Source organism: Bacillus sp. FDAARGOS_1420, from assembly GCF_019344915.1.
Classification (GTDB): domain Bacteria; phylum Bacillota; class Bacilli; order Bacillales; family Bacillaceae_G; genus Bacillus_A; species Bacillus_A mycoides.
The window spans coordinates 3,457,886-3,674,589 of sequence record NZ_JAHWJB010000002.1 but is presented as its reverse complement, the minus strand read 5'-3'; the positions used below and the strand labels follow the sequence as shown (position 1 = coordinate 3,674,589).

The following is a 216,704-nucleotide window of genomic DNA, read 5'->3' as shown; positions in this document are numbered from 1 at the left end:
GGCAATTGGATGATAAAAGTAACCTGAACATCTATGTAAATAGCGGTGGGGGTTCAGTATTCGCTGGCTTAGCTATTTATAATATGTTAAAGCGCAATAAAGCCCAAAAAACTGTTTATGTGGATGGTGTTGCAGCTTCCATCGCTTCTGTAATCGCCCTAGCTGGTGATCGTGTTGTTGTCCCTTCTAACGCATTTTTAATGATTCATAGGCCTTGGACCTATGCAGCTGGAAATGCAATTGATTTCCGAAAGGCAGCAGAAGATTTGGATAACATTGAGTCTGGAATCATGAATGTATACAAGGAAAACTTAAAAGAAGGCATTGGAATTGAAGAAATTCAACAATTAGTAGATGCTGAGACCTGGTTAAGTGGTGAACAAGCTGAAAAATACTTCAACATCGAAGTTGTGGAAGCAAAAGAAGTCGCAGCATGTATGAGTGATTATTTTGATAAATATCAAAAAACACCTAATAAAGTAGTAGCAAAGGCTCCTTCTATTCCAAAGAAGGATAATAATGAACAATTAAAAATACAAAATGCACTAGACCTTTTAGAAATATAGGTCTATTTTTTGTGCCAAAACAAGGAGGAAATACCGAATGGATAAACAGGAACAAGAATTACGTCAGAGGGTTGCTGATTTAAAAGCTAAGGCTGAAGAGTTAAACAATAGCGGGAAAGTAGAAGATGCAAGAGCTAAAATTGAAGAATTAAAAGATGCAAAAAATGAATTCGATAATTATTTGGCTATGAAGGGCATTGAAGTTCCTGAACCTGTAAATTCACAAACAGGGGCTTTACCTCCAGCACCAGTTAAAAATGAAGATTCATCGTACAAAGAAGTATTTATGAAAGCTATTCGTGGTCAAAGTTTAAGCTCTGAAGAAGCAATCATCATGCAAGAATATAAGGCAGCACTATCTGAGAATAAAGGTGAAGATGGTGGATACATTGTTCCAGAAGATATCACAACTACAATTAATCAGTTAAAACAAACAACAGATAGCTTAGAACAATATGTAAATGTACAACCTGTTTCAACAAACAAAGGATCTCGTACATTAGAAAAACGTGCAGCATCTACACCATTTGCACCACTATCTGAGTATGGAAATCCAAATGCAATGCAAGAGATTACTTCTCCGAAATTTGACCGTATACCTTACGCAATTGATGATTATGCAGGTTTCTTACCAGTACCAAATGATTTATTAAGTGATACAGATCAAGCTTTAGAAAATTATTTACGTAGTTGGATTGCGAAGAAATCAATTGCGACTCGAAATTATTTGATTTTACAAGAGATTAATAAGCTTACAAAAGTTGATTTAAAGGACTATAACGGACTAAAGAAAACATTGAATGTAACTTTAGATCCAGCTTTTGCAGTAGTAGCAAATATTATCACAAACCAAGATGGATTTAACTACTTAGATCAATTAGAGGATAAAAATGGTCGTCCGCTACTTCAACCAGACCCAACAAATCCAACGCGAAAACTTTTCGCTGGTAAGCCAGTAATTGTCTTATCAAACAAAACAATTGCTACAGATAAAGATGGTAAAGCACCATTTATCGTTGGTGATTTGAAAGAAGCAGTTGTGTTATGGGATAGACAACAATTATCTATCGATATGACGAAAGAAGGCGGAAACGCTTGGAGAAGCAATACAACTGAATTCCGAGCAATTGAACGTGAAGACGTTACATTATGGGATGCAGAAGCGGTTGTGTATGGGCAAATTACAGTTGTGGCGAAAACAGGAGCTTAATGATATAGGAGGTGTCCTTCTTGGTACTGAAATTAGAGGAAGCTAAAGAGTATCTTCGTGTGGATGGCGATGAGGAGGACTCCCTCATTTCATCCTTTATAACAGCAGCTGAAATATATATTAAGAATGCAACAGGTAAAACTGTAGATGTAAAGAGTGAGCTTGCTAAACTAGCGGCTCGTATCTTAATTTCTCATTGGTATGAAAACCGTGAAGTGGTTGGAAAAGCTGAACAATTAGCATTCAGTTTGCAGTCAATATTAGTTCAATTGCAATATTGCGGTGGTGATTCAAATGAATCCGGGTGATTTAGATAAACGTCTTGTATTTCAAATAAAAGATGAAGATGCAAAGAGCCCGGATGGTGAGCCAATAGATGGTTATAAAGATTCTTTCGCTGTATGGGGTTCTTTCATTTTTTTAAAGGGAAGAAAGTACTTTGAAGCAGCCTCAGCCAACAGTGAAGTACAGGGTGAAACAGAAATCCGATTCCGTGCTGATGTGAATGCTGATATGAAAATTAAGTATAAGAACACGATTTATGACATTGTTTCAGTGATTCCAACTGAAAGACACATGTTATCAATTATGTGGAAGCGTGGTGGTATGAATGGGTAATGGTGTTGATTTTTTAGGATTTGACCGTCTCATTTCTGAATTAGAGCAAATGGGTCTACGTGGAGAAAAGATTGAAGATAAAGCCCTTGCAGCGGGTGGGGAACTGATTCGAAAAGCTATTTCAGAAATAGCTCCAAGGAGTGATAGCCCTAAAAAATCAACGAAAAGCGAATCGTGGCGTACAGGACAACATTTGGCTGATAATATACGAGTTACAAAAGCGAAAATGGAAGGCGGCATAAAAACTATTAAGATTGGAATAGACAAAGCGGATCGTTCTCCATATTTCTATGGGAAGTTCGTAGAATGGGGAACATCTAAAATGCCAGCTCAACCATTTATAGAACCAGGATTTAATTCTTCAAAAGAAGCTGCGGTTCGTGCTATGACAGACATTTTGAAGAACGAAATGAGGCTGAATTTATGATAAATCTACGCCCTGAAATTTTGCAAGCTCTTGAAAATAATCAGGAGCTTGTTTCTTTGTTAGGGGGAAAGCGAGTCTATTATCGTAAAGCCAAGCATGCAGAAGAATTTCCACGTATTACATTCTTCGAATTAGACAATAGGCCAAGTGGATTTGCGGATAATGAGGAAGGTGAAAGTGAAATCACATTTCAAATCGATATTTGGTCAAAGGTCAGTACAACAGCAATTCATCAAAAAGTGAATGCAATTATGAAAAGTATTGGTTTCTCGCGTTATGCGGTTGCTGATCTATATGAAGAGGATACACAAATTTTTCATTACGCGATGCGATTCGCGAAAGGAGTGGAGTTATAGATGGCTGGAGAGGTTATTACAATTAGTTCGACTGTTGGTGTCGATAGTCTTGTTTATGCAAAATTAACAAAAGATGATATAACAGGTGTTGCGTATGCAACGGTAAAGAAATTGGAAGGTGCAGTAAAGGTTAAAACATCTAAAAAGGTAGCTTCTGAGATTATGTGGAGCGATAACAAGAAATCAGAAATCGCTGAGTCTGACGGTGAAGTCGAGGTTGAAATTGAAGTTCGAGGACTTTCACTATCCACGAAAGCAGATATTGAAGGATATCCAGAAGTTAAGGATGGTGTATTAGACGAGAAACGAGAGGGGGAAAAACCATATGTAGCGATTGGATACCGTTTTTTAAAGGCTAACGGTAAGTATCGTTATGTTTGGTTACTTAAAGGAAAACTTTCACAAGAGGAAGAAGAAGCTGAAACGAAAAAAGACAAACCGAACTTCCAAACAACAAAACTGAAAGGATCATTCATTGAGCGTGATTTTGATGATAGACCAAAATTTACAGCTGATGCCGATGAACCTACGTTTACAAAAGTTGTAGGAGATAATTGGTTTAGTAAGGTATATGAAAAAGCCGTAACACCACCAACAGGCAAGTAGGAGGAATAAACTATGAAACTAACATTACGAATCAATAAGGAAAAGAAAACTTTTCATTTACCGGGGTTCATTCCAGCTCGTTTAATCCGTCAAGCACCTGAGCTTGCTGATATTCCAAATAATCCTGGTCCAGAGGATATGGATAAAATGGTTCAATTTGTAGTGAATGTTTTCGATGAACAATTTACATTAGATCAATATTGGGACGGTGTGGATGCTCGTAAGTTTTTATCGACAACTTCAGAGGTAATTAACACTGTTATCAATGAAACTGTGGAAGCGGCTAGTGGTACACCTGGAACTGGAGAAGAAGAAAACCCAAACGCGTAGAGGGGGGAGGGATACCGTTCAGTGAGTTTATGGACGAGCTCTACCTCTCTTTATTACGTCAAGGATATAAACATCATCATATCGATAACGAAATGGATATTTGGCATTATTTAAGGATAAATCGAAAGCATCGTGAACAAGGTAATTCAAATAGTGAAAATCAAAATTCAAATGAAATAGAAGTTCCAGCTGAAAACATTATCTAACGAGGGGGTGAGACATTGGCAAATGAAATGAATCATTTAGTAGTTAAGCTTTCCCTTGATAATGTGAATTTCCGTCAAGGTATAGCAAATTCAGGACGTGCGGTAAGGACATTACAGAATGAATTGAAATCTGTAAGTACAGGTATGGGTGGTTTCGCTAGTGCTAGTCAACAAACACAAGCGAAAATGGATACTCTAAGTAGGCTCATTGACGCGCAAAAAGAGAAAGTTAAAGCGTTACGGCAAGCATATGATCAAAATAAGGCTAAATTAGGTGAGAATGATGCAGCAACTCAGCGATACGCTTCACAAGTTAATAAAGCTGTTGCTGATTTAAATAGATTTGAAAATGAATTAAAGCAAGTAAATAAGCAAGCTGAACAAAAAGGGATGGATAAATTAAATCATTCTTTACAATCCCTACAGGCTGAATTTCAGTCTATTACAACAGGCATGGGCGGTTTTTCTCATGCAACTGAACAGACACGAGCGAAAATTGATGTTCTCACTCGTACGGTAGATAAGCAAAAAGAAAAAATTAGGGAACTTCAACAAGCCTATAATCGTGCAAAAACAGAAGAAGGTGAAGCGAGTCAGTCAGCGCAACGATATGCTGAACAAATTCATCGAGCCACAAGTGAGTTAAATCGATTCGAATCACAATTACAACAGGCAAATCATGAATTGGATCAGCAAGGAAATCGTCTATTGAACTTTGGGAATCGTATGGAGGCAATGGGAAACCACCTACAAAATGCTGGCATGCAAATCGGTATGGTATTTGGTGGTATGACGTATGCGATAGGTAGAGGTCTAAAATCAGCTGTGGAAGAATCAATGAATTTTGAACAACAGATGGCAAACATAAAAGCGGTATCTGGTGCAACTGGACAAGAAATGAGTAAACTCTCCGAATTAGCTGTTAAATATGGGGAAGACACGAAATATTCTTCTGTAGAAGCTGGAAAAGGGATTGAAGAATTAATAAAAGCCGGTGTTGGTTTAACAGACATCATCAATGGTGGATTAGAAGGGGCTTTAAACCTAGCGGCCGCTGGTGAACTAGAACTAGGAGAAGCGGCAGAAATCGCTTCAACCGCTTTGAATGCATTTAAAAGAGATGGTTTAAGTGTTACAGATGCCGCCAACTTACTTGCAGGAGCTGCTAATGCTTCAGCTACTGATGTACATGAACTGAAATATGGTTTATCAGCAACCGCAGCAGTTGCAGCAGGAGCTGGTATGACATTTAAAGATACAGCAACAGCTTTAGCGGTATTTGCACAGAATGGATTAAAAGGTTCTGATGCAGGTACTTCACTAAAAACAATGCTTATGAGGTTGAATCCTTCAACTAAAGAAGCGTATAACAAGATGGCAGATTTGGGTCTTATCACTTATAATGCGCAGGCTGGATTTGATTTCTTGGTTAAAAACGGAATCACACCAGCATCTAGAAGTGTGGGAGATATTGAAGTTGCATTAGAAAAATATGTAATGAAAACTGAAGGTGTAAAGAAATGGAATGATAAGTGTGATACTACATTCCGTGAGTTAGCAACTAGCTCCGCTTTCTTATCATCGAAATTCTATGATCAAGAGGGTCATATTCAAAGTTTAGAAAACATATCCGGAATTCTTCATGAATCCATGAAAGATTTAACAGACCAACAACGAAGTATGGCTTTAGAGACGTTATTTGGTTCAGACGCAGTTCGTGGTGCAACGATTTTGTTTAATGAAGGCTCACAAGGTGTAAATAAAATGTATACCGAGATGTCTAAAGTCACAGCTTTAGAAACAGCTGAAACGAAAATGAACACTTTGAAAGGTCGTATTGAACAGTTAAGTGGAGCATTTGACACAATGAAAAAGACAATTGGTGATGCGCTTGCCCCTGTGGTTCGTGCTTTTGTTGCTGGGTTGCAAAAGCTTGTGGATGGATTTAATGCATTGCCAGGTCCTGTACAAAAAGCTATTGCAATTACAGCAGGTATTGTTCTTGCTTTAACGGCTATTGCAACAGGTATTGGAGTGGTTCTAGCAGCAGTTGGAATGGTGGTTTCTGGGATTGGTTCTTTGGCAGTAGCAATGGGTGTAGCTACTGCAGCTACTAGTGTAACGGGCGCAGTTTTAGGGATAGTAGCCGCAGCGTTAGGACCAGTAGCAATTGCTTTAGGCGTGGTAGCAGCGGCAGTTGGTGTTGGCGTTCTAGCATACAAGGGATATCAAAAAGCAACTGAAGACAGTATTGCTTCAGTAGATCGTTTTACTACGAATACAGAAGGTAAAGTAAGTTCTTCCACAAAGAAAGTTCTTGGTGAGTATTTCAAGTTATCGGATGGTATTAGACAAAAGTTAACTGACATTAGACTAAACCATGAAGTAATAACAGAAGAACAGTCGCAAAAGCTCATTGGACAGTATGACAAATTAGCTAACACGATTATAGAAAAAACAAACGCAAGACAACAAAAAGAAATGGAAGGACTTAAAAAGTTCTTTTCTGATTCATATGTTTTAACTTCTGAAGAAGAAAACAAGAGGATGGAACAACTGAATCAACGTTACGAGCAAGAAAAACTAAAAACACAAGAAAAAGAAAATAAAATCAAAGAAATCCTACAAACAGCAGCTAGAGAAAATAGAGAGTTAACAACATCAGAACGAATTTCCTTACAGGCTTTACAAGATGAAATGGACAGAGTTGCTGTTGAACATATGTCTAAAAATCAGATGGAACAGAAAGTTATCCTGGAAAATATGCGAGTACAAGCAAGTGAAATATCGGCTAGACAAGCAGCTGAAGTTGTCCAACACAGTGCGGAGACTAGAGATAAAGTAATAGCTGATGCAAAGAAAACTCGTGATGATAAAATTGCAGAGGCTATTCGACAACGAGATGAAAATAAAACGATTAATACTGAAGAGGCAAATGCAATTATTGCTGAAGCAAAACGTCAGTATGATAGCGCAGTTTCCACAGCGAAAGATAAGCATAATGAAATTATAAGTGAAGCTAAATCCCAAGCAGGTGAACATGCGAATCAAGTTGATTGGGAAACTGGACAAGTAAAGTCGAAATATCAGGCTATGAAAGATGATGTAGTTCGAAAGATGAAAGAAACATGTTCAGATGTAACAAATTGGTGGGAAGAAACAAAAAAATCTACAAGTAGTACAGTTGAAGAAGTTAAAAATATAGTTTCAAGGAAATTTGAAGAAAAGAAAAAATCTGTTACTGATAAAATGAAAGAAATCCAAAGTGGAATTGAAGAAAAATGGGGACAAGTTGAAAAGTTTTTCAGTACTATAAATTTACGTTCCATTGGTAAATCAATTATAGAGGGGCTTGAAAATGGATTAGATGATGCAACAGGTGGCTTATATCGTAAGGCGAAAAGCATTGCAAACGATATTAAAAAGACTATTTCTGGAGCGCTTGAAATAAACAGTCCATCAAAAGTAATGATTCCAGTCGGTAGTGCGGTTCCAGAAGGTGTTGGAGTTGGTATGGATCGAGGGAAACGTTTTGTTGTGGATGCAGCAAAAAATGTAGTTGGAACCGTTAAGAAGCAAATGAGTAATATGCCATCTGTTTTTGATTTTGGATTCCAAACTTCTCATTATAGTGTTCCGAATGATGTGGTAAGTGGTTTAACGAATTATATGCAGCCTAATATTCCTAATAACTCGGCTACTAGTAAAAAGGTATTCCCAAATAGACGACCTGAAGAAAAAGAACTAAATCTTACATTGAATATGACAAACGTTTTAGATGGGAAAGAGTTAGCAGGTGGAACTTATAGGTATACCACAGAACTTCAAGATCGTGATCGACAACGAAAAGAGCAATTTTAAGGACGGTGATATTTTTGGGTAAACTAAGCTTTATATTTAATAATATTCGCAAAGATTATATTCAAATGCTTGTAGGTAGGAAACGTCCTTCATGGGCTCCAATTAAAAGAAATCTTGTCAGAGTTCCTCATCGTCCAGGAGCTTTTTTTATTCATACAGAAACGGAGGAGCGTCGTATTGACGTTCCTCTTGTTATTAAAGCAAAAAAAGACATGGCGGATTTACAAAAGATAAAAGAAGATTTAGCAGACTGGTTATTCACGGAACAACCAGCTGAACTTATTTTTGATGATGAGTTAGATCGAACATATCTTGCTTTTATTGATGGTTCACTAGATTTGGATGAACTAGTGAATAGGGGGAAGGGTGTTATTACTTTCGTTTGCCCTATGCCTTATAAATTAGGAAAAGTACAGACTCAAACATTCACGCAAAATTGGTCCACAGAAATCACGTCTAATTTCACGAATAAAGGTAGTGTAGAAACACCAGCATTAATTGAAATGACTGCAAAAAAGCCAAGCGCTTTTTTAGATGTATGGTTTGGAGAATATCCACATAATCGTGATTATTTTAGAATTGGCTATCCTCTCACTGTGGAAGAAACAACAGTACAAGAACGAGAAAGAGTCATGTGGGATGAAATGACTACAGCTGTAGGATGGACTCCTGTTACTGGAGTTTTTGATGACATGAAAGGTACAGGTAGTTTTAAATCAAGGGATGGTTACGCATTGTATTGTCAAGATTACGGACAAGAGAAAGGATTCCACGGTGCAATTGCTAAGAAAAATATTCCAGGTGGACCGTTACAAGATTTTGAAATGGAGACTTGGGTGCGTTTGAAGTCCAAAAGTATTGGGGAAATGGGCCGTGTAGAGGTACTTCTTTTAGATGATACAAGTAATATCGTTACGCGAATTAACATGAATGATTTATATTGGGATGCTGAAATGACGAAAGCATACATGCGTATTGGACATGCAGGAACGCCTAACAGTATACGAAAATTAGTAGATACAAGTGGGGCACATCCTAATACATTTAATCAATTTTACGGTAGGTTACGTATTGCAAGACGTGGGAAAGAATGGTCTGTTTATGTAGCCCGTTTTAGAGATGGTACAGAAATAGATGACGCTTCACTTGTTGAACGTTGGATTGATGAAACCGGAAATCCAATGACAGAACGAAAAATTGCACAAGTAATGATTTCAATCATGAGTTGGGATGTAAATAAACCTGTTGATGTCATGCAGATTGATGACTTAAAGATTTGGAAAGTAAACAAAGTACCTTCCAATACAAAGCCTTATATTTTCGATACCGGAGACAAAATTGTTATTGATACAGAACGAAGTCTCGTCACAATCAATGGGAAGAATGCAATCAATATAAAAGATATATTCAGTAACTTTCCAAAAGTAATACGGAGTGACAATCGAATCGATATTATGCCGCCTGATGTAAACGCAACAGTTAGTTATAGGGAGAGATATAGATGAGCACGCCTAGCGGAATTCTTCATGTGGTTGATTTTAAAACTGATCAAATTGTCTCAGCTATTCCACCGCAGGACTATTGGGGCGATAAACGTCATTGGGAAATCAAAAACAATATAGATATGCTAGATTTCACAACTTTTGATGGAACAGAACACGCAATTACATTACAACAACAAAACTTAGTTTTAAAAGAAGTCCGTGATGGACGTGTCGTTCCATATGTTATTACAGAGGCCGAGAAGGATTCTGATAAACGCTTCATTACCACATATGCTTCAGGCGCTTGGGTTCAAATCGCTAAGTCCGGAATTATAAATCCACAACGGATAGAGAGCAAAACGGTTAATGAATTCATTGATATGGCACTCTTGGGAATGAAGTGGAAACGTGGAAATACTGAATACGCTGGATTCCATACCATGACCATTGATGAGTTTATCGATCCGCTTACGTTTTTAAAGAAAATCGCTTCTTTATTTGATTTAGAAATTCAATATCGTGTAGAAGTAATAGGCTCTCAAATTACCGGTTGGTATGTAGATATGGTTAAAAAGCGTGGGCATGATACAGGCAAAGAAATAGAATTAGGAAAAGATTTAATCGGTGTAACTCGTGTTGAGCACAGCCGTAATATTTGTACTGCTTTAGTTGGATTTGTAAAAGGTGAAGGCGATAAAGTAATCACTATTGAAAGCATGAATAAGGGGCTACCTTATATCGTAGATGCAGATGCGTTTCAAAGATGGAATGAACACGGACAACATAAATTCGGTTTTTATACACCAGAAACAGAAGAATTAGATATGACTCCAAAACGTTTACTGACGCTTATGGAAATAGAATTACAAAAGCGTGTCAATTCCTCCATCTCTTATGAAGTGGAAGCACAATCAATTGGTCGAATTTTCGGTTTAGAACATGAATTCATTTATGAAGGCGACACGATAAAAATTAAAGATGCAGGATTCACGCCAAAATTATATCTTGAAGCGCGAGTAATAGCTGGAGACGAATCTTTTACAGACCCAACGCAGGATAAATATGAATTCGGGGATTACCGAGAGATAGTGAATCAAAATGAAGAACTACGGAAAATGTACCATCGTATCCTTAGTTCATTAGGTAATAAACAAGAAATGATCGATCAGTTAGATACATTAGTGAAAGATGCGAATGCAACCGCTAGTCATGCAAAGAAGGAGTCAGAAGCAGCAAAAACACTAGCTGAAAAAGTACAAGAGAATATAAAAAACAATACGGTTGAAATTATAGAATCCAAGAATCCACCGAAAACAGGGCTTATAGACAGAAAAACAGTATGGTTAGATATTTCTAACGGTAAGCCTGGTATGTTAAAACTTTGGAAAGATGGTATTTGGGATCCTGTTGTACCTGATATCGAATCAGTAAAAAAAGAGGTTGCTGGTCAATATAACGAAGTGAAAGAAACGCTGCAAGGCTTTTCGCGTAATATGGTTGATTTAAAACACGATCAGGGTACGATTGATAAAAAAGTTACAGCAATCGAACAAACAGCAAGTGGATTATCTACCACAGTGGGTAATTTAAACAATATAGTAGATGCGCAAGGTAAAAAACTTACGGAAGCAAATTCTAAAGTGGAACAACAGGCAACCGCAATCGGAGCAAAAGTTGAGCTGAAACAAGTAGAAGACTATGTTGCTGGATTTCAGATACCTGAATTGAAACAAACAGTTGATACAAATAAACAAGATTTATTGGGCGAATTAGCTAATAAACTTGCAACCGCGCAATTTAATCAACAAATGACTCACATTGATAATCGCTTTATGATTACTGAAAAAGGTATTGATGCCGCAGCAAAAACAACGGAAGTATATACGAAGACGCAAGCAGATGGGCAATTTGCAAAAGATTCCTATGTAAGAGATATGGAGTCACGACTTCAGCTAACAGAAAAAGGCGTTAGCATATCTGTAAAAGAAAATGATGTAATTGCAGCCTTTAATATGAGTAAAGAAAATATTAAGCTAAATGCGGCAAGAATAGATTTAGTCGGAAAAGTGAAAGCAGAGTGGTTAATGGCAGGTTTGTTAAGTGGTTGCAAAATTAGAACATCAAATACCAATAACTATGTAAGCTTAGATGACCAGTTTTTACGTCTATATGAAAGTGGTGTTCCTAGAGCGTTTCTTGGATATTATCGAAGACGAGACGGTGCAGTACAACCAACTTTCATCTTAGGAACAGATGAAAAAACTAGCGCTCCTGAAGGTGCTTTATTTATATCTCAAATGGGGACCGGATGGCCTCAAGCTAGTGCGAACATTGGTATTACTGATGACATAGTTGATAGTGAGATAAGAAAATCTGTGTTTTGGGAGCTTAACAGAAACGGAATTAGTGTTCTACACGCAAACGACTATCATGCTCTTTATGCCGGAAATGGAAACTGGCATTTCAGACGAGGAAAAAGTGGTCTATATCAATCTACATTAGCAATCGAAGATAATAGCTCAGATGCAGATGTAAGATTACCTACTATCATATTACGTAATAGCCGAGTAGCAGGATATACCGGAGTTCTCCAAGTTAAGTCGCCTGTTACTCAAAATGGATGGGGAGCTGTTCAAGGTAACTTTATGAGTCCTTCGCTACGTGAGTACAAATCTAACATCCGAGATGTATCCTTTTCTGCTTTAGAAAAAATTAGAAATGTTAGAGTAAGAGAATTTAACTATAAGAACGCGGTAAATGAGCTTTACAAAATGAGAGAAGAGAAAGATCCCAATGATCCACCAGTAACAACGCAAGATATAAAAAAGTATTATGGAGCAATTGTAGATGAATCTGATGAAGCATTTGTGGATGAAAGTGGGAAAGGGATTCACTTGTATTCATACGCATCACTTACTATAAAAGCTTTACAAGAACTTGAAGAAGTTCAAAATGAGAAAATACAAGAAAACGAGAGGAAGCATAAGGAAGAAATTACATCAATGAACAGAAAAATAGCAACATTAGAAGAGTTAGTTCAAAAATTAATTGATAAGAAACCAGAGCAACCATAAGCATAAGCTGGTCTTTTTTAATTTGCATAAAATACGGGTTGTATAACAAAAGAGGGACGAATAACTGTCTCTTTTTTTATATAGATGAGGAGGAAAGAGGATGAATCGTTCCTATGAAATTACTGTGGATATGCGAAAAGAAAACTGTATGTATGATATAGAATTTTCTCAAAATAACTTGAACACTTCAGAATTAATAATAAACATTAAGGAAGATGAAGAACCTTTTATTTTACAAGATACAGATACAATTATCGTAGCATTCAAGAAGCCAGATCAGACATTGGTGTTTCAAAGCAAAAATGTAAAGATGCTAGGTAAAACAAATGGAAAAATAAGTGTTGTATTGACCACGCAAACTCTTGTCAAAGTAGGTACGGTACAAGGGGAAATATCGATTGAACGAGAAGAATCTGGTATAAAAAAGCGAGTCAGTACCTACCCTTTCTATTTCAAGGTGAGAGATTCGTTATTGGCAGATGAAACGATTGAATCTAAAAATGAATTTCAGCTTTTTGAAAAGATTATTCAAGCTGGGAAAACATTAGAAGGAGTGGATGTAACTACAATTACAGACTTCCTTCCGAATCAACGGGATTTTATTGAATTACTTCGGAACCATAACACTCCATCGAACATGTATACACGTATTGTAGGGGACCGTACACTTGATATACTGATACCACTTCGTGGGAACAAGGTGGCCCATTACACGTTGCGTAAAGATACAAAAGATGACTATGTAAAATTAGAAGATTGTGCGATTTCTAATTTATCTGTGGTAGCGCAGAAAGTAAATGCAATCAACTATAAAGTGGATACAGGAGCCATGCAAAAGGCGAATCCACCAAACTACTACACGACTACAGTAGGTGATACATTCACATTTACATTTGATGGAACGGGTTTTGACTTTCAACATTTCACTGATAATCGTGGTGGACTATGGGAGTTCAAGGTAGATGGTACGGTAGTAAAAACAATAAGTACACACATTAACGATGTTCCAACGAACGAATTAAAAGTGAATTATGGAACCCGTTCAGTTGTACGGGGTTTAGCAAAAGGAACACATACGGTCGTAGCAACTTTCAAAGGTGACGATCCAGCTAATCCACCGACAGGTGGTGCGAACACTTCTCGAGGATGGGTAAAAAATGATACTGGCTATGCACAAGCAGCGGAAGCACATAAGACAGCTTTTATTTATGATGACCTTTTGAATCCAGTTAAAGAAGTGGATTTACTTGTTTCTTTCAGTAATAAAGAATTCGCATTTCGTATGAAACCAAACGACTCATCTGTAAACGCTGAATGGATACCAGAGCATAGTGCCGCTACGGTATTTAAAGTCAGTCAAAAAATTTATATTGACGATAAAGAAATAAATTCTTGGACAGCAGATGCAACTGTAAAAGAAGCGAAAATGGTAAGAGCGGTTCAATCGATGAAAGGATTCCATCCTTCCGATCTAACGAATGCATTATGTGAGATTTATTCTGTTCATACTGTTACAAATCAAGGTGTAACGTTTGATATAAAAATAAAATGGTTACAAGATACTTTCATAGAAGATGGTTATATAGCCATGCTTCCGGGGAGCCGTCCATTTGTAGAGAAATTGGTAGATGCGACAGGGAAATCCTTTGAAACGCTTGTAGCTGATAACAGTAGTAAAGATATTGTAAATGGCGAGAAAATGGCAAGCTATGCCATGCTAAGCAAAGAAAGAGAGTATGTAGTAGCCATGAAAATAAATAATATTCATGCAAGTTTACGTAAAGGGCAAACCGGAATACGTAATCCGCTCGTCTGGTTACAGCATCGAGATGCCACTTTGCAGAAGCTATATCCACAAGTGTACAAAAACTGTGTAGTAAAAGCAGGTGAAACTCATCCATTTAGCGCAACATACTTCGTTGGTGAACTACCACTCGCAGCACAGTTATTGATATAAAACTTAATAAAATACGGCTTTGATAACAAAGAGGGGCAATTTCGTTTCTCTTTTTTTATTGGTCAAAGGAGATGAGAACAGTGGAAGATGCAATTTTTAATTCAATGGTTCAACAAGGAGCATTCGCAGCGTTATTCGTGTGGATGCTTTTTACTACGCAAAAAAAGAATGAACAGCGTGAAGAACAGTATCAAAAGGTCATTGAAAAGAATCAGGACGTTATCACAAAACAAGCAGAAGCTTTTGGTTCTCTATCTAAAGAAGTATCAGAAATCAAACAAATCCTAGGAAATGGAGAGAGAAAATAATGGAGATGAGAAAAAACTTAGTTGACCCAAGTAAATATGGTACAAAGTGTCCGTATACCATGAATCCTGAATTTATCACGATTCATAACACTTATAACGATGCTTCAGCAGAAAACGAAATTGCGTATATGATTCGAAATAATAATGAAGTGTCATTCCACATCGCAGTAGATGATAAGGAAGCGGTACAAGGAATTCCTTTAGAGCGTAACGCTTGGCATTGCGGTGATGGTGGAGGTAACGGAAATCGTAAATCTATCGGGGTGGAAATTTGTTACTCTTTAAACGGTGGAGATAGGTATTATAAAGCAGAAGATAATGCGGCAATTGTTGTAGCGCAATTAATGAGGCAATATAACATTCCAATCAGTAAAGTTCGCACACATCAATCATGGAGCGGTAAGTATTGTCCTCATCGTATGTTAGCGGAAGGGCGTTGGAATTCTTTTATAGAAAGGGTGCAAAACGCATATAACGGTGGTGGGAATGCAGGCTCTACAAAGCCATCTAACAATGGTGTAGGTGTCGTGACAATTACAGCGGATGTATTACGCGTTCGCAGGGGACCAGGAACAAACTATGACATTGTGAAAAAGGTGTACCGAGGAGAACGTTATCAATCATGGGGCATTCAAAATGGATGGTATAACGTTGGGGGAGACCAATGGGTGTCTGGGGAGTATGTGAGGTTTGAGGGGTAAAGAAGATTAGGGAAGCCTAACGAATCTTGGCGAGGAAAGGATTCATGTCAACGATCTAATTATAAAGAAAAAAGCGAGTCTCTCTAAACGAAGAGAGCTCGTTTTTTATAGAATTATTACATTATACAAGTTGAACGTAAAAAGAGAGCAATCTCAGGTTGATTAGGAGATTGCTCTTTCACTTAGTTTCTACGTCTGTTAATTAGAAGCTATAGAGGTTTACCGATTTTTAATATGCTCAATTACTTCCCCATGTACCATTCTTATTGAAGTAATGCTCTTTGAATTGACCTTCTTTATTTTTAACTGTTGCTTTCTCATCGTGGAGCATACGGCCAGTAGTCCCCTTGAAGTTTTGGTTGCCTTCTTTGTTATCTAGATAGTACCAAGCACCTTTCACTTGCACCCACCCAGTCATCATTTCACCTTTGCTAAATGTTGTGCCGTCATTATTTTTTGTGTCGTTGGCAGGGCTTAAGTAGTAAGTATTTCCATCACCTGGCTCCACCCATCCAGTTACGAAATCTCCTTTGTTAAATTCTACGCCGTCCCAGTTTTTAAAACCGTTTACAGGGCTGATATAATAATATTTGTTTCCATCTTGAGCCCATCCAGTTATCATTTCACCAGTGTCAGGTTTGAAGAAATAAGTTTTGCCGTCAATATCAATCTTCCCAGTCACCATGTCTCCCCCAGCGGCAAGGTAATATTTTTTACCTTGATAGAAAACCCAACCAGTTACAACTTTATCGTTTTTATCGACATAATGCCATTTCCCGTTGTTTTGTTTTACCCATTTACCTTGTGCTAAATCTTGAATTGTAGGGTCACCAACTGATCCTTCGTATAATTTTGCTAGTTTTTCATATGCAGTGATAGCGTCGTTTAGTTGATTTACTTCAGCCGTGTATTTATTATATTCTGAATCGTTAGTCCATATCATTGCTGGGTTTGTACGGAGTACCCTTATTCTAGCGTCTAATTTCGCTTGTGCATTATTTTTTCGAGTTTTTAAATCTGTTACTTGTCCCTGTGTGTTACCAAGGTCGATGGTGAAGGATGGTACCTTGTTTATTTTTTCGATATACTGGTCTTTAGCGTTGTCATATGTTTCGTTTATATGCTCTACATAACTATTAATAAGTGTATTCAGACCTTCTTTGGTATAAAGTTGTCGTAAACTATCTTGTGTAATATTCATTTTATCAGCGTGTTGTTGTACGGATTGTAGAAATTGTATATGCGCTATCGCAACTTTAGTGTATAGGGGTAAATTTGTTACTTTGTGTTTAGCATCTGAAGTGTGCTCGAGAATTCTTCCAAATGTTTGCTCAATGCCAACTGTCCAACTACCCAGTTGATTTTTTGTCTTATCATCAGCATGTTGACTACCTTTTTCATTCACTGCGTTTTCAAGAGTTTTTAAGTCTTTATTTAGTGAGTTGAATTCGCCTTGTAGATAGTTAAGCTGGTCTTTGTCAATTTCATCTAGCACGTATCTCTTAAGTTTGTCTTCTAGTTTTTGTAGGGCATCTCCCTTGTTCTCTGGCCATAGTAAACCAATCATTGGAGATACAAACATTCCAAATGGCATGAAATCTGTGCTTGTCATGACCATCGATCTAAAGAAATTGTTTAGGTCTAGACCTTCTGCTGATCCCGCTGATTTAAGGATGTCTGCCATTGAATTTGCGACAAGTTTTTTACCTGTCTTTTTATCATAGTTAATAACGTATTCTTTCACAAATGATTTTTCTTTTTCTGCTGCTGTGCTTAAGTATAGGCCTGATGATCTACGTTGTATATGATAAAAAGTACTTTTGACTAATGACATAATTATCATTGAAAAATAATATGACGACACTATTTTTGAGAATCTTAAAAAATAACTGAAATTACGAACATTCAAATTTATTTTTTACTGGTAATGGTGCATTTATTGTGAGATTTATCCGGACGATACACTGAAAAATCATTTGGAATATTCGCTGTGTAAAATTGTCAAATGTACTACCATATTGAAATCTGAGTTAATTAAAGAATGGGTATAGACAAAAGTAATATTTTCGTTATCGAAATAGTAGTGAATATGTTGGGAATAGAGGGTTTTATTTGTATTTTATCCAAGTTTAACTTTCAATCATTCGATGAAAAATCTCCAGATTGCCAGCATGCCAATTTACTTTACGTTGTGCCATAATATGCATCTCTTTAAAGTTATCTATGTAGTCGTAGACCATCTTTTTGAATGTTCTTGTAAAAGTACCCAAGGACATGCACTTTATCTAGAGGGAAGTAACAGATAACTATAAAAAAAGAGCATCGACCCGGAGATGGAGGGTGATGCTCGAAAGACATTATATGTCAAAGATAACTTTCATTTTAAGTGTATGCTTTCTCTCTTGAAAGAGTGCCTTACATCACAAAAGAGCACCTTGGCGTGAGTAGAAGGTGCTCTTCGGATGAAGAAAATCGTTGATGTTTTCCTCATGTTGTATAAATGTATGTAATTATACGTGAGAATATGCGAAAGGCATTCCAAGGTGGTGTGAACCATAATGCCTTTTTGTGTATGCCTAGCGCTAGGGGGAATAGAAATATATGCGCTGAGATGAAAATATGCCCGAAAAGAAAAAAGAGCAATCTCAGGTTGGGAGAGATTGCTCAATCGCTTATTAAAACATTTTCTGGAAGGAAACATTATAAGTATATGGATATTATTTTAGTATGACCAATTGATAGGAGAGTAGTCTAGAAAAAATAATAAGCCGGTTAGTGGAGAATCGAGAGATTGTAAAGAAAAAACAAATACCCTTGGGCAAAGAGTATTTGTTTTCTGTACATGACATAGGAAAGTTGTCTAAGAAAGGCACATACAAAAATACTATCTTTTCCTATGATTCTACAAAAGTAAAAGCATTTTTACTTTGTTAACTGGATAAAGATTTCGATTTCGCGGAAAAATCGGATTGTTCATTTGAAATTAGTTGAAAATTTAGGTTTAATCAACGTAGTAGGATTTATTACAGTGAGAATAGCTCCTAATAAAATTAAAGCGCAACATAGGATTAACTCCCAAGAAAATTGAGTACCAAGTAATATTATGGAAAAAGCAACAGCCCATGCTGAATATGTTGTATTTAAGGCCATTGCTTTTATGGGACCGATTTCTTTGATGGATTGATAATATAATAAATAAGAAGCAGTTCCAACTAATGAGGTAAAAGCAATGATAGTAAATTCAAAATGGTGTATTACTTCTAGTGTAAATGTTATACCATTAAATATAGGAATAAGGAGTATCCCATATGTTAAGGCAGAAATTAATTGTCGAATTTGAAGGGCCTCGTACGCTGCCATTTCATTATTTTTCACGCCATATGCGTAAATCACACCCTCTAGACTCCACGAGATTACGCATATACAAACAAAAATGAAGCCAAGTATGCTATTCTTTGAATCCCCATTATTGTTAGATAGCCCTAAAACCATAATGAAAATAATGCTAATGGTTAGACCTATCCAATTTAAAAATTTTAAACGTTCTTTCAAAAAAACAAATGCAAAAAATGCCCCCATTGCGGGACAAATGGCTGAAATAGCTGCAGTGTATGAAGCACCTAAATGTTGAACGCCTAATACATAAAAAGTCATTCCAACAGGACCACCTAGAATAGCGCCCAGAATAACAAAGCGCCCACTTCTAGTTTTTATTTTAGAAATAGTGAGTAGTAGTTTTCCTTTAATTGTTAAAAGTAACATTATCCAAATGCTTGATAAAAAATCATGTAAAAATGTACTAACTAGTGGAGCTAGGAATAGGATTCTTGCATTTTCAATCATTAGGTGTGAGGATAAAACAATACCAATTAATATTGTATCTATTGCCCAAGTGATACCTCCTAATAAACCGAACCAGACACCTTTTTTCATTTAATAACCTCGTGTTCTTCATGTATAGATTTTATAATCTTACATGGATTGCCAACTGCAACGACATTTGCAGGGATATTTTTAGTAACTACACTACCAGCTCCAATCACACTATTTGCACCTATTTTTATTCCTGGTGTTATTATGCTACCGCCTCCTATCCAGGCGCCATCCTCTATTACTACGGGTTTAGCATAAGTAATTAACGATTCGAGTCCCTCTTTTTGAAGATTATTTCGTAAAGAAGGATGAATAGAGTGCGTAGCTGTATAAATGTTTACATTAGGTCCTAACATAACGTTATTTCCGATTTTGACAGCTGCACTATCCAAAATTACACAATTAAAATTAGCATAAGAATTTTCTCCCCATTCTATTTGTGATCCATAGTCGCAAATAAATGGAGGTTCAATATAAGCGTTCTTCCCGAAGTGTTTAAATAGTTTTTTAAGGATATTGTATCGGGAAGTGAAATCTGTAGGGGTGGATGTATTATATTCCCTAGTTAGTTCTCGAGCTGTATTACGGTTACTTATGAGTTCTTTATCATCTGTATAAAATTCTCCGTTTAACATTTTTCTTTTTTCAGACATTTTTTTTCACCTCTATAATTATACTAGTAAAACATATAACTGTAATTATAGGGGGATGGATTCTTCTTGTTTTTTAAAAAATACGTTTGGCAAATTTCTTTTTTAAATGTTGAATTTTATATTTAAAAATTAGGTTCTGGTACAAATACTTTAAAGTTGTGTAAATAATCGATAAAACTTGGATATACTATTATTCCAATAAAGGCGTGTGATTAGTATGAAAAAATACGATTGGTTTTTATCTGGGTAAAATGAAAAATTATAGGGTTGCAAAGTGATTCTTCGAAAAAAACAAATAAAGAAAATTTTTCTTTTGTCTATAAATAGTTTGGTTATAAAGGAAGATTTCGATAGGAACTTAAGCTTTTTTCAGCATATTATTTTTTGCGTCAAAACCTCCCCAGCCTATTAGTGAATTCATTGTCCCTACAATGTGCAATAATATGGATCTCTCTAAACCATCCACATAGTTATAGAGCATCTTTTGAAACGTTCGTGTAAAGTACCCAATCGGATTTTTCATAAGTGCTCCATTGTGTTCAGCTTCATGCGTATTCTAGAAGTATTCGCAAGAGGGTTGTGGTACATGATAGTCAATACAACTCCATTTCATCAGCTTCCTCTTTAGATATTTTGTAATACACACCTGGAACGAGAGAACTGTCTATTGTACTTGAATTTGTGGATGGCTCTTTTGATTTATCCTCTTCTAACCAATTATAAAAAGGTACTTTTGTATGTGATTTTGACGCATCAGAATTACTTGTATCAACTTTTTTAGATACCGTAGATACTTTGATGTTATCGCTGTAAACCTTCGTAAATAAAGCTTGTACAGTGTCTGTGAGAGTGCCATTACATTTTAGGAATTTATCCATTTTACCTAGCGCATTGAACGCAAGACGAAATAACTCCTTGTCACAATTGCTACCCACACGTAAACCGATGATAGATGCATTTGTTTTTAGAACAGGGTGATAAGTACCAGATTTAATTGTATGGTACATCATTTCTTGATATTCATTCACAAAATACGTATGGACTCTTTCGAATTCTTTTTGGGCATCGTTTTGCGCTTCTTTTAGCTCAATTTCAATGGATTCCATTAAGGATACTTTATCATTATTTTTTTCTTGTTTTAAAGAATTAATAGAGTTATTATAGTTAGAACTCGTTTTTTCGTCTTTCAGGTTTACAGCCTCAACGGTTTCAGGATTTTTCTGTTTGGCAACCTGCTTGGCATTTAGTTCGGTAATTTGGTCGGTATTTATGAAAAATACTTCGTTCATGATTGTTGTGAAATTAGGGTGCATTTTTAATACAAATACATATTTATTTTTACCGTCAGCTAATCCAGCGACCAGGATTTCGCCTGTTTGTTTTAATGCACGAACAGAGTCAGTCACAGTTCTAACAGAACAGTCCGCTTTAATTGCTAATGTTTCAGCTGAAATTTTACATATGCCATTTCCTGAAAGCATATAAATAATATGATCCATCACATCTTTTCGTTTAGTTCGAGAAGGAAATAAACTTTCGAAGCTTTGATTCGTATCTTCGATACGTTTTCTCATAGCACTAATAATTTCATTTTTCTTTTGCGTGCTTAATCGATTTTGTTGCATATATTTTTGAATATCTGTATTATAAGCGGTTAGTTTTTTCATAAGGCTCGTCTCCTCCTAAACAAAAAAGCAACAGAATGCCAAATGTAAGCAAACTGTTGCGGAGGAACCCTTATGTACGATAAAATAAGGTACATAAAGAGTTACAGCAAGTGTTTGCCTAGTTACGGTAGGCGGACGGTATAAAGGGTGCTCTAACACCCTTTATACACGCTGTGCTCTTTTATTTTTTTTGTTTTATTTCGAATTTTTTCGGTAACGAATTTGGTCACGAATAACCAGAAAAGTGTTGCCATTTATATTTTTCGGTATAGCGTAAAACTGCGTGATGTAGCTGTTTGTTGCAGTTTTAAGAAATTTAAGTTTTATGGATAATGGAATACCCAATTCCAGCTGAAGCGAAAGAGCGCGTTTTACATGCTACTTTAAAAGTTGGTAATACGGACCTTATGATTTCTGATACATTCCCAGGTCAAGGGCATGCAATCGGATCTCAAGTAACAATCGCAATTCAAATTAATAATGCAGAAAAAGCGAAAGAAGTATTTGATAAGTTACAAGAAGGTGGAGAAGTTATTATGCCACTTCAAGAAACGTTCTGGAGCCCAGCATACGGACAATTAAAAGATAAATTTAGCATTGAATGGCAAATTACAACGAACCCTACTGAACAAAATTAATTTTTGGAAAAGTACCATTTTTAATCGAAATGGTGCTTTTTTTATACGTACTAATTTCGTAGACTAAAGGAAAAAGGGGATGGGCATATGGGAGAAATTTGGTATGGCGGCACCATTTACACAATGCGAGAAGAGAATGAAAAAGTAGAAGCCGTTTACGTCGAAGATGGCGTCATTGTTGATGTGGGGAATAAAGAAGCGTTAGAGAACCGATATTCTGCGGTGAAGTTGTACGATTTAAAAGGGAAAACGATGATTCCAGGTCTTGTTGATAGCCATATGCATCTTATTGGGCATGGGGAGAGGTTACTTCGTCTAGATTTATCAAATTGTACATCTTATAAAGAAGTGCTTACTCTTGTTCAGAAGCGCGTAGAAGAAGCGCCAAAAGGATCTTGGATTATCGGAGAAGGATGGAATGAAAATAATTTTACAGATACAAAACAAGTTCATGTACGTGATTTAGATGAAATCTCTAAAGAACATCCGATTTTATTAAAGCGTGTTTGTCGTCACGTGACATGGGTGAATTCATACATATTGCAAGAAGCGAATATAAAAGAAGCGACGCAAGATCCAAAGGGCGGGAAAATTGGCCGTGATGCGTCAAATAATTTAACAGGACTTTTATATGAGCAAGGACAAGAGTTAATTAAACATGTTCAGCCCGAAATAGATGGAGTGTATTTGCAAAGTGCTCTGCAAACAGCGATTTCAGACTGCTGGCAATACGGACTCGTTGGCGGACATACGGAAGACTTAAATTATTATGGCGGCTTTCAAAAAACGTACAATGCGTTTTCACACGTTATAAAAGAAATGCGGTTTAAAGCGCATTTACTCGTTCACCATGAAGTAGCGAATGAACGAAAAGAATATGAAAATGAGCACTATATTGAATTTGGTGCGATGAAAATTTTTTCTGACGGCTCTTTTGGCGGAAGAACAGCTTTATTAAGTGAACCGTATGAAGATGCGAAGGAAACAAATGGAGTTGCCATTTTCTCACGTGAAGAGCTTGCAGGTTTAGTGAAAAAAGCACGAGATTTACATATGCCAGTTGCGATTCATACAATTGGTGATTTATCGCTTGAATATGTCATTGATGCGCTTGAATTACATCCACCAGCAGAAGGATTACGTGACCGTATTATTCATTGTCAGCTAGCTCGTGAAGAGTTGATTGAAAGAATGAAACACTTGCCAGCTATTATTGATATTCAGCCAGTCTTTGTTTCGTCAGATTTTCCATCAGTGATTGAAAAACTAGGAGACCATCGTCTTCGTTATGCGTATGCTTGGAAGACGTTACTGGACGCAGGATTACACTGTAATGGAGGCTCTGATGCTCCAATTGAACAAGTGAATCCGTTTTTAGGTATATATAGTGCTGTTACACGTAGAAGTTTTATTGATGGTGTATGTTATATCCCAGAAGAAAGATTAACGGTGTATGAGGCTGTTTCTTTATTTACAACAGGAAGTGCGTATGCAATTGGAAAAGAAGGAAAGCGAGGACAAATTACAAAAGGATATGAAGCAGACTTTACGATATTAGACCGCAATGTTTTTGAAATTGAGGCGGAAGAAATAAAAGAAGTACAGGCAGAAATGACCGTCATTGATGGGAAGATTGTTTATAGAAAAGACGTGTGAAAATATATCAGCGATTATTGAAATATATCGACCATAACTTGAAATATATCAGCGATTATTAAAATATATCGACTTACCGACAAAAGCTGACAATAATGGCGACTGCATAGTAAGAGATGGCTGCCCACACCAATCGGGGGAAATAAAAGACCGCAGAATTATGGAATCCCATAATTCTGCGGTTATTTTAATACTATAAAAATGTTCTCTGTACTTTTTCCCAGAAAGAGTTGTTTTTTAATTTAACAGTTTTAATTTGTTTATCGCTTAAACGAACAACGGCTTTTTCCACTTGTTTAATGCTAAGCGCTTCGTTATCCATGCCGATAACAGGATAATCATTGCCATCTGGTTTAAGTGTTAAAGTTAACGTGCGCTCGTGATTTAAAAGAAACGGTGATCCGAGTGTACGGTATGTGTTGTTATTTAAAGATGCTAGTTCGCTTACTTGGAAACATGGGATAAGTGGATCGACAACTGCACCATGTAATGATTTATTGTAAGCGGTACTTCCTGTTGGTGTGGAGATAACTAATCCATCACCTCTAAAGGTTTCGAAATGTAAATTGTCGACGTGTACATCTACGACAAATGTTTTAATGATACTAGAGCGTAATGTGAATTCATTTAAACAATGGAAAGATGTACCGTGATCTACATCTACTTTAATTGTTGGATATTTTCGCACTTCAATTTCGTTTTTTGTAATTTCTTGAAGGGCTGTATCAACGTGATCGATGTGGAAATCGCAGTAGAAAGAAATTTCATCTTTCGTAGAAATACCTGCGTATAAGCAATCTTCTCTAAAGCCAGTTTTACGAACGGCTTGTAAGAAAGTTCCATCATCTCCAACGCTGACGATAGCGTTTGCATTTTTTGGATGATCTAATATGGTAAATCCATTCTCCTCTAAAATACGATATACTGGTTTCATTTTTTCAACGAGCGTTACTTTGTCATCACCATAAAAGAAAAATAAATTGCGACGATTTGCCATTATGTATCCCTCCACTGCAGTTAAATTTTCTAGTCTTAGTGCTACATATCGTCAGAGTATGTTTCTGGATGATATGTTCAAATAGTATATTTCGATATAAATTGTCAAAATTCCTTTTTATTTTTAGAAAAATTTTTATATTCAATTTTATCAAAGTCTGTTTAATGATGAATAAACTTGTCGATAATGGGTATGGAGTGAAAGGATGGTACGAATGAAGTGGCTCGTAATTGGAATGATAATTCTTCTACTTTTTATTTTGCTTATACTATTATCGAAAATATCGCTTAAGGTGACGTTTTTATATTCAGAAATGGAAAAACAATGTTTATTTCAAGTGAAAATATGGATGATTCGATATACGTTTGATGTATTGGAAAGAATTGAAAAACAGCAGAAGAAGACAGGACAAAAAATTAAAAAAGCTGAAGAGGACGGCGGAATAGATAATAAAATTATGGCACAACTCGATAGTATAGGGGAACTGATAAAAAAGCTTCAAGACGTTCATACTATTGTTAAAGATTTTCTCAAAAGAGTGAAAATCAATGGTTGGAAATGGCATACGCAAATTGGAGCAGGCGACGCGGCTAGTACTGGAATTGTCACTGGATATGCATGGGGGACAAAAGGAATGGCTGCTGGAGTTGTAGGACAATATATGCATATTGTCGACATACCAGAATTTGAAATTACTCCTGTTTTTCAAGGAAAGGGATTTGCATCAAGATGCGAGTTAACAGCATCTTTTCGTATATTCCGTACTGTAAAAACAGCGATAAAATTACTCATGTTTATGAGAAAGCAAAGATCTGGTATGACAGAAAAATCTGTTCAAGCATAGGGGGGATATAGAATGGACCATCCAATTCAAGGTTTAATGACAACCGCAATGCAGCATTTGAAACAAATGACTGATGTAAATACAATTGTTGGTGACCCAATTAAAGCGGCAGATGGAAGTGTAATTCTTACAGTTTCGAAAGTCAGTTTTGGATTTGCTGCTGGTGGAAGTGAATTTGGTAAAGTAGAACATTCAGGCCGTCATCCATTTGGTGGGGGAAGTGGTGGAGGAGTTTCTATTAATCCTGTTGCCTTTCTTGTTATAAATGGAGAAGGTGTGAAAGTATTACACTTAGATAAGCAAACACACGTCATCGATAAAATAATTGAATTAGCGCCACAAGCTGTTGATAAAGTGAAAGAAATGATGGATAAACGAAAAGAAGATGATCCTGAATTTCAAATTTAACGAATAAAGAAGCTGATCAGTGGATTAGCTTCTTTAATTTTTTTGTAAATAAAGCGATTTTATTTGCATTATCGATAGGGACAAACTATCATTTACATTGTACATATTTTGTTTAAAATAAGGGAGGATTTTTAAGTGGCAAATGTAACTTTTAAAGGTAACCCAATGACTTTAGTTGGAACAGAAGTTAAAGTTGGCGATCAAGCGCCTAACTTCCAAGTATTAGCAAATGACTTATCTCCAGTAAGTTTAGAAACATACAAAGGTGAAGTGAAATTAATTAGTGTTGTACCTTCAATCGACACAGGTGTATGTGATGCACAAACTCGTCGTTTTAACGAAGATGCAGCAGGTATTGAAAACGCGAAAGTATTAACAATTAGCGCTGATTTACCATTCGCTCAAAAACGCTGGTGTGCAGCAAACGGTTTAGAAAATGTTGTAACACTTTCTGATCACCGTGACCTTTCATTCGGTGAAGCTTACGGCTTAGTAATGAAAGAACTTCGTTTACTTGCTCGTGCAGTATTCGTAGTAGATAGCAATGACAAAGTAGTTTACGCAGAATACGTAGGCGAAGGTACAAGCCATCCAAACTATGAAGCAGCATTAGAAGCAGCTAAATCTGCGAAGTAATGTAAATGAAGACGACCTCTCATTAAAGTTTTACTTTAGAAGAGGTCGTCTTTTCTCATGTATTGTTAACTGAACCAATATATGAGAAAAGACGTTACATCATAAACAACTTGAAGGGGAGCTCTTTGCAAGAGGTCGCTTTTTCTTTTGGGAAAAATTTAGATTATGGTATGATATAAGTTATGTGTAAAAGAGAGAAGGAGGAATGTACGTGAGTCAGGCAGTAGAAACATTATTTTCTATTTTTGATTCTTCTACGGTAGTTTTACGTAAAGAATTAGATGTAACATATTTAGAGGCGCTTGTAGAAACAGGTGATAACTTGTTTGAAGGAGCGATTTTACAAGAGGAATTATCCGAATCAACAATTGAAAGGTTGAATCGTGAATATAGTACGTTTAATGAAGAAACATATAAAGGGGAAGAAATTCGTAAAGCATTTCAGCTAGCCATTTTAAAAGGAATGAAAGAGGGCGTACAAGCGAATCACGAAATGACGCCAGATGCAGTTGGAATGTTCATGAGCTACTTATTCCATAAGTTTATGCAAGGTCAAAAAGAAATTACTGTTTTAGACCCTGCAATTGGAACTGGTAACTTAATGACTACATTGTTTAATAGCGCCAAAGAAGAACTAACAATGAGTGGATTTGGTGTGGAAGTGGATGAGGTGTTAATTAAACTTGCTTTAGTAAATGCAAATTTACAAAAGCATGCAATCGAATTCTTCCACCAAGATGGACTAGCACCACTTTATATTGATCCAGTTGATGCAGTCGTTTCAGATTTACCAATTGGTTATTATCCAAATGAAATTGTTGCAAGTGAATATACATTAAAAGCAAATGAAGGAATGTCATATGCACATCACTTATTTATTGAACAAAGTGTGAAACATACGAAAGAAGGCGGGTATTTATTCTTCTTAGTACCAAACTTCATTTTTGAAAGTGATCAAGCGCCAAAGCTACATGCATTCATTAAAGAGACATGCTTTATTCAAGGATTATTACAGCTTCCTGTTTCCATGTTTAAAAACGAGAAAAATGCAAAAAGTATATTTGTTCTCCAAAAGAAAGGCCAAGGTGTAACAATGCCGAAACAGGCACTACTAGTGGAATTACCTAAATTCTCTAACATGAAGGCTATGGAGAACATTATGGATCAATTGAATACTTGGTTTGCAACACATAAATAATACGATATATATGTAACAGGGTTAGTAATTAATGTAGTACAGTTTTATAGGATATGTAATGTTTTTTAATATATACAAGATTTAACTGAATTTTTTTGAAATCTGTAATATATTTTTTTTCTTGGTGTTACAATTTTTTCACTTGAAATATATGTCGGACGATGTTTAAATTAAAATCGTGAGTATAAAATTTACTAATGATGAAACGTTTTCATAATGAGTGAATTTAATTAGATAAAATCGAGCGGTTTGTGGAATGATCCACACAACTACCAAGAGAAAAAGGGGCGAAAGACTAGATGTCAAAAATCATCGCGATTAACGCAGGAAGCTCTTCGTTAAAGTTCCAATTATTTGAAATGCCAAGTGAAACAGTATTAACAAAAGGTTTAGTAGAACGTATCGGTTTAGAAGATAGTATCTTCACAATTACTGTAAATGGCGAAAAACAAAAAGAAATTACAAACATCCCAGATCATGCAGTAGCAGTTAACATGCTTCTTAAGAAATTAACTGAAAACGGAATCGTAAAATCTCTTGATGAGATTGGCGGTATCGGTCACCGTGTTGTACACGGCGGCGAAAAATTTGCTGATTCTGTTTTAATTGATGCTGAAGTATTAGCTGATATCGAAGAATTAAGCGATTTAGCACCACTTCACAACCCAGCAAACCTTGTTGGTATTAAAGCATTCCAAGAAGTACTACCAAACGTACCAGCAGTAGCAGTATTCGATACAGCATTCCACCAAACAATGCCGGAATCTGCATTCCTATACAGCTTACCATATGAGTACTATGAGAAATTTGGCATCCGTAAATACGGTTTCCACGGAACTTCTCATAAATATGTAACTGAGCGTGCGGCTGAATTATTAGGTCGTCCAATTGAAAGCTTAAGCCTACTTTCTTGTCACTTAGGTAACGGTGCAAGTATCGCAGCAGTAGAAGGCGGTAAGTCTATCGATACTTCTATGGGCTTCACTCCACTTGCTGGTGTAACAATGGGTACACGTTCTGGTAACATTGACCCTGCGTTAATTCCATACATCATGGAAAAAACAGGCCAAACTGTAGAAGAAGTAGTTAGCGTATTAAACAAGAAGAGTGGTATGTTAGGTCTTACTGGTTACTCTAGTGACCTACGTGACATCATTGCGAAAGAAGAAGAAGGCGACCACCGTGCGAAAGTAGCACTTGACGTGTTCGTGAGCCGTATCCATAAATACATCGGTTCTTACACAGCTCGTATGAAAGGCGTTGACGCTATCATCTTTACAGCTGGTGTAGGTGAAAACAGTGCAATTATTCGTGAGCGCGTATTAGAAGGCCTTGAGTACATGGGCGTATACTTCGACGTAAAACGCAATAACGTATTCGGTGAAGAAGCATTCATTAGCTTCCCACACTCTCCAGTAAAAATTATCGTAATTCCAACTGACGAAGAAGTTATGATTGCTCGTGACGTATTACGTCTTGGAGATATTGGTTAATATACTATATAAAAAAAGACGAGATCCTATAGGATTTCGTCTTTTTTCTTTTGGATATAGTTTAAAATTCCATCTGGATATAGCACTTTTTCCTTCTGAATGAAAGCTGTAATGGGAATCCATTTCGCATACGATACGGTTTGTTCATCTTGTATATTCATTTTTTCCATTTCATATAGTGACATGTCTAATAAGCGTAAAGAATATAGCTGAATGATTTCATGACCAATTTCTCCATCTAGATGAAAGATGTTTTCTAAGCAGCCTAAATAATTAGTGATTTCCACTTCTGTGTGAAGCTCTTCTTGAAATTCGCGAATAACAGTATGTGCTGATTTTTCACCAAGTTCAATTGATCCGCCAAGAGGTCGGTAATATGTTTCATCGCCTGTATGATATTCTTGTACGAGAAGGCGACCGTGATGTATAGCAATGCCAAAAGCTTTTGCACGTGGATACATATATAATCACTCCTTATTTATTTTGTATAAGGATGATTATAAGGCAGGGTGTTATAAAAGGTGACGTGTATTTAAGCGTTTGGCCGAATCGTGATTCCATCAAATAAGTCATTCCAAAATGCTTCATTGTACTGATATACATCCATAATAGGGCATTTTATAACACAAATGTTTTGTAATCCCCAATCTTCTTGGGCGATAGTTGGTACATCTTCAGGAATGAGTAATAGGACAGAGAATGTATGTTTAACTATTTGAGATAAAATTTGTTCCAAGGAACGTGCTTCTTCGTATGTTCCTCCCGTCCGAATAAACAATGTGGATTCTGCCGTTTCGATTGTAGTTAGAAAACGATTAATTCGATGCTCATAGTTTAACTTAATTTCTGTATAAGAAGGCCAGGATGTTGGTGTGTTTACATCTGTTTTAAAGTCGTGACAGGAGTCGATTTCATATAGGTTGTCACGGAGTCTTAATTTCGCATCATCATCCCAAAATGAGATGAAGGATAAGTTTTCGAACTGTAAAAAACGGTCAAATCGATTTTGTAATAATAAATTCACTTTTTCTAATGAAGGGCTTAGCATAAAATCGATAACACCAAAAAATGGTGATAATTCGAATTGATATAAAGCCCAAGCAGGCCAGCAGTTTTGTCCTAAGCTGAATACTGCATTATATTCTTTTTTTATATTGGATAGATTCATGTGATTCATCTCATCCTTTTTGCTAATATTTTATGTCACTAAAAAATGGTATGTGAATAAAGATAGACAAGCATATTTGCAAAGAACAAGCGGAAATATGTTACAATAGAAAAAAATCGAACGAGGTGGTTGTTGCGATGCGATCGAAGCGAGAACAAGCCATTTTAGACAATATAAAAGAATGGGAATCGCAATTAGTTGAGCAAGAAGCGACCGATTTTCAAAAAATGTTTGATAAATGGGTACATACTACAATTGCGAAATTGCCTGAGAAAAAACGAAAAGATTTCTTTACGAAAGCAGATGGATGGCTCTTTCATTTGCATGCACTTATTCAAAGTTCACAATCACAGTTAGATGCACGTAATCGCATTTTAGGAACATCGAGATTATTTGATGAATCAATTGAGCAACTTGAAGATTTGAAGGCGTTATCTATTGATCAATTAACATACATAGCAGAGCAGCAAACAGCAAGACATCGCCTATATTCATTCGTACAAGGCGGAGCAACGGGTGCTGGGGGGTTATTATTATTAACAGCTGATTTTCCGGTTATGATCGCGTTAAATGTGAAAGCTGTTCAACTTATTGCAACATCATTTGGACATGATGTGAACAAGCCGTATGAAATGATGCTTGCGTTAAAGGTATTCCACGCAGCATTATTGCCGGCGAGACTTCAGCAATATGCATGGTACAATTTACTGAGAGAACTTGAGCAAGAAGATTCATTCTTTTATGAAGGAGACGAAGAGGTGTTAAAGCCAGCTTCTACTGAGGTTGTGTTAAAACAAATTTTGAAGACATTTTCGATTTATGCTCTTCGTCGTAAATTATTCCAAGGTATTCCGGTCATTGGAATGGCAATTGGGTCTACAGTGAACTATCGTTTAACAAGAAGCGTTACTGAATTTGCAAATAGATTTTATCAAGTGCGCCACATAGTCGAGAAGGAAAAAAGAGCATAAAAAAAGCGAGAGGCCGAGGCCTTTCGCTTTTTTAATTTGTTGCATGCTTTTTGGACATTGGAATAGATACTGGTTGCTTTTCTGCTTTCTTTTCTGCTTTTGGATAATAAATTAAATCCAATGTTTTTGCCTGTACGGCAATCGAAAGAATAGTAAAAGCAATTTCTGTCCAATTTAAATAATATAATGAAAGCGCAAGAACAATCGCGTCAAAGACGAAGAAAATTTGCCCAATTGTAAACCGAGTTCGTTTACTTAATATAATTGTTAAAATATCGTCTCCGCCGGTTGCACCGCCAAATCGCAATATAAAACCGAGTCCAATACCAGCTAACGCACCGCCAACTACTGCAGCTATAAATAAATTATTTGATAAATCGACCGTAAATGGAGAATAATTTTCCATAAAAGAATAAAATACTCCGAATGAAATCGAACCTAGGAATGAGTAGCCAACCATTTTTCTACCTAAAAATGAAGCACATAGTAAAATAATAGGGATATCCATTACTACAGTTGAAATGGATGGTGAAATATCATAAAAATTTTGGATAAATAGTGCAATACCTACAAAGCCACCTTCTGTTAAGTGGTTTTGGAAGTGAATGTGATATAGCGCTGCTGCTAAAATAAATGAACCGATTAAAACCATAAAAACTTCTTTAATAATTTGTCGACTTTGGATGTTCCTCATCGTTATTCCTTCTTTCCGTAGTTAGTAGTCCTTGTTGTGTTGTAAACTAACTACGAGCTCACATGTAGCTTTCAGTTAGTTTACGAAAAAAACTAACTACGCTATATGTCGCTGAAGAAATAACGAATAATCCTCTCGTCCATCAATTCTCCCTACCTTCGTTTTAGTTTAAGTCTTAAAACGACTAAACAAAACGTGGAGTAGGATTCTTCATTTAGCAATCCTGCTCTTCTTTGTTTTGTTTAGCTAGTAACAATTAAGTCCTAAACAAAACGCTATGTGTAAGAAGAGTCTTTTTTTTGCCAAATTATCCTTCGGGCAATCATAATTTCCCCACTCTCGTATTTTTTTCGCTAGACTAAAGTATCTGAGCTGAAAAATACGCTACGTGTATGATTCGTCAATACGATGCCACATGCTCCTTCGAGCGATCATGATATCAAAATCCCTTCCTTCAAGATTTATATTATTATATCATACTTTCAAAAAATGCATGCGGATGGAAACCGACAATAACCGGAGGGAATCTACAAAAAATGTTATGTTTAAATATTTTTGTAGAAAAGCCTAAGTTATTTCGTAGAACTGGACAACTTTTAGAAGTTTGTCCAATAAGTAAGAAAAGAAGGGTTTTTATTCAATTGTATTGTTCTCATCACTTTTATCTTTAAAAAATGCATCCCAGCTAATGATACTTAAAAAAGTTAAAGCGATAATAATGAAAGCTCGCATAAGTTTGAGACCTCCTTTTGTACATAGTATATGAATAATTTGTTTCGGAATGTGCCATTTTTTTACAAGCTCTAACTATTATGAGAGTATATTAATATAGATAGATGAGGGGGAGAATGGAGATATGCTAAAAGACATGTTTAAAAGAAAAGAATTAAAATGTGTTTCATGTCAGAAAAAGATTCAATATGAAGAAGAGCTAGTTGCTTTTGTAAAGTTGCCAAAAGAAAGAAGTATATTAGTTGGTCCGTTTGATGTGTGTTTGGCGAAAACAGCACAAGAAATATATTGTAAATCGTGTTACGACAAAAAAGCATGACCCAAATTAATTGAGGGGCATGCTTTTTTCATTGGTGTGCTTTTCCCTCAGATACGTTTTGGGTTAGACGATACCAAAGCCAAAGATCATTAATAATTGAAGCAAGATCGGCAATTTCTGAATTAAGCCTACAGGAAATTTCGAAATTCTCTTCGTTATTTAAGCAATGTTGTTTTTGATTAATATGACGTTCAAGCTCTTGTATACGATCAGGTATTTTTCCGCGAACTTGCTCCCATTTTAATAAAATAGAATGCTGCGCTTGTTCAGAGATGTCTTCCCATTTTTCTTGTATGTTCGGCAATTCAATCCCTAGATGTTCATTGTATATAAAATACTTTTTCATAGAAACCCCTCCATTTTCCTGCCTCTATTTTACATAAAAAAAGAAAGAAATTCGACGAAATTGTTTGAAAAAAATTTATGGATTCCCCTTGATTCATTTTATGAAAGGTGTTAAAGTTTGGATTATTATAAGATAAAATGAATATTTATTCTTTAGGGGGATGCAAAATGGAGAAGAAAAAAGTTGTGTTAGCATATTCCGGAGGTCTTGATACTTCCGTTGCGATTAAATGGTTACAAGAAAAAAATTATGATATTATCGCGCTTTGCTTAGATCTAGGGGAAGGTAAAGACTTAGCGTTTGTAAAAGAAAAAGCACTTTCAGTAGGTGCAATTAAATCATATATGATTGATGTTCAAGAAGAATATGCGAATGAATATGCATTGATAGCGATGCAAGCTCACACGTTATACGAAGGGAAATATCCTCTTGTCTCTGCATTATCTCGTCCGCTTATTGCAAAAAAATTAGTAGAAATTGCAGAGCAGGAAGGCGCAAGTGCAGTTGCACATGGATGTACAGGGAAAGGGAATGACCAAGTTCGTTTTGAAGTTTCTATTCAAGCGTTGAATCCATATTTAGAAGTTATTGCGCCCGTACGTGAATGGAAATGGTCACGTGAAGAAGAAATTGCATATGCAAAAGAAAATGATATACCGATTCCAATTAATTTAGATAGCCCGTTTTCAATCGATCAAAACTTATGGGGACGCAGCAACGAATGTGGAATTTTAGAAGATCCATGGGCAGCGCCGCCAGAAGACGCATACGAGATGACGTTGGCATTAGAAGATACACCGAATAAACCAGAGTTTGTAGAAATCGGATTTGAAGCAGGAGTACCGACGACTTTAAACGGCACTGCATACCCACTTTCAGAACTAATTAAAACGTTAAATGCACTTGCTGGCAAACATGGCGTTGGACGTATCGACCATGTAGAAAATCGCCTTGTCGGTATTAAATCTCGTGAAGTATATGAATGCCCAGCAGCAATGACATTAATAACAGCGCATAAAGAACTTGAAGATTTAACACTTGTGAAAGAGGTCGCTCATTTCAAACCGATGATTGAGCAAAAACTAACAGAATTAATTTATAACGGTTTATGGTTCTCACCTTTAAAACAAGCGCTCAATGCTTTCTTACAAGAAACGCAAAAAAATGTAACAGGTACAGTGCGTGTGAAATTATTTAAAGGTCATGCGATTGTAGAAGGGCGTAAATCTGAGTACTCTTTATACGATGAAAAATTAGCAACGTATACTGCCCAGGATGAATTTAATCATGATGCAGCAGTTGGATTCATTTCATTATTCGGTTTACCTACGAAAGTATACAGCCAAGTGAATCAAAAGAAGGTGGAAGCGTGAGCAAACTTTGGGGCGGACGTTTTACAGAAGAAGCGGAAGCGTGGGTTGAAGAGTTTGGAGCATCCATCTCCTTTGATCAACAATTAGTAAATCAAGATATAAAAGGGAGTATCGCACATGTAACGATGTTAGCAAAGCAAGGCATCGTTACGAAAGAGGAAGCAGAGAAAATAAAGATAGGGCTTCAATATTTACTAGAGGAAGCGAAACGAAATAAATTGAATTTCTCAGTCGAGGCTGAGGACATTCATTTAAATATTGAAAAGATGTTAATTGAAAGAATCGGTGAAGCAGGAGGGAAACTTCATACAGGTCGAAGCCGTAACGATCAAGTAGCGACAGATATGCATTTGTATTTAAAAGAAAAAGTAGAAGATATTATAAAAGCTACAAAACAATTGCAAACTGTTCTTGTTCATCAAGCGGAAAATAACATTGAAACAATTATGCCCGGCTATACGCACTTGCAACGTGCACAGCCAATTTCATTTGCGCATCATATTCTTGCTTACTTTTGGATGTTAGAGCGCGATGTGAATCGTTATGAAGATTCGTTAAAGCGTATTAACATTTCACCATTAGGAGCAGGAGCACTAGCTGGTACAACATTCCCGATTGACCGAGAGTATAGTGCGGAGCTTCTTGGATTTAATGGAATCTATGAAAATAGTTTAGATGCGGTAAGTGATCGTGATTTCATACTGGAGTTTTTAAGTAACTCATCTATGCTTATGATGCACTTATCACGCTTTTGCGAAGAACTTATTTTATGGAGTAGCCAAGAGTTTCAATTTATTGAAATGAGCGATCAATACGCAACAGGAAGCAGTATTATGCCGCAGAAGAAAAATCCGGATATGGCGGAACTTATTCGTGGTAAAACGGGCAGAGTATACGGTAATTTATTCAGTTTACTTACAGTAATGAAAGGATTGCCACTCGCTTACAATAAAGACTTACAAGAAGATAAAGAAGGAATGTTTGATACAGTGAAAACAGTAGAAGGATGCCTTCATATTATGGCAGGCATGCTTGAAACGATGACTGTAAACAAAGAAAAAATGGGGCAAGCTGTGACGCAAGACTTCTCTAACGCAACAGAAATTGCCGACTATTTAGCAAGCAAGGGACTGCCGTTCCGTCAAGCTCATGAAATTGTCGGGAAACTAGTTCTTCATTGTACGCAAAAAGGAATCTATTTATTAGATGTACCACTTGAAACGTATAAAGAAATGAGTCCGTTATTTGAAGAAGATTTATATGAAGTTCTTTCACCTTATGCAGCTGTAAAGCGTCGTAACAGTGCTGGTGGGACAGGGTTTGAGCAGATTGAAAAGGCTTTGGAGAAGGCTAAGGGGTTAGCAATAGAGTTTGTTGGAAGTTAAATGATATATGATATAGAAGGTAAGGTGCTTTTTTAGAAAGTACCTTACCTTTTCGTATGGATTTAATTAAGCCTAGAACAATATGTTCTAGGCTTAAAGCTTCATTGATTAATCATACTTGTGTCGATCTTCTGTAATTCGAATGTATTCAATATCCATTAAATCTCGAAGCAATGCACCGTGGCTTAGTTCAACACCATGTTTTTCTTTAAAATGCTCGCGAATCGTATTTAACATTTCGAGTTCTGTATCATTCACATCTAAAATAATACGTTCATAATCATCCATGTAGCATCCTCCTTTTCTAAACACATATATTTTGTCCGTCTATTTCTAAAAAATGTATGTTAATGTAATGTTAGGAAATAAGAAAGGAATGGAAAATGAGACGTATTTATCCCGCATTAACGGGCAGTAAGACCCCCACCTCAAAATTCAGCGAAAGCAAAGAAGTTAGGTGGGGGATCAACTGCCCGTAAAAGCCCGATTGGTTCAACTAATAATCAGTGGGGGATGAACAAAACCCCCACTGATTAAAGTTTCACTTTATTTTGTAGGGTTAATTTTGTACACGCTAATTGTATTACACGTTGCATTCCCAGAAGTATTTTCATTTGAGAATGTAACGACAATGCATATAGCAATATTTATCTTTACTTTATTTGTAGTAGATTGCTGTATTTCTGTATGGCTTTCTAGAAAAAAGAAAGTACAAGAAGTAAAAGGTAAAAAAGAAATAGAACGGAAAAAGAGAAAACGTTCATTTTGGATGACAACGTATTGTTTTTCTTTAGTGATTGCTGCTGCATTTTTTAGTGAGCATATTCCACCAGAAAGATTGGATATTGAATTTTGGGCAATTGTATTTGCATGTTATTTTTTCATGCATTTTCTTCCTTATATGAAAGAAAGGCGAGGAGTAGAGGAAGATCCGATTGAAGAAGAAGTGAGAGAACAAGAGAGTAAGAGAATAGAAGAAGACATAAAGAAACTTGGCGAACAAAAGTGGTATTTAAAATCAAAAATTATATATGTTCTTTGCTTCATTACGCCGCCAATCGGTTATGTGTATGTTTTCTTACTTCGTAAAAAAATGACAGAAGATGCAAAGCAAACGTATTTAACTGTTGCGACGATAATGATGGCGCTATGGTCTTTGAAATTCCTTCCGCCCTATGTGTTGGCAGTTACCGTTGTTGTTGTGGCTTGTCTTGTATTTATAGTGAAGTTTGTGAAATGAAAAACACCAAGCCCATGTGGACTTGGTGTTTTAATTATAAATTAAAGATCACCTTGCTCCTCATCACCACGAACAACAAGGACATCGCATTTCGCATAGCGAATAATATGTTCAGAGACGCTACCAATTAGGAAACGTTCTACAGCATTTAAACCAGTTGCACCACACATAATTAAATCCACTTTATTGTTTGGAGCGATTTCTTTTGAAATTTTAGATTTAGGATTACCAAATTCTAATACAGTTTCTACTTTTTCAAGACCAGCTTCAAGCGCAGTTTTTTTGTAGTCTTCTAATAAGTCTTCTGCAAATAGATTTGCACGTTCAGCAATTGCGCGGCTATAAGCCTCTACTGCTGAGTATGCTTTTACATCAACGATATGAGCAATTGTTAATGTTGCGTTGTTTCGTTTTGCAACTTGAATTGCTTTTTTAAAGGCTTTTTCTGCTTCTTTAGAACCGTCCACCGCAATTAAAATATTTGTATATGTATTATTCATAGTAAATTCCTCCCAATCATTTTTATTACCGTTTACAACTTTATTATAAAACAAATTTTGGTAATGTGCTTGTCGGAAACGTTACAGAATTTTGAAAACTTTGTTTCAATTCATTTTAGTTGTAATTGAAGCGAGAACTTGTTACATATGGAGTATAGCAATTTAAAAGGAGGCATGTTTGTGAGACACGCGCTCATTACAGCCGGTACGAAAGGTTTAGGAAAGCAAGTAACAGAAAAGTTATTGGATAAAGGATATTCAGTAACAGTAACATATCATAGCGATACAAGTGCTATGGAAACAATGAAAGAAACATATAAAAATATGGAAGAACGTCTACAGTTCGTGCAAGCTGATGTCACGAAAAAGGAAGATTTACATAAAATAGTAGAAGAAGCGATGAGTCGTTTTGGCAAAATTGACTTCTTAATTAATAATGCTGGTCCTTACGTATTTGAAAGGAAAAAATTAGTCGATTACGAAGAAGACGAATGGAATGAAATGATCCAGGGTAATTTAACAGCGGTGTTTCATTTATTAAAACTTGTCGTACCGATTATGAGAAACCAGCAATTTGGCCGTATTATTAACTATGGATTTCAAGGGGCAGATAGCGCGCCTGGATGGATTTATCGTTCAGCCTTTGCAGCTGCGAAAGTCGGACTTGTTTCTTTAACGAAAACAGTCGCATACGAAGAAGCTGAATACGGTATTACTTCGAATATGGTATGTCCTGGTGATATAATTGGTGAAATGAAAGAGGCAACGATTGAAGAAGCACGAAATCTGAAAGGTAGTAACACACCAATTGGTAGATCTGGAACAGGGGAAGATATCGCAAGAACCATTTCGTTTTTATGTGAGGACGATTCTGATATGATTACTGGCACGATTATTGAAGTAACAGGCGCTGTTGATGTTATTCATAGACATCGATAGAATTAAATAAAGTGAAGTTTCGAATAATTGGACAGTTTATCCTTTATACTGAGAGGTACGGATAATACTGTCCTTTCATGTAAGATTAAATCTATCGGAAAACTTGTATTATTTTTTTGTCAAATATTGAGATATTATGTTAGAATATAAGAGTATAGAAAGCGCTTTAAAAAATGATTCAGGGGTCATTTCATAACTCAAGGGGGAACTAATAATGCGTATCGGTATTCCAACAGAAATTAAAAACAATGAAAACCGCGTGGCAATGACGCCAGCGGGAGCTGTACATTTAGTACAAAATGGTCATGAAGTTTTTGTTCAAAAAGGATCAGGTGTAGGATCAGGCTTTACAGATGAAGAATACGTACAAGCTGGTGCGAAACTTGTTGAAACTGCTGAAGAAGCATGGAATCAAGATATGGTTATGAAGGTAAAAGAGCCAGTTGCAAGTGAATACGGCTATTTCCGCGAAGGTTTAATTTTATTCACATACTTACACTTAGCTCCAGAGCCAGAATTAACGAAAGCATTAATTGATAACAAAGTGGTATCAATCGCATACGAAACAGTACAATTAGACAATCGTTCTTTACCATTACTTGCACCAATGAGTGAAGTAGCTGGTCGTATGTCTGCGCAAATCGGTGCACAGTTCCTTGAGAAAAACAAAGGCGGAAAAGGTATTTTACTTGCAGGCGTTCCAGGGGTGAAACGCGGCAAAGTAACAATTATCGGCGGTGGTCAAGCTGGTACAAACGCAGCGAAAATTGCAGTAGGTTTAGGTGCAGATGTAACAATCATCGACTTAAGTGCAGAACGTCTTCGTCAATTAGATGACATTTTTGGAAACCAAGTAAAAACGTTAATGTCTAACCCGTATAACATTGCAGAAGCTGTAAAAGAATCTGATCTTGTAATCGGTGCAGTATTAATCCCAGGTGCAAAAGCGCCAAAACTTGTAACAGAAGAAATGATTCAATCAATGGAACCAGGTTCTGTCGTTGTAGATATCGCGATTGACCAAGGTGGTATTTTCGAAACAACTGACCGTATTACAACTCATGACAACCCAACTTACGAAAAATATGGCGTTGTTCATTATGCAGTTGCAAATATGCCAGGTGCGGTTCCACGTACATCAACTCTTGCATTAACAAACGTAACAGTACCATATGCAGTACAAATTGCTAACAAAGGCTACAAAGAAGCTTGCCTAGGCAACACTGCATTATTAAAAGGTATTAACACATTAGATGGCTACGTAACATTCGAAGCAGTTGCAGAAGCGCACAGCTTACAATACGCTGATGCGAAAGAGCTTCTTGAAAAAGCTCCTGCTTTATCATAATAGAAATAAAATAAAGACCTTTCCTTTGTAGGAAGGGTCTTTTTGTTTAAACTAATTATCTAATTTCTTCACAATTTTCAAGCCGAACATCATTGTAAAGAAAAGAATGCCGAACAAGTAATACAAGGCATACTCAACTCGTATCATCGAATTTTTGTCAGTGATATATAAAATAAATAGTATTGCAGAACCGATTAAATGAGATAGGCCGAAAATTTGTGCCATAAGTTTTAAACTCATCTTCTCGATTCTTTCATCCATTTCAGGTAATGGATATTTCTCGGAATCGTTCTTTTTTTTCTTAAAGAATATTCGTTTCACTACGAATAGTATTAAGGCTAAGAGTATGTATACGCCAGCGAATAGAAGGACAGAACTAATCTTTTCTTCATCATTATTATCGAAATAAAGAAAAGTTGAACCTAACAATAAAATGGTAAGATGCGAAATGAACTCTTGATTAAAAGTATTTTTCATTCTTTTTCCTCCCCAGTTTTATCTAATTGAAATAAATCTTCTACTTTACAGTTGAAAAACTCACATAATTTCAATGCTAATTCTAAACTTGGGTTGTATTTATTCTTCTCGATAGCGATGAGGGATTGTCTAGTGATTTGAACAGAGGAAGCTAATTGCTCTTGGGTGATGTCTCTAACGACGCGGAATTGTTTCACCTTATTTTTAATCAAATATACAAAGTCTCCTTTTTGTAAATTTGTTACATTTATTATATCCATTTTTAGGTAATAAGTAAATGAAACTTTACAAAAAGTAAATAAAACTTTACGTGAAATATAGCTTGTTTTGATATTGTTTTTTGTGATAATTTGGAATTGAATAAAAAAAGGAAATTAGAAGAGGGGATTGGGTGGGAAGAACTTTGGAAACAGTAAATCTATTAGAGTTAACAAAAGATATTCAAGATCAACATAAAAACTTCGTCGTTTCAAATATAAATAGTCATTGCTTACGAATCGCTGTATTTACTGGTGAATATGATTGGCACTACCATTCTAATTCGGATGAATTATTCATTGTGTTAGAGGGAGAACTACTTATCGATTTTGAAGATGGAGAGACGGCGGTTTTAAAGCCAAATGATTCTATCTTAATTCCAGCATGCACGATTCATAGAACGAGAGCATTAAAGAGAACAGTAAATCTTTGTTTTGAAAATATAGAAGCTGATACAATTAAAGTGGAGCAGTTATGAAAAAATTATCTGTAGCCGAGTATAGAAAAATCATTCCGATTTTAGAAAGTAATACAAGAACAACGACGTTTGCTTATGCGGTATGTGACCAAATGATAGATGGTGAGATTTTTGCCAACGAGAAGTTAACAGCAGGATTAATTCGTACAGCTAATGGTATCTATTATTTATTTGGTGATACGGATGATCAAAATTATAACGAAGATCTATTTGCATATTTAAAAGTGGCTATTGAAAAAACAGAGAAACGATTTACACTCTTCACTTCGAGTGAAGAGTGGGAAATGATGATTGAAGAGTGCTTTAGTAATACATTTCGGAAAATCCCACGAATGACATTTCAATTTCAAAGAGAATTTTTTGAAGATAGAAAAATAGAATTAAACAAAAATACATATGAAATTAAACGTATTGATAAAAGTGATATAGAACGAAGTAATGAATTTACAGAGGATTATTACAAAGAATATTGGGGATCAAAAGACGTGTTTTTAAATAACGGCTTTGGTTTTTGTATGGAACAAGATGGGATGATTGTAGCCGAATGCGTCTCAATATTTAGCGGGAATGGTTTTGCTGAAATTGATATTGCAACACATGAAGCACATCAAGGGAAAGGGTTAGCTCAAGCTGTCGCAACACGTTTCATTGAACAGTGTATACAAAATGATATTACACCATGCTGGGATTGTAATGTAGATAACATTCCATCGCAAAAATTAGCTAGTAAATTAAGCTTCCATAATCCAGTAGAATATGTTTTGTTTGTCCGCAAGAAAATGGGGGAATAAAAGATGAACGTAGAATTAACAAGATTCAAAGTCAAGCCAGGTAAAAGTCATCGCGTAGATGAATGGATGCAGCTTCTTAATGATAATATGAAAGAAGTGCTTTTGACATTAAACGACGAAAAGATGTATGTAGAGACAATTTTCCGGGAAATAAGAGATGGAGAAGAGTACTTATATTGGTATTCTGTGCAAGGAGAAGGCGGGGCTCTTGTCGAAAATTCTCATCATGAAATTGATAAAAAGCATTTAGCGTTTTGGTATGAATGTATTGATGAAGAAACACCGTCTGTTGATATGGAAACAGAAGTTGTTATGATTCAAGATGTTGTGAAAGAAGTGATGAAATAATAGAGTAGTATTTTGTAAAGATAAACCATCCTCTTTTTTGGTGAAATATATATTATTGGAGATGCTGTAAGATGCGAATTAGTCATAAATATATCACTCTCGATGAAATAGAGATAATCAGAGACTCATTAGATAAATTGCATGAATATCATAACAGTAAATCAAAATATTTTTCTGGTGATTATCCAAGAATGACATTTGAGGAACGTATTGAAGATTATAAAAAAAATTCAAAGTACGGAGAATATAGAATTGAACTATTGATTGAGTCAGAAACAGATAATATATTAGGCTTTTGTATAGCGTATAGTAAAAGCGTAAGTGGGAAGATTGAAGTTTTATTTGTTGATGAAAAATATCGAAGAAACGGATACGGTTTGAAATTAATGAATAGTGCAGTGGAATGGTTTAAAGAAAAGCAAGTAGATGACATTGAATTAATAGTAGTGTACGGAAATGAAGCTGTATCGTTTTATCAAAAGCTGGGATTTTATCCACGTTCAATTATTATGACAACTAAATCATAAAGATATTATGAGAATATATCTTTTAAATGAGTGGAAGTTTTTATTTCGAAAAAATTGATTTGTATGTTGAAAAATTAAAATATATGTGAGAAGTACATTAAAATGGATGTGCTTTTTATTATGAAAATGTTTTTGGATTTGAAGGAAGTTATTCAAAAGTGAAAGAAGATATGAAAAACGATATAACAATAAACTCAAAAGAATTTCTATACCAAATGAAGTATTTAGCAAAAAATAGTGAAGGTATACCAAGTGATTATTTTGAACAATATTATAAAGAAATAAAAAACACGAAACCAAAAGACCTACCAATATACGGTGTAGTCGTAACAGGGAAAACAGAGGATTTACAAGGTTTACAAGGAGCACCATATATTAAGGCGGCTGTAAGAGGCGTAACAGTTGAGAAATATTGATCACAATTAATTAATGTGAATAATCAGAAAATTTATGTTATAATATGGGAAAAGGAGGCTTATATGAGGCAAATACATGGAGCAATTTATATTTACATAACAATGTTTTTCGTAGGAGCATCTTATGGATTAGGGCATGTGTATTCGCATCCTATATTAACTTTTTTAAGCGGAGCATGTATGGTGTTTGCGTTTCTTGTCCACCTTTTCTCAGTTTGGATCGTGAAATTTCAAATAAATATTAGTGAGATAGAAGAAGGCACTTTTTGAGTGGCCTTCTTTTTTAGTAATAATATTTATGAAGTTCTTGTAGTAATTTTTCAACTTCACGTTCAGTTTTTTTACATATAGACATTGTACGTAATTTGAAAAATAAGCTGCGCAAGAAAGATTTTATATTTCCGTATAGAAATTCATACGAGTCAATATGTAGTGTCGGTTTTTGAACTTGTAATTGAGCTACTAGATCACGAAGGGCTAATATGAGTATTTCTTCCTCCAAGCCATTTTGCAGCATTATGACAATCGGATAAACGAGACGCTCATCTTCTTCATATTTGTAATAAATGGAATGGACACAAACTTTGTTTAATAAAGTTTGTAGTATTTTTTCGTAATGTGAAGTTTCCAGTTTAGGATTATTAACAAGTGCCTCAAATGTATCGGAAGCATGAGCGATACTATGTGCCCAGCCTTGGTCTTGTACATACCCACGGAAATCCTGTTCTTTGTTCATATATAGAATTAATTTATCTTTTACATTTAAAATATCAGTCTGTGATAAGAAATTATGATTTGTATCAGCATCAATAATGAGTGCGATTAATAATGTTGTAAATGCACGGGTAAATACAGCATCTTCGTCATCCGAATGAATGCTATACAATAAATATTTTTCACTAATGCTTTCTAATAATAGTTTCTGTAATTGTGTGTGTGAAATGTAGTCCTTTTTGATGAGATGATAAAAAGTAGAGTAGATGAGTTTGTCTCTTAAATAGCTATCAGTAACACCGATATGTTTAAGCATATTTGAACTTAAAGCATCAATGTTAATTGTGTTATCCATTATGTAATTATTATTACGAATTTCTTCTAACTGTTGTTGTAACATATAAACCTCCTGTTTTAGAAAATTCTGTATTTTTATAATATAATAAGAGGAAGAAATAGACAATAAATAAATGCTTTTGAATGGAGGGGCATTATGAAGAGAGCATTATTCTTTTTCATTAGTATTTTCTTTTTAGGGAGTTGTTCGCTTTCGTATGTTACTTTTTCTAGCGAGAGCAAAAGTTGGACGGGGCAATATAAAGGGCATATTAAGGATGACAGTGAAGATGGAATGTTTACGTTTCAGTATAAAGGCGGAGATGGAAATACAGAATTAAAAAATTTAGAGATTGCTATTAATGAAGCGTTTAGTACAATGACACAAACGTCAGAAAGTCATAAAGGGGCAAGGATTGAAATGAAATCATCTTGTGTAAGTTGTGCGCCTTTATCTAAAGGTGAACCGATAGAGGTTGTGATTAAATGGGATGATAAGTATGAAGAGAAGATGGTTTTAAAGCGGAAATAGCGAAGAGTGAGGGATTAAAAATGAATAGAAATATGAAAATTTCTATGCATATATTTTTAAGTGTACTTCTAATCATATTATCAGCGTGTACTACGAAAACAGTGGAGCAAGTAGGAGTAAAAGAAGAACCTAAAGAAGGGTATGTAATATTGAGAAATAGCACAATATTTTTTGACAGTGATAAAACTTTTAAAACAAAAGTAGAGTTGCAAAATTATATGGAACAACAAATGAATAAAGAGCATCCATCACATACAGTCTTGAGTTTTAAGAATAAAGACGCATATAATCAATTAAAAACAGGGGATAAAATAAAAGTATGGTCTTCTCAAACACTTGAGAGTTATCCATCAAAAATGATTGTAGAGAAATTTGAAATAGTAGAGAAATAGAAAAGGCAGCAATCACGCTACCTTTTTTATTATTTCACAAATTGTAATTCTTTCGGGAATTTCGTTAAGATTTCTGATCCGTCTTTTGTGATATAAATATCATCTTCAATACGAACGCCGCCTACGTTTGGTACGTAAATACCTGGCTCGATTGTGAAGACCATACCTTCTCTTAATGGAGACTCGTTACCAGCTTTTACATCTGGATATTCGTGTACGCTAATTCCAAGTCCGTGACCAAGGCGGTGCGGGAAGAAGTCGCCGTAACCTGCATCTGCGATAACAGAGCGAGCAGCGTTATCGATTGCGCCAAATGTAGCACCTGGTTTACATGCTTCAACTGCTTGTAGTTGTCCAGCAAGTACAGTGTTGTAAATGCGAGTTTGTTCTTCAGAAATATCACCAAATGCTACTGTACGCGTAATGTCAGAGCAATAACCTTCAATGATTACACCTAAATCAAATAGTACGAAATCACCGCGTTTCATTTTGTTTGCACCTGGAATACCGTGTGGAAGAGCAGAGTTTGCACCTGCTAATACCATCGTATCGAATGACATTTTATGGATGCCTTTTGTTTTTAATTCATGCTCAATAATTGCTAATACTTCTAGCTCACTACGATTTTCTTTAATTGCATTTACACCAACTTCAACAGCATAATCTGCCATTTTAGCCGCTTCACGCAAAATAGAAAGTTCTTTTTCGTCTTTAATTAAGCGAAGCTCGCGAACTTTCTCTTCAGCTGATTTGAAAGCTGCATTTGGGAATAACTTTGTTAATTCTTCGTAACGTTCTACGTTTAAATGCTCTTTTTCAATTGCAACTGCATTTGCATCAATACCGCGATCTTTAATTGCTTTTGCAATCATATCCCATGGTCTGTCCGTATCAGTAAATCCGATAATCTCATGTGCCCAGCCAGCGTTACGCGCTTGGCCTTCTTCCATTTTAGGACAAATTAAAATAGGCTCTTTTTCTTGGAATACGAACATACCAAGTAGTCTTTCATGTGGTTCACAGTGGAAGTTTGTCATGTAGAAAACGTTCGGTGTAGAAGTTAAGAACGCAGCTTCTACGTTTTTTTCTTTTAGCCATTGCATTAAATTTTCTAATCTAGCATTCATCGATTGGCACCCCCGAGATATTTAATTACAAATATAACTTTACATCGGAGGAAAGCGTTATGACAAGTAAATCGATGTTAGAAAAGACAGGGAATTGAGAAATCATGTAGAATAAAAAGTGAGAATGTGAATAGGGGAGGAATGTAATGATGAAAGTATCGTATCACGGGCATTCAGTTGTAAAGATTGAAACGAATGGAAAAGTTATTTTAATTGACCCATTTTTAACGGGAAATCCGAAAACAGATTTAAAGGCTGAAGATGTAAAAGTTGATGCGATTATTTTATCGCACGGACACGGTGATCATGTTGGGGATACAGTAGCGTTAGCAAAGAACAATAATGCGGTCGTTGTGGCACCGTTTGAATTAGCGACATTTTTAGGATGGCAAGGTGTAAATACACATCCAATGCATATTGGTGGTTCACATGAATTTGACTTTGGAAAAGTGAAATTTACTCAAGCATTCCACGGCTCTAGTTATATTGATGAAGAAAATAAGACGATTACATATACAGGTATGCCAGCTGGTATTTTGTTTACAGCAGAGGAGAAAACGGTATATCATGCAGGAGATACTGCTTTATTCTCTGATATGAAGTTAATTGGAGAACTGAATAATATTGATTTAGCATTTTTACCAATTGGCGATAATTTCACAATGGGGCCAGAAGATGCTGTGTTAGCAGCAAAATGGATAGAGGCGAAAACAGTTGTACCGATGCATTACAATACGTTCCCAGTTATTGAACAAGATCCATATCAATTTGTAGAAAAGCTACAAAATTGTACAGGGAAAGTATTAGAAGCTGGAGAAAGTATTACACTATAAAAAAGAAACCCTTCATTTGAAATGACAAGTGAAGGGTTTTTTATGTGTGTAGTACAGTTTTTAAAGTCTGTATTTGTTTAGCTGATTCTTCTCGTTTTGTACGTGGCTGTTCGGGTGTTTCATTCAACTCCATTGCAACTTTTTTCCCATCTACGAAAGCTAAAAATACAGCACCTACAACCTCTAAAAATTTTTTCATCATGTATTCGCTCCTTTGTTTCATTTCTTGTCTTAATTGTATATGGAATCGGGTGGACAAACTATCGAACGAGATGACAACAGCATTACATTGTTGTAATAGAATGACTGGTGGAATGTAAGGGGTATTTTGTTATAAAAAAAATGGTACAGGCATATAAAGAGAGAGTGTAACAGTTTTGAAAATATAGTATACTGAAAATACAACACATGAAGAATTTAGGGAAAAGAAAGTATGGTGAAACCATTTGGCTACCAAACATAATCAAATTTTAGAACATATTAATAGCCTGCCGGTAGGGCATAAAATTTCTGTGAGGCAAATTGCGAAAGATTTGAGTGTAAGTGAAGGGACAGCTTACCGTGCAATTAAAGACGCAGAAAATAAAGGGTATGTTAGTACAATTGAACGTGTCGGAACAATTCGAATTGAACAAAAGAAGAAAGAGAATATCGAAAAACTGACATATGCAGAAGTCGTTAACATTGTCGATGGTCAAGTACTTGGAGGTAGAGAAGGACTACATAAAACATTAAATAAATTCGTAATCGGGGCTATGAAATTAGAAGCGATGATGCGCTATACAGAAGCAGGGAATTTACTTATCATCGGTAACCGTACGAACGCACATCAATTAGCACTAGAAGCTGGGGCAGCAGTGTTAATTACGGGCGGATTTGATACGGAAGACCATGTGAAGAAATTAGCAGACGAATTAAAGCTTCCAATTATTTCAAGTAGTTATGATACATTTACGGTCGCAACGTTAATTAACCGTGCAATTTATGATCAACTTATCAAGAAAGAAATTGTACTCGTTGAAGATATTTTAACGCCAATTGAAGAAACGTTATATTTAAAGCCAAATGATACAGTACAGCAATGGCATGCGTATAATGAAGAAACGATGCATGGACGTTATCCAATTGTTGATGAAAATAAAAAGGTGTTAGGTATTGTAACTTCAAAAGATATGATTGGTGTCGTGAAAGAAACACCAATTGATAAAGTGATGACAAAGCATCCAATTACGGTGAACGGAAAAATGTCTGTCGCAGCTGCAGCACGTATGATGGTGTGGGAAGGTATTGAGTTACTTCCTGTTGTGGAAGAAGGGAATAAATTGCAAGGGATCATTAGTCGCCAAGATGTACTTCAGGCGTTGCAAATGATTCAACGTCAACCGCAAGTTGGGGAAACAATTGATGACATTGTAACGAACCAATTTATGACGCCGAAAGAAGCGAAAAATGAGCATTTGTATCAATTTTCAGTGACGCCACAAATGACGAATTCAATCGGGACGTTATCTTACGGTGTATTCACAACAATTGTGACAGAAGCAACAAACCGTGTCATTCGTGCGCAGAAGAAGAGCGATTTAATTGTTGAAAACTTAACCATTTATTTCGTAAAGCCAGTTCAAATTGATAATGTTGTATCAGTTCATCCGAAAGTATTAGAAATTGGGCGTAAATTTGGTAAGATTGATGTAGAAGTGCATCATGAAGGTAATGTTGTCGGGAAAGCATTACTTATGGTGCAGTTGATCGATAAATAAAAAGATGGAGCAGACCGCTTTGGTTTGTTCCATCTTTTTTGTTTTATTGAGTTTGGAAGTTATTACTAAAGATGTGGAAGAGTTTTAGCGGGAAATATATATAAGGAGAGATGATTGTATAATTAGAAAAAACAGAATATTAATTCGTTTAGAATGTATACTATGATATAATTAGATTGTAAGATAATGGATGTCGGAAGGGGATGCAATATGTCAGCAGAATTACTCTTTTTTGGTAGTATCGCACTCTTTTATTTCCTTGTGATGATACCAATTCAATACTTATACTTACAAGGATTAAATGAAAAAAAGAAACGAACAGGATTATCTCAGCAAGAACTATACAAACAGATGTCTTTTGAAGAAGAACAATTACATTTTCACGTGCAAGGTAATCCCTTTAATATACCATCTGCGTTTGTTGCATATATGATTTTGAAAGTGAAGGGACGTAAAAAAGCATCACAATGTTGATGCTTTTTTACGTTGTTTTATAAGATTCGGCTTCTTTGACTGCTAATGGTAGAAAATGTTTATATTGGCGGAATCCATTAAATGTACTCGCGCTGCCAAGTAAAATAAACAAAACACCAACGATAATGCGTGCAGTTGAAAGTTCTAAAAAGAATTGGTTTATCCCAAAGAATAGGACGAATAAGCCGAGTGCCATTGCGGATTTTCCTGAGAGCCAACCTTTCTCCATTGGACGGTTTGTACGAAAGAACTTTGTTTTGTAGAAGAGGTACAACACAAATGAGATGATAATACAAAAGACGAATATTGGCATAATACACGCTCCCATCGATTGGTATAAAAATAATATTTTAGAAAAAAAGAAAAATCTAAACTTTCTAATTTTTATTATAAAGCAATTGTTCGCATGTATGAAATGTTTTCCGTTATAATGGGGGATAAAGTAAAACTTTAATTAGTGTGGGGAGATCCCACGTACTAATTATTAGCCCTCACCAATCGGGCTTTTACGTGCATCCAGGCTCCAAATTAATTTTGCCCCATTGTTTTTAATACTTTTGAGGTGGGAGTCTTACTACACGTTAATGCGGGATAAAATGAAGAAGTTGAATAAAAAGGAGATTATACATATGCATGAGCAAATTTTAGGAGCAATTAAAGAGTTTGATACAATTATTATTCATCGTCATGTACGTCCGGATCCGGATGCGTTAGGTTCTCAGTGCGGACTTGGTACAATTCTGCAAGAATCGTTTCCAGAGAAAAATATTTATATGGTTGGGTACAACGAGCCTTCTTTAGCGTTTTTACGAGTAATGGATGATATTGAAGATAGTGTATATGAAGATGCACTTGTTATCGTATGTGATACTGCGAACCAAGAACGTGTTGACGATCAACGCTATGCAAAAGGGAAGATGCTAATTAAAATTGATCATCATCCGAATGAAGATCCGTACGGAGATATTACGTGGGTAGATACGACATCAAGTTCTACAAGTGAAATGATTTATGAGTTTTACAGTTATGGAAAAGATAAAGGATTACAGATAACGAAAGAAGCAGCTCGTCTTATTTTAGCGGGTATTGTTGGGGATACAGGTCGTTTCTTATTCCCGAATACAACAGCGAAAACACTTCGTTACGTAAGTGAACTCGTTGACATGGATGTAAAATTCACAGATTTATACAATGAAATGTATAAAACGAAAGAAAAAATTGCTCGTTTAAACGGTTATATTTTACAAAACTTTACGATGGTAGAAGAAGGTGCAGCGTACATTAAATTAACGAAAGAGGTACTAGAAGAGTTTGATGTACTTTCTACTGAAGCATCTGGTGTTGTCGGGGCACTTGGTAATATTGATGGATTAAAGGCGTGGGTTCTATTTTTAGAGGAAGATGATGTTATTCGTGTTCGTCTTCGTTCAAAAGGACCAGTTATTAATAAGTTAGCAATGCAATATAATGGCGGAGGACATCCGATGGCTTCTGGTGCAAAAGCATCTTCTTGGGAAGAAGCAGATCGCCTGTTTGCTGATTTACGTGAGCTGTGTAGATAAAAATTGTATGTTGAACGAAAGAGAAGGAGAGGCACTGAAGCCCTCCTTTTTTTTATTTTTCTTTCTCTATATCAATACTAATTTCAAGTACGGTATCAAAAGAGACTGTGTCTACTTTAAAGCGGTATATACGATCGTAATGTTTGTACGTTTTATTTTCGATGACTTTTTTGAGCAGGTCTTTATTTTTTGCGATGCTTTGAATGTTTTTCGTTAAAAGATGCTGGAGATCATTATGGATAGAAGTGGTCATGTTTTCAAGTGTAAGATTGTCTAAATCATATTTTTTTCGATTTATAATTTTTATTTTGATTTCTTGAATTGTTAAGAGCCGTTTATTTTCTGTGTTCAATTTCTCTTGGTCTTCGAGAAGGACGTGGAGTTTTGCTTCTTGTTTTTCGATAATTTCTTTTTGTTCTGCTATTTTACTAGTTTGTTCTTCTTGAAAAACACCGTATATGTACAAAAAAACAAACCAGCTCAAAACTCCTCCAACAGCAGCGCCAGCTAAAACTAAATACCACCTTTTGGCTGTATTGGCACTGGGTACTCTCATACATGTTCCTGTGTAAGCCATTTAATAATAATAAGACCAGTTTGCATACCGCCAGTTGCAAAAAAAATAAGGAGAATTTGTTTTACGATATCTTTCATATCTCCGCCAAAGAAGCTTCTTTCAAAGCTATAAAAGGTATCGAACGTTCCGCCAATTGCTGCAACGAGTGCCCAAATTCTTAAATTTTGGGCGAATTGATTAATATAAGTTAGAGTTGGTTTTCCGATGAGAAATGCACCAAATCCGCCTATTAATGAACCACCAAGTATAACTCCAAAGGCAATAAAATAACTAATAATAAGCAGAGAGAAAAAAGTATGTTCTCTTACATCCATCGTCATTCCCCTTTCTTCTTCATATATATGGACAAAGTATGAGAAGTATGTTTTGATTTCCGCTTTCCTCATCACCTATAATAAAAGTAGTCACATAGGTAAAGAGAGGGTACAACAGTGAAGTTTGTGCATTTACAATGTCAAACCGTTTTTAGTTTATTAAAAAGTGCTTGTAAAATTGATGAGCTTGTCATTCGGGCGAAAGAGCTTGGATTTTCATCGCTGGCCATTACAGATGAAAATGTTATGTATGGAGTTATTCCGTTTTATAAAGCATGCAAGAAAAATGGTATACAGCCTATTATCGGCTTAACAGCTTCTATTTTTAGTGAAGAAGAAGAAAGGTCTTATCCACTTGTCTTACTTGCTGAGAATGAAATAGGCTATCAAAACTTATTAAAAATCTCTAGCAGCATTATGACGAAGTCAAAAGAAGGTATCCCGAAGAAGTGGCTTGCTCATTATGCGAAGGGGTTAATTGCAATTTCACCAGGGAAAGATGGAGAGATTGAACAGCTATTATTAGAAGACAAAGAGAGTCAGGCTGAAGAAGTAGCTCATACGTATCAAAATATGTTCAGCAATTTTTATATAAGTTTGCAGCATCATGCAATTCAAGATGAACTGCTTTTACAAGAAAAACTGCCTGAATTTATTAATAAGGTAAACGTTCCAGTCGTTGCAACAAATGATGTTCGCTATATTAATCAAAGTGACGCACTTGTTCATGAATGTTTATTATCTGTTGAAGGCGGAACGAAAATGACTGATCCAGATAGACCGAGAATGAAAACGGATCAGTATTATTTAAAGTCATCGGATGAAATGGGAGCACTATTTTCTCATGCTGAGGAAGCGGTTCAAAATACAATAACAATCGCGGAACGTTGCCAAGTAGAAATTCCTTTCCATGTAAATCAATTACCGAAATTTCCTGTTCCATCTAACGAGACGAGTGATACGTATTTGCGTCGTGTTTGTGAAGAAGGCTTGCAGAAACGCTATGGTACGCCGAAAGAAGCGCATATAGGACGTTTGAATCATGAATTAAATGTTATTTCTCGTATGGGATTTAGCGATTATTTCCTCATCGTATGGGACTTTATGAAATATGCACATGAAAATCATATTTTAACTGGGCCAGGCCGTGGATCGGCAGCTGGTTCACTCGTTTCTTACGTATTGGAAATTACAGATATTGATCCGATTGAATATGAATTATTATTTGAAAGGTTTTTAAACCCTGAACGTGTGACACTTCCAGATATTGATATTGATTTTCCAGATATAAGACGTGATGAGATGATTCGATATGTGAAAGATAAATATGGTCAGCTTCGTGTTGCTCAAATTGTAACGTTCGGAACTCTTGCAGCGAAAGCCGCAATTAGAGACATTGCTCGTGTAATGGGGCTCCTGCCAAGAGATATTGACATATTTTCAAAACTTATCCCATCAAAGCTTGGTATAACGTTAAGAGATGCATATGAGGAATCGCAATCGCTCCGTGAGTTTATACAAGGGAATCTGTTACATGAGCGTGTGTTTGAAATTGCAAAACGTGTAGAGGGATTACCGCGTCATACGTCTATTCATGCAGCTGGCGTTATTATGAGCCAAGAACCGTTAACGGGAAGTGTAGCGATTCAAGAAGGGCATAACGATGTTTATGTTACGCAATATCCAGCTGATGCATTAGAAGAACTTGGATTGCTCAAGATGGACTTTTTAGGCTTACGTAATTTAACGTTACTTGAAAATATTATAAAATTTATTGTTGAAAAAACTGGGAAACAAATTGATATAAGAAATTTACCTCTGCAAGATGAAAAGACGTTTCAATTGTTAGGAAGAGGGGATACAACAGGTGTATTCCAGCTTGAATCAGGTGGTATGCGAAATGTACTTCGTGGGTTAAAACCGAATGAATTTGAAGACATAGTCGCTGTTAACTCGTTATACAGACCAGGACCGATGGAACAAATTCCAACCTTTATTGAATCGAAGCATGGGAAAAGACAAATTGAATATTTACATCCGGATTTAAAGCCGATTTTAGAAAGAACATACGGCGTAATTGTATACCAAGAACAAATTATGCAAATCGCATCGAAGTTAGCTGGATTTTCGCTTGGAGAAGCGGATTTGCTGCGCCGTGCAGTGAGTAAAAAGAATCGTGATATTTTAGATCAAGAACGTAAGCATTTTGTTCAAGGTTGTTTGGAAAACGGATACGATGAGACATCTTCAGAACAAATTTATGATTTAATTGTAAGATTTGCGAATTACGGTTTTAACCGAAGTCACGCTGTAGCTTACAGTATGATCGGATATCAGCTTGCATATTTAAAAGCAAATTATACGCTGGAATTTATGACTGCGTTATTATCAAGTGCAATTGGAAATGAAGATAAGATTGTGCAGTATGTACGAGAAACGAAGCGGAAAGGTTTTCACGTTTTACCGCCGTCTCTTCAGAGAAGTGGTTACAACTTCCAAATAGAAGGGAATGCGATTCGATATAGTTTACTTTCGATTCGGAATATCGGAATGGCTACCGTGACGGCATTACTCGAAGAACGAGAGGAAAAAATGTTCGAAGATTTATTTGAGTTTTGTCTTCGTATGCCATCAAAATTTGTAACAGAGCGAAATTTAGAAGCGTTTGTCTGGTCTGGTTGTTTTGACGGTTTTGGTGTTTCGAGGACGACGTTATGGAGAAGTCTTAAAGGAGCGTTGGAGTATGCAAACCTTGCACGTGATTTTGATTTAGGGGATGCTGTTCCGAAATCAAAATACGTACAAGGAGAAGAGCTATCCTTTATTGAACAGTTAAATAAAGAGAAGGAAGCACTCGGTTTTTATTTATCTAGCTATCCGACAGCGCAGTATGCGGAGCTAGGAAAAAAATTAGAAATTCCATCTCTTGCTCAGGCGATGCGACATAAGAAAAAAGTACACAGAGCGATCGTATATATAACAAGTGTGAAAGTTATTCGTACGAAAAAGTTGCAAAAGATGGCGTTTATTACATTCTGTGATCAAAATGATGAAATGGAAGCCGTTATTTTTCCAGAAACGTATATACATTTTTCAGACAGGTTACAAGAAGGTGCAATCGTTTTAGTTGATGGTACGATCGAGCAAAGAAATCATAAGTTGCAATGGATCGTGAATGGACTATATCCGCTAGAAGAAATGGATGTTTATGAAGGGATGAAAGAAGCGTCTGTTTACGTGAAATTGCCGTCTCAATATGAAAAAAAGCTTGTAAATCAAGTTACGAAAATATTGTTTGATTATTCAGGTTTTACGAAAGTACTAATTTATTATGAAAAGGAACATAAAATGGTACAATTATCTCGAAGTTTATCGATTCATCCAAGTGAAGAATGTCTAGGAGCACTTCGTGAAATTGTCGGTGACGAAAATGTCGTTGTGAAAATATAATGGACAATCTCCCTACACTTCGATTATTATAGTAGTAGTGTTCGTGGTCAGACCACTTGGAGAAATTGATATCAGCAAGCATAATTTGAGGAGAGTGGATAGTTTGTCAACACTTCGTGAAGAAGCACTTCACATGCATAAAGTGCATCAAGGAAAATTAGAAACTGTATCAAAAGTAAAAGTAGAAAATGCAAAAGATTTAAGTCTTGCATATTCTCCAGGGGTTGCAGAGCCTTGTAAAGAAATTTATGACGATAAAAGTAAGGTATATGAATATACAATGAAGGGAAATATGGTAGCAGTTGTGACAGATGGAACGGCTGTACTTGGTCTTGGTAACATTGGACCTGAAGCATCTCTTCCAGTAATGGAAGGTAAAGCTGTATTATTCAAGAGCTTTGCTGGTGTAGATGCATTCCCGATTGCCTTAAATACAAACGATGTAGATAAAATTGTTGAAACTGTAAAATTAATGGAGCCAACTTTTGGCGGTGTAAACTTAGAAGATATCGCAGCGCCAAACTGCTTCGTTATTGAAGAACGTTTGAAAAAAGAGACAAACATTCCAATATTCCATGATGATCAACACGGAACAGCTATCGTAACAGTAGCAGGCCTTGTGAACGCGCTGAAGTTAGTTGGAAAGAAAATGTCTGACATTAAAGTTGTCGCAAATGGTGCAGGTGCAGCAGGTATTGCAATCATTAAACTTTTATATCGCTATGGTGTACGTGACGTTATTATGTGTGACCGTAAAGGTGCAATCTATGAAGGTCGTCCTGTCGGTATGAATTCGGTGAAAGATGAAGTTGCAAAATATACAAATAAGAGTCGTATAGAAGGTTCTTTAGCTGACGTTTTACAAGGTGCGGACGTATTCATTGGTGTATCTGCAGCAGGTGCATTAACTGAAGAGATGGTTCGTACAATGAATGACGATGCAATTATTTTTGCAATGGCGAATCCGGTTCCAGAAATTATGCCAGAATTGGCAAAAGCAGCGGGCGCAGCTGTTGTTGGAACAGGTCGTTCTGACTTCCCGAACCAAGTAAATAATGTACTAGCGTTCCCAGGTATTTTCCGCGGTGCACTTGATGTACATGCGACACAAATTAATGAAGAAATGAAGATGGCAGCTGTACAGGCCATTGCAGAGCTTGTATCAGAGGATGAGTTGAATGCAGATCATATCATTCCAGCACCATTTGACGCGCGTGTAGCGCCTCAAGTAGCGGCTTACGTTGCGAAAGCAGCAATGGAGACAGGAGTAGCTCGCCGTCAAGTAGATCCAAATGAAGTCGCTGAGAAAACAAAACAATTAGCGCTGATTGGTAAAGAATAAGCGAGGAATTTCCATTGACATCATCAAATACAAAAGTATATCTCGAAATTGTAAAAAAAATCCGTTCCATTATGGAAGAGGATTGTTTAGTAGCAGGGGATCGTTTGCCATCTGAGCGTGAGTTAAGTTCACGCTTAAATGTTGGACGTTCCTCTGTAAGAGAAGCATTACGTGCGTTAGAACTGGTAGGATTAATTGAAACGAGACGTGGTGAGGGAACGTTTATTCGAAACTTTTACGATAACGGCCTTGTACAATTAATTGCTCCGTTCTTGCTGCAAGATGAGAAAACAATTCGTGATTTATTACAAACAAAACGCTTGCTTGAGAAAGATATGATTCGACTTGTATGTAATTTACCGAAAGAAACGTTTTCTGAAGTACTAAGTAAATTACACCAAGTGCTTGAAGAAAATGAAAGCTCAATTCCGGTGCTTCATCAAACGTTCTTTAAAACACTTATTGAACAATTCAATAATTATTTACTCTATCGCATTTGGATGATCGTAAATGATTACGTTGCAACTCTTTCTTGTGAAGTTTCAGGAGATTCTATCGAAATGTATAGAAAGCTTTATGCTACTTTGGAAGTGAAACAAGAAAATGATGCGTTAAAAATTTACGATGAATTAGTAGAGAATATACAGTTTCACTCGTAATGTATAAAATTTGTCGAAATGACCATGACACGTTATGACAAACATTCTACCGCATAGCGGTTAAAGTTAAACGTAAAGAGAGAGGTTATTAGACAGATTGAGAAGATAAGGCTAACATCAAACATTGGTGTTAGCCCCATTTTCTTCTTACGCTAACCTTAGCTCTCAATGAAGGGGGTCAAATTGTGCTAAGAGATTTATTCGTGAAAAAGAAAAAGTACGCTGCAATACCTTCAGAACAAGTACGAAAAGATGTACCAGATGGCGTTATGACAAAATGTCCGAAATGTAAAAAAATCATGTATACGAAAGAGCTTCTTAAAAATTTAAAAGTATGCGTGAATTGTGGATATCATCATCCGATGAATGCATGGGAACGCCTTGATAGTATATTGGACGAAGGTTCATTTCGTGAGTATGACAAAGAGATGGTTTCACTAAATCCACTTGAGTTTCCGGGATATGAAGAGAAACTAGAAAACGATCGTAAGAAGACTAAATTGAATGAAGCGGTTGTAACTGGTGAAGGAACAATTGATGACATGCTTGTTGTTGTTGCAGTAATGGATTCTCGTTTTCGAATGGGTAGCATGGGCTCTGTTGTAGGAGAGAAAATTGCCCGTGCGGTTGAAAAGGCATACGACTTACAAGTTCCATTTATTATCTTTACTGCTTCGGGTGGTGCTCGTATGCAAGAAGGGATATTAAGTTTAATGCAAATGGCAAAAACAAGCGTAGCTTTGAAAAAGCATAGTAATGCAGGAGGGTTATTTATTTCTGTTATGACTCACCCAACGACGGGCGGGGTTTCAGCGAGTTTCGCTTCACTTGGTGATTACAATCTTGCAGAGCCAGGTGCACTTATCGGATTTGCTGGTAGACGCGTAATTGAACAAACAGTGCGTGAGAAACTACCGGAAGATTTCCAAACGGCAGAATTTTTACTAGAGCACGGTCAATTAGATGCGGTGGTGCATCGCGATGATATGAGAGAATCGCTCCGTAAGATTTTAGAAGTTCATCAAGGGGGGGAAATGGCTGTATGGCAGAGCTAGAATTTGAAAAACCAGTTGTTGAGCTAAGAAATAAGATTCGTGAACTGAAAGACTATACGAAAAACAGCCAGATGGACTTCAGTGAGGAGATTCGTATTTTGGAAGACAAGCTAGAAAAACTAGAGGAAGATATATACGGCAATATGAAAGTATGGGACCGTGTTCAAATTGCTCGTCATGCAGAACGACCGACAACGCTCGATTATATTGAGCACTTATTTACTAATTTTTTTGAATGTCATGGAGATCGCCTATTTGGCGACGATGCAGCGATTGTCGGCGGCATTGCGAAATATAAGGGGATGCCCGTAACTGTAATTGGGCACCAACGCGGAAAAGATACGAAAGAAAATATTCGTCGTAATTTTGGGATGCCTCATCCAGAAGGATATCGAAAAGCACTGCGTCTAATGAAACAAGCGGAAAAGTTTAGTCGTCCCATTATTTGTTTCATCGATACGAAGGGAGCTTATCCTGGTAAAGCAGCTGAAGAACGTGGACAAAGTGAGGCAATTGCCCGTAATTTATTTGAAATGGCGGGTTTAACTGTACCTGTTATTTGTATCGTTATCGGTGAAGGTGGTAGCGGTGGTGCGTTAGGTCTTGGAGTAGGAGATTACATTCATATGCTGGAAAATTCCACTTATTCTGTTATTACACCAGAGGGTGCGGCGGCGATTCTTTGGAAAGATGCTGGTAAAGCAAAAGAAGCTGCAGAAGCGATGAAAATTACAGCATTAGATTTGAAAGAATTAGGTGTAATTGACGAAATTATTCCAGAGGCAAAAGGCGGAGCACATCGCAATGTTTTGAAACAATCAGAAAATATAGATTTAATGCTTAAGAAAACTTTTGAACAATTAAGCGGAATTTCGAAAGATGAATTAATCGAAAAACGTTATGAAAAATATATGAAAATTGGGCAAGTTTCGTTTTCAAACGCTTCCATTGGGATAAAATAAGAAAAGCGTGCGTTCCTCTTCGCGAATGCACGTTTTTATTATGAAAAGACACATCTTCTCCATTGTGTTTTTGTATTTTTTCGTGTTATTTTATTATAAGGCAAATAATCTTTATGAGGTGAGTACAAATGAAACGTATTGGTGTATTAACAAGTGGTGGAGATTCACCTGGTATGAATGCTGCCATTCGTGCAGTTGTTCGTAAAGCGATTTTCCATGATATTGAAGTATATGGTATTTACCATGGATACGCTGGTTTAATTTCTGGTCATATTGAAAAATTAGAACTTGGTTCTGTTGGCGATATTATCCACCGTGGTGGTACAAAATTATATACAGCAAGATGTCCTGAGTTTAAAGACCCAGAAGTACGACTAAAAGGAATCGAGCAATTAAAGAAACATGGTATTGAAGGACTTGTCGTTATTGGTGGAGATGGTTCGTACCAAGGCGCAAAAAAATTAACTGAGCAAGGATTCCCATGTGTAGGTGTACCAGGTACAATCGACAATGATATCCCTGGAACAGACTTCACAATTGGTTTTGATACAGCTTTAAATACTGTTATTGATGCAATTGATAAAATCCGTGATACAGCTACATCTCATGAACGTACATATGTTATCGAAGTAATGGGACGTCACGCTGGAGATATCGCATTATGGGCTGGTTTAGCTGATGGTGCAGAAACTATCTTAATTCCAGAAGAGAAGTATGACATGGATGATGTTATCGCTCGTCTGAAACGCGGTAGTGAACGTGGTAAAAAGCACAGTATTATCGTTGTAGCTGAAGGTGTTGGAAGTGCAATTGACATCGGTAAGCACATTGAAGAAGCAACAAGCTTTGATACTCGTGTAACTGTATTAGGTCACGTACAACGTGGTGGATCACCAAGTGCACAAGACCGTGTATTAGCTAGTCGTCTTGGCGCAAGAGCAGTTGAATTATTAATTGCTGGTAATGGCGGACGTTGTGTTGGTATTCAAAATAATAAACTTGTTGATCATGACATTATCGAAGCGTTAGCTCAAAAGCATACAATCGATAAAGATATGTATCAATTATCTAAAGAATTATCTATCTAATTGGCTTAATGCCTTGTATTTGGGAACGGTTTCATAATTTTCGGAGGTGCAATATGCGTAAAACTAAAATTGTATGTACTATAGGTCCTGCTAGTGAAAGTATTGAGAAATTAGAGCAATTAATGGAAGCGGGTATGAACGTTGCTCGTTTAAACTTCTCTCATGGTAGCCATGAAGAGCATGGAGCTCGTATTAAAAATATTCGTGAAGCTTCAAAGAAAACTGGTAAAACAGTTGGTATCTTACTTGATACAAAAGGTCCAGAAATCCGTACACACGACTTCGTAGACGGACAAGCTGAGCTTGTAACAGGTGCAGAAGTAATTCTTTCTACTGAACAAGTATTAGGAACTGCAGAGAAGTTCTCTGTATCTTATGCTGGTCTTTATGATGATGTTGATCCAGGTTCTCGTATTCTAATCGATGACGGTCTTATCGAACTAGAAGTAATCGAGAAAGCTGACGGAAACATCCGTACAAAAGTATTAAACAGCGGAACTGTAAAAAATAAAAAAGGTGTTAACGTACCAAACGTAAGCATTAAGCTTCCTGGTATCACTGAAAAAGACGTGCAAGATATCGTTTTCGGTATCGAGCAAAAAGTTGATTTCATCGCAGCATCTTTCGTACGTAAAGCATCTGACGTATTAGAAATTCGTGAATTATTAGAAGGGCATAACGCTCAATACATCCAAATTATACCGAAAATCGAAAACCAAGAAGGTATCGACAACATCGATTCAATCTTAGAAGTTTCTGACGGTTTAATGGTTGCTCGTGGTGATATGGGTGTAGAAATTCCACCAGAAGAAGTACCATTAGTACAAAAACGTCTAATCAAAAAATGTAACGTATTAGGCAAACCAGTTATTACTGCAACACAAATGTTAGATTCTATGCAACGTAACCCACGTCCAACTCGTGCGGAAGCAAGTGACGTAGCAAACGCAATCTTCGATGGCACAGATGCAATCATGCTTTCTGGTGAAACTGCAGCGGGTCAATACCCAGTAGAATCAGTAACAATGATGGCGAACATTGCAGTACGTGTTGAAAAATCATTACAATACGAAGATATGTTCAAAAAACGCATTAAAGAGTTCACTCCAACAATTACAGATGCAATTAGCCAATCTGTTGCGCATACAGCACTTGCTCTTGATGTAGCTGCAATCGTAGCTCCAACAGAAAGTGGACATACTGCGAAAATGATCTCTAAATACCGTCCGAAATCTCCAATCGTAGCTGTAACATCTGACGAGCAAGTAGGACGTCGTCTTGCACTTGTTTGGGGTGTTCAAGCATTTATGTCTGAGAAACGTGCAGCTTCTACTGACGAAATGTTAGATACGGCAATTCAAACAGGTATGGATGCGGGTCTAATCGGACTTGGAGATACTGTAGTAATCACTGCTGGTGTTCCAGTTGCTGAAACTGGTACAACAAACTTAATGAAAATCCACGTTGTTGGTGAAAAAGTTGCTAAAGGGCAAGGGATCGGTCGTAAATCTGCAAAAGGTAAAGTAGTTGTAGCGAAAACAGCTGCTGAAGCTGTAGCGAACGTAAACAAAGGTGATATCCTTGTTACAACAAGCACAGATAAAGATATGATTCCTGCAATTGAAAAAGCTGCTGCTCTAGTTGTAGAAGAAGGCGGTCTAACAAGCCATGCAGCTGTTGTAGGTGTATCAATCGGTATTCCTGTTATCGTTGGTGTAAACGGCGTAACAACAACTTTAAAAAATGGCCAAGAAGTAACAGTTGATGCAGCACGCGGAATTGTTTATAATGGACATGCGGAAGTGCTATAAGAAGTAATACGGAGAGAAGGATCGGAGTCCTTCTCTTTTTTTTACACAAAAAAGGATAGAGATAGCTTTAAATACCTGAAATCGCTTTGAAAAACGTTTATTATAACGTTTAGTGGAAGAGGGTTATTTGTCCTTTATGAAGCTTGTATGGGCGTTTTAAGGGGCTTATAAGGGGTTTTGCAAGGGTGATACTTTCAAACCTTTTAAATGAAATGTGAAGGAGTGCGAGCTATGAAGTGGTTACTGTTCTTACTTATTTTAGTGCCGGCGATTGAGATTACGGTGTTAATAGGGTCGAGTCATGTAATAGGTTTATGGTCTACGTTCGCTATGATTGTATTTACGGGTATTGTGGGTGTATATTTGGCGAAACGACAAGGGTTTAAAGTACTTAGAGAGATTCAATTTAGGTTAAATAGAGGAGAAATGCCGGGTGATGCGGTTCTAGATGGTATTTTTATATTCGTAGGAGGTATTCTTTTAGTACTGCCTGGATATGTGACGGATATAATAGGTTTTATCTTTGTTGTTCCTATAACGAGGGCTTTATTGAAGCCGGCTGTTATGAAGTGGATTGATTGGAAATTTAGAAAGAGAACTACTATTATTGTTCAGAAATAACGCGTAGATTATAGCGATCTACGCGTTATTTTTTAATTTGCTATTTATAGTCAATTGTTAGCTTCCTGCTCGGGTTGGATTTTTGTTAGTTATTAAGCGATAGGATGCAGAGGGTTCTTGTGAATGAAAAGTGTTACATTAGGATGATGTTTTTTGCTTGTAATAAGATTCGACTAGTGAGCAGAAGTTAGACAGGAGAAGAAAAATTACTGATTAAAGGGTTCACCTGCCTTGTTTTGTATATTTATTCATTTACATAAAAAGTAATAAATGTAAGTAATAATTATGAAATATATAGAATAAAAATGTATTTTTCCCCTAAAATATGCGTTTTCATGCAAAAAAATAAGAGGGTTATCCTTTTTTAGGAAATTCTCTTATAGATGTAGGTAGTACAAAAAAGTACAGTGAATAATCAGTGGGAATTTCCCACTGATTACAGTTGATTTTTTATTGTGTATGAATTAGGAAATATTATTTTGATGGTGAACCCTTAATGAATTTCCATAAGTCGTGGAATACATGAGCTTTGTGTAATGTATTAAGTAGTACTAATATGACTGGACCGATGATTAATCCTAAAAAACCAAAGAGCTTAAAGCCGACAAATAGAGCGATGAGTGTCGCTAATGGATCTAGTCCAATATTAGATGAAAGTACTTTTGGCTCCATGATTTGTCTTTGGACAATCACGACGATGTATAGGATGAGAAGACCGATGGCGAATGCAGTATCGCCTGTGAAAAATACGTATATAACCCAAGGAACGAATACGGCTCCAGTTCCTAAATACGGGAGTAAATCTACAACCCCTGTAATAATCGCGATAGTAATTGCGTATGGCACGCGTAATATTAAAAGGCCGATTAGTACAATGATAGTTGTCATAGATACGAGTGTAAGTTGCGCTTTAACAAAACCAAACAAAGCTTTTCTTAAATCGACAAAAATAGTTTTTCCGTATCCATGCAAACGATTAGGTAGAAGTTTTCTTACTTTATGAGCAAGACGGTGCCAATCGTAACTAATGAAGAAGGTGGCTAATAAGACGAAGACAAGGACAGTTAAAGTTGTTGGTAATGCACTAATGAAATTTGTTAACCCACTTATAATGGCGGTTAAAAGTTCTTTCATTTGTGTCGTTGCTTCGGTGCCTAAGTTTTGAATGTTTTGTGTAATAGTGTATCGCTGTGGTTCTCCGAGATGATTAAATTTAGAGATTAAATCATCATAGAGAGGCATAATATGATTAAGTGCAAATTGTTGGGCGAATGCAACGATATCTGGAAACTTTACTGTAACAATTTGTAGTAAGTACGTTGTGGCAGATATTGCTTCAGTTACAAGGTATGTAACAAGTCCAACGATAGCTCCGAATACGAGAATTAAGCTAATGAGTACCGCTAATGCGCGAGGGAATTGTAGTTTTTGATTAAGGAAATTGACGACAGGATTAATCAAATAAGCGAATGCAAAAGCGATAATAAAAGGGTAGATAAGGCCTGACATGTACAGCAATGCATAGAACCCAACTACCGTTGCTACAATGACAAATATGAGTCGTAATATCATATATAGTAAGTTTCGGTTCAAAGATGTATACCTCCCATTCCAATTTGGATTATCCTAATTCGTTCAACTTATAACTAGTGAGATTCACTGATCAAAGTTTCACTTTATGTTATAGTGGAATGATGGATTTTTCCTGCCTTTTCAGTATATGAGTGACCGGAAAAGCTTGGTGTTGATGCTTCTACTATATGGTAAAAACTTCATTTTCTCTTCTTTTTATTTTACCTTTTTCTTAATAGAAAAGAAAGGAGAGACGACCGTTTTTAAAAATGTATACATGCTTAAATTTTTGATGGTTAGAGTTTCAGTTTGTCATTTTAAAATATGAAAAAAATGAAGTGGTTATTGTTGCATATACATCGATATAGCATGTATAACGATAGGTTTAAAGGTATTTTTGTTTGGAAGCGAGTTCATTATTTTCAGAAAGGAAGTGTAATCATGATTAGTCAGTCAACGTTATTTTTATTCATACTACTTATTATAGGACTAATTGCTAAAAACCAATCGCTTACTGTAGCTGTTGGAGTGTTATTTTTATTGAAGTTTACGTTTTTAGGAGATAAAGTCTTTCCTTATCTACAAACGAAAGGGATTAACCTTGGTGTAACAGTCATTACAATAGCGGTGCTCGTACCGATTGCGACAGGAGAAATAGGCTTTAAACAACTCGGAGAAGCAGCGAAATCGTATTATGCATGGATTGCTTTAGCTTCAGGTGTGGCGGTCGCTTTGTTAGCGAAAGGCGGCGTACAATTATTGACGACGGACCCACATATTACAACCGCACTTGTTTTTGGGACAATTATAGCTGTAGCTTTATTTAATGGAGTTGCTGTAGGTCCATTAATTGGGGCTGGAATTGCCTATGCAGTTATGAGTATTATACAGATGTTTAAATGAGGAATTTTATAGTAATATAAAATTTTTGAATTCTTTCTGTTCACAAAAGTCAGATAATTGTTTATAATAGGATTAGAAACTTTGAAAAGTTACATAACAGCAGAGAATTTACACCAGATAAAATAAAAACAACATAAAACAATTTTATAATGATATTGTTTTATGTTGTTTTTATCATAAACTCTTCGGAATTCATTTTCCTCACTAACTTGTTGTTCTGAGCGTGAGGATTCGGGGAGACATTCACGCTCATGCTTTCCATGTAAGCAATGGACAATAAGAGGGGAACATCGCAATAAATTTGCATGAACGTGCATTTTGCTTGCCTAAAGAGTGAACGAGCGTTCATAATTTATAAGGGGAGCAAATAGATATAAGGAGCAAGGTTGGGAGAATTTTCAGGAAAAGGAGAGAATGTCATGACTGTTATTCGAGGTTTAGAAGGGGTAGTAGCAACAACATCATCTGTGAGCTCTATTATTGATGATACATTAACTTATGTTGGGTATAATATTGATGATTTAGCTGAGAATGCTACGTTCGAAGAAGTAGTGTACTTATTATGGCACCGCAAGCTTCCTAACGAAAAAGAACTAGCGGAATTTAGTGGAACAGTATCTGAATACTATAAAGTACCAGGTGAGATTTTAACATATTTGAAACAAGTAGATTTAAAAATCGCGCACCCAATGTCGGTTTTACGAACTGCGATTTCCATGCTATCATTATATGATGAGAGCGCTGAAATAATGGATGGAAAGTCTAATTATTTGAAAGCGGTTAAATTACAGGCTCAAGTCGGAACTTTAATTGCGGCTTATGCAAGAATTCGCAAAGGTTTAGATGTTGTTGAGCCAAGAAAAGATCTATCATTAGCTGCAAACTTCTTGTACATGTTAAATGATCGTGAGCCAAATGAAGTTGAAATTGAGGCTTTTGATAAGGCACTTGTACTTCATGCCGATCATGAGTTAAACGCTTCTACATTTACTGCACGTGTTTGCGTAGCTACACTTTCAGATGTGTATTCTGGTATTACAGCAGCAATCGGTGCATTAAAAGGTCCTCTTCACGGCGGGGCAAATGAAAATGTAATGAAGATGTTAACTGAAATTGGCGAAGAAGAAAATGTAGAATCATATATTCATAATGCTCTTCAAAATAAAGTGAAAATTATGGGATTTGGTCATCGCGTATATGAGCATGGTGATCCACGCGCGAAACACTTACGCGAAATGTCTAAGAGATTATGCGTGCTTTTAGGAGAAGACAAATGGTATAATATGTCTATCAAAATTGAAGACATTGTAACAAAAGAAAAAGGTCTTCCACCAAATGTTGATTTCTATTCAGCTTCTGTATACCATTGTTTAGGAATTGACCATGACTTATTTACACCTATCTTTGCAATTAGCCGTATGTCAGGCTGGTTAGCTCATATTCTAGAACAATATGAAAACAACCGTTTAATCCGTCCGCGTGCTGATTATGATGGACCGACACATCAAGTGTACGTTCCGCTAGCGCAACGATAAGCGAAAAACACTATTTTGATAGTGAAAATACGCTTTCAAAAGTCTGATTTTTTTGGGAAGATGTAATGATTAGAATATTTAAATTTGACTAACGGTTTGAACTGAGGGGTTATTCCCTCAGTTTCATACATATGAAATTTCAAACATGGGGGTTATCACATTGACAACAGGTGAAAAAATTACTGTAACTAATGGTGTTATGAATGTACCAAACAATCCGATTATTCCATTTATCGAAGGAGATGGAATTGGTCCTGATATTTGGGCTGCAGCATCTCGCGTAATAGAAGCAGCAGTTGAAAAAGCTTATGATGGTGAGAAGAAAATCGTTTGGAAAGAAGTGCTTGCAGGGGAAAAAGCATTCAACCAAACAGGCGAGTGGTTACCAGAAGAGACTTTAAATTTAATTCGTGAATATTTAATCGCAATTAAAGGTCCACTTACAACTCCAGTTGGCGGTGGTATTCGTTCTCTAAACGTAGCGCTTCGTCAAGAATTAGATTTATATGTATGTCTACGTCCAGTTCGTTATTTTGAAGGTGTTCCTTCACCTGTAAAACGTCCGGAAGATACTGATATGGTTATTTTCCGTGAAAATACAGAAGACATTTACGCTGGAATTGAATATGCACAAGGTTCTCCAGAAGCAGAAAAAGTTCTTGCTTTCTTAAAAGAAGCAATGGGTGTTAATAAAATCCGCTTCCCAGAAACATCAGGGATTGGTATTAAACCAATTTCAGAGGAAGGGACAAAGCGTCTTGTTCGCGCTGCAATTCAATATGCAATTAACGAAAAACGCTCTTCTGTTACATTAGTTCATAAAGGAAACATTATGAAATTTACAGAAGGTGCTTTCAAAAACTGGGGTTACGAAGTAGCGGAACAAGAATTCGGCGACAAAGTATTTACTTGGGCTGAATATGATCGCATTGTTGAAAAAGATGGAAAAGATGCAGCGAATAAAGCGATGGCAGACGCAGAAGTGGCTGGGAAAATCATCGTAAAAGATTCTATTGCAGATATCTTCTTACAACAAATTTTAACTCGTCCACGTGAGTTTGATGTTGTTGCAACAATGAACTTAAACGGAGATTACATCTCTGATGCACTTGCTGCACAAGTAGGTGGAATTGGTATTGCACCTGGTGCAAACATTAACTATGTGACTGGACATGCTATCTTTGAAGCTACACATGGTACAGCTCCAAAATATGCAGGTTTAGATAAAGTAAACCCATCTTCAGTTCTTCTTTCTGGTGTATTATTATTAGAGCACTTAGGATGGAACGAAGCTGCGAATTTAGTAACTGATTCAGTTGAGAAAACAATTGAATCAAAAGTAGTAACTTATGATTTCGCACGCTTAATGGAAGGTGCAACAGAAGTGAAATGTTCTGAGTTCGCTAATGAACTTATTAAAAACATGGATGTAGCGATAATCAAAAACGCATAATTAAAGCGGGGGGTAAATTATGACAATCAAACGCAAGAAAGTTTCAGTCATCGGTGCAGGATTTACAGGAGCAACAACAGCATTCTTATTAGCACAAAAAGAACTTGCAGATGTTGTATTAGTGGACATTCCACAGCTGGAAAATCCAACAAAAGGGAAAGCGTTAGATATGTTAGAAGCGAGCCCAGTACAAGGTTTTGATGCTAACATTATTGGTACATCTGATTACGCAGATACTGCTGATTCTGACGTTGTCGTTATTACAGCAGGTATTGCGCGTAAGCCTGGTATGAGCCGTGATGACTTAGTAGCAACAAACTCTAAAATTATGAAAAGTATTACGCGCGACATTGCAAAACATTCACCAAATGCGATTATTCTTGTATTAACAAATCCAGTTGATGCAATGACATATTCTGTATTTAAAGAAGCAGGATTCCCGAAAGAGCGCGTTATCGGTCAATCGGGCGTATTAGATACAGCTCGTTTCCGTACATTTATTTCACAAGAGTTAAACCTTTCTGTGAAAGACATTACAGGATTTGTTCTTGGTGGACATGGTGACGATATGGTACCTCTTGTACGCTATTCCTATGCAGGTGGCATTCCGTTAGAAACATTAATTCCAAAAGAGCGTTTAGAAGCAATCGTAGAACGTACACGTAAAGGTGGCGGTGAGATTGTAGGCTTATTAGGAAACGGTAGTGCATATTACGCACCAGCTGCTTCTTTAGTTGAAATGACAGAAGCAATCTTAAAAGATCAACGCCGTGTATTACCGGCTATTGCGTACCTTGAAGGTGAATATGGTTATAGTGACCTTTACTTAGGGGTACCAGTAATTCTAGGTGGTAACGGAATTGAAAAAATTATTGAATTAGAACTTCTTGCAGATGAGAAAGAAGCGTTAGATCGCTCTGTAGAATCTGTACGTAACGTTATGAAAGTTCTTGTTTAATAATTAAATATAAGTGGAAAAAGATTCGGGGCCCCGAATCTTTTTCTACTATATATTGAAATGTTTTTTTGAAATAATATGAAAACGCTATCATTTGGTGTATCCTATAATGAAACTATAGACTTATACTATACATTGCCCTCATCACAGTAAATTTCGGATAAGGTATCGCTTTTAGTAGGATAATAAGGTGAAAAAATCGGGGGGGGTTGTAACATGTTAAAGAAAAAAGTTCAAATTGGTCGTAGAATGGATGAAATTACAGTAGGAGAGAAATTATCTATCACTGAAAAAATTGAGGATAAAGATTTGTTATTGTACTTAGGGTTAACGAATGATGCCAATCCATTATATATTCAGCATGATTACGCATCCCAAACTCCGTATGAAAAGCCGATTGTCCCAAGCATTATGCTAACGGGGCTGATTACAACGGCGGTTACGAAATATTTACCAGGTCCAGGTAGTCATATTACTAGGAAGGACCTTACGTTCGTGAAACATGTTCACCATTATGAAACGTTACAAATCCACTTTGAAGTTGTGGCTGTTTCAGAGGAGGAACATACAATTGATATGCTTGTATTTGCTCATGATGAAAAAGGAGAAACTGTTGTAAAAGGTTCATTAACAGTAACACCACCTTTTAAATCTGTTTCCATTATGGAAAAAGCATTAGATAATTTTTAAAAAATGAAAGTTAGAATGATATAAAAGTAGCGTTAGTCATATTCTTATTAAGGGTATGCTAGCGCTACTTTTTGTTTGGAAAGGGTGATATAACTGTGAAATGGGAAAGGGAAGACATTATTTTTGAAACGATAAGAGAAGCTGAAGTATGGGCCGATTCAATCGCGAATGAAATGTACGGGAAAGTATTTGATGGATATGAAACACCAGATTATAAAATAGCGTATGCTCTTTCGTTTTTCCTAGCGCAAAATCGAGAGTTTATAGTTCATACGGAAGAAGAATTTAAAAAAGATAGATTCATCTATAAAGTTTGGATAGCGACCGGATAGAGGGAATGAAGTTACGATTGCTTTTATTTTCCGAAACTCTAGTACAAACGAGCTCCATGAATAGACAATTATATTGAGGGAGACCTTGTTTTCTAGTATGATGAGAATAACGGGGAAAATACTAGGATGAAGAAGGTTTCAAGTCTATAACTTGGAGGAAAAGAATGAACAATCGTATTTTAGTAGTTGATGATGAGGAATTTATCTTAACTTTAATTGAATTTAATTTACAACAAGCTGGGTTTGAAGTTATTACAGCAATGGATGGAGAAATGGCGCTTCAAAAAGCGACTACAGAACGCCCAGATTTAATTATATTAGATTTAATGCTTCCAAAAATGGATGGTATGGAAGTTTGTAAAGAATTACGATTGCAGCGTATTATGACGCCGATTTTAATGTTAACAGCAAAAGATGATGAATTTGATAAGGTGCTAGGTCTTGAGCTTGGGGCTGATGATTATATGACGAAGCCATTTAGTCCAAGGGAAGTTGTTGCTCGTGTGAAGGCGATTTTGCGCCGTACGAAATTACAGCAGGAAGAACAAGTTTCAGAATCGCCAGATGAAGAGAGCATCAAAATTGCAGAGCTTAAAATTTTACCGGAGTTTTATGAAGCGTACTTCCAAGGAAGGAAACTGGAATTAACACCGAAAGAATTTGAGTTACTTGTTTATCTTGCGAAAAATAAAAGTCGTGTATTAACTCGTGACCAATTATTAAGTGCTGTATGGAATTATGATTTTGCCGGTGATACAAGAATTGTTGATGTCCATATTAGCCATTTGCGCGATAAAATTGAACAAAATACGAAAAAACCGACGTACATTAAAACGATACGTGGTTTAGGTTATAAATTAGAGGAGCCAAAAGTGGATGAATAAGTTTCGTTCCAGGCTTCTTTTTACATTTGTTTCTCTTATCGTTTTTATTTTAGTTGGACTAGGTGTATTATTAGAAACTGTATTTGAAAACTACTATATAGATCATGCTAAAGAGAGAATGATAAAAGAGACACAGTATGTTGCGGTATTAGCAGAAGAGCAAGGGTTTGATGCTGTTTTAAAAAAGCCTTATGTATTTGAAAAGTTAGAAGAAAAAATACCAGCTTCTATTATATTTGTTGATGAAAAAAAGAAAGTTCAATATAGCGGAGGGCAACCATCTGCATTTAGTCAAGAGATGATTAAAGAACTTTCTTCCGAAACAGCAAAGAAAAAAAATAAAGTCATTACGAAAGAAACAGATCAAAAGAATGAATTTTATCATGCTGTGTTCGTCCAGGATGTAGAAGGGAAACAAGGATACATTTTGGTGAAAAGTACAATTGATACTTTGAGGGACGTTCACCAAAAAACGTGGGGATTATTAATTATCGGATTTGTCATTGCTTGTCTTGTAGTTGTATTCCTAGGTGTCAAAATTACAGGACAATATATTAGGCCGATTGAATCAGTTACGAAAGTTGCGATTGAATTAGCGAAGGGTAATTATAAAGCGCGTGCATATGAAAGTCATTCGGATGAAACAGGAATGCTGAGTAAAGCAATTAATATTTTAGCTCGTAATTTACAAGAGATGACACTCGAACAAGAAATGCAACAAGATCGTTTGCACACATTAATTGAAAATATGGGAAGTGGAATGATTTTAATTGATAGCCGTGGTTATATAAACCTTGTAAACCGTTCTTATAAGGAGACTTTCCACGTAACAGATGAAGAATATTTAGACCGTTTATATTATGAATCATTTCACCATACGGAAATTATTGAGCTTGTGGAAGAAATTTTTATGACAGAAGTGAAAGTGCGTAAACAAATGTTATTGCCACTTAGTATTGAGCGAAAGCATTTCGAAGTATATGGAGCGCCAATTATTGGGACGAACCATGAGTGGAAAGGGATTGTTCTCGTATTCCATGACATTACTGAGCTGAAGAAATTAGAACAAATAAGAAAAGACTTTTTAGCGAATGTTTCTCATGAACTAAAGACACCGATTACTTCTATTAAAGGTTTTTCAGAAACACTCTTGGACGGAGCGATGGATAATAAAAAATTCTGCGAACATTTCTTACATATCATTTTAAAAGAAAGTGAGCGCATGCAAGGATTAATTGAAGATTTATTAGATTTGTCAAAAATCGAGCAGCAAGGGTTTAGATTAAATATGGGTACGGTTGATATGAAGGGGATTCTTGAAGACATTCACATGGTGCTTGATAATAAAGCGGGTGAAAAAGAAATCTCTTTACAAGTGAATGGATTGAAACGAGTTTCCGTTATTGGAGATCCAGGCCGCTTGAAACAAATCTTTATTAATTTAATTAATAACGCGATTGTATATACACCGGCTGGAGGCGTTGTTTCTGTTGAATTGGCAGAAGATAAATATAATGCTTATATAAAAGTATCTGATACTGGAATTGGTATTAGTAAAGAGGAAATTCCACGTATTTTTGAACGCTTTTACCGAGTGGATAAAGCAAGAAGTAGAAATACGGGTGGAACGGGTCTTGGTTTATCAATTGTAAAACATTTAGTTGAAGCGCATCAAGGTACGATTACGGTGGATAGTGAGGTTGGGGAAGGAACAACATTTACAGTTGTTTTACCAAAATCAGCTACTGAAAAATAGGATGAAGGATATTTACAATATATTAACAATGGCTTAATTAAATATTAATAAAGCTCTGTTAATATAATATATGAAAACCCCTTCATCCAAGGAGTAATTTTGGACGAGAGTAGTTATGCTATTCTCGTCACTTCCCTTTATGCCAATGTAAGTCTGTTTATATATGATAGAAAAAAACCGTTATTTTTCTTCTCTCTATTAGTCATGTTAATATAGAGAGAGGACAGGAACGGTTTTTTTGTGTGGGAAAAATCGTTTCAAATATGTATGGGGAGGTTTGTAGTTTGGAAAAAAAAGTCGTATTAGTAGATGGTAATAATATCGCGTATCGTGCTTTCTTTGCACTACCGCTTTTAAATAACGACAAAGGTATACATACGAACGCAATTTATGGTTTTACAATGATGTTAATGAGGATACTAGAGGAAGAAAAACCGACGCATATGCTTGTGGCGTTTGATGCGGGGAAAACAACATTCCGTCATAAAACGTATAGTGATTACAAGGGAGGGCGTCAAAAGACTCCACCTGAGTTATCAGAGCAATTCCCGTTTATTCGTGAGGTGCTTGATGCATTCAATGTACCGCGTTATGAGCTGGAAAATTATGAAGCGGATGACATTATGGGAACGTTAGCGAAAGAAGCGAGTGAGCAAGGGTTTCATGTTAAAGTTATTTCAGGAGATAAAGATTTACTGCAACTTGTTTCAGATAATACACTCGTATGTATTCCTCGCAAAGGGATTACGGAAGTAGATGAATATACGAAAGAAGCTTTATTTGAGAAATATAGCTTATCACCAAAGCAAATTATCGATATGAAAGGTTTAATGGGAGACCAATCGGATAACATTCCAGGTGTACCAGGTGTTGGTGAGAAGACCGCCATTAAATTATTAACGCAATTTGAAACAGTAGAAGCAGTATATGAAAACTTAGATCAAGTGAGTGGAAAGAAATTAAAAGAAAAGTTAGAAGCGAATAAAGAACAAGCTCTTATGAGTAAAGAACTTGCGACTATTATTACAGATGCACCGATTACTGTGCATGTAGATGATATGGAATATAAAGGGTATGAACCAAGCGATTTGATTCCAATGTTCGAGAATTTAGGATTTACATCCCTTTTAAATAAGTTAGGTGTTACGCCGGAGGAAACGGCTCCAGCTGAATTAGATGATATTACATTTGATATTGTAGAAGAAGTTACAGAAGAAATGCTTCAGCAAGATAGTGCGCTTATTGTTGAAGTGCAAGAAGATAATTATCATAAAGCCGATATTCAAGGTTTTGGTATTCAAAATGAAAATGGTTGTTACTTCATTCCGGCCGATGTTGCTCTTAAATCGGATGCTTTTAAAGAGTGGCTTGCAAATGGAGAAATGAGAAAACATACATTTGATGCGAAGCGTGCTATCGTTGCTCTCAAGTGGAAAGGTGTAGATATTCAAGGGATTGACTTTGATTTATTAATCGCTGCTTATTTACTTGATCCAGCTGATACGGATAAAGATTTCCGTACTGTAGCGAAAATGAAAGAAACGCATGCCGTAAAATCGGATGAAGAAGTTTACGGAAAAGGTGCGAAGCGTGCTGTTCCGGAGCTAGAGGTAGTAGCGGAGCATGTAGCTCGTAAAGTGCATGTATTATATGATGTAAAGCAAACGTTCTTAGAAGAATTAAAAAAGAACGAGCAATATGAATTATTTACGGAATTAGAATTACCACTTGCACGTGTATTAGCTGATATGGAAGTGAAAGGTGTAAAAGTTGATACGGAGCGTCTTCGTAATATGGGAGAAGAACTTGCAGGTAGATTAAAGGAAATGGAACAGGAAATTTATAAGCTTGCGGGAACAGAATTTAATATTAATTCACCGAAGCAACTTGGGGTTATTCTGTTTGAGAATTTAAACTTACCAGTTATTAAAAAGACGAAAACAGGTTATTCTACATCGGCGGATGTATTAGATAAACTTATGGATCGTCATGAAATTATTCCGAATATTTTACATTACCGTCAATTAGGAAAGCTAAATTCAACTTACATTGAAGGTTTATTGAAAGTTGTACATGAAGATTCATCTAAAATCCATACTCGTTTTAATCAAGTATTAACGCAAACAGGTCGATTAAGTTCAACAGACCCGAACTTACAAAATATCCCGATTCGATTAGAAGAAGGAAGAAAGATTCGTCAGGCATTCGTTCCATCAGAAGAAGGATGGATCATGTACGCGGCTGATTATTCACAAATCGAACTTCGTGTGCTTGCTCATATTGCAAATGATCCAGGATTAGTTGAAGCGTTCCAACATGACATGGATATTCATACGAAAACAGCTATGGATGTATTTGGTGTTGGGAAAGATGAAGTAACATCTAACATGAGACGACAAGCAAAAGCTGTTAACTTCGGAATTGTGTATGGTATTAGTGATTATGGTCTTTCGCAAAACTTAGGAATTACAAGAAAAGCAGCAGCGGAATTTATTGAAAAGTATTTAGAAAGTTTCCCTGGTGTACAAGAATACATGGATGAAATCGTAAAAGACGCGAAACAAAAAGGATATGTGGTTACATTATTAAATCGTCGCCGTTATATTCCGGAAATTACGAGTCGTAATTTCAATTTACGTAGCTTTGCTGAGCGTACAGCTATGAATACACCAATTCAAGGTAGTGCGGCTGATATTATTAAAAAAGCGATGATTATTATGGCAGATCGTCTAGAAGAAGAAGGATTACAAGCACGTCTTCTTCTGCAAGTACACGATGAATTGATATTTGAAGCACCAAAAGAAGAAATTGAAAAATTAGAGAAGCTTGTACCTGAAGTAATGGAGCATGCAATTGAACTAGCCGTTCCATTGAAAGTTGATTATTCTTACGGTCCAACTTGGTACGATGCGAAATAAGGACGTGATGAAATGCCGGAATTACCAGAGGTTGAAAACGTTAGACGGACGCTTGAAAATCTTGTAACAGGAAAAACGATTGAAGATGTCGTTATTACTTATCCCAAAATAGTAAAACGACCGGATGATGCAGAAATTTTTAAAGAAATGCTAAGAGGCGAGACAATTGAAAATATAAAGCGAAGAGGAAAGTTTTTGCTTTTATATGTAACGAATTATGTCATTGTTTCACATTTGCGCATGGAAGGTAAGTTTTTACTTCATCAAGAGGATGAGCCGATTGATAAACATACGCACGTCCGTTTCTTATTTACAGATGGAACTGAATTACATTATAAAGATGTGAGAAAATTTGGTACGATGCATCTCTTTAAGAAAGGTGAAGAGTTGAATCAAATGCCTCTTGCTGACTTAGGCCCGGAGCCATTTGATGCTGAATTAACACCGCAGTATTTACAAGAAAGATTGCAAAAAACAAATCGAAAAATAAAAGTCGTATTATTAGATCAGCGTCTTTTAGTAGGGCTTGGAAATATATATGTAGATGAAGTGTTATTCCGTTCTCAAATTCACCCAGAACGAGAAGCTGCATCTTTAACAGAAGAAGAAATAGAAAGAATTTACGAGGCGATTGTTACAACGCTGGGCGAAGCTGTTAAGCGAGGCGGAAGTACAATTAGAACGTATATTAATTCACAAGGACAAATTGGTTCGTTCCAGGAACTTCTAAATGTATATGGGAAAAAAGGAGAACCGTGTGTGACTTGCGGTACGCTATTAGAAAAAACAGTTGTTGGCGGAAGGGGAACACATTACTGCCCAATTTGCCAACCTAGAACATAGAAAAGGGATAACATCGGATAGGCATTTGTCATATACATAGAGCAGAGCTATGTATAAGGGAGGAGCTTACCGATGTACCTTTATTTATCTCTTATTTTATTAGCTTTTACATTAAGCTTAGATAGCTGTAGTGTAGGGCTAACATACGGGTTAAGGAGCGTAAGAATTCCACTAAGATCAATTATAATTATCGGGATCTGTTCAGCAGCTGTAATGCTCGTTTCCATGGGAATTGGACATATGATTGCGAAAATATTTTCACCTGTTATCGCAACGCGTATCGGCGGATTTGTTCTTATTGGAATAGGTATTTGGGTATTATATCAATTTTTTCGAAGTGATAAAAAAGAAGAACCGAAGCAAGAGGAGAAGGTTTGGAAACTAGAAATTGCTTCGCTAGGGTTAGTGATTCAAATTTTGCGGAAGCCGACTGTTGCGGATTTTGATAAATCAGGAACTATCTCTGCAGGAGAAGCGCTACTTCTCGGTATCGCTCTTTCTATAGATTCGTTTGGTGCTGGAATTGGTGCATCTTTATTAGGTTATGCACCCGCGATGATGGCGGCATTAGTCGCGGTTATGAGTTCTTTATTTTTATTTATTGGAATGAAGCTCGGTACGATTTTATCAAATATGAAATGGTTACAAAAATTCACATTCCTGCCTGGGGTATTACTCATTATTATTGGAATTTGGAAAATGTAAGTATGGGCGTGGAACATTAGTTTCGCGCCTTTAATATTGTGAGGAGGATTATTATGACAGTAGTAATTGGATTAACAGGAGGCATTGCAAGCGGAAAAAGTACGGTATCAGAAATGTTTCGTGAAATGAGTATACCGGTTATTGATGCAGATATTATTGCGCGAGAAGTTGTAGAACGAGGAAAACCGGCATATAACAAAATTGTAGAGGTGTTCGGAACGGAAGTGTTACAAAAAGATGGAGAGCTTGATCGACCAAAGCTTGGGAGTGTCGTTTTTTATAATGAAGAAAAACGATTGCAGTTAAACGAAATTGTTCATCCTGCAGTGCGTGAAGAAATGAATGCACAAAAGGAGATGTACATAAAAGAAGGTATGCAAGCGGTTGTGTTAGATATCCCTCTTTTGTTTGAAAGTAAATTAACAAATCTCGTTGATCGTGTTTTAGTTGTAGCAGTCACACCGAATACGCAATTGGAACGTTTAATGAAACGAAATAACTTTTCAGAAGAAGAAGCAACGGCTCGTATTCAATCTCAAATGCCATTAGAAGAAAAAGTAAAGAAGGCAGATGAGGTGATTTATAATGATGGCACAATTACTGGAACGAAAACACAATTAGCTTCTATTTTGAAAGAATGGAACATTATTGATTAAAAAATTGTGAAATTAATGAAAATGCTTAGTGACATATCTCCTTTTTGTGTTATACTATTATTGGGATTGGAGATAAATAGTATAACGCATTCAAGGGGGATAACATATTATGACTCGTGTGGCAATTAATGGATTTGGACGTATCGGGAGAATGGTATTTCGTCAAGCAATAAAAGAAAGCGCATTCAAAATTGTAGCAATCAATGCAAGCTATCCATCAGAAACGTTAGCGCATTTAATTAAATATGATACAGTTCATGGAAAGTTTGACGGAACAGTGGAAGCATTTGAAGATCACTTACTAGTTGATGGGAAAATGATTCGCCTTTTAAACAACCGCGATCCAAAGGAGTTGCCTTGGAAAGATCTAGGTGTTGAAGTTGTAATTGAAGCAACTGGTAAATTTAACTCGAAAGAAAAAGCAATTCTTCATGTTGAAGCTGGAGCGAAAAAAGTTATTTTAACAGCACCTGGTAAAAATGAAGATGTAACAATCGTAGTTGGTGTGAACGAAGACCAATTAGATATTACAAAACATACTGTTATTTCAAATGCATCTTGTACAACAAACTGTTTAGCGCCTGTTGTAAAGGTGTTAGATGAGCAGTTCGGAATTGAAAACGGTTTAATGACAACTGTTCACGCTTATACAAATGACCAAAAAAATATTGATAACCCACATAAAGATTTAAGAAGAGCGCGTGCTTGCGGACAGTCTATCATTCCAACAACGACGGGTGCTGCAAAAGCGCTAGCAAAAGTTCTTCCACACTTAAACGGAAAACTTCATGGTATGGCACTTCGTGTACCAACACCAAACGTGTCTCTTGTTGATTTAGTAGTAGACGTAAAACGTGATGTAACAGTTGAAGATATTAATGAAGCATTCAAAACTGTTGCAAACGGTGCGTTAAAAGGAATTGTAGAATTCAGCGAAGAGCCTTTAGTGTCTATCGACTTTAATACAAATACACACTCAGCTATTATTGATGGTTTATCTACAATAGTAATGGGTGATCGTAAAGTGAAAGTGCTTGCTTGGTATGATAACGAGTGGGGCTACTCTCGTCGTGTTGTAGATCTTGTAACGTTAGTTGTTGATGAATTAGCAAAACAAGAAAATGTGCAACATATTTAAGTGAAATAGAGAGAGGGCAAGTAAATATTTGCCCTCTTTTTTTATTTTTTTCTGAAAAGGGAAAAAATTATATGAATATATTTTCAAATAGTGGACATACCACGAAACGTTGGGATTACTGTATTCGTGAATCATTAATTTTTTTTAGGGAAAAGTAAAGAGGAAAATATGACAGAAAATCGAAAAAACTGTTGTTGCAAAATGAAAATAAACAAAGTATACTAACACTCGTAAACTTAAGAGCTGAGGTACGTAGTCACTACTTAAAGGGTTAGGACCTCTCTGGACTAACTTTCCCCCGTGGTAGTGGAGCAAGCCAAATTGCAAATTAGTTTTCAATTCGAACAGTTAGAATAAATTTACAAGGGGGAACTGTAGAATGGATACTATGGATACGATGGGTCGTCACGTGATTGCTGAACTTTGGGATTGCGATTTCGACAAGCTTAATGACATGCCGTATATTGAACAATTATTTGTGGATGCAGCACTAAGAGCTGGTGCTGAAGTACGTGAGGTTGCTTTTCATAAATTTGCACCACAAGGTGTAAGTGGAGTAGTAATTATCTCGGAATCACATTTAACAATTCATAGCTTTCCGGAGCACGGTTACGCAAGTATTGATGTTTATACTTGTGGGGATCGTATTGATCCAAATGTTGCTGCAGAATATATTGCAGAAGGTTTAAACGCGAAAACGCGTGAGAGCATCGAGCTTCCTCGAGGCACTGGTAGCTTCGAAATTAAGCAGAGAGAAACAAAAGCTCTTTAAAAAAGAACATAATTGATTTAAAATGTAAAGAGGTGTATAATGCACCTCTTTTTTAGTTTATATAAAATAGGATCATGATATGTAATAACTTAGAGTGGTCATTATAGAAGAATGAGTTATATAATATTGTATATATATTTTCACATGTAGGTGAGTAGCGAAAGAATAAAGATTATAGTGTAAAGGAGTGAATGAATTGCGTTGTCCATCCTGTTTTCATAATGGAACAAGAGTGTTAGATTCGCGTCCGGTAGACGAGGGGCGCTCTATTCGAAGAAGAAGAGAGTGTGAAAGTTGTTTAAGTCGCTTTACGACCTTTGAAAGAGTAGAAGAATCACCTCTTATCGTTGTTAAAAAAGAAGGAACACGAGAAGAGTTTAATAAAGAGAAAATTTTACGCGGTTTAATTAAAGCGTGTGAAAAAAGACCTGTATCTTTAAGGCAGTTAGAGGAAGTAACACAAAGTGTGGAGCGTGAACTTCGTAACTTAGGTATATCAGAAGTGAAAAGTGATATGATTGGTGAAATTGTTATGGAAGAACTTCGTGATATTGATGATGTTGCTTACGTACGTTTTGCTTCTGTGTATCGTCAATTTAAAGATTTAAATGTATTTATTGAAGAATTAAAAGATATACTGCAAAAAGAGAGAGAGTAGAAGAAATCTCTTTATATACTGTAAGTAAACGAGATAAGAGAGCTAGAAGCGGAAGCTAATAGCTCTTTTTCGCTAATAAATTATATAATAAAGATAGAACGAGTGAAATGTAGGTTAGATTGGATGAGAGAAAGGAAAAGCAAGAATGGAAAAACAGTCATGGATGGAGCTATTGCCGATTGATCGTTATAAAGTAAGTGCGAAAGGGTTGTTACATAATTACGACCGGAAAGTATTAACGATGTTGTATCAGCCGTTAATAGGTAGTAGAGCTTTTAGCTTATACATGACACTATGGGGAGAGTTAGAGCAAGATCGTGTGTTTGGAAAAGAGAATACACATCACTCCCTTATGGTGACTATGCAAATGCAACTTCCTGAAATATATGGGGAACGAGTAAAGTTAGAAGCGATTGGTCTTTTAAATGTATATATTAAGAAAGAAAAAGATATTCGAATGTTTATATATGAATTGCAACCACCTTTATCTCCGAAGCAGTTTTTTGATGATATTGTTTTAAGTATCTTTTTATATAATCGCTTGAGTCGGACAAAATACAACCAAGTAAAGCAATATTTCTTAGAAGAAGAATTCGATTTTGGTTCTTATGAAAATGTTACGCGCTCCTTCAACGATATATTTGATTCGTTTAACCCAGGTCAGTTTGAATATGCGCAAGAAGAACTGCGTATCCCGAAAACGACAATTATGCCAAGTAACGAGAATGGGGATGCTCCGAAAGTTTGGAACGACTTCTTTGATTTCTCTTTATTTGTAGACGGACTATCAGCGCTTGTTCCTAAAAAGGCGATTACAGATCAAGTGAGAGAATGTGTTATTACACTCGCTTATGTGTACGGTGTGGATGTGTTATCGATGCAAAATATCGTTCTTGGCGCAGTGACAGAAGTGCAAACAATTGATATCGAAAGGCTTCGGAAGGGAGCACGCGATTGGTATCAATTCGAAAATGGTCAAGCGTTACCTGTATTAAGTGAAAGAGTGCAACCTCATGCTGCTCGTACAATGAAAGAGAAAGAGCCATCTACGCAAGAAGAGATGCTAATGAAGCAGTTAGAGGAAATCTCGCCAAAACAACTATTGAAAGAGATTTCAGGCGGTGCAGAGGCGACGAAAGCGGACTTGCAAATCGTTGAGGATGTAATGATAAATCAAAAGTTAACGCCAGGGGTTGTGAATGTACTTATTTATTACGTTATGCTACGCTCAGATATGAAGCTTGCTAAAACGTATGTCGAGAAGATTGCTGGACATTGGGCTCGAAAAAAGGTCGGTACAGTAGGCGAGGCGATGGCGCTAGCAAAAGAAGAGAATCGTCAATATCAAGAGTGGGCTGAGACGAAGAAAAAAGGTCGTACAGCGAAGAAAACAGTGCGAAAAGAAATGGTACCAGATTGGCTTAAGGAAGAGTCGAAAGAAGAAGAGAAAGAACCTGTAAAAAATGACGTAAGTGCGAAAAAAGATGCAAGTACGTTAGAAGATGAACGGAAACGATTAGAAGAAGTATTGAAAAAATATAAGCGTGATTAATAAAAGAAAATGAACGCTCTTTGAGGTGAGAAAATGGAGCATATTCAAAATTCATTTACGAAATTAATGGAAAATAAAAACTTTAAAAATAGATATGAAGTCTTAAAGGCAGAAGTGATGGCGCACCCTCGTGTGAAAGAATTTATAGACGAACATAAAGGTGAAGTAACGACTTCTATGATTGAACGAAGTCTTGTGAAGTTATATGAATATATTGGACAAAGTGTAGGGTGTGCGGATTGTCCAGATTTAGGGTCATGTAAAAATATGCTACAAGGATATGAGCCGAAGCTCGTCATTCAAGGTAAGATGATTGATATTCAATACGATCGTTGTATTAGAAAAGTAGCATATGATGAGAGAAAAAAATATGAAAAACTCGTTCAAAGTGTATATATGCCAGTTGACATTTTGCAGGCAACTATGGAAAATTTAGACCCTTCAGATTTAGATGCACGTATTGATGCAATAGGTGCAACGAATGAATTTTTAAACACATACGAACCAGGTAAAAAAGCACAAGGTTTATATTTGTACGGTAAATTTGGTGTGGGGAAAACGTATCTTTTAGGGGCAATTGCAAATGAGCTTGCGCGAAAGAAAATTAGTTCGATGCTCGTATACTTCCCTGAATTTTTACGTGAAATCAAAAGTTCGATTCAAGATAATTCGATTAGCGGAAAGATTGATGCTGTCAAACGTGTACAAGTATTAATGTTAGATGATATCGGGGCAGAAGCGATGTCAAGTTTTGTACGTGATGATGTACTCGGTGCAATCTTGCAATTCCGTATGTTGGAAAACTTACCGACGTTCTTTACATCTAATTTTGATTTCAAACAGTTGGAACATCATTTAACGTATACACAGCGCGGTGAAGCAGAAGAGATGAAAGCGGCCCGTATTATGGAACGAATTAAATATTTAGCGAAGCCAATCCCAATTGGCGGGAAAAATCGTCGTAATAAGTAAAGAGCGAGCTGAGAAGCTTGCTCTTTTTTATCCCGCTATTGGCGGGCAGTAAGACTCCCACCTCAAAATTCGGCTGTAAAGCAAAGAAGTTAGGTGGGAGTCCTGCTGCCCGTAAAAGCCCGATTGGTGCGGGCTAATAATCAGTGGAGGATGGACAAAACCTCCACTGATTAAAGCTTCACTTTATTTTAATCATTTTTTCAGAGTAGCTTGTATCATTTTTTTCTCCGTCCCTTAATATATATAAAATTAGCAAGCCATATCGAGTGGATGTTCTAACGATGGGAGATAGGTTTCTACTAAGAGTGAACTTCCATAGATCGGACTCTTATAGGATTTGTAACGTATAGATGCAATCCTTTAGAGCGGGGATAAAAGGGGGGACAAAAGTGATTGAAATTTGCTTCGAAGAAAAAAATGATGCTGTGTACGTATACAGACAACTAACGAAAAGAACAGAATCCTTATATAAGGAAACAAGTGTATATTTAAACGAACAAAAGGTTGTTATTCATATACCATTATGTGAATCAAATTATATTGAAAAGATTTTATTGCCAGTATTACTATATTTCATTATGAATGTGAAACAAAATGAATGGATTCATACCATTTTAAAGGAAAAGTTTTTTTATGAAGAACAAGAAGAGTGTCATCAAATATTGCATATGGCACATGAGATTTTAAAGGAAAGAAGAAAAGGAGTAGCTAGTGATTTAACACGTCAAAAATTTGAATCTTATATTGCGTCGTCTTTGAATGAATGGCTTTGTGATCCGCTCTCATTCTCGTTTTCATCATACGTTCGTTTTCGTCTTCGTACATATAGGGAAATGGTAACTAAGCTTGCTGAAGTTGCAATTGATGAGTATAAGATGGAGCAGGAATACCAAATATTCATTGAGACACTTCGCCAACAAGTAAGTAGCCGGAAATCACGTTTGTCCTGTGTACATCTTATTTTTGATGAAAGTTTTATTTTCTATGATGATAAAGGTAGGCGTTTAAAACAGGAGAAATTGGTTCAATATATAGATGAAGAATTATTAAAGAAACAGGATGTATATATCGATACGAAAGTAATTGCACCACTTCTTTCTATTTCGCCGAAAAAGATTTATTTATATACGAAAGAACAAGATCATAACATGATTGTTACTTTGCGAAATGTATTTCAAGAACGGGTCCAATTACATGGTTTGCATGAGTTTGAGCGCAATGTGAAAAATTTAAAAAATAAAGGTAACGCCCTTGATTTTCTAAGTTTTTGAGCATATAATTACCTACATAAATGAAATATATTGAAATGTCATGATGAGGACATGAGTAGTTATCTACGATTTTCAGAGAGGGAAGCCTTAGGGTGCGAGCTTCCTAGTACGGGATTATTACTTACCACCTCTAAACTTTAGCAGTGAACGTTTTTCTAGTAATTGCTAACGGACAACACCGTTATGTTGAACTTGAGCAATTAACAATAAGGTTAATTGGAACAAGGGTGGAACCACGAATTCAACACTCGTCCCTTTTTATGGGATGAGTGTTTTTTATTTTGAAAAAAAAGAGGAGTGACCAGTGATGGCAGATGTAGTTAAAATTACTTTCCCTGATGGAGCTGTGAAGGAGTTTCCAAAAGGAGTAACAACTGAAGAAATCGCAGCTTCTATTAGCCCAGGCTTAAAGAAAAAAGCTGTGGCTGGAAAATTAAACGATGAGATGATTGATCTTGTTACACCAATCGAAGAAGATGGTGCAGTTTCTATTATTACATTAGATTCTGAAGATGGCTTATATATTTTACGCCACTCAACAGCTCACCTTTTAGCACAAGCGTTAAAACGTTTATATAAAGATGTTAAGCTTGAGCTTGGCATTGGTCCAGTAATCGAAAATGGCTTCTACTACGATATTGATATGGAAGAAGCAATTACAGTTGAGGACTTCAAGAAAATCGAAAAAGAAATGCAAAAAATCGTGAACGAAAACTTAGAAATCGTTCGTCATGAAGTACCACGTGCAGAAGCACTTCGTCGCTTTGAAGAAATCGGCGATGAGTTAAAATTAGATTTAATTAACGATCTTCCAGAAGATGCAGTTATTTCAATCTATGAGCAAGGCGAATTCTTCGACCTTTGCCGTGGTGTTCACCTTCCATCTACAGGGAAGATTAAAGTGTTTAAATTATTAAGTGTTGCTGGTGCTTACTGGCGCGGCGATAGCAATAATAAAATGTTACAACGTATTTACGGTACTGGATTCGTTAAGAAAGCAGAATTAGATGAGCACTTACGTATGCTTGAAGAAGCGAAAGAGCGCGATCACCGTAAATTAGGTAAAGAGTTAAAACTATTTACTAATAGCCAAAAAGTAGGACAAGGTTTACCACTTTGGTTACCAAAAGGTGCAACAATTCGCCGTATTATCGAGCGTTACATCGTTGATAAAGAAGCAAGCTTAGGCTATGATCACGTATACACTCCAGTATTAGGAAGTAGAGAACTTTATGAAACTTCTGGTCACTGGAACCATTACCGTGATGGCATGTTCCCATCAATGGAAATGGATAATGAAGAGTTAGTTCTTCGTCCAATGAACTGCCCTCACCATATGATGGTTTATAAAAACGATATTCACAGCTACCGTGAATTACCAATCCGTATTGCGGAACTTGGAACAATGCACCGCTATGAAATGTCTGGAGCATTATCTGGATTACAACGTGTACGCGGAATGACTTTAAATGATGCGCACATTTTCGTTCGTCCAGATCAAATTAAAGAAGAATTAAAACGTGTTGTAAACTTAACGTTAGAAGTGTACAAAGATTTCGGTTTAGAAAACTATTCATTCCGTCTATCTTATCGTGACCCAGCAGATACTAAAAAGTATTATGCTGATGATGAGATGTGGGAAAAAGCACAAGGTATGTTAAAAGAAGCTATGGATGAAATGGGTCTTGATTACTATGAAGCTGAAGGTGAAGCGGCATTCTATGGTCCGAAACTTGACGTTCAAGTTCGTACTGCTCTTGGAAAAGACGAAACACTTTCAACTGTACAATTAGACTTCTTACTTCCAGAACGCTTTGAATTAACTTACGTTGGTGAAGACGGTAAACAACATCGTCCAGTTGTAATTCACCGTGGTGTTGTATCAACTATGGAACGTTTCGTAGCCTTCTTAATTGAAGAATACAAAGGCGCATTCCCAACTTGGTTAGCTCCAGTTCAGGCGCAAGTAATTCCAGTTTCTCCGCAAGTACATTTAGACTATGCGAAGAAAGTACAAGATGAATTACGACGTGCTGGTATCCGTGTTGAATTAGACACTCGTGAAGAGAAAATTGGTTACAAAATCCGTGAAGCACAAATGCAAAAGATTCCGTACATGCTTGTAGTAGGTGACAATGAAGTTACTGAAAATGGCGTTAACGTACGTAAATATGGCGAGCAAAAATCAGAAACAATCGCATTAGATGCGTTTGTTGACATGATTAAGGTAGAAGGAAAACGATAAGAAAGAGCCGCGGTATACCGCGGCTTTTTTATGTATAATAAAAAAGAAAATCTAGAAAAAATAACCAAACAATACTTATCATAAAAAAGTATTGCAAGTATGCTGGTTGTTTGTTACAATATTTCTTGTTGTTAGTAAAACATATTGCGTCTTCTTGACAGACGTCATGTCCTATGATAAACTCATCAAGGATAATAGAATATGGTTTTGACAAGTAGAAGCACCCGCTTCTCACCTGATGGACGCATTCGCAGTTAGCAGGTAAATGTATTTCTTACTAGAGATATTACAAGTGTGGGTGCCGTGTGCCCGCACTTTTTTTGTTCGGGTTCTACAATTGCAAAACGTATTCTAAGAAAACCTTGGAGGTGGCTTACTATTAGCAAGGATATGATGATTAACGAGCAAATTCGTGCACGTGAAGTACGCTTAGTTGGCGCAAACGGCGATCAACTTGGAATCAAGTCTCGTAATGACGCTTTAGACTTAGCTGCAGGTCTTAATCTTGATTTAGTATTGGTTGCTCCAAATGCGAAACCACCAGTATGCCGCATTATGGACTACGGTAAATTCCGCTTTGAGCAACAGAAGAAAGAAAAAGAACAGCGCAAAAATCAAAAAGTAATTAGCATGAAAGAAGTTCGTTTAAGTCCAACAATTGATGAACATGACTTTAACACAAAACTTCGTAATGCTGTCAAGTTTTTAGAGAAAGGCGACAAGGTTAAAGCGTCAATTCGCTTTAAAGGACGTGCCATTACTCATAAAGAAATCGGTCAACGTGTTTTAGATCGCTTCTCAGAAGCTTGTGCTGAAGTTAGTACAATTGAATCTAAGCCTAAAATGGAAGGACGTAGTATGTTCTTAGTTTTAGCACCGAAAAACGATAAGTAATAGATAGAGGAGGAAATACCTATGCCTAAACAAAAAACTCATCGCGGCGCTGCAAAGCGTTTCAAAAAGACTGGATCTGGTAAACTGAAGCGTTCTCACGCTTACACAAGCCATTTATTCGCTAACAAATCTACAAAAGCTAAACGTAAACTACGTAAAGCTGGTGTAGTTAGCGCTGGTGACTTCAAACGCATTCGTCAAATGCTTGACAACTTAAAATAAGTTCGGCTGATATATAGAACAAACTAGGAGGTAATATTATGCCAAGAGTAAAAGGTGGTACAGTTACTCGTCAACGTCGTAAAAAAGTTATAAAATTAGCAAAAGGTTACTACGGTTCTAAGAGTACATTATTTAAGGTTGCTAACCAACAGGTTATGAAATCTCTAATGTATGCATTCCGTGACCGTCGTCAAAAGAAACGTGACTTCCGTAAATTATGGATTACACGTATCAACGCAGCAGCTCGTATGAATGGTCTTTCTTACAGCCGCTTAATGCACGGTTTAAAAAATGCTGGCATCGAAGTTAACCGCAAGATGCTTGCTGACTTAGCTGTTCATGACGAAAAAGCTTTCGCTGAATTAGCAACAGTTGCAAAAAACAACATTAACTAATTGTTTAAAACCTTAGAAGATTTTCTTCTAAGGTTTTTTTATTTGCATTTATTGTAAAATCCTCCACTTATTATCGTTATTTCTTGCTCAAGTATATTAAGATGTGCTTGTAAGAACTTTTGTAACGATAACGAGGAGGCTTTTACATGAAAGTAGGAAAGATTAACGGATGTGTCGTTATCGATATGACAAAATCAATATAAAAGCTATAGCGATATAAAAGAATGTATATATAAAGTCAGGAGAATCCTCCTGACTTTTTTTATCCCTCTATTTGCGGGCAGTAAAACTCCCACCTCAAAATTCAGCTGGAGCAAAGAAGTTAGGTGGGAGCCGGGCTGCCCGTAAAAGCCCGATTGGTGAAGGCTAATAATAAGTGGGGATGAACAAAACCCCCCCACTTATTAAAGTTTCACTTTATTTGAACTCATTCGTGAGAAGTGCATCTTTCCTAGCAGAAACGACACTGCTATAATGGAAAGATGATATGGAACTTTCATCAAGTGAACAATATATGAGTGATGATTGAAACGTATTTGCAAATTAAGGACAAACTATCTTTATAAAGATGTAGGTAGCTGACTTGTTAATAAGAAACGAAAAATAATAATGAACTTTGAGATGAAACAACATTGTTGCGGAAAATGCGATGTTGGAGGAGGACAATAGAATGGACTTACTACAACTATTTAAATTACAAAAAGAATTAGATGACCGTATTGTGAAAGAACATGACTTACAACCGAAGAAATTGTTAAAAGAAAAAATGTTAGCTCTTCTTGTAGAAATTGGAGAACTTGCAAATGAAACACGTTGTTTTAAATATTGGAGCAATAAACCAGCTTCAGAACGTGAAGTAATATTAGAAGAATACGTAGATGGTTTGCATTTTATTTTATCAATCGGAATCGATTTAGGAATTGATAAAAATTTCTTATTCTATAAATGTGCGCAAACGAATAAAACACAAGTAGAAATTTTCTTAGACACATATGCGAAAGTAATTCGTTTTACAGATCAGCCTTCTATTACGAACTATATTGAACTATTTACAAGCTATCTTCGCCTTGGACAAGCGCTTGAATTTGAACAAGATGAAATTGAAAAAGCATATTTAGATAAAAATGAAGTAAATCATCAGCGTCAAACACAAGGATACTAATTTAATTTTTGAATATTTCAATTTCCTTTTGTATAATAAAGTGACTGAAGAAAAAGGAGGGTGTTGGCAATGATAAAATTAGACGAGACATTGACAATGCTAAAAGAATTAACAGACGCACGCGGTATTGCGGGTAACGAGCGCGAACCACGTGAAGTAATGAAGAAATATATTGAGCCGTTTGCAGATGAACTTTCTACTGACAATTTAGGAAGTTTAGTTGCGAAAAAAGTTGGGGAAGAAAACGGCCCGAAAATTATGGTTGCAGGTCATTTAGATGAAGTTGGCTTTATGATTACGCAAATTGATGACAAAGGCTTCCTTCGTTTCCAAACGGTGGGTGGCTGGTGGTCGCAAGTTATGCTTGCACAGCGCGTAACGATTGTAACGCGTAAAGGAGATGTAACAGGTGTAATTGGTTCAAAACCACCGCACATTTTACCTCCAGAAGCTCGTAAAAAGCCAGTTGAAATTAAAGACATGTTCATCGATATTGGTGCTTCTAGCCAAGAAGAAGCGATGGAGTGGGGCATACGACCAGGAGATCAAGTTGTACCGTACTTCGAATTCCAAGTGATGAAGAATGAAAAGATGTTACTTGCAAAAGCATGGGATAACCGAATTGGTTGTGCAATTGCAATTGACGTATTAAAACAATTAAAAGATGAAAAGCATCCAAACGTTGTATACGGCGTTGGTACTGTACAAGAAGAAGTTGGTCTTCGTGGTGCGAAAACATCTGCAAACTATATTAAGCCCGATATCGCATTCGCTGTAGATGTTGGTATTGCTGGGGATACACCAGGTGTAACGGCAAAAGAAGCGCAAAGTAAAATGGGCGATGGACCGCAGATCATTTTATATGATGCTTCTGTTATTGGTCATACAGGTTTACGTGATTTCGTAGTTGATGTTGCTGATGAATTACAAATTCCATACCAATATGACTCTGTAGCGGGCGGGGGAACGGATGCAGGAGCAATTCACATTTCTGTAAACGGTATTCCGTCTATGGCAATTACGATTGCGACACGCTACATTCATTCTCATGCAGCGATGTTACATCGTGATGATTATGAAAACGCAGTGAAGTTAATTGTGGAAGTTATTAAACGTCTTGATAAAGAGGCTGTACATAACATTACATTTAATTAATAGAAAAAAGCGAAGGATAATTTCCTTCGCTTTTTCCATTTTTAAAACGGTCGTTCTAATCCTGCTGCAGTATGGGCTCCTAAAATAATTAAGCGAGTTAATTGCATTGCCATGAAATGCGGGGTATAAATCATGCCTCTTTTTAACCATGACATAATCATTCCGATATGAGCCCCTGTAACATAACTAATAAGAATGTCACGAGGAACCATGAGTTCTTCATCATCAGGTTGTGAAATAGATAAGCTTAATGTTAAATGTGTTTGGACTGTTTTCATCATTTTATAAGAGTAGTTTCCAGCGGCTTTATCACCAAGCATAACGTTATAGAAGTTCACATTTTCTGCTATATGTTCAAACAAAGCTAAAAAGGTTGGATGCGGTGAATCAAAAGTGAGCTGAAAATCTTCTTTATTTCGATTTTGTGGTTTAATGACTTCAGCTAATTTTTCTAACATTTCTTCTATGCTTTTGTCTAATAAATCATATTTATCATGGTAATGGCTATAAAATGTAGCGCGATTTACAGGAGCACGTTCCGCGATATGTTGCACAGTTACATTTTCGAAGCCCTTTTCGCCTACTAAAGCGACAAAAGCATCCTGTATGAGTTGTCTCGTTCGTTTTACACGTGGATCATTTGTATTTTTAATAGACATTTTTACTTCACCTCGTTTAATTTTTTGAATTTAAACAACACATGTATAGTGTAATGTTGTTTAAACAACATATAAGTTTAAATTGTTGGTTGTAGATTCGGGATAATTATTTATAATTATAAACGATAGTCCTTTAGAAATCAGCACCGCTAGGATGCAGACAAAACATAGTTTGCATCGTAAAAGGTGTGCTTTTTTTGTTTAAAGGTTAATATAATTAACAATTAAACAATATAAACACTAAGGGTGTAAATAGTTTAGAAAAAAATTATATGCGATATAAGGAGAGGAATGCAATGAATCAGTTTCGAAGAATGGTAATTATCAACATTATCACATTAATTGTATTAGTTGGCGGCGGTATTGGCGGTTATTACTATTACAATCAATCGGAAAACTATTTAAAAACAGAAAATGCAAAGATTGATGGGAAAGTAATCCCAATTGCATCACCAGTAGCAGGTAAATTAACAGACTGGAAAGCTGAAGTAGGAAAAAACTACAATGAGAACGATAAATTAGGTGCGGTTACTGTAGCAGGAGCAAATGGTGAGCAAACAGTAGATGTAACAATTCCACAAAATGCAACAGTTGTACAATCAAACGCAACAACTAATGCGTTCGTTGGAGCAGGAAGCCCAATTGCTTACGCATTTGATATGAACAATTTATGGGTAACAGCAAATATTGAAGAAACAAATATTGATGATGTTCAAAAAGGCCAAACAGTAGATGTGTATGTAGATGCATACCCAGATACAACGTTAACAGGAAAAGTAGAACAAGTTGGATTAACAACGGCGAATACATTCTCGATGTTACCATCAAGTAACTCAACAGCGAACTATACGAAAGTAAAGCAAGTTGTACCAGTTAAAATTTCTTTAGATCATAGTAAATCAGTAAATATTGTTCCTGGAATGAATGTGTCAGTTCGTATTCATAAGTAAGGGGGAGATGAGATGTCCTCAATTGCAATTGTAGGATATGCACTATTTTGTATAATCGTCTTCTTCCTTATAAATCGTCTTTTACGAAAGAAAAAAACGAATGTGGGAGAAGAACAAGTCCCAGCCGTAAGTAAGATAGAAGTAAGTCAAGCAGAAACAGTAGAGAAAGAACTTGAACAAAAACAAGAAACAGAAGCTTCTAACGTAGTGGAATTAGAAACAGGGAAGCAAGAGCAAGTAAAACAGGAAAAAGAAATGCTGAAGAGACAATTGCCGGTAGAGAATGTGAATGTAAAAGCAGTTGTAGCTGTATTAATTCTCGGTATGTTCGTTTCTATTTTAAACCAAACGATCATTAATGTTGCACTGCCTCCATTAATGAACGAATTTAACGTATCAACTTCAACAGCACAATGGTTAATTACAGGCTTCATGCTTGTAAACGGAATTTTAGTACCAATCAGTGCATTTTTAGTTTCACGGTTTACGTATCGTAAATTATTCATAGCAGCAATGTTATTCTTCACTGTAGGATCTATCATTTGTGCTACATCAGGAAACTTCACAATGATGATGACGGGCCGCGTTATTCAAGCGGTTGGTGCAGGTATTTTAATGCCAGTTGGTATGAATATCTTCATGACATTATTCCCGCCTAATAAACGCGGAGCAGCTATGGGACTACTTGGGGTAGCGATGATTTTAGCACCAGCTATCGGACCAACTGTAACAGGTTGGGTAATTGAAAACTATAGCTGGAACTTAATGTTCTATGGGATGTTTGTTATCGGTTTAATTATTACGTTCTTATCTTTAAAATTCTTTACACTAGCTCAGCCAGTGTCTAAAACAAAGTTAGATGTATTCGGTGTTATTAGTTCAAGTATTGGACTAGGTAGCTTACTGTACGGATTTAGTGAAGCTGGAAATAATGGCTGGACTAGTGCAGAAGTTGTTATAACACTTATCATCGGTGTCATTGGTTTAGCTGTATTTATTTGGAGAGAGTTAACAACAGACAATAAAATGCTCGATTTACAAGTATTTAAATATCCGACGTTCACTTTCACATTAGTAATTAACGCGATTGTAACGATGGCCTTATTCGGAGGTATGTTATTACTTCCAGTATACTTGCAAAACATTCGCGGTTTTACACCGATGGAATCTGGTTTATTATTACTTCCAGGATCATTAATTATGGGGATCATGGGACCAGTTGCAGGTAAACTATTTGATAAGTATGGTATTCGTCCGTTAGCAATTGTCGGATTAGCCATTACAACATTTGCGACATATAAATTTACAACGTTATCGATGGATACACCGTATAGCGTTATTATGACGGATTATATTATACGCTCAATTGGTATGTCATTCATTATGATGCCAATTATGACAGCTGGTATGAATGCACTGCCGATGAAATTAATTTCTCACGGTACAGCAACGCAAAATACGTCAAGACAAGTAGCTGGTTCAATTGGAACAGCGATATTAATCACGCTTATGACGCAACAAACTACTGCTCACGTAGCGGATTACGGCAATATGTTAACAACGTCAAACCCGATTTTAGTTGATAAAGTACACGGTATGGGCCAAAGCTTAGCGGCATTAGCCGGATCAGCTCAAGCAGGAGATGCGATGAGTACACAACTATTATTCGGACAAATTTCAAAGCTATCTGCAATTAACGGTATTAACGATGCCTTCTTAATTGCAACTATACTCGCAGGTATTGCTTGGGTGTTATCGTTCTTCTTACCATCAGGCAATAAACCAAATAGAAAAGCAGGGAATTAATTTCCCTGCTTTTTTGTCTTTTTAAAGAGTGAGATATAAAAAATGATAACCAGCTACGGAGCACAGCCCTGTTATAAACAAAATTGTCCCCATAGAACGAATACTCGATATTTGCCCTCCGCTTATAATAGCTAATAGTCCAGCTAAAGAGAAGAAACACCAATATAAAGTTCCTGAAATTGGAAGCATCCCCTCTGAATCTATTCCAAAACCTATACAAATGATAGGAACAACGATAAGCGATATGCTAATTAAACCAGCTATAACGATAAATGATTTTCGATATTTCATTCCGGCAGCAATTAAAAAAATGCCAACGATGAATTCGCATAACATCAAAGTAAGAGCCAAAACCATCCAAGTTAATATTCAAAACACTTCTGTATTACCTCCGATAAAATATTATATATAGAATGAATCCCCTACAGACATAAGTACCCAGAAAATAACCCCTAATATGCCAGCGATAAAAATAATGAATCCCATATTACGTATACTTTTAATCTTTGCCTGTAATCCATTTAATCCTGCCAATAATCCAGTTAAAGAAAACAGTATCCAATATAAAGTAGTTGAAATAGGGAGGATCGTATCGCTATTCACCCCCATGCCCCAAAAAACAAAAGGTAGTGTGACAAAAGATAGGCTAAGTAGCCCCATTAAACCCACAAATAATTTAAGGTGTTTAATGCTAGTAATAATTAAAAAAATACCGCCGAAAAATCCGCATAAAACAAGAAGTGGCATATAAAAAATCCAAAGTAAGCTCGACATAAATAATCTCCTTCTATGGTGATGAGTTATATTTTACTACATGAGGTTTATTTTGGATGTTATTAATAAATATGTATAAATTGATAGAAATGAGAAGTGATGATACGAATTAATAAAAGAGGTATCGCGATGACACCTCTTTCTAACTCAAGAATGCTAACATATTATTCATAATATGAAATAACATAGCTGGAATAATGGAATTTGTTTTTTTACATAAAATAGCCATTAATAATCCCATGAAGAAAGTAATTACCATTACTCCAAGTGAGTATGTATGAGCGATACCGAAGAAGAAGCTTGTTAAAATGGCTGCAATCCAAAATGGAAAGCGTTCTGAGAAGAAGCGAAGTATAAAACCACGGAAAATAAGTTCTTCAAAAATTGGTGTGAGTATAGCGAAGCCGAGAAGTAATAATATTTGATACTGCTTAAAAACGTCTAAGTTTAGTGCGGAAGATTGCTGCTTCGTTGCGTCTTGGAACACATAATTTAACAAGATGTAATTGAGTATAATGTTTATAGCGAAGAAAAGAAGTAAGTATACGTATGTACGCCATTCTTTAAGTACTTTAAAGTTAAAAGATTTTAGTAGTAATTTTTTTGCGGGTTCGAATTTAAAAATGAAGAATAACAACACGGCTAGTTGTAATACGATACTTGCAGTATTTGCAATAGATTCATACAGGACAATTTGTTTTTTATCTGTAAGACCGGCTGTATAAATTGTTAAGGGCATTGCGAGGAACACAGTAATAAGTCCGGTTCCGAAAAAAGCGAATAAAACGGAGCTAATAAATTGTCCCCATGACATAGAGTATTTCTGTTCATTAGAAAGTTGTGCAGCGGGTTGCATTTGTAAAATCACCTCTTTATATTTGTATATTTAATTATAAAGTATTTTGCTTTTGAGTGTAACATTTAAATATTACATACAAAGGTGTATTTTTCGCAAAATAATAAAAGAGGTATCACCCTATAGTGATGCCTCTTTCTCATTGATAACTATGTTCTGCCTTGTCATTCAATTTCTTTTGCTCTATTTGTAATTCACGCTCTACCAATCGGTCTAATTGCTGAATAGCTTTAAGTGCTTTTTCGTAAGAAATCGTTCTATAATGGTGCGCTCCACCCGGTTCTTCATCTGCTTCGTCTGCCCATTTAATAATGTTTTGAAGAGATGTTCTTTCAATTTCTTGCTGTACTAAGAAAGAATCTGTATGAAGAAGAATCGCAATAGAAATTTCTTTTGCTAGTTTAGGATGTTCTCCTAATCTAATAAGCAATTTATGAGATCTTTCTGCCCCTTTAATCGCATGTATATCATTCTTTTTATACAAGTCATAGTCCCATTCGCCGCCTGTGTACCACGTATGATGTCCGATATCATGAAGGAAGCCAGCCTTTGTCGCAGCATCGACTGAGGCGTGATGCTTTTTGGCTAGGTGAAACGCATGATAAGCGACAGCAATCGCGTGGACCATTCCAGAACGGTTTACATATTTTTGTGTAATGTGATGTTTAAAAACTTGTTCAAGCGTAATACGTTGCATAAAACATTCACTCCTTTTATCCAATGATGTATATGAAGAAAATCGATCGGTTTAAATGTATTTTGAACATTGTACTCCATCAATCAGCGTTAGTAAAGTAGAAATGTTTAGGAGAAGAAAAATTTTATAGACATAAAACGTCACCTTAGTTTTTTTTCTAAGGTGACGTTTTATTGTTTATTTTTTTAATCCCTGCTCCAGTGTTCCTAACATTTCGTGTTTTTCATTTTCATCAGCATTTTTCCAAATGACTTCGAATAAAACGCCAAGACCTGGAAGCATTTTTTCTTCACCGCTTTGAATTGCATCGACAATCGTTTCTTGTAATTGATCTTGTGAATTTCCAGATACATTCGCTAATACCGCGCCGCGTAAATTAAAACTCATTATCTTCACCTCTTCTTCAGAATTGAAACTGACGTTAGTTTTTGTTCTTTTTTATGTAAATATGTATGAAAAATAGGCTATAATGATAAGACAAGAAGAGAGGGAAATACATATTATGAAAAACATTGATTCAGTACAAAACCCGCGTGTGAAGCAGTGGAAAAAGCTGCAGACGAAAAAAGAGCGCGATAACAAAGCTTTATTTTTTGTAGAAGGATTCCATTTAGTAGAGGAAGCGTTAAAGGCAGGAGTTGTAACAGAACTTATCGTTTCAGATCAGACAGATCTTCCGAAAGATTGGACAGTTAATGATGTTGAAATGTATATTGTGCCTGAAGCAATTGTAAAAGTACTTCGCGAAACAGAAACAACGCAAGGTGTATTTGCTGTTTGTGAGAAACATGAAAAAGAAGTAGCTCTTACTGATGGGAAATTTCTTTTATTAGACGGCCTTCAAGACCCAGGTAATTTGGGAACGATTATTCGTACAGCGGATGCAGCGGGTATTCATGCCGTTGTGCTTGGAGAAGGGTGCGTTGATGTTTATAATAGTAAAGTACTACGATCTACACAAGGTTCTATTTTCCACTTACCGGTTGTGAAAGGGAACTTAGAAGAATGGGTAGACAAGTTAAAAGAAAATAACGTCCCTGTATATGGAACAGCTCTTGAAAATGGAGTTCCATTTGGTGAAGTAACCCCGGCTGGAAGTTTTGCATTAATTGTAGGGAATGAAGGAAGCGGCGTACGCCAAGAAATTCTTGCGAAAAGTGATCAAAACTTGTATATTCCGATTTACGGCGGGGCAGAATCATTAAATGTTGCGGTTGCAGCAGGGATTTTAACGTATTATTTACAAAGCCCAGTTGCGAATCGATAAAAAACTTCTTATAATAAGTTGAAGTGCATGTTCATAAAAAAGTGGTGAAATGAGTATCGAACTTTTTTGAACATATAATAAAAGTATATTAATGAAAAACGTTGATAGAGAAGAGTAGCTTACAAAATCGCCATATAGGGAGAGAGTGCCGTAGACTGAAAGCATTCTTATGGTAGATGGAAGTGAATTCACCTCTGGAGTTGGCGCCAGGACCATTTATATGTAAAGGCGTTCCGGTCAGAATTGATCGTTATAACTAATGAGTGGGCAGACTTGTTCTGTCAATTTAGGGTGGTACCGCGAATTTACCTCGTCCCTTTTTGGGAGCGGGGTTTTTTTATTTTTAAAATTAGGAGGGTTCCAAATGGAAGCACGTTTAAAAGAGCTAAAGCAAAAAGCGTTAGAGCTTATTGAAGAAGCGAAAGAGCTAAAGGGCTTAAACGACGTACGCGTAGCGTATTTAGGGAAAAAGGGTCCAATTACAGAAGTATTACGCGGCATGGGAAAATTATCAGCAGAAGAGCGTCCACGTATGGGAGCATTAGTAAATGAAGTACGTGAAGCGATTCAAACGCGTCTAGAAGACAAAATTGGTAACTTAGAAAAAGCAGTAATTGAGGCGAAATTAGCTACTGAAACAATTGATGTTACACTGCCAGGTCGTCCTGTTGAAACAGGTTGTCACCATCCGTTAACAGCAGTTGTTGAACAAATTGAAGATGTATTCATCGGTATGGGTTATGAAGTAGCTGAAGGAACAGAAGTAGAAAAAGACTACTACAACTTCGAAGCATTAAACTTACCGAAAGATCACCCAGCGCGTGATATGCAAGATACATTCTACATTACAGAAGAAACGTTACTACGTACACATACATCTTCTGTGCAAGCACGTACGATGGAAAAGAATAAAGAAAAAGGACCGATTAAAATTATTTGTCCTGGTAAAGTGTATCGCCGCGATGACGATGATGCAACGCATTCACACCAATTCATGCAAATTGAAGGTCTTGTAATTGATAAAAACATTCGCATGAGTGACTTAAAAGGTACACTGCAAGTATTCGTGAAAAAGATGTTCGGTGAAGATCGTGAAATCCGTCTTCGTCCAAGTTTCTTCCCATTCACAGAGCCGTCTGTAGAGATGGATATTTCTTGTATGATGTGTCACGGTAAAGGTTGTGGCACTTGTAAAGGGACTGGCTGGATCGAAATTTTAGGAGCAGGTATGGTTCACCCGAACGTACTTGAAATGGCTGGTTATGATTCAAAAGAATATCAAGGTTTCGCATTCGGTATGGGCGCAGAGCGTATCGCAATGTTGAAATACGGCGTAGATGACATTCGTCATTTCTATACAAATGATGTACGTTTCTTACAGCAGTTCAAACGAGCGTAAGGGAAGGAGAGGATAAATATGTTCGTATCATATCGTTGGTTACAAGAGTATGTAGATATTAAAGATGTAACAGCACAAGAACTAGCAGACAAAATCACGAAAAGTGGTATTGAAGTAGAAGGTGTTGAAGTATTAAATAAAGGTGTAAAAGGTGTTGTAGTTGGTCACGTATTAGAATGTGAAAAACACCCAGAAGCTGATAAATTAAGCAAATGCTTAATCGATATCGGTGAAGAAGAGCCGGTTCAAATTATTTGTGGAGCTGCTAATATTGCAAAAGGTTTAAAAGTACCAGTTGCAAAAGTTGGCGCTGTACTTCCTGGTAACTTCAAAATTAAAAAAGCAAAACTACGCGGGGAAGCTTCTCACGGTATGGTTTGTGCTCTTCAAGAGCTTGGTATCGATGGGAAATTCGTTGCGAAAGAATATGCAGACGGTATCTTCATCTTCCCAAGTGATGCTGAAGTTGGTGCAGATGCACTTGAAATTTTAAATTTACATGATGAAGTACTTGAGCTTGGTTTAACACCAAACCGTGCAGATTGCTTAAACATGTTAGGTGTTGCATATGAAGTAGCAGCTATTTACGGCCGTGAAGTAAAGCTTCCAGCTATCGACTTACAAGAAACAGCAGAAAAAACTTCTGATTACATTTCTGTAGGTGTAGAAGCGAAAGAAGAAAACCCATTATATATTGCAAAAATGGTGAAGAACGTAAAGATTGGTCCATCACCAATGTGGATGCAAACTCGTCTTATGGCAGCTGGCATTCGTCCAATTAGTAATGTAGTTGATATTACAAACTACATTTTAATGGAATACGGTCAACCGTTACATGCATTCGATTACGATAAATTAGGTTCAAAAGAAATCGTTGTTCGTCTTGCAAAAGAAGGCGAAAAGATTCAAACATTAGATGCTCAAGAACGTACGTTACAAAGCCACCACCTTGTTATTACAAACGGTGAAAAAGCGTTAGCTGTTGCTGGTGTAATGGGCGGAGCGGATTCTGAAGTTGATAGCGAGACAGTAAACGTTCTAATTGAGTCTGCATACTTTGCAGGTCAAACAGTGCGTCGTACATCAAAAGACTTAGGTCTTCGTAGCGAATCAAGTGCACGTTTTGAAAAAGGAATCGACCCAACACGTACATTTGAAGCAATTCAACATGCAGCTGCTTTAATGGCAAAATACGCTGGTGGAGAAGCACTTGAAGGTGTAGTAGAAGCTGATAACTTACAAGTACAAGAACGTACAGTATCTGTTACAGCTGAAAAAGTAAACCGTGTATTAGGTACAGATATTTCTGCGAGTGAAATGGGTACAATGTTCACAAACTTAAAATTCCCATTCACAGAAGTAGAAGGAACATTCCATGTAAATGTACCAGCACGTCGTCCTGACATTACAATTTCAGAAGACTTAGTAGAAGAAGTAGGTCGTCTGTATGGTTATGATCACATTCCAGTTACATTACCATCTGGAACAATGACACGTGGTAAATTAACATCAGCACAAACGAAACGTCGTAAAGTACGCCGCTTCCTAGAAGGTGCTGGTTTATATGAAGCAATCACATATTCATTAACAAGCGCTGACAAAGCGAAACAATATATGGTTGAGCCGAACGAAAAAGCTCCTGTCAATCTTGCGCTTCCAATGAGCGAAGAGCGTAGCCAACTTCGTTTAAGCTTAGTGCCACAATTGTTAGAAGCAGTTTCATACAATGTTGCACGTAAAAACGACAGCGTTGCATTATATGAAGTAGGTTCTATCTTCTTACCAACAGAAGCAGGAGAACTTCCGAAAGAAGAACAACATCTTGCAGGTGTTATGACAGGTCTTGCTCTTCACCATGCATGGCAAGGTGAGAAGAAAGTTGTAGACTTCTTCGTTGTTAAAGGTGTATTAGAAGGATTATTCGACGTACTTGGCGTGGCAAATCAAATCACTTATGCACCAGCAAAACGTGAAGGCATGCACCCAGGCCGTACAGCTGACATCGTATTAGATGGTGAAGCAATCGGATTCATCGGTCAATTGCACCCGGAAACAGAAAAACAATTAGATGTGAAAAATACATTCGTATTCGAATTATCTCTTGCAAAAGTATTCGGTGCAGACGCTGAGGAAACTTACTACTTAGCAATTCCACGTTTCCCATCTATGACACGTGATATGGCTGTTGTAGTAACAACAGAAACAAAAGCTGGTGAAATGAAGCAAGTCATTGCTGAAGCTGGCGGAGAACTTCTGAAAGACGTAGCACTATTCGACTTATACGAAGGTGAAAAAATGGAAGAAGGCAAGAAATCACTTGCATTCTCTATGAACTACTTCGATGCAGAACGTACATTAACAGACGAAGAAGTAACAGAAGCACATAACCGTGTATTAACAGCGGTAGAAGAGAAATTTGGTGCGGAGTTACGTAAGTAATAAAAAATTGCCGGATTAAGTCCGGCAATTTTTTTTATGGCACGATTGTCGGAAAATGTCGGTAAGTCGATATATTATAAAAATCGCTGATATATTTGGAGTTACGGTCGATATATTGCGAAAATCGCTGATATATTTTCTGGCATCTTGCATCTTTCTCTCGAATGTAGTACATTAATTTTAGTTTAACAAAACGAAAGACGATGATAAGGAAAAGTAGTATATACTATAATCCAAAGCGAGTCAGGGACGGTGAGAGCCTGATGAGGCGGTATATGTGAAGAACACCTTGGAGTTGCTAACCGAAATTGAAACTTGTATTCAAGAGTAGACTTAGACGGGAATCCGGCCTGTTACAAACCGGGAAGTATGTATTACATACGAGTTAAAGTTGGTCTTTATGACAAATTGGGTGGTACCGCGAAGTTTAACCTTTCGTCCCTTTATGGATGAAAGGTTTTTTTGTATTTAAATATATCAGCAAAGGAGAATTTCACTATGGAAAACACATTAGTAAAAAGTCTGTATAGAGATACAGATAAATACGCAGATCAAACAGTACAAGTATCGGGTTGGATTCGTAACTTACGTGATTCAAAAGCATTTGGTTTCATCGAATTAAACGACGGTAGCTTCTTCAAAGGTGTTCAAATCGTTTTCGATACAGAATTAGAGAACTTCAAAGAAATTGCAAAGCTTCCACTTAGCTCTTCAGTTAAAGTAGAAGGTAAAGTAATTGCAACGCCTGGAGCGAAGCAACCATTTGAAATTAAAGCAGAAAAAATTGATATCGAGGGCTTATCAGATTCTGATTACCCACTTCAAAAGAAGCGTCATACGTTTGAATATTTACGTACAATCGCTCACTTACGTCCAAGAACAAATGCATTCTCTGCAACGTTCCGTGTGCGTTCTATCGCAGCATTTGCGATTCACCAGTTCTTCCAAGAGCGTGGATTCGTACATGTTCACACACCAATCATCACTGGTAGTGACACAGAAGGTGCAGGCGAAATGTTCCGCGTAACAACGCAAGATTTAAACAACGTACCTAAAGGTGAAGACGGACAAGTTGACGAATCAAAAGACTTCTTCGGTAAAGAAACAAACTTAACAGTAAGTGGACAGCTTAATGCTGAAGCTTATGCGTTAGCGTTCCGTGATGTGTACACATTCGGTCCTACATTCCGTGCAGAAAACTCAAACACAACTCGCCACGCAGCTGAGTTCTGGATGGTTGAGCCTGAGATTGCATTCGCTGAGTTAGGCGATGTAATGGATCTTACAGAAGATATGCTGAAATATGCAATGAAATACGTACTAGAGCATGCACCAGAAGAAATGGACTTCTTCAACAGCTTCGTTGATAAAACAGTTCTAGAGCGCATGAACAACGTGATCAACTCTGACTTCGGTCGCATCACTTATACAGAAGCAATTAAAGTACTTCAAGAATCAGGTGCTGAATTTAAATACCCAGTAGAATGGGGTATTGACTTACAAACAGAGCACGAAAGATACTTATCAGAAGAAATCTTCAAACGCCCTGTATTCGTAACTGACTATCCGAAAGACATTAAAGCATTCTACATGCGTATGAACGAAGATGGTAAAACAGTAGCAGCTACTGACCTTCTAGTTCCTGGCATCGGCGAATTAATCGGCGGAAGTCAACGTGAAGAAAGAATGGACGTTTTAGTAGACAGAATTAAAGAATTAGGTATGAACGAAGAGGACTACTGGTGGTACTTAGAACTTAGAAAATACGGCGGTACAAAACACGCTGGATTCGGTCTAGGTTTCGAGCGCTTCCTAATGTACATTACTGGCATGGCTAACATCCGTGACGTAATTCCATTCCCAAGAACTCCAGGTTCTTCTGAGTTTTAAGATAAAAAAAGCGAGAGCAACTGCTCTCGCTTTTTTTGTTTGGAAAAATGTTGTTCATAGGTTCGTTCATCTCTCACATATAGTAAAACGAATGAAATATTTATGGGCAAGGGAAGGGGTTCTTGTACAATGGGGGAAATTCCAAGTCATACAAAGTGGACATTGCGTGACAAGTATATAGTAATCACTGGTGCCACAAGTGGTATTGGATTAGCGGCAGCTAAGGCATTTGCGGAGCGTGGTGCCAAGCTAGGAATTATTGCACGCAACGAGGCAAAAGCGAATGATGCTATGACTCAAATTAAGGATGTAACGAATGGGAATGTGGTGGTAGATTTATTTCTGGCTGATATGGCTTCCCAACAATCTATACGCCGGGTAGCTACTGATATTTTAGAAAGGTGTCCGAGAATAGATATATTAGTGAATAATGCTGGTGCTTTATTTCAAACAAGGCAAATTACGGAGGACGGTTTGGAGATGACCTGGGCAGTAAACCATTTAGGTCCATTCTTACTCACTAATTTGTTGTTGGAGCGTTTAAAAGAAAGTGCTCCTGCTCGTGTCATTACCACCGCATCTCACGGTCACAAAATGGCTAAAAAGGGAATTGATTTCGGTGATCTAGATGCAGAACAACTGTATCGCGGTGTTAAGAAGTTCATGGGCGGTCCTACAATGCGTTATGCGCAAACAAAACTAGCTAACATTTTATTTACCTCTGAATTGGCACAGCGGTTGGAGGGAACGAGTGTTAGTGCTTATAGCTTTGACCCGGGGCTAGTGAATACGAATTTTAACCAGGACAATGGTCTGGTTGCTCGCTTAACTATGGCGGCAATGAAACCTTTCTCTCGTACACCCGAGGAAGGTGCGGAAACTTTAATATGGCTAGCAGAATCAAATGGATTCATTGACCATAGTGGCTGTTACTATGCCGACAAGCAAGTGGGGAAAACATCTGAAGTCGCTTTGGATAGGGATGTCGCAAAACGTCTATGGGACATTAGTGAAAAGCAGACAGGAGGATAAAAGAGTAGCCAGTATATGTTCAGATGGTTATGTTGAATAGTTTTTTACCCTTAAGTAAAAAGTAATCTTGGGGGTGATTGTAATGAGTAAGAAAGTGAAAACAGATCATTCTAGATCAGTCCTAGGTTCTCCAGAGGTGGAAGGACAAGGAACAACAACGCATGAAACCGGTTCTCATAAAGTACCTTCATCAAATAAGAAGCAGAAACGAAGCTAACACAAAAAGGAGAGTCTTGGCGGCTCTCCTTTTTTATATGTATTACATCTTGTTGTTATGAATCTCTTGTGTAATCTTATCCACGTCTTTGTCTAATCGACCTAAATAGAAAAACCACAGTAAGCTTAAAAACACGTAATAGATGGCCATCACACAAAGGTTATCAGATATATTTTCGAATGTAGATTTGGAAGTGAAAAAAGCTCCCCAAATGGTAGAGATAATGAGGTAAGAAAGCGGGCCTACGAGGTGTACGAAAACATATAATAACTTTTTAACCTTTTCAGAGTTCATATGAATTCTCTCCTTATTTAAACAATCCTCTTCTTTTAATCATAAATTCAAGTTCCTCACAGAAGTATTGTAGCTTTACTGGATTATGTATTAATAAGCGGGCAACGTGTTTCACGCTAAATCTTCGAATCCGAAAGTTTAATAAGAAAGATCGGCCATAGCGCTCTATTAAATCGTTGAACACTGGTTGTTCACTTAGTAGCTGAATGTTTTCTCTAATTTCGAACTGTCTTTCGTGTGGATCACCTAGTAAAATATTTAGAATCATTTGTAGAAGTAGTCATAGGAACTCATATGTTTGAAAAATATGTATATTTTAATTATAACAAAAATACATAGGTGATAGTAGAGTGGACTAAAGCGAAACAAAAAACAGGAGTTTGTAGGCTCCTGTTTTTGTCGATACTATTTTAATAAGCGAAACGCCTTCTCTGTATTAGCAAAATGCACTTTCACAAATTCAGGTAGTCTTTCTTTACCGACTTTTTGAATTAATTTAGCAGCGGCAATATCAACTTGTTTACCAGCACCTTTCGGAAGTTGCATACCAGCTTTTTTGCTTAGTTCGTCAAATTGTTTTACGAATGAGTAACGAGCTAAAATGGAAGCGGCGGCTACTGCTAAATGGACACTTTCACCTTTTGTAGCGAAGTAAACATTTTCACGCTGTACCTGTTTTTGTTTCGCTAAATATTTATAGTATGTATCAGGCTGTGTAAATTGGTCGATTAAGATGCCTTCTGGTTTTGTAGGCGCGATTTTTGCCAATAAGTTTGTGATGGCTTTGTTATGCAGTAAAGCTTTTAGTTTACCTTGGTTGTTTCCTTTATCAAATAGCTCGTTATATTTTTCATTATGAAGAACGAGGGAGCTGTAAGGAACAACGTGAAGGAGTTGTTTGGCAATCTCAGCAATTTGAGCATCATTTAAGTTTTTGGAGTCTTTTACACCGAGTTCTTTTAAAAGTGGAATTTGCTTCGCATCCACATATACAGCAACAACTGTCATCGGTCCAAAGAAATCTCCAGTACCTACTTCATCGGACCCTAAAATCGACATTGTACCAATAGAAGAAGGTGGTGCATATTGATGCGAATTGACCGATTTTTTTACAGCGGATTTTGGTGTTTGAGAGACAGTTTGCCAACGAGAAGCCTCTGCTTCAGCACGTCCACCTTGAAACATTACTTTCCCTGATTTATAAGCTGTAATTGTGCAAGATGGAACCTTTGCCATAAAGATACCGCCTTGCGGAATTTTGGGGCTAAGTGCTTGTTTGTATTGTTGTTTCATGTCTTCAATTACTGTAGAACTTGTTTGTATTACGATAGAATTTGACAAAATGGTCGCTCCTTTTTTATGTTGTTATTTTTATCATATCGGATTGTTCTTTCTGTTTCCATATTATGATGGTTCATGGTATGATAAACTTTAGGATTCTGTACGTGATTGGAGGCCGGTGAGTTGTCACAACAAAAGGGAAATAAAAGTCGAATTAATGTAGAAATATATGGCCAACAGTATTCAGTTGTTGGCGATGAAAGTACAAGTCATATCCGCATGGTAGCAGCGATTGTGGATGATAAAATGCGCGAACTCAATGCCAAGAATCCTTCGCTTGATACGAGTAGACTAGCGGTATTGACGGCGGTAAACGTCATACACGATTACATAAAATTAAAAGAAGAACATGAGAAGTTGAAAGAAAGTATGACACAAAAAGGAATGGAATAAACATGATTGATATTATTATCATTTTATTGCTTGTTATGGGATTTTTCCTCGGTTTACGCAGAGGATTTATTTTGCAACTTGTAAAGTTAACAAGCTTTATTATCGCATACCTCGTTGCATACTGGTACTGTAAAGATTTAGCGCCAACGCTTGCGAAATTTATTCCGTATCCATTCGATAAGAATGTATCTGTTCCAGAATGGATAGATGCGAATAATATTGAGGGTGTCTTCTATCAAGCAATTGCGTTTATTGTATTATTTATTATTACAAAAATCGCACTTTCACTACTTGGTAATTTACTGAATATGTTTGCAGAAATCCCAGTTTTAAAGCAAGTCAATGCGGTTGCTGGGGCACTTCTTGGCTTTTTAGAAGTGTATATCATTCTGTTTGTCTTAATTATTGTTGGAACAATTCTTCCAATTGAACAAATACAAACACCATTACAAAAATCATCAATTAGCAAAATAATTGTAGACGATACACCGATTCTTTCTGAAAAGGTGAAGGAACTATGGCAGACAGGTAGCAGAGTGTAACTTCTCTTTTTTCGGAAAGAGAAGTTTTTTTCTATGAAAGAAAGGCGGGGCAATGATGAAAGTGAATAAAAAACAAGTTATCAAATTACTAGAGACAATCGGCCTATTTATGGAACTAAAGGGCGCGAATCCATTTAAAATATCTGCATTCCGTAAAGCGGCGGCAGCACTAGAAAGTGATGACCGTAGTCTTTCTGAAATTGAAGATTTCACAAAGATTCCAGGTATCGGAAAAGGAACAGCAGCAGTTATTCAAGAATATATAGAATCGGGAACATCTGAAGTACTACAAGAACTTGAAAAAGAAGTACCAAGCAGTTTATTACCACTATTAAAACTACCAGGCCTTGGTGGTAAGAAGGTGGCCAAGTTATACAAAGAACTTGGTGTTGTTGATATGGAAACGTTAAAAGCTGTTTGTGAAGAAAATAAAGTACAAGCTTTAGCTGGATTCGGTAAGAAAACAGAAGAGAAAATATTAGAAGCAATTGATCAAGTAGGCTCTCGTCCAGAGCGTTTACCAATTGCGATGGTATTGCCTATTGCCGGGGAAATAGAGGAGAAATTGTCGAATGTTGCTGAAATAATTCGTTTCTCACGCGCTGGTAGTTTACGCCGTGTTCGTGAGACAGTGAAGGACTTAGATTTCATCATTGCAACGACAGAGCCAGCAGTAGTGCGTGAACATTTACTACAATTTGATAATATGATTGAAGTGATTGCAAGTGGAGATACGAAAGTATCTGTTCGTCTTCAATATGAATATGATATTTCAATTGACTTCCGCTTAGTAAAACCAGAAGAATTTATTACAACTCTTCACCATTTCACAGGATCAAAAGACCATAACGTAAAAATGCGCCAAATTGCGAAAGATAGAGGCGAGAAAATTAGTGAATACGGTGTGGAAATCTTAGAGACAGGTGAAGTGAAAACATTCGAAACAGAAGAAGCATTCTTCGCCCACTTTGGCCTTCCATTCATCCCACCAGAAGTGCGTGAAGATGGAAAAGAAATTGAATTAATTAAAGAGTATCCCAACTTAATTCAGTTCTCTGATATACAGGGTGATTTACATATGCATACAACGTGGAGTGACGGTGCTTTTTCAATTGAAGAAATGGTGCAAGCGTGCCGCGCTCGTGGATATAAATTTATGGCAATTACTGATCACTCGCAATACTTGAAAGTAGCAAACGGTTTAACGAAAGAGCGTCTTCGTGAACAAGCGAAAGAAATTGAACGTATGAATGAAAAGTATCCAGACATTACAATTTTGCGCGGGATTGAAATGGACATTTTACCAGATGCGACACTTGATTTTGACGATGAAGTATTAGCAGAACTAGATTATGTCATTGGAGCTATTCACTCTAGCTTCTCACAAGACCGTGAAACGATTATGAAGCGTCTTCGCACTGCACTTGAGAATAAGCATGTCACAATGATTGCCCATCCGACAGGACGTCTTCTTGGGCGCCGTGAGGGTTACGATGTAGATACAGATTTATTAATCCAGCTCGCAAAAGAAACAAATACAGTTTTAGAATTAAATGCAAATCCAAACCGTCTAGATTTAAGCGCGAAATTATTAAAACAAGCACAAGATGCTGGTGTAAAAGTAGCGATTAATACGGATGCCCATACACTTGAAATGTTAGAAGATATGGAAACAGGTGTAGCAGCAGCGCGTAAAGGTTGGATTCAAAAAGATAACGTGATTAACACATGGGATATTGAACGTTTATTAGACTATATTAAACGTAATAAGTAATACAGGGGGGACCTGCAACATGTTAGAACGAACGTTGCGTGTATTAGAATACAATAAAGTAAAAGAACAATTACTTGAACATACAGCATCTTCACTTGGTCGTGATAAAGTGAAGAATTTAGTGCCAAGCACAGATTTTGAAGAAATTGTGGAATTGCAAGAAACAACGGATGAGGCAGCGAAAGTCATCCGTTTAAAAGGACATGTACCACTTGGAGGGATTTCTGATATTCGTGCAAATATTAAGCGTGCGAAAATTGGAAGTATGTTAAGTCCTCATGAATTAATTGAAATCGCAAGTACGATGTACGGTAGTCGCCAAATGAAACGTTTCATTGACGATATGATTGACAACGGTGTTGAGCTTCCAATTTTAGAAACACATGTCGCGCAAATTGTGTCTTTATATGATTTAGAAAAGAAGATTACAAATTGTATTGGTGACGGCGGTGAAGTAGTCGATAGCGCAAGTGACAAATTGCGTGGTATTCGTAATCAAATTCGTACTGCGGAAAGCCGTATTCGTGAGAAATTAGAAAACATGACGCGTTCTTCAAACGCGCAAAAAATGTTATCAGATGCAATTGTAACGATTCGTAACGAACGCTACGTAATCCCGGTAAAACAAGAATACCGCGGCGTATATGGTGGTATTGTTCACGATCAATCTGCTTCTGGACAAACATTATTTATCGAACCGCAAGTAATCGTGGAATTAAATAACGCACTTCAAGAAGCACGTGTGAAAGAAAAACAAGAAGTAGAACGCATTTTAATGATGTTAACGGAAGAAGTAGCAGTGGAAGCTGATATCGTTTTATCAAACGTAGAAGTAGTTGCAAATCTTGATTTTATTTTTGCGAAAGCTCTTTATGCGAAGCGAATTAAAGCGACGAAGCCAATCGTAAATAATGAACGCTACATGGATTTAAAACAAGCACGCCATCCGCTTATTGATCCGGAAATTATCGTGCCAAATAACATTATGCTTGGTAAAGACTTTACAACAATCGTTATTACAGGACCGAATACAGGTGGTAAAACAGTTACACTTAAAACAGTCGGTATTTGTGTCTTAATGGCGCAATCTGGTCTTCATATCCCAGTAATGGATGAATCAGAGATATGTGTATTTAAAAACATCTTTGCTGATATCGGTGATGAGCAATCGATTGAACAAAATTTAAGTACATTCTCTTCTCATATGGTAAACATTGTAGATATTTTAGAAAAAGCTGATTTTGAAAGTTTAGTCCTATTTGATGAATTAGGTGCTGGGACAGATCCGCAAGAAGGGGCTGCACTAGCGATTTCTATTTTAGATGAAGTATGTAACCGTGGTGCTCGCGTTGTTGCAACGACGCATTACCCAGAATTAAAAGCATATGGATACAATCGTGAGCAAGTTATTAATGCGAGCGTTGAGTTCGATGTGAATACATTAAGCCCAACGTACAAATTATTAATCGGTGTACCAGGACGTAGTAACGCCTTTGAAATTTCGAAGCGTCTTGGTTTGTCTGATCGAGTTATTGATCGCGCTCGTAACCATATTAGTACAGATACGAACAAAATCGAAAATATGATTGCAAAGCTAGAAGAAAGCCAAAAAAATGCAGAGCGCGAACGAAAAGAAGCGGAAGAATATCGTAAGCAATCTGAAAAACTTCATCGTGAATTACAACGTCAAATTATTGAATTTAACGATGAGCGCGATGAAAAATTATTAAAAGCGCAAAAAGAAGGGGAAGAAAAAGTCGAAGCTGCAAAGCAAGAAGCAGAAGGCATTATTCAAGAACTTCGTCAATTGCGTAAAGCACAGCTTATAAACGTGAAAGACCATGAGCTTATTGAAGCGAAGAGCCGTCTAGAAGGTGCGGCGCCAGAGCTTGTGAAGAAACAAAAAGTAAACGTGAAAAACACAGCGCCGAAACAACAATTACGATCAGGTGATGAAGTAAAAGTGTTAACGTTCGGTCAAAAAGGTCAATTGCTTGAAAAAGTAAGTGATACAGAGTGGAGCGTACAAATTGGTATTCTGAAGATGAAAGTGAAAGAATCCAATATGGAATACATTAATACACCGAAGCAAACTGAGAAAAAAGCAGTCGCAAGTGTGAAGGGTAGAGATTATCACGTGTCGTTAGAGCTAGACCTTCGCGGCGAACGTTATGAAGATGCAATGATGCGCGTTGAAAAATATTTAGACGATGCACAGCTTGCAAGCTATCCTCGTGTATCAATTATTCACGGTAAAGGAACAGGAGCGCTTCGCCAAGGTGTACAAGATTACTTGAAGAAACATCGCGGCGTGAAAACCTACCGCTACGGTGACATGGGCGAGGGAGGCCTAGGCGTAACAGTTGTCGAATTAAAATAGCAAACAACCAAACAAAAGGGGAAACCATTATATGTTTATGGACAAACTTGCAAAAGTATTGTTAGCTTGTTGCGGAATATTTTTGGTAATTGGGGTTATTTATTTAGTTGTTTTTGCGAAGTAAAGGAGCGTCAATCTTGGCATAATGATATTGCCATGGATTGGCGCTTTTAATCTATAAGAAAAGGAATAAAACATGAAAATCAACCAATACATAAGCGAAGCAAAATCCTGCTCAAGACGTGAAACAGACCGTCTCATTAAAGCAGGACGTGCCTGTATTAACGGTGAAGTATGTACGCACGGTGCACTCGTTAATGAAGGTGATATTGTAACGATTGATGGGCAAGTTATTGCAAAAGAAGAGAAAGAAAAGGTGTATATTGCCTTCCATAAACCAGTCGGAATTACTTGTACAGCAGCCGAACATATTGAAGGAAACATTATTGATTATATCGATTATCCAGAACGAATCTTTCCTGTTGGACGATTAGATAAAGCATCGGAAGGACTCATCTTATTAACGAATGACGGTGCGATTGCGAATCAAATTTTGCACGGTGATCATGAGCATGAGAAAGAATATGTTGTCACTGTTGATAAGCCGTTTACAGATTGGTTTATTGATGAGATGTCCAGCGGTGTAAAGATTAAAGATGGAATGACGAAGCCATGTAAAGTGACGAGAGTTAATCAGTCTACATTCCGCATCGTTTTAACGCAAGGAATGAATAGGCAAATTCGTAGAATGAGTCGTGCTTTCGGATTTACTGTAACAAAGCTAAAGCGAGTGCGCATTATGAATATAGAGCTAAATGAGCTTGAAGCTGGAAAATGGCGAGACATTACACCTGAGGAATTAGAAATATTAATAGGGCAGTTATAGGGAGGAAAGTTTTCTCCCTATATTTTTTTGTCAGAAAAAATAAAACTATTGATTTTTTAAAAAATAGCCCATATAATAAAAAACAACAAGTTTCGACAACATATTTTATAAAAGTAATGATGAGGACATGAGTTGTTTTTGACGATTCTCAGAGAGGGAAGCCTTAGGCTGTGAGCTTCCTAATACGGAAAGACAAACTTACCACCTCTAAACTTCAAGAGTGAACTGCAGATGCATTGTAATTCTTGGCGGATAAAACCGTTATCAATTTACACGAGCTATAAAATGAGCTTATTTCGTTATAAATTCATTTTATTAGAATAAGGGTGGAACCACGATTTCAACACTCGTCCCTTTGTTAGGGACGGGTGTTTTTTGCGTTCTTTTACGGGGAAGTATGCTTGAAAGAGGATATGTGACGGATTTTAATTCAGAATATTTTGTCAATGAAATAATTAGGAGGTAGTAGAAATGAAGTCATCTTTAAAGTTTTCTGAGATGTTTGCAATAAGCTTAATGTTATTTGCACTGTTTTTCGGTGCCGGTAATATGATTTTCCCACCAGCGTTAGGGCAAGGTGCTGGAACAGATGTATGGATCGCGTTATTTGGCTTTATCGTAACAGGTGTAGGACTGCCTTTATTAGGAGTTATTGTTATAGCTCTAAAGGGAGATATTAATGAATTAGCAGGACGTGTACATCCTGTATTCGCGCTAATTTTCATTACTGCAATTTATTTATGTTTAGGCGTATTTGTTAGTGTGCCACGTACAGGGACTGTTGCTTATGAAATGAGTGTTGCACCGTTTTTACCAAGTGAGATAGCTGGTCAATCCTATCCACTTGTTATCTTTACATTTATTTTCTTTGCAGTAACTTTCTATTTAGCATTAAACCCATCGAAATTAGTCGGGCGCATTGGTAAAGTGTTAACTCCAATTTTATTAGCTGTTATTGCAATTATTGTAGCGAAAGCAATTATGACTCCAATGGGAGAGTTTGGTGCCCCTACAGAAGCGTATAGTGCCCCGCTCTTTAAAGGTTTTATTGATGGATATTTAACTTTAGATGGACTTGCAGCACTTGTTTTCGGAAATGTTGTGATCAATGCTTTAAAAGCAAAAGGCATTACAAATAAGAACAGTATTGCGAAAGTAACAATCTTTGCAGGATTTATTGCAGCACTTGGCTTACTTCTTGTTTATTTAGCACTTGCTTACCTTGGAGCTTCTAGTGTTTCACTTGGAATGGGAGCAAACGGTGGAATTATTTTAACAAACGTCGTGAATCATTTATTTGGTAGCTACGGAACATTATTACTAGGTATCGCAATTACAGCAGCATGCTTAACAACTTCTGTCGGTATTGTAGCAGCTTGTGGAGAATATTTTTCTTCGATATTACCAAAGCTTTCTTATCAAAAAGTCATTTTCATTTTCTCTGTATTAGCATTTATGGTAGCAAATCTTGGTTTAACTCAGTTAAACGCATTAGCATTACCAATCTTAATCGCAATTTACCCAATTGGTATCGTACTGATTGTATTATCACTTGTTGAAAACTATATTCGTCTTCCATTAGCTATGTATGTAGGCGGTATTGTAGGCGCATTTGCAATTAGCTTCTTTGATGGATTGCATAATGCAAATCTTCAAGTAGCGGCCCTTGCTCCTATTTTAGATAAAATTCCATTATATAGTGTAGGGATTGGTTGGTTAGTTCCGGGTATCATTGGAATTGCAATTGGATATGTAGTTTCTTTATTTCAAAAGCAAGAAATTGCTGTAGAAAAATAAGGGAAAGAGGCTTTCTTTAAAAGAAAGCCTCTTTTTTTGTAGAAAAATTATATATAGAAGAATTCAGATATTAAAAATTTTATACGTAATATAGTTGACAAAAAAATTACCAGTAGGCTAAGATTGACTTAGTTGTGGAAATATTGGAAGGGAAGAGGTTTTCTATGACTATATCATTTTTGTAAGAAGAGGTGATAGAACGATAGAATTAGGCGGTTTATTTTTTTTGAAATTCGTTGAGAATGATAATCAATAAAATGATGAAAGAGTTTTATGTTTATTCTTATAGGAAAAATTGGTGGGATTATTTTTTTGTCTACCAATGAGAATGATAATCAATATATTTCTAACTACATAGTGTTACTCGTTATAAAATAGAGATAGAAAGATTATTTTTTTCTTATATATTGAGAATAATTATCATTTTTAAAAAAGAAAAACAAGGAGGCAGTAAGGTAAATGAGAAAGTTTTCGGTATTACCCGCTTTTATTATGACATTCGTATGTATGCTAGCTTTTCTCGTAGTGCCATTCGGACAAGCTTCGGCAAATGTAGCTGACGGTACTTACGATATTAACTATGTCATACAAAAAGCAGAAAATGATTCAGCTTCAATGGCAAATGATTATTTTGAAAAACCAGCTAAGTTAATTGTAAAAAATGGTGAGATGAGAGTACAAATTCCTATGAATCATAGTGCTTGGATTACAGAATTTAAAGCACCAGAGAACGGGAACTTTGTTGATGCAAAAGTTGTTAGTAAAGATGAATCTGCAGATAAAAGAACTGTAGAGTTTAAAATAGACGACTTATCTAAACCAGCAGCTGTAAAAATTCATGTTGTTGTACCGAACGTAAATTATGACCATAACTACACAATTCGCTTTGCGTTTGATGCAAATGTAAAAGCAGTAGGTGGAGAGAATAAGGCAACTGCTGCAACAAAAAATGAAGATCAAACTCAAAAAAATACACAGGCAAAAGAAGAAGTGAAGAAAGAAGAGAGCAAAGAAACAAACAAAGATGTAAATAAAGGAACAAATGAAAGTGGGAAAGCTGAAAAAACAGATAACCCAAAAACAAGTGATGAAGCACGTATCGGATTATTTGCAGCATTACTTCTTATTTCAGGTGTTTTCTTAATTCGTAAAGTGAAGTTAGGTAAATAAATCTTTGGAAGGGCGATGAATATATGTTTAAACAATTTAAAATGATTATTGCCGTATTTGCTGTCTTATTTACGTTTATAGCAACACTAGGGTTACAAGATGCAAAAGCTGCTACACAACTAGCTGATGGAAAATATAATATTGCTTTTACTGTATGGAAAGGCGATAAAGATGAATCATCTAGAATGAATAGTTATTTTGAAAGTCCAGCAACATTAACAGTTAAAAATGGAAAACAATACGTTTCATTGAAAGTGAAAGATAGTGTTTCTATTAAAAGTTTCCAAGTAGAAAAAGATGGTCAATTTTTAGAAACAACAGTCTTAAGTGAAAACAAAAAAGAGAATACTAGAGTAGTAGAATTTGAAGTTGCTGACTTGTCAGAAAAACTAAAAGGAAAGGTGAAAATTAACATCCCAATTATTAATTATAACGCTTCATATGATATTCGTTTTGTATTTGATGGGAACAGCATTAAATAATTGGAAATTTTTTAAAAAGGAGAGTCATTCTATTGAACAGGTATTTTAAAATTGTTGTTGCAATGTTTCTAACGATTTTCACATTCGTATCAACGCTACAACCTCTTGCAGTTCAAGCTGCTAGTCAACTAGCTGACGGTGAATATTCAATCGGTTTCAAAGTTCTTAAAGACACATCAGATGAAGAATCCATGATGAATCAATACTCTGTAAGTCCAGGAACTTTAAAAGTGAAGAATGGGAAAAAGAAAGTATCCTTTACGTTAGAACATAGTTCATGGATTACAAAGTTTGAAACGGAAAAAAGTGGTCAGTTTGTTGCGACAAATGTAATTAGTGAAAATCAAGAAAAAGATACAAGAGTCGTAGAATTTGATGTGGACGATGTAGAGAAGGTATTAAATGCGAAAGTAAAAGTAGACATTGATTTTTTAAATTATCATCATGACTATGATGTGCGTATTGCATTTGATCAAAATAGTATTACACCGATTCATGTAGAACAACCAAATGAAAAAGAGGACCCAGCTAATAAGCCAGATCCAAATGAAAATCCGGATCCGAGTCAGAAGCCCGACCAAAAGCCTGACCCAGATCAACAACCAAATTCTAACACAATTAAAGATGGAGAGTACAGCATTCCATTTAAAGTGTTAAAAGATCAAACAGATGAAGAATCTAAGATGAATACTTACATGGTAAATCCAGGGATATTAAAAGTAGAAAACGGTAAGAAAAAAGCAATTGTAACGTTAAAAAATAGCTCATTAATTAAAAATTTCCAAACGGAAAAAGATGGCGCATTTGCTGATGCAAAAGTAGTGAGTGAAGATAAAGAAAAAGATACAAGAGTAGTAGAATTTGAAGTAGACGATTTATCTAAAAAACTAAATACAAAAGTATTTATTGAAGTGGCATCACAAGGCTACAAGCAAACACATAATGTACAACTTTTATTTGAACAAGATAAACTTGAACAAATTAAAAATGAAGAGAAACAACCGGAAGTAGAAAAACCAGATACTGAAACAATTAAAGATGGTGAGTACAGCGTTCCGTTTAAAGTGTTAAAAGATCAAACAGATGAAGAATCTAAGATGAATACTTACATGGTAAATCCAGGGGTATTAAAAGTAGAAAATGGTAAGAAAAAAGCAATTGTAACACTAAAAAGTAGCTCATTAATTAAAAATTTCCAAACGGAAAAAGATGGTGCGTTTGTTGATGCAAAAGTAGTGAGTGAAGATAAAGAAAAAGATACAAGAGTAGTAGAGTTTGAAGTAAACGACTTATCTAAAAAACTAAATACAAAAGTATTTATCGAAATGGCATCAAGAAACTATAAGCAAACACATGATGTGCAACTTTTATTTGAACAAGATAAGCTTGAACAAATTAAAAATGAAGAGAAACCAGAAGTAGAAAAACCAGAAGTAGAAAAACCAGAAGTAGAGAAACCAGAAGTAGAGAAACCAGAAGTAGAAAAACCAGAAGTAGAGAAACCGGAAGTAGAGAAGCCAGAAGTAGAAAAACCAGATGCTGAAACAATTAAAGATGGTGAATACAGTATCAATTTCAAAGCTTTAAAAGATCAAACAGAAGAAATTTCAATGATGAACACGTATACAAAGAGTCCAGGCGTGTTAAAAGTGAAAGATGGTAAAAAATATGTATCATTCACATTAACGAATAGCGCTTGGATTACAAAGTTTGAATTTGATAAAAATGGTTCGTTTGTTGATGCGAATGTATTAAGTGAAGATACGAAAGCTGATACACGTGTAGTGGAAGTGGAAGTAGCAGATTTATCGAAAAAATTAAACGCAAAAGTAAAAGTCGACATCGATTCAATGAATTATCATCATTTCTATGATATTCAATTTGCATTTGATAAAGATAGCATTAAACCGTTAGATAACCAAGGCGGAAACAACAACCAAGGCGGAAACAACAACCAAGGCGGAAACAACAACCAAGGCGGAAACAACAACCAAGGCGGAAACAACAACCAAGGCGGAAACAACAACCAAGGCGGAAACAACAACCAAGGCGGAAACGACAACCAAGGTGGAAACAACAACCAAGGTGGAAACGACAACCAAGGCGGAAACGACAACCAAGGCAATAATACAACAATTGATCCAAACGATCTTAAAGACGGTGAATACAGCATTGGCTTTAAAGTATTAAAAGATCAAACAGATGAAATATCAATGATGAATACATACACAAAAAGCCCAGGTGTATTGAAAGTAAAAGATGGTAAGAAATATGTATCGTTTACATTAACAAATAGTACATGGATTACAAAGTTTGATTTTGAGAAGAATGGCTCGTTCGTTAATGCAAAAGTATTAAGTGAAAATAAAGAGCAAAATACAAGAGTAGTAGAAGTAGAAGTAAATGATTTGTCTAAAAAATTAAATGCAAAAGTAAAAGTAGATATTGATTCAATGAATTATCACCATTTCTACGATGTTCAATTTGTATTTGATCAAGATAGTATCAAAGCTTTAGGGAACCAAGGTGGAAACGACAACCAAGGTGGAAACGACAACCAAGGTGGAAACGACAACCAAGGTGGAAACGACAACCAAGGTGGAAACGACAACCAAGGTGGAAACGACAACCAAGGTGGAAACGACAACCAAGGTGGAAACGACAACCAAGGTGGAAACGATAACCAAGGTGGAAACGACAACCAAGGTGGAAACGATAACCAAGGTGGAAATAATACACCAAAAGTAAAAGTAGATCCGAAAAATTTAGTAGATGGTCAATATGATATTACATTTAAAGTGTTAAAAGACAAAACAGAAGAACTTTCAAAGATGCATGACTATACTGTAAATCCAGCAAAATTAATCGTTAAAGATGGTAAAAAGTACATTGAGATGACGCTGAAAAATAGTGCGTGGATTACGAAATTCCAAACAGAAAACAATAGTCTTTTTGCTGATGCAAAAGTAGTAAGTGAAGATAAAAATGCAAATACACGAGTAGTACAATTTGAAGTAGAAGATTTATTTAAAAAATTAAATGCAAAAGTGAAAGTAGACATTGATGAGATGAACTACCACCACTTCTACGATGTCCAAATTCAATTTGATACAAATAATATTGGTGCGTTAGGGACGATTAAAGAGGATCCAAAAAAAGATCCGAAAAATGATCCGAACAATCCAGTGATTACACCGAAAGTAGATAATCCTGATTTTAACCGAAATGCAGATGATAAGAAGAAAAAAGAAGATCAAAAAAATGATCCGAAAAAAGAGAAAAACTCAAAAACGGCAGATACAGCACAACTAGGTTTATACATGGTGCTATTGCTTGGGTCACTTGCTTTACTAGTTCGTAAATATAGAGCAGGAAGATTGTAATTTTTGGAGTCTTGATGCATGTTCGCATGCATCAAGACTTGTTTCATATTGTTTGGAAAGGAGTGGTGATTGAGAGTGAAGAAAATTGCTAGTGTACTAATGGCTATCATTCTATTAGTGAGTGTAGCTGGATGCTCGGCGCCCAAAAAAGAAGCAGCAAAACAGGTAAAGAGTGAGAGTAAAGAGAGAATTGTTGCAACGACAGTTGCTGTTACTGAAATTATGGATGCGTTAGAAGTAGATTTAGTTGGTGTTCCAACAAGTACGAAAGATTTACCAAAGAGATATAAAGGTTTACCTGAAGTCGGGAATCCGATGAGTCCTGATATGGAAAAGGTAAAATCATTAAAGCCGTCAGAAGTATTATCCGTGACAACACTTGAATATGAATTAAAGCCAGTTTTTGATGGTGTAGGTATGAAAGCAAACTTTTTAGATCTAACAAGTTTAAAAAATATGCAAAATTCCATTAGTAATTTAGGTAAGCAATATGGACGTGAAAAGCAGGCTGAAGCAGTTGTAACTAAGTTAGATAACAAGGTTGCAGAGATTCAAAAAGCAGTAAAGGGAAAGAAAGAACCGACAGTGCTTATTTTATTAGGTGTACCGGGGAGTTATTTAGTAGCAACAGAGCATTCTTATATTGGAGATTTAGTGAAACAATTAGGTGGTAAAAACATTGTACAAGGTGAACAAGTAGAGTATTTAGCTTCTAATACAGAGTATTTAAAAAAAGCTGATCCAGACATTATTTTACGAGCGGCACATGGTATGCCTGATGAAGTTGTAAAAATGTTTGATAAAGAATTTAAAACAAATGATATTTGGAAACACTTCGCTGCAGTTAAAAATAATCGTGTTTACGATTTAGAAGAGCGTTTATTTGGAACGACAGGAAATTTAGCAGCGACTGAAGCGCTAGATGAATTGAAAAAAATGATGTATCCGTGATGCATTTTAATATAAAGGAAGATTAGCATGAATAAAAAATTTTGGAGTTTCTTTATTGTTACTGTATTACTCATCATTATGACTTTGTTGTCAGCGACGAAAGGTAGTTTAGAAGTAGGTATTATTGACCTTGTACAAGGAATATTTACAGGGGGAAATGAAGATGTTGAAGTGATTAAAGATTTACGTTTCCCACGTATTATTATTGCACTATTTACTGGAGCAGCTCTTGCTGTTTCGGGCGTGCTTTTTCAAGCTGTTATGAAAAATCCACTTGCTGATGCTGGGGTAATCGGGATATCTTCAGGAGCAAGTTTTATGACACTTGTTATTATTACGTTATTCCCGCAATTCTTTTTCTGGACACCAGTATTCGCCTTTTTAGGTGGTGCTTTTGCATGTTATCTCGTTTATGCATTTTCATGGAAGTCAGGGTTAAGTCCGCTTCGCATTATTTTAGTTGGTATAGCTATTAATGCAATGTTCACTGGATTAAATGAATCGTTCATTACGATTTGCGGATACTTCATTAAGAGTATTAAGCAAACGACGACTTCTAACATAACGATGAAGACGTGGGGCGATGTAGAAATAATGGTTACATATGGAACAATTGGTCTTATTCTTGCACTGTTTGTCGGAGCTTGGTGTAACTTATTATCTCTACAAGATAAGACTGCAAAAAACTTAGGCTTGCACGTGACGAGAGTTCGTCTTATTATTTCTGCCATTGCAGTACTCTTAGCGGCAGTATCAACAGCAATTGCAGGTGTTATCGCTTTCGTAGGATTACTCGTTCCGCACATTTCAAGACAACTAGTTGGTTCAGACCATAAAGCATTAATTCCATTTTCTGCTCTTGCAGGGGCGTTATTAATTTTGACGGCGGATACGATTGGAAGGTTAATTGTGCCACCTAACGAAATTCCAGCAGCGACGATTATGGCAGTTATTGGTGGCCCATTCTTAATATTCTTGCTTAGAAAGAGTGATAAAGTTCATGGAAATTAAAAATGTAACCTTTTCGTACGATAATGTAACGGATCGATTAAAGTCGGTTAGTAGTGAAATAGAGATTGGTAAAATTACAACAATTATTGGACCAAACGGTTGCGGGAAATCAACATTACTTGGTGTGATGTCAAGAAATCACGATCCTCGTAGTGGAGAGGTAATACTTGATGGGAAGGCAATTAGCCAATATAAACCGAAAGAGTTTGCTAGAAAGTTAGCAGTTGTCCATCAACAAAATGAAGCACCGGCAGATATGACGGTAGAGAAATTAACAAGCTTTGGCCGTATGCCTCATAAAAATATATTTTCTTCGCAAACTGATGAAGATAGAGAAGCAATAGAAAGGGCTTTAGCATGTACGAATTTGCTAAGTAAACGTGATAAGGAAATTCATGCTTTATCTGGTGGAGAAAGACAGCGTGTTTGGATTGCCATGACGTTAGCTCAGAAGACGCCAATGCTCTTTTTAGATGAACCGACAACATATTTAGATATTTATTATCAACTTGAAATATTAGAGTTAGTAAAAGAATTAAATGAAGCACAAGGATTGACAATCGTTATGGTATTACACGATATTAATCAGGCGATTCGCTATAGTGATCATATCATTGTTATGAAAGACGGCGAAATTGTTACAAAAGGCAAGCCGAATGATGTTGTGACAGAAAGTATGATAAAGACGATATACGGTGTAGATGTCGTTGTAAAGCAAGATGAAGATACAGGATTGTATATGGTCCCAATGGGTATTTAAACATGCAAACAATCCGTTTTGAGGTGATAATTTGAGTAGCAAAAAAGAAAGGAAGAAGAATTCTTTTTTTCAACGAATACTTACAGTTGTTTTTTTAGGTACCTTTTTCTATTCAGTATATGAATTAGGTGATATTTTCATGGATTACTATGAAAATCGTAAAGTAATGGCCGAAGCACAAAACATTTATGAAAAAAGTCCGATGGAAGAGCAATCACAAGACGGGGAAGTACGTAAACAGTTCAAAGTTCTGCAGCAAATTAACCAAGAAATAGTTGGATGGATTACGATGGATGATACACAAATTAATTATCCAATCGTTCAAGCAAAAGACAATGATTACTATTTATTTCGAAATTACAAAGGTGAAGATATGAGAGCAGGAAGCATTTTTATGGACTATCGTAATGATGTGAAATCTCAAAATCGAAATACTATTTTATATGGTCACCGTATGAAAGATGGTTCTATGTTTGGAAGTTTAAAGAAAATGTTGGATGAAGATTTCTTCATGTCGCATCGTAAATTATATTACGATACATTATTTGAAGGATATGATCTTGAAGTGTTTTCGGTGTATACAACAACAACTGATTTTTATTACATTGAAACGGATTTTAGTAGTGATAAGGAATACACATCATTTTTGGAGAAAATTCAAGAAAAATCGCTGTACAAAACGGATACAAAAGTGACAGAAAGTGATCAAATCGTAACACTTTCGACGTGTGACTATGCACTTGATCCAGAAGCGGGAAGATTAGTAGTACATGCGAAACTAGTAAAAAGACATTAAATAAAAAAAGTATAGAATATGAGAAGTGGTAACACTCTTCATATTCTATACTTTAAAAAAGAAATATGCTTACTGTGCTGCAGCCATTGGCATACGTACAACTTTTACATCATAGTAAGCAATTTTATTATCAAGAATATAGTCTGGCATCCCGCCTTGATGTGAGTGAGCATCTTTAAATGCTGAGCTCTTTGTCCAACCTTGGAAATCTTCTTTTGCATTCCAGCGAGTGCTAATTGTTACTTCATCATAATCAACTGTATTTTGCGTTAAAAGAACTTCTAATCCTAAAAATCCTGACATTGTTTCGACTTTACCTACTTTATTAAAACGCTCAATTAATTTATGGCCATTTCCCTTTGTAATTTTAGTTGTATTTGTAACAATAATCATGTTTATTCCTCCTATAAATTGTAGCCTTTATTTTCAAGAACTCATATATATTAAATGATAATGAAAATCATTATCATTATCATTGTCAATAGTAATTTTCATATAAATGTAGAATTAAGGATGAATTTACTATTATATAAATAATTTGACCATATAGTTAATGAAGTTATATATTATTAAAATAAAACAAAATAAGAAATATACAGAAGGAAAGTATGGTTTATACCTTGCTTTCGCAATACTATGAACAAGGAGGGTATTATGGTCGAATCACTGTTACTTAGTATCGTTATTATTATTACGCTAGGCATCGCCTCACAATGGACTGCATGGCGCTTCCAGCTCCCTGCTATTGTTGTTATGGCAGTTGCCGGATTATTAATTGGTCCAGTTTTCGGTATTATTAATCCAAAAGAGGTGCTTGGAGATGTTTTTAGTCCACTCGTATCACTTTCTGTTGCTATTATATTGTTTGAGGGTAGTTTAAGTTTAGATGTACGTGAACTGAGGGGACTATCAAAACCAGTATTTCGTATTGTTACGTTTGGTGCGTTTATTGCTTGGATTGCTGGCTCACTTGCAGCTCATTACGTCGCTGGATTGGATTGGGCGGTTGCATTTATTATTGGAGGACTTTTTATTGTGACAGGTCCAACTGTAATTATTCCGTTGTTACGCCAAGCACGATTAAAGCCAAGGACAGCTGCAATTTTAAAGTGGGAAGGGATTATCGTTGATCCGTTTGGAGCATTACTTGCTGTATTCGCCTTTCAAATTGTAAATTTCTTAACGAAAGAAAATGTACACTTACATACGTTACTATATTTCTTTGCAGGTTCGTTATTTGCAATGGTGCTTGGGTATGCGTTTAGTATTTTTATGAGCTATATGATTTTAAAAGGGAAAGTACCAGAATATTTAAAGGCACCGATTTTGCTCGTTACGGTATTACTATGCTTCGGCATTGCAGATGAAGTCATGCATGAAACAGGTATGCTAGCCGTAACAGTAATGGGGATTACACTTGCACGGATGAAGAAATATATTTCTTCTATCGGTGATATTCGTCATTTTAACGAAAATATTTCCGTACTATTAACATCGACTGTTTTCATCATCTTAACAGCATCACTTCCAAGAACGACGATTATGGAGATTTTTAGCTGGCCTATTATTAGCTTCGTACTTATGATGATATTTGTTGTTCGTCCTTTATCAATTTGGGTATCGACAATCGGAACAGAGTTAACAAGATCAGAAAGGGCGCTAGTTGGTTGGATTGCGCCGCGAGGTATTGTTGCATTAACGGTTTCAAGTTACTTTGCGACGGAGTTATTACAAGAAGGGTATAAAGATGCTTCTATATTAACAGCACTTACATTTGCACTCGTAATTACGACCGTTTGTGCTCATGGATTTTCAATTGGATTTTTAGCAAAAAAATTAGGATTAGCCAATACACAGCCACCAGGTATTTTAATTTCAGGAGCTAGTACATTCTCAACTGCATTCGCTATGCATTGCAAAGAGATGGGGATTCCGAGCTTAATCGTAGATGTATCGGAAGAACATTTGCAATGCGCAAAAGTGAAAGGGCTTAATACATATAACGGTCAAGTACTCTCAGAGCAGTTGCAATTTGAAGTAGATATGAATCAGTATGAATACTTAATTTCAGTTACAGATACGGATTCTTACAATGTATTAGTCGCAAACACATATGTACCGCAGTTTGGACATCATAATACATTTTTACTTCCGATTCATGATGTGGAAAAGATTGAGCAAGAACGCATCTCTCTTTCGAAAAAAGCTCATTTACTGTTTGGTCAAAATGAAATTTATGAAGAGTTAGATAGAAAAATTGAAGAGGGTTATACATTTAAAACGATACAAGTTGAGGAAGAACAAAAAATTAATAAAGAAGAGAGCGATTCAGAGGATGTAATATTATTTATTCGTCACGATGATGGTAGTCTTACTTTTTCAACATTGTATAAATATATAGCGGTTATACCAGGAGATGAGCTAGTTGTACTAGCAAAGCAATAATATGGTATAGTGAAACGAGGCTTTTTTCAGCCTCGTTTTTTACATTGCTTCCTACTAATTAGAAAGCATTCAAATGGAAAGGAAGACATTACATGCGATCTGAAGTAACTATAAAAATAAAACCGAAGTTTATAAAAGAAATTAAAAGTGGATATCCACTTATTTTAAAAGATGCTATTCAAAATTTAGATGATGTACGTGAAGAAGGAACAATCATCAACGTAGTAGATGAGAAGAACCAATTCATCGGAAAAGGCTATTATGGAAAACAAAATAAAGGATATGGATGGATTTTAACGAGAAAAGAGAAAGAGCAAATTAATCAACCTTTCTTTGAAAGTAAAATCAAATCTGCTTTACATAAACGAAAAGATTTTTATAAATCAAATGATACAACAGCATTTCGTGCCCTGAATGGTGAGGGCGATGGCCTTGGTGGTTTAATCATCGATTATTATGACGGCTATTACGTAATAAGTTGGTATAGTGAAGGGGTTTATACTTTCCGCGATGAGATTATAGCAGCACTTCAAAAAGTAGCAAATTTCAAAGGGATTTATGAGAAAAAGCGTTTTGATACGAAAGGGAAATACATTGAAGGTGATGATTTCGTCGCAGGAGAGCGTGGTGAGTTCCCACTTATCGTAAAAGAGAACGGTGTAAACTTTGCTGTATATTTAAATGACGGGGCGATGGTTGGTGTGTTTTTAGATCAGCGTAACGTTCGAAAACAAATTCGTGATAAATATGCAAAAGGAAGAACGGTTTTAAATATGTTCTCTTATACTGGGGCTTTCTCTGTATTTGCAGCGCTTGGCGGAGCGAGTAAAACAACGAGTGTGGACCTTGCAAATCGTAGTTTAAGTAAAACGATTGAGCAGTTTAGTGTAAATGAAATTGATTATGAAGCACAAGATATTATTGTAGAAGATGTATTTCTATATTTCAAATATGCAGCTAAGAAAAAGATGAAATTTGATATGGTTGTACTTGATCCCCCAAGCTTTGCACGCTCGAAAAAATATACGTTCAGTGCGGCGAAAGATTATAAAAACTTATTAAAAGAAACAATTGCGATTACAGAAAATAACGGTATTATCGTTGCTTCTACAAATTGTAGCGCATTCGATATGAAAAAGTTTAATGGCTTTATCGATACAGCATTTAAAGAAATGAACGGTAAATATAAAATATTAGAAGAACATTCTTTACCAGAAGATTTCCGTACAATTGATCAATTTAAAGAGGGAGACTATTTAAAAGTAGTTTTCATCGAAAAAATTAAAGGTTAATGAAAATAAGAAAAGGAGCTCAAGTTTAAATGAGCTCCTTTTCTTATTGAATAATATTTTGTACTCTGCCAACCTGTCCGTCTTGCAATCTTACTTTAATGCCGTGCGGATGTGAAGGTGAGTTCGTTAAAATATCTTTTACAATTCCTCTTGTTAGCTTGCCTGTACGTTGATCTTGTTTTAATACAATATCAACTTCAAGACCTGGCGCGATGTTAGATCGTTTTTGCCCGTTCATTTATACACCTGTACGTCTACGTTGGTTGTTTGTTTTCTTCGTTTGTTGGTTTTGTAATTTTTTCGTTTCTTGACTTTGATTTCCATTATTTGAGCCGTTTCCATTTCCTTGCTTTTTCTTCGCAAGTTGTTCGCGCATTAAATCAGCTAAGCTTACTTTTTTGTTTTCTGACATGATAAGTCTCCTTTATATAAAGTTAATTATGAACAATCGTAGTGAATTTCATCATATCATTGTTAAGGAAGGAAGGGAAGTTGGTTTGAAAATTCATATAATTGTACCAACTAATTTGCAGTTACGATACAATTGAATTGTTAATGTTTGTTAAAAAAGGGGATAGAAATATGTCACATCATATTTTATTAGTTGAAGATGACATCTCAATTCAAGAGATGGTTGAAACATATTTAGTAAAAGAAGGTTTTCAAGTTACAATCGCATCTGACGGAGAAGAAGGCGTGAACACATATTTAAAAGGTTCATTTGATTTGATAATTCTCGATATTATGATGCCGAAGTTAGATGGGTTAGAGGTCGTTAGAATCATTCGAGAAAAAAGTGCCGTTCCGATTTTAATGATGTCAGCGAAAGATACAGATGTTGATAAAGCTGTTGGATTAGGACTTGGAGCAGATGATTACATTTGTAAGCCGTTTTCTATGATTGAACTAGCTGCACGTGTAAAAGCGGGTATTCGGAGGTCTACAAAGTATTCGGCTGTGGAATCAAAAGATGAGGCGATTCAGATTGGTGATTTAATAATTGACCCAATTAATTTTACTGTGGAGAAAAAGGGAAGACAGCTTAAACTTACTTTAAAAGAATTTGAGATTTTAAAGCTATTCGTGAAGAATCAAAATCGTGTTTTTACGAAGGCACAAATATATACGCTTGTTTGGAATGAAGAATATTATGGTGATGATAATGTTATTAATGTTCATATGAGAAGATTACGTGAGAAAATTGAAAGTGATCCATCTAATCCAGAATATATTAAAACATTATGGGGCATCGGCTATAAGTTGGAAGTGATGTAGTATGGTTGTATTTTTAACAGTGGTGATTATTATATTGCTTATCGTTATTTACGTGCAATATAAAATTAGGAAAAATAGTAGTAGGAATTTACGCTACACGTATGAGAAGTTAAATCGAATTGTAAAAGAACAAACTGGTGAGAAGCTATTAATTATGACAGATGATCTAGAATTGCAAAAGTTATTAGTGGCGATTAATCATTTATTAGATGCAAAACAGAAAACGAATGCAGATCATGCGAAAGTGGAAATTTCGATGAGAAAAATGCTTTCAAATATTTCACATGATTTGAAAACACCACTAACAGTTATTCTTGGATATACCGAAATGTTAAATAAGGATAAAACGATAAACGAGGAAGAGCAGCAAATATTACTCGAAAAGGTGCATGTAAAAACACTAGAAGTGATGGAACTGATTCATAAGTTTTTTGATTTAGCAAAATTAGAATCCGGTGACAAAGCAATCGAGATGACAAAAGTAAATATGAATGAAGTTTGTCGCGAGAAGATTTTATCTTTTTATGATTTAGTGACGACGAAAGGGTTTCAAGTTCATATTGATATACCAGAAAGAAATATATATGCACTTGGAAATGTAGAAGTATTAGGTAGAGTATTGAATAATTTAATATCAAATGCGATTACATATGGTGACGATGGAAAGACACTTGGTATGACGTTAAGAGATGATGAAACGAGTGTGTATATAGATGTATGGGATACAGGAAAAGGAATTGATGAATCTCACATTGATAAAGTGTTTGAGCGTATGTACACACTTGAAGATTCCAGAAATAGATTGTACCAAGGAAGCGGTTTAGGGTTAACGATTACGAAAAGGCTTGTGGAAGCGATGGACGGAGAAATACATCTTTCTAGTAAGCCGTATGAAAAAACAATTTTTACAGTTGTATTAACAAAGATGCTGTTTTAGCTTGTAGAGAAGTAGATTCTACAAGCTTTTTTTTCAGCGTAAGGAATTTGTAAGGAACGGGTAAGAAAAAAGAGAATTCCGTTGTCTATTATAGAAGTATAAGGTAGTGAGTGCGAAAGGAGATAGTGACATGACATATATATTAAAAACGAATCAGTTAACGAAAGTGTTTAAAGGGAAAGAAGTAATTTCTAGCGTTAACATGCATGTGAAAAAAGGTGAGATTTACGGTTTCTTAGGACCGAATGGTGCAGGTAAAACAACGATTATGAAAATGATCACAAACTTAATAAAACCGACGAGCGGTGATATTGAAATTTTTGGTGAGAAGTTAACGGATACATCTTATGAATTGTTAAAGCGCATGGGGACAATTATCGAATATCCAATTTTTTATGATAAATTAACGGCGAAGGAAAACCTAGAATTACATTGTGAATATATGGGGTATTACGACAAAAACGCAATTGATCATGCTTTACATTTAGTGAAGCTGCACGGTATAGATGATAAAAAAGTAAAAGATTTTTCATTAGGGATGAAGCAAAGACTTGGTATTGCAAGGGCGATCATGACGAAGCCAGAATTACTCATTTTAGATGAGCCAATTAACGGTTTAGATCCAATTGGTATTAAAGAATTAAGAGACTTATTTAAAATGCTCTGCAAAGAATATGGTATTACGTTATTAGTCTCTAGTCATATTTTAGGCGAGATGGAACTAATGGCAGATACAATCGGTATGATTCAAAATGGAAAGCTAATAAAAGAAGTTTCAATGAAGAGTATTAACGGAAAACAAACAGAGTACATTGAAATTACTGTTCCTGATGTGAAGCGTGCAGCTTATATTTTAGAAGATAAACTCGGTATAAAAAATTACAAAATAATGAGTGGAAATATGATTCGTGTGTATGATACGGCAGCGTCTCAGCAAGCTATTTCAAAAGCACTTATTATGAACGATGTAGAAATTGAAAGTATTAATAAGAAACATAGTTCCTTAGAAGAATATTTCTTAAATGTAATGGATGGAGAGGGCATTCATGCTTAATGGATTGTTAGTGAATCTAGTAAGTGGATTGATTGTAATGTTCATAAGTGGGATTTTATATTATAGAAAACCTGAGCGGAAATGGCCGTTAATTTTACTAGTGATAGGAATAGTAAGCGTAGTTATGGCTGGAATTAGAATGTTAGTAGCATAGAGATCGTTATGTCAGTAATGGAGGTGTGGTTTATATGTTTAAATTAATGAAACTTGAATGGAAGAAACATAAATTATCTAGTTACTGTAAAGGGGTAGCTATTTGTATTATAGCAATTTTTGCTGCGGTAAGTCTTATGGGGATGGGAGCAAAAGGTGAGGGAGATGCGGCGCTCACTGATTTCACAAAGTATATGACGTTAGCAAATATCTTTATTAGGATGACATTTCTTATTTTTAGTGCGGTCATTTTATCACGTTTAGTAATTGATGAGTATAAGAATAAAACAATGCAACTACTATTTATGTACCCATTACAAAGGAAATTGCTAATGAGGGCGAAATTAACAATTGTTTTTAGTTTTTGTTTTATTAGCATGATTATTGCTACTTTCAGTATTAGTTTGCTCATATTTTTTATGAACCCAATGATGGGGCTGTTTGAAACACCTATGACGATGGGGGAAATAATAGCTACCGTTCCAGCTACTTTTATAAGTGCATTTATGATATCTGGTATAAGTTTAATTCCTTTATTTTTTGGGATGAGAAAGAAATCGACACCGACAACAATTACTTCTGCAGTAATAATTGGGATGCTAATTATTAGTAATTTTGGTTCTGGAAACGGTCAAGTAAGTATGTTTAATTTTATAGCTATCCCAATAGTGCTCTGTTTATTAGGAATTTTCATTAGTTATCTATCGTATCGTAAGATCGACAAGATTGATGTGGCGTAAAATAAGCTTAAAACAACAATGAACAGGGGTATGCATGGTGAAAAAAATAATAGTAATTGCAATTTTATTTCTGACAATTGCTAGTGTAGTTTTTGGTTTTAAGGCATTTCATGGGAAAGATTTTAAGAAAGAAAAGTCTTTTGAGATAAATCATATAAAAGAAATAGAAGTGGACAATGAAAACTGGGATATTGAATTTAAAAGTACAGACGCTAACAAAATAGTGATCTTCGCCCAAGGTCAACGAGCAGATAAAGAGATAGATCCCGTCAAAATAGAACTTGAAGGAAATAAAGTTGTGATTAAGCAAAAACAAAAGATGACCAGATTTTTTAATGGTTTTACGTTTAGGAAAAAGAATATTATTTCTATATCTATTCCGAAAAAAGAAATAGATAAAATTGTATTAAATAATAAATCGGGTGATGTGAAAATAAGCGATATAGAAGTGAAAAGTATTGTGACAGAAAGCAAATCTGGAGATGGACGGATTGTAGGATTATCGGCTGAGAAAGGCGAGTTCAAATCAACAAGTGGAGAATTAAGTGTAAAAGATAGTTCAGTACAAGAATTAAATATAATCTCTACTACAGGCGATAACTATATAACAAATGTAAATAGCTCAAATATGAACATCACTTCAACATCTGGTGAAGTATTACTGAAAGATATGACAGAAGGAAAATCATTATTTGCAGAAACAAAATCAGGGGATATTGGCGTACGGTATAAGGGTGTTCCGACTTCTTTGAAACTTATGGCTAAAAGTAATTCGTCTGACATAATGGTGAATGTAAACGGACTTAAGAAAGATAAAAATACAGAAAAGGTAAAAGAAGGAACCATCGGTGATGCAAAAAACGAAGTGAAGATTTTAAGTAAAACAGGGACGATTTATATTGATTAAATTTAAAATGAAAGGAGGACTATCATGCTACGTCTTATGAAGCTAGAATTGAAGAAGTTTAAGCTTGGATGGTATGTGAAGCGAGCGGTTATTGCAAATATCATTATACTGGCACTACTAATTTTCGTTAGTTTCGTTGCTCAAATAGAAGGAGATCCTGAAATAAAAGATCCACAGACAATTTTGTTGATGGCTAGTGCGTTAGTAAGAGCAACATTTATTATTTTTGGTGGCGTACTAATAGCCAAGTTAATAATTGATGAATATAAAAACAAAACAATATTACTCATGTTTTCTTATCCAATTAACCGAAAGAAAATGATGGTTAGTAAGTTGGCCATTACAGCAATATTAACATTCATAACAGTTATTTTATCTAACATTTTAGTAGTAGGAATTTTCTTTGGGATAGATAGTTATTTTTCAATTCTTCCTAATCCATTTACAGTAGATCAATTGATGCAAGAAGGAATAAAACTGGTTCCTTTAGCCATTGCAACTGCGGGAATGAGTTTAATCCCATTATATTTCGGAATGCGTAAACGCTCAGTGCCAACTACAATCGTTTCTTCTATTATCGTTGTATTAATCGCAATTAATAACCAGCCCATATTTCCTATAGCGACGTTTCTTCCTCTTCAATTCACATTTGCAGCGATTGGAGTTGCGATTGCATATTACGGAATTAAAAATATAGAGAAGGAAGATATAACAGTATGACAAGAATACGTAAAAAAGAGTTAGCGTTATACCAACTCTTTTTTGTATATGTATGCTTCGTTACTACTCTGTAAATTTATAGTGTTTGCTTAAATACTCTTGCACTCCTGGAGAAATGTTAAAGTTATTAGGACCTTTATATTCGATAGTAAACTCTCCATCTTCAATTGTTTCAAAGGCGATTGCATAGCTATTCATTTTAGAATCGTAAGAAGTATTTTTGACTTTTGTATCTAGATTAAAGTATTTTGTAATATACTCTTTTGATTCAGCAATTGCTGTTTGTTTTCCCCAAGGGGTACCATAACTTGTGAAATAAAGAGATACACTGATAACTCCAATGATAGAAGTTAGTAAGAGAGTTCTTATTGTTATTTTTTTGTTTTTTGTATTCAATTTAGTTCCCTCCAATTAATATGAATTTATCTTAACGTATTTTCTCATAAAATACCATTTAGTAGAAAATAGTTTCACATGAAACAAGTTACAGAAAAAGACAAGGTGCATAAACACCTTGTCTTTTTCTGTCGTTACATTTGGGGAGCTTCCATTCCAGTAGCAGCCCATTCTTCTTTTGCAGGACCATAAACGCCAGGGACTGTTAAGCCAGCTTGACGCATTAAAACAGTCATCTGCCCGCGGTGGTGATTTTGATGATTGATGAGTGTCATTAAAAATATAGAATTCGGCATAGAACGACCAAAGAAGTTATTAATAGTAGTTAAGTCTTCATCAGTCCACTCACTTTGAAGTGCTTCAATAAAAGCCGTATTTACTTTGCGATACCCATCTGCAATTGTTTTTGCTGAAGTTGGTACAGGATAATCTTTCGTTTCTCCTTCAAACTTAAGCCCTGTCCCTGATAGCATAACAGGAAGTGCTGTAACGATATGCCAAGAGACTCTCCCTAAAGTCCAGTGCCCAGGTGCAATTTCTTGTGATAAAGATTCATCGATTAATGCATCGAGCATCTTCTGAGTAGACTCAGCCTCGTATGTCCATGATGTTAAAAAATCTTCAATAGTTTGGTACATAGTTATCCCTCCTGTTTTTCGCTCGTATATTAAATTCGTGAGAGATAATATAATCCCTGTTTCATAAGCGATACTTAATTAAGCATTGCTACAATATAAAAATAATTAGAAAATATTTGTAAAAGTGTCAGAAAACCGCCCTATGCATTCGTATATATAATGAATAGAGAATGGAGTAAAGAGTGGTGATAAGGGTGAAGGATATAGAAATAGTAGAAGGTCTTCGAAAACAAGATATGTTAGCATTACATACAGCAATTGATCGATATGGAGATTTAATTTATAAGGTGGTTCACAGTGTTTTAGATACGGCGCATAGTAAGGTGCTAGTGGATGAATGTGTTGATGATATTTTATTAATCGTTTGGTACAACATTAGTAGTTATGATGAAAAACGTGGGAAGTTTAGAAATTGGCTTATATCTGTCGCGAAATTTAAAGCCATTGATTATAAACGAAAAAGTAATAAGGTCTATCAATTACAAGAATTTCAGCAAGACATATATGTAGAAGGAAAACATGTTAATTTAACAAAATATGAGGGTGTTTAAAGTGTTAATATTTTTTGGGAATTTTGACGAAAGAATAACGATTTATACGGATTTTAATATGTTGTATTTAAATACATACGTGTATCAAGGTTGAAGGAGCTGAAATTCCTTTAATGAGGAAGGCGAAAGTACAAGCGAAAGGAGAGCGTATTGCATGTAATATTTATTAGAATGTGAGGAAAAAAACCTTTATTTATAAAAGGTTTATTCCAAAGCGGATAGTTGATAAGGAAAACAAAAACTAATTTTTTATTAGAAAGATATTTTTAATTCGTTGGCTGTACTTAAAAGATTGAACACGAAGGAGGGGGGTCAACATGTCTTTATGGAGTAATAATACAAATGGATATTGTGGGTGTAATAATCAAAATGGTGTGCATGTTGATTCATGCTGTTTTAGTTGCGATGGGACAGTTCCTAAGATCGGTCCGACAGGTCCAACAGGTGAAACGGGAGCAACAGGAGTAACGGGAGCAACAGGAGTAACGGGAGCAACGGGAGCAACGGGAGCAACAGGAGCAACGGGAGCAACGGGAGCAACAGGAGCAACGGGAGCAACGGGAGCAACGGGAGCAACGGGAGCAACAGGAGCAACAGGTCCAACAGGTCCAACGGGAGCAACAGGTGAAACGGGAGTAACGGGAGCAACAGGAGTAACAGGAGCAACAGGAGCAACAGGCCCAACAGGAGCAACAGGAGTAACAGGAGCAACAGGAGTAACAGGAGCAACGGGAGTAACAGGAGCAACAGGTCCAACAGGTCCAACAGGTCCAACAGGAGTAACAGGAGCAACAGGCCCAACAGGAGCAACAGGAGTAACAGGAGTAACAGGAGTAACAGGAGCAACGGGAGTAACAGGAGCAACAGGTCCAACAGGTCCAATAGGAGTAACAGGAGCAACAGGTTCAACAGGAGTAACAGGAGCAACAGGTTCAACGGGAGTAACGGGAGCAACGGGAGCAACAGGAGTAACAGGAGTAACGGGAGCAACAGGCCCAACAGGAGCAACGGGAGCAACGGGAGCAACAGGTCCAACAGGATCAACGGGAGTAACAGGCCCAACAGGAGCAACAGGAGTAACAGGAGTAACAGGCCCAACAGGAGTAACAGGTCCAACAGGAGCAACAGGAGCAACAGGAGCAACAGGAGCAACAGGTCCAACAGGAGCAACAGGAGCAACAGGCCCAACAGGAGTAACAGGTCCAACAGGATCAACAGGATCAACAGGATCAACAGGATCAACAGGATCAACAGGAGTAACGGGATCAACAGGAGCAACAGGAGCAACGGGAGCAACAGGCCCAACAGGATCAACGGGAGCAACAGGAGATACAGGTACAAGTATAACTGCTACGTATGCATTTGCGAATAATACATCGGGTACGGCAATATCAGTATTACTTGGTGGGACAAATGTCACACTTCCAAATAATCAAAATATCGGTCCGGGAATTACTGTGTCTGGGGGGAATACAGTATTTACGGTTGCAAATGCCGGGAATTATTATATTTCATATACAATTAATATAACGGCCTCATTATTAGTCAGTTCGCGGATTACAATTAATGGAGCAGCGCTTGCTGGAACTATCAACGCTCCTGCATTAGCAACGACTTCATTTAGTGCAACAATTATTACGACTCTTGCAGCGGGGAGTGCAATTAGTTTGCAGTTGTTTGGATTGTTAGCTGTTGCCACGTTATCAACGACTACACCTGGTGCAGTTTTAACGATTATAAGATTAAGCTAAGTAACGTGAACTCTCTTATTCTTTTAAAATTAGGAGAGTTTCTACATATAATAAGAAGTTAAGGAAGTAAAGCATAGTTATAAAAAAGTCAGAATATTATGATTGTAACGATGTTACGACTATAATATAATGAAAACAACTATCATGAATGAACATTCATTTATTTTCACAAGTATTGGAAGGGGGAATGAGAGTGGAAAAACCTTGGTTGCAGAGTTATCCAGAGGAAATCCCAGGTACGATTTCATATGATATTCAGCCACTTCATGGATATTTAGAGAAAATGGCTGCTCGTTATCCAGAAAAGAAAGCGCTTCACTTTTTAGGTAAAGATGTTACATTTTCAGATTTTCATGACAAGGTAAAGAAATTTGCGAATTACCTTCAAAGGCTTGGTATTGAAAAAGGCGATAGAGTTGCGATTATGTTACCGAATTGTCCGCAATCTGTAATTGGTTATTATGGTACTTTGCTTGCGGGAGGGATTGTCGTACAAACGAATCCTCTTTATACAGAAAGAGAGCTGGAGTACCAACTTCATGACTCAGGGGCAAAAGTTATTCTGTGCCTTGATTTAGTGTTTCCGAGAGTTACTAACGTTCAAACTGCAACAAAGCTTGAGCACATTATCGTGACCCGTATTGCAGATTTTTTACCATTTCCTAAAAATTTACTTTATCCATTTGTACAAAAAAAGCAGGCAAATCTTGTTGTGAATGTGTCGGAAAGCGAAACGATTCATCTTTGGAAATCGGTAGAAAGGGAAAGTAGTACTGATGTTGAAGTTCCATGTGATCCTGAAAATGATCTAGCCCTTTTGCAGTATACAGGGGGAACGACAGGGTTTCCAAAAGGGGTTATGTTAACGCATAAAAACCTCGTTTCGAACACTTTAATGGGAGCGCATTGGTTATATAATTGTAAAGAAGGAGAAGAGGTAATTCTTGGTGTTCTTCCGTTTTTTCATGTGTACGGGATGACAGCTGTAATGAATTTAAGTATTATGCAAGGATATAAAATGGTGCTTATTCCGAAGTTTGATATGAAAATGGTTTTTGAAGCAATTAAGAAACATAAAGTTACACTATTTCCAGGAGCACCAACCATTTATATTGCTCTATTAAATAGTCCTCTTTTAAAAGAATATGATATTTCTTCAATTCAGGCTTGTATTAGTGGTTCTGCACCGCTTCCTGTAGAAGTGCAGGAGGAGTTTGAGAGAGTTACAGGTGGTAAATTAGTAGAGGGTTATGGATTAACGGAGTCATCACCAGTTACACATGGGAATTTTTTGTGGGAAAAGCGTGTGCCGGGAAGTATTGGGGTACCGTGGCCGGATACAGAGGCAATCATCATGTCACTTGAAACAGGAGAGTCATTACCTCCAGGTGAAATTGGTGAAATTGTCGTAAAGGGCCCACAAATTATGAAAGGGTATTGGAATAAGCCAGAAGAAACGGCAGCTGTACTGCAAGATGGCTGGCTCCATACAGGTGATGTAGGATACATGGATGAGGATGGCTTTTTCTATGTGAAAGATCGTAAGAAAGATATGATCGTTGCTAGTGGCTTTAACGTATATCCTCGTGAAGTAGAAGAAGTGTTATATGAACACGAAAAGGTGCAAGAAGTAGTAACAATCGGTGTTCCTGATCCGTATCGAGGGGAAACTGTAAAAGCGTTTGTTGTTTTGAAAGAAGGCGCTGAGTGTTCTGAAGAAGAATTAGATCAGTTTGCACGTAAATATTTAGCAGCTTACAAAGTTCCGAAGGTATATGAGTTTAGAAGTGAGTTGCCGAAGACGACAGTCGGAAAAATTTTACGTCGTGTCCTAATAGATGAAGAGAAGAGAAAGAATGAGGATGAGCAAACGGGCTAAGGCCCTTTCTTTTTGAAAAAATAGGATTGACACTTTTCTAAATAGTCAGTATTATAAGGATGTGAATGACTATTCATTCAGTCATCTTCTTGAAGGGGACAGTAAAGTGAAGAAAAATAGACCGAAATACAATCAGATTATTGATGCTGCAGTCATTGTGATTGCGGAGAATGGATACCATCAAGCGCAAGTTTCTAAAATTGCAAAGCAAGCTGGGGTAGCTGATGGCACGATTTATTTATATTTTAAAAATAAAGAAGATATATTAATATCCTTATTCCAAGAGAAGATGGGAGAATTTGTTGAAACAATTCGTCAAAAAATAGCAGGAATTGAAAGCGCTGTAGCGAAGTTATTCATGTTGGTAGAAACGCACTTCTTGCTGTTGTCACAAAATGATCCTCTTGCTATCGTTACGCAATTAGAGCTAAGGCAGTCCAATCAAGACTTGCGCCTTAAAATAAATGAAGTATTAAAAGGCTACTTACAAGTTATGGATGAGATTTTAGAGACAGGTATAAAGCAAGGTGAATTTCAGGCGGATTTAAACGTTCGCGTGGCAAGACAAATGATCTTTGGAACAGTAGATGAAGTTGTGACCAATTGGGTAATGAGCGATCATAAGTATGATCTGGTCGCACTTTCAAAAACGGTACATGGGCTACTTATTGCAGCTTGTGGTTATCGTAAATAATGGGAGGGATCATGTTGAAATTCCTATCTGTAAAAGTTGAAGATCATATCGCGGTGGCGACGTTAAACCATGCTCCAGCTAATGCGATGTCTTCACAAGTTATGCATGACGTTACTGAATTAATCGATCAAGTGGAAAAGGATGATAACATTCGTGTTGTTGTTTTACATGGTGAAGGACGCTTCTTCTCAGCAGGGGCAGATATTAAAGAATTTACATCTGTTACTGAAGCGAAGCAAGCAACAGAGTTAGCACAGCTTGGACAAGTTACGTTTGAGCGTGTTGAAAAATGTTCAAAACCAGTTATTGCGGCAATTCATGGAGCGGCACTTGGCGGCGGCCTGGAGTTTGCTATGTCTTGCCACATGCGCTTTGTAACTGAAAGTACAAAGCTTGGTTTACCTGAATTAACACTTGGATTAATTCCTGGTTTTGCAGGTACACAGCGCTTACCACGTTATGTTGGTAAAGCGAAAGCTTGTGAAATGATGTTAACAAGTACACCAATTACTGGCGCAGAAGCATTACAATGGGGACTTGTTAACGGAGTGTTTTCTGAAGAATCCATTTTAGAAGATACGCTTAAAATTGCAAAACAGATTGCTGGAAAAAGCCCAGCAACAACTCGTGCTGTGCTAGAGTTATTACAAACGACAAAATCGTCTCATTATTATGAAGGTGTACAGCGTGAATCACAGATTTTTGGTGAAGTATTTACGAGTGAAGATGGAAGAGAAGGCGTAGCAGCGTTTTTAGAAAAACGTAAGCCTTCATTTAGTGGTAGGTAATCCAATTATTTTTTTAATACAAATTAACAGAATTTTAAAATTGATAGAATCTTTCTGAAAAATAAGGGGGTAAATGAAATGAACATCTACGTACTCATGAAACGAACATTTGATACAGAAGAAAAAATCGTAATTAAAAACGGTGCAATTTACGATGGCGAAGCGGAATTCATCATCAACCCTTACGATGAATATGCGATTGAAGAAGCAATTCAAGTAAGAGATGCACAAGGTGGAGAAGTTACTGTTATAACGGTTGGTGGCGAGGATAGTGAAAAAGAACTTCGCACAGCATTGGCGATGGGCTGCGATAAAGCGGTACTAATTAACATTGAAGATGATGTTGAGAATGGTGACCAATTTACAACAGCAAAAGTACTTGCTGAATATTTAAAAGATAAAGAAATAGATTTAATTTTAGGCGGGAACGTTGCGATTGACGGTGCATCTGGACAAGTTGGTCCACGAGTAGCTGAAGCGTTAAATATCCCATACGTAACGACGATTACGAAGCTTGAAATTGATGGTACAAATGTGAAGATTGAGCGTGATGTTGAAGGGGATACAGAAGTAATTGAATCATCATTACCTCTTCTAGTAACAGCGCAACAAGGTTTAAATGAACCGCGTTATCCATCACTTCCAGGTATTATGAAAGCGAAGAAGAAGCCACTAGAAGAAGTAGAATTAGATGATTTAGATTTAGAAGAAGATGATGTGGAAGCAAAAACAAAAACAATTGAAATCTATTTGCCTCCTAAGAAAGATGCAGGAAAAGTGTTACAAGGCGAGCTGCAAGATCAAGTAAAAGAACTTGTATCGTTGCTCCATACAGAAGCGAAAGTAATCTAATAAAATACGAAATTATATATGCAGGAGGGAAAATCTATGGCTCGTAAAGTATTAGTAATGGGTGAAGTTCGTGATGGATCGCTACGCAACGTTTCGTTTGAAGCGGTAGCAGCAGCAAAAACAATTGCAGAAGGCGGTGAAGTGGTAGGTCTTCTAGTTGGAGACAGCGTTGCCTCTTTTGCAAATGAATTGATTCATTACGGTGCAGATCGCGTTGTGACAGTTGAAAATGATAAATTAAAATCATATACGTCTGATGGTTATGCGCAAGCGTTCTTAGCTGTATATGCTGAAGAAAATCCAGAAGGTATTGTATTTGGACATACAGCACTTGGTAAAGATTTATCACCAAAATTAGCAGCGAAGCTTGAAGCTGGTTTAGTTTCTGACGTAACTGCTTTAGAAGTTGAAGGTGGAAATGTTATCTTCACTCGTCCAATTTACTCTGGTAAAGCGTTCGAGAAGAAGATTGTAACAGATGGTATCTTATTTGCGACAGTGCGTCCAAATAACATTGCAACTCTTGAAAAAGACGAGTCTCGCAGTGGTGACGTGTCTTCTATTACAGTTGATGTGAAAGATTTACGTACAATCATTCAAGATGTTGTCCGTAAAACTGCAGAGGGTGTTGATCTTTCTGAAGCGAAAGTCATTATAGCTGGCGGACGTGGTGTGAAGAGTGAAGAAGGATTTAAACCGTTAAAAGAATTAGCTGACGTACTAGGCGGCGCTGTTGGAGCATCTCGTGGTGCTTGTGATGCAGAGTACTGTGATTATTCATTACAAATTGGTCAAACAGGTAAAGTTGTTACACCAGACCTATACATTGCATGCGGAATTTCTGGTGCGATTCAGCATTTAGCTGGTATGTCTAATTCAAAAATAATTGTTGCGATTAATAAAGATCCAGAAGCTAGTATCTTCAAAGTAGCTGACTATGGTATTGTCGGTGATCTGTTTGAAGTATTACCTCTTTTAACAGAAGAGTTTAAAAAGTTAAAAGTACATTCATGATTTGAGTACCCTTGAGTTCCAAGTGAAGTACCCCTATATATAGAAAAAGGTGAGAGATCCCCTGTCTCTCATCTTTTTAGTATTTCATCCATATTTTTATATAGTATAAAGGAACATTTTTTTGTTACAATACATAACGATACATAATATTCGCCACGTATAAAAGTTAATGATATACTCTTGGTAGAATATACTTGAAGGAGGAAATAAAATGGCAATTATAAATGCAAATGACCAAAGCTTCGCAGCTGAAACTAGCGAAGGTGTTGTACTATTAGATTTCTGGGCGCCTTGGTGCGGACCTTGTAAAATGATCGCTCCTGTATTAGAGGAAATCGATTCAGAGTTAGGCGAGAAAGTAAAAGTAGTAAAAGTTGACGTTGATGAAAACCAAGAAACTGCTCGTCAATTCGAAGTAATGAGCATTCCAGCTCTTTTCGTATTAAAAGACGGTAAAGTGGTTGATCAAGCGTTAGGATATAAACCGAAAGAAGCGTTAGTAGAATTAGTTTCTAAACACTTCTAAAATAAAGAAGCTACCATTTGGTAGCTTTTTTTATTTTCTTTTTTACAACCTTTCCGTTACAATAAAAGAACGTATGTTGGGTGTTTTGGCATAGTATGTTTTTATGTGAAAATAAAAATGATAAGCATGTAGAAATGGAGGGAGACGAGTGCACGAGCATTTAAAAGAGAAGTTAGCAATTTTGCCCGATCAACCTGGTTGTTATTTAATGAAGGATAAGCAGGGAACGGTTATATATGTCGGAAAAGCAAAGGTACTCAAAAATCGTGTGCGCTCGTACTTTACTGGTTCGCATGATGGGAAAACACTTCGGCTTGTTGGAGAAATTGTTGATTTTGAATATATTGTGACTTCCTCAAATTTGGAGGCTCTTATTTTAGAGTTAAATTTAATAAAAAAATATGATCCAAAATATAATATTCAATTAAAAGATGATAAAACATATCCTTTCATTAAAATTACAGCTGAAAAACAGCCGCGCTTACTCATTACGCGAAATGTCAAAAAGGATAAAGGAAAGTACTTTGGGCCTTATCCAAATGCGCAATCGGCACATGAAACGAAGAAATTATTAGATCGTATGTATCCACTTCGTAAATGTTCAAATATGCCAGATAAAGTTTGCTTGTATTATCATATGGGTCAATGTTTAGCACCTTGTGTGAAAGAAGTAACGGATGAGCAAAACAAAGAAATTGTTGATGAAATTATTAAATTCTTAAACGGTGGGCATAAAGAAATTCGTTCAGAATTAGAAACGAAGATGTATGAGGCTTCAGAAAAGCTAGAATTTGAACGGGCGAAAGAGTTGCGAGATCAAATTGCTCATATTGATGCAATTATGGAAAAGCAAAAGATGATTATGAGTGATTTAGTGGATCGTGATGTGTTTGGATATGCAGTTGATAAAGGGTGGATGTGTGTTCAAGTTTTCTTCGTTCGAAAAGGAAAGCTAATTGAACGTGATGTTTCTATGTTCCCGATTTATGATGAACCAGAAGAGGGATTTTTAACTTTTATCGGTCAATTTTATGAAAACAGTAGTCATTTCAAGCCGAAGGAAATTGTTGTTCCAGGAAGTATAGATTCAGAATTAGTAGAGCGCTTTTTAGAAGTTGAAGCGACACAGCCGAAGCGTGGGAAGAAAAAAGATCTTGTGGAATTAGCAAATAAAAATGCAAAAATTGCACTAGAAGAGAAATTTCACTTAATTGAACGTGATGAAGAACGGACGATTAAAGCTGTTGATAATCTCGGGAGGCAACTAGGGATTGAAACACCATATCGTATTGAAGCGTTTGATAATTCGAATATTCAAGGAATAAATCCTGTTTCAGCAATGATTGCTTTTATCGATGGGAAACCAGCGAAGAAAGAATATCGGAAATATAAAATTAAAACGGTTCAAGGTCCTGATGATTACGAGTCTATGAGGGAAGTTGTAAGACGTCGTTATACGAGGGCGCTTAAAGAAAATTTACCTTTACCAGATTTAATCATTATTGATGGTGGAAAAGGCCATCTGGCCGCTACAAGTGATGTTCTGGAGAATGAACTCGGATTATATATTCCAATGGCAGGGCTTGTAAAAGATGACAAGCATAAAACATCACATTTAATCATTGGAGATCCGCCTGAACCTGTGATGCTTGAGAGGAATAGCCAAGAATTTTATTTATTGCAACGCATTCAAGATGAAGTGCATAGATTTGCAATTACATTCCATCGCCAGTTGCACGGGAAATCGGTCATTCAATCAGCATTGGATGATATTCCAGGAATCGGTGATAAACGAAAAAAGGTATTGTTAAAACATTTTGGCTCGTTAAAAAAGATGAAAGAAGCTTCCATAGCTGAATTTGTCGAAGCAGGTATGCCGAAAAATGTTGCAGAGATGATATATACTTATTTAACAGATAAGAAGACGTTGTAGTTTACAACGTCTTCTGTTTTTTGGTATAATTTCTGAAGATTTAAAATAAACTCACCTGAATGAATATACAAAAAAGTCAACTAAACTTATATGTCTAGTTGACTGTAAGTAGATGCTACACTTCAATGAGATCTTTTATATCCCATTTAACAAGAAATGTAATAGAGTCTGAACGTTTTTTCTGTTCCTCATAGGACTCTGCAACGACGTTTCTTTGTCTTTGAATTTGCTCGGCGATAAATCCAGCTTCTAATTGATAAGATGAATGTCTTTTTTGTTTTTGACGCTCAGTAATAAGTGTACCTTTAAGTTGAAACTGCATTTCACGACGTTTATGTTCAATGATGCTTAAAGTGCCCCAACCAGCTTTTTCAAAAAACTGAATGACTTCTTCAATTGTTTCTAGCGGATATTTTCTCCCAAGGTTTCTACCGGCCCAGTATAAAATACCATCTAAATCGTTACCAATTAAATCAGGTAGTAATTCTTCACGTAGCAATTCATAAGCGAAGGCGTTCAATGAAACATCTTCTAAAGATGTTATATCGATTGTATTTTTGCTCACAATATTCCCCTCTTTCTATAGGGATTATTATATAACATTTTTCATTTATAAAAACAGATTTTTCTTTGGGTAAATCTGAATATATAAGAAAAAAAAGAATTGGCAAATTATATGCAAATTATGTATACGTTTTCTTGACGCTTCGACAAAAATAGGGGTAAAATGAACTTGGAATCAAATTATGCTGAAATATTTTGAATAATTTTTTCAGTTTTTCTTATGCCAATAGTGAAAAAACATTATTGTTGTAAATTAATCTGAAAACAGCAGTCAAACATTCAAGGGGGTAATGGGGACATGAAAGGCCGCGAGTATACGTTTCGTAAGTGGCACTCATTAATGGGGGTCATCCCGGTTGGTGTCTTTTTGACGCAACATTTAATTGTAAACAACTTTGCAACAAGAGGAGCAGAGGCTTTTAACAAAGCTGCAGGCTTTATGGAGCTCCTTCCATTCCGGTATGCGCTAGAAATTTTCATCATCTTTTTACCTATACTGTACCATGCTATATATGGCTTATATATTGCATTTACAGCTAAGAACAATGCGGTATCTTACGGCTATTTCCGTAACTGGATGTTCGTCTTCCAACGAATTTCAGGTATCGTTACGCTGATCTTCATTTCTTGGCACGTCTGGGAAACTCGTATTCAAGCATTGTTAGGTAAAGAGGTAAACTATGATATGATGGCAGATATTTTAAACAACCCATTTATGTTTGGTTTCTATTTAGTTGGTGTTGTTTCAACAATTTTCCACTTTGCAAATGGACTATGGACATTCTGCATAAGCTGGGGAATTACAGTATCTCCACGTTCACAAAGAATCTCTACTTATGTAACATTAGCTATTTTCTTAGGTCTATCTTATGTAGGTGTGAGTGCATTATTAGCGTTCATCGATCCACAGCTAGCAAACCAGTAAGGAGTGGGAGAGCATGAAAGGGAAACTTATAGTAGTCGGCGGTGGCTTGGCCGGCTTAATGGCAACGATTAAAGCGGCAGAAGCAGGAGTAAATGTTGAACTATTTTCTTTAGTACCAGTAAAACGTTCACATTCTGTATGTGCCCAAGGTGGAATTAACGGTGCCGTAAATACAAAAGGTGAAGGGGATTCTCCATGGATCCACTTTGACGATACAATTTATGGTGGGGACTTCTTAGCGAACCAACCACCAGTTAAAGCGATGTGTGATGCAGCACCTGGTATTATTCATTTAATGGACCGCATGGGTGTTATGTTCAACCGTACGGAAGAAGGACTTCTGGATTTCCGTCGTTTCGGTGGAACACAACATCACCGTACAGCATTTGCTGGCGCAACAACTGGTCAACAATTACTATATGCATTAGATGAGCAAGTACGTCGTCATGAAGTAGCAGGACTTGTAACGAAATATGAAGGTTGGGATTTCTTACGAGCTGTTGTAGATGATGAAGGTGTGTGCCGAGGAATCGTCGCGCAAGACTTACAAACTATGGAGATAAAAAGTTTCCAAGCTGATGCCGTGATTATGGCAACAGGGGGCCCTGGTATCATCTTTGGAAAATCAACAAACTCTATTATTAATACAGGTACAGCAGCGTCTGCTGTATATCAACAAGGTGCATATTATGCGAACGGTGAGTTCATTCAAATTCATCCAACGGCAATTCCTGGAGACGATAAGTTACGTCTTATGAGTGAATCTGCACGTGGTGAAGGTGGACGTGTTTGGACGTATAAAGATGGTAAGCCATGGTACTTCTTAGAAGAAAAATATCCAGCTTACGGAAACCTTGTACCTCGTGATATTGCAACGCGTGAAATCTTTGATGTTTGCGTAGAGCAAAAACTAGGTATTAACGGTGAAAACATGGTGTACTTAGATCTTTCTCATAAAGATCCGAAAGAACTAGATATTAAACTTGGTGGAATTATTGAAATCTATGAGAAATTTACAGGTGATGATCCTCGTAAACTACCAATGAAAATCTTCCCAGCAGTTCACTATTCAATGGGCGGATTATGGGTTGATTATAAGCAAATGACAAGTATTCCAGGTTTATTTGCAGCAGGTGAGTGTGATTATTCTATGCACGGTGGTAACCGCCTTGGTGCGAACTCATTATTATCAGCAATTTACGGTGGTATGGTAGCAGGACCGAACGCAATTGAGTATATGAAAGGTCTTGCTAAATCATCTGATGCTGTTTCATCTACTGTATATGAGCAAAATGAATTAATCGAAACAGAGAAATTTAACAATATTTTAATGCTTGATGGTAACGAAAATGCATATGTTCTTCATAAAGAGCTTGGAGAATGGATGACAGATAACGTTACAGTAGTTCGTGAAAATAAAAAGTTACTAGAAACTGATGCGAAAATTGAAGAGTTAATGGCGCGTTACAAACGCATTAACATTAACGATACAGCAAGATGGAGTAACCAGGGTGCTTCATTTACACGCCAACTTGCAAATATGTTCGAGTTAGCACGTGTTATTACAATTGGCGCATATAACCGTAATGAAAGCCGCGGAGCGCATTACAAACCAGAATTCCCAAATCGTGATGATGCAAACTTCTTAAAAACTACGATGGCGAAATTTGAGGGAGAAGGAAAGGCACCAGCATTCCATTACGAAGAAGTGGATGTTTCATTAATTAAACCACGTAAACGTGACTATTCCTCAAAACATGATGTAGCTGCTAAGGGTGAAGAGAAGGGGGATAAACAACATGTCTGAGAAAACAATCCGCCTCATCATTACGAGACAAGATGGCCCAGATGCACAAGAGTTTGACCAAGAGTTTGAAATTCCATATCGTCCTAATATGAATATTATTTCGGCGCTTATGGAAATTCGCCGTAATCCTGTCGACTCAAAAGGGAACCAAACAACTCCGATCGCATGGGATATGAACTGCTTAGAGGAAGTATGTGGAGCATGTTCGATGGTGATTAACGGAAAACCACGTCAATCATGTACAGCCCTTATTGACCAGTTAGAGCAACCAATTCGCTTAAAGCCGATGAAGACATTCCCGATTGTACGTGATTTACAAGTTGACCGTAGCCGTATGTTTAACGCGTTAAAACGTGTTAAAGCTTGGATTCCAATCGACGGTACGTACGACCTAGGACCAGGTCCAAGAATGCCAGAGAAAAAGCGTCAATGGGCATATGAACTTTCGAAATGTATGACATGTGGTGTTTGCTTAGAGTCATGTCCGAACGTAAACAGTAAGTCTGACTTTATTGGACCAGCACCGCTTTCACAAGCGCGTTTATTTAACTCGCATCCAACTGGTGAAATGCATAAAGCAGATCGCTTACGTGCAATTATGGGTGATGGAGGACTTGCAAACTGTGGTAACTCTCAAAACTGTGTGCAATCATGTCCGAAAGGTATTCCATTAACAACTTCAATTGCAGCATTAAACCGTGATACAACAATTCAATCGTTCAAAGATTTCTTTGGTAGCGACAATAACTATTAATAAATATTGCCTCTTCATGTTGAAGAGGCAATATTTATAACTTTATATTTCTGTTTATTCTGTTTATTCTGTTTATCCCGCATTAACGGGCAGTAAAACTCCCACCTCAAAATTCAGGTGGAGCAAAGAAGCTGGGTGGGAGATCAACTGCCCGTAAACCCCCACTGATTAAAGTTTCACTTTATTTTAAGGGCGAAAAGGAGAGGGAACGATGAAGAGAATTTCTTATATTGAAGACTTTGAGCAATGGGAAAGTGGTTTTTCATTTTATAATCCTGTCAAAGTTCGTTTTGGTGAAGTAGATATGTTTGGACATGTAAATAATGTCGTTGCTTTTACATATTTTGAAGAAGCGCGTATCGCATTGTTTAAAGAACTCGGATTTATGCAAGAATGGACACATGAATCATCAGAAACGATGATAGTCGTCGCAGATCTACAATGCAATTTTATTAAACAAATTTATTTTGATGAGCAGTTGAAAGTATATGTAAAGGCGGGAGCGGTTGGGAATTCCTCTTTAGATTTACACTATATGGTCAAAAATGCAGAAGGAGAAGTTTGTTTAGTTGGACGCGGTATGATGGTCCAAGCATCGAAAAAAACTGGAAGAGGCGAACCGTGGCCTGAGGAATGGAAGAAATTATTACAATAATAGAATAAAAGAAAAATAAGAGAGCGATTCGCTCTCTTATTTTTTGTCCTTCGTTGCCTCTTCTAATGTTAGATGGTGCTTATATATGTATGTGGCATATGGATTGCCAACGTAGCGTAAGTGCCACGGTTCGTATGAATACTCTGTTGTCTCTGTTTTATCCTCTAAATAACGAATGACAAATCCGAACTCATGGGCATGTTCTGCAACCCATTTTCCTTCTGCTGTCTCTCCGAAAATTGGTTCTAATTGGAATTTGGCGGATTTTGAGCTAATATCCATTGCTAGACCAGTTTGATGCTCACTTGTTCCAGGAATTGCACTTACCGAATCAGCCTCAGCTTTTCCTTGGCGTTTAATATATGTATTATGTAATGACTGTTGGCGTTTGTAAGAACGGTAACCTGAAACTGCTGTAAGTTCTAAACCTTCTTTTTTCGCTGCTTGGAACATTTTTTCAAGAGCGTCTGCAGCATCTTTGCGAAGTAATGTTTTCTCTTTATCTTTTGGACTAGTAAATGGTACGTTCGGTTTCGTTAAATCTTCTGGAATGTACCCATCTGGTAATTTACGATGTTTATTGACTAATACAAGAGCAGAATCTGGGTTTGTTACAACGGAAAAATTATCATCTAGTTTCTTTGCATTATGATCAGCTTTTGGGAAAGCAGGAATCTCTTCTTTTGGATGGTTACTATGTTTTTGATTTTCGACAGCTTTCGCCTCGTTTTGCAGTGGTGATTTAGGACCAAAGTAAGCGAAAGATGTGATACCGATTACAATAGTAGCGGCAGAAATAATTATTATCTTTTTCATGATACCTTGTAATCACTGTCCTTTCTTAATAAAATATGTATCGGTTTTATTATAAGTCTAGCTTATTGAAAAAGAAATATAAGAGTCGTAACGTAATAGAAATGCAAAGAAAATGTGTGAAAATGTAGTATTTTTTCATATAATTCATTTCTTATCTTTCATGAAGTTCATTTTTTATGTAATATATGTATATAAGAAGATGTAACGATTATCGAGAATAAAAGACCTCTTGTATAGACTAGGAGTGAATGGGAATGGATTTTGCAACAATTATTGGAATCATTTTAGGGGTATTAGCGGTAGTCGTAGGGATGGTCGTCAAGGGCGCTGACATAACAGCCTTACTAAATCCTGCCGCAGCACTAATTATTTTCGTCGGTACATTTGCTGCAGTGTGTATTGCATTTCCGATGAATCAACTAAAAAGAGTTCCAAAATTATTTAAAGTTCTTTTTGGTTCAAATAAAAAAGATTTAAGTTATGAACAATTGCTAGAATTATTTGTTCATTGGACATCTGAGAGTAGAAAATACGGTATTTTGTCTTTAGAGCAACAATTAGATGAAATTGAAGATGAATTTCTTTTGCGTGGTATGAAATTTGTTATTGATGGCGTATCTGCGGAAGATTTAGAACAAATTTTAGAAGCCGAATTAGAAGCAATTGAAGAGAGGCATGCAAAAGGAGCTGCTATTTTCTCACAAGCAGGTACATATGCACCTACATTAGGGGTTTTAGGTGCTGTTATTGGTCTTGTAGCTGCTCTTGGTAATTTAACTGATATTGACAAGTTAGGACATGCTATTTCGGGTGCGTTTATTGCAACGATTTTCGGTATTTTTTCAGGTTACGTATTATGGCATCCATTTGCAAACAAATTGAAGCAAAAGTCTGCTGCTGAATTAGAGAAGAAACGTTTAATTATTGATTGTTTATTAATGTTACAAGAAGGTACATATCCATTTATTATGAAAAATCGCATTTTAGGTGCGCTTTCTGCAACTGAGCGTAAAAAGCTAGAAAAAGGAGCAGAAAAAAATGCGGAGTAAGAAAAATAGAAGAGGTAAAAAGAAAAAACATGATGAGCATATCGATGAAACTTGGTTAATTCCATATTCTGATATGTTAACGTTGTTATTTGCATTGTTCATCGTTTTATTCGCAATGAGTAGTATAGATGCTGCGAAGTTTAAACAGATGGCAGTTGCTTTTCGAAGTGAGTTAGCCGGTGGAACAGGAAATAAAGAATTTTTAAGCGATCAAAAACCAAATGAGGAAAAAGAATTATCAGCAAATAGCCTTGAGGCAGAACAAGCAAAAAAACAAGCGGAAGATAGAGCTAAAGAAAAAAAAGAAATGGATGAGTTGAAAGCATTACAAAAAAAGATTGATCAATATATTAATGAGAAACAACTATCCTCTTCTTTTCAAACTAAGTTAACTGAAAAAGGATTAATGTTAACGATATTAGAAAATGTACTATTTGATTCAGGGAAAGCAGATGTGAAGTTGGAATCGTTAGGGATTGCAAAAGAGATGTCTAACCTACTTGTTTCAGCATCACCTCGTGAAATTACAGTGTCGGGTCATACAGATACGGTTCCTATCGCAAATGCTCAGTTTGCATCAAACTGGGAGTTAAGTACACAGCGTGCAGTTAATTTCATGCAGGTGTTACTCCAAAATAAAGAATTGCAACCAGAAAAATTTAGTGCAATTGGTTACGGAGAATACCGTTCAATTGCACCAAATGATACACCAGAAGGAAAATCAAAAAATAGACGTGTAGAAGTATTTATTTTACCTTTAACAAGAAATATGCAATAAAAGAGGATGGCGAAAGCCATCCTCTTTGTTATTTTGCATCAAATGATTTTAAATTGTTACGACGAATTTTATCTTTTTCTGCATCTGATTTTTTGAAATCATAGTCATATAAAGCGCCTTCCCAATCGCCATACATCGGATTAGGGAAAATGATGAATTTCTCACCAAATTGTGCTTTTGAATCTGCGACTGTTTGATTGCGATCTTTTACAGATTTTCCATCAAAACCAGTGAAGTCAGATAAGTTGTCACCGAAAAATAGGACGATGTCATGTGTTTGAGAAACAAGTTCACGACGTTTTTCTTTCCCTTTTTCTTTCGGATCTTGTAATAAGATATGCTCTTTTGTTGCTTGAGGAGCCCCTACGCGCTCAAGGTTTTTAATAGTTGCATCTAGTTGATTCGTTTTGCGATTTGAGATGTAGTAAATATCTACACCTTTAGACTCTGTATATTTTAAGAAATCAATCGCGCCTGGAAGAGCTTCAGCTTCAGCTTTATTAATCCAATCGTCCCATTTATAAGGATAGCCTTTTCCTGTTTTTACGCTCATTGCTTGATGAGGACTGTTATCTAAAACAGTTTCATCTAAATCAAGTACGATAGCAGGTTTTTTGCCTGTCCCTTTTGCAAGAGCTGCATCAAGCTTAAATTGACCAATATTGTATCCTTGGTAGTATAGTGCTTTCGTTTCGCCAGCTGTTTGATACCATAAATCAGCCATTAATTGCTGGTCTGTTAATTTTACTTTTTCTTCTTTCGCCACTGTTTTCTCAGCTGTTCCTGAACATGCTACAAGCGATGTGGAAAGAACGGCTACAGATAATAAAGTGGTAATACCCCTCTTCATCTTCATATGTATCCTCCTTGATGTTAGTAAATCATTTAATATTATATATTAAAATATAATGCTTTTTATATTTTTTTTTATGAACATTTGCATATTGTCTTTTGTATATGTAGTAGTTTGTCCTATATTAGAAAGATGGGTTAAATAATAATAATTATTTTGACAAGTTTTATTGTCGTAATGACAATTATAATTGACAAAAACAGGATTTTTATTTACAATTTTAACTAAATGAAACAAATGATGGGTTAGGTGTAGTGATACATATAAGAGAATGAAATATAGTACTATATTTTATTCTGAACAATCATAGGCTTTAACAGAAGGTACGAATGATACTAAAGGGGAGGCTTTATACATTGAGTTTACAAATTCAAAACTTAACAAAAATATTCGGAGAATCTAAAGCGGTTAATGGTTTGCAAATCTCGTTACCGAAAGGTGAAGTGTTAGGGTTACTTGGCCGAAATGGTGCAGGGAAAACAACGACAATTAAAATGTTACTAGGTTTATTAACGCCAAATGAAGGTTCTATTACGTGGGATGGAAAATCATTTGGTGATAGCGGGGTAACAATTGGATATTTACCAGAAGAAAGAGGATTATATACAAAAAGTAGAGTAATAGATCAGTTGCGATATTTTGGCAGATTAGAAGGAATGACGAAAAAAGAAGTGGATCTTGCAATTGATCACTGGTTAGAACGCTTAGCAATTCCAGAATATAAATTTAAAACGGCGGGAGAACTTTCGAAAGGGAATCAGCAAAAAATTCAATTGATTGCTGCTCTTCTTCATGATCCAGAACTTCTTATTTTAGATGAACCATTTAGCGGACTTGATCCAGTTAATGCGGGAATGTTAGCTAATATTATTGGAGAACAAGTACAGAGTGGAAAGACAATTATTTTATCAAGTCATCGTATGGAGCAAGTAGAGGCTTTTTGCCAACATGTATGTATTTTGAAAAAAGGCGAAGCGGTTGTAGAAGGACAGTTAAGTGATATTAAGAAAGAATACGGTTTTCGTAATTTAACGATTGAAGATACAGTAGAGAATGAAAAGGGATTAGAAGCTATACACGTTCCGTATGAAAAACAACAAGGCCTTCTTTATGTAAAAGTACAAGGCGATGCAGAAGCTCTAAAGATTTTGCAACAGTTGCAAGAGCAAGGTATTAGCTTACGACAATTTAAAATGTTAGAGCCGACGTTAAACGAAATCTTTGTAGAGAGGGCGAAATAAAGATGCGTAAATTTTCTCATGTATTTTCATTTTATTTTAAGGAAGCGTTTTTATCTAAAAAATCATTAATTACGAGTGCGATTTTATTTTTAGTTGTGTTTGGGATTTTTGCATTTAATCATTTTACTTCAGGCGATGATAAAAATAAGGATAAAGATAAAATTGCAGTTGTAGTAGAGAGTTCCACATACAAAGTACAAAAAGAAGAGCTAAATAAGCTATTGCCATCAGCAAAAATAACGGTCGGTTCAAAGGATGATTTTGATAAACTGCATAAGCAAGTAGAAGAGGGAGATTTAGATGGTCTATTCCATGTGACGGAAAAGGATGGAGTTCCAGAAGTTACGTATATGTTTAATAAGTTACCTAGTGAAACAACTTCTACAATTATAGCTAGTTATTTAAAAGCGCAATATACGGCGGTAACAATTGCTAAACATAATGTTTCACCGGAAATTGCACAGCAATTGCAAACCGAAATTTCTGTGAAACAAGAAGCGATAAAAGATCGTTCTGCTTCCGCAGGAATCGCATATTTCTTTACATTTGCTTTGTATATGTTTATTATCATGTTCGGAAGTACAATTGCGATGAATATTGCTTCTGAAAAAGCTTCTCGCGTTATGGAAGTTATGATTCCGAAAGTAAAACCACTTACGATGATGTATGCGAAAATTTTAGCGGTTGTTTCAACGGCGTTATTACAACTTGCCATATTGGCATGTGGTTACTTGGTTCCTTGGTTACTAGGATGGGTAGATTTAGAAAATGGTTCATTATTTGGAGCGCCAATTGATTTTACAAAGATAGATGCACAAGTTATCGGTATGTTCCTTATTTATTTTGTTACAGGATATTTCCTTTATGCGATGATGTATGCGGCTGCTGGAGCGGTTGTCTCTAGGACTGAGGATTTACAAGGTGTTATATTGCCAGTATCGATTTTAATAATGGCCGCGTTCTTTATAAGTATTAAATCGCTAGGTGATCCAAATAGTACTGTTGTTGTTGTAAGTTCTTACGTTCCATTCTTCAGCCCGATGATCACATTCTCACGCTTTGTAGCTGGTGAAGCTGGTATGTTAGAAATTACGATAACAATGGCGGTTCTTTTAACAACAATCGGTATATTAAGTGCTGTTACAAGCCGCATTTACGTAAACGGTGTAATGAATTACTCTGATAAAGTGAAGTTTAAAGATTTGGCGAAATTTATAAAGCGTCAATAATAGAGGGAAAGCATGATTTTCTAATGGAATCATGCTTTTTCTTTACCCCGCATTAACGGGCAGTAAAACTCCCATCTCAAAATTCAGCTGGAGCAAAGAAGTTAGATGGGAGATCAACTGCCCGTAAACGCCCGATTGGTTCAACTAATAATCAGTGGGGGATGAACAAAACCCCCACTGATTAAAGTTTCACTTTATGTATAAATTAAAAATAGTATATAATAATAAGAGTTGTCTTTTAATAGAATGAATAAAAAGGAGGGTGTGCAGATGGGAATTAGTAGTCGTTTTACAGTAGGTGTTCATATGTTAACGTTACTTGCAATAGATCGAAACTCTCGCTGTACCTCTGAATGGATTGCTGGTAGTGTGAATACAAATCCAGTTGTGATTCGTCGCATTACAGGAATGTTGAAGAGAGCAGGACTTGTTGATGTACAAGCCGGTAAAGGTGGTACGACACTTGCTCGTGATTTAGATGAAATTACATTACTTGATGTATATAAAGCTGTGGAAGTTGTAGAAGAAGGACATCTATTTTCTTTCCATGAAAATCCCAACATTGAATGTCCAGTAGGAGCTAATATTCAATCGGTATTAGAGATTGTTTTAATACAATCGCAAGAAGCGATGGAAAACGTACTTGCAAATGTAACGGTGCAGCAATTAGTTACAAATTTAAAGTCGAAAATTAAAGAATAAAAAAAGCGAGCTTCCTCATGATGAGGGCTCGCCTTTTTTTATTCGGAAATATTGAAAATTCTATTTTTCAGTATTTAAAATAAACTTTCCTACAACAGCTGCTACGATACCACCAAAAATTGGGGCAACGATGAACACCCATAGTTGAGAAATTGCTTCTCCGCCAGCGAATAGAGCTGGTGCGATACTACGAGCTGGGTTAACAGATGTTCCAGTTAACGGAATACCTAATAAGTGAATTAATACTAATGTGCAACCAATTACTAGTCCAGCTAAAGAAGAACTTCCTTTTTTACCTGTTACAGCAACGATAACTAAAACAAATACGAAAGTTAAAATGAATTCAACTAAAAATGCTCCAGATAAACCAAGAGTTCCAAAACTATTTTGTCCTAAATTATCTAAAGGTAATTTAGCAGATCGTAAAATTGTTACTAACGTTGCAGTTCCTAATAAACCACCTAAAATTTGAGCTAATAAATAATAGCTAAGTTCCATAGCGTTCATTCTTTTGTTGATGAACATAGCGATTGATACTGCTGGGTTAATATGACATCCAGAAATTGTTCCAATGCTATATGCCATAGCCACGATAGATAATCCGAAAGCCATAGCGATACCTAATGTTCCGATTCCTTCAATTCCGCCACCAATGACAGCTACTCCAGTTCCGAATAATACAAGTACAAATGTACCAATAAATTCAGCAATTGCTTTTTTTAACATAATTTACCTCCTATTAATGCACATGAAACGTATTATAACATAGGTTTTAGTATAAACAGCTAATGAAATACTATTCTGATAAGGCGAAATAGGGAGATAATAAAAATAGATATGGTTCTATGAAGAAGAACCATATCTATTTTTATGCTGATTTTTTTTGTTTAATGACTGGAACAGAACGGTTTAAAACACTATTTACGATCATTCCTAGCATGATAATAATCATCCCAATCAGTGACAGTCCGCTAGGGAATGAACCATTTAAGAAAATAATCTCACCAAGCACAGTGAAGACCATCGTTCCAGCTTGTGTTGCTTCAACAGCTCCAAGTAAAGCAAGATTGTTTTTTGCTAAGTCAGTAGCAAAGAAAAATGTCATCGTCGCAATAACTCCGGAACATAATGCTAACAAAAATCCTTGCATCATTTGACTTGATGATGGAATACCGGTAGTGGAAAATCCGTATATACCAAGTAGGATTGTAATAGGGAGACTTCCGATTGCCATTCCTAATACACGTTGGAATGTATCAAGACGCCCACCAACAAGTTCCATCATTTTTCGGTTACCGAACGGATATAAGAAAGCCGCTAATACGACAGGTAAAAATCCCGAGATGAACTGAGTCATTGTAATATGACCCGCTGCAGTCGCTTGCATACAAATTACACCAAGTAAAATAAATAATGCTACATATAAACTGCGAAGTGGAATTTTTCCACGTACAAGTTTTGTACCTGATTTCGTTTCTATTTTAACGAAAAATAATGGTGATAGTAGTAAACCTGCTAATATCGTAACTTGCCAAGTTCCAGCAACGAGCCAAGCTGGAGAAAAAACAGCTGCGAAACTTAATAAAGAATAGAAGCCGATGCCAGCGACCGAGCCCCACCCGATCCATACAAATGGATGTTTTTTTAATTCTGCCCATAAAGCTCCTAAGTTTTTGCGAAATAAAACGATAAGGAATAAAATAGGGAGAGCAAATAGAAAACGGAAGGAAGCAGTCCAAGCCCAGCTTGTTCCAGATACATTCATTGCTCTGTTAATAATAAAGGTTGCAGAAAAAAAGGCCGATGATAAAAGACCTAGTAATATTGCGCGCATGAAATATGGCACTCCTTTCGGAATTGAGTATTTATGTATAGTATAATATACTTAAAATAAATAAAAGTAAACTATTTTATACTTCAAGGTGGTTTTATATATGAAAGAAAATGAAGATATACAAACGAAAGAAGTAATTCAGCAAGTAGGTCAGCTATTAAGACAAATTCGAAATGAACAAAAATTAAGTTTAGAAGAATTAGCCCAAAAAACAGGGGTTAGTAAATTAACATTAGGAAAAATTGAGAGAGGCGAAACGAATCCAACGTTAGCTGTCATTTGGAAAATAACGAAAGGGTTATCGATTCCTTTATCGAGATTAATGGTTGTTGGAGAACCTGTAGCTGTTGCGCGCTGCGGAGAAGGATTTGCAGTAGATGTAGGACAAGCATGGCATTTAGAAACGATGTTCCGTTACACGAAAGAAACAGGGATGGAGATGCATCGTGCTTGTTTAAGAGCGAATAGTATATATGAACCGGAAGCTCATCATGAAGGAGCAATTGAGCTTGTAACAGTAATGAAAGGGAAAGTTTCTATTCAAGTTGAGAATGACGTATATGTGCTAAATGAGTTTGACTCCATTCAGTTTGAAGCTAATAAGAAACATAGTTATAAAAATGAAGAGGATGAAGTGGCGGTATTACATTTAACGATGAAATATTCTTCATGAAAAAATCCCCTATAGAAAAATCTATAGGGGATTTTTTATACGCTATGCTCAAATATATGAAAGAATGTTATTAGTAAGAGCGTGGCATAAGTAATAAACAAATAAAATAAACTAAAAACCCCGTTCCAAAACATAAAATAGCAATGACCCAAAGTATGCGAATGAGAGTAGAGCTAATATCAAAATATTCTCCTAAACCACCGCATATACCAAATAACATTTTATCAGTTTCGGATTTATATAACCTCTTCGACATATTATGATCCTCTCCTTTTTATATCACCGCTGTTATGTATGAGTGATACAGTGTACTTTTATTCTATATGGAAATTTATGAGAAGACCATTAGGTTATATTACATTTTTTGTGAAAGGACAATACAGTGGATTAATTGTCTTAATTTTCAGTTGGTATTAAAATGAAAATGAGGGTGTGACGTATTTTCTAATATAAGGTGGGGAAATGGTAATGACATTATATTGGTTGACTAATGTAAAGCTTGAAACAGGTTATACATATGAAGAAGCGAAAATTTCACAAACGGAAACTGAGATATGCAGTCTTCTTATTGAAGATGGGCGAATTAAAAGAATTATATCGGGAATCGCCCAAGAGGAAGGAACGTTAACTTTTGATGCTAATCGTTTATTAGTTTTACCAGCTTTTGAAGAGATGCATATTCATATTGATAAAACATATTATAGTGGGCCTTGGAAAGCTTGTATGCCAGCAGAAAATATTTTTACACGTTTTAATGAAGAAAAAACGATTTTACCAAAGCAATTAGCAACTGCTCAAGACAGGGCGGAAAATATGCTAGAGTTATTGCTTCGAAATGGCGCAACAAATATTAGAACGCATTGTAATGTGGATCCGGTTATTGGACTTCGTAATTTAGAGGCAACGTTAGCGGCTTTAGAAACATATAAAGATCGGTTGTCTGGTAGAATAGTTGCATTTCCGCAACATGGATTGTTGCGCAGTAATTCTGTGCAACTTGTAAAAGATGCGATGCGTATGGGCGCACAATTAGTTGGCGGAGTGGACCCAGCTACAGTAGATAATGATATTGAAAAATCATTACATACGATTATGGACATTGCGGTAGAATTTAATGCGGATGTTGATATTCATTTGCACGATGCGAATAACCTTGGAACGTTTACAATGAAGAGATTGGCAAGTCTAACGGAAGAAGCAGGATGGCAAGGTCGTGTAACAATTAGTCATGCGCTTGGACTTGGTGGTGTTACTGATAAAGAAGCTGAAGAAGTGGCAGAAAGACTAGCAGCATTAAAGATTGATATCACTTCAACTGTTCCAATCGGTAAACAAGTAATCCCAATTCCATTACTAGATAAAAAAGGAGTTAAAGTTTCATTAGGAAATGATAGTATTACAGATCATTGGTCTCCGTTTGGCACAGGTGATATGCTTCAAAAGGTAAATCGATTGGCAGAACGATTTGGTTGGAGTGATGAAAGGTCTTTAGGGAAAGCTCTTCGTTTTATTACAGGAGGGAAAGCTACGCTAAACGATGAAGGCAAGAGATTATGGCCAAATGTAGGAGATGAGGCAAGTTTTGTCTTGACGAATGCAACATGCGCCGCGGAAGCAGTGGCTCGTCAAACAGAGAAGCGTGTAGTTATGTATAAAGGGAATGTTGTTATAGGGGATTTAGATCAAGTGAAATCTGATAATCTTGTATAGAGGAATCGTTTAGATGTTTTGAGAAGGGTTCTAATTGTGAAAATAGAACCCTTCTTTTTTATTTAGTAGAAACAGGGAAGTACTATACTTCCTTATAAGGAAGCAAGAAGGGATGAAAAGTTTGGACAATCAACATAATCAAAATCATATTATGGGAACTTTGCAATGGTTTATTTTTTTATTAGCAAACTCAATCGCGCTACCAATTGTTGTTGGCGGATTATTTCATCTTACGACGGAAGAAGTATTTTATTTAATGCAGCGTACGTTTTTCGTAGTTGGTATATCTTCTTTTTTACAAGGATGGCTTGGACATAAGCTTCCGATTGCGGATGGACCAGCTGGATCTTGGGTTGGTGTATTTACCGTGCTTGCTTATGCAACTGTAGGACAGGATCAATTACATAGTACATTGCAAATTTTAGAATTAGGAATGATGGTTGCGGGAGTTGTTTTAATAGGGCTAGGAGTAACGGGAGTTATCGGGCGTATTTTATTTTTATTTACGCCGCTCGTGACAGGGACGTTCTTACTTTTATTATGTTTACAATTAAGTGGTGTATTTTTAAAAGGAATGCTAGGAATTACAGCTACTGTTTCTCAAATTGATGGATTTACAGCATTAATTGCTTTTGGCATATTTTTATTCGTAGTCATACTCTCCAACTTCGGAAAAGGGTTTGTTAAAAGTTATGCGGTTTTAATAGGGTTAATTATTGGCTGGATTATTTTTCTCATTGCAGGAAAAGTGACGATCCCATCTCAAGTAACTCATTTTGTGCAACTTCCACATATATTCGCGTGGGGAATTCCAAAATGGAATACAGGTATGGCTGTATCAAGTTTCGTTATGGTATGTATTTTAGTTTCAAATACAGTGGCAGCTATTATAGCAATCAATCAAGCTACGATTCATAAAGCGACTATTGAACAAAAACAGTTGAGAAATGGTACGTGGGTCGGAGGGGTTTCGCATATGATTTCCTCTTTGTTTTCAACTGTAGGTGTCGTTCCATTACCAGCAACGGCAGGTTTCATACGTTTAACAAATCAAAAGTACATGCGTTCATTCTTATTTGCATGTGTACTATTAGTCGGTATGTCGCTGTTTCCAAGTATTATCCGCTACTTAGCCTCTCTGCCATCCGCGGTCGCATCTGCGGTTTTAATGGCTTCGTTCGTGCAGCTTATTGGAATTGGATTTCATAATATAAAACAAGTACCACTTAGCGAAAGGAATGTAACGATTTTAGGAGTTGCTATATTATTTGGAAGTGGTGTTATGTTTTTACCGTCTGGAGCACTCCAATCCTTGCCGTCTGTGATGCAATATATATTCGGAAATGGTTTGTTCGTAGGTACAGTTGTCAGCATATTACTAGAACAAATATGGCGTACTGAAAAGTAAGTGGATAAAAAGAGTGTACGCACTGTATAAAAGTCTAAAATAACATAAGAAATAAAGCCCATTTTCATTCACCACCTGCACATTTCGTTCATACAATATCTTGACTAAATAAACACCCAACTTACACATATACAGCTCTGGCTTAAGCAAGGAGGGTTATACCAGTTGAAGGAAAAAGCGTATCAATCTAAACCGTTACTCACAAAGAGAGAAAGAGAAGTATTTGAATTACTGGTTCAAGATAAAACGACGAAGGAAATTGCAGGTGAACTGTTTATAAGTGAAAAAACAGTACGTAATCACATCTCAAACGCAATGCAAAAGCTAGGGGTTAAAGGACGTTCACAAGCAGTTGTTGAGCTTCTTCGTATGGGAGAGCTCGAACTATAAGAAAGCAGCCGACTTTTATACAAGAGGTCGGCTATTTTTTTGTTTGCTTCATGCTCCATATGAATGATAAGAATGTTTCATACATAAATAGGTAGTAAGGGAGGGGATATGTTGAAAAGGGTATTATTAGTTTCAACAAGCGCTCATGATATGAATGGACACCCGACTGGTCTGTGGCTGGAAGAGCTCGCAGCTCCGTATAATTTATTTAAAAAGGCTAAGTTCGATGTTGATCTTGTATCTATAGAAGGTGGAAGGGTGCCTATTGATAGAGTATCAATTCCAAATGGTATACCTCGTGAATTTAAGCATGTCGCTTCTTTGTTGCAAAATACAAAACCGATATCTACTGTTCACTTTTTAGATTATGATGCAGTTTTATTTGGTGGTGGACACGGGGCTATTGTAGATTTTCCGGGTAATCCATATGTAGCAAATTTAATTGAGAATATGTATAACAATAACCGGGTTGTAGCGGCTGTTTGTCACGGGGTAAGTTCTTTAGTTGGTGTGAAAAATAAAGATGGCTCGTTTTTTGTTGCCGGTAAGCGTATAACAGGTTATACAAATGATGAAGAAAAAGCTGTGCATTTAGAAAATCGAGTTCCTTTTTTGCTAGAAAGTAAGTTGAAAGAAGAAGGGGCATTATTTTATGTGGCACCTAATTTCACGCCGCATGTTGTAGTAGATGGGCGTTTGATTACAGGGCAGAATCCGCAGTCTAGTATGGGAATAGGTAAGGCTATAAAAAGAGCTGTAAATAAGTTATAGAAAAGGTGCCCGCTACTAACAAAGGTAGCGGGTACTTTTTATGTATAGCGTAGATTGAAATTGTAATAAACTAAAAAGACGTAATGAGTATAATAACTTCATTTATAAACATTCATGAATTTGCTATACTATTTTGTATGAACAAAAGAGGAGGCTCTTTTAAATGAGAAAAGTAGCGTGTGCAAATACTTATATTAATAAAATAAAGCCCGTTATTCGAAAGACGAGTTTTAGCCAATTAAAAATAGATGAAATTGCGAAATATATGGATATTAGTAAAGCTACTTTATATAAACGTTTTTCTTCGAAAGATGAGATTATTGAGGCAGTAGTAGAGGATTTTATAAACTATCTTCTTGAAGGAGATGCGGATAATCAAGATGAAAGTATGTCGTTTACAGAACGTTTCCAAAAGACGTTTATCCATTCTTTAAAATGTGTGACGTATATTTCGGATGTCTTTTTACAAGATTTGAAAGAAGCGTATCCGCATTTGTCGAATCAATTAGTCGCTGCACAACAAAATCGCAATCGTAATTTGCAAATGTTTTTTGAGTCGGGTATGGAACAAGGTTACTTTAATAAAATGAATGCGCAACTATTTATGGTGCAAGATGATGTGATGTTAAGACGCATTATAGATCATACTTTTTGCATTCAGTACGATATTACGTTAAAGCAAGCGATACTTGATTTCTACAATTTGAAGAAATACCAACTGTTTAAACCGGAATTTTTAGATGTAGTTGATGATTCTGAAATTGAAAAAGAAATTATAGCTAATTTACAAATGATTTCGTAAAAAAAGCAGATTTCCCTTACTAGAGGGAAATCTGCTTTTTTAGTACATATTATTTTTGCAACTGTTTTAATACTAATTCAGCTACTGGACCACCTGAAGCAGGGTTTTGACCAGTAATTACACGATTATCTTCTACAGCGTAAGCTTCCCAAGGTTGCGCAGCTTTTTCGTAAAGTCCCCCATATTTAACGAGTTCATCTTCTGTTAAAAATGGAACGAATTGATCTAATTCAGCTAGTTTCTCTTCTTCATTTGAGAATCCTGTTACTTTTTTATCGTTAATTAAACGATCCCCGTTACTTAATGTGATATGGAATAAACCAGCAGCTCCGTGACAAACAGAGGAAACAATTCCGCCATTTTCATAAATGTTGCGGCTAATCTTTTGAAGTTCTTTGTTTTCTGGGAAGTCCCAAATAACTCCGTGACCACCCGCGTAATAAATAACAGCGTAGTCTTCTTGATTCACTTCACTCGGTTTCATTGTAGAACCGAGACGATTCATAAATTCTTTCTTTTGATACCATTCCCAATCGATGCTCTCCGCCATCGCTAAACTATGCGGATCAATCGGTGTATAACCACCTTGTGGACTGACATAATCTACTTCGTAACCAGCTTCTTCTACTTTTTTAACGAAATGGACAGCTTCACCAAGCCAAAGCCCAGTAGCTCTATTTAAATTTGGGTATTTTTCTACGCTTGTTAATACAACTAACATTTTTTTCTTCATCATAATCCTCCTGTAATGTTTCTTCTATATAAAAGTTCTTTATTTACTTAATTTTATTAAGTTAGAAATTGCAAATTTGAATAACCATGTCAGTCCCCCTTATACCGGATTCGAAATTAGTGTATAATAATTTTTGGACAAAATAAACTAAAAACACTAAATTAGTTTATTTTGTATATTTTTTGTTGACAAACTGTAATGCTGAAACTATGATAGTTCCATGAATATCGAACAACATAATGTTACGTTTCGAATTCAATTTGTCGCGCGATAAATTTATACATTTGATGAAGTTGTTTAGTAGTGATAGAGGAGCTAAATAACTTTATTTTTCATTTACAGTTACTACAATCAGAAGAGGTGTTACGCATGGGGAAAGATATAAGTAACCATTCAAAATGGTTTGTTTTCACATTATGTTTTATCGTTTTATTAGGACCGATGAATGCGGTTTTATTTAATGTAGCGTTAGAGGATATTGCTAATGATTTATCTATTAGTCAATCGAAAGTAAGTTGGGTTGTAGTAGGTTATTCCTTAGTCGTCGGTATTGGTTCGATGATATATGGGAAGTTGGCTGATCGTTATAGCGTAAAAAAACTATTGATTATTTCAATTATCATATTTGTAGCGGGTTCTATTATTGGATTTATGAATCAATCTTATGCGATTACCATTCTTGCAAGATTAGTGCAGGCGAGTGGGGGTGCGGCGTTTATTGCACTTAGTATGATTGCAGTGGCAAAATTAGTTGCTCCTGCTAAGAAGCCTGGTGCATTAGCGATGATTAGTTCTTCTATTGCATTAGCAATAGGCATTGGTCCTTTAGTTGGCGGGGCTATTACAAATACATTAGGGTGGCCATATTTATTTTTATTTATGGTTATTTCAGTAGTTGGGATTTTCTTGCTTATAAAATTTATGCCAGAAGAAGCGCAGCATACGGATGAAGCGTTTCATTTTGATTACATTGGAGCGGCGTTATTATTTGCATTCATTACGACTGTTTTATTAGGTGTCAATATTAATAGTTGGCTATTTGTGTTATCGGTAGCTTTCTTATTTTTATTCACGGTTCGTATGAAGAACGCGGAGCATCCATTTATTGATATTGAGTTATTTTCGAACAAACCATTTCTTCGTTTAATAGCGGTCGGGTTTATAATTAATGTGGCGTTATGTGCTAGTCTATTATTATTGCCATCACTGTTAGGAAGAGTGCACGGATTGTCGCCATTCGTTATCGGAATTGCACTGTTTGTTGCATCACTCTTTGGTATTGTATCTAGTTTTATTACGGGAAAGATTGTCCCTTCGTTTGGAAATGTGAATATGATTTATGTAGCGTCTGTCATTATGATCGTTGGCTTTTTAATTTTAGGGCTTATTCCGAACGGGAACTTAATCATTATTTTAGTGGCGGTTATTTTAACATTTATGAGTTATTCAGCTATTCAAGTATCATTAAACACATTTATACCGAAAACATTACATCCAGCTAAAGTTGGAGTCGGTCTTGGTTTATATAATTTAATTAACTTTTTCGGTATGGCATTTGGACCAGCTGTAGCGAGCAAAGTTATGGAATCTACAAATAGTTATCGTTTGAATTTTATTTTAATCATCATTTTAATTTTTGCTCATTTCTTCTTATTAATAGGAATGTCTTCTTTCCAAAAAAAAATGGAGCAATAAAGTGAAACTTTAATTAGTGGGATAAATGCGTATTTTATATAGAAGAAACCGACTTTCATATAGAAGGTCGGTTATTTTTCTGTCTTGCAAATTATGAAAAAAAGGAGCAAAATAAAAAAGGTCCTGATCTATATAGGTACAAATGAAAATTTTTATACAGGGGCACTTTAAGTTAGCGAACTTAAAGTGTGTAAAATATACTGATAAACATAAAAGATGATGAATGAGAAAACGGGTGATTAAGTTGAATAGAGCGATCGGTGTTATTGATTCAGGAGTGGGCGGTTTAACAGTAGCGAAGGAATTAATTCGTCAGTTGCCGAAAGAGCGTATTATATATTTAGGGGATACAGCACGTTGCCCTTATGGTCCGCGTTCTCGTGAAGAAGTGCGTCAATTTACGTGGGAAATGACGGAGCATTTATTAGATTTAAATATCAAAATGTTAGTTATTGCGTGTAATACAGCAACTGCGGTTGTCTTAGAAGAAATGCAGAAACAATTACCAATTCCAGTAGTTGGAGTTATTCATCCAGGATCACGTACAGCTTTAAAAGTGACAAATACGTATCATGTTGGGATTATTGGAACGATTGGAACAGTAAAAAGTGGCGCCTATGAAGAGGCACTAAAGTCTATTAATAACCGTGTTATGGTAGAAAGTTTAGCGTGCCCACCTTTCGTTGAGCTTGTAGAGAGTGGGAATTTCGAAAGTGAAATGGCGTATGAAGTTGTAAGAGAAACATTGCAACCGTTGAAAAGTACTGACATTGATACGCTTATTCTAGGATGTACACATTATCCGATTTTAGGTCCTGTTATTAAAAAGGTAATGGGGGATCAAGTACAATTAATTAGTTCGGGTGATGAAACAGCGCGTGAGGTAAGCACGATTTTATACCATAGTAAGATGTTAAATGAGGGAGAAGAACAAAGTGATCATCTCTTCTTAACGACTGGTAAAATAGGCCTGTTTAAAGAAATTGCATCAAAGTGGTTCGGTCAGCCGATTGAAAATGTGAAGCATATCAATTTAGAAACAGAATAATAGTAGATTCATATAAGAGAACTCCTGAGAAATCAGGGGTTTTTTCTGTGTAAGTAGCTATAGCTTGTTCTAAAATATGAAACAGCTCGTATACATAATAGTACAAACTTAGATTTTAGGGGGGAATGGCATGCCTAAATCCACTTTTAAATGGGTTGTTGGTGCTACTGTGAGTGCGATTTTATTATCAGGGTGTGGCTTGTTAAATCAAGAGAAAGCGACAGAACAAATTGATCCGCCAAAAAAAGTTACGTATACAGAAGGTGAAAAGAAAGAAACTGCTAAAAAAGATAAACAAGAGCAAACAGTAAATAGAGAGTTATACCTCGTTGATAAAAATGGATATGTCGTACCGCAAACTATTGCAATGCCTACTCCGAAAGCGAATGAAGTTGTACAGCAAACGTTAGAGTATCTTGTGAAAGATGGACCAGTTACAAATTTATTGCCAAATGGATTTCGAGCAGTCCTTCCAGCGAATACGACGATGACCTTGAATTTGAAAAAAGGCGGGACAGCAGTAATTGATTTCTCTAAAGAAATGAAAAATTATTCAAAAGAAGAAGAACGTCAAATTGTTGAATCAGTAGCGTGGACTTTGACTCAATTTACAGAAATAAAACAAGTGCAGTTCCAAATAAATGGTGAAAAATTAGCGAAGATGCCTGTTGCGGGTACACCGCTTGGTGAAGGTGTAAGTCGTGCGAATGGAATTAACTTTGATGATGAACAAGTAGCAGATGTGACGCATACAAAACCGGTTACACTTTACTTTATGGCGCAAAATAATAAGCAGCAATATTACGTACCGGTAACAAGGCGCGTTGCAGAAGGAAAAGAAAATGATTACTCGGCAATTGTGGATGAGCTTGTAAAAGGTCCGATTCAAGGATCGCTACTAAATGATTTTAATCCAGGAGCTAAGCTTATTACGAATCCGAAAGTGAAGGACGGAAATATTACATTAAACTTTAATGAAAATATATTTGTGAACCCAGACAAAAATATGATTTCAAATTATGTGTTGAAATCGTTAGTCTTATCTTTAACGGAAAAACAAGGTGTGAAAAATGTTTCTATTGAAGTGAATGGGAAAGCAAATCTTATGGATGAGAAAGGTGAAAAGTTAATAAAACCTGTTAATCGTCCACAAAACGTGAATACAGGTAGTTTTTAATCGCGAATAATTTGATATACTTATGTAAGAAAGGGGAATTGCTTTTTGAGTTCCCCTTCTTTTATTGTTATACATATCGTACATTTAAATTTGGCTATACTAATGAGAGTATTTATGAGGGGGTTATTTTTATGCGAGTAGATGGTAGAGGAAAAGCAGAGCTACGCCATATACATATTCATACAAATTATTTAAAACATCCAGAGGGATCAGTACTAATTGAAGTTGGGGATACAAAGGTAATTTGTTCAGCGACAATTGAAGAGCGTGTACCGCCGTTTATGCGCGGAGAAGGAAAAGGCTGGGTAACAGCAGAATATTCAATGATTCCACGTGCGACAGAGCAACGTACAATCAGGGAGTCAAGTAAAGGGAAAGTAACAGGGCGCACAATGGAGATCCAGCGTTTAATTGGACGAGCATTGCGTGCGGTTGTTGATTTAGAAGCGCTTGGCGAAAGAACGGTTTGGATTGACTGTGATGTAATTCAAGCGGATGGCGGAACGAGAACAGCTTCTATTACAGGTGCTTATGTAGCGATGGTATTAGCTTTTGAAAAATTATTGCAAGCAGACAAAGTATCTAAAATTCCGGTGAAAGATTATTTAGCGGCAACGTCAGTAGGTGTTGTTGAAGAACAAGGTGTTGTTTTAGATTTAAATTATGCTGAAGATTCTAAAGCAGACGTTGATATGAACGTTATTATGACTGGAAAAGGTCAGTTTGTTGAAGTGCAAGGAACTGGAGAAGAAGCGACGTTTAGCAGAGCTGAATTAAATGAATTACTTGATGCTGCTGAACAAGGGATTTTCCAACTTGTTGAAAAGCAAAAAGAAGCATTAGGTGACATCGTATCTCATATAGAGTAGAGGTGGAAAATATGAAGCAAGTTGTTGTAGCGACGAAAAATCTTGGGAAAGTACGTGAGTTTGCTGAGTTATTTGAGAGATTTGACTTAGAAGTGAAATCTTTACACGATTTTCCTCATATTGAAGAAGTCGAAGAAACTGGTGAAACATTTGAAGAAAATGCAATTTTAAAGGCGGACAGTCTTAGTAGACAGTTGAATTCCATCGTAATTGCGGATGACTCTGGTCTTATTGTAGATGCCTTAAACGGGAAACCAGGTGTGTATTCAGCTCGTTTTGCTGGGGAGCCGAAAGATGATCAGGCGAATATAGATAAGGTGTTACAAGGGTTAACTGACTTCGATTTAGAAAAACGTACAGCTCGTTTTTACTGTGCGCTAGCAGTTGCTTTCCCTGAAGTGGATAAAGAGCCGGTTATTGTAAACGGAACGTGCGAAGGGAAAATTCTAGAACAGCGCCGCGGGGAAAATGGTTTCGGATACGATCCGATTTTTTATGTAGAAGAATATAAAAAATCGATGGCTGAGCTAAATTCGGATGAGAAAAATGCGATTAGTCACCGCGGACGCGCTCTTCGTAAATTAGAAGAAAAAATCCCAGAATGGTTTTTAGAAGAATAAGGGAGAGAGATTGATGAAAGCTTTAATCGTAAGCGATAGTCATAGCTCTGTGAAGGAATTACAGCAGTTAAAAGAGAATTACGAAGGGAAAGTAGATATCATGATTCATTGTGGTGATTCAGAGCTAACGCCTGCTCACGAAGAGCTACAAGGTTTCCAAGTTGTAAAAGGGAATTGTGATTATGCTAACTTTCAAGATGAAATTGTAACTGATGTAGATAGAATTCGTTTCTTAGTTGTACACGGTCATCGTCATAATGTGAAAATGACGTTACAAACGTTAGCGTACCATGCAGGAGAAGTAGGAGCGCAAGTAGCATGCTTTGGACATTCTCATATATTAGGGGCAGAATTAATTGCTGGGATTTTATTTATTAATCCAGGAAGTATTTTGCTCCCGCGCTCTCGTGTGGAAAAAACATTCGCTTTATTAGAAATGGATGAAAATCATATAGAAGTTCGTTTTGAAACATTAGATGGACAGCTGGTGGAACAAGCAATTTTTAAAAGAGGATAAGAAAAATTATCCTCTTTTAAAAAAGTGTTGACTTTATAAGTAGTTATGAATATAATAAATATTGTCGATAGGGCAACGGCGCTAACGAAGAAAAATAAAATAACATATGCGGGTGTAGTTTAGTGGTAAAACAAGAGCCTTCCAAGCTCTGGTCGAGAGTTCGATTCTCTTCACCCGCTCCATGTCCCAGTAGCTCAGCCGGATAGAGCATACGCCTTCTAAGCGTACGGTCGGGAGTTCGAATCTCTCCTGGGACGCTAACAAAACCTTGTTATCTTTTGATAACAAGGTTTTTTGTTTGTTTTAAATTAGTTATTAATAAATTTTTCAAAGACAAAACCGTAATCTTTCACGTTATATTGCTTTTTCGTATCAACGAGCCAGTTAAAGGCGATCTCGTTCATCTCTTTAAACTGTTCTGCTAAATTTACTTGTGCATTTGAAATACGGCTAAAAGTGTTAGATGCCATATCTAAACTTTTATGCGCATACTGCAATGTAATATCGTTGTCGTATGAAATTTCTTCGATTTTAAGAAGAGCCTTATATAAATCTTTTAATTCTTCAATATGTTTTTTATGAACATCAATTGAGTAATGCTCATCTCCCATTTGAAATTTAATTTCTACATCTAAATCAATCGTTCCTGCAGTTTCAAGTGCTACGTTTTTAATTTGATATTTACTATAGCTAAAGCGGCGTAATGTACGTTTTTTGCTTGTGGCACTTGTACCATCTAGGTGAATTAATCCTTTGTTTGTGAAACAATATTCATCTGATTTAGATTTAATAAGAAAGTAAATTTTCTCCCCATCTTCATGCATTACGTAATCATCAGCATCGACCTTATCGTAATCTTTTGGTGTGATAACGGAACCTACATCGCTTAATCCTAAAACGTCAGCTGCCATTTTTTTGAACATATATAATCCCCCTTGTAAATTAAATTCTTAATTGTACAAAAATATATTAACATGATTTTAAATCTATTTTTGAAATCTTACAACTCTGTAAGGTAAGTGTAAGGAAGTTCGATGGTAACAAATTACTAATCCTATATAATGAAGATAACAACGATAAATGAGGAGGAAGAGATGATGAAAGGATTAATCGTAACGGGTTTAACAGTAGCTTTTGGGTTTGTGGCGTATGAAAAGTTAACATATGTAATTGATGTTGTAAAACATTTAGTAGCGTAGAAAAAACTGCCATGAGAGGGAAAGGGAATGAGTGAATGAATGGAATGGTTATTTGGAATTATAGGTACTTGTAGTGTAGTTTTATTGTTCTTTGTCCCGAGTGGTATACTCAGTTCGACAACGAGTTTGTTCTTTTTAAGTTTGTTTGCTTGTACGATGCTCATTATTATGTTTTTAATGAAGCGAAGTAAACCAATCTTCTATTTTAGCATGATTGTTATGGCAATTATTGTTCTCCAAATTATTACCCTTGTTATATACCCCACAATTATAAAAGCTTTCCATTAATGATGAACCCTCTGCCGTCTGTTGCTGAGGGTTTTTGTTTGTGAAAAATGAATTTCATTTAGAAGTTTGTTGTTTTTTTTGTTATGAAAATAGAATATTCCTATATTTCAAATAAATGATTTTGGAATGTTGTGTTCTCATTACGCATTTGATATATTTACTTTGAAGATCATTAAAATCTAGAAAAAGAGGCGGACGTATGGATAAAAAAGAAAATACGGTCGTATTGTTTCCGCAACTATCAGAACGCTATATTGATAAAGGTTTTTTAGCGTTGAAAGAGCGGGAATTCGAAGATGCATTGCGCTGCTTTGAAATATTACGTCAGTATAATGCAGAAACGGAACAAACAGAATTAGCTTCCGTTATTTGTTTGCTAGAATTAAAACGTATGGAAGAAGCGAAAGAAAAATGTGAGCAGTTGCTTGAAACAGGAGCTGTATTATTTGGTGATATTCTTGAAACGTATGTAACTATTTTAGTTCAAACAAATGATTATGAAGGTGTCATTGAAACTGTTGAGGAAGTTTTGCAAACGAAAGATATAATTCCTGAGCAAAAGGAAAAATTGGCGCAGCTTGCTTTGTTTGCGCAAGGGATGCTGAATGAAGAAGATAAACCGCTAGTGGATTCGAATTTTGAATTAGAAGAATTTACCGATGGGCTTTTTGGAGAAAACTTTGGTCAAAAGCTAAGAGTGATCCAGAAACTTTCGTTAAAAGACCTGGATCTCGCACTTCCTACTTTAAAGAAATTTTTAATAGACGAAGATCAGCATCCTTATTTAAAAACTTCTATTTTGTATAAAATGGTAGAAAATCAAATAGAAGAAGAGATAGAAGTAGAGAAGTTTGGAAATACGATAAAGGTGATTCCAGCATTTACAGGTCATAATGAGGAGCAATCCGATAAAATTATACATAAATTCTCAAACCGATTAGAGCAAAATTATCCAGATATATTTAGTACGATGGTTACATACTGGAAAGAATTACAAATTAGCGTTTTTCCGTTCCCTCTATTAATGGATAAAGTAGAAATTTGGGCTGCTGTCTTAGAGAGAATTGGAAGAAAGCGTTTCGGATTGGCTATTGATGAAGAAGAACTTATGACAGCATACAATATTGAGTTTGAGGAATTTCATATTGCCTATCAATGGTTACTGCGCATTGAAAGAGAAGGGTATTTGCCCGTATAATTATGAAAAAGAATCGTTCAGTTATTGAAACGAGCACATTCTATGTTATAATGTAAGGGTTGCAAAAGGCAGAAATCTGCCTGTTTGTAAGAGAAGAGAAGTATAATTCTCTTACTTAATATGTTTCATATTAGTCTCGAACAAAATATACCGTAGTTGTCTTTTAGACAATTAGTAGATTGGAACATTGTATCTGAAAGCTTTTTGCTAGAGGGTTATTTGTACATTTGTTATTTCAAGAAAGAGATAATAAAAATTTTGATCTATAAAGGTATGTGCATACATTATTATAGTTGGAGGGAAAGAATAAATGTCTACAAAATGGGAAAAATTAGAAGGTAACGTTGGCGTTTTAACAATCGAAGTTGATGCTAAAGAAGTAAATAACTCTATCGACGCTGCATTCAAAAAAGTAGTAAAAACAATTAATGTACCAGGTTTCCGTAAAGGGAAAATGCCTCGTCCATTATTCGAACAACGCTTTGGTATTGAATCTTTATACCAAGATGCTTTAGATATCATCTTACCAAAAGCATACGGTGAAGCAATCGATGAAGCTGGTATCTTCCCAGTTGCTCATCCTGAGATTGACATCGAGAAATTCGAAAAAGGCCAAAACTTAATTTTCACTGCAAAAGTTACTGTAAAACCTGAAGTTAAATTAGGTGATTACAAAGGTTTAGCAGTAGAAAAAGTTGAAACAACTGTAACTGACGAGGATGTAGAGAACGAAGTAAAAGCTTTACAAGAGCGTCAAGCTGAACTAGTTGTTAAAGAAGAAGGAACTGCTGCAGATGGTGATACAGCTGTAATCGACTTCGAAGGTTTCGTTGATGGCGAAGCATTTGAAGGCGGAAAAGGCGAAAACTATTCTCTTGCAATCGGTTCTGGTACTTTCATCCCAGGTTTCGAAGAGCAAGTAATTGGTCTTAAATCTGGTGATTCTAAAGAAGTTGAAGTATCATTCCCAGAAGAGTACCATGCTGCTGAATTAGCTGGTAAACCAGCAACATTCAAAGTAACAATTCACGAAATCAAAACAAAAGAACTTCCTGAGTTAAACGACGAGTTCGCTAAAGATGCTGACGAAGAAGTTGCAACTCTTGATGAATTAAAAACAAAACTTCGTACAAACTTAGAAGAAGGCAAAAAGCACGAAGCTGAGCACAAAGTACGTGACGAAGTAGTAGAATTAGCTGCTGCTAACGCTGAAATCGACATTCCAGAAGCTATGATCGACACTGAGTTAGATCGTATGGTTCGTGAATTCGAGCAACGTTTAAGCCAACAAGGTATGAACCTTGAGCTTTACTACCAATTCACAGGTACTGACGCTGACAAATTAAAAGAGCAAATGAAAGAGGACGCACAAAAACGTGTAAGAATCAATCTTGTTCTTGAAGCTATCATTGAAGCTGAAAACATCGAAGTTACTGAAGAAGAAGTAACTGCAGAAGTTGAAAAAATGGCTGAAATGTACGGTATGCCAGTAGACGCTATCAAGCAAGCTCTTGGAAGCGTAGACGCTTTATCTGAAGATCTTAAAGTGCGTAAAGCTGTAGACTTCTTAGTAGACAACGCTGCATAATAAAATAACAAGGCGCGATTTTAATCGTGCCTTGTTTTATAAATATAGAAATATATTTATAAAACTTTTCGATGAAGAAGGAAAAGTACCTTTGTAAGTCGAATATACATATTTCAAAAGTTTTAAAATTTTTTTATTTGTACATAACTAGTCATATTATTTGTATTTCTCGCTACGTAGTGACATAATATGTATTTACATACGATACATTTATCGTGTACATACGAAGGCAAGAGGTTAGCACTTTGTAAGGGGTGTGAAAATATGTTTAAATTTAATGATGAAAAAGGTCAATTAAAATGTTCTTTCTGTGGTAAAACACAAACGCAAGTTCGAAAGTTAGTTGCAGGTCCAGGTGTTTACATTTGTGACGAGTGTATCGAGCTTTGTACTGAAATTGTACAAGAGGAGCTTGCGAAGGACGAAGAAGTAGAATTCAAAGATGTACCGAAACCGGTAGAAATTCGTGAAATCTTAGATGAGTATGTCATCGGACAAGATAACGCGAAAAAAGCACTAGCGGTAGCGGTATATAACCATTACAAACGCATTAATTCTAACAGCAAAATTGATGATGTAGAATTAGCGAAGAGTAATATTTCACTTATTGGGCCAACTGGTAGTGGTAAAACATTATTGGCACAAACATTAGCGCGTATTTTAAATGTTCCATTTGCAATCGCGGACGCAACATCTTTAACAGAAGCTGGATACGTTGGGGAAGATGTAGAAAACATCTTACTAAAACTAATTCAAGCGGCTGATTACGATGTAGAAAAAGCGGAAAAAGGAATTATTTATATTGATGAGATTGATAAAGTGGCACGTAAGTCCGAAAATCCATCAATTACACGTGATGTATCTGGTGAAGGTGTACAGCAGGCACTTCTGAAAATTTTAGAAGGTACTGTAGCAAGCGTTCCACCTCAAGGTGGTCGTAAGCACCCGCATCAAGAGTTTATTCAAATTGATACAACGAACATCCTATTCATTTGTGGTGGAGCGTTTGATGGCATCGAGCCTATTATTAAACGTCGCCTTGGTGAGAAAGTAATTGGATTTGGTGCTGAGAAGAAAAATGCTGATGTAAATGAGAAGCATGTTTTATCTCACGTTTTACCAGAGGATCTTTTAAGATTCGGTTTAATTCCGGAGTTTATCGGTCGTCTTCCAGTTATTGCGAACCTAGAGCCGCTTGATGAAGATGCTCTTGTAGATATTTTAACTAAACCGAAAAATGCACTTGTTAAGCAATTCCAAAAATTGTTGGAGCTTGACGATGTTGAGTTAGAGTTTGAAGAAGGTGCACTAGTTGAGATTGCGAAAAAAGCAATTGAACGTAAAACAGGTGCTCGTGGACTTCGTTCTATTATTGAAGGCTTGATGCTTGATGTAATGTTCGAACTTCCATCTCGCAAAGATATCGAGAAGTGTATTCTTACGAAAGAAACAGTAGCTGATAATGAACCACCGAAATTGGTGTTACAAGACGGTACTGTACTTGATACAAAAACATCTGCATAATGCGAAGAAGAAACAGCAATTTTTATAATTGCTGTTTTTCTTTATGTTTAGCACTATTCCTCCCAGGAAATACTAAAAGGTAAAACATAGCGGGAGGAAATGAATTATGAGCTGGACAAATATATTTTTACTTGTTCAACTTGTTTTTGGCGTAATTGTCGGATTGTATTTTTGGCATTTACTTCGAAATCAGCGAACACAAAAAGTTTCAATTGATCGAGAATCAAAAAAAGAATTAGAGCAGCTTCGTAAAATGCGTGAGGTTTCTTTAACAGAGCCGCTTGCGGAAAAGGTACGTCCTACATCTTTTATAGACATTGTAGGGCAAGAAGACGGGATTAAGTCGTTAAAAGCGGCTCTTTGTGGTCCTAATCCGCAACATGTGATCATATACGGTCCGCCAGGTGTCGGAAAGACAGCGGCAGCACGCCTTGTATTAGAAGAAGCGAAACGAAATCCGAAATCTCCATTTCGTACAAATGCAACATTTATCGAACTTGATGCGACGACAGCTAGGTTTGATGAGCGTGGTATTGCGGATCCATTAATTGGTTCAGTGCATGATCCTATTTATCAAGGAGCAGGTGCAATGGGACAAGCGGGTATCCCGCAACCGAAAAAAGGGGCTGTAACAGATGCGCATGGTGGTATTTTGTTCATTGATGAGATTGGTGAATTACATCCAATTCAAATGAATAAAATGCTAAAAGTGTTAGAAGATCGGAAAGTGTTTTTGGAAAGTGCGTATTATAGTGAAGAAAATTCGATGATTCCAACGTATATACATGATATTTTTCAAAAAGGTTTACCGGCAGATTTTCGCTTAGTTGGTGCAACGACACGTTCACCGGAGGAAATTCCTCCTGCAATTAGGTCGCGTTGTTTAGAAGTGTTCTTCCGTGAGTTAGATACAGAAGAAATTCAAAAAGTAGCGAAAAATGCAGCTGACAAAGTGGAGATGCAAGTAGGTGAGAACGGTATCGAAATGATTGGAATGTATGCAAGAAATGGGCGAGAAGCAATTAATCTCGTGCAAATTTCTGCTGGTATGGCGATAAATGAAGAACGACCTTTCATTAAAGATGAAGATATTGAATGGGTTGTTCATTCTAGTCAGCTTACACCAAAGTACGAAAAACGTATTTATCCAATTCCGAGAATCGGTCTTGTGAACGGGCTTGCTGTATATGGGCCGAATACAGGTGCGTTATTAGAAATTGAGGTAACAGCTATTCCTGCGAAAGATAAAGGATCAGTAAATGTCACTGGAATTGTAGAAGAGGAAAGTATTGGAAATCAAACGAAATCGATTCGTCGCAAAAGTATGGCGAAAGGCTCTGTTGATAATGTGTTAACAGTACTTCGTTCTCTAGATGTGTTGCCAGAAGGGTATGATATACATATTAATTTTCCTGGTGGTATCCCGATTGATGGTCCTTCAGCAGGTATTGCTATGGCAACAGGTGTCTATTCAGCAGTGCATCGTACGTATGTGAATAATGAAGTAGCGATGACAGGTGAGATAAGTATCCACGGAGAAGTGAAGCCTATTGGTGGTGTGTACGCAAAAATAAAAGCTGCGAAAAAAGCGGGAGCTAAGAAAGTCATCATTCCGGCTGAAAACATGCAACCATTTTTGTATACAATAAAGGGAATTGAGATCATTCCTGTTCGTAAATTAAAAGAAGTATTTGAATTAACATTTATGCAGGAAAATATGCATCGTGAGCTTGATGCACATAATGATTTGGACGAAACAGATGCACAATCAATGTGAGAATATACAATAATAAAAATTTGCCAGACTTCGTTTAAGTTTGTATGCTTAAGCGGAGTCTTTTTTCTTTTCGTGAGGCACAAAAAAACAAGGGATTAACAATTGCGAAGAATCTCTGCAATTGCATCTAGATGTATTGTAATATAAAATAGTTGAACAGGAGTTTAATTTATTATGGAGGTGCTATGTCTAGTATGAATACGAATGAAAGAATTGTGCCCCTCCTACCATTAAGAGGCATTCTCGTATATCCAACGATGGTTCTGCATCTTGATGTAGGACGTGATAAATCGATACAAGCACTAGAGCAGGCGGCAATGGATGAAAATATCATCTTTTTAGCAATGCAAAAAGAAATGAATATCGACGATCCGAAAGAAGATGACATATATAGTGTAGGTACAGTGGCGAAAGTGAAGCAAATGTTAAAATTGCCGAACGGTACGCTTCGTGTCCTTGTAGAAGGTTTACATAGAGCAGAAGTAGTAGAGTTTATCGAAGAAGAAAATATAGTGCAAGTTTCTATTAAAACGGTAACGGAAGAAGTAGAAGATGATTTAGAAGAGAAGGCTCTTATGCGTACGTTACTGGAGCATTTCGAACAATATATTAAAGTTTCGAAAAAAGTTTCAAATGAAACATTTGCAACGGTAGCTGATGTAGAAGAACCGGGAAGACTAGCTGATTTAATTGCTTCTCACTTACCGATTAAAACGAAGCAGAAACAAGAGATTTTAGAGATTGTATCTGTGAAAGAACGACTACATACACTTATTTCAATTATTCAAGATGAACAAGAGTTACTTAGCCTAGAAAAGAAAATTGGACAAAAAGTGAAACGTTCAATGGAGCGCACGCAAAAAGAATATTTCTTACGTGAGCAAATGAAGGCAATTCAAACTGAACTTGGTGATAAAGAAGGTAAGGGCGGGGAAGTTGAAGAACTTCGTGAGAAAATTGAACAGTCGGGAATGCCTGAAGAAACAATGCAGGCTGCACTGAAAGAATTAGATCGTTATGAAAAATTACCTGTAAGTTCTGCTGAGAGTGGTGTCATTCGTAATTATATTGATTGGTTATTAGCTCTCCCATGGACAACAGCAACAGAGGATATGATTGACCTCGCTCATTCGGAAGAAATTTTAAATAAAGATCATTACGGTCTTGAAAAAGTGAAAGAGCGAGTACTTGAATATTTAGCTGTACAGAAGTTAACGAATTCATTAAAAGGACCAATTCTTTGTCTAGTAGGACCTCCTGGGGTTGGGAAAACTTCGTTAGCACGTTCTATTGCAACATCGTTAAATCGTAATTTTGTACGTGTTTCTCTTGGTGGTGTGCGTGATGAATCTGAAATTCGTGGTCACCGTCGTACATATGTAGGAGCGATGCCAGGACGTATTATTCAAGGTATGAAAAAGGCGAAAACAGTTAATCCAGTCTTCTTATTAGATGAGATTGATAAAATGTCTAACGATTTCAGGGGAGACCCATCAGCGGCGTTACTTGAAGTGTTAGATCCAGAACAAAACCATAACTTCAGTGATCATTACATTGAAGAGCCATATGATTTATCGAAAGTTATGTTCGTTGCAACTGCTAATACACTTGCAAGTGTTCCGGGCCCATTGCTTGACCGTATGGAAATCATTTCAATTGCTGGTTATACAGAACTTGAAAAGGTGCATATTGCTCGTGAGCATTTATTGCCGAAACAATTAAAAGAGCACGGTTTGCGAAAAGGTAATTTGCAAGTACGTGATGAAGCGCTTCTTGAAATTATTCGTTATTATACACGCGAGGCTGGTGTTCGTACGTTAGAGCGTCAAATTGCAAAAGTTTGCCGTAAAGCAGCAAAAATTATCGTTACAGCAGAACGCAAGCGCATTGTTGTAACAGAGAAAAATATTGTTGATTTACTTGGTAAGCATATATTCCGTTATGGTCAAGCTGAAAAAACAGACCAAGTTGGTATGGCAACAGGTTTAGCTTACACAGCAGCGGGCGGCGATACACTTGCAATTGAAGTGTCTGTAGCGCCAGGAAAAGGGAAATTAATTTTAACAGGGAAACTTGGGGATGTTATGAAAGAATCCGCACAAGCCGCGTTTAGCTATATTCGTTCTCGTGCAGAAGAACTTCATATTGATCCGGATTTCCATGAGAAAAACGATATTCATATTCATGTTCCAGAAGGAGCAGTTCCAAAAGATGGACCGTCAGCAGGTATTACGATGGCAACGGCACTTATTTCTGCACTAACAGGTATTCCTGTAAGTAAAGAAGTTGGTATGACAGGTGAAATTACACTTCGTGGTCGTGTATTACCGATTGGTGGTTTGAAAGAAAAAACATTAAGTGCTCACCGCGCGGGATTAACAAAAATTATTTTACCGGCGGAAAATGAGAAAGATTTAGATGATATTCCAGAGAGCGTAAAAGAAAACCTTACGTTTGTGCTTGCATCTCATTTAGACGAAGTATTGGAGCACGCATTAGTAGGAGTGAAACAATGAAAGTAACAAAAGCAGATATTGTAATTAGTGCCGTTAAACCGGAACAATATCCAGACAGTGATTTACCAGAAATCGCCTTAGCAGGTCGTTCTAATGTCGGGAAGTCTTCCTTTATTAATAAAATTTTAAATCGTAAAAAGTTAGTACGTATTTCTTCTAAACCAGGAAAAACGCAAACGCTGAACTTTTTCTTAATCAATGAAATGATGCATTTTGTTGACGTTCCAGGTTATGGATATGCGAAAGTATCTAAAACAGAGCGCGCGGCATGGGGCAGAATGATTGAGACTTACTTTACAACACGTACGCAATTAGACGCAGCTGTATTAGTAGTTGATTTACGTCACCAACCAACAAAAGATGACATTATGATGTATGATTTCTTAAAGCATTATGAAATCCCAACAATTATTATTGCAACGAAAGCCGATAAAATTCCGAAAGGGAAATGGCAAAAGCATTTAAAAGTTGTAAAAGAAACGCTTGCTGTTGAAATTGGCGATGAAATCGTTCTATTCTCTTCTGAAACAGGACTTGGAAAAGAAGAAGCATGGAAAGCAATTCATAAAATGACAAAAACAAAAAACGCGTGACGAATGTCGCGCGTTTTTTTTATTCACTAAACTTTTAGCGTACGTTTAATGTAACTTCAATATTTCCTCTTGTTGCTTTAGAGTAAGGACATACACCGTGAGCGGCTTCTACAAGTTCTTGTGCTTCGGCATGAGAAACACCAGCAACATGTACGTCAAGTACAGCAGATAGTCCGAAACCACCATCTGTATCTTTACCGATAGAAACGTGTGCAGTCACTTCTGTACTTTCCACCTTCATACGTTTTGTACGAATTACAAGTTGCAATGCACTATCAAAGCAAGCCGCATAACCAGCTGCAAATAATTGTTCTGGATTTGTTGCTTCTCCGCCTGCGCCACCTAGTGCTTTTGGCATTTTTACATCAAGATTTAATATGCCATCATCTGAAACTACCTTACCGTTTCTTCCACCTGTTGCTGTTACTAAAGCAGTATATAATTTATCCATGTTTATTCCCCTTTTCTGTCATTAATTTTTTTCATTGTTTCAATTAATGTGTTTAATTGGATTAATAAAGAATGATATTCTTGCTCTGTAATTCCTAAATTTGTAGCCATCGTTGTTGGTAATGAACAAGCTATTTCTTTTAAATCTTTACCTTGTTCTGTTAATTCAATACAAACTTTTCGCTCGTCTTCTTTTGAACGAACACGTTGTACAAGTTTTAATGATTCCATCCGTTTTAACATAGGTGTTAAAGTACCAGAATCTAAAAATAGACGTTCTCCAATTTCTTTCACTGTTAGTCCGTCTTGTTCCCAGAGTACGAGTAAAGTAATGTACTGGGGATACGTAATGCCCATTTCTTCTAAATAGGGGCGGTAAAAGCGGGTAACCTCTCTAGAACAAGCGTAAATAGAAAAACAAAGTTGGTTATCTAGATGCAAAGGATTTTCTTTCATAGGCAACTCCTTGTATTTTTAAGTTGTGCACAACTTAATTTTGTAAAACCAATATAACGAAAAAGAAATACAATGTCAAATGCATTGCATCGAGAAAGTGAGTACTATATTTTGGAACAATCATACATATTTTCCTTCATGATGAAAGAAGATAGAAAAGATGATGTTATAATTAATATGGAATAGTTTCCATCACTTGATTATGAGGACTTTTTTTGGTAACGTACAAATAGAGTTATTATTTTATAATTATTATAAAGTAGAAAGTTCTTTATTAATCTTACTGAAGCTCCTTTATTACATATGGAGAATAAATAAAAAATAATCAGTTGTTCACACGATTGTCAGATTCATAAGAGGAAAGTTGTATTATGATAGTAGATAAAGTGATAAAACGGGTGAAGGGGGACATGCTGCGTGCATATTCTTGTTGTTAGTGTAAATTATCGAACAGCCCCTGTAGAATTTCGTGAGAAACTCACATTTCAGGCAGCAGAGCTAGAGCAAGCAATGACTACATTACAAAACCAAAAGAGCGTGCTAGAAAATGTCATTGTATCAACTTGTAATCGCACTGAGATTTACGCTGTTGTCGATCAATTACACACGGGACGGTATTACATTAAGAAGTTTTTAGCTGATTGGTTTCAGCTTGAAATAGAAGAAGTCGCACCATACTTGTCTATTTTTGAACAAGATGGCGCAATAGATCATTTATTCCGCGTAACATGCGGTTTAGATTCTATGGTTGTTGGAGAGACGCAAATTTTAGGTCAAATAAAAGATAGCTTTTTAGAAGCACAACAAGTAAAAGCGACAGGTACAATTTTTAATGAGTTGTTTAAGCAAGTGGTTACGTTAGCAAAACGTGCGCACTCAGAAACAACGATTGGTGAAAGTGCGATGTCTGTTAGTTATGCTGCTGTTGAGCTCGGAAAGAAAATATTTGGCGATTTAACAGATTGTCATGTACTTATTCTTGGTGCGGGTAAGATGGGTGAACTTGCACTGCAAAACTTATATGGAAGTGGAGCTCGTAAAGTAACGGTTATGAATAGGACGCTTACGAAAGCGGAAGTGATGGCTGAGAAATATATGGGACATGCAAAGCCTTTAAGTGAATTGCAATGTGCATTATTAGAAGCGGATATTTTAATTAGTTCAACGGGTGCGTCAGAATATGTCATTACGAAAGAAATGATGACAAAAGTAGAGAGAATGCGCTCTGGTCGTCCGTTATTTATGGTTGATATTGCAGTACCACGTGATATTGATCCGGCGATTGATGAATTAGAAGGCTCTTTCTTATATGATATCGACGATCTGCAAGGTGTAGTTGAAGCAAACCGTGCTGAACGTTTAAAAGAAGCAGAGAAAATTCAATTTATGATTGAAGAAGAAATGGTTTTATTTAAAACGTGGTTAAGTACGCTTGGTGTTGTACCGTTAATATCAGCTCTTCGTGATAAAGCGCTAGCAATTCAAAGTGATACGATGGAAAGTCTTGAGCGAAAAATACCAAACCTTAGTGATCGTGAGAAAAAAGTAATTAGTAAACATACGAAAAGTATTATTAACCAATTGTTAAAAGACCCAATTTTAGTAGCTAAAGAATTAGCTGTTGAAGAGGGAGCTGGCGAAAAATTAGCTTTATTTGCGAAGATTTTTGATTTAGAAGTGGAAGAAGCGGGAAGTACGGAAGAAGTAGAACATAAAAGAGCGTGGACACCATCCGTTCCATCTTTATAACTTGGAAGGATGATCGGATGAGTTTTTTAAATAACAGTATTATTTATCATATTGCAATTATTTTATATGCTTGTAGCATTAGTTTATATTTTATAGATTATTTCCAAAGTAACCGAAAGGCGAACCGCTTTGCTTTTTGGTTACTTTCGATTGTATGGGTTCTGCAGTCTATCTTTATGTTGCTTAGGGCTACAGATTCAGAAACGAATCCTATTTTAACTTTATTATCAGGGATTTATTTTTATGTTTGGTTATTGATTACGATGTCATTAGTCATTAATCGATTTATGCGTATTGACTTTTTAGTCTTTTTTACAAATGTTGTAGCATTTGGCGTAAGCGCTTTTTCTATTTTTACACCGCTCGGGAAGATGTCGCCAGTACTTGCAGAGCAACTAGTTTCAGAACTTGTATACGTGCATGTCGGTATGGCGATTATTTCTTATGCAACGTTTACGGTATCGTTTATTTTTTCTATTATGTATTTATTGCAATACCGACTATTAAAAAAGAAAAAGTGGAATGCGAGATTAAGAAGATTAGGAAATTTGCCGAAGCTTGAATCTATGTCTTACGGATTAAATTTATTTTCTGTTCCGTTTTTCTTATTAGCAATTATATTAGGATGCATATGGGGATATACAAAATTGGATAATTTCCATTGGTATGATACGAAAGTAATTGGGTCTTTTGTCGTTCTATTTGTATATTGCGTGGGCTTATATTTACGAGCAGCAGATGTGTTGCAAGGTAAGAAAATTGTGCAGTGGAATATCGGGGCATTTCTCGTAATGCTAGTTAACATTTTTCTATTAAGCAGTTTATCTAATTTCCACTTTTGGTATTTATAATGAGGAGAGAGAATTATGCGCAAAATTATTGTAGGTTCACGAAAGAGTAAACTAGCATTAACACAAACTAATTGGTTTATTGATCAATTAAAAGCGCTTGGTTTACCATATGAATTTGAAGTGAAAGAAATCGTCACAAAAGGTGATGTTATTTTAGATGTTACTCTTTCAAAAGTAGGCGGAAAAGGTTTATTTGTAAAGGAAATTGAACATGCGTTACTTACGAAAGAAATTGATATGGCTGTACATAGTATGAAAGATATGCCAGCTGTACTTCCAGATGGATTAACGATTGGTTGTACGCCAAAGCGCGTTGACCCTCGTGATGCTTTTATTTCTAAAAACGGAGAATCGTTTAAAGACTTAGCAGAAGGCGCGATCTTAGGAACGAGTAGTTTGAGACGTAGTGCACAACTACTAGCTGCGAGACCCGATTTACAAGTGAAATGGATTCGCGGGAATATCGATACACGCTTACGTAAGTTAAAAGATGAAGATTACGATGCAATTATTTTAGCGACAGCTGGATTACAGAGAATGGGCTGGGACGGAGAAGTTATTACAGAACATTTAGATGAAACGTTATGTGTACCAGCCGTAGGACAAGGTGCATTAGCGATTGAATGTCGTGAGGATGATACGGATTTACTTCAGTTGTTAGCGCATATTAATGATGCAGTAACAGAAAGAACAGTGGCTGCTGAACGAGTATTTCTTCATAAACTTGAAGGTGGATGCCAAGTTCCAATCGCTGGATATGCAACTCTTAAAGAAAATGATGCAATCGAATTAACAGCGCTTGTCGGTTCTATGGACGGTTCTGTTTTATTGAAAGAGATAGTAGTAGGCAATGATCCGAAGCAAGTTGGATTAGAGGCTGCGGACCGTTTAATTAAACAAGGAGCAAAAGAGCTCATCCTTGCTGCAAATAAGGAGCAACAATAAATATGAACGCTCTCGCTGGCAAAACAGTATTGATTACACGTGCCCAGCACCAAGCGAAACAAATGAGTGTAGCAGTGAAAGAAAGGAGCGGAATTCCATTGGAAATTCCGCTTTTGCGTATGGAAGGTACGTCTCATAGGCAAATTCAACGTATAACAAGGCAGCTACATTCGTATGACTGGGTTATTTTCACGAGTAAAAATGGTGTAGCTTTTTTTCTAGATGGTTTAGAAACAAAAATACCATTAACTATTAAAATCGCTGCGGTAGGCGTGAAAACAAAATTAGAGTTAGAAAAAAGGGGCTATCAAGTTCATTTTGTTCCGACCTCGTTTGTTGCAGAAACATTTGCCGAAGAGTTTCTAAAAGAATTAAGTGGAAACGAGCGTATTTTATTTCCGAAAGGGAATTTAGCAAGAGATGTAATCCCGGTTAAACTTAGGGAGTTTGGTGTTTTTCTAGATGAGCTAATTGTATATGGTACGAAGGTGAATGTAGAGAAAAAACAAGAACTTATAACAGCATTGAAATTAGGAGAAGTAAATATTATTACATTTACGAGCCCTTCAACTGTTGATAGTTTTGTTCGTTTACTTGAGGGTACAAACTGGAGAGAATGGACGAAAAAATGTACAATTGCTTGTATAGGGCCTATTACGGAAAAAGAGGCGAACCTCTATTTTTCACATGTTATTGTGCCAAAAGAGTACACTGTAGAAGCATTACTGCAATGCATTTGTGAATCTATAAAATAAAAGAATGGGGATAGAAATCTATGAATTCTTTACAATTTAATCGTCATCGTCGTTTAAGACAAAGCGGGGGCATGCGTGCGCTTGTACGTGAAACATTTTTACATACAGAAGATTTTATTTACCCTATTTTTGTATTAGAAGGAGAAAATATTCGTAATGAAGTTCCTTCTATGCCAGGCGTATATCAAATGTCTTTAGATTTATTGCAAGCTGAAATGCAAGAGGTCGTTGATTTAGGTATTCGTTCTGTTATTGTATTTGGTTTACCTGCTGAAAAGGACGAAGTTGGATCATCGGCATATTGTGAGCATGGAATTGTACAGCGTGCAATTAAGCAAATTAAAGATGAGTTCCCAGAGCTAGTGGTAGTTGCAGATACATGTTTATGTCAATTTACAAGCCATGGTCATTGCGGTGTTATTGAAGATGGCGTTATTTTAAATGATGAGTCTCTTGCAGCTCTTGCAAAAACAGCTGTAAGTCAAGCGAAAGCAGGGGCGGACATTATTGCACCATCTAACATGATGGACGGATTCGTAACGGCGATTCGCCATGCATTAGATGAAAATGGTTTCGCGCACGTACCAGTTATGTCGTACGCTGTGAAATATTCATCAGCATTTTACGGACCGTTCCGTGATGCAGCACATGGTGCACCGCAGTTTGGTGACCGTAAAACATATCAAATGGACCCAGCGAACCGTATGGAAGCATTCCGTGAAGCAGAATCAGATGTAATGGAAGGGGCCGACTTCTTAATTGTAAAGCCAGCTCTTTCTTATCTAGATATCGTTCGTGATGTGAAAAATAACTTTAACTTACCAGTCGTTGCTTATAACGTAAGTGGTGAATATTCGATGATTAAAGCAGCAGCACAAAATGGTTGGATTAATGAAAAAGAAGTTGTACTTGAGAAATTAATTAGCATGAAACGCGCAGGAGCAGACTTGATTATTACGTATCATGCAAAAGATGCAGCAAGATGGTTACAAGAAGGAGGCGCTAAATAATGAAAAAATTTGATAAGTCGATTGCGGCGTTTGAAGAGGCTCAAAATTTAATGCCTGGAGGCGTAAACAGCCCTGTTCGTGCTTTTAAGTCTGTTGGTATGAATCCGCTGTTTATGGAGCGCGGAAAAGGCTCTAAAGTATATGATATCGATGGGAATGAATACATCGATTACGTATTATCGTGGGGGCCTTTAATTCATGGTCATGCGAATGATCGTGTTGTTGAGGCTTTAAAAGCTGTTGCTGAAAAAGGAACAAGCTTTGGTGCACCAACAGAAATTGAAAATAAATTAGCGCAGCTTGTTATTGAGCGTGTACCATCAATTGAGATTGTGCGTATGGTTAACTCTGGAACAGAGGCGACAATGAGTGCACTACGTTTAGCTCGTGGTTACACTGGACGTAACAAAATTTTGAAATTCATTGGTTGTTATCACGGTCATGGTGATTCTTTATTGATTAAAGCAGGTTCGGGTGTAGCAACGCTAGGTTTACCAGATAGCCCTGGTGTACCAGAAGGTGTAGCGAAAAATACGATTACAGTAGCGTATAACGATTTAGAAAGTGTAAAATATGCTTTCGAACAATTCGGTGATGACATCGCTTGTATAATTGTAGAACCAGTGGCAGGGAATATGGGTGTTGTTCCCCCGCAACCAGGGTTTTTAGAAGGACTTCGTGAAGTGACAGAGCAAAACGGTGCACTACTTATTTTTGATGAAGTAATGACAGGATTCCGTGTTGCTTATAATTGTGGACAAGGTTATTACGGTGTAACTCCTGACTTAACTTGTTTAGGTAAAGTAATCGGTGGTGGCTTGCCGGTAGGAGCATACGGTGGGAAGGCAGAGATTATGCGTCAAGTTGCACCAAGCGGACCGATTTACCAAGCTGGAACATTATCGGGTAATCCACTTGCAATGACAGCAGGTTATGAAACGTTAGTGCAGTTAACGCCAGAATCATATGTGGAATTTGAGCGTAAAGCAGAAATATTAGAGGCTGGACTACGTAAGGCAGCTGAAAAGCATAATATCCCGCATCACATTAATCGTGCAGGTTCTATGATTGGTATTTTCTTTACGGATGAGCAAGTTATTAATTATGATGCAGCAAAATCGTCAAACTTAGAATTCTTTGCAGCTTACTATCGTGAAATGGTAGAACAAGGTGTATTTTTACCACCTTCTCAATTTGAAGGTTTATTCTTATCGACAGCACATAGTGATGCAGATATTGAGGCGACAATTGCAGCGGCCGAAATTGCAATGTCAAAATTAAAAGCATAATTTCTTAGAGAAAATCGCTTTCCATTAGGGGAGCGATTTTTTTTATTCATAAAGTAGCCTTAGGGAACATAAATCTGTAATGACATATAGTTTGGGAGGGGGAAAAGAAGTGGCAACAGATCATTCATTACGATTTTCATTAAAAGAATCTGTTTGGTTCCAGAAGGGACAGGAAGTCGAAGAACTTTTGTCAATTTCGTTAGATCCAGACGTTGAGATAGAGGAGCTCGATCATGAAGTTATCGTGAGGGGGCAATTAGATTTAACGGGAGAGTACGTTGCAAGGCAAGATGATTCAGCTTATTCATTAAGAGAGCTATCACCAGCAAAGGCAATTGATTATGTAGAAACAAGGGGAGACGGGGTTAATGAGCTTGTCCATTCCTTTCCGCTCGAAATATCAATTCCAAGAAATCGAGTGAAAGTAATTGAAGAATTATATGTATCAATCGAGGAATTTGATTATGAATTAAAGGAAAATGGTTGCTTACAACTATTAGCGGATATATCTATTACAGGCCTATGTGACGAGGAAAGAACCGAGGATGAAGAGGAAGAGACGGTGTATGCCGAGTTGGAAACTGATTCAGCTGAAGAGGATGAAAGTAGACCTGTGCTGCACGAAGAGGTACCAGTCTATAAAGAATCAGATGGATGGGAAGATTATGCATTTGAACCGTTTCAGCTAGAGGAAAGAAAAGAGCAAGAAATAGAAGAAGAGGCATTAGAAGAACATGAACTTGTGGAGCGTGAAGAGGAGCAAGAAAAGACTCCACAATTTGAATTGTTCGGGCGGAAAAATTTCAAGAAAGAAAAAGCGAAAAAGCAGGAAGAGCCAGAGGAAGAAGCATATTCACAGCGAGATGAAAATGCACTTTATTTAACGAAATTATTTACGAAAGAACCAGAAGAAGAATTTACGAAGTTAAGAATGTACTTCGTACAAGAAGGAGATACAATTGAATCGGTTGCAGAACGTTATGAAACGACTGTACAAAGCTTATATCGTGTAAATCAATCAGAAGATATATATTTAACTACAGGGCAAATTATATATATTCCTGTTTCAAAAGCAACAGTGAAATAAGTGAGTGAGTTTTTTCACTCACCTCTTTTCTTTTCCTAGAAGCTATGTTTTGAATAAGAAAGGGTTATTCGTATGGATATTGAATTACGAAATCGCTATGAACCCATTGTGAGGCAATATAGATTGGACACTCAGCATATGGAAGAGCACGGAAGTGTAATGAAAATTTATACGAATCAAGGTCCGTATGCGTTAAAAAAAATACAAGATAGAAAATTAGAGCGGAATAATTTTTTACACCATATTCAATATTTGAAGGAGAAAGGTTTTTCGAATTATGTACCTATCTATCACACGACGGACGGGAATTATGTTTTAAGTGATGGGGCGTATAGCTATTATTTAATGCCTTGGTTAGAACGTGCGGAAGGAAATGGCGAAGATAATGATCAATACCATAAGATGTTTCAAACGCTCGGGACGTTGCATCAAAAAACGGTGAAAGAGGAGACTTATACAGAAGAAGATTTAGAAAAACATTATACAAATATATCCGACCGTTGGGAAAATGATGGTGAGATATTAGAAGAGTTTCTCATAGAATCTGAAGCGAAGTGGTATATGTCTCCATTTGAATTACAATATTGTACGTATTATCACCACGTTATGAGAGCACGTGAGTTCGCAACGAAACAATTAAGTGAATGGCATGATGCAATGAAAGAAAAGGAAAAAACACGTACTACTTTCGTTCATGGAAATGTATCACTTAATCACTTTTTATTTGATTATGAACGAAACGGTTATTTTATTAGTTTAGAAAAGTCTCAGTTTGCTACACCGGTACAGGATATCGTCGGCTTTTATTCAAGGTCTTTGAACACATATCCAATTGCGCGGAGCGACCGCTTTGAATGGTATCAAATGTATCAAAAAAATTTCCCATTTACGAAAGAGGAGCAGCTTCTTATGTTTGCGTATATGACGTACCCGTCGCATTTTATTCGGCAAATTCAGTCGTATACGAAAAGAAGAAAGAGTCGTAATGAAGAAAATGAGCTTCGCGGGGTGAAAATTCTGCAGCAATCGCATTGGCTCATTAGTAATACAGAATATTTCCTTTCGCAATTACAAGCTGCCCAGCAAGGGAACGGATAAAGAAGATAAGTAGGGAGAACCCTGCTTATCTTTTTTTTATTAGTTCCATAAAGAGATAAAAGCCGTAGTTTCAAATTTATCTTGACGAATAAGGTTTCGTTTTTTACACTATTGTATATAATAATTAACAATCACATAAATGCATTGAAGGGGAAGAGTATAACATGAAACGTCTTCAGAGAGGGGAACCATTGGCTGGGAGGTTCTCTAGATAGTTATGTTAGAAGGTAGCCCTGGAGCATCTTTTCTGAACGGAATGATTCTTATTAGGAAAAGACGGATTTGTCCGTTATCAAATTAAGAGTATAAGCAAATTCTGAATTTGTTTGTAAATAAAGGTGGTACCGCGATGTCCCTCGTCCTTTTTTGGATGAGGGGCATTTTTTATTTTAAGGAGGGAAAATAATGTCAAACACGGAAAATAATTTACCAACTAAATATGATCATATGTCCGTTGAAGAAGGCCTTTACAAGTGGTGGCTTGAAGGCAAATATTTCGAAGCAACAGGAGATGAAAAGAAACAACCATATACAATTGTAATTCCACCTCCGAACGTAACTGGTAAGTTACACTTAGGTCACGCTTGGGATACGACGCTTCAAGATATTTTAACTCGTACAAAGCGTATGCAAGGTTACGATGTATTATGGCTTCCAGGAATGGACCATGCTGGTATCGCAACGCAAGCGAAAGTAGAAGGGAAACTTCGTGAAGAAGGTATTTCACGTTACGATCTTGGTCGTGAGAAATTCCTTGAAAAAGCTTGGGAATGGAAAGAAGAATACGCTTCTCACATTCGTCAACAATGGGGGAAAGTTGGTTTAGGACTAGACTATTCTCGTGAACGCTTCACATTAGACGAAGGTTTATCTAACGCTGTTAATAAAGTATTCGTTCAATTATATGAAAAAGGCTTAATCTACCGCGGTGAGTATATCATCAACTGGGATCCAGCAACACGCACAGCTCTTTCTGATATTGAAGTAATTCATAAAGAAGTTCAAGGTGCATTCTACCATATGAACTATCCGTTAACAGACGGTTCTGGTCACATTCGCCTTGCAACTACTCGTCCAGAAACAATGCTTGGTGATACAGCGGTAGCAGTTCATCCAGAAGATGATCGCTACAAACATTTAATCGGAAAAACAGTTACACTTCCAATCGTAGGCCGAGAGATTCCGATTATTGCTGATGAATACGTAGAAAAAGACTTCGGAACAGGCGTTGTGAAAATTACACCAGCTCATGACCCGAATGACTTTGAAGTAGGTAACCGTCATGACTTACCACGTATTTTAGTAATGAACGAAGATGGAACGATGAACGAAAAAGCTGGTAAGTATAACGGTATGGATCGTTTCGAATGCCGTAAAGAGTTAGTGAAAGACTTACAAGAAGCTGGCGTATTAGTAGAAATCGAGCCTCATATGCACTCAGTAGGTCATAGTGAGCGTAGCGGTGCAGTTGTTGAGCCTTATTTATCAACACAATGGTTCGTAAAAATGGCTCCACTTGCAGAAAAAGCGGTAGAACTTCAACAAAAAGAAGAAGAAAAAGTAACGTTCGTACCAGAGCGTTTTGAAAACACATACTTACGCTGGATGGAAAACATTCATGACTGGTGTATTTCTCGTCAATTATGGTGGGGACACCGCATTCCAGCTTGGTATCATAAAGAAACTGGTGAAGTATACGTAGGTACAGAAGCGCCAGCAGATCTTGAAAACTGGAATCAAGATAATGACGTGCTTGATACATGGTTCAGTTCAGCATTATGGCCATTCTCAACACTTGGCTGGCCGAATGAAGATGCAGCAGACTTTAAAAAGTTCTATTCAACAGATGCTTTAGTAACTGGTTATGACATCATCTTCTTCTGGGTATCTCGTATGATTTTCCAAGGTTTAGAGTTTACAGGAGAGCGTCCATTTAAAGATGTATTAATTCACGGTTTAGTTCGTGATGAGCAAGGACGTAAAATGAGTAAATCTCTTGGTAACGGTATTGATCCGATGGATGTTATCGAGAAGTACGGTGCAGATGCGATGCGTTACTTCTTATCAACAGGAAGTGCACCAGGTCAAGATTTACGTTTCAGCATGGAAAAAGTAGAATCTACTTGGAACTTCATTAATAAAATTTGGAACGCATCACGTTTCGTATTAATGAACATGGATGACATGAAGTATGAAGAAATCGATTTAACTGGTGAAAAATCAGTTGCAGATAAGTGGATTTTAACTCGCTTAAACGAAACAATCGAAAGTGTAACACGTAACATGGATAAATATGAGTTCGGTGAAGCTGGTCGTTCATTATACAACTTCATTTGGGATGATTTCTGTGACTGGTACATTGAGATGGCGAAACTTCCACTATACGGTGAAGATGAAGCAGCTAAGAAAACAACTCGTTCGATTTTAGCTTACGTATTAGACCAAACAATGCGTCTATTACATCCATTCATGCCATTTGTAACAGAGAAAATTTGGCAGCATTTACCGCATGAAGGCGAGTCTATTACAGTAGCAGCATGGCCAACAGTTCGCGAAGATTTACAAGATAAAGAAGCGGCAGCGGAAATGCACCTTCTAGTTGATATCATTCGCTCTGTTCGTAACATCCGTGCGGAAGTAAATACGCCAATGAGCAAAAAAGTTCAAATGCAAATTAAAGCAAAAGACGAGGCAGTACTAGCCCAGCTTACGAAAAACAGCTCTTACATTGAGCGTTTCTGTAACCCAAGTGAACTAACAATTAAGATTGATTTACAAGCGCCAGAAAAAGCGATGACTGCAATCGTATCAGGTGCAGAGTTATTCTTACCGTTAGCTGATCTTATCAATCTTGATGAAGAGAAAGCGCGTCTTGAAAAAGAACTTGAGAAGTTCGGTAAAGAAGTAGAACGTGTACAGAAGAAACTTTCAAACCAAGGATTCGTAGCGAAAGCTCCTGCAGAAGTTATTGACGGAGAGCGTGCGAAAGAGCGAGATTATCTAGAAAAACGCGAAGCGGTTCGTCAACGTCTAGCTGATCTTGAGAAATAAAAATGTTTTTCAGAGACTCACTATATTGGTGAGTCTCTTTTCTTTGCGTATAATAGAATTATGAAGTTTGTCTTTTGAAAGGGGAATAGCAAACGTGATACATACATACGAAGAAGCGATAAACTGGATTCATAGCCGATTGAAATTTGGGATAAAACCAGGGCTAGAAAGAATGCAATGGATGTTAGAAGAACTCGGAAATCCAGAGCGTCATATAAAATGTGTTCATCTAGCCGGCACAAATGGAAAAGGTTCAACTTTAACATACATGCGCTACATGTTAGAAGGTGCGAAATATAAAGTAGGATCGTTTACATCGCCTTACATAGAAACATTCAATGAACGTATTAGTGTAAACGGAATACCGATTGCAGATGAAGAGATTGCAGAACTTGTAAATATGGTAAAGCCAGTCGTTGAAAAATTAGATGAGACGGATTTAGGAGAAGCGACTGAGTTTGAAATTATTACAGTAATGGCAATTTATTATTTCGGTAAAGTCAATTTCTGTGATGTCGTTTTATTTGAAACGGGGCTTGGGGGAAGATTTGATTCTACAAATGTTATTCATCCGGTTCTCACGATTATTACGAATATCGGTCACGATCATATGCATATTTTAGGCAATACACTAGGAGAAATTGCATATGAAAAGGCAGGGATTATTAAGTCTGGTGTTCCAGTTATTACTGGTGTGAAAAATGAAGAAGCATTGCAAGTAATTCAAAAGGTTGCTAAGGAAAATCATGCAAGCTTATATGAACTTGGAAAACAGTTTACAACACTACATAAACATTCTAATAAAGATGGGGAACACTTTGATTTTGCTTGTCCATTTGCCTCGTTTGAAAATGTTCGGATTTCAATGAAAGGTATTCACCAAGTAGGCAATGCAGCACTAGCGCTTATGGCAGTAATGTATTTAAAAACATATTTATCATTTTTAATTGATGAAGAGGAAATAAAAGTTGGCTTACAAGAAGCATACTGGATTGGTCGATTTGAAAAGTTACAAAGTAATCCAGATATTATAATAGATGGTGCTCATAATCCAGAAGGTATTGAAAGTCTTGTAAAAACAGTAGAGGCACATTATAAAAAGAAGAATGTAATAGTTTTATTTACTGCTCTTGGTGACAAACAGTTACATAACATGGTAGGGCAATTAGAAAAAGTTGCTGATGAAATAATATTTACGACGTTTGCCTTTGATCGTGCCATTTCTGCTGACAAGCTTGCATCGTATTCACAACAAGAGTCAAAATTAGTTTTTGAAGATTGGAAAGAGGCAATTGATACAAAGGTTGACATGATAGGAGAACATGATGTTTTTATCATAACAGGTTCTTTGTATTTCATTTCCGAAGTTAGAAAATATATTCGCGAGAAAAACTAGATAGTCTTTGCTATCTAGTTTTTTGTTCTACAAATGAAGTCAAATGCATACATATAAGATAATAATATAGGGTTATTTGACGAATTCCTCTGACAAATATCTCGTTTTTTTGTGGAATGAATATGATATGATGCGGACAATGACAAGAGGTGAGGTGTGAGTGTATGGACAAGCAATCACGAACGATCTCGGTGAAAGTAAATGGAACAGAAGCGAAGTATGAGGAAAAAAAGAAGGATGAGTTTGACTGGATGGTAGCAGAAAGTGAGAGACCGAAAAATGTCGTTCCGTTTCAAAAAGCGAAATCAGTATCTATGGAAAAATATCGAAAGAAGTGGAGCAATACAATAATCGCAATCGTTGCAACTGCAATAATTATTGGTACTGCATTTGGGATGGGTATGATTCATTTATTAACTGGACAAGGGACGACAGGAGAAGGTAAGGTAACGGCTTCGAAGCAGGCAGGTAATGAGGAACAAAAGGTGGGTGGAACGGCAGAACAAACACCAACACCAAAGGAGGAAAAACAAAAAGCGCAAGTAGGAGCTGCATTAGAACCAATGAAACTATTTTTTGTTCAAGGAGGGCTTTATTCCTCTGAAGAAAAAGGACAGGCTGCTATTGAAGAGTGGAAAAGTAATGGGGGCGTGGCTACTTTGAAACCGAGTGGTGATAAGTATGCGTTAGTTGTCGCTATTACGAGCGATGAACAGGCTGTTAATCAATTAATAGATCAGTATAAGCAAGATGGTGTTTCAGTTTTGAAAAAAAATTGGGATATTACAGATAAAGCATTGCTCAAAAATGATAAAGAAGTAGGAATGTTTTTAGCGAAAGTGCAGCCATTATATACTCATTTAGCAAAATATGTGTCCAGCGTACAAACTAGTGGAAAAAGTAATCCAAAAGATATAGAAGCGATTCAAAAAGAGTGGAAAGCTATTGAAAAGGAAGGGAAGAGTATGAAGCGTGAAGATGCAAAGAAGCTTTATACGTATACGTCAATAGCGGTGCAAACGATTAAGGAAGGGAAGAGCGATAAGGAATCTGTAGCTAAATTAAATCAAGTTATTATTGATGGATTACTTTCGTACGAAAAAATGGTTTCACAAAAAGTAAAATAATAAGATAATGATGAAGGGGAAAGAAGTACATATACTTCTTTCTTTTCTTTTGAATTTAGAGCAAAGTGCTTTCTGTATGGGCAGAATATAATCGTATTTAAAAAGAACTATTATTTTGTTTAGAGAAAATGATATTTCTAGAATTTGTGGGGAAACTATTCCTTTGATACGATTGATTTGAATTATTCTGCTTCATGCGAGAAGGGAAGGAGAAAATATGAGGGAAATTATTTTAGCTTCAGGATCACCTAGGAGGAAGGAACTGCTTGAATTAGCTGATGTGCCATTTGAAATCGTTGTTAGTGAAGTAGAAGAGACGATTGGTGCATATTCATCGCCTTCTGATATTGTTATGTCGCTTGCTTTGCAAAAAGCATCTGCTGTGGCAGAAAACCATAGTAATCAAGTTGTACTAGGTGCAGATACAATTGTTACATATGATTCGCGTATTCTTGGAAAGCCGTCTAATGGGGCTGAGGCGAAAGAAATGCTACAATTATTATCAGGGAAAACACACGAAGTATACACAGGTGTTGCAATTATATCGAAAGAAAAAACAGTAACTTTTTATGAACGTACAGAAGTAACATTTTGGGAATTGACAGAAGAGGAAATAGACGTATACGTTGCATCGAAGGAACCGCTTGATAAAGCAGGAAGTTACGGAATTCAAGGTAAAGGGTCTATTTTTGTTCAACATATTCAAGGGGACTACTACAGTGTAGTTGGCTTGCCAATTGCGCGTGTTGTCCGTGAATTAAAACAGTTTGATAGCGATGTAACCCATGCGTAAAATTGCATGGGGTTTTCTTTAGGAGAAATCTTAAAAAAAGGGGTGGAGAGATGAACGGTATTCGTGATGTTGTGAGAGAAGAACAGCCACGGGAGCGTTTATTGTTAGAAGGAGCAGGAAGTTTATCGAATCGAGAACTTCTTGCAGTTTTACTCAGAACGGGTTCTAAAGAAGAAACGGTGTTAACGTTATCAGATAATATTCTACATCATTTTGACGGCTTACGAATGTTAAAGGATGCAACGTTAGAAGAGATGATGAGCATTCATGGTGTTGGGATTGCAAAGGCGTCGCAGCTTATGGCTGCTTTTGAATTAGGTAGAAGAATGGTACGTTTAGAATATCAAAATAGATATAGTATTCGAAGTCCAGAAGATTGTGCGAGTTATATGATGGAAGAGATGCGTTTTTTGCAACAGGAGCATTTTGTTTGTTTATATTTGAATACGAAAAATCAAGTTATACATAGGCAAACTATTTTTATTGGAAGTTTAAATACGTCGATTGTGCACCCAAGGGAAGTTTTTAAAGAAGCGTTCCGTCGGGCAGCAGCCTCTATTATATGTCTTCATAACCATCCCTCAGGAGATCCGGCGCCGAGCCGTGAAGATATTGAAGTTACAAAACGATTAGTAGAATGTGGCCAGATTATCGGAATTGAAGTACTTGATCATATCATAATAGGTGACCATAAATTCGTGAGTTTAAAGGAAAAAGGTCATATTTAAGACTATTCTTTTTACTTATTTTGTTTTATAATGTGATTTATGAGTTTTTTGTAGAAAATTATCTACAAAAAGGATGCAGATATAAAAAAACGTACTGTTTTTATAAATATAAAGTAAGAAAAATGAGTCCGTGAAAATAAGAAGGGAAGATAAATGATATGTTTGGATTTGGTGGATTTACTCGCGATCTTGGAATAGACTTAGGAACGGCGAACACGCTTGTATATGTGAAAGGGAAAGGTGTAGTTTTACGTGAACCTTCAGTAGTAGCATTACAAACTGATACGAAACAAATCGTTGCGGTAGGTAGCGATGCAAAACAAATGATTGGTCGTACACCAGGAAACGTAGTGGCACTTCGCCCTATGAAAGATGGTGTAATTGCTGATTACGAAACAACAGCAATAATGATGAAATACTACATTCAACAAGCTCAAAAATCAAATGGATTCTTCTCACGTAAACCATATGTAATGGTATGTGTACCATCTGGTATTACAGCTGTAGAAAGACGTGCAGTAATCGATGCGACTCGTCAAGCTGGTGCTCGTGATGCTTATCCAATCGAAGAGCCATTTGCAGCAGCAATTGGTGCAAACTTACCTGTTTGGGAGCCGACTGGTAGTATGGTTGTTGATATCGGTGGTGGTACAACAGAAGTTGCAATTATTTCTTTAGGTGGTATTGTAACAAGTCAATCAGTTCGTGTTGCTGGTGATGATATGGACGATTCAATCATTCAGTACATTAAGAAAAGCTACAACTTAATGATTGGTGAAAGAACAGCAGAAGCACTAAAATTAGAAATCGGTTCTGCAGGCGAGCCAGAAGGTATTGAGCCTATGGAAATTCGCGGTCGTGATTTAGTAAGTGGTTTACCTAAAACAGTACTAATTCAACCAGAAGAAATTGCAGATGCATTAAAAGATACAGTAGATGCAATTGTAGAATCAGTTAAAAATACGTTAGAAAAAACTCCACCTGAATTAGCAGCGGATATTATGGACCGCGGTATCGTATTAACGGGTGGCGGGGCATTACTACGTAACTTAGATAAAGTTATTAGTGAAGAAACAAATATGCCAGTTCTTGTTGCAGAGGATCCATTAGATTGCGTAGCAATTGGAACGGGTAAAGCATTAGACAATATCGACCTTTTCAAAACTGCTGCTCGATAATATTGCAAAATAAAAATCAATGAAATTAAGAGGGTGTGAACGTGCCACAGTTTTTCTTAAACAAAAGATTAATTGTTTTGTTAGTTAGTATTATTCTTCTCGTGGCATTGATTGGAATCTCATTGAAAGAACGGAACAGTTTATCATGGCCAGAGCAGTTTATAAAAGATACTGTCGGTGTTGTAGAACGTGTATTCCAAAAGCCAGCGAATTATGTTGCCGGATTCTTCGAGAACGTAGAAGATGTAAAGCGCACGTATGAAGAGAATAAAAAGCTGAAAGCAAAATTAGATTCTACCGCAGATTTATCTGCAGTAGTGAAAAATTTAGACGATGAGAATAAAAAACTACGAGAATTAACTGGTAAAGAAAAGTCCCGTGGTGATTATACGGAAGTACAAGCTAGTGTCGTTTCTCGTAATCCCGATAAATGGTACGATTTAGTTGGAATTGATAAAGGAGCACAGCAAGGGATCAAAAAAGATATGGCTGTTGTAACTCCGAAAGGTTTAGTTGGACGCGTAAAAAGTGTATCTCAGTTTACATCTTCAGTAGAGTTGTTAAGTTCGATGAGCCGAACAAACCGTGTTTCTGCTATTGTACAAGGACAAGAAAATATCTTTGGATTAATTGAAGGTTACGATAAAGAAAAACAACTACTTCTTTTCACAAAGATTAGCTCTGATGCAAAAGTAGAAAAAGATCAACTAGTTGTAACATCTGGACTTGGTGATATCTTCCCAAAAGGTCTTGCGATTGGGAAAATTGTTGATGTTCAGCCAGATCCATACGGTTTAACAAAAACAGCTTATGTAAAACCATCCGCTGATTTGAATGATGTAGAGCATATTATAGTTGCAAAACGTGATATGCCTACAGCGCCGTTAGAATAGGAGGGAGAGAAGAGATGATGACGATTTTAAAAAGAGCAGCTCTTCCTCTTTTGCTCCTTTTTGTTTTTTTATTTGAAAATATGTTCTCTACTGTTGTTCCAACAGACGTCTTTTGGAAAGGCAGTATAGCAGCACCGCATTTCTTTATAATTGTGTTATGTTTTATTACAGTGTACTATAGTCCGGTTCAAGGGATTTACTACGGACTATTATTTGGTTTCTTATTTGATACCGTATACACGGAACTTATCGGTATATATATATTTGCTTATCCGATTTTAGCTTATTTAGTTTATAGTGTGATGAAAGTATTACAATTGAATTTATTTATTGTCGCTTCTATCGTACTGGCTGGCATTGCAGCATTAGAGTATTATGTGTATGGGTTTTTAACTTTGTTAGGACGTACTCACATGTCAGCATCTGTCTTTTTCACAGATCGTCTCCTTGCTACTTTATTGCTAAATGGAATTTTCTTATTAATAGTTTGTTTCCCACTGAGACGATATTTAGTGCGTCTTTCAAAAGCGATAGAAGAAAAAGAAAAAAGGATTTTCTAATTTTATGTCGAATTGAATCGGTGGGGTGAACTTTAGTGGAAGAAAAAAAGCAACAAAATGTAACGATAAAAGGGACAAAAGATGGAATAACACTTCATTTAGATGATTGCTGTTCATTCTCTGAGCTATTAAAAGAATTGGATGAAAAGCTTTCTACACATTACTATGAGAGTGACGGACGTTCTTTAATTGAAGTGCGTGTTAAAGTAGGAAATCGCTATTTAACAGAAGTACAACAAGAAGAGATTCGTACGTTAATTCGCAATAAGAAGAACCTTGTTGTAGAATCAATCGAAAGTGATGTTATAACAAAAGCAGAAGCAATAGCTTGGAAAGAAGAAACAGAAATTGTCCCTATTTCCAAAATTGTTCGCTCTGGACAAGTGTTACATGTAAAAGGCAATTTATTATTAATTGGAGATGTTAATCCAGGCGGAACGGTTATCGCTGGGGGGAATATTTTTGTCTTGGGATCATTAAGAGGAATTGCACATGCGGGGTATGATGGAGATTCAGAAGCTGTTATTGCTGCATCTATTATGAACCCTATGCAACTCCGAATTAGTGATGTGACAATGCGGGCTCCGGAAGAGAAAGAAGACGGAGCAGAGGCGGCAGAATGTGCGTACATTAATGAGAATAATCACATTGTTGTCGATCGCCTGCAACTTCTCACTCATCTTAGACCTAATTTAACAAAGTTAGAAAGGGGAATTGTATAGCTGTGGGAGAGGCAATAGTAATTACATCTGGAAAAGGCGGAGTAGGTAAAACTACAACGTCTGCGAACATTGGTACAGCCCTTGCGTTATCTGGAAAAAAAGTGTGTTTAATTGATACAGATATCGGTTTACGCAATTTAGACGTAGTAATGGGGCTAGAAAATCGTATTGTATTTGATCTTGTTGATGTCGTTGAAGGGCGTTGTCGTTTACCTCAGGCTCTTATTAAAGATAAGCGTTTTGATGATCTTTATTTATTACCTGCAGCACAAACGAGCGATAAATCGGCGGTAACACCTGAACAAATGGATGAATTAATACAAGTATTACGTCAAGATTATGATTACATATTAATTGATTGTCCTGCGGGGATTGAGCAGGGGTTTAAAAATGCAGTAGCAGGTGCGGATAAAGCAATCGTTGTAACAACACCAGAAGTATCCTCAATGCGTGATGCGGATCGTATTATCGGGCTTTTAGAGAAAGAGGATATTGAACCACCGAAACTTGTCATTAACCGTGTGCGTAGTCATATGCTTCATGAACAGGATATGTTAGACGTTGATGAAATCGTACGTACACTGTCAATCGAGCTTCTTGGAGTTGTCGAGGATGATGATGAAGTTATTCGTGCTACGAATACAGGTGAACCTGTAGCGCTGCAACCTAGCGGAAAAGCAGCAATAGCTTATCGTAATATTGCAAGACGCTTGTTAGGTGAGAATGTACCATTACAAGCATTTGAACAAGAAAAAGTATCGGTATTTACAAAGATGAAAAATTTCTTTGGAATCCGTTAAAAGCACTTCGCATAAATGCGGAGTGCTTTCTTTTTTCTTCGCATGAATATCTTCCTTCTATAACTCATACATATGTACAAACTGTATATAACTGTTTCTATTTGAATAAGGCTAACGAAAGAAAGGAGACAGTATGAAGAATAGACGTGTGGAAGAAATTAAAAAGCGGATTGCGAAAAGGAAAGCAGAGCAAGAATTGCTAGAAGAAGAGCAGTATTTTGCGGGAGGAGATTTTGATAGCGAAACGGTCTTTATTGAAGAGGGGGAGAAGGAAATTCATCCTCTATTTCGAAAAGAAGTTTTTCTCTTCAAAGTTTTGCTATCAGCAATATTAGTTCTTTCGGTTGCTATTTTATTTAAGAACGCACCTTCTTCTTTTGATGGTACTAGAGCTGTTACAGAAAAAGTTATGCAAGAAGAATTTCAATTTGCTACTATATCGAAATGGTATGAAAATCAGTTTGGAAAACCTCTCGTGTTTTTTTCTCCAAATGAGAAAAAAGAAGAGGCTATTCAGCAAAAGGATTATGCGATTCCTGCCTCTGGAAAGGTGATGCAAGGATTTCAAAAAAACGGCCAGGGTGTATTTGTTCAAACGGCTACAAATGCAACGGTGGAGTCAGTAAATGAAGGTATAGTTGTTTTTGCGGGCAAGAAAGAGGAACTTGGAAATACAGTTCAAATTCAGCACGCTGATGGCACGGAGTCATGGTATGCAAATTTAAATGATATGTCAGTAAAATTATATGATTACGTTTCAAAGAAACAAAAAATTGGAATAGTGAGTAATGATGAAAATAATAAAAATGGCAAATTTTATTTTGCAATAAAAAAGAATGAAAAATTTATTGATCCAATTCAGGTGATTTCATTTGATTAAATATAGGGATGTTTTCACGAAAATTTCTGTGCATCCGTTGTTTTGGGTTATTATTGTCATTGGTATTTTTACAGCACGTTTTAAAGAGTTACTATTGTTATTTTGTATCGTTTTAGTTCATGAACTTGGGCATGCTTTTGCCGCAGCGTATTATAATTGGCGTATTAAACAAATTCAGCTTTTGCCGTTTGGTGGCGTAGTTGAGATGGAAGAACATGGGAACAAATCGTTAAAAGAAGAATTAATTGTCGTTATGGCGGGGCCAATTCAGCATATATGGATGATTGCGGTCGCTTACATTTTGTATAAAGCGGGCTGGGTAACTGACGATTTGTACCATTTCTTTGTATGGAATAATGTCATTATTTTAGGGTTTAATTTATTGCCTATTTGGCCACTTGATGGTGGAAAAGTATTATTTAATGTATTATCATATCGTTTTCCCTATTTACAAGCACATGAAAAGATGATGAAATTGTCATGTGTTTTTTTTAGTGTAATATTAGGATGGCAGTTACTTTGGAATAGTAATAACATTATGATGTGGGTATTACTCGTTTTTCTAGCGATTTCTTTATATCAAGAATGGAAACAAAGACGGTACGCATTTATGCGTTTTTTATTAGAGCGTTATTATGGGAATAAAAGAGATATTGAAAAAATAGCACCTATTGAGGTGAAAACGGAAGATCATTTATATACGATTTTCACAAAATTTCGCAGAGGATATAAACACTCTATTATCGTCCATGGAAAATATAAAGAGCATTACACATTGGACGAAAATGAATTGTTGTATGCGTATTTTGCTGAAAAACGAACAACCTCATCTGTTGAAGAATTAATTGGTTAGTGTTGACGACGACACTAACCTTTTATATTGTAAGGAAAAGAAATGAAAAGTGAGGAAAGAATTTTGAAGACGTTATATATTAACTACACTGGTTCGGAAAAGCGTGTTGCGATAGAAGAGAAACAAAAAATTGTAGAGCTTTTATGGAAACGGAATGAAGAGCAGGAGATTGTCGGACATATTTATGTTGGGCGTATCGTAAGAACAATTGCTGGAATGAACGCAGCCTTTGTAAATATCGGATTAGAAAAACATGCATATCTTTCATTTGATGATGTACCATCTTCATATCGCATACATGAAGGACAGGCGATACTTGTACAAGTTGTGAAAGAGGCAATTGATACGAAGGGGCCAAAATTAACGGCGAAGATAGAATTTACCGGAAAATATGTCGTTTACATGCCCTATGATGACATGCGCGCTGTTTCTCGGAAAATAAAAAATAATAAAAGAAGACAACAGTTACTGGGAATTGAAGTAGAAGGAACAGGTGGATACATTTTCCGTTCTGCTTCTGAAAAAGGAACGATCGATGAAATACAAGCTGAAATGCAAAGGTTGCAGCAGTTATATGAAGAGTTAAAAAGAAAAGAAGATCAAGGGAAGGCGCCCTTACTACTTCATCAACCAGCGACGTTTTTAGATCGTGTATTTCAGGAGAACCCAATTGAAACAATTGAAAAAATAGTTGTAGATACGAGAAGTATAGTAAAAGAATTAGAAGAAAAAGTAGGGAAAGAAAGAGTATCCTTTTATAATGAAAAATCTTCGATGTTTAACCATTTTGGAATAGATCGTGAAATCGAGAAAGCACTTCAAAAAATTGTGTGGCTACCAAATGGTGCCTATCTAATTGTAGAACAAATGGAGACGATGACTGTAATTGATGTGAATACAGGTAAATTTACTGGAAAACAAAATTTACAAGATACCGTATTTCGCACAAATGAAATGGCTGCTGAAGAGATTGCTCGTCAATTAAGACTTCGTGATATTGGCGGGATGATATTAATTGATTTTATTAATATGAAAAGACGAGAAGATAAAGAGAAGGTAAGAGAGCGTTTAACGATAGCTTTACAAGATGATCGCACATATACAAGAGTGCTTGGGTTTACAGAGTTAGGTATTTTAGAGATGACGCGTAAGCGCAAGAAACATTCGTTACGTGACGTATTATTAGAAGAGTGTGCGCCTTGTAAAGCGACAGGTTACGTTATATCTAATGAAACAATTGCGTATGAGCTAGAGAGAGAGCTTATTACTTATGGTAATATAGAGGATGAAGCTGTATTGATTGGTGCTTCAAAAAAAGTAAAAAAACATTTTTCACAAAAAGAATTACAAAAAAATATTCCATTTGAAATTTATTTCAAAGATGATATTATCGAAAAGTACGCTATTATCCGTTTTGGAAGTAAGAAAGAAATTGTAGAACGGAAAAAATAGTTAGCAGAACATTCATTGACAACAGTCAATGAGTCATGGTAATATTTTTATGTTATAGTTTATAGCACCTAAACTGCTATATGCTACAACCGCACAAGACAGGTTCCCTAAAGACATTTTATGTCTACCTCGTTTTTGGCGAGTCTTAGTAATTAAGAGGAGGTGCAAGTATGTACGCAATTATCGAAACAGGTGGAAAACAAATTAAAGTTGAAGCTGGTCAAGCAATCTACATTGAAAAATTAGATGTTGAAGCTGGTGAAACTGTTACTTTTGACAAAGTTCTTTTCGTTGGTGGCGAAAACGTGAAAGTTGGTAGCCCAGTTGTAGAGGGTGCAACAGTTACTGCGAAAGTTGAAAAACAAGGTCGCGCTAAGAAAATCATCGTTTTCAAATACAAAGCGAAAAAGAACAATCGTAAGAAACAAGGTCATCGTCAACCTTACACTAAGCTAGTAGTTGAAGCTATCAACGCTTAATTCTGGTTAAGATGATTAAGATTACGATAAGTCGCACGAAACTAGGAAGTATCCGATCATTTAAAATGACTGGACATGCCAATTATGCGCCACATGGACAAGATCTTGTCTGTGCTGGAACTACAGCGGTTGTGTTTGGTTCTATAAATGCAGTGGAAGAACTTTGTAATGTGCAGGCAACTATTGAACTCGGAAGTGATGGCGGATTCTTGACGTATGAATTGCCTAATGATTTAGATGTTCATACAGCAGAAAAAGCACAAATACTTTTAGAAGGATTGGTTGTTTCACTTAAGACGATTGAACTTGATTACGGAAAGTATATCCGTTTAATAGAAAAAGTGCAGGAGGTGTAACGTATGTTAAGATTAGATCTTCAGTTTTTCGCATCTAAGAAAGGTGTAGGTAGTACAAAGAACGGTCGTGACTCTCAGTCAAAACGTCTTGGTGCTAAACGCGCAGATGGTCAAACGGTTTCAGGTGGTTCAATTCTTTACCGTCAACGCGGTACAAAAATTTATCCAGGTGTTAACGTTGGTCGTGGTGGCGATGACACTTTATACGCGAAAGTTGACGGCGTAGTACGCTTTGAGCGTCTTGGTCGTGACCGCAAACAAGTGAGCGTATATCCTGTTGCTCAAGAAGCATAAGAACTCACGGAAAACTCTAACCTGAGTGCAGGTTAGAGTTTTTCTATATTAAGGGGTATCTAAATGAATGAAAAATGGACAATTATAGATGCGTTGAGCCACTCGAGACATGATTGGCTCAATCGTTTGCAGATGGTTAAAGGAAATCTTTCCCTTGGAAAAGTGGAAGAGATTCATAGGCTCATCGATCGTTTTGTCCAAGAAGCGAGACAAGAATCCAATCTGATGGGGCTATCAATGCCTTTATTTTCAGAGTGGATTTTAACATATAATTGGAAACAGCAACCGTGCTTATTGGAGTACGAAGTATTAGGGAAATTACATAACTTATCTCATCTAGATGAGACTGTATGTACATGGACGAATCAGTTTTTCTTAATGCTTCAGCATAGTTTAGACGTATATGTTGAAAATTATGTTTGTATCACAATTGAAAGTGACGCGGAGAATGCTCGTTTCTTTTTTGATTTTCGTGGAAAGCTAACGAATGTAGAAGAACTACAAACGTGGCTTGCGAACGAAAACAATAAATGGTATTCCATTTCTTATACAGTACGAGACGAAGAAGTCTCAGTTATATTACAACTAATCGAAAAAAGTGTGGTGAAATAATGTTTGTAGATCAGGTCAAGATATATGTAAAAGGCGGCGACGGTGGTAACGGAATGGTTGCGTATCGTCGTGAGAAGTATGTACCTAAAGGTGGCCCAGCAGGTGGCGACGGTGGTAAAGGTGCAGATGTTGTTTTTGTTGTTGAGGAAGGCTTACGTACATTAATGGACTTCCGCTACCAACGTCATTTCAAAGCTGATCGCGGTCAGCACGGAATGAGTAAAGGTCAGCACGGTCGTAAATCTGAAGATTTAATCGTAAAGGTTCCACCAGGAACAATAGTGAAAGATGAAAAAACAGGTGAAATTCTTGCCGATTTAGTAACGCATGAACAAACAGCTGTAATCGCAAGAGGTGGCCGTGGTGGCCGTGGTAATTCACGTTTCGCAACAGCGACGAACCCAGCGCCAGAAATCGCTGAGAACGGGGAACCAGGTCAAGAACGTGATGTCACGCTAGAACTTAAAGTGCTAGCAGATGTTGGACTTGTTGGATTCCCAAGTGTAGGTAAATCTACATTATTATCTGTTGTATCATCAGCGCGTCCGAAAATTGCAGAATATCACTTTACAACAATCGTTCCGAATCTTGGTGTTGTTGAAACTGGTGATAACCGCAGCTTCGTTATGGCTGACCTTCCTGGACTAATTGAAGGCGCACACTCCGGCGTTGGACTTGGACACCAATTCTTACGTCATATCGAACGTACACGTGTAATTGTGCACGTTATCGATATGTCTGGTTTAGAAGGACGTGAGCCATATGAAGATTATGTCACAATCAATAATGAACTAAAAGAATACAATATGCGTTTAACTGAGCGTCCACAAGTTGTTGTTGCAAACAAAATGGATATGCCAGATGCAGAAGAAAACTTACAAGCATTTAAAGAGAAATTGGGAGACGAAGTGAAAATTTTCCCAATCTCAGCTGTAACGAAACAAGGTGTTCGTGACTTACTATTTGAAGTAGCGAACTTATTAGAAACAACACCAGAATTCCCAATGTACGATGATGTAGAAGAATCTGAAGCAAGTGTAATGTACAAATTTGAATCTGAATCTAATTTTGAAATTACACGCGAAAGTGATGGCACATTTGTTATTTCTGGTTATGACATTGAGAAAACATTCAAGATGACAGACTTCTCACGTGATGAATCTGTACGCCGATTTGCTCGTCAAATGCGTGGAATGGGTATTGATGAAGCCCTTCGTGCACGTGGCGCAACAGACGGAGATATTGTGAAAATTCTTGAATATCAATTTGAATTTATCGATTAAGACTGCCGAAATATGGCGGTCTTTTTTTTTCGTTATTTGAGTCCAGTAAAAACTAATTCGTATAGGCGAACCATAAGTCGATATAGGAAAAAATCCCCATTGATTAAAGTTTCAATTTATAATAGAAAAAGGAGTGATTTTAGAAGAATATTTTATGGGGAGAAAAGGAATATGTATAAAATATTAATTGTAGAAGATGATGAAAAAATTGCAGAGATATTAGAGGAGCATTTAGAAAGGTATGGATATCAATCTTTCAGAGTGAGCGATTTACGGCATATAAAAGATGAGTTTGTAAAAGTAAGTCCTCATCTTGTGTTACTTGATATTAATTTACCATACTTTGATGGCTTCTACTGGTGCCGCCAAATCCGCACTGTATCGAATGCGCCAATTATTTTTGTTTCTGCAAGAACAGGGGAAATGGATCAAGTAATGGCGATTGAAAATGGCGGAGATGATTACATTACAAAGCCATTCCATTTAGATATCGTAATGGCAAAGGTGAAAAGTGCACTCCGCCGCGGGTATGGTGAGTATGCTTTGGCCGCGGAAAGTGACTGCTTAGGTGTTAATGGATTGTTATTATTCCCATCACAGCACACAGTAAGAGTGGAAAGGTCAACAAACGGAACTTACAAAAAATGAGTTTTATTTATTAGAATGTTTAATGAAACAAGCAAATCAATACGTGACACGTGAAGAGCTGTTAGAGGCTTTATGGGATGAAGTAGCTTTTGTTGATGATAATACATTAACCGTGAATGTAAAGCGTGTAAGGAAGAAACTTGAGGAGTTAGGCATTAAAAATGCAATTGTAACGAAACGCGGATATGGTTATGCACTTCTTACAGAGTGGGGCGAAGGGCATGAAGGTTAAAAATTACCTCATGGACCGTTTTTCTTTACTTCTTTCTTATATTATTAGCCTTTGTTTATTTGGGCTCGTTTTGCAGTTGCAAAGTCTTTTAGAAAAAAGATCCATTGATTGGAGTACGTGGTTATATGGGCTTTTATTAGGGACAGTTGTATTTACTGTATACCTCATTTACGATTATCGAAAACGAAGTGTATTTTTAAAAAGAATCGAAAAATATGTTGCTAGCGGAAATACATTACACGACTCTTTACTTATTGATACTTCTTATACGTCAGAGCAAGAAATGGTTGTTGAAGCGTTTACGCTATTAAGGCAGCAATATATGAATGAAGTTCATAAGCAGCATGCAAAAGAGCAACAGCAAATGATTTTTATGAACCAGTGGATCCATCAAATGAAAACACCAGTATCCGTTATTGAATTATTGTTACAGAAATATGGTAAGGAGCACCGTGAAGCAAGGGGAACGATTGAAAGTATTCGTGAAGAAAATAACCGTATTTTAAATGGGTTAGATTTAGCGTTACATATGGCAAGGTTAGATCAATTTTCGAAAGATTATAAAGTAGAAGTAGTAAATGTGATAGATATCATCAGGGGTATTATTAATGAAAATCGAAAATCTTTCATTCAATCGTCGGTATTTCCGAAAGTAATGTTTGATGAAGATACTTGTATGGTTGCATCTGATAGAAAATGGCTAAGTATTGCTATAGGGCAAATTGTTGTAAATGCAATTAAGTATACGAAAATTTCAGAAGCAGAGAAAAAGGAAATTCAATTTCAAATTGAAGAGAAAGACCAAAAGGTGTTACTACATATTAAGGACAATGGAATTGGTATTCCAGAGCAAGATGTAAAGCGTATATTTGACCCATTCTTTACGGGAATAAATGGCCGTAAAACGAGAGAAGCAACTGGAATGGGCTTATATATTACGAAGGAAATTTGTGATAATTTACATCACGGTATGTATGTGCAATCGGCTGAAGGGGAAGGAACAACATTCACGTTCCAATTTGCAAAAGATGAAGAATATCATACATTAATGAGAAAAATGACAAAACTGTAAGATAACAAAACGTTTTGTAAGGGAAATCACTCGTTTCTTTTTCTTATTTTTCTTATAGTAAATGTAAGAAGAAAACACATAGGGGGATTAGAAATGAGTGTTCTTGAAGTAAAAGGATTAACAAAAGTGTACCAATCAAAAGGTTCAGTAGCGACGACTGCTTTAAACGATATAAATTTTAAAATAGAAGAAGGCGAATTTGTAGGAATTATGGGGCCTTCAGGGAGCGGGAAAACAACGCTTTTAAATTTATTAGCAACAATTGATAAGCAAACTTCAGGTCATGTGCTTGTAAATGGTGAAGAAATTAATCAAATGCGTGCTGCAAAATTAGCGGAGTTTCGCCGTACACATCTAGGATTCATTTTCCAAGATTTCAACTTACTTGATACATTATCGATTAAAGAAAATATTATTTTGCCGCTTGTAATGGCGAAGAAATCTGTAAAAGAAATTGATGCGAAAGTACTTGAAATTGCGAGGTTTTTAAACATCGAAGAAATTTTAAATAAAAAAGTATACGAAGTATCAGGTGGACAACAACAACGTGCAGCAGCTGCAAGGGCGATTATTCATGAACCAACATTAATTTTAGCGGATGAGCCAACAGGAAACTTAGATTCTAAGTCAGCGAAATCATTAATGGGAGCACTTCAAGATTTGCATGAGCAAAAGAAAGTAACGATTGCAATGGTAACACATGATCCAGTAGCCGCTAGTTATTGCGAACGTATCCTTTTCATACGTGATGGAGAGATTTTTTCAGAAATACATAAAGGAAGAACGAAGCAAGCCTTTTTCCAAGAAATTTTAGACGTACTTGCGATGCTAGGAGGAGAATATCATGAACTTTCGCCAGCTCGCGCTTAATAACGTAAAAGGAAATTGGCGTAATTATAAAGCGTTTCTTATTAGTAGTTGTTTATCGATTGTCGTATTTTTCATGTATGCTTCCTTCATTTATCATCCAGATGTCGTAAGTGGTAATATTAGTATGAAGACGATGATTACAAAAGGGTTAGAATCGATGAATTATATTGTAGTCATCTTCTCAGCACTCTTTATTTTATATGCGAATTCAACGTTTTTACGAGCAAGAAAAAAAGAATTTGGCTTATTAACGTTAATAGGTGGAACGAAGTCTCAGCTCGGCCGAATGATTATATTAGAGCAACTGATGTTAGGGAGTATTGCCATTATAGTAGGTATTGGGATTGGAATGCTTTGTTCAAAACTTTTCTTCCAAGCATTAAGTGTATTGTTGAAAATTGATAAAACACTTCCGCTTGTGTGGAATAGTAAAGCAGTTTTTATTACAGCTGGCATATATTTTATCCTCTTTTTAATACTATCATTGTTTAGTGTTTGGACAGTAGGCCGCTTGCAAATTATTGATTTATTAAGAGAGGCAAGAAAACAAAAAGTAGAACCTTTTGCATTTACATGGTTAGGGGTAGTTGGTATAGGCTGTATTATTGCTGCGTATATACTTTGTTTCCAAGTAACAATTATGAATTTCATTATGTATTTCTTACCAATTGTCGGACTGACGATTGGTGGAACGTATTTACTATTTACACAAGGAAGTACAGTCGTATTAAAAGCATTGCAAAAACGAAAACAATCTTTTTATACGTATCCAAATATGTTTGTACTTAGCAATCTTATTTATAAAATGAAAGATAATGCTCGTTTTCTATTTGTTATTTCTATTATTACGGCGGTTGTTTCTTCAGCGGTTGGTACGCTTTATGTATATTTTGAAAATATGAGTGCGAAAACGATAGAGCTTACACCGCATGCTATTTCATATGAGGAAAAGGGACTAAATACGCATAGCCTGATTAATGAAGAAAAAGAACAAGAGATTGTAAAAAAACATGGGTTTGAAGATGCACGAAAAGTAACTTACGTAAAACTACCTGCAACACAGAAAATAATGTTGTTTAACAGTGAACGTGAAGTACCAATGACGATTATTTCAGAAAAAGAATATAACGCGGAAGTGCGTAAACAAAAGAAAGAGCAAATTACAGAGGTTCATAATGCACCAGGTAGTGCGACGATGGTTATGGTTGATGCAGCAAATGAGCTTATGAAGATAGATCGTACGAAACCGTATGAATTTACAATCAACGGACAAATGCAGTCTGCTCAATTAAATGAGCCAACGTCATATTCTGTTTTTAATGATAGCGAATATCTCATTGTGAATGATCAAGATTTTGAGAAATACGAAAAGCTCGTACCAGATGAAGAAAAGACGAAATATTATGGTTATTATATTGAAGACTGGAAAAGTACGGAAGACCTTGTGCTAGATTTGAAAAAGGAAATTGCACCAGAAAAGCAAGGGGAATTGAGAAACGCAGTGTTCGCTTATAAAGATATAAGAGAAGGTGGAGCGATTACAATGTTCATCGGATTCTTCGTAGCAGTACTGTTCTTCTTCTTTGCGTGTAGCATGACATACTTTAAATGGTTTAACGATAAAGAACAAGATCGTATTCAATTTAAGTCATTAAAAAGAATTGGTATGACAGATAAAGAAATTCGTAAAATTGCAATTCGTCAGATGGGTGTTATCTTCTTTATCCCAATTTTAATCGGTACAATTCATAGTGGGTTTGCTCTTCATACGTTAGGGAAAATGCTTTATATCGATTTATGGAAATCAGGTGCGATTGTAATAGGGGCTTATATTTTAGCTTCTGCCATTTACTTTATGATCGCGCAAAGAGGATATTTAAAACATGTGAAAAGCTAGGGAAACCTCTAGCTTTTTGCCTGTGTAGTAAGGTACAGGAGGATGATAGATGAACATTCGGCAACTGGCGCTACAAAATATAAAGGGAAATTGGCGTAATTATAAAGTGTTTTTCTTAAGTAGTTGTTTTGCAATATTTGCGTCTTTTGCATACATGTCTGTCATTGTACATCCGTATATGCAAGAGACGATGTGGTATCAAAATGTACGCTGGGGACTTATCATATGTAACGTTATAATTATTTCTTTTTTCGTCATATTTATTTTGTACTCTACTTCTATTTTCATAGAAGCACGTAAGAAAGAATTAGGGTTATATATGTTAATGGGAGCGACGAAGTCTAACGTAATAGGAGTGATTATGACCGAGCAAATATTGATCGGTATTTTCGCTAATATTTTCGGTATTGGGCTTGGCATGATTTTTTTGAAACTCTTTTTTATGGTATTTAGTATGTTACTTCATCTTCCGAAAGAACTCCCTGTCATATTTGACATGAGAGCGATTGGTGTAACGTTTGTTATATATATGCTCGTCTTTGTTCTGTTATCTTTTATAAGTGCTTTACGTATATGGAATATAAAAATCATACGGTTATTAAAAGAATTTCGAACAGATAAACGGGAGAGGAAAACATCAAAGTGGCTTTGTTTATTCGGTTTTGCTTGTTTAGTGGGCGGATATGCGTTAGCACTACAAGTGACGATGACAACGATAGCATTATACTTTTTTCCGGTTGTTATACTCATTTCTTTTGGGACGTATTTCTCATTTACACATGGCGCTACACAAATATTAGAAGTGATAAAAAGAAATAAAAGGATTATGTATACATATCCGTATTTATTTATAGTGAATCAATTGTCACATCGAATGAAGGAAAATAGTCGCTTTTTCTTTCTGTTGTCTATGGCAACAACGTTTGTCGTTACGGCGACAGGTACGGTGTTCTTATATTTTTCTAGCATGCAAGATATGTGGCGTGGCGGAGGAGTACACTCATTTTCATACATAGAAAAAGGCACTTCTGCTCATGAAGTTTTCGAGAAAGACAAGGTTGAAAACTTATTACATCAATATGGATATGATGATTTTCAATCTATGAGTTTTGTTGGAGTGTATGCATCCTTTCAGTCCAATAAGGGAGAAACAGAGGTAGCACCGCTTATAAAGGAAAGTGAATACAATCAAGAGGCAAGAAAACAAAAACAGAAAATGTATTATCCTAAAAAAGGAACAGTTACACTTGTCTATTATAATAAACGCAATTATCCAAATGTATATAATCAAAAAGAGATTCAATTGCAAGTAATGAATCGAACATATCAATTTATATATAACGGTCAAAAAGAAGGGGTACAATTTAACCATCACCCTTCATACATTAATGGTCTGTTTTTCGTCATGAATGATGAAGATTTTAACAGTATAGCAAATACAATTCCGGATTCTGAAAAAATGATATATAGAGGGTATACATTACCAAATATCGAAAATACGAAGGAATTAAACGAAGCTTTACGGAAACATATGAAACATGATACCAATGATGCGTTTCGAAGTAATATGGAATTATATGTGAATATGAAAGAAGGTGGTGATATTACTCTATTTATAGGCTCATTCATTAGCATATTATTCTTCCTTACGTCATGTAGCATCGTATATTTTAAATGGTTTCATAATATTGCATCCGATCGAAAGCAGTACGGGGCGCTCTCTAAACTTGGAATGACGAAGGAAGAAGTGTGGAAGATTTCTCGTTGGCAATTATGTATGCTATTTTTTGCGCCAATTATAGTAGGGAGTATGCATAGTGCAGTTGCGTTATATACGTTTCATAATACTCTTTTTATGGACGGATCATTAAGAAAAGTGGGATTGTTTATTCTGTTTTACATTGCTGCATGTATCATCTATTTCTTCTTCGCTCAAAGAGAATACAAGAAACATTTAGACTAGCGAACGCTAGTCTTTTTTTAATATTCGAAATTCTCATAGAAGAATATAAAAAAGTATGGTATAACAGTAAGAAAACGAAAAAGAGGGAAAAGACGATGATTCGAGTAGGATATTTAGGACCAGAAGCGACATTTACAAATATGGCGGTGAGTCGTTTTTTTCCGGAAGCAGAGCATGTACCGTATCGAACGATTCCGGATTGTATTGATGCAGCTGCAAATGAAAATGTAGATTATGCGGTCGTACCGTTAGAGAACGCCATAGAAGGTTCAGTTAATATAACGGTTGATTATCTCGTACATGAGCAGCCACTTTCCATTGTAGGAGAAATTACAGTGCCAATTCAGCAGCATTTACTCGTACACCCGCAGTACGAAGAAGTGTGGAAAGAAGTATACGCTGTACATTCTCATCCGCATGCCATTGCACAGTGCCATAAATTTTTAAATGAGGAATTAAAAGGGGTAACCGTTCGCGATATGACATCAACAAGCGCTGCTGCGCAATATGTGAAAGAACATCCTGAAGAAAAAATTGCAGCTATTGCAAATGAAGCAGCGGCAGAAAAATACGGATTAACAATTGTAAGGCGTGATATTCATACGCATAAAAACAATCATACACGTTTCCTTGTTCTCCATAAGAAAAAGAAAGCAGTACTCCCAAATAACGGAGAAAACCGAGGAGAGAAAACGACGCTTATGATAACGTTACCTGCTGATTACGCAGGGGCACTATATCAAGTGTTATCAGCTTTCGCATGGAGAAAATTAAACTTATCCAAAATTGAATCTCGCCCGATGAAAACAGGTCTTGGAAATTACTTTTTCTTAATCGACGTAGATAAAGCATATGATGACGTATTATTGCCAGGCGTAATGATGGAACTTGAAGCACTCGGGTTTTCTGTTACTGTGCTGGGGAGTTATTCTTCTTATTGGTTGTAAGGGGAGTGTTTGTCGTATTTTGTAGTTAAGTCGATATAATTTCGGTCACTAGTATACCGTATGATAGATAAATAGAGTCCCACCTATAAAAGGTGGGATTTATTATTTTAACTTCGCAAGACGATCCTCTAACTGATCACGCCAAATCTCGGCTAGTTCTTGTACAGCAAGAACCTTCTCAATGCCATCTTTATCTTTCCTATTATGAAAATAAATTTCGTTAGAGAACAAAACAGATACATTGTTTGATGGACGCTCTAATAATGTAATTTTAGAATCTTGACGTACAGTACCTTCTTGAAGAACGCGGCATAAATAACCAGTATATCCAGTTGCTACAATACGTGGCAAAATACCAGGAATACCAAGGCGTTTTGAAATTGTGCTACAAGGTACTCTCGCTTGTGTAACTTGAATGATTGCTTCGCCTAGTTGATATGTATCTCCGATGCATACATCACGCTCTAACATATTTGTTACGGTAATGTTTTCGCCAAATGTGGAAGCCGGAAGTGTAGTTTGAAATTCCTCTTCCCATAGTGCGTAATGCTCGTGTGGGTACACGCAAACTGCGCGATCAGGTCCCCCGTGGTGTTTTAAATCCGCTACATCATCACCACGGAATCCGTCTTTTGAGAGGAAGGCCTCTTCTGTAGGATCTTTACATATACCTGTTATCATTTCTTTATCTTCGCCATATTTCATTTGTTTCGGTTTACCGGTGCTAAAGTGAACGAGTTCAATTCCCATATTTGCCCCCCTTTACAATTGATTACAATATTATATCACTAAAAAAGCACAGAGAATGATAAAAAACTCTGTGCTTTACATTAATAAACGAGAAATCCAGCGCGGTCTAGTGCCTCGCAAGCGGCATCTAATTTCTCTTTAGAATCTGCTTCAATTGTATGTAAGTGAATACCATCTGTTAGTTGCGAAAGATAGGAAGCGTTTGTGTTTTCGATTTTTTGTAAATATTGCTCTACATCGAAGCGATTACTTACCATAATCGATGCTGTTAAGTCGCCATATACAGGATGCTCAACTTTTACGTCTTTAATTGTAACGCCGTGGTCAACTAACATAGTAAGTTCTTGACGTACTTCTGCCGGTTTATGTTGGCATACAATTACGCGTTCAAAAGCTTGTTGTCTTGTTTGTGGCTTTAAATATAAATACCCTTGTGCAGTCGCAATAATTGGTTCATTTCGTGCTTTTAGTAAGGAAATGTCTTGAACGATAACTTGCCTACTTACGTTTGTCTTTTTAGATAGCTCATTCCCCGATAACGGTTCATTTGCAGCAAGAAGCCACTCGAGGATGAGTTGTCGTCTTTCTTCGCCTAAAATCTTTTTTTGATCATTTTGTTTCATTATGATTTAACACCTCTATAAAATTGATTTCCAATTGTGTGTAGTGCATGAATAGTTGTATCAATTTGTTCTTTCGTTGTGTGATGTCCGAAAGAAAAGCGGACATATTGTTTTGCCTCTTCATACGTTTTTCCAATTGCAAGCATTGTTTTTGAAGGGTCTTGTTTACCGACTTGGCAAGCACTTCCAGTTGAAATGGCTATACCATGACGGTTACATTCTAACATTGTATACTGACCTTCTATTCCTTTTATTGTAACCCCAATAATATGTGGTAAACAAGAAGTAGAATGTCCTTTCACTTCAATTTCTAGAGGAAGTGTTTGTAATTGCTCTAAAAAATAAGATCGTAATTGTTTAAAACGAAAGCTCTCTTCCTTTTGATTCTTTAATATATGCTCTGCGGCTGTTAAAAAAGCAGCGATTCCAGGAAC

Annotated in this window: 215 protein-coding genes, 2 tRNA genes, 4 pseudogenes and 7 other annotated features (1 of these 228 cut by a window edge); of the genes and pseudogenes, 174 read left to right on the top strand and 47 right to left on the bottom strand. The window is 36.4% G+C overall.

The features are described 5' to 3' along the window. The 15 genes from I6L50_RS29070 to I6L50_RS29000 form a co-directional block, all read left to right on the top strand. A partial coding sequence (locus tag I6L50_RS29070) for a head maturation protease, ClpP-related (protein ID WP_219303685.1) occupies nucleotides 1-566 on the top strand: 566 nt, incomplete at its 5' end. A 37-nt stretch (nucleotides 567-603) separates the two neighbouring features. Then, complete coding sequence (locus I6L50_RS29065) at nucleotides 604-1,776, top strand: phage major capsid protein (RefSeq protein ID WP_219299831.1); 1,173 nt, start codon at nucleotides 604-606, stop codon at nucleotides 1,774-1,776. Nucleotides 1,777-1,796: 20 nt separating this feature from the next. Continuing rightward, nucleotides 1,797-2,084, top strand: a complete 288-nt coding sequence (locus I6L50_RS29060; RefSeq protein ID WP_219299829.1) for a head-tail connector protein — start codon at nucleotides 1,797-1,799, stop codon at nucleotides 2,082-2,084. Beyond that, nucleotides 2,071-2,394 carry a phage head closure protein gene (locus I6L50_RS29055; RefSeq protein WP_219301269.1) on the top strand — a complete coding sequence of 108 codons (324 nt, stop codon included), beginning with the start codon at nucleotides 2,071-2,073 and terminating at the stop codon, nucleotides 2,392-2,394. Before I6L50_RS29060 ends, I6L50_RS29055 begins: the two co-directional genes overlap by 14 nt. Further along, complete coding sequence (locus I6L50_RS29050; protein ID WP_219299825.1) at nucleotides 2,387-2,821, top strand: HK97-gp10 family putative phage morphogenesis protein; 435 nt, start codon at nucleotides 2,387-2,389, stop codon at nucleotides 2,819-2,821. The genes I6L50_RS29055 and I6L50_RS29050 overlap by 8 nt, the downstream gene beginning before the upstream one ends. Continuing rightward, nucleotides 2,818-3,177, top strand: a complete 360-nt coding sequence (gp17, locus tag I6L50_RS29045; RefSeq protein ID WP_219299823.1) for a tail completion protein gp17 — start codon at nucleotides 2,818-2,820, stop codon at nucleotides 3,175-3,177. Before I6L50_RS29050 ends, gp17 begins: the two co-directional genes overlap by 4 nt. Continuing rightward, complete coding sequence (locus tag I6L50_RS29040; RefSeq protein ID WP_219299821.1) at nucleotides 3,178-3,783, top strand: major tail protein; 606 nt, start codon at nucleotides 3,178-3,180, stop codon at nucleotides 3,781-3,783. Between the two features lie 12 nt (nucleotides 3,784-3,795). After that, on the top strand, nucleotides 3,796-4,113 hold the full coding sequence (gene gpG / locus I6L50_RS29035) for a phage tail assembly chaperone G (RefSeq protein WP_219299819.1): 318 nt from the start codon (nucleotides 3,796-3,798) through the stop codon (nucleotides 4,111-4,113). Between the two features lie 29 nt (nucleotides 4,114-4,142). After that, the gene (locus tag I6L50_RS29030) at nucleotides 4,143-4,319 is read left to right on the top strand and encodes a hypothetical protein (protein WP_219299817.1); all 177 of its coding nucleotides are present in this window, start codon (nucleotides 4,143-4,145) and stop codon (nucleotides 4,317-4,319) included. Between the two features lie 15 nt (nucleotides 4,320-4,334). Next, nucleotides 4,335-8,180, top strand: coding sequence for a phage tail tape measure protein (locus tag I6L50_RS29025; RefSeq protein ID WP_219303684.1), 3,846 nt, complete (start codon nucleotides 4,335-4,337; stop codon nucleotides 8,178-8,180). Between the two features lie 14 nt (nucleotides 8,181-8,194). Then, complete coding sequence (locus I6L50_RS29020; RefSeq protein ID WP_219303683.1) at nucleotides 8,195-9,685, top strand: distal tail protein Dit; 1,491 nt, start codon at nucleotides 8,195-8,197, stop codon at nucleotides 9,683-9,685. After that, complete coding sequence (locus tag I6L50_RS29015; protein WP_219303682.1) at nucleotides 9,682-12,738, top strand: phage tail spike protein; 3,057 nt, start codon at nucleotides 9,682-9,684, stop codon at nucleotides 12,736-12,738. Before I6L50_RS29020 ends, I6L50_RS29015 begins: the two co-directional genes overlap by 4 nt. Before the next feature lie 100 nt (nucleotides 12,739-12,838). After that, complete coding sequence (locus I6L50_RS29010) at nucleotides 12,839-14,695, top strand: BppU family phage baseplate upper protein (RefSeq protein WP_219303681.1); 1,857 nt, start codon at nucleotides 12,839-12,841, stop codon at nucleotides 14,693-14,695. 80 nt (nucleotides 14,696-14,775) lie between these two features. Next, nucleotides 14,776-15,003: a BhlA/UviB family holin-like peptide gene (locus I6L50_RS29005; RefSeq protein WP_219303680.1), complete on the top strand. Its 228-nt coding sequence runs from the start codon at nucleotides 14,776-14,778 to the stop codon at nucleotides 15,001-15,003. After that, a complete protein-coding gene (locus I6L50_RS29000) occupies nucleotides 15,003-15,704 on the top strand; it encodes an N-acetylmuramoyl-L-alanine amidase (protein ID WP_219303679.1) in 702 nt (233 codons plus the stop codon). Before I6L50_RS29005 ends, I6L50_RS29000 begins: the two co-directional genes overlap by 1 nt. 238 nt (nucleotides 15,705-15,942) lie before the next feature. On the opposite strand, the gene I6L50_RS28995 is transcribed toward I6L50_RS29000, so the two are convergent. From I6L50_RS28995 to I6L50_RS28980, 4 genes are all read right to left on the bottom strand, one after another. Next, on the bottom strand, nucleotides 15,943-17,388 hold the full coding sequence (locus tag I6L50_RS28995; RefSeq protein WP_219303678.1) for an insecticidal delta-endotoxin Cry8Ea1 family protein: 1,446 nt from the start codon (nucleotides 17,386-17,388) through the stop codon (nucleotides 15,943-15,945). Between the two features lie 1,289 nt (nucleotides 17,389-18,677). Then, nucleotides 18,678-19,637 carry a DMT family transporter gene (locus I6L50_RS28990; RefSeq protein ID WP_219303677.1) on the bottom strand — a complete coding sequence of 320 codons (960 nt, stop codon included), beginning with the start codon at nucleotides 19,635-19,637 and terminating at the stop codon, nucleotides 18,678-18,680. Next, nucleotides 19,634-20,230, bottom strand: coding sequence for a sugar O-acetyltransferase (locus I6L50_RS28985; protein WP_257475413.1), 597 nt, complete (start codon nucleotides 20,228-20,230; stop codon nucleotides 19,634-19,636). The genes I6L50_RS28990 and I6L50_RS28985 overlap by 4 nt, the downstream gene beginning before the upstream one ends. A gap of 593 nt (nucleotides 20,231-20,823) precedes the next feature. Beyond that, nucleotides 20,824-21,897 carry a cytosolic protein gene (locus I6L50_RS28980; RefSeq protein WP_219303676.1) on the bottom strand — a complete coding sequence of 358 codons (1,074 nt, stop codon included), beginning with the start codon at nucleotides 21,895-21,897 and terminating at the stop codon, nucleotides 20,824-20,826. A gap of 335 nt (nucleotides 21,898-22,232) precedes the next feature. On the opposite strand from I6L50_RS28980, the pseudogene I6L50_RS28975 reads away from it, so the two are divergent. Together I6L50_RS28975 and I6L50_RS28970 are read left to right on the top strand one after the other, a co-directional pair. After that, a pseudogene (locus I6L50_RS28975) lies at nucleotides 22,233-22,535 on the top strand (VOC family protein); the annotation flags it as partial. Nucleotides 22,536-22,622: 87 nt separating this feature from the next. Further along, nucleotides 22,623-24,191, top strand: coding sequence for an amidohydrolase (locus I6L50_RS28970; RefSeq protein WP_219303675.1), 1,569 nt, complete (start codon nucleotides 22,623-22,625; stop codon nucleotides 24,189-24,191). Nucleotides 24,192-24,384: 193 nt separating this feature from the next. On the opposite strand, the gene I6L50_RS28965 is transcribed toward I6L50_RS28970, so the two are convergent. Continuing rightward, a complete protein-coding gene (locus I6L50_RS28965; protein ID WP_002015552.1) occupies nucleotides 24,385-25,188 on the bottom strand; it encodes an NAD kinase in 804 nt (267 codons plus the stop codon). A 205-nt stretch (nucleotides 25,189-25,393) separates the two neighbouring features. On the opposite strand from I6L50_RS28965, the gene I6L50_RS28960 reads away from it, so the two are divergent. The 5 genes from I6L50_RS28960 (at nucleotide 25,394) to ackA (ending at nucleotide 29,767) form a co-directional block, all read left to right on the top strand. Then, the gene (locus tag I6L50_RS28960) at nucleotides 25,394-26,032 is read left to right on the top strand and encodes a DUF2953 domain-containing protein (protein WP_113935736.1); all 639 of its coding nucleotides are present in this window, start codon (nucleotides 25,394-25,396) and stop codon (nucleotides 26,030-26,032) included. A 12-nt stretch (nucleotides 26,033-26,044) separates the two neighbouring features. Then, nucleotides 26,045-26,440: a GerW family sporulation protein gene (gene ytfJ, locus I6L50_RS28955; RefSeq protein WP_000350005.1), complete on the top strand. Its 396-nt coding sequence runs from the start codon at nucleotides 26,045-26,047 to the stop codon at nucleotides 26,438-26,440. A gap of 135 nt (nucleotides 26,441-26,575) precedes the next feature. Further along, nucleotides 26,576-27,076 carry a thiol peroxidase gene (tpx, locus tag I6L50_RS28950; protein ID WP_002015549.1) on the top strand — a complete coding sequence of 167 codons (501 nt, stop codon included), beginning with the start codon at nucleotides 26,576-26,578 and terminating at the stop codon, nucleotides 27,074-27,076. A 211-nt stretch (nucleotides 27,077-27,287) separates the two neighbouring features. Further along, complete coding sequence (locus I6L50_RS28945; RefSeq protein ID WP_002015548.1) at nucleotides 27,288-28,274, top strand: class I SAM-dependent methyltransferase; 987 nt, start codon at nucleotides 27,288-27,290, stop codon at nucleotides 28,272-28,274. A gap of 299 nt (nucleotides 28,275-28,573) precedes the next feature. Further along, entirely contained in the window at nucleotides 28,574-29,767 is a 1,194-nt protein-coding gene (gene ackA, locus I6L50_RS28940; protein ID WP_002015546.1) for an acetate kinase, read from the top strand. A 26-nt stretch (nucleotides 29,768-29,793) separates the two neighbouring features. On the opposite strand, the gene I6L50_RS28935 is transcribed toward ackA, so the two are convergent. Continuing rightward, nucleotides 29,794-30,228, bottom strand: a complete 435-nt coding sequence (locus I6L50_RS28935; RefSeq protein WP_002143378.1) for an NUDIX hydrolase — start codon at nucleotides 30,226-30,228, stop codon at nucleotides 29,794-29,796. Between the two features lie 71 nt (nucleotides 30,229-30,299). Continuing rightward, nucleotides 30,300-30,935 carry a DUF1796 family putative cysteine peptidase gene (locus I6L50_RS28930; protein ID WP_016092426.1) on the bottom strand — a complete coding sequence of 212 codons (636 nt, stop codon included), beginning with the start codon at nucleotides 30,933-30,935 and terminating at the stop codon, nucleotides 30,300-30,302. Between the two features lie 137 nt (nucleotides 30,936-31,072). Between I6L50_RS28930 and I6L50_RS28925 the strand changes: the two genes are divergently transcribed. Further along, nucleotides 31,073-31,906, top strand: coding sequence for an EcsC family protein (locus I6L50_RS28925; RefSeq protein WP_113935734.1), 834 nt, complete (start codon nucleotides 31,073-31,075; stop codon nucleotides 31,904-31,906). A 31-nt stretch (nucleotides 31,907-31,937) separates the two neighbouring features. Here I6L50_RS28925 and I6L50_RS28920 read toward each other — a convergent pair whose 3' ends face one another. Continuing rightward, nucleotides 31,938-32,600, bottom strand: coding sequence for a YitT family protein (locus tag I6L50_RS28920; RefSeq protein ID WP_219303674.1), 663 nt, complete (start codon nucleotides 32,598-32,600; stop codon nucleotides 31,938-31,940). Between the two features lie 856 nt (nucleotides 32,601-33,456). On the opposite strand from I6L50_RS28920, the gene I6L50_RS28915 reads away from it, so the two are divergent. Continuing rightward, on the top strand, nucleotides 33,457-33,651 hold the full coding sequence (locus tag I6L50_RS28915) for a hypothetical protein (RefSeq protein WP_002067549.1): 195 nt from the start codon (nucleotides 33,457-33,459) through the stop codon (nucleotides 33,649-33,651). Between the two features lie 28 nt (nucleotides 33,652-33,679). Here I6L50_RS28915 and I6L50_RS28910 read toward each other — a convergent pair whose 3' ends face one another. Next, on the bottom strand, nucleotides 33,680-33,997 hold the full coding sequence (locus I6L50_RS28910; RefSeq protein WP_113935732.1) for a radical SAM protein: 318 nt from the start codon (nucleotides 33,995-33,997) through the stop codon (nucleotides 33,680-33,682). A gap of 167 nt (nucleotides 33,998-34,164) precedes the next feature. Between I6L50_RS28910 and I6L50_RS28905 the strand changes: the two genes are divergently transcribed. Continuing rightward, nucleotides 34,165-35,370 carry an argininosuccinate synthase gene (locus tag I6L50_RS28905; RefSeq protein WP_002088976.1) on the top strand — a complete coding sequence of 402 codons (1,206 nt, stop codon included), beginning with the start codon at nucleotides 34,165-34,167 and terminating at the stop codon, nucleotides 35,368-35,370. Further along, the gene (argH, locus tag I6L50_RS28900) at nucleotides 35,367-36,755 is read left to right on the top strand and encodes an argininosuccinate lyase (RefSeq protein WP_219303673.1); all 1,389 of its coding nucleotides are present in this window, start codon (nucleotides 35,367-35,369) and stop codon (nucleotides 36,753-36,755) included. The genes I6L50_RS28905 and argH overlap by 4 nt, the downstream gene beginning before the upstream one ends. A gap of 108 nt (nucleotides 36,756-36,863) precedes the next feature. On the opposite strand, the gene I6L50_RS28895 is transcribed toward argH, so the two are convergent. Continuing rightward, on the bottom strand, nucleotides 36,864-37,043 hold the full coding sequence (locus I6L50_RS28895; RefSeq protein ID WP_113935729.1) for a ProA domain protein: 180 nt from the start codon (nucleotides 37,041-37,043) through the stop codon (nucleotides 36,864-36,866). A gap of 244 nt (nucleotides 37,044-37,287) precedes the next feature. Between I6L50_RS28895 and I6L50_RS28890 the strand changes: the two genes are divergently transcribed. Further along, nucleotides 37,288-37,995 carry a hypothetical protein gene (locus I6L50_RS28890; protein WP_219303755.1) on the top strand — a complete coding sequence of 236 codons (708 nt, stop codon included), beginning with the start codon at nucleotides 37,288-37,290 and terminating at the stop codon, nucleotides 37,993-37,995. A 41-nt stretch (nucleotides 37,996-38,036) separates the two neighbouring features. Here I6L50_RS28890 and I6L50_RS28885 read toward each other — a convergent pair whose 3' ends face one another. Continuing rightward, nucleotides 38,037-38,495: a universal stress protein gene (locus I6L50_RS28885; RefSeq protein WP_002164984.1), complete on the bottom strand. Its 459-nt coding sequence runs from the start codon at nucleotides 38,493-38,495 to the stop codon at nucleotides 38,037-38,039. Between the two features lie 147 nt (nucleotides 38,496-38,642). On the opposite strand from I6L50_RS28885, the gene I6L50_RS28880 reads away from it, so the two are divergent. Then, a complete protein-coding gene (locus I6L50_RS28880) occupies nucleotides 38,643-39,434 on the top strand; it encodes an SDR family oxidoreductase (RefSeq protein WP_219303672.1) in 792 nt (263 codons plus the stop codon). Nucleotides 39,435-39,648: 214 nt separating this feature from the next. Beyond that, nucleotides 39,649-40,782, top strand: a complete 1,134-nt coding sequence (ald, locus tag I6L50_RS28875) for an alanine dehydrogenase (RefSeq protein WP_219303671.1) — start codon at nucleotides 39,649-39,651, stop codon at nucleotides 40,780-40,782. A 51-nt stretch (nucleotides 40,783-40,833) separates the two neighbouring features. Here the strand turns inward: ald and I6L50_RS28870 are convergent, their stop codons facing one another. Beyond that, nucleotides 40,834-41,259, bottom strand: coding sequence for a hypothetical protein (locus I6L50_RS28870; protein WP_002138610.1), 426 nt, complete (start codon nucleotides 41,257-41,259; stop codon nucleotides 40,834-40,836). Continuing rightward, a complete protein-coding gene (locus I6L50_RS28865) occupies nucleotides 41,256-41,519 on the bottom strand; it encodes a helix-turn-helix transcriptional regulator (RefSeq protein ID WP_002003636.1) in 264 nt (87 codons plus the stop codon). The genes I6L50_RS28870 and I6L50_RS28865 overlap by 4 nt, the downstream gene beginning before the upstream one ends. Before the next feature lie 143 nt (nucleotides 41,520-41,662). On the opposite strand from I6L50_RS28865, the gene I6L50_RS28860 reads away from it, so the two are divergent. The 6 genes and pseudogenes from I6L50_RS28860 to I6L50_RS28835 all read left to right on the top strand — a co-directional run bounded on the left by I6L50_RS28860 (nucleotide 41,663) and on the right by I6L50_RS28835 (nucleotide 44,347). Next, nucleotides 41,663-41,995, top strand: coding sequence for a cupin domain-containing protein (locus I6L50_RS28860; protein ID WP_063260724.1), 333 nt, complete (start codon nucleotides 41,663-41,665; stop codon nucleotides 41,993-41,995). After that, nucleotides 41,992-42,786 (top strand): GNAT family N-acetyltransferase, encoded by a 795-nt coding sequence (locus I6L50_RS28855; protein WP_219303670.1) that lies wholly within the window; start codon nucleotides 41,992-41,994, stop codon nucleotides 42,784-42,786. The genes I6L50_RS28860 and I6L50_RS28855 overlap by 4 nt, the downstream gene beginning before the upstream one ends. 3 nt (nucleotides 42,787-42,789) lie before the next feature. Then, nucleotides 42,790-43,134 (top strand): DUF6176 family protein, encoded by a 345-nt coding sequence (locus I6L50_RS28850; protein ID WP_002067488.1) that lies wholly within the window; start codon nucleotides 42,790-42,792, stop codon nucleotides 43,132-43,134. 71 nt (nucleotides 43,135-43,205) lie between these two features. Further along, on the top strand, nucleotides 43,206-43,661 hold the full coding sequence (locus tag I6L50_RS28845) for a GNAT family N-acetyltransferase (protein ID WP_219303669.1): 456 nt from the start codon (nucleotides 43,206-43,208) through the stop codon (nucleotides 43,659-43,661). Nucleotides 43,662-43,786: 125 nt separating this feature from the next. Beyond that, nucleotides 43,787-44,077, top strand: a pseudogene (locus tag I6L50_RS28840) (anti sigma factor C-terminal domain-containing protein); the annotation flags it as partial. Nucleotides 44,078-44,140: 63 nt separating this feature from the next. Continuing rightward, on the top strand, nucleotides 44,141-44,347 hold the full coding sequence (locus I6L50_RS28835; protein WP_002129372.1) for a hypothetical protein: 207 nt from the start codon (nucleotides 44,141-44,143) through the stop codon (nucleotides 44,345-44,347). A 13-nt stretch (nucleotides 44,348-44,360) separates the two neighbouring features. On the opposite strand, the gene I6L50_RS28830 is transcribed toward I6L50_RS28835, so the two are convergent. Then, nucleotides 44,361-45,191, bottom strand: a complete 831-nt coding sequence (locus I6L50_RS28830) for a DUF2785 domain-containing protein (protein ID WP_219303667.1) — start codon at nucleotides 45,189-45,191, stop codon at nucleotides 44,361-44,363. Nucleotides 45,192-45,284: 93 nt separating this feature from the next. Here I6L50_RS28830 and I6L50_RS28825 point away from each other — a divergent pair, with 93 nt between their 5' ends. Further along, nucleotides 45,285-45,659, top strand: a complete 375-nt coding sequence (locus tag I6L50_RS28825) for a hypothetical protein (protein ID WP_219303665.1) — start codon at nucleotides 45,285-45,287, stop codon at nucleotides 45,657-45,659. 20 nt (nucleotides 45,660-45,679) lie between these two features. After that, nucleotides 45,680-46,051: a DUF3221 domain-containing protein gene (locus I6L50_RS28820; RefSeq protein ID WP_219303663.1), complete on the top strand. Its 372-nt coding sequence runs from the start codon at nucleotides 45,680-45,682 to the stop codon at nucleotides 46,049-46,051. Nucleotides 46,052-46,080: 29 nt separating this feature from the next. Here the strand turns inward: I6L50_RS28820 and pepQ are convergent, their stop codons facing one another. After that, a complete protein-coding gene (gene pepQ, locus I6L50_RS28815; RefSeq protein WP_219303661.1) occupies nucleotides 46,081-47,178 on the bottom strand; it encodes a Xaa-Pro dipeptidase in 1,098 nt (365 codons plus the stop codon). Nucleotides 47,179-47,327: 149 nt separating this feature from the next. On the opposite strand from pepQ, the gene I6L50_RS28810 reads away from it, so the two are divergent. After that, nucleotides 47,328-48,011 (top strand): metal-dependent hydrolase, encoded by a 684-nt coding sequence (locus I6L50_RS28810; RefSeq protein WP_113935787.1) that lies wholly within the window; start codon nucleotides 47,328-47,330, stop codon nucleotides 48,009-48,011. A gap of 40 nt (nucleotides 48,012-48,051) precedes the next feature. Here I6L50_RS28810 and I6L50_RS28805 read toward each other — a convergent pair whose 3' ends face one another. Next, the gene (locus tag I6L50_RS28805; protein WP_088034667.1) at nucleotides 48,052-48,213 is read right to left on the bottom strand and encodes a hypothetical protein; all 162 of its coding nucleotides are present in this window, start codon (nucleotides 48,211-48,213) and stop codon (nucleotides 48,052-48,054) included. Between the two features lie 244 nt (nucleotides 48,214-48,457). Here I6L50_RS28805 and I6L50_RS28800 point away from each other — a divergent pair, with 244 nt between their 5' ends. Further along, on the top strand, nucleotides 48,458-49,771 hold the full coding sequence (locus I6L50_RS28800; protein WP_002088951.1) for a CBS domain-containing protein: 1,314 nt from the start codon (nucleotides 48,458-48,460) through the stop codon (nucleotides 49,769-49,771). Nucleotides 49,772-49,981: 210 nt separating this feature from the next. After that, nucleotides 49,982-50,245 carry a DUF3949 domain-containing protein gene (locus I6L50_RS28795; RefSeq protein ID WP_219303659.1) on the top strand — a complete coding sequence of 88 codons (264 nt, stop codon included), beginning with the start codon at nucleotides 49,982-49,984 and terminating at the stop codon, nucleotides 50,243-50,245. A 7-nt stretch (nucleotides 50,246-50,252) separates the two neighbouring features. On the opposite strand, the gene I6L50_RS28790 is transcribed toward I6L50_RS28795, so the two are convergent. Beyond that, nucleotides 50,253-50,558 (bottom strand): YtpI family protein, encoded by a 306-nt coding sequence (locus I6L50_RS28790; protein ID WP_002138595.1) that lies wholly within the window; start codon nucleotides 50,556-50,558, stop codon nucleotides 50,253-50,255. Between the two features lie 316 nt (nucleotides 50,559-50,874). On the opposite strand from I6L50_RS28790, the gene I6L50_RS28785 reads away from it, so the two are divergent. Beyond that, entirely contained in the window at nucleotides 50,875-51,807 is a 933-nt protein-coding gene (locus tag I6L50_RS28785) for a DHH family phosphoesterase (protein WP_219303655.1), read from the top strand. Between the two features lie 52 nt (nucleotides 51,808-51,859). Here I6L50_RS28785 and ytrI read toward each other — a convergent pair whose 3' ends face one another. Then, a complete protein-coding gene (gene ytrI, locus I6L50_RS28780; RefSeq protein WP_002088948.1) occupies nucleotides 51,860-52,363 on the bottom strand; it encodes a sporulation membrane protein YtrI in 504 nt (167 codons plus the stop codon). After that, nucleotides 52,360-52,773, bottom strand: a complete 414-nt coding sequence (locus I6L50_RS28775; protein WP_002015507.1) for a YtrH family sporulation protein — start codon at nucleotides 52,771-52,773, stop codon at nucleotides 52,360-52,362. Before I6L50_RS28775 ends, ytrI begins: the two co-directional genes overlap by 4 nt. 42 nt (nucleotides 52,774-52,815) lie before the next feature. Between I6L50_RS28775 and dnaE the strand changes: the two genes are divergently transcribed. The 8 genes from dnaE (at nucleotide 52,816) to I6L50_RS28735 (ending at nucleotide 63,686) form a co-directional block, all read left to right on the top strand. Continuing rightward, nucleotides 52,816-56,148 (top strand): DNA polymerase III subunit alpha, encoded by a 3,333-nt coding sequence (gene dnaE / locus I6L50_RS28770; protein ID WP_219303652.1) that lies wholly within the window; start codon nucleotides 52,816-52,818, stop codon nucleotides 56,146-56,148. Nucleotides 56,149-56,281: 133 nt separating this feature from the next. Beyond that, on the top strand, nucleotides 56,282-57,490 hold the full coding sequence (gene ystJ, locus I6L50_RS28765) for an NADP-dependent malic enzyme (RefSeq protein WP_219303754.1): 1,209 nt from the start codon (nucleotides 56,282-56,284) through the stop codon (nucleotides 57,488-57,490). A gap of 14 nt (nucleotides 57,491-57,504) precedes the next feature. Continuing rightward, nucleotides 57,505-58,149, top strand: a complete 645-nt coding sequence (locus tag I6L50_RS28760) for a FadR/GntR family transcriptional regulator (RefSeq protein ID WP_002129364.1) — start codon at nucleotides 57,505-57,507, stop codon at nucleotides 58,147-58,149. 185 nt (nucleotides 58,150-58,334) lie between these two features. Continuing rightward, entirely contained in the window at nucleotides 58,335-59,204 is an 870-nt protein-coding gene (gene accD, locus I6L50_RS28755) for an acetyl-CoA carboxylase, carboxyltransferase subunit beta (protein ID WP_002015500.1), read from the top strand. Continuing rightward, complete coding sequence (gene accA / locus I6L50_RS28750) at nucleotides 59,192-60,166, top strand: acetyl-CoA carboxylase carboxyl transferase subunit alpha (protein ID WP_219303650.1); 975 nt, start codon at nucleotides 59,192-59,194, stop codon at nucleotides 60,164-60,166. The genes accD and accA overlap by 13 nt, the downstream gene beginning before the upstream one ends. Nucleotides 60,167-60,294: 128 nt before the next feature. Then, nucleotides 60,295-61,254, top strand: coding sequence for a 6-phosphofructokinase (gene pfkA / locus I6L50_RS28745; protein ID WP_000821164.1), 960 nt, complete (start codon nucleotides 60,295-60,297; stop codon nucleotides 61,252-61,254). Between the two features lie 53 nt (nucleotides 61,255-61,307). Continuing rightward, nucleotides 61,308-63,065 carry a pyruvate kinase gene (pyk, locus tag I6L50_RS28740; protein ID WP_002088940.1) on the top strand — a complete coding sequence of 586 codons (1,758 nt, stop codon included), beginning with the start codon at nucleotides 61,308-61,310 and terminating at the stop codon, nucleotides 63,063-63,065. Between the two features lie 231 nt (nucleotides 63,066-63,296). Then, nucleotides 63,297-63,686, top strand: coding sequence for an FxsA family protein (locus tag I6L50_RS28735; RefSeq protein WP_002088939.1), 390 nt, complete (start codon nucleotides 63,297-63,299; stop codon nucleotides 63,684-63,686). A 474-nt stretch (nucleotides 63,687-64,160) separates the two neighbouring features. Here the strand turns inward: I6L50_RS28735 and ytvI are convergent, their stop codons facing one another. Continuing rightward, on the bottom strand, nucleotides 64,161-65,279 hold the full coding sequence (gene ytvI, locus I6L50_RS28730) for a sporulation integral membrane protein YtvI (RefSeq protein ID WP_219303648.1): 1,119 nt from the start codon (nucleotides 65,277-65,279) through the stop codon (nucleotides 64,161-64,163). 420 nt (nucleotides 65,280-65,699) lie between these two features. On the opposite strand from ytvI, the gene I6L50_RS28725 reads away from it, so the two are divergent. From I6L50_RS28725 to I6L50_RS28610, 24 genes are all read left to right on the top strand, one after another. Continuing rightward, nucleotides 65,700-66,161 carry a DUF441 domain-containing protein gene (locus I6L50_RS28725; protein WP_002112200.1) on the top strand — a complete coding sequence of 154 codons (462 nt, stop codon included), beginning with the start codon at nucleotides 65,700-65,702 and terminating at the stop codon, nucleotides 66,159-66,161. Nucleotides 66,162-66,547: 386 nt separating this feature from the next. After that, on the top strand, nucleotides 66,548-67,696 hold the full coding sequence (gene citZ, locus I6L50_RS28720) for a citrate synthase (RefSeq protein ID WP_002015492.1): 1,149 nt from the start codon (nucleotides 66,548-66,550) through the stop codon (nucleotides 67,694-67,696). Nucleotides 67,697-67,856: 160 nt separating this feature from the next. Further along, nucleotides 67,857-69,149: an NADP-dependent isocitrate dehydrogenase gene (gene icd, locus I6L50_RS28715; RefSeq protein WP_002088934.1), complete on the top strand. Its 1,293-nt coding sequence runs from the start codon at nucleotides 67,857-67,859 to the stop codon at nucleotides 69,147-69,149. 19 nt (nucleotides 69,150-69,168) lie between these two features. Continuing rightward, on the top strand, nucleotides 69,169-70,107 hold the full coding sequence (gene mdh, locus I6L50_RS28710) for a malate dehydrogenase (RefSeq protein ID WP_002034284.1): 939 nt from the start codon (nucleotides 69,169-69,171) through the stop codon (nucleotides 70,105-70,107). A gap of 216 nt (nucleotides 70,108-70,323) precedes the next feature. Next, the gene (locus I6L50_RS28705; RefSeq protein WP_002015489.1) at nucleotides 70,324-70,797 is read left to right on the top strand and encodes a MaoC/PaaZ C-terminal domain-containing protein; all 474 of its coding nucleotides are present in this window, start codon (nucleotides 70,324-70,326) and stop codon (nucleotides 70,795-70,797) included. A gap of 95 nt (nucleotides 70,798-70,892) precedes the next feature. Then, entirely contained in the window at nucleotides 70,893-71,129 is a 237-nt protein-coding gene (locus I6L50_RS28700) for a hypothetical protein (RefSeq protein WP_012261807.1), read from the top strand. Between the two features lie 164 nt (nucleotides 71,130-71,293). Further along, on the top strand, nucleotides 71,294-72,013 hold the full coding sequence (gene phoP / locus I6L50_RS28695) for a two-component system response regulator PhoP (protein WP_002015484.1): 720 nt from the start codon (nucleotides 71,294-71,296) through the stop codon (nucleotides 72,011-72,013). Further along, entirely contained in the window at nucleotides 72,006-73,769 is a 1,764-nt protein-coding gene (gene phoR, locus I6L50_RS28690; protein WP_219303646.1) for a sensory box histidine kinase PhoR, read from the top strand. Before phoP ends, phoR begins: the two co-directional genes overlap by 8 nt. A 284-nt stretch (nucleotides 73,770-74,053) precedes the next feature. Beyond that, entirely contained in the window at nucleotides 74,054-76,687 is a 2,634-nt protein-coding gene (polA, locus tag I6L50_RS28685) for a DNA polymerase I (protein WP_002164995.1), read from the top strand. A 12-nt stretch (nucleotides 76,688-76,699) separates the two neighbouring features. Next, nucleotides 76,700-77,530 (top strand): DNA-formamidopyrimidine glycosylase, encoded by an 831-nt coding sequence (gene mutM / locus I6L50_RS28680; protein WP_113935713.1) that lies wholly within the window; start codon nucleotides 76,700-76,702, stop codon nucleotides 77,528-77,530. 72 nt (nucleotides 77,531-77,602) lie between these two features. Beyond that, nucleotides 77,603-78,235, top strand: coding sequence for a sporulation membrane protein YtaF (gene ytaF / locus I6L50_RS28675; RefSeq protein WP_002190849.1), 633 nt, complete (start codon nucleotides 77,603-77,605; stop codon nucleotides 78,233-78,235). 53 nt (nucleotides 78,236-78,288) lie between these two features. Continuing rightward, the gene (coaE, locus tag I6L50_RS28670) at nucleotides 78,289-78,891 is read left to right on the top strand and encodes a dephospho-CoA kinase (RefSeq protein ID WP_002088924.1); all 603 of its coding nucleotides are present in this window, start codon (nucleotides 78,289-78,291) and stop codon (nucleotides 78,889-78,891) included. 109 nt (nucleotides 78,892-79,000) lie between these two features. Beyond that, nucleotides 79,001-80,029 carry a glyceraldehyde-3-phosphate dehydrogenase gene (locus I6L50_RS28665; RefSeq protein ID WP_002088923.1) on the top strand — a complete coding sequence of 343 codons (1,029 nt, stop codon included), beginning with the start codon at nucleotides 79,001-79,003 and terminating at the stop codon, nucleotides 80,027-80,029. Between the two features lie 388 nt (nucleotides 80,030-80,417). Then, nucleotides 80,418-80,801 (top strand): adenosylmethionine decarboxylase, encoded by a 384-nt coding sequence (gene speD / locus I6L50_RS28660; RefSeq protein WP_002003660.1) that lies wholly within the window; start codon nucleotides 80,418-80,420, stop codon nucleotides 80,799-80,801. Between the two features lie 196 nt (nucleotides 80,802-80,997). Then, nucleotides 80,998-81,459, top strand: coding sequence for a transcriptional regulator NrdR (nrdR, locus tag I6L50_RS28655; protein ID WP_001203686.1), 462 nt, complete (start codon nucleotides 80,998-81,000; stop codon nucleotides 81,457-81,459). 145 nt (nucleotides 81,460-81,604) lie between these two features. After that, nucleotides 81,605-83,011: a replication initiation and membrane attachment family protein gene (locus tag I6L50_RS28650; RefSeq protein ID WP_113935711.1), complete on the top strand. Its 1,407-nt coding sequence runs from the start codon at nucleotides 81,605-81,607 to the stop codon at nucleotides 83,009-83,011. Nucleotides 83,012-83,044: 33 nt separating this feature from the next. Then, entirely contained in the window at nucleotides 83,045-83,983 is a 939-nt protein-coding gene (dnaI, locus tag I6L50_RS28645; protein WP_002015473.1) for a primosomal protein DnaI, read from the top strand. Nucleotides 83,984-84,372: 389 nt separating this feature from the next. Continuing rightward, complete coding sequence (ytxC, locus tag I6L50_RS28640; RefSeq protein WP_219303644.1) at nucleotides 84,373-85,254, top strand: putative sporulation protein YtxC; 882 nt, start codon at nucleotides 84,373-84,375, stop codon at nucleotides 85,252-85,254. 31 nt (nucleotides 85,255-85,285) lie between these two features. Further along, nucleotides 85,286-85,513: a binding site (T-box leader), on the top strand. A gap of 48 nt (nucleotides 85,514-85,561) precedes the next feature. Next, nucleotides 85,562-87,499 (top strand): threonine--tRNA ligase, encoded by a 1,938-nt coding sequence (gene thrS / locus I6L50_RS28635; RefSeq protein ID WP_002034275.1) that lies wholly within the window; start codon nucleotides 85,562-85,564, stop codon nucleotides 87,497-87,499. A 206-nt stretch (nucleotides 87,500-87,705) separates the two neighbouring features. Beyond that, nucleotides 87,706-87,826 (top strand) — a sequence feature (ribosomal protein L20 leader region). A 63-nt stretch (nucleotides 87,827-87,889) separates the two neighbouring features. Further along, nucleotides 87,890-88,393, top strand: coding sequence for a translation initiation factor IF-3 (infC, locus tag I6L50_RS28630; RefSeq protein WP_002015470.1), 504 nt, complete (start codon nucleotides 87,890-87,892; stop codon nucleotides 88,391-88,393). A 21-nt stretch (nucleotides 88,394-88,414) separates the two neighbouring features. After that, nucleotides 88,415-88,615 (top strand): 50S ribosomal protein L35, encoded by a 201-nt coding sequence (gene rpmI, locus I6L50_RS28625; protein ID WP_001125945.1) that lies wholly within the window; start codon nucleotides 88,415-88,417, stop codon nucleotides 88,613-88,615. Nucleotides 88,616-88,653: 38 nt separating this feature from the next. Further along, the gene (rplT, locus tag I6L50_RS28620) at nucleotides 88,654-89,010 is read left to right on the top strand and encodes a 50S ribosomal protein L20 (protein WP_001138364.1); all 357 of its coding nucleotides are present in this window, start codon (nucleotides 88,654-88,656) and stop codon (nucleotides 89,008-89,010) included. Between the two features lie 670 nt (nucleotides 89,011-89,680). Continuing rightward, the gene (locus tag I6L50_RS28615) at nucleotides 89,681-90,172 is read left to right on the top strand and encodes a dUTP diphosphatase (RefSeq protein ID WP_002015469.1); all 492 of its coding nucleotides are present in this window, start codon (nucleotides 89,681-89,683) and stop codon (nucleotides 90,170-90,172) included. A 69-nt stretch (nucleotides 90,173-90,241) separates the two neighbouring features. Then, on the top strand, nucleotides 90,242-91,327 hold the full coding sequence (locus I6L50_RS28610; protein ID WP_002088917.1) for a M42 family metallopeptidase: 1,086 nt from the start codon (nucleotides 90,242-90,244) through the stop codon (nucleotides 91,325-91,327). Nucleotides 91,328-91,368: 41 nt separating this feature from the next. Here the strand turns inward: I6L50_RS28610 and I6L50_RS28605 are convergent, their stop codons facing one another. Beyond that, nucleotides 91,369-91,986 carry a TetR/AcrR family transcriptional regulator gene (locus I6L50_RS28605; protein ID WP_016092410.1) on the bottom strand — a complete coding sequence of 206 codons (618 nt, stop codon included), beginning with the start codon at nucleotides 91,984-91,986 and terminating at the stop codon, nucleotides 91,369-91,371. Nucleotides 91,987-92,282: 296 nt separating this feature from the next. On the opposite strand from I6L50_RS28605, the gene I6L50_RS28600 reads away from it, so the two are divergent. Both I6L50_RS28600 and I6L50_RS28595 read left to right on the top strand, forming a co-directional pair. Then, nucleotides 92,283-92,936 carry an HlyD family secretion protein gene (locus I6L50_RS28600; protein ID WP_002088916.1) on the top strand — a complete coding sequence of 218 codons (654 nt, stop codon included), beginning with the start codon at nucleotides 92,283-92,285 and terminating at the stop codon, nucleotides 92,934-92,936. Nucleotides 92,937-92,948: 12 nt separating this feature from the next. Continuing rightward, nucleotides 92,949-94,742, top strand: coding sequence for a DHA2 family efflux MFS transporter permease subunit (locus I6L50_RS28595; RefSeq protein ID WP_002088915.1), 1,794 nt, complete (start codon nucleotides 92,949-92,951; stop codon nucleotides 94,740-94,742). Nucleotides 94,743-94,763: 21 nt separating this feature from the next. Here I6L50_RS28595 and I6L50_RS28590 read toward each other — a convergent pair whose 3' ends face one another. From I6L50_RS28590 to sspI, 5 genes are all read right to left on the bottom strand, one after another. Then, entirely contained in the window at nucleotides 94,764-95,078 is a 315-nt protein-coding gene (locus I6L50_RS28590) for an ammonia permease (protein ID WP_374108431.1), read from the bottom strand. A gap of 66 nt (nucleotides 95,079-95,144) precedes the next feature. Beyond that, a complete protein-coding gene (locus I6L50_RS28585; protein ID WP_002165001.1) occupies nucleotides 95,145-95,516 on the bottom strand; it encodes a hypothetical protein in 372 nt (123 codons plus the stop codon). Nucleotides 95,517-95,658: 142 nt separating this feature from the next. Next, a complete protein-coding gene (locus tag I6L50_RS28580; RefSeq protein ID WP_219303640.1) occupies nucleotides 95,659-96,372 on the bottom strand; it encodes a CPBP family intramembrane glutamic endopeptidase in 714 nt (237 codons plus the stop codon). A 139-nt stretch (nucleotides 96,373-96,511) separates the two neighbouring features. Then, nucleotides 96,512-97,069 carry an HD domain-containing protein gene (locus tag I6L50_RS28575; protein WP_002143328.1) on the bottom strand — a complete coding sequence of 186 codons (558 nt, stop codon included), beginning with the start codon at nucleotides 97,067-97,069 and terminating at the stop codon, nucleotides 96,512-96,514. 177 nt (nucleotides 97,070-97,246) lie between these two features. Continuing rightward, nucleotides 97,247-97,456, bottom strand: coding sequence for a small acid-soluble spore protein SspI (gene sspI / locus I6L50_RS28570; RefSeq protein WP_000009511.1), 210 nt, complete (start codon nucleotides 97,454-97,456; stop codon nucleotides 97,247-97,249). Between the two features lie 82 nt (nucleotides 97,457-97,538). Here sspI and I6L50_RS28565 point away from each other — a divergent pair, with 82 nt between their 5' ends. The 6 genes from I6L50_RS28565 (at nucleotide 97,539) to I6L50_RS28540 (ending at nucleotide 105,313) form a co-directional block, all read left to right on the top strand. Next, on the top strand, nucleotides 97,539-98,336 hold the full coding sequence (locus I6L50_RS28565; RefSeq protein ID WP_002015458.1) for a TrmH family RNA methyltransferase: 798 nt from the start codon (nucleotides 97,539-97,541) through the stop codon (nucleotides 98,334-98,336). Nucleotides 98,337-98,428: 92 nt separating this feature from the next. Beyond that, nucleotides 98,429-98,657 (top strand) — a binding site (T-box leader). Nucleotides 98,658-98,700: 43 nt separating this feature from the next. Next, nucleotides 98,701-99,735, top strand: coding sequence for a phenylalanine--tRNA ligase subunit alpha (gene pheS, locus I6L50_RS28560; protein WP_002015457.1), 1,035 nt, complete (start codon nucleotides 98,701-98,703; stop codon nucleotides 99,733-99,735). An 18-nt stretch (nucleotides 99,736-99,753) separates the two neighbouring features. Then, nucleotides 99,754-102,174, top strand: coding sequence for a phenylalanine--tRNA ligase subunit beta (gene pheT / locus I6L50_RS28555; protein WP_219303638.1), 2,421 nt, complete (start codon nucleotides 99,754-99,756; stop codon nucleotides 102,172-102,174). A gap of 194 nt (nucleotides 102,175-102,368) precedes the next feature. After that, nucleotides 102,369-102,620: a binding site (T-box leader), on the top strand. 52 nt (nucleotides 102,621-102,672) lie between these two features. Continuing rightward, nucleotides 102,673-104,064: an asparagine--tRNA ligase gene (gene asnS / locus I6L50_RS28550; RefSeq protein ID WP_002034242.1), complete on the top strand. Its 1,392-nt coding sequence runs from the start codon at nucleotides 102,673-102,675 to the stop codon at nucleotides 104,062-104,064. A 129-nt stretch (nucleotides 104,065-104,193) separates the two neighbouring features. Continuing rightward, nucleotides 104,194-105,096, top strand: coding sequence for an SDR family oxidoreductase (locus tag I6L50_RS28545; RefSeq protein WP_219303753.1), 903 nt, complete (start codon nucleotides 104,194-104,196; stop codon nucleotides 105,094-105,096). 82 nt (nucleotides 105,097-105,178) lie between these two features. Then, nucleotides 105,179-105,313, top strand: a complete 135-nt coding sequence (locus I6L50_RS28540) for a YuzL family protein (protein WP_002138569.1) — start codon at nucleotides 105,179-105,181, stop codon at nucleotides 105,311-105,313. Nucleotides 105,314-105,355: 42 nt separating this feature from the next. Here the strand turns inward: I6L50_RS28540 and I6L50_RS28535 are convergent, their stop codons facing one another. From I6L50_RS28535 to rnhC, 3 genes are all read right to left on the bottom strand, one after another. Next, complete coding sequence (locus I6L50_RS28535; protein WP_002138566.1) at nucleotides 105,356-105,607, bottom strand: hypothetical protein; 252 nt, start codon at nucleotides 105,605-105,607, stop codon at nucleotides 105,356-105,358. Nucleotides 105,608-105,620: 13 nt separating this feature from the next. Beyond that, nucleotides 105,621-105,875, bottom strand: a complete 255-nt coding sequence (locus I6L50_RS28530; RefSeq protein ID WP_219303636.1) for a hypothetical protein — start codon at nucleotides 105,873-105,875, stop codon at nucleotides 105,621-105,623. A 137-nt stretch (nucleotides 105,876-106,012) separates the two neighbouring features. After that, on the bottom strand, nucleotides 106,013-106,948 hold the full coding sequence (gene rnhC / locus I6L50_RS28525) for a ribonuclease HIII (protein WP_215560012.1): 936 nt from the start codon (nucleotides 106,946-106,948) through the stop codon (nucleotides 106,013-106,015). A gap of 123 nt (nucleotides 106,949-107,071) precedes the next feature. Between rnhC and zapA the strand changes: the two genes are divergently transcribed. The 13 genes from zapA (at nucleotide 107,072) to srtB (ending at nucleotide 123,273) form a co-directional block, all read left to right on the top strand. After that, nucleotides 107,072-107,341: a cell division protein ZapA gene (gene zapA / locus I6L50_RS28520; protein ID WP_002088902.1), complete on the top strand. Its 270-nt coding sequence runs from the start codon at nucleotides 107,072-107,074 to the stop codon at nucleotides 107,339-107,341. Between the two features lie 2 nt (nucleotides 107,342-107,343). Next, a complete protein-coding gene (locus tag I6L50_RS28515) occupies nucleotides 107,344-107,883 on the top strand; it encodes a CvpA family protein (protein WP_002034246.1) in 540 nt (179 codons plus the stop codon). Between the two features lie 55 nt (nucleotides 107,884-107,938). Beyond that, complete coding sequence (gene polX / locus I6L50_RS28510; RefSeq protein WP_002088901.1) at nucleotides 107,939-109,657, top strand: DNA polymerase/3'-5' exonuclease PolX; 1,719 nt, start codon at nucleotides 107,939-107,941, stop codon at nucleotides 109,655-109,657. 19 nt (nucleotides 109,658-109,676) lie between these two features. Then, nucleotides 109,677-112,037, top strand: coding sequence for an endonuclease MutS2 (locus tag I6L50_RS28505; protein WP_219303635.1), 2,361 nt, complete (start codon nucleotides 109,677-109,679; stop codon nucleotides 112,035-112,037). 196 nt (nucleotides 112,038-112,233) lie between these two features. After that, the gene (locus I6L50_RS28500; protein WP_219303634.1) at nucleotides 112,234-112,923 is read left to right on the top strand and encodes a 23S rRNA pseudouridine(2604) synthase RluF; all 690 of its coding nucleotides are present in this window, start codon (nucleotides 112,234-112,236) and stop codon (nucleotides 112,921-112,923) included. A gap of 107 nt (nucleotides 112,924-113,030) precedes the next feature. Then, nucleotides 113,031-113,281: a binding site (T-box leader), on the top strand. A gap of 113 nt (nucleotides 113,282-113,394) precedes the next feature. Beyond that, complete coding sequence (gene brnQ6 / locus I6L50_RS28495) at nucleotides 113,395-114,720, top strand: branched-chain amino acid transport system II carrier protein BrnQ6 (RefSeq protein WP_219303633.1); 1,326 nt, start codon at nucleotides 113,395-113,397, stop codon at nucleotides 114,718-114,720. A 459-nt stretch (nucleotides 114,721-115,179) separates the two neighbouring features. Beyond that, nucleotides 115,180-115,890 carry a heme uptake protein IsdC gene (gene isdC, locus I6L50_RS28490; RefSeq protein WP_219303632.1) on the top strand — a complete coding sequence of 237 codons (711 nt, stop codon included), beginning with the start codon at nucleotides 115,180-115,182 and terminating at the stop codon, nucleotides 115,888-115,890. A gap of 23 nt (nucleotides 115,891-115,913) precedes the next feature. Continuing rightward, complete coding sequence (locus I6L50_RS28485; protein WP_002067448.1) at nucleotides 115,914-116,372, top strand: NEAT domain-containing protein; 459 nt, start codon at nucleotides 115,914-115,916, stop codon at nucleotides 116,370-116,372. Nucleotides 116,373-116,404: 32 nt separating this feature from the next. Next, nucleotides 116,405-119,755, top strand: a complete 3,351-nt coding sequence (locus I6L50_RS28480) for an NEAT domain-containing protein (protein ID WP_219303631.1) — start codon at nucleotides 116,405-116,407, stop codon at nucleotides 119,753-119,755. A gap of 69 nt (nucleotides 119,756-119,824) precedes the next feature. Further along, on the top strand, nucleotides 119,825-120,706 hold the full coding sequence (gene isdE / locus I6L50_RS28475) for a heme ABC transporter substrate-binding protein IsdE (RefSeq protein ID WP_113935699.1): 882 nt from the start codon (nucleotides 119,825-119,827) through the stop codon (nucleotides 120,704-120,706). 27 nt (nucleotides 120,707-120,733) lie between these two features. Beyond that, nucleotides 120,734-121,717 (top strand): FecCD family ABC transporter permease, encoded by a 984-nt coding sequence (locus I6L50_RS28470; RefSeq protein WP_113935698.1) that lies wholly within the window; start codon nucleotides 120,734-120,736, stop codon nucleotides 121,715-121,717. After that, nucleotides 121,707-122,477 carry an ABC transporter ATP-binding protein gene (locus tag I6L50_RS28465; protein ID WP_002088890.1) on the top strand — a complete coding sequence of 257 codons (771 nt, stop codon included), beginning with the start codon at nucleotides 121,707-121,709 and terminating at the stop codon, nucleotides 122,475-122,477. Before I6L50_RS28470 ends, I6L50_RS28465 begins: the two co-directional genes overlap by 11 nt. Before the next feature lie 31 nt (nucleotides 122,478-122,508). Then, on the top strand, nucleotides 122,509-123,273 hold the full coding sequence (gene srtB, locus I6L50_RS28460; protein ID WP_219303630.1) for a class B sortase: 765 nt from the start codon (nucleotides 122,509-122,511) through the stop codon (nucleotides 123,271-123,273). A gap of 69 nt (nucleotides 123,274-123,342) precedes the next feature. Here the strand turns inward: srtB and isdG are convergent, their stop codons facing one another. Continuing rightward, complete coding sequence (gene isdG / locus I6L50_RS28455; RefSeq protein ID WP_002015426.1) at nucleotides 123,343-123,666, bottom strand: heme oxygenase; 324 nt, start codon at nucleotides 123,664-123,666, stop codon at nucleotides 123,343-123,345. Between the two features lie 261 nt (nucleotides 123,667-123,927). Here isdG and I6L50_RS28450 point away from each other — a divergent pair, with 261 nt between their 5' ends. Both I6L50_RS28450 and I6L50_RS28445 read left to right on the top strand, forming a co-directional pair. Beyond that, nucleotides 123,928-125,718 carry a cation:proton antiporter gene (locus tag I6L50_RS28450; RefSeq protein WP_002167604.1) on the top strand — a complete coding sequence of 597 codons (1,791 nt, stop codon included), beginning with the start codon at nucleotides 123,928-123,930 and terminating at the stop codon, nucleotides 125,716-125,718. A 92-nt stretch (nucleotides 125,719-125,810) separates the two neighbouring features. Next, nucleotides 125,811-127,010, top strand: coding sequence for a class I SAM-dependent rRNA methyltransferase (locus tag I6L50_RS28445; RefSeq protein WP_219303629.1), 1,200 nt, complete (start codon nucleotides 125,811-125,813; stop codon nucleotides 127,008-127,010). Between the two features lie 43 nt (nucleotides 127,011-127,053). Here the strand turns inward: I6L50_RS28445 and I6L50_RS28440 are convergent, their stop codons facing one another. Together I6L50_RS28440 and I6L50_RS28435 are read right to left on the bottom strand one after the other, a co-directional pair. Next, nucleotides 127,054-127,248 carry a YwbE family protein gene (locus tag I6L50_RS28440; protein WP_063262677.1) on the bottom strand — a complete coding sequence of 65 codons (195 nt, stop codon included), beginning with the start codon at nucleotides 127,246-127,248 and terminating at the stop codon, nucleotides 127,054-127,056. Beyond that, nucleotides 127,249-127,422 (bottom strand): hypothetical protein, encoded by a 174-nt coding sequence (locus I6L50_RS28435; RefSeq protein ID WP_002112138.1) that lies wholly within the window; start codon nucleotides 127,420-127,422, stop codon nucleotides 127,249-127,251. A 170-nt stretch (nucleotides 127,423-127,592) separates the two neighbouring features. Here I6L50_RS28435 and I6L50_RS28430 point away from each other — a divergent pair, with 170 nt between their 5' ends. The 7 genes from I6L50_RS28430 to I6L50_RS28400 all read left to right on the top strand — a co-directional run bounded on the left by I6L50_RS28430 (nucleotide 127,593) and on the right by I6L50_RS28400 (nucleotide 132,796). Then, nucleotides 127,593-128,285, top strand: a complete 693-nt coding sequence (locus tag I6L50_RS28430; protein ID WP_000018051.1) for a response regulator transcription factor — start codon at nucleotides 127,593-127,595, stop codon at nucleotides 128,283-128,285. Nucleotide 128,286: 1 nt separating this feature from the next. Beyond that, nucleotides 128,287-129,222 (top strand): HAMP domain-containing histidine kinase, encoded by a 936-nt coding sequence (locus I6L50_RS28425; protein ID WP_002034262.1) that lies wholly within the window; start codon nucleotides 128,287-128,289, stop codon nucleotides 129,220-129,222. 130 nt (nucleotides 129,223-129,352) lie between these two features. Then, a complete protein-coding gene (locus tag I6L50_RS28420) occupies nucleotides 129,353-130,276 on the top strand; it encodes an ABC transporter ATP-binding protein (RefSeq protein WP_012261778.1) in 924 nt (307 codons plus the stop codon). Further along, nucleotides 130,269-130,430, top strand: coding sequence for a hypothetical protein (locus I6L50_RS28415; RefSeq protein ID WP_012261777.1), 162 nt, complete (start codon nucleotides 130,269-130,271; stop codon nucleotides 130,428-130,430). The genes I6L50_RS28420 and I6L50_RS28415 overlap by 8 nt, the downstream gene beginning before the upstream one ends. A gap of 34 nt (nucleotides 130,431-130,464) precedes the next feature. Beyond that, complete coding sequence (locus I6L50_RS28410) at nucleotides 130,465-131,169, top strand: ABC transporter permease (protein WP_219303628.1); 705 nt, start codon at nucleotides 130,465-130,467, stop codon at nucleotides 131,167-131,169. Between the two features lie 34 nt (nucleotides 131,170-131,203). Next, a complete protein-coding gene (locus I6L50_RS28405; RefSeq protein ID WP_219303627.1) occupies nucleotides 131,204-132,076 on the top strand; it encodes a DUF4097 family beta strand repeat-containing protein in 873 nt (290 codons plus the stop codon). 24 nt (nucleotides 132,077-132,100) lie between these two features. Next, nucleotides 132,101-132,796: an ABC transporter permease gene (locus I6L50_RS28400; RefSeq protein ID WP_219303626.1), complete on the top strand. Its 696-nt coding sequence runs from the start codon at nucleotides 132,101-132,103 to the stop codon at nucleotides 132,794-132,796. A gap of 63 nt (nucleotides 132,797-132,859) precedes the next feature. Here the strand turns inward: I6L50_RS28400 and I6L50_RS28395 are convergent, their stop codons facing one another. Both I6L50_RS28395 and I6L50_RS28390 read right to left on the bottom strand, forming a co-directional pair. Next, nucleotides 132,860-133,192, bottom strand: a complete 333-nt coding sequence (locus I6L50_RS28395) for a YfjL-like protein (RefSeq protein ID WP_219303625.1) — start codon at nucleotides 133,190-133,192, stop codon at nucleotides 132,860-132,862. Nucleotides 133,193-133,326: 134 nt separating this feature from the next. Further along, nucleotides 133,327-133,830, bottom strand: coding sequence for a DinB family protein (locus I6L50_RS28390; protein WP_219303624.1), 504 nt, complete (start codon nucleotides 133,828-133,830; stop codon nucleotides 133,327-133,329). Nucleotides 133,831-134,015: 185 nt separating this feature from the next. Between I6L50_RS28390 and I6L50_RS28385 the strand changes: the two are divergent. The 9 genes and pseudogenes from I6L50_RS28385 to uvrC all read left to right on the top strand — a co-directional run. After that, a pseudogene (locus I6L50_RS28385) lies at nucleotides 134,016-134,372 on the top strand (sigma factor); the annotation flags it as partial. A 326-nt stretch (nucleotides 134,373-134,698) separates the two neighbouring features. Continuing rightward, the gene (locus tag I6L50_RS28380) at nucleotides 134,699-136,132 is read left to right on the top strand and encodes a BclA C-terminal domain-containing protein (protein ID WP_219303622.1); all 1,434 of its coding nucleotides are present in this window, start codon (nucleotides 134,699-134,701) and stop codon (nucleotides 136,130-136,132) included. 193 nt (nucleotides 136,133-136,325) lie between these two features. Next, nucleotides 136,326-138,011 (top strand): long-chain-fatty-acid--CoA ligase, encoded by a 1,686-nt coding sequence (locus I6L50_RS28375; RefSeq protein WP_219303621.1) that lies wholly within the window; start codon nucleotides 136,326-136,328, stop codon nucleotides 138,009-138,011. A gap of 106 nt (nucleotides 138,012-138,117) precedes the next feature. Further along, nucleotides 138,118-138,705 carry a fatty acid metabolism transcriptional regulator FadR gene (locus I6L50_RS28370; protein WP_087945806.1) on the top strand — a complete coding sequence of 196 codons (588 nt, stop codon included), beginning with the start codon at nucleotides 138,118-138,120 and terminating at the stop codon, nucleotides 138,703-138,705. An 11-nt stretch (nucleotides 138,706-138,716) separates the two neighbouring features. Further along, nucleotides 138,717-139,493, top strand: coding sequence for an enoyl-CoA hydratase (locus I6L50_RS28365; RefSeq protein WP_002088868.1), 777 nt, complete (start codon nucleotides 138,717-138,719; stop codon nucleotides 139,491-139,493). Between the two features lie 78 nt (nucleotides 139,494-139,571). Continuing rightward, nucleotides 139,572-140,345: an electron transfer flavoprotein subunit beta gene (etfB, locus tag I6L50_RS28360; protein WP_002088867.1), complete on the top strand. Its 774-nt coding sequence runs from the start codon at nucleotides 139,572-139,574 to the stop codon at nucleotides 140,343-140,345. A gap of 36 nt (nucleotides 140,346-140,381) precedes the next feature. Beyond that, nucleotides 140,382-141,359 carry an electron transfer flavoprotein subunit alpha gene (etfA, locus tag I6L50_RS28355; protein WP_016086063.1) on the top strand — a complete coding sequence of 326 codons (978 nt, stop codon included), beginning with the start codon at nucleotides 140,382-140,384 and terminating at the stop codon, nucleotides 141,357-141,359. A 211-nt stretch (nucleotides 141,360-141,570) separates the two neighbouring features. Beyond that, a complete protein-coding gene (gene trxA / locus I6L50_RS28350) occupies nucleotides 141,571-141,885 on the top strand; it encodes a thioredoxin (protein WP_000974757.1) in 315 nt (104 codons plus the stop codon). 148 nt (nucleotides 141,886-142,033) lie between these two features. Next, on the top strand, nucleotides 142,034-143,818 hold the full coding sequence (gene uvrC, locus I6L50_RS28345; protein ID WP_219303620.1) for an excinuclease ABC subunit C: 1,785 nt from the start codon (nucleotides 142,034-142,036) through the stop codon (nucleotides 143,816-143,818). Nucleotides 143,819-143,933: 115 nt separating this feature from the next. On the opposite strand, the gene I6L50_RS28340 is transcribed toward uvrC, so the two are convergent. Then, a complete protein-coding gene (locus tag I6L50_RS28340) occupies nucleotides 143,934-144,383 on the bottom strand; it encodes a YslB family protein (protein WP_219303619.1) in 450 nt (149 codons plus the stop codon). Between the two features lie 297 nt (nucleotides 144,384-144,680). Here I6L50_RS28340 and sdhC point away from each other — a divergent pair, with 297 nt between their 5' ends. The 4 genes from sdhC to I6L50_RS28320 all read left to right on the top strand — a co-directional run bounded on the left by sdhC (nucleotide 144,681) and on the right by I6L50_RS28320 (nucleotide 148,523). Continuing rightward, nucleotides 144,681-145,307, top strand: coding sequence for a succinate dehydrogenase cytochrome B558 (sdhC, locus tag I6L50_RS28335; RefSeq protein WP_002015407.1), 627 nt, complete (start codon nucleotides 144,681-144,683; stop codon nucleotides 145,305-145,307). Between the two features lie 13 nt (nucleotides 145,308-145,320). Beyond that, a complete protein-coding gene (gene sdhA, locus I6L50_RS28330) occupies nucleotides 145,321-147,114 on the top strand; it encodes a succinate dehydrogenase flavoprotein subunit (RefSeq protein WP_219303618.1) in 1,794 nt (597 codons plus the stop codon). Then, a complete protein-coding gene (gene sdhB / locus I6L50_RS28325) occupies nucleotides 147,107-147,868 on the top strand; it encodes a succinate dehydrogenase iron-sulfur subunit (RefSeq protein WP_002088861.1) in 762 nt (253 codons plus the stop codon). Before sdhA ends, sdhB begins: the two co-directional genes overlap by 8 nt. 211 nt (nucleotides 147,869-148,079) lie before the next feature. Beyond that, nucleotides 148,080-148,523, top strand: coding sequence for an acyl-CoA thioesterase (locus I6L50_RS28320; RefSeq protein WP_219303617.1), 444 nt, complete (start codon nucleotides 148,080-148,082; stop codon nucleotides 148,521-148,523). Between the two features lie 36 nt (nucleotides 148,524-148,559). On the opposite strand, the gene I6L50_RS28315 is transcribed toward I6L50_RS28320, so the two are convergent. Further along, entirely contained in the window at nucleotides 148,560-149,339 is a 780-nt protein-coding gene (locus I6L50_RS28315; RefSeq protein ID WP_219303616.1) for a M15 family metallopeptidase, read from the bottom strand. Between the two features lie 254 nt (nucleotides 149,340-149,593). On the opposite strand from I6L50_RS28315, the gene motA reads away from it, so the two are divergent. Then, on the top strand, nucleotides 149,594-150,388 hold the full coding sequence (motA, locus tag I6L50_RS28310) for a flagellar motor stator protein MotA (protein WP_219303615.1): 795 nt from the start codon (nucleotides 149,594-149,596) through the stop codon (nucleotides 150,386-150,388). Then, nucleotides 150,378-151,166, top strand: coding sequence for a flagellar motor protein MotB (motB, locus tag I6L50_RS28305; protein ID WP_219303614.1), 789 nt, complete (start codon nucleotides 150,378-150,380; stop codon nucleotides 151,164-151,166). Before motA ends, motB begins: the two co-directional genes overlap by 11 nt. A 28-nt stretch (nucleotides 151,167-151,194) precedes the next feature. On the opposite strand, the gene I6L50_RS28300 is transcribed toward motB, so the two are convergent. Beyond that, nucleotides 151,195-152,022, bottom strand: coding sequence for a 5'-nucleotidase, lipoprotein e(P4) family (locus I6L50_RS28300; RefSeq protein WP_219303613.1), 828 nt, complete (start codon nucleotides 152,020-152,022; stop codon nucleotides 151,195-151,197). Nucleotides 152,023-152,375: 353 nt separating this feature from the next. Between I6L50_RS28300 and I6L50_RS28295 the strand changes: the two genes are divergently transcribed. The 3 genes from I6L50_RS28295 (at nucleotide 152,376) to I6L50_RS28285 (ending at nucleotide 155,191) form a co-directional block, all read left to right on the top strand. Then, nucleotides 152,376-153,260 carry an ABC transporter ATP-binding protein gene (locus tag I6L50_RS28295; RefSeq protein WP_002088851.1) on the top strand — a complete coding sequence of 295 codons (885 nt, stop codon included), beginning with the start codon at nucleotides 152,376-152,378 and terminating at the stop codon, nucleotides 153,258-153,260. 2 nt (nucleotides 153,261-153,262) lie between these two features. Beyond that, complete coding sequence (locus I6L50_RS28290) at nucleotides 153,263-154,489, top strand: ABC transporter permease (protein WP_219303612.1); 1,227 nt, start codon at nucleotides 153,263-153,265, stop codon at nucleotides 154,487-154,489. A gap of 270 nt (nucleotides 154,490-154,759) precedes the next feature. After that, complete coding sequence (locus tag I6L50_RS28285) at nucleotides 154,760-155,191, top strand: Rrf2 family transcriptional regulator (protein ID WP_002112095.1); 432 nt, start codon at nucleotides 154,760-154,762, stop codon at nucleotides 155,189-155,191. Nucleotides 155,192-155,251: 60 nt separating this feature from the next. On the opposite strand, the gene I6L50_RS28280 is transcribed toward I6L50_RS28285, so the two are convergent. Continuing rightward, a complete protein-coding gene (locus tag I6L50_RS28280; RefSeq protein ID WP_219303611.1) occupies nucleotides 155,252-155,917 on the bottom strand; it encodes an MIP/aquaporin family protein in 666 nt (221 codons plus the stop codon). A 142-nt stretch (nucleotides 155,918-156,059) separates the two neighbouring features. After that, nucleotides 156,060-157,025, bottom strand: a complete 966-nt coding sequence (locus I6L50_RS28275; protein ID WP_219303610.1) for a DMT family transporter — start codon at nucleotides 157,023-157,025, stop codon at nucleotides 156,060-156,062. Between the two features lie 100 nt (nucleotides 157,026-157,125). On the opposite strand from I6L50_RS28275, the gene I6L50_RS28270 reads away from it, so the two are divergent. Beyond that, nucleotides 157,126-157,698, top strand: coding sequence for a helix-turn-helix domain-containing protein (locus I6L50_RS28270; protein ID WP_002138507.1), 573 nt, complete (start codon nucleotides 157,126-157,128; stop codon nucleotides 157,696-157,698). 70 nt (nucleotides 157,699-157,768) lie between these two features. Here I6L50_RS28270 and I6L50_RS28265 read toward each other — a convergent pair whose 3' ends face one another. After that, nucleotides 157,769-157,954, bottom strand: coding sequence for a PspC domain-containing protein (locus I6L50_RS28265; RefSeq protein ID WP_002129290.1), 186 nt, complete (start codon nucleotides 157,952-157,954; stop codon nucleotides 157,769-157,771). Between the two features lie 212 nt (nucleotides 157,955-158,166). Between I6L50_RS28265 and I6L50_RS28260 the strand changes: the two genes are divergently transcribed. The 5 genes from I6L50_RS28260 to I6L50_RS28240 all read left to right on the top strand — a co-directional run bounded on the left by I6L50_RS28260 (nucleotide 158,167) and on the right by I6L50_RS28240 (nucleotide 162,779). Further along, entirely contained in the window at nucleotides 158,167-159,408 is a 1,242-nt protein-coding gene (locus tag I6L50_RS28260; RefSeq protein ID WP_219303609.1) for an amidohydrolase family protein, read from the top strand. Nucleotides 159,409-159,520: 112 nt separating this feature from the next. Then, nucleotides 159,521-160,816, top strand: coding sequence for a purine/pyrimidine permease (locus I6L50_RS28255; protein WP_219303608.1), 1,296 nt, complete (start codon nucleotides 159,521-159,523; stop codon nucleotides 160,814-160,816). A gap of 165 nt (nucleotides 160,817-160,981) precedes the next feature. Further along, the gene (gerE, locus tag I6L50_RS28250) at nucleotides 160,982-161,206 is read left to right on the top strand and encodes a spore germination transcription factor GerE (protein WP_000659484.1); all 225 of its coding nucleotides are present in this window, start codon (nucleotides 160,982-160,984) and stop codon (nucleotides 161,204-161,206) included. A 108-nt stretch (nucleotides 161,207-161,314) separates the two neighbouring features. Then, nucleotides 161,315-161,977 carry a type 1 glutamine amidotransferase domain-containing protein gene (locus I6L50_RS28245; RefSeq protein ID WP_219303607.1) on the top strand — a complete coding sequence of 221 codons (663 nt, stop codon included), beginning with the start codon at nucleotides 161,315-161,317 and terminating at the stop codon, nucleotides 161,975-161,977. A 163-nt stretch (nucleotides 161,978-162,140) separates the two neighbouring features. Beyond that, nucleotides 162,141-162,779 carry a TetR/AcrR family transcriptional regulator gene (locus tag I6L50_RS28240; RefSeq protein ID WP_219303606.1) on the top strand — a complete coding sequence of 213 codons (639 nt, stop codon included), beginning with the start codon at nucleotides 162,141-162,143 and terminating at the stop codon, nucleotides 162,777-162,779. Nucleotides 162,780-162,828: 49 nt separating this feature from the next. Here the strand turns inward: I6L50_RS28240 and I6L50_RS28235 are convergent, their stop codons facing one another. After that, entirely contained in the window at nucleotides 162,829-163,512 is a 684-nt protein-coding gene (locus I6L50_RS28235; RefSeq protein ID WP_219303605.1) for a type 1 glutamine amidotransferase domain-containing protein, read from the bottom strand. Between the two features lie 369 nt (nucleotides 163,513-163,881). On the opposite strand from I6L50_RS28235, the gene I6L50_RS28230 reads away from it, so the two are divergent. The 8 genes from I6L50_RS28230 to I6L50_RS28195 all read left to right on the top strand — a co-directional run bounded on the left by I6L50_RS28230 (nucleotide 163,882) and on the right by I6L50_RS28195 (nucleotide 169,695). Then, nucleotides 163,882-165,207, top strand: coding sequence for an MFS transporter (locus I6L50_RS28230; protein ID WP_219303604.1), 1,326 nt, complete (start codon nucleotides 163,882-163,884; stop codon nucleotides 165,205-165,207). A 235-nt stretch (nucleotides 165,208-165,442) separates the two neighbouring features. Next, the gene (gene racE / locus I6L50_RS28225; protein ID WP_002015338.1) at nucleotides 165,443-166,255 is read left to right on the top strand and encodes a glutamate racemase; all 813 of its coding nucleotides are present in this window, start codon (nucleotides 165,443-165,445) and stop codon (nucleotides 166,253-166,255) included. 130 nt (nucleotides 166,256-166,385) lie between these two features. Next, complete coding sequence (locus I6L50_RS28220) at nucleotides 166,386-167,432, top strand: GerMN domain-containing protein (protein WP_113935655.1); 1,047 nt, start codon at nucleotides 166,386-166,388, stop codon at nucleotides 167,430-167,432. Between the two features lie 131 nt (nucleotides 167,433-167,563). Beyond that, nucleotides 167,564-168,301, top strand: a complete 738-nt coding sequence (gene rph / locus I6L50_RS28215; protein ID WP_002138500.1) for a ribonuclease PH — start codon at nucleotides 167,564-167,566, stop codon at nucleotides 168,299-168,301. A gap of 11 nt (nucleotides 168,302-168,312) precedes the next feature. Beyond that, nucleotides 168,313-168,921, top strand: a complete 609-nt coding sequence (locus I6L50_RS28210) for an XTP/dITP diphosphatase (RefSeq protein ID WP_113935654.1) — start codon at nucleotides 168,313-168,315, stop codon at nucleotides 168,919-168,921. Nucleotides 168,922-168,934: 13 nt separating this feature from the next. Next, nucleotides 168,935-169,438: a metallophosphoesterase gene (locus tag I6L50_RS28205; RefSeq protein WP_219303603.1), complete on the top strand. Its 504-nt coding sequence runs from the start codon at nucleotides 168,935-168,937 to the stop codon at nucleotides 169,436-169,438. 108 nt (nucleotides 169,439-169,546) lie between these two features. Beyond that, nucleotides 169,547-169,620 (top strand) — tRNA-Gly (locus tag I6L50_RS28200). A 1-nt stretch (nucleotide 169,621) separates the two neighbouring features. Then, nucleotides 169,622-169,695: transfer RNA gene (locus I6L50_RS28195), tRNA-Arg, on the top strand. A gap of 51 nt (nucleotides 169,696-169,746) precedes the next feature. On the opposite strand, the gene I6L50_RS28190 is transcribed toward I6L50_RS28195, so the two are convergent. After that, nucleotides 169,747-170,361, bottom strand: coding sequence for a PH domain-containing protein (locus I6L50_RS28190; protein ID WP_000473870.1), 615 nt, complete (start codon nucleotides 170,359-170,361; stop codon nucleotides 169,747-169,749). A 315-nt stretch (nucleotides 170,362-170,676) separates the two neighbouring features. On the opposite strand from I6L50_RS28190, the gene I6L50_RS28185 reads away from it, so the two are divergent. The 7 genes from I6L50_RS28185 to yihA all read left to right on the top strand — a co-directional run bounded on the left by I6L50_RS28185 (nucleotide 170,677) and on the right by yihA (nucleotide 180,121). Further along, nucleotides 170,677-170,925 (top strand): hypothetical protein, encoded by a 249-nt coding sequence (locus I6L50_RS28185; RefSeq protein WP_001983650.1) that lies wholly within the window; start codon nucleotides 170,677-170,679, stop codon nucleotides 170,923-170,925. Between the two features lie 199 nt (nucleotides 170,926-171,124). Further along, nucleotides 171,125-172,123, top strand: coding sequence for a hypothetical protein (locus tag I6L50_RS28180; RefSeq protein ID WP_002067360.1), 999 nt, complete (start codon nucleotides 171,125-171,127; stop codon nucleotides 172,121-172,123). A gap of 310 nt (nucleotides 172,124-172,433) precedes the next feature. Then, nucleotides 172,434-173,711 carry a trigger factor gene (gene tig / locus I6L50_RS28175; RefSeq protein ID WP_002034203.1) on the top strand — a complete coding sequence of 426 codons (1,278 nt, stop codon included), beginning with the start codon at nucleotides 172,434-172,436 and terminating at the stop codon, nucleotides 173,709-173,711. A gap of 264 nt (nucleotides 173,712-173,975) precedes the next feature. Next, a complete protein-coding gene (gene clpX, locus I6L50_RS28170; RefSeq protein ID WP_000472285.1) occupies nucleotides 173,976-175,235 on the top strand; it encodes an ATP-dependent protease ATP-binding subunit ClpX in 1,260 nt (419 codons plus the stop codon). Between the two features lie 106 nt (nucleotides 175,236-175,341). Continuing rightward, nucleotides 175,342-177,012: an ATP-dependent protease LonB gene (lonB, locus tag I6L50_RS28165; protein ID WP_002034202.1), complete on the top strand. Its 1,671-nt coding sequence runs from the start codon at nucleotides 175,342-175,344 to the stop codon at nucleotides 177,010-177,012. Between the two features lie 185 nt (nucleotides 177,013-177,197). Continuing rightward, nucleotides 177,198-179,528 carry an endopeptidase La gene (gene lon / locus I6L50_RS28160; RefSeq protein ID WP_219303602.1) on the top strand — a complete coding sequence of 777 codons (2,331 nt, stop codon included), beginning with the start codon at nucleotides 177,198-177,200 and terminating at the stop codon, nucleotides 179,526-179,528. Continuing rightward, nucleotides 179,525-180,121: a ribosome biogenesis GTP-binding protein YihA/YsxC gene (gene yihA / locus I6L50_RS28155; protein ID WP_002088829.1), complete on the top strand. Its 597-nt coding sequence runs from the start codon at nucleotides 179,525-179,527 to the stop codon at nucleotides 180,119-180,121. Before lon ends, yihA begins: the two co-directional genes overlap by 4 nt. 34 nt (nucleotides 180,122-180,155) lie before the next feature. Here the strand turns inward: yihA and I6L50_RS28150 are convergent, their stop codons facing one another. After that, on the bottom strand, nucleotides 180,156-180,572 hold the full coding sequence (locus tag I6L50_RS28150) for an organic hydroperoxide resistance protein (protein ID WP_219303601.1): 417 nt from the start codon (nucleotides 180,570-180,572) through the stop codon (nucleotides 180,156-180,158). A 2-nt stretch (nucleotides 180,573-180,574) separates the two neighbouring features. Next, complete coding sequence (locus tag I6L50_RS28145; protein ID WP_002015350.1) at nucleotides 180,575-181,027, bottom strand: MarR family winged helix-turn-helix transcriptional regulator; 453 nt, start codon at nucleotides 181,025-181,027, stop codon at nucleotides 180,575-180,577. Nucleotides 181,028-181,444: 417 nt separating this feature from the next. Here I6L50_RS28145 and hemA point away from each other — a divergent pair, with 417 nt between their 5' ends. From hemA to pheA, 32 genes and pseudogenes are all read left to right on the top strand, one after another. Beyond that, nucleotides 181,445-182,776, top strand: coding sequence for a glutamyl-tRNA reductase (gene hemA / locus I6L50_RS28140; RefSeq protein ID WP_219303600.1), 1,332 nt, complete (start codon nucleotides 181,445-181,447; stop codon nucleotides 182,774-182,776). Nucleotides 182,777-182,793: 17 nt separating this feature from the next. Next, nucleotides 182,794-183,627, top strand: a complete 834-nt coding sequence (locus I6L50_RS28135; protein ID WP_002015354.1) for a cytochrome c biogenesis protein — start codon at nucleotides 182,794-182,796, stop codon at nucleotides 183,625-183,627. 15 nt (nucleotides 183,628-183,642) lie between these two features. Then, a complete protein-coding gene (gene hemC / locus I6L50_RS28130; RefSeq protein WP_002034194.1) occupies nucleotides 183,643-184,572 on the top strand; it encodes a hydroxymethylbilane synthase in 930 nt (309 codons plus the stop codon). 2 nt (nucleotides 184,573-184,574) lie between these two features. After that, nucleotides 184,575-185,327, top strand: a complete 753-nt coding sequence (hemD, locus tag I6L50_RS28125) for a uroporphyrinogen-III synthase (RefSeq protein ID WP_219303599.1) — start codon at nucleotides 184,575-184,577, stop codon at nucleotides 185,325-185,327. 20 nt (nucleotides 185,328-185,347) lie between these two features. Then, nucleotides 185,348-186,337 carry a porphobilinogen synthase gene (hemB, locus tag I6L50_RS28120; RefSeq protein WP_002138493.1) on the top strand — a complete coding sequence of 330 codons (990 nt, stop codon included), beginning with the start codon at nucleotides 185,348-185,350 and terminating at the stop codon, nucleotides 186,335-186,337. Next, complete coding sequence (hemL, locus tag I6L50_RS28115) at nucleotides 186,337-187,626, top strand: glutamate-1-semialdehyde 2,1-aminomutase (protein WP_002138492.1); 1,290 nt, start codon at nucleotides 186,337-186,339, stop codon at nucleotides 187,624-187,626. The genes hemB and hemL overlap by 1 nt, the downstream gene beginning before the upstream one ends. A gap of 79 nt (nucleotides 187,627-187,705) precedes the next feature. Beyond that, nucleotides 187,706-188,713 carry a stage VI sporulation protein D gene (gene spoVID / locus I6L50_RS28110; RefSeq protein WP_219303598.1) on the top strand — a complete coding sequence of 336 codons (1,008 nt, stop codon included), beginning with the start codon at nucleotides 187,706-187,708 and terminating at the stop codon, nucleotides 188,711-188,713. Between the two features lie 72 nt (nucleotides 188,714-188,785). Further along, nucleotides 188,786-189,811, top strand: coding sequence for a spore coat protein YsxE (gene ysxE / locus I6L50_RS28105; RefSeq protein ID WP_219303597.1), 1,026 nt, complete (start codon nucleotides 188,786-188,788; stop codon nucleotides 189,809-189,811). 135 nt (nucleotides 189,812-189,946) lie between these two features. Continuing rightward, nucleotides 189,947-190,178, top strand: a binding site (T-box leader). A gap of 38 nt (nucleotides 190,179-190,216) precedes the next feature. Next, nucleotides 190,217-192,862: a valine--tRNA ligase gene (locus tag I6L50_RS28100; RefSeq protein ID WP_219303596.1), complete on the top strand. Its 2,646-nt coding sequence runs from the start codon at nucleotides 190,217-190,219 to the stop codon at nucleotides 192,860-192,862. A gap of 94 nt (nucleotides 192,863-192,956) precedes the next feature. Beyond that, nucleotides 192,957-194,258 carry a bifunctional folylpolyglutamate synthase/dihydrofolate synthase gene (locus tag I6L50_RS28095; RefSeq protein WP_219303595.1) on the top strand — a complete coding sequence of 434 codons (1,302 nt, stop codon included), beginning with the start codon at nucleotides 192,957-192,959 and terminating at the stop codon, nucleotides 194,256-194,258. A gap of 164 nt (nucleotides 194,259-194,422) precedes the next feature. Next, the gene (locus I6L50_RS28090; protein ID WP_219303594.1) at nucleotides 194,423-195,385 is read left to right on the top strand and encodes a stage II sporulation protein B; all 963 of its coding nucleotides are present in this window, start codon (nucleotides 194,423-194,425) and stop codon (nucleotides 195,383-195,385) included. A gap of 217 nt (nucleotides 195,386-195,602) precedes the next feature. Continuing rightward, nucleotides 195,603-196,178, top strand: a complete 576-nt coding sequence (locus I6L50_RS28085; RefSeq protein WP_219303593.1) for a Maf family protein — start codon at nucleotides 195,603-195,605, stop codon at nucleotides 196,176-196,178. 50 nt (nucleotides 196,179-196,228) lie between these two features. Beyond that, nucleotides 196,229-196,906, top strand: coding sequence for a DNA repair protein RadC (radC, locus tag I6L50_RS28080; protein ID WP_061674638.1), 678 nt, complete (start codon nucleotides 196,229-196,231; stop codon nucleotides 196,904-196,906). A 158-nt stretch (nucleotides 196,907-197,064) separates the two neighbouring features. Further along, a complete protein-coding gene (gene mreB / locus I6L50_RS28075) occupies nucleotides 197,065-198,084 on the top strand; it encodes a cell shape-determining protein MreB (protein ID WP_002015369.1) in 1,020 nt (339 codons plus the stop codon). 41 nt (nucleotides 198,085-198,125) lie between these two features. Further along, nucleotides 198,126-198,977 carry a rod shape-determining protein MreC gene (mreC, locus tag I6L50_RS28070; protein ID WP_002138478.1) on the top strand — a complete coding sequence of 284 codons (852 nt, stop codon included), beginning with the start codon at nucleotides 198,126-198,128 and terminating at the stop codon, nucleotides 198,975-198,977. Between the two features lie 14 nt (nucleotides 198,978-198,991). Beyond that, a complete protein-coding gene (mreD, locus tag I6L50_RS28065) occupies nucleotides 198,992-199,537 on the top strand; it encodes a rod shape-determining protein MreD (RefSeq protein ID WP_219303592.1) in 546 nt (181 codons plus the stop codon). A 35-nt stretch (nucleotides 199,538-199,572) separates the two neighbouring features. After that, complete coding sequence (gene minC, locus I6L50_RS28060) at nucleotides 199,573-200,259, top strand: septum site-determining protein MinC (RefSeq protein ID WP_002015372.1); 687 nt, start codon at nucleotides 199,573-199,575, stop codon at nucleotides 200,257-200,259. 2 nt (nucleotides 200,260-200,261) lie between these two features. Further along, nucleotides 200,262-201,059, top strand: a complete 798-nt coding sequence (gene minD / locus I6L50_RS28055) for a septum site-determining protein MinD (RefSeq protein ID WP_000503308.1) — start codon at nucleotides 200,262-200,264, stop codon at nucleotides 201,057-201,059. A 133-nt stretch (nucleotides 201,060-201,192) separates the two neighbouring features. Further along, entirely contained in the window at nucleotides 201,193-201,939 is a 747-nt protein-coding gene (locus I6L50_RS28050) for a M23 family metallopeptidase (RefSeq protein WP_002034147.1), read from the top strand. Beyond that, complete coding sequence (locus I6L50_RS28045; RefSeq protein WP_002088816.1) at nucleotides 201,932-202,792, top strand: M50 family metallopeptidase; 861 nt, start codon at nucleotides 201,932-201,934, stop codon at nucleotides 202,790-202,792. The genes I6L50_RS28050 and I6L50_RS28045 overlap by 8 nt, the downstream gene beginning before the upstream one ends. A 42-nt stretch (nucleotides 202,793-202,834) precedes the next feature. Then, nucleotides 202,835-204,244, top strand: a complete 1,410-nt coding sequence (locus tag I6L50_RS28040) for an Rne/Rng family ribonuclease (protein ID WP_219303591.1) — start codon at nucleotides 202,835-202,837, stop codon at nucleotides 204,242-204,244. A gap of 77 nt (nucleotides 204,245-204,321) precedes the next feature. Further along, nucleotides 204,322-204,400 (top strand) — a sequence feature (ribosomal protein L21 leader region). Between the two features lie 14 nt (nucleotides 204,401-204,414). Beyond that, nucleotides 204,415-204,723: a 50S ribosomal protein L21 gene (rplU, locus tag I6L50_RS28035; RefSeq protein WP_000270907.1), complete on the top strand. Its 309-nt coding sequence runs from the start codon at nucleotides 204,415-204,417 to the stop codon at nucleotides 204,721-204,723. A gap of 11 nt (nucleotides 204,724-204,734) precedes the next feature. Next, a complete protein-coding gene (locus I6L50_RS28030; RefSeq protein ID WP_002138477.1) occupies nucleotides 204,735-205,079 on the top strand; it encodes a ribosomal-processing cysteine protease Prp in 345 nt (114 codons plus the stop codon). Nucleotides 205,080-205,082: 3 nt separating this feature from the next. Beyond that, complete coding sequence (gene rpmA, locus I6L50_RS28025) at nucleotides 205,083-205,373, top strand: 50S ribosomal protein L27 (RefSeq protein ID WP_000944957.1); 291 nt, start codon at nucleotides 205,083-205,085, stop codon at nucleotides 205,371-205,373. Between the two features lie 63 nt (nucleotides 205,374-205,436). Further along, nucleotides 205,437-205,985, top strand: a complete 549-nt coding sequence (locus tag I6L50_RS28020; protein ID WP_002015377.1) for a sporulation initiation phosphotransferase B — start codon at nucleotides 205,437-205,439, stop codon at nucleotides 205,983-205,985. After that, nucleotides 205,985-207,268, top strand: coding sequence for a GTPase ObgE (gene obgE, locus I6L50_RS28015; RefSeq protein ID WP_002015378.1), 1,284 nt, complete (start codon nucleotides 205,985-205,987; stop codon nucleotides 207,266-207,268). Before I6L50_RS28020 ends, obgE begins: the two co-directional genes overlap by 1 nt. Before the next feature lie 171 nt (nucleotides 207,269-207,439). Continuing rightward, nucleotides 207,440-208,148: pseudogene (locus I6L50_RS28010) on the top strand (response regulator transcription factor). Then, nucleotides 208,138-209,220 carry a HAMP domain-containing histidine kinase gene (locus tag I6L50_RS28005; RefSeq protein WP_219303590.1) on the top strand — a complete coding sequence of 361 codons (1,083 nt, stop codon included), beginning with the start codon at nucleotides 208,138-208,140 and terminating at the stop codon, nucleotides 209,218-209,220. The pseudogene I6L50_RS28010 and the gene I6L50_RS28005 overlap by 11 nt, the downstream one beginning before the upstream one ends. Nucleotides 209,221-209,313: 93 nt before the next feature. After that, nucleotides 209,314-210,090 (top strand): ABC transporter ATP-binding protein, encoded by a 777-nt coding sequence (locus I6L50_RS28000; protein WP_002015381.1) that lies wholly within the window; start codon nucleotides 209,314-209,316, stop codon nucleotides 210,088-210,090. Then, entirely contained in the window at nucleotides 210,065-211,987 is a 1,923-nt protein-coding gene (locus I6L50_RS27995; RefSeq protein WP_219303589.1) for an ABC transporter permease, read from the top strand. The genes I6L50_RS28000 and I6L50_RS27995 overlap by 26 nt, the downstream gene beginning before the upstream one ends. Nucleotides 211,988-212,036: 49 nt before the next feature. Further along, nucleotides 212,037-213,950, top strand: a complete 1,914-nt coding sequence (locus tag I6L50_RS27990; protein WP_219303588.1) for an ABC transporter permease — start codon at nucleotides 212,037-212,039, stop codon at nucleotides 213,948-213,950. A gap of 95 nt (nucleotides 213,951-214,045) precedes the next feature. Beyond that, complete coding sequence (gene pheA / locus I6L50_RS27985) at nucleotides 214,046-214,897, top strand: prephenate dehydratase (RefSeq protein WP_002015384.1); 852 nt, start codon at nucleotides 214,046-214,048, stop codon at nucleotides 214,895-214,897. A 102-nt stretch (nucleotides 214,898-214,999) separates the two neighbouring features. Here the strand turns inward: pheA and I6L50_RS27980 are convergent, their stop codons facing one another. The 3 genes from I6L50_RS27980 to I6L50_RS27970 all read right to left on the bottom strand — a co-directional run. Continuing rightward, a complete protein-coding gene (locus I6L50_RS27980; protein ID WP_219303587.1) occupies nucleotides 215,000-215,647 on the bottom strand; it encodes an MOSC domain-containing protein in 648 nt (215 codons plus the stop codon). Nucleotides 215,648-215,727: 80 nt separating this feature from the next. Further along, nucleotides 215,728-216,270 (bottom strand): transcription repressor NadR, encoded by a 543-nt coding sequence (locus I6L50_RS27975; protein WP_002034157.1) that lies wholly within the window; start codon nucleotides 216,268-216,270, stop codon nucleotides 215,728-215,730. Then, nucleotides 216,270-216,704: the 3' portion of an IscS subfamily cysteine desulfurase gene (locus I6L50_RS27970; RefSeq protein WP_002034158.1), read on the bottom strand. Its footprint extends 708 nt past the window's final position; the window shows 435 of its 1,143 coding nt (coding positions 709-1,143); its start codon lies off the right edge, out of view; the stop codon is at nucleotides 216,270-216,272. The genes I6L50_RS27975 and I6L50_RS27970 overlap by 1 nt, the downstream gene beginning before the upstream one ends.

What these genes read in the sequence shown, in the direction of transcription:
- I6L50_RS29065 (WP_219299831.1), top strand. Translation starts at nt 604, where the DNA reads ATGGATAAACAGGAACAAGAATTACGTCAGAGGGTTGCTGATTTAAAA.
- I6L50_RS29055 (WP_219301269.1), top strand. Translation starts at nt 2,071, where the DNA reads ATGAATCCGGGTGATTTAGATAAACGTCTTGTATTTCAAATAAAAGAT.
- I6L50_RS29050 (WP_219299825.1), top strand. Translation starts at nt 2,387, where the DNA reads ATGGGTAATGGTGTTGATTTTTTAGGATTTGACCGTCTCATTTCTGAA.
- gp17 (WP_219299823.1), top strand. Translation starts at nt 2,818, where the DNA reads ATGATAAATCTACGCCCTGAAATTTTGCAAGCTCTTGAAAATAATCAG.
- I6L50_RS29040 (WP_219299821.1), top strand. Translation starts at nt 3,178, where the DNA reads ATGGCTGGAGAGGTTATTACAATTAGTTCGACTGTTGGTGTCGATAGT.
- gpG (WP_219299819.1), top strand. Translation starts at nt 3,796, where the DNA reads ATGAAACTAACATTACGAATCAATAAGGAAAAGAAAACTTTTCATTTA.
- I6L50_RS29030 (WP_219299817.1), top strand. Translation starts at nt 4,143, where the DNA reads ATGGACGAGCTCTACCTCTCTTTATTACGTCAAGGATATAAACATCAT.
- I6L50_RS29015 (WP_219303682.1), top strand. Translation starts at nt 9,682, where the DNA reads ATGAGCACGCCTAGCGGAATTCTTCATGTGGTTGATTTTAAAACTGAT.
- I6L50_RS29010 (WP_219303681.1), top strand. Translation starts at nt 12,839, where the DNA reads ATGAATCGTTCCTATGAAATTACTGTGGATATGCGAAAAGAAAACTGT.
- I6L50_RS29000 (WP_219303679.1), top strand. Translation starts at nt 15,003, where the DNA reads ATGGAGATGAGAAAAAACTTAGTTGACCCAAGTAAATATGGTACAAAG.
- I6L50_RS28995 (WP_219303678.1), bottom strand. Translation starts at nt 17,388, where the DNA reads ATGGCAGACATCCTTAAATCAGCGGGATCAGCAGAAGGTCTAGACCTA.
- I6L50_RS28990 (WP_219303677.1), bottom strand. Translation starts at nt 19,637, where the DNA reads ATGAAAAAAGGTGTCTGGTTCGGTTTATTAGGAGGTATCACTTGGGCA.
- I6L50_RS28985 (WP_257475413.1), bottom strand. Translation starts at nt 20,230, where the DNA reads ATGTCTGAAAAAAGAAAAATGTTAAACGGAGAATTTTATACAGATGAT.
- I6L50_RS28980 (WP_219303676.1), bottom strand. Translation starts at nt 21,897, where the DNA reads ATGAAAAAACTAACCGCTTATAATACAGATATTCAAAAATATATGCAA.
- I6L50_RS28970 (WP_219303675.1), top strand. Translation starts at nt 22,623, where the DNA reads ATGGGAGAAATTTGGTATGGCGGCACCATTTACACAATGCGAGAAGAG.
- I6L50_RS28965 (WP_002015552.1), bottom strand. Translation starts at nt 25,188, where the DNA reads ATGGCAAATCGTCGCAATTTATTTTTCTTTTATGGTGATGACAAAGTA.
- I6L50_RS28960 (WP_113935736.1), top strand. Translation starts at nt 25,394, where the DNA reads ATGGTACGAATGAAGTGGCTCGTAATTGGAATGATAATTCTTCTACTT.
- ytfJ (WP_000350005.1), top strand. Translation starts at nt 26,045, where the DNA reads ATGGACCATCCAATTCAAGGTTTAATGACAACCGCAATGCAGCATTTG.
- ackA (WP_002015546.1), top strand. Translation starts at nt 28,574, where the DNA reads ATGTCAAAAATCATCGCGATTAACGCAGGAAGCTCTTCGTTAAAGTTC.
- I6L50_RS28935 (WP_002143378.1), bottom strand. Translation starts at nt 30,228, where the DNA reads ATGTATCCACGTGCAAAAGCTTTTGGCATTGCTATACATCACGGTCGC.
- I6L50_RS28930 (WP_016092426.1), bottom strand. Translation starts at nt 30,935, where the DNA reads ATGAATCTATCCAATATAAAAAAAGAATATAATGCAGTATTCAGCTTA.
- I6L50_RS28925 (WP_113935734.1), top strand. Translation starts at nt 31,073, where the DNA reads ATGCGATCGAAGCGAGAACAAGCCATTTTAGACAATATAAAAGAATGG.
- I6L50_RS28920 (WP_219303674.1), bottom strand. Translation starts at nt 32,600, where the DNA reads ATGAGGAACATCCAAAGTCGACAAATTATTAAAGAAGTTTTTATGGTT.
- I6L50_RS28915 (WP_002067549.1), top strand. Translation starts at nt 33,457, where the DNA reads ATGCTAAAAGACATGTTTAAAAGAAAAGAATTAAAATGTGTTTCATGT.
- I6L50_RS28910 (WP_113935732.1), bottom strand. Translation starts at nt 33,997, where the DNA reads ATGAAAAAGTATTTTATATACAATGAACATCTAGGGATTGAATTGCCG.
- I6L50_RS28905 (WP_002088976.1), top strand. Translation starts at nt 34,165, where the DNA reads ATGGAGAAGAAAAAAGTTGTGTTAGCATATTCCGGAGGTCTTGATACT.
- I6L50_RS28895 (WP_113935729.1), bottom strand. Translation starts at nt 37,043, where the DNA reads ATGGATGATTATGAACGTATTATTTTAGATGTGAATGATACAGAACTC.
- I6L50_RS28885 (WP_002164984.1), bottom strand. Translation starts at nt 38,495, where the DNA reads ATGAATAATACATATACAAATATTTTAATTGCGGTGGACGGTTCTAAA.
- I6L50_RS28880 (WP_219303672.1), top strand. Translation starts at nt 38,643, where the DNA reads ATGGAGTATAGCAATTTAAAAGGAGGCATGTTTGTGAGACACGCGCTC.
- ald (WP_219303671.1), top strand. Translation starts at nt 39,649, where the DNA reads ATGCGTATCGGTATTCCAACAGAAATTAAAAACAATGAAAACCGCGTG.
- I6L50_RS28870 (WP_002138610.1), bottom strand. Translation starts at nt 41,259, where the DNA reads ATGAAAAATACTTTTAATCAAGAGTTCATTTCGCATCTTACCATTTTA.
- I6L50_RS28865 (WP_002003636.1), bottom strand. Translation starts at nt 41,519, where the DNA reads ATGGATATAATAAATGTAACAAATTTACAAAAAGGAGACTTTGTATAT.
- I6L50_RS28855 (WP_219303670.1), top strand. Translation starts at nt 41,992, where the DNA reads ATGAAAAAATTATCTGTAGCCGAGTATAGAAAAATCATTCCGATTTTA.
- I6L50_RS28850 (WP_002067488.1), top strand. Translation starts at nt 42,790, where the DNA reads ATGAACGTAGAATTAACAAGATTCAAAGTCAAGCCAGGTAAAAGTCAT.
- I6L50_RS28845 (WP_219303669.1), top strand. Translation starts at nt 43,206, where the DNA reads ATGCGAATTAGTCATAAATATATCACTCTCGATGAAATAGAGATAATC.
- I6L50_RS28835 (WP_002129372.1), top strand. Translation starts at nt 44,141, where the DNA reads ATGAGGCAAATACATGGAGCAATTTATATTTACATAACAATGTTTTTC.
- I6L50_RS28830 (WP_219303667.1), bottom strand. Translation starts at nt 45,191, where the DNA reads ATGTTACAACAACAGTTAGAAGAAATTCGTAATAATAATTACATAATG.
- I6L50_RS28825 (WP_219303665.1), top strand. Translation starts at nt 45,285, where the DNA reads ATGAAGAGAGCATTATTCTTTTTCATTAGTATTTTCTTTTTAGGGAGT.
- I6L50_RS28820 (WP_219303663.1), top strand. Translation starts at nt 45,680, where the DNA reads ATGAATAGAAATATGAAAATTTCTATGCATATATTTTTAAGTGTACTT.
- pepQ (WP_219303661.1), bottom strand. Translation starts at nt 47,178, where the DNA reads ATGAATGCTAGATTAGAAAATTTAATGCAATGGCTAAAAGAAAAAAAC.
- I6L50_RS28810 (WP_113935787.1), top strand. Translation starts at nt 47,328, where the DNA reads ATGAAAGTATCGTATCACGGGCATTCAGTTGTAAAGATTGAAACGAAT.
- I6L50_RS28805 (WP_088034667.1), bottom strand. Translation starts at nt 48,213, where the DNA reads ATGATGAAAAAATTTTTAGAGGTTGTAGGTGCTGTATTTTTAGCTTTC.
- I6L50_RS28795 (WP_219303659.1), top strand. Translation starts at nt 49,982, where the DNA reads ATGTCAGCAGAATTACTCTTTTTTGGTAGTATCGCACTCTTTTATTTC.
- I6L50_RS28790 (WP_002138595.1), bottom strand. Translation starts at nt 50,558, where the DNA reads ATGCCAATATTCGTCTTTTGTATTATCATCTCATTTGTGTTGTACCTC.
- I6L50_RS28785 (WP_219303655.1), top strand. Translation starts at nt 50,875, where the DNA reads ATGCATGAGCAAATTTTAGGAGCAATTAAAGAGTTTGATACAATTATT.
- ytrI (WP_002088948.1), bottom strand. Translation starts at nt 52,363, where the DNA reads ATGAGAGTACCCAGTGCCAATACAGCCAAAAGGTGGTATTTAGTTTTA.
- ystJ (WP_219303754.1), top strand. Translation starts at nt 56,282, where the DNA reads ATGCATAAAGTGCATCAAGGAAAATTAGAAACTGTATCAAAAGTAAAA.
- accA (WP_219303650.1), top strand. Translation starts at nt 59,192, where the DNA reads ATGGCAGAGCTAGAATTTGAAAAACCAGTTGTTGAGCTAAGAAATAAG.
- pfkA (WP_000821164.1), top strand. Translation starts at nt 60,295, where the DNA reads ATGAAACGTATTGGTGTATTAACAAGTGGTGGAGATTCACCTGGTATG.
- pyk (WP_002088940.1), top strand. Translation starts at nt 61,308, where the DNA reads ATGCGTAAAACTAAAATTGTATGTACTATAGGTCCTGCTAGTGAAAGT.
- I6L50_RS28735 (WP_002088939.1), top strand. Translation starts at nt 63,297, where the DNA reads ATGAAGTGGTTACTGTTCTTACTTATTTTAGTGCCGGCGATTGAGATT.
- I6L50_RS28725 (WP_002112200.1), top strand. Translation starts at nt 65,700, where the DNA reads ATGATTAGTCAGTCAACGTTATTTTTATTCATACTACTTATTATAGGA.
- mdh (WP_002034284.1), top strand. Translation starts at nt 69,169, where the DNA reads ATGACAATCAAACGCAAGAAAGTTTCAGTCATCGGTGCAGGATTTACA.
- I6L50_RS28705 (WP_002015489.1), top strand. Translation starts at nt 70,324, where the DNA reads ATGTTAAAGAAAAAAGTTCAAATTGGTCGTAGAATGGATGAAATTACA.
- phoP (WP_002015484.1), top strand. Translation starts at nt 71,294, where the DNA reads ATGAACAATCGTATTTTAGTAGTTGATGATGAGGAATTTATCTTAACT.
- phoR (WP_219303646.1), top strand. Translation starts at nt 72,006, where the DNA reads ATGAATAAGTTTCGTTCCAGGCTTCTTTTTACATTTGTTTCTCTTATC.
- mutM (WP_113935713.1), top strand. Translation starts at nt 76,700, where the DNA reads ATGCCGGAATTACCAGAGGTTGAAAACGTTAGACGGACGCTTGAAAAT.
- ytaF (WP_002190849.1), top strand. Translation starts at nt 77,603, where the DNA reads ATGTACCTTTATTTATCTCTTATTTTATTAGCTTTTACATTAAGCTTA.
- coaE (WP_002088924.1), top strand. Translation starts at nt 78,289, where the DNA reads ATGACAGTAGTAATTGGATTAACAGGAGGCATTGCAAGCGGAAAAAGT.
- I6L50_RS28665 (WP_002088923.1), top strand. Translation starts at nt 79,001, where the DNA reads ATGACTCGTGTGGCAATTAATGGATTTGGACGTATCGGGAGAATGGTA.
- speD (WP_002003660.1), top strand. Translation starts at nt 80,418, where the DNA reads ATGGATACGATGGGTCGTCACGTGATTGCTGAACTTTGGGATTGCGAT.
- I6L50_RS28650 (WP_113935711.1), top strand. Translation starts at nt 81,605, where the DNA reads ATGGAAAAACAGTCATGGATGGAGCTATTGCCGATTGATCGTTATAAA.
- dnaI (WP_002015473.1), top strand. Translation starts at nt 83,045, where the DNA reads ATGGAGCATATTCAAAATTCATTTACGAAATTAATGGAAAATAAAAAC.
- thrS (WP_002034275.1), top strand. Translation starts at nt 85,562, where the DNA reads ATGGCAGATGTAGTTAAAATTACTTTCCCTGATGGAGCTGTGAAGGAG.
- infC (WP_002015470.1), top strand. Translation starts at nt 87,890, where the DNA reads ATGATGATTAACGAGCAAATTCGTGCACGTGAAGTACGCTTAGTTGGC.
- rpmI (WP_001125945.1), top strand. Translation starts at nt 88,415, where the DNA reads ATGCCTAAACAAAAAACTCATCGCGGCGCTGCAAAGCGTTTCAAAAAG.
- rplT (WP_001138364.1), top strand. Translation starts at nt 88,654, where the DNA reads ATGCCAAGAGTAAAAGGTGGTACAGTTACTCGTCAACGTCGTAAAAAA.
- I6L50_RS28615 (WP_002015469.1), top strand. Translation starts at nt 89,681, where the DNA reads ATGGACTTACTACAACTATTTAAATTACAAAAAGAATTAGATGACCGT.
- I6L50_RS28610 (WP_002088917.1), top strand. Translation starts at nt 90,242, where the DNA reads ATGATAAAATTAGACGAGACATTGACAATGCTAAAAGAATTAACAGAC.
- I6L50_RS28605 (WP_016092410.1), bottom strand. Translation starts at nt 91,986, where the DNA reads ATGTCTATTAAAAATACAAATGATCCACGTGTAAAACGAACGAGACAA.
- I6L50_RS28600 (WP_002088916.1), top strand. Translation starts at nt 92,283, where the DNA reads ATGAATCAGTTTCGAAGAATGGTAATTATCAACATTATCACATTAATT.
- I6L50_RS28595 (WP_002088915.1), top strand. Translation starts at nt 92,949, where the DNA reads ATGTCCTCAATTGCAATTGTAGGATATGCACTATTTTGTATAATCGTC.
- I6L50_RS28590 (WP_374108431.1), bottom strand. Translation starts at nt 95,078, where the DNA reads ATGTTATGCGAATTCATCGTTGGCATTTTTTTAATTGCTGCCGGAATG.
- I6L50_RS28585 (WP_002165001.1), bottom strand. Translation starts at nt 95,516, where the DNA reads ATGTCGAGCTTACTTTGGATTTTTTATATGCCACTTCTTGTTTTATGC.
- I6L50_RS28580 (WP_219303640.1), bottom strand. Translation starts at nt 96,372, where the DNA reads ATGCAACCCGCTGCACAACTTTCTAATGAACAGAAATACTCTATGTCA.
- I6L50_RS28575 (WP_002143328.1), bottom strand. Translation starts at nt 97,069, where the DNA reads ATGCAACGTATTACGCTTGAACAAGTTTTTAAACATCACATTACACAA.
- sspI (WP_000009511.1), bottom strand. Translation starts at nt 97,456, where the DNA reads ATGAGTTTTAATTTACGCGGCGCGGTATTAGCGAATGTATCTGGAAAT.
- I6L50_RS28565 (WP_002015458.1), top strand. Translation starts at nt 97,539, where the DNA reads ATGATAAGACAAGAAGAGAGGGAAATACATATTATGAAAAACATTGAT.
- pheS (WP_002015457.1), top strand. Translation starts at nt 98,701, where the DNA reads ATGGAAGCACGTTTAAAAGAGCTAAAGCAAAAAGCGTTAGAGCTTATT.
- pheT (WP_219303638.1), top strand. Translation starts at nt 99,754, where the DNA reads ATGTTCGTATCATATCGTTGGTTACAAGAGTATGTAGATATTAAAGAT.
- asnS (WP_002034242.1), top strand. Translation starts at nt 102,673, where the DNA reads ATGGAAAACACATTAGTAAAAAGTCTGTATAGAGATACAGATAAATAC.
- I6L50_RS28545 (WP_219303753.1), top strand. Translation starts at nt 104,194, where the DNA reads ATGGGGGAAATTCCAAGTCATACAAAGTGGACATTGCGTGACAAGTAT.
- I6L50_RS28540 (WP_002138569.1), top strand. Translation starts at nt 105,179, where the DNA reads ATGAGTAAGAAAGTGAAAACAGATCATTCTAGATCAGTCCTAGGTTCT.
- I6L50_RS28535 (WP_002138566.1), bottom strand. Translation starts at nt 105,607, where the DNA reads ATGAACTCTGAAAAGGTTAAAAAGTTATTATATGTTTTCGTACACCTC.
- I6L50_RS28530 (WP_219303636.1), bottom strand. Translation starts at nt 105,875, where the DNA reads ATGATTCTAAATATTTTACTAGGTGATCCACACGAAAGACAGTTCGAA.
- I6L50_RS28515 (WP_002034246.1), top strand. Translation starts at nt 107,344, where the DNA reads ATGATTGATATTATTATCATTTTATTGCTTGTTATGGGATTTTTCCTC.
- polX (WP_002088901.1), top strand. Translation starts at nt 107,939, where the DNA reads ATGAAAGTGAATAAAAAACAAGTTATCAAATTACTAGAGACAATCGGC.
- I6L50_RS28505 (WP_219303635.1), top strand. Translation starts at nt 109,677, where the DNA reads ATGTTAGAACGAACGTTGCGTGTATTAGAATACAATAAAGTAAAAGAA.
- I6L50_RS28500 (WP_219303634.1), top strand. Translation starts at nt 112,234, where the DNA reads ATGAAAATCAACCAATACATAAGCGAAGCAAAATCCTGCTCAAGACGT.
- brnQ6 (WP_219303633.1), top strand. Translation starts at nt 113,395, where the DNA reads ATGAAGTCATCTTTAAAGTTTTCTGAGATGTTTGCAATAAGCTTAATG.
- isdC (WP_219303632.1), top strand. Translation starts at nt 115,180, where the DNA reads ATGAGAAAGTTTTCGGTATTACCCGCTTTTATTATGACATTCGTATGT.
- I6L50_RS28485 (WP_002067448.1), top strand. Translation starts at nt 115,914, where the DNA reads ATGTTTAAACAATTTAAAATGATTATTGCCGTATTTGCTGTCTTATTT.
- I6L50_RS28470 (WP_113935698.1), top strand. Translation starts at nt 120,734, where the DNA reads ATGAATAAAAAATTTTGGAGTTTCTTTATTGTTACTGTATTACTCATC.
- I6L50_RS28465 (WP_002088890.1), top strand. Translation starts at nt 121,707, where the DNA reads ATGGAAATTAAAAATGTAACCTTTTCGTACGATAATGTAACGGATCGA.
- isdG (WP_002015426.1), bottom strand. Translation starts at nt 123,666, where the DNA reads ATGATTATTGTTACAAATACAACTAAAATTACAAAGGGAAATGGCCAT.
- I6L50_RS28450 (WP_002167604.1), top strand. Translation starts at nt 123,928, where the DNA reads ATGGTCGAATCACTGTTACTTAGTATCGTTATTATTATTACGCTAGGC.
- I6L50_RS28445 (WP_219303629.1), top strand. Translation starts at nt 125,811, where the DNA reads ATGCGATCTGAAGTAACTATAAAAATAAAACCGAAGTTTATAAAAGAA.
- I6L50_RS28440 (WP_063262677.1), bottom strand. Translation starts at nt 127,248, where the DNA reads ATGAACGGGCAAAAACGATCTAACATCGCGCCAGGTCTTGAAGTTGAT.
- I6L50_RS28435 (WP_002112138.1), bottom strand. Translation starts at nt 127,422, where the DNA reads ATGTCAGAAAACAAAAAAGTAAGCTTAGCTGATTTAATGCGCGAACAA.
- I6L50_RS28430 (WP_000018051.1), top strand. Translation starts at nt 127,593, where the DNA reads ATGTCACATCATATTTTATTAGTTGAAGATGACATCTCAATTCAAGAG.
- I6L50_RS28425 (WP_002034262.1), top strand. Translation starts at nt 128,287, where the DNA reads ATGGTTGTATTTTTAACAGTGGTGATTATTATATTGCTTATCGTTATT.
- I6L50_RS28420 (WP_012261778.1), top strand. Translation starts at nt 129,353, where the DNA reads ATGACATATATATTAAAAACGAATCAGTTAACGAAAGTGTTTAAAGGG.
- I6L50_RS28415 (WP_012261777.1), top strand. Translation starts at nt 130,269, where the DNA reads ATGCTTAATGGATTGTTAGTGAATCTAGTAAGTGGATTGATTGTAATG.
- I6L50_RS28410 (WP_219303628.1), top strand. Translation starts at nt 130,465, where the DNA reads ATGTTTAAATTAATGAAACTTGAATGGAAGAAACATAAATTATCTAGT.
- I6L50_RS28405 (WP_219303627.1), top strand. Translation starts at nt 131,204, where the DNA reads ATGGTGAAAAAAATAATAGTAATTGCAATTTTATTTCTGACAATTGCT.
- I6L50_RS28400 (WP_219303626.1), top strand. Translation starts at nt 132,101, where the DNA reads ATGCTACGTCTTATGAAGCTAGAATTGAAGAAGTTTAAGCTTGGATGG.
- I6L50_RS28390 (WP_219303624.1), bottom strand. Translation starts at nt 133,830, where the DNA reads ATGTACCAAACTATTGAAGATTTTTTAACATCATGGACATACGAGGCT.
- I6L50_RS28380 (WP_219303622.1), top strand. Translation starts at nt 134,699, where the DNA reads ATGTCTTTATGGAGTAATAATACAAATGGATATTGTGGGTGTAATAAT.
- I6L50_RS28365 (WP_002088868.1), top strand. Translation starts at nt 138,717, where the DNA reads ATGTTGAAATTCCTATCTGTAAAAGTTGAAGATCATATCGCGGTGGCG.
- etfB (WP_002088867.1), top strand. Translation starts at nt 139,572, where the DNA reads ATGAACATCTACGTACTCATGAAACGAACATTTGATACAGAAGAAAAA.
- etfA (WP_016086063.1), top strand. Translation starts at nt 140,382, where the DNA reads ATGGCTCGTAAAGTATTAGTAATGGGTGAAGTTCGTGATGGATCGCTA.
- trxA (WP_000974757.1), top strand. Translation starts at nt 141,571, where the DNA reads ATGGCAATTATAAATGCAAATGACCAAAGCTTCGCAGCTGAAACTAGC.
- sdhC (WP_002015407.1), top strand. Translation starts at nt 144,681, where the DNA reads ATGAAAGGCCGCGAGTATACGTTTCGTAAGTGGCACTCATTAATGGGG.
- sdhA (WP_219303618.1), top strand. Translation starts at nt 145,321, where the DNA reads ATGAAAGGGAAACTTATAGTAGTCGGCGGTGGCTTGGCCGGCTTAATG.
- sdhB (WP_002088861.1), top strand. Translation starts at nt 147,107, where the DNA reads ATGTCTGAGAAAACAATCCGCCTCATCATTACGAGACAAGATGGCCCA.
- I6L50_RS28320 (WP_219303617.1), top strand. Translation starts at nt 148,080, where the DNA reads ATGAAGAGAATTTCTTATATTGAAGACTTTGAGCAATGGGAAAGTGGT.
- I6L50_RS28315 (WP_219303616.1), bottom strand. Translation starts at nt 149,339, where the DNA reads ATGAAAAAGATAATAATTATTTCTGCCGCTACTATTGTAATCGGTATC.
- motA (WP_219303615.1), top strand. Translation starts at nt 149,594, where the DNA reads ATGGATTTTGCAACAATTATTGGAATCATTTTAGGGGTATTAGCGGTA.
- motB (WP_219303614.1), top strand. Translation starts at nt 150,378, where the DNA reads ATGCGGAGTAAGAAAAATAGAAGAGGTAAAAAGAAAAAACATGATGAG.
- I6L50_RS28300 (WP_219303613.1), bottom strand. Translation starts at nt 152,022, where the DNA reads ATGAAGATGAAGAGGGGTATTACCACTTTATTATCTGTAGCCGTTCTT.
- I6L50_RS28290 (WP_219303612.1), top strand. Translation starts at nt 153,263, where the DNA reads ATGCGTAAATTTTCTCATGTATTTTCATTTTATTTTAAGGAAGCGTTT.
- I6L50_RS28285 (WP_002112095.1), top strand. Translation starts at nt 154,760, where the DNA reads ATGGGAATTAGTAGTCGTTTTACAGTAGGTGTTCATATGTTAACGTTA.
- I6L50_RS28280 (WP_219303611.1), bottom strand. Translation starts at nt 155,917, where the DNA reads ATGTTAAAAAAAGCAATTGCTGAATTTATTGGTACATTTGTACTTGTA.
- I6L50_RS28275 (WP_219303610.1), bottom strand. Translation starts at nt 157,025, where the DNA reads ATGCGCGCAATATTACTAGGTCTTTTATCATCGGCCTTTTTTTCTGCA.
- I6L50_RS28270 (WP_002138507.1), top strand. Translation starts at nt 157,126, where the DNA reads ATGAAAGAAAATGAAGATATACAAACGAAAGAAGTAATTCAGCAAGTA.
- I6L50_RS28265 (WP_002129290.1), bottom strand. Translation starts at nt 157,954, where the DNA reads ATGTCGAAGAGGTTATATAAATCCGAAACTGATAAAATGTTATTTGGT.
- I6L50_RS28260 (WP_219303609.1), top strand. Translation starts at nt 158,167, where the DNA reads ATGACATTATATTGGTTGACTAATGTAAAGCTTGAAACAGGTTATACA.
- I6L50_RS28255 (WP_219303608.1), top strand. Translation starts at nt 159,521, where the DNA reads ATGAAAAGTTTGGACAATCAACATAATCAAAATCATATTATGGGAACT.
- I6L50_RS28245 (WP_219303607.1), top strand. Translation starts at nt 161,315, where the DNA reads ATGTTGAAAAGGGTATTATTAGTTTCAACAAGCGCTCATGATATGAAT.
- I6L50_RS28240 (WP_219303606.1), top strand. Translation starts at nt 162,141, where the DNA reads ATGAGAAAAGTAGCGTGTGCAAATACTTATATTAATAAAATAAAGCCC.
- I6L50_RS28235 (WP_219303605.1), bottom strand. Translation starts at nt 163,512, where the DNA reads ATGAAGAAAAAAATGTTAGTTGTATTAACAAGCGTAGAAAAATACCCA.
- I6L50_RS28230 (WP_219303604.1), top strand. Translation starts at nt 163,882, where the DNA reads ATGGGGAAAGATATAAGTAACCATTCAAAATGGTTTGTTTTCACATTA.
- I6L50_RS28220 (WP_113935655.1), top strand. Translation starts at nt 166,386, where the DNA reads ATGCCTAAATCCACTTTTAAATGGGTTGTTGGTGCTACTGTGAGTGCG.
- rph (WP_002138500.1), top strand. Translation starts at nt 167,564, where the DNA reads ATGCGAGTAGATGGTAGAGGAAAAGCAGAGCTACGCCATATACATATT.
- I6L50_RS28210 (WP_113935654.1), top strand. Translation starts at nt 168,313, where the DNA reads ATGAAGCAAGTTGTTGTAGCGACGAAAAATCTTGGGAAAGTACGTGAG.
- I6L50_RS28205 (WP_219303603.1), top strand. Translation starts at nt 168,935, where the DNA reads ATGAAAGCTTTAATCGTAAGCGATAGTCATAGCTCTGTGAAGGAATTA.
- I6L50_RS28190 (WP_000473870.1), bottom strand. Translation starts at nt 170,361, where the DNA reads ATGTTCAAAAAAATGGCAGCTGACGTTTTAGGATTAAGCGATGTAGGT.
- I6L50_RS28185 (WP_001983650.1), top strand. Translation starts at nt 170,677, where the DNA reads ATGGAATGGTTATTTGGAATTATAGGTACTTGTAGTGTAGTTTTATTG.
- I6L50_RS28180 (WP_002067360.1), top strand. Translation starts at nt 171,125, where the DNA reads ATGGATAAAAAAGAAAATACGGTCGTATTGTTTCCGCAACTATCAGAA.
- tig (WP_002034203.1), top strand. Translation starts at nt 172,434, where the DNA reads ATGTCTACAAAATGGGAAAAATTAGAAGGTAACGTTGGCGTTTTAACA.
- clpX (WP_000472285.1), top strand. Translation starts at nt 173,976, where the DNA reads ATGTTTAAATTTAATGATGAAAAAGGTCAATTAAAATGTTCTTTCTGT.
- lonB (WP_002034202.1), top strand. Translation starts at nt 175,342, where the DNA reads ATGAGCTGGACAAATATATTTTTACTTGTTCAACTTGTTTTTGGCGTA.
- lon (WP_219303602.1), top strand. Translation starts at nt 177,198, where the DNA reads ATGTCTAGTATGAATACGAATGAAAGAATTGTGCCCCTCCTACCATTA.
- yihA (WP_002088829.1), top strand. Translation starts at nt 179,525, where the DNA reads ATGAAAGTAACAAAAGCAGATATTGTAATTAGTGCCGTTAAACCGGAA.
- I6L50_RS28150 (WP_219303601.1), bottom strand. Translation starts at nt 180,572, where the DNA reads ATGGATAAATTATATACTGCTTTAGTAACAGCAACAGGTGGAAGAAAC.
- I6L50_RS28145 (WP_002015350.1), bottom strand. Translation starts at nt 181,027, where the DNA reads ATGAAAGAAAATCCTTTGCATCTAGATAACCAACTTTGTTTTTCTATT.
- I6L50_RS28135 (WP_002015354.1), top strand. Translation starts at nt 182,794, where the DNA reads ATGAGTTTTTTAAATAACAGTATTATTTATCATATTGCAATTATTTTA.
- hemC (WP_002034194.1), top strand. Translation starts at nt 183,643, where the DNA reads ATGCGCAAAATTATTGTAGGTTCACGAAAGAGTAAACTAGCATTAACA.
- hemD (WP_219303599.1), top strand. Translation starts at nt 184,575, where the DNA reads ATGAACGCTCTCGCTGGCAAAACAGTATTGATTACACGTGCCCAGCAC.
- hemB (WP_002138493.1), top strand. Translation starts at nt 185,348, where the DNA reads ATGAATTCTTTACAATTTAATCGTCATCGTCGTTTAAGACAAAGCGGG.
- hemL (WP_002138492.1), top strand. Translation starts at nt 186,337, where the DNA reads ATGAAAAAATTTGATAAGTCGATTGCGGCGTTTGAAGAGGCTCAAAAT.
- spoVID (WP_219303598.1), top strand. Translation starts at nt 187,706, where the DNA reads ATGACATATAGTTTGGGAGGGGGAAAAGAAGTGGCAACAGATCATTCA.
- ysxE (WP_219303597.1), top strand. Translation starts at nt 188,786, where the DNA reads ATGGATATTGAATTACGAAATCGCTATGAACCCATTGTGAGGCAATAT.
- I6L50_RS28100 (WP_219303596.1), top strand. Translation starts at nt 190,217, where the DNA reads ATGTCAAACACGGAAAATAATTTACCAACTAAATATGATCATATGTCC.
- I6L50_RS28090 (WP_219303594.1), top strand. Translation starts at nt 194,423, where the DNA reads ATGGACAAGCAATCACGAACGATCTCGGTGAAAGTAAATGGAACAGAA.
- I6L50_RS28085 (WP_219303593.1), top strand. Translation starts at nt 195,603, where the DNA reads ATGAGGGAAATTATTTTAGCTTCAGGATCACCTAGGAGGAAGGAACTG.
- radC (WP_061674638.1), top strand. Translation starts at nt 196,229, where the DNA reads ATGAACGGTATTCGTGATGTTGTGAGAGAAGAACAGCCACGGGAGCGT.
- mreB (WP_002015369.1), top strand. Translation starts at nt 197,065, where the DNA reads ATGTTTGGATTTGGTGGATTTACTCGCGATCTTGGAATAGACTTAGGA.
- mreD (WP_219303592.1), top strand. Translation starts at nt 198,992, where the DNA reads ATGATGACGATTTTAAAAAGAGCAGCTCTTCCTCTTTTGCTCCTTTTT.
- I6L50_RS28050 (WP_002034147.1), top strand. Translation starts at nt 201,193, where the DNA reads ATGAAGAATAGACGTGTGGAAGAAATTAAAAAGCGGATTGCGAAAAGG.
- I6L50_RS28040 (WP_219303591.1), top strand. Translation starts at nt 202,835, where the DNA reads ATGAAAAGTGAGGAAAGAATTTTGAAGACGTTATATATTAACTACACT.
- rplU (WP_000270907.1), top strand. Translation starts at nt 204,415, where the DNA reads ATGTACGCAATTATCGAAACAGGTGGAAAACAAATTAAAGTTGAAGCT.
- I6L50_RS28030 (WP_002138477.1), top strand. Translation starts at nt 204,735, where the DNA reads ATGATTAAGATTACGATAAGTCGCACGAAACTAGGAAGTATCCGATCA.
- rpmA (WP_000944957.1), top strand. Translation starts at nt 205,083, where the DNA reads ATGTTAAGATTAGATCTTCAGTTTTTCGCATCTAAGAAAGGTGTAGGT.
- I6L50_RS28020 (WP_002015377.1), top strand. Translation starts at nt 205,437, where the DNA reads ATGAATGAAAAATGGACAATTATAGATGCGTTGAGCCACTCGAGACAT.
- obgE (WP_002015378.1), top strand. Translation starts at nt 205,985, where the DNA reads ATGTTTGTAGATCAGGTCAAGATATATGTAAAAGGCGGCGACGGTGGT.
- I6L50_RS28005 (WP_219303590.1), top strand. Translation starts at nt 208,138, where the DNA reads ATGAAGGTTAAAAATTACCTCATGGACCGTTTTTCTTTACTTCTTTCT.
- I6L50_RS28000 (WP_002015381.1), top strand. Translation starts at nt 209,314, where the DNA reads ATGAGTGTTCTTGAAGTAAAAGGATTAACAAAAGTGTACCAATCAAAA.
- I6L50_RS27995 (WP_219303589.1), top strand. Translation starts at nt 210,065, where the DNA reads ATGAACTTTCGCCAGCTCGCGCTTAATAACGTAAAAGGAAATTGGCGT.
- I6L50_RS27990 (WP_219303588.1), top strand. Translation starts at nt 212,037, where the DNA reads ATGAACATTCGGCAACTGGCGCTACAAAATATAAAGGGAAATTGGCGT.
- pheA (WP_002015384.1), top strand. Translation starts at nt 214,046, where the DNA reads ATGATTCGAGTAGGATATTTAGGACCAGAAGCGACATTTACAAATATG.
- I6L50_RS27980 (WP_219303587.1), bottom strand. Translation starts at nt 215,647, where the DNA reads ATGGGAATTGAACTCGTTCACTTTAGCACCGGTAAACCGAAACAAATG.
- I6L50_RS27975 (WP_002034157.1), bottom strand. Translation starts at nt 216,270, where the DNA reads ATGAAACAAAATGATCAAAAAAAGATTTTAGGCGAAGAAAGACGACAA.